Genomic DNA, 230,686 nt, shown 5'->3' on the forward strand with positions numbered 1-230,686 from the left:
AATATTATAGAATCTAGTAGAAATTAATTGAAGAAGAAATATGGGGAGCTTTATTTAAAGTAATCACTCCCACTACTATTTTTTAATAGATTATTTAAAGAAATACCCAGTCTCAGGCGAGCTTGCATTCGCCATACGCTTACGCGGCATACGACCTGCTAAAAACGCTTCACGACCTGCTTCAACTGCTTTTTTCATCGCAGAAGCCATCAAAATTGGGTTTTGTGCTGCTGCAATCGCCGTATTCATTAATACGCCGTCACAACCAAGTTCCATTGCAATAGCAGCGTCACTGGCTGTACCCACACCAGCATCCACTAAAACAGGGACTTTTGCATTTTCTTTGATGATGGAAATGGTGTGTGGATTCAAAATACCAAGACCAGAACCAATCAAACTGCCCAAAGGCATGATCGCAACACAGCCCATACTTTCAAGTTCTTGCGCAACAATCGGATCATCCGAGGTATAGACCATGATTTCAAAGCCATCATCAATCAAGGTTTGCGCTGCTTTAAGCGTTGCGGTTACATTTGGATATAAGGTTTTTTCATCACCGAGCACTTCTAGCTTCACTAGATTGTGACCATCGAGTAGTTCACGGGCTAGCATACAAGTCCGAATCGCGCTATCTGCATCAAAGCAACCTGCGGTATTTGGCAGGATTGTGTATTTCTCAGGTGGAATCACAGAAAGCAGATTTGGTTGATCGGCATGCTGACCAATGTTTACACGACGAATTGCAACGGTGACAATTTCAGCACCACTGGCTTGAATGGCTAAATCAGTTTCATTGAGATCTTTATACTTACCAGTTCCGACCAGTAGACGAGATTGGAAAGTACGTGAACCAATAATTAAAGGGGAATCTTGCATGGGCCTACTCCATTTTTAGCCGATTAGCCGCCACCAACAGCTTGAATAATTTCAATACGATCTTCAGGAGCAATTGTTGTTTGCTCAAGTCTACTTTTCGGAATAATCTGTTGATTCTTTTCTACAGCAAAGCGTTTGCCTTCTAAGGCTAAATTCTGAATCAATTGCTGAAGGTTTTCACAAGACGTGTTTGTTGACTCGCCATTTAAATAGATGTGCATGATCAATCCTTATTTCGCATGCTTGATTGCTTGCCATGCGAGTAACAGCCAGCCCGCTATCATAAACGCACCGCCAATGGGTGTAATCGCACCTAAAATGCGAGGTAGGCCGAGCGCCATAATGTACAACGAACCGCAGAAAAAGATGATACCAATTTGGATCAAAATAAAAGGAATTTTTATTGGAAAAGTTGCTGTGGTTTTATGCAGGACACCCAAGATAAGCAAACCAATCGCATGATAGAAAAAGTATTGAGTTGCTGTACCCCACCAAGTAAGTTGTTCTGGGGTTGCAAAAGATTTGAGTCCATGAGCACCGAAAGCACCCAACATAACTGCAAGCGCAAGGTTAAGCGCCGAGATAGCTATCCACATAATGATAATGGAACTGGAAATTTGATGAGCAAAGTTAACATATTCGGATGCTTAAACAAAGCCAGATAAAACAAAAGGGCTTTAAAGCCCTTTTGTTTGATTCGGTTTTAACTTGCAGACATAGCGGTTTTGATTTTTTCCATTGCATTTTTTTCAAGCTGGCGAATACGTTCAGCTGAAACGTTATATTCAGCAGCTAGTTCATGCAAGGTTGATTTGTCATCGTCCAACCAACGACGCTGTAAAATATTACGTGAGCGATCATCAAGTTGATCCATTGCCTCATGCAAAGCAGAGGTACTTTGCTGTTCGTAATCCTCTTCTTCGACAAGTCGAGCAGGGTCGTAACGGCTATCTTCTAAGTAAAGCGCAGGAGCAGTATGTGGAGTGTCATCATCATCATCGCCTTGAGCTTCAAAAGCAGCATCATAGGCGGTTAATCGACCTTCCATTTCGAGTACTTGCTCTGGCGTAACATTTAGGTCATTCGCAATAGATTGAGCTTCCGCTAATGTCAGCTTTTTACTTGATTTTTTAAGACTACGTAAGTTAAAGAATAATTTACGTTGTGCCTTGGTCGTTGCGATTTTGACAATACGCCAGTTACGAATCACATATTCATGTATTTCAGCTTTAATCCAGTGAACTGCAAAAGAAACTAGACGGACACCCATATTAGGATCGAAGCGTTTTACCGCTTTCATTAATCCAAGGTTGCCTTCTTGAATGAGATCGCCTTGTGGCAATCCGTAACCTGCATAGCTACGTGCAATATGCACAACAAAGCGTAAGTGTGACATTACCAATAGTTTGGCAGCATCAAGATCTTGGTCATAATAATAACGCTCAGCAAGTTCTTTTTCCTGCTCGGCCGTTAGAATTGGAATTTGATTGACAGTACTGATATATGCACCAAGGTTTACGCCTGGCGCAGACAATGACAGGGGCATCAATTGATTGCTGCTGTCAGTAGTCATGGAGTCTCCTTATAGGATGGTGTTTGAGTCAATAATTTCATCTTAATGTGAATGTGCTTCATCACTAAGGAAATTTGAGTATAAAAATGTAAATTTAACAATATTTTCTTTAGCAAGAGTTTATCAAAGAATTACATAGATTCAATTAAATAGTGAAATTCATTGTCTGAAATTTTCTGAGTCAGGCAATGAAGTTGCTGAATTTGGCAATATCGTGTTACATCAATCTCACTATGAGGATCAGATGACTTCAACAAATATTGTTTCACACTAATGTCTTTTTTCATGGCGCGTTTCAGCATGAGTAAAGGCATAGGGCAAGGTTGTCCTAATGCATCAATAATTAGAGGTAAATTTAATGTTTCGGTCATATACTTTTCAATTATTTCATTCATCACTATTTTAGCAAAAATTGGCGTAATTTTTGAGATAAAAATTTCATCAATAAAACAGCTAAAATATTCTATAAAACAGCTAGAACTATCGGAAATAACTTAAAATAAATCTATTAATTATCATAAACCCATGTTAAGCTCGATGCGTTTTAGGATACATGTTATACGATTTTATCGTAATAAACCTATAACAAATGGATGTAACCGGAAATTGTTGATAGTTTTACAGAATGATTACAAGCTTTAAAATTATAAAAAATTTTAAAACCTTGTTGGCTCTGCTGTTTGCAACACCGGAAGGTCCTTATCTTTCAATATCTGAGGATTGACTTATGACAGCTCGTGAACAAGGCGTAGTAAAGTGGTTTAACGACACTAAAGGCTTTGGTTTTATTCAGCGTAATGGTGGCGATGACGTATTTGTTCATTTCCGCGCAATTATGGGTGACGGTCACCGTTCTTTACGTGACGGCCAACGCGTTGAATTCAGCGTAGTTCAAGGACAAAAAGGTTTCCAAGCTGAAAACGTTCAGCCTTTAGACTAATTTGTTGCTTTAAAGCAATATAAAAACGCCCCAATGTAATTTGGGGCGTTTTTGTTTATAATACCCACTTTCTTTTGATCATTGATGGTCCGAGAGCATATATGACATCTGGTTTTGAAACCTTAAATTTACATCCGCAGTTAAAAAAAGCGATTGATGCTTTGGGTTTTACACAAATGACCCCAATCCAACAAAAGGTTTTAAAATATACATTAGCAGGGCATGATGCGATTGGTCGAGCGCAGACTGGTACAGGAAAAACAGCTGCTTTTCTGATTAGTGTAATTAATGATTTATTAAATAATCCTGTGACAGAGCAGCGTTATCGGGGTGAACCGCGTGCTTTGATATTGGCGCCAACTCGTGAACTCGCTTTGCAAATTGAAAGTGATGCTCAAGGCTTGACTAAATTCACTGATCTGAGTGTTGTTACACTTTTGGGCGGTGTTGATTTTGATAAACAAAAGAAGTTGTTAGATCGAGGTTTTGTTGACATTATTGTCGCTACACCGGGTCGCTTAATCGATTTTGTTGAACAAAAAGAAGTTTGGTTAGATAAAATTGAATTTTTAGTGATTGATGAAGCAGATCGTTTGCTTGATATGGGCTTTATTCCATCAGTAAAACGAATTGTTCGCTATTCGCCGTTTAAAGAGCAGCGTCAGACATTGCTGTTTTCCGCAACATTTAGCTACGATGTTCTAAACCTCGCTAGACAGTGGTTATTTGAACCTGTAACAGTTGAAATCGAACCTGATCAAAAAACCAGTATTGATGTAGAGCAACGTGTTTATGTTGTTGCAAAAGAAGATAAATATAAATTATTGCAAGAAATTCTTCGTGATGAGCCAATTGATAAAGTCATGATTTTTGCAAATCGTCGTGATCAAGTGCGCCGTTTATATGATCATTTAAAACGTGATGGTTATAAAGTTGGAATGCTATCTGGCGAAATTGCACAAGATAAACGTTTAAAAATGTTAGATCAATTCAAACAAGGCAAGAATAACGTCATGATTGCAACTGATGTTGCGGGTCGTGGAATTCATGTGGATGGCGTCTCCCATGTGATTAATTATACTTTGCCTGAGCAATCTGATGATTATGTTCATCGTATTGGGCGTACTGGGCGAGCTGGTTCACAAGGTGTCAGTATTAGCTTTTTATCGGAAGATGATGCTTTTTATCTACCTGAAATTGAAAAGGCGATTGGTAAAAAATTACCACTCACTCGTTTGGAAGGTTATTGTTAATAACGTTAGACTTTCATTCTCTAAACTCAGTGTATTGTAAATATCTAGACCAAATCATTAAAAGATTTGGTCTTTTTTATGGCTAAAGTGAATTGATAACCAAATTACACAAAAGATTCATGATTTTTTTGGAAATCCTGCGATTAGTTGCTGAATTGAAGTAAATCAACATGTAGAATATGCCGCATTACCTGGGAGGATATTATGGCTCTAATTTCAATGCGCCAGCTCTTGGATCACGCTGCAGAACATAACTACGGCGTACCAGCGTTTAACGTAAACAATTTAGAACAAATGCGTGCAATTATGCTCGCGGCAGATGCAACGAATTCACCTGTGATTGTGCAAGCTTCGGCTGGTGCGCGTAAATATGCAGGCGCACCATTCTTGCGTCATCTTATTTTAGCTGCGATTGAAGAATGGCCACATATTCCAGTGGTAATGCATCAAGATCATGGTACAAGTCCTGATGTATGTCAGCGCTCTATCCAATTGGGTTTTAGCTCAGTTATGATGGATGGTTCGTTGGGTGCGGATGGTAAAACGCCTACTTCATATGATTACAACGTTGATGTAACTCGTCGTGTTGTCGCTATGGCACATGCTTGCGGTGTTTCAGTTGAAGGTGAGATTGGTTGCTTAGGTAGCCTTGAAACTGGTATGGCTGGTGAAGAAGATGGTGTTGGTGCAGAAGGTGTGCTTGACCACTCTCAGTTATTAACATCTGTTGAAGAAGCAACTCAATTTGTTGCGGATACTGATGTTGATGCTTTAGCGATTGCTGTGGGTACTTCTCATGGTGCGTACAAGTTCACTCGTCCACCTACAGGCGATATCTTGGCAATTGACCGTATTAAAGAAATTCATGCTGCACTGCCAAACACGCATCTTGTAATGCATGGTTCAAGCTCTGTACCACAAGAATGGTTGGCGATTATTAACCAATATGGTGGTGATATTAAAGAAACTTATGGTGTACCTGTAGATCAGCTTGTAGAAGCGATCAAGCACGGTGTTCGTAAGATTAATATCGATACAGATTTACGTTTGGCTTCTACTGGTGCGATGCGTCGTATGATGGCGGAAAAACCAAGTGAATTTGATCCACGTAAATTCTTTGGTGAAACCGTTGAAGCAATGAAAGATATTTGTATTGCACGCTATGAGGCATTTGGTACAGCAGGTAATGCTGACAAGATTCGCCCTATTTCTTTAGAACAAATGGTTGATCGTTACAAATAATTTAGTTAAAAAAATAGCGGCAATTGCCGCTATTTTTTATGAAACTTCTTAAGAAAAATGCCAGAATTAAAACTGGCATTTTTTCATTATTTAGTTTTGTTTCGCTTTAGAATCTAAGTTTACGTCTTTAATTTCCACATAAGCATTAGCACGAAGTTCACGAGCCCAACTATCCACTTCGGTGTCAAATTGGCGTTCGCCAAGAATTTGACGAGCCATTCTTTCTTGAACTTCTTTGGTCATATCTTGTTGGCGGGTGTCCGTAACTTGAAGAATATGCCAACCAAATTGACTTTGGAATGGTTTGCTGACTTGCCCAACAGGTGTTTCTTTCATGACTTGTTCAAATTCAGGCACCATAACACCAGGACTTACCCAGCCTAAACTACCGCCATCACGTGCTGAACCTGTGTCATTTGAATAGGTCGCTGCTAAAGTTGAAAAATCTTCTCCTGCTTTTACGCGATTATAAAGATTGTCAATCATCTGCTTGGCACGATCTAAAGTGACAACCTCAGATGGTTGAATAAGGATGTGACGTGTTTGGAATTGTGAAACTAATGCTTTTTGATCGTTCTGTTTGCGTTCAATAAGTTTTAATACATGTGTTCCATCACGAACATTAATCAGTTCTGTCGTCTGACCCACTTTCAGCGGTGTAATGCGAGCAGCAAGTTCAGTTGGTATTTCAGATAATGAACGGAAACCCATATCTGCACCATCAACTTTAACAGCAGAAGTGGATAGTTTTGAACTAATCGATTTCGCATCATCATTGGAGTTAAGAGATTGCTTAACCTCTTGAGCTACTTTTTGAACTTCAGATTCGTTTTCACCAGAAATACGCATGTGAATAACATGAACTTGAGTGCCTAGTGCAGCTTGACCTTCTGGAGAGTTTAAGAAATTTTCAACATCATGATCACTGATTTTAATGCGTGACATGACTTGTTGTTGACGTAAACGACCAATTGCTAAGTCTTCTGCAACACGATTGCGTAGGTTTTCATATGTACCGGGTGCAATGGCATCTAATTTTTGTTGAAATGCTTCTAAACTATTGGCACCTGATTGGTTTGCCACTTTTAACACAGCGGCATTTAAGCTTTTTTCGTCTGGTTTGATGCCGTAACGTTTAACTTGCTCTAATTGAGCTTGGCGAATAATCAGTTGATCTAAAACTTGCATTTGTAAATACTGTTGCGGTGGAACAGTTTTGTTTTGTGCTTTAAGCTGATGTTCTGTTTCAGCAACGCCTTGTTCTAGATCGCTTTTAAGAATGACACTACTATCTACAATAGCAACAACCTCATCCGTAGGTTGAGCAAAGATTTGCATTGATGAAGAAATTAGGGCAGCGAGAACAGTCGCTTTAAAGATATGGTGAATTGGTTTTATCTTCATTAACGTTGTGTCCAAGATTGATTAATTTTGTTGAAACCTAAAACTCTATTCTCAAGAAGAGATGCTAGCTTATTATTTAAAGCACCTAAACCTTTTAGGGTAAATTCGGCCATAACAGCATTCTTTTTGCGAACATCTGGAGCGTTTGGATCGTCCAAGTCGTTATAGTATGAACGACCATAGACAGATACAGCCCAACAGCATGACTCGTAATTTACACCGAGTAAATATTCACGCATCACATTGTTGTCTAGGTCGTATTGCGCATGACCCATAATACGCCAATTGTCTTTTACAGGTTGTATAAACGATGCAACAGCTTGATCATAAGAGTTTTGTCTATCAGGAATGTCTTTGCGATAGAAGTAACCCACGTTATATAAGTTACCTTTGTCACCAACATAATATGCTTGGAAGTCTCTTTGGGCGTTATCACCATTTGACATCCATGCAGAATTGGCTGCAATCGTAAAGTTTTGGTTGAGTTGACTAGATAAGCTGACAATTGGGCCCGTGCGACGCTGTGTGTCAAATTCATCAGGTTCCTGATTTAGAGACACACGGCGATCGCTGAAATAATAGCTTTGTCCAACACTTGCTTTGATTCGTTCTAAACCTTCTGTATCTAATAGACTATAGGTTACGCCGAGGGATAGGAAATTGTTGTCATCTAAACGGTCATGTCCATAGAATCGGTATGGGTTGAACAATTGATCATAGCTAATAGATGCAGTAGTGGAATCGAAGTTTGGATGATCTTCTTGGTTTTTATACGGTGAGTAGGCATAAAAAGCACGAGGTGAAATGCTTTGAAGGTATTTACCATCTTTTTCAAAAGTTATGCCAGTCGCTAATGTAAATTGCGGAACCACAACAGATTTTTCTAAATCATCAGATGCAGAATAACCGAGTCCTTCTTTTGTATCTTGATCGTAAAATGTATTAATGCTACGAACAGATACTTCAGGGACAACATAAAACCAAGATGGTGTTAAATAATTATATCGAACGGCAAATTGATTGTAGATACGTGTACCACTTGATTCCAAAGCAGAACCATCGCTAATCGATTTTTTAAAGTAAGCTGTGTCATTATTAAATTCGTACTGAAGTCCTTGAGGATCACCAGTGACATAATTTAATAAAAATTGTGGAAGTCTCGCGTAAGGCTTATCTTTATCAGCAATGGTTTTATCGAGCGTTTGGAAGTCTTCAACTTTTAATTGTGCTTTAAGTCCAGGAATACCATTTTTGTAGTTTAGCTCCCATGCACGACGTAAATTCAAATCGGTTTTCGTATTTGGACTTGAGTTAAAATCTGAAAAATAATCTTTATCTGATGCGCTGTTAAATTCTAAATTTGTAGACCATTGTTGATTGATTTGCCAATTATGAATGAAATGAAGGTCGTCACGATCTTTATTGTCATATTCATCATCATTCGGTAAAAAACCACCCCAAATTCGACCAGAACCGAAGTTTTCAGTCATATATCTAAATTCAGCATCCATCTTCACACCACGTTTGCTCATATAGCTTGGTGTGAGTGTTAAGTCATAATTTGGTGCTAAGTTAAGATAAACAGGAACGGTTAGTTGAGCGCCACCATCGTTACTATAGCCAAAATTCGGGCTTAACATACCTGTGGTGCGACGATCATCGATAGGGAAGTTGAAATAAGGTACTGCCAGAATAGGTACATCTTTTACATAAAGTTTTGTACCACGTGTTACACCGCGACCAGTATCTTGATTTAACTCAATTTGTTTTGCTTGAATTTTCCAAGCTGGTTTTTGTTCTGGTGGACAGGCGGTATAGCTCGCATCTTTTAAAATAACTAAATTTTCGCTTTCTCGTTTGATTTGACTTGCATGACCATGCGCATGCTGTTGCTCAGAGATGTAAAAGCTATTATTTAAATCGCCAGTCTGGGTTTTTAAATTGTATTTAATCGCATCGCTTTGGGTAAGCAAACCTGATTGAGCAAGCTGTACACGTCCTTCAGCATTTGCATGCATTTGAGTCGAATCGATGGTGACTTGATCTGCACGAATCGTCCGACCTTCTTGATCAATAACAACATTACCTTTTAGGACAGAATCACCCGTTGGATTGTAATGCCCATAATCAGCAGTTATGACCGAGGTTGTGGTGCTTGTGTCACCTGCTTTTGTTTCAGGATTGATCGGGGTGACCCAAGTTCCTTGGCAAAAAGAGGAGCTTAAATAGCGATTGTCACGTAGTTGTGCTTCAGGAGCTGTTTTATCTACATAATATTGCTGAAAAAAACTTTCACCAGGATAACTTTCTTGGTTTTGAGTTTGAGGAATTGCTGCTTTGAGCTGTTTGTTGTCAAGCGTAGAGACAGCACCAGTCGTAGCCGCGAAACCTGATTGAATCGAGCCGCCACATAAGAGTGTCAAAATAGCTGTTGCTAAAGGATTAAATTTAAACTGATGTTTCATTGTCTCATTAACCAATACGCTAATTCACAATTAATTATTGTCGCATCATAGAGAAAAAGTTGATAAGTGGCTACACTTAAGCTTTCAAAATCTCAGCTAGTTTTAGATTTTATTGCAAATGAATACACAACGTGAACAATTGATACAAACTTGGCTTCAAGCCACTCTACAATCTGATCAATTTGAGATCAGCTTTTTGGCTGGAGATGCAAGCTTTCGCCGCTATGCGCGAATTAAGTTACAAAACAAAACATATATGCTGATGGATGCGCCGCCTGAAAAAGAAGATTGTGTGCCATTCGTAAACATAGATGAGTTTTTTGACAAAAATGGTGTGCGTGTTCCGCACATCATTGCTAAAGACTTAACACTAGGATTGCTCTTGTTAGAGGATTTTGGGGATGTTGTTTTATCAACCTTACTCAATGATGAAACAGTCGATCAATACTATGCGCAGAGCTTTAAGCAACTCATCGAATTACAGCAAATTGACGGCCATGCAAAATTGCCAACTTACTCTTATGAAAAGTTAATGACTGAGATGCGACTTCTAACGGATTGGATGCTGCCTTCATTAGACATTCAACCAACAGAGCAGCAATTGGAAACGATTGAACAGGCTTTTGATTTCTTAGCTATTGAAGCAACAAATCAGCCTCAAGTGATTGTGCATCGTGATTTTCATAGTCGTAATTTAATGAAAATTGACAATGAGCAAGCCTTAGGTGTGATTGATTTTCAAGATGCGGTGATTGGTGCTGATACCTACGATCTTATCTCGATTACGCGTGATGCCTATGTGCAGTGGAATGCCGCGCGCGTGTATGAATGGTTTGAGGTGTTTTATAACTTATTGCCAGCAACTGCGAAACAAAACCGTAGTTTCGAGCAATTCAAACGAGATGCAGATTTGATGGCAATTCAACGCCACCTGAAAATTTTGGGTATCTTTGTTCGTCTGTTTGAGCGTGATGGTAAATCTGGCTACCTCAAAGATTTACCTCGCGTAATGTGGTATTTACTTGAAGAAAGCCAAGGCTATTATGAACTGAATGACTTTATGCAGTTTATTCGTGAAGTGGTTATGCCAAAGTTTATTGTGAAGTATGGCAGTTACGAGGTTGCAGCATAATGAAAGCCATGATTCTTGCTGCAGGTTTGGGCAATCGAATGCGTCCTTTAACTTTGCACACACCTAAACCGCTGCTTGAAGTGGGAGGGAAACCACTGATTGTTTGGCATATTGAAAAACTAAAAGCGGTGGGTGTGACTGAAATTGTAATCAATACTGCTTGGTTGGGCGATAAACTTGTTGATGCTCTCGGTGATGGTTCTCAATTTGGCGTAACAATTTTATGGTCACACGAAGGCGAAGGCTTAGAAACAGCAGGTGGCATTATTAATGCCTTGCCATTGTTGGGTGATCAACCTTTTATTCTAGTCAATGGTGATGTCTGGACCACAATGAATTTTTCTTCATTGTTAAATGTTCAGCTGGGCGATCAACAAGCGCATTTGGTGTTGGTGGAAAATCCCCCACAGCATTTGAAAGGTGATTTTGTGTTGTCGAATGGTTTGGCTTATACATTTGAGCAAGAACAAATGGGCGAAGCTTTAACTTATAGCGGTATTGCTATACTGGCGCCAAAAATGTTTAGCGGTTTGGAACAGGGTAAAAGACCTTTAGCGCCATTACTCAAACAAGCAATGCTGCAAAAGCAAGTTTCCGCTGAAAAGATGCAAGCAATATGGGTTGATGTTGGTACGCCTGAGCGTTTAGAACAGCTAGATCAGCAAATCAAGCAGAATGCATTTGCATAATAAAAAATGCTTTGTGTCGCTTTGATTTGCAAAAGAAAAGACAAAAAACTAATGGATTGTGCAGTTTATCATGTTTGTATATGTTTAACTGCATAATCGTTCAACAAGTCCTACTGTGCCTTGTATCAGAAATCGGTATACTGCACGGCAAGTTTATCGAGATGTTGCACTGATATGCATCCTTTTTTTCAAGAATTAAAGCAAGGTAGTCAAGCTCTAGGTTTAAACCTGAGTGAAGAGGCGCTATTACTCTTACTGAAATATCAAGATGCTCTAGTGCTTTGGAATAAAGCGTACAATTTAACCGCTATCCGTGATCCGAAAGAAATGTTGGTTAAACATTTATTAGATAGTTTAAGTATCTTAAATGATTTACCACAAGGTCGCTTATTGGATGTGGGTACAGGTGGCGGAATGCCTGGTATGATCATTGCTTTATGTCAACCAGAACGATCTTGTGTACTCTTAGATTCCAATGGAAAAAAAATTCGTTTTTTGAAGCAGTTTATTGCTGACTTGAAATTAACAAATGTAATTGCAGTTCAAACTCGTGTCGAAAATGAAGATAGTATTGATGATCTAGGTCAGTTCGATGTCATCACAAGTCGTGCATTTGCTTCATTAACAGATTTTGTCAACGCCGCACAACCTTATATGCATGAGCAAAGTATCATTGCTGCTATGAAAGGCTTGATTCCTGCTGATGAAATTGAACAGATGAAAGTGCAATATTCTTGCAAAGTGATTGAACTGCGTGTACCGCGATTAGATGAACAGCGTCATTTACTTTTACTTCAACGCATTTAATAAAAAAATTAAGGGTAATCATGGCTCAAATTATTGCAATTGCAAACCAAAAAGGTGGTGTGGGAAAAACCACAACAGCCGTTAATCTTGCTGCATCTCTAGCAATTTTGAAAAAGCGCGTTTTGTTGGTCGATATGGACTCGCAAGGAAATGCCACGATGGGGTCTGGCGTTCAAAAAAATGATTTGCTTTATTCAATTACAGATGTCCTTCTTGGAGAAGTACCCATCGAAACTGCAATTCAAAAAGCAGAAGTGGGTTATAAGGTTTTAGGCGCAAATCGTGAACTTGCTGGAGTTGAACTTGCAATTGCAGAGCAAGAAGGTCGCGAATTTATTCTTAAAAATGCATTACAGCAAGTTGATTCGGCATTTGATTATATTATTGTTGACTGCGCACCTAGTTTAAGCTTAATCACTGTTAACGCATTAGCAGCGGTAAATAGTGTAATCATTCCAATGCAATGTGAATATTATGCTTTGGAGGGTTTGGCTGATCTGACACAGACTATTGATCGTATACAAAAAGCCCTTAATCCTAACTTGGAAATCGTTGGGGTATTACGTACTATGTACGATGCTCGTAATGCGTTAACTCGAGATGTTTCTGCTGAGTTGGAACAATACTTCGGTAAAAAGCTATATGAAACGGTGATTCCGCGAAATATTCGTTTAGCCGAAGCGCCAGCACATGGTTTACCTGTAATTTATTTTGAAAAGAGTTCAAAAGGTGCGATTGCATATTTGAACTTAGCTGCGGAAATGTTGAAGAAAAGTAAAGTGAAAAAAGGAAGTGCTGTATGAGCATCAAAAAACGCGGATTGGCTAAAGGTCGTGGTTTAGATGCGCTATTGGGTTCAATTCAAAAAGAGAAATTGCAACTTGAAGCACAAGCCTTAGATCACGGTCAACTTAAGCAGATTGATGTCAATTTATTAAAACGTGGTGAATATCAACCTCGTCGTTTTATTCAAGAACAAGATTTACAAGAGCTTGCTACATCGATTGAAAAGCATGGTGTGATGCAGCCAATCGTGATTCGTCCTGTTGATGATGAACAGTTTCCATATGAAATTATCGCGGGTGAGCGTCGCTGGCGCGCTGCACAGTTAGCAGGTTTGACTGAAATTCCTGCAATTGTTCGTGAGCTAAATGATCAAGTTGCGATTGCCTTGGCTTTGATTGAAAACATTCAACGTCAAGATCTTAATCCAATTGACCAAGCTGTTGCATTACAACGCTTCCATGATGAGTTTGGTCTAAGCCATCAAGAAATTGCAGATACAGTAGGTAAGGCACGTACTACGGTAAGTAATTTGCTTAGACTGCTGAGCTTGGCAGATCCAATTAAAGATTTAATGCTACAAGGTCAATTAGATATGGGACATGCACGTGCCATTTTGACTTTGAAAGCAAAAGATCAAATGGATGTTGCAAAAATCGTGATTGAAAAAGCATTGTCAGTGCGTCAGACTGAACAATTAGCACGTGAGTGGGGAGAGCCAAAACCTGAAAAGGAAAAAACTCAGGTTTCTCCAGATATTGAACAATTGACCCAAAAGCTATCTGAGCGTTTTGGTGCAAATGTTAAAATTGACCATAATCAAAAAGGTAGGGGAAAAATGGTCATTCACTATCACTCATTAGATGAATTGGATGGAATCCTAAATATTTGTTTACCTGACTAATATTGGGTGAAATCCCTGTTATTTATTTAATATTATTGGGGAATAATATGTGGGAACTAGTAAAAGCAGGCGGTTGGTTAATGCTGCCTCTTATGCTCTCATCAATTTTTACGGTTGCAATTATCTTAGAGCGTTATATTCGATTAAAACGCTCACAGATATTACCAAAAGATTTACTGATGACCAGTGCTAATGCTGAATCAGTAATTATGCATTTAGAGCAAGAGCAAGCTATTAAAAGTCCACTTGGTCGTATTTTAAAAGCTGGATATGAACACCAAGATCAAGGTGAACAGTTTGCTGGTGCGCAGATGGAGGCAAAAGCTTCTCAAGAAATCAGCTATTTAGAAAAAAATATTAATTTCTTAGGTACATTAGGTGCGATTGCCCCTTTATTAGGATTGTTAGGTACGGTTCTAGGTATTATTGAATCGTTTCTAGTTATTGATGTGGGTTCTGCTGGAAACGCTAGTATGATGATGCCTGGTATTTCTAAAGCTTTGATTACGACAGCCGTAGGGATGTTGATTGCAATCCCTGCGATGATTGCTTATCGCTATTTTCAACGTGTTGTGCATGAATATATTGCTGAACTAGAGCAGCAATCAACCCTGTTTCATGCAGCACTTTTTTATAAAAAAGCACCACATGTGCAAGAACATCGCCGTGCAAGCTGAGCATAGGTGTAATTATGAAATTCAAACGCTCTCAAGTTGAAGATATTCATATCAATTTAACGCCAATGATTGACTGTATGTTATTTATTTTGGTGTTCTTATTGCTTTCTACGACTTTCAGTCAACAAAGTCGTATCAATCTTACACTGCCTGATGCTCAAGGGGTTCCGCCGAAACAGTTCGATCAAAAAATCGAAATCATGGTAGACTCAACAGGGCATTATTCTGTGAATGGTCAAGCATTATCGACGAAAGAAAGTGCGGATCTAAGTACTGCGATTAAACAGGTTGCACAAGATCGCCGTGACTTTATGTTTATTATTGCTGCCGACGCTAAAGCCGCTCACCAAGACGTTATACGTGTTATGGATGTTGCTGGTCAGCTTGGTTTTGTAAATGTGAATATCAGCACCAAAGTTCCAACAAGAGGTTTTACTGAGTGAGTCAAGATTTTAAGGTTTATGTCCGACTTTTAGCATATTTAAAATCTTATTGGGGCATAGCCTTATTTGTATTGCTTGGATTTGGTATTAATGCTGCGACAGAAGTTTCAGTGGCCAAATTACTTAAATACATTATTGATGCAATTCAAAGTGGTAGTCGTGAAAATTTAGACTGGTTCCCAGTCCTCATTATTTTGTTAATGTTTTTCCGCGGTATTGGTTTATTCTTGGGTGGATACTTCACGGCAGTCATATCACGCCGATTAGTGTTTAGTATTCGTCAAGAAGTTTACGCCAAGCTACTTAGATTGCCAGCTCAATACTATCTTGATAATAGTACTGGTCACATTAGTGCAAAACTAATGTACAACGTAGAACAGTTAACTGCTGCATCATCAGATTCGTTACAAACATTAGTGAAAGATGGCTTAATTGTCATCGGATTACTCAGCTATTTATTTTATACAAACTGGCGTTTAACACTTTGCATCATTGTTTTCATGCCAGTCATTGGTGTTCTTGTTCGTATTGCTTCCAAGAAAATGCGAAAGTTATCCATACAAGTGCAAAATACAATGGGTGATGTGAACCATGTGGTTCAAGAAACAATTAACGGTAATAGTGTGGTAAAAAGTTTTACTGGTGAAGCTTTTGAACAACAGCGTTTTTATAAGTCTTCAGAAGAAAACCTGCGTCGTGGTTTAAAGATGGTGATTGTTCAAAATATTAACAGTCCTGTCATTCAATTGGTTTTATCATTCGCAATGGCGCTTATTCTTTGGTTAGCACTTCGTCCACAAATATTAGGCGATACTTCAGCGGGTGAGTTTGTAGCTTATATTACTGCGGCAGGTTTGATTTCTAAACCAATTAAAAATCTAACGGACATCAATGAAAAGCTTCAACGAGGACTTGCTGCGGCATATTCCGTTTTTGAATTGCTTGATATGCCTGAAGAAATGAATCAAGGCCAACTGAAGCCTGTGATAAAAGGTAATATTCAATTTGATCATGCGAATTTACGTTATCAAGATGGCACCCATGCAATCAAAGATTTTTCATTAGATATTAAAAGTGGTCAAACGATTGCCTTAGTTGGACGTTCTGGTGCGGGTAAAACATCATTAGTCAATATGTTGCCACGTTTTCAAGAACTAAGCGAAGGACAAATTTATTTTGATGGTATTCCAGTTCAAGATATTGAATTAAGTTATTTGCGTTCTCAAATTGCGACTGTGAATCAACAAGTTGTATTATTTAACCGTTCTGTGCGAGATAATATTGCCTATGGTCAGTTACAAGATGCAAGTGATGAGCAAGTGATAGCAGCAGCGAAGGCTGCATATGCACATGATTTTATTATGAACCTACCTCAAGGTTACGATACGATTCTCGGTTCTCAAGGCTTGAATTTGTCTGGTGGACAAAGACAACGTGTCGCAATAGCTAGAGCAATATTAAAAGATTCACCGATCTTAATTTTAGATGAAGCAACCAGTGCCTTAGATAATGAGTCTGAATACTTTATTCAACAAGCGTTTGATGAAGCAATGCAAGGTCGAACGACGATTGTTATTGCGCATCGACTTTCTACAGTTGAAAACGCTGATGTAATTGTTGTGATGGATAAAGGGCAGATCATTGAGCAAGGTACTCATCAAGAATTACTTGCAAAACATGGAATGTATTACCAATTACATCAACGTAATTTCGAGGAAGATTAAGCATGTCTTTGGCGCATCGTATTCAGGATGCTTGGAATAAACAATCATCATGGTTGATTATGTTGCGCCCACTATCATGGTTATATCAACTTGCTTTTTATACGAATAAATCACTCTATAAAAGTGGTATAAAACAAGTATATCAAGCACCTATTCCGATTATGGTTGTCGGTAATATAACAGTTGGAGGTAGTGGCAAAACGCCATTACTTATCCAATTGGTTAAATATTTACAGCAGCACAATGTCCGTGTTGGAGTGATTAGTCGTGGGTATGGGGGACAAGGTCCTTTTCCTGCTTTGGTGAATGCATCATCAAATCCAAACGAAATTGGTGATGAACCCGCTTTGATTGTCCAGTCTACGCATGTCCCAATGTCTGTAGGGCCAAATCGTCAAGAATCGATTGAACTTTTATTAAATTCAGAACAACTGGATTTAATTATTAGTGATGATGGATTACAACATTGGGCTTTAGCTCGTCAAATTGAATGGATTGTAGTGGATCAAAATCGAGGTTTGGGTAATGAGAAACTATTGCCTGAAGGATATTTAAGAGAACCAAAATCTCGTTTAGTCGAAAGTACTGTAATCGAACATACGAAGACAGCTCATTCATATCGAAATATGCATTTGATGACAGGAAAGCCTTATTTGCTGAATGCTTCTGAACAATCAAATGTGTTTGATGCAGATCAGTACTTTAATGTTGTTGTTGGAATTGGTTTTCCTCAACGATTTTATCAGACGCTTCAAGGTTTAGGTGTACATAAATACCATTCGGCTGAATTCAAAGATCATCATAATTACGAAATTAATGATCTTATTTTTGCAAATGATTCTCCAATCATTACAACTGAAAAAGATGCTGTAAAGTTCAAAACCTTGTTGCAGCAAAATCCTGAATTCAAAACTGCTATTTGGGTCGTGCCCGTTGAAGCGGTTTTATCTGCTGATTGTTATGATTTACTCAAGCAACAATTACAACAAGTTGGGATTCAACTTCCTTAGAGATATGACATGAAACACATTGTAATTCCTGCTCGATTCGCGAGCTCACGTTTACCAGCGAAGCCACTGTTATTGATTCATGGGCGCCCAATGATCTTGCGCGTTGTCGATCAAGCCAAAAAAGTAGCAGGCTTTGATGATTTATGTGTTGCGACGGATGATCAACGGATTGCTGATGTGTGTATTGCAGAAGGTGTTGATGTTGTTCTAACCAGTGCTGAACATCCGTCAGGAACTGATCGTCTAAGTGAAGTTGCTCGTATTAAAGGGTGGTCCGCAGACGATATCATCGTAAACGTTCAAGGTGATGAGCCATTATTGCCTGCGCAACTCATTCAGCAAGTGACACAGCTTTTAGTTGATAATCCACAGTGTTCGATGTCCACTTTATGTGAGCCAATTTTTACGCTTGATGAGTTTGAGCGAGATAGTATTGTTAAAGTTGTGATGAGCAAACGCAACGAAGCGTTATATTTTAGTCGAGCAACTATTCCGTATGATCGAGATGGCGCAAAGCTGACAGAAATTAAACTTCACAACCATGCCTATCGTCATTTAGGTTTATATGCCTATAAAGTTAAATTATTACAGGAATATGTGACTTGGGAGCAAGGGGATTTAGAAAAACTGGAAAGTCTTGAACAGCTTCGGGTTTTAGAAAATGGGCATAGAATTGCAATTGCGATAGCTGAAGCGAATTTACCTCCAGGTGTAGATACACAAGAAGACTTAGATCGTTTGAATTTGATGTCTGTGAGTGCATTTGAGTAATGACAGTTGAGCAACAAAGTACCATGATTTATCCTTGGCATCAGCAAACTTGGTCGCTGCTTACCGCTAAATTTCCTGAGATCGCTCATGGTTTATTATTTTTTGGCAAGAATGGTTGTGCTAAGAATGAATTTACCCAGCGTTTTGTGGCTTGGATTTTATGCTCAGATAAAAAGGTAAATTCGGCTTGTGGTGAATGTAGTAGTTGTTTGTGGTTAAAATCTAATACTCATCCGAATTACGTCCACATTAGTACGGATGAAGAAAATAAAAAGGCAAATGCAAAGATAAAAATAGAAAAAATTCGTGATTTATTGCCTTTTGTTCAACAAACCGGTGAAGGGTGGCGAGTTGTTGTTATCGAACCCGCTGAAGCGCTCAATATTGCATCTGCCAATGCACTACTGAAAACCCTTGAAGAACCAGGTGAGCGGGTCGTCCTTATTTTAGTTGCCGATCATTATCTAAAATTGCCCGCGACCATTCGCAGTCGATTGCAACATTTCGCACTTGATCGATTGACTAAAACAGAAGCGGAGAGTTTTATTAAACATGAATTACCGACTTTAACTAGTGAAAAGTTATCTTTATTGCTCAATTTAGCAAATGATATGCCTTTAACTGCTCTCGAACTTGAGAAAAATACGTGGATAGAAAAACGTTCAGTATTTTTAAAAGACTGGGAAAAATTGGTTGCTGAGAAGAATAATCCTATTTCTCTTGCTAATAAATGGGCTAAAGAACTTAGTTTTCAAGATTTTTTAACAATGTTTGAATATCTGCTAGGCGATCTTGTGGCTTTTAAATTAAATCAAACCTTGAAAAATTTTGATTTAGAATTTCACAATTTAAATACTTATTATCATTTAGAGCAGTTATTTGAAATATATTCATTCCTCCAACAAGCCAAGCTAATGACAGATCAAAATGTTCAAAGCCAATTGGTAATGGATGAGATTTTTATGAAGATGATGAATGTATCTTAATTTTAAGAATTTCTTTATTTAAATGCTTGTGTGTTTACTATGTCTTAATAGTGGTAAATATTTAAGTAATTGATATTTATCTATATTATTTTTTAATTTTACTGCTTGATTAATAATTGTATTCAATTTGTTTTGAAGAATAAAATAAAAAATAAAATGATGTAAATTGTGAATTACATCACAATAATATTAAAATATAGGATGAAAATAATGAATATTAAACATCTAATAATAGGCATCAGTACAATTCTTGCATCAACACTCGTAATGGCAGAACCAAAGTTTAACTCTGATATTGATGGTTCTTCTTTTATGGTTAATGTATCCAATATTAGTCAGCAAAAATATGAATGTACATATACTTATACCTACAATGCTAATCAACAGGGCTTTCAAAGTCCGAGTTTCAATGGAAAATTTTTGGTTGAGGCTGGGGTAAGAAATATCGCTGTACTTGCTCGCAATGTAGATAGACCAGTAACAAAGCTAAATTTCGAGTTTCAGTGTAAAGAAATTTAATTCATGATAAAGGTGTAATTTTTGCGCAAATCGAGTGTCAAAAATTCACATATTTAATTAATTATGTTATTTTTTCACATCTATCATGTGGGGAAATACTATGCTCAACAAAACATTAATTTTATGTTCGTCATTTTTACTACTTGCTGGCTGCCAAACGCTTGATTCTGCTATGTCAGCCACTGATGGTATTTTAAATAAAACAGGTGATCTTCTGAGTGGTGATTTCAGAGGTTTAGCACCTGTAAAAAAAACAAGTTTGAATGAGGTTTGGCAGGATTGGCAGCAAAATGAGATCACTGCGAAGCAAAAGTGGAATGCACAGAGATTAGAGGTGCCTGGGATCATCACACGAATTACAAAGACAGGTGATGTGGTTTCCAAAAATCAAATCGCTATTATTTTTAAAGATCCTTCAAACTCTAAATGTAAAGGTCAAGGGTTAACTAGAGATGATTTAAAAGTAAACACCGATAAAATTAGTCATTTAAAAGTAGGGGATCGAGTTGTGGTTACGGGTGTTTTTGGAACGACTGAGTCAAAATGGTCAGATCAAGGTGAATGTTGGTTCTCATTCGACAAAGCAGAAATTGTGAAAGTTGCTAAAAAATAAATATTTTTTTATGGAAAAGGCAGAGGCGACTCTGTCTTTTTTGTAAATAATGACATAATTCATTTTTAAAAATTTAAAATGATTTATTAAATATAAAAATAACATAAATATCATTTGGTTAAGAATAAAGCATTTGAAAAACTTTATTTGTTGTTTGTTCTAATCTTTCTTATAATCCAATCATAGAAAAGCGAATTTCTAAAAACGGTCTAATCACATTTATATTGTAGTAGCTGTAAATCATCATATTGATAGATATGCTTTTACTGATTGGTATTATAAAAAGTAGTTTATGTTTTAAAGCGTACAGGGGAATGTTATGCAACCACAAATGATGGGCGGGATTATACAGGTCAATATTCCAGATAAAGCGACTTTACAGTCGAGTTATATGCCTTTTGTACAAGGCGGTGGGCTCTTTGTTCCAACGAAACAAACTGTAAAAATGGGACAAGAGGTTTTTATATTGGCAACGTTACCAGAACAAACACAAAAAATACCTTTAACAGGTAAAGTTATTTGGATTTCTCATAAGCAAACGCACTTTAAACCACAAGGTTTCGCTATTCAGCTTGCTGGTGAAAAGGGCGTATATTATAAAAACGAAGCTGAAAAATTATTGGCAGGTTCAAAAAGTTTGGATCGTCCAAGCTATACGATGTAGTTGCTATTGATCATAGGAAGAAAGAGTGTTTGTTGATACGCATTGCCATTTAACGATGTTGGACTTAACGCCTTATGATGGGAGTTTAGACCAAGCACTCGCGCAAGCTCGACTTGCTGGTGTTTCAAAGTTTATGGGGATTTCAGTTGATCTTGATGATCATAAAAAATTGGCTGAAATCGCCTCACGTCATGCAGATGTTGGCTATTCTGTAGGTGTGCATCCCTGTGAGGATGCGGATGTCATGGCGCAGGCAACCACTGAATACTTAGTGAGTCTTGCGCAATCAGATAAAGTTTGGGCGATAGGTGAAACTGGTCTAGATTATTATCACAGCACGGATTTTATTGAAGAGCAAAAACGTTGTTTTGCTAGGCATATCGAAGCTTCTAAAATTGTAAAAAAACCAGTGGTTGTTCATACCAGAGCTGCAAAACACGATACGGTTGATATTATTAAGGCTGAACAATCAGCGTATGGCATTTTGCATTGTTTCACTGAGGATTGGGAAACTGCAAAAGCTGTATTGGATTGTGGGTATTATATTTCATTCTCAGGTATTGTCTCTTTTAAAAATGCTCAAGACTTGCGAGATGTGGCAAAACAAGTTCCACTTGATCGCTTATTGATCGAAACGGATAGTCCCTATTTAGCACCTGCCCCTTTTCGTGGTAAAACCAATGAACCGAAATATGTTCCATATGTGGCAAAAGCATTAAGTGACGTATATGATAAATCGGTTGAAGAGATAGGTCGAATTACAACACAAAATTTTGAAAATCTCTTAAATTTGAAATAAACGGTTTAGTTGTACTAGGAAAGAGAGTTATCACGTGAAAATGGATCGTCAAGCTCAGTTTAGAGCGCGAGAAGTATTAATTTTTCAAATCGCTGAACAACTCCTATTAGAAAATGGCGAAGCAGGCATGACGCTCGATGCGCTTGCTGCTGAATTGGATCTTGCTAAAGGCACGTTATACAAGCATTTTCAAAGCAAAGATGAGTTGTATATGTTGCTGATTATTCGCAATGAGCGCATGTTGCTTGAGATGATTCAGGATACAGAAAAAGCTTTTCCTGAACATTTAGCTTTTTTCATGTTACATCATTTGCATCATCCTGAGCGGACAGCTTTATTTCATCAACTTGAAGAGCGGCTTTCGACGACTGGTCAAGGCATTCAAATGTTGTTTAGTGAATTATATAAAATTCGTCGACAACGTCTGCGAATCATTATCCGTATGACAGAAAGTTATTTGCTTGATATTAAAAGCTCTATGACAACACGTGATTATTTAGCTTCTATTTGGTCGCTAACTTATGGTGCTGCTGTTATATTAAATTCAAGTTTTTATCAAAGATATCTCGGTTCTCGAGATACTTTGCGTGTCGCTTATATTGAGCAAGCCTTGGCAATGCCAAAACAGCTCGATTATGTTGCTTCAAGTTGATCATCCAATGAATTCACTACGTAGATTGCAACAAGGTTTTACTCTCATTGAGATCATGGTAGTGATTGTTATTATGACTGTCATGGCATCACTCGTAGTGTTGAATATAGGTGGTGTTGATCAGCGTAAAGCGATGCAGGCTAGGGAGATGTTTATCCTTGATCTACAAAAAATTAATAAAGAAGCGACAGATCAAGCAAAAGTTTTTGCATTAAATACTCAAAATGCTACTGACGTTGCACCATTTAGTTATAACTTATTTGAATACCACGATCAGAGCTTAGAGCAGCTTCAACAAGATAATAAAACATGGCAGCCTTATACTGAGTTTAAAACACGTCAACTACCTAATCATGTTTCTTTTAGCATTCAAAGTTTGGATGCTAAAAATTATGCTAGAGCTAGAAATGATGATCTTTTAGGTGGGAGGTCACCTCAATTGATTTGGTTTGGTAATGGTGAAGTAAAACCCGCAAGAATCCAGTTTTATTATGAGCAGCAGCCAATTGGTCATGAATTGGAGCTAGATCACTTGGGTAAAATAAATGAAAACTAGATACTCACCCTGTAGCTCTTCGTCTTGTGCTCAGGCAAAGTTCAATGCTCCGTATGCTGTTACTCCAAGTATAGTTTCACGTCTTACAACAGCAGGTAGGCCAGCTCACTTCGAACATAGCTCTTCATCTTGCGCTCAGATGAAACGTTGTCTCACTAATCCTGCAACTCGAAGCACAGCTTCTCGACTTGCAGCAGGGCAGAGCGGTACTCGGCGTAAACCTGCTTCAGGATTTACGTTGCTTGAAGTTATGGTGGCGTTAGCGATTTTCGCTGTAGCTGCGATTGCATTAACTAAAATCGCAATGCAATATACCCAAGCAACATCCAATGCAATCTTACGTACCAAAGCACAATTTGTGGCAATGAACGAAGTTGCAATGATGGAAATAAATCAAGAGTGGTTGGATGGAACTCAATCTAAGCAAGTTACCGCTCAAGGCGAAACATGGCAAATTGATAAAAAAGCCCAATCCACCATTAGTCCAAAGATACAACGGATAGAATTACAAATTAGTTTATTTAATCGCGAGCAGGGTAAGGTTGAAGCTGGAATTACGCACCTTACTTTCTTTAATTATCCAACCCAAGCTAAAACGCAATGAAATATAAGAAAGGATTTACTCTGGTTGAGTTGCTGGTTGCAATTGCTATATTTGCTATACTTTCTATGCTCGGTTGGAAAGTTTTTGATTATTTATTGAAAGTTAAAGATAGAAATGCTGAGCACGAAAATCACTTATTTGAACTTCAAGACGCATATCAGCAAATTTTAAGAGATAGTCTGCAAATTATTCCTCTAACAGCCAATGATGGTCGACAATTACAAGCAGCACTTGTCTTAAATGATCGATCTTTTGCTTTTAGTAAAGCTGGCGTATCAGATCCACTCAAACAAGGTTTATCACCCTATGAGCGAATTGAATATCGTTTTGATGCCGAACAAAAGAAAGTATATCGATTAAAATACTCAAATCTTAATATTCCAAATCGCGTTCAACCCATATCAAGCACGTTGTTACAGAATGTTGATGATTTTCGGATTATGGTGCTAAATCCTCAGGAATTAAGCCAATGGCCTGAAAACTTAAATGACCCCAATAATGTGAATGAATTAAAGAAATTACCTTTAGGTATCAAAATTCAACTCACTGTTGCTGGTACAGATTATGAATGGATTTATAGCTTACTGAATTCAAATCAATTGCTAGATGGACAGGGTCAGCCATGAAAATAAAATCATCGCAGGCTGGCGTTGCATTATTAACAATCTTGGTTATGGTTGCTTTAGCGACGATCTTGGCAGCAACCATTGCAAAGCGTCAAACCAATACAGCTGAAAACACTGGTTATTTAATGCGCCAGAATCAATCTTTGCTTTATGCGAAAAGCGCAGAAGCCTTTTTTTCTGAATTACTTAATCAAGACAGTGATAATGGTAATAGCGTAGATCATTTACAAGAAAATTGGGCAAAACCTATGCCTCCTTTCCCAGTTGAAGATGGTTCAGTATCTGGACGATTAATAGATGAAAGTGGAAAATTTAACTTAAATAATCTTATTAAAGTTGATGGTAATCAGGTTGATGAATCAGCACGACGTTGGTTCGAAAAACTATTGCAACGTGTCGGTTTGCCGGCTGAGCTAAGCCAAGCTGTGATTGACTGGCAAGATTCAAATGATGAAACAATGGGCGCAATGGGTGCTGAAAGTAATTACTATCAAGGCTTAGATCCTGCTTATTTAACACCAAATACAAAGTTTCATGGTGTTGAGGAGTTAAAGTTGGTAAGGGGCTTTGAGGGGAAAAACTTTGATCTGATCAGGCCTTATGTCACAGCATTACCCGAACAAACGAAAATAAATATGAATACTGCTCCAGCATTATTATTAGCCAGTATAGACCCTAAAGTTGATGTTAGGGCTGTAGAACAAGAGCTTAAAACTAAGCAAACAAATTTAACTTATTTTAATAATGTTGATGATTTATGGAAATTAAATGCTTTTTCTAGCATTGAAGAGCAGAGTAAAAACGATGCAGCAACCTTTTTAGACAGTAAATCCAATTTTTTTGTTGCACAAATTGAGGTTGTCTTAAGCGATCGAAAACGTCAGTTTACTAGCTTAATGATGAGAAAAGATAAACAAGTTACTGTTTATTCGAGAAGTCTTGCACCATTTAAAGAGTAGAGCATATTGGGTTATTGAATTGTGATAAGGTTTAAAATCAATCCCAATGCTCGTTTTTTTGCTTTATAATAAAATTTGTTTGCAGATAAAGATTCGCTTGGTGCATGTTAATTCGTAAATTATTTAAGTTTGAAAACGCTCATATTGTACGTAATTGTACATCGGATCGTTGTAAGCGTTCGATTCATGGGCATAGCTATAAAGTTGAATTATTATTAAAAGCGTCAAAGTTAGATCATGGACAAATGGTTTATGATTTTGGTCTTTTAAAAGGTGTAATCAAGGAATTATTCGATAGCTTTGATCATGCGATTTGCTTTTGGCAAAAAGATGATGCAGCTTATATAGATGCCTGTAAAACTTTTAGTGCACGTTGGATTTCTCTCCCTGTATCTCCTTCGGCAGAACAATTTTCTCGTATTTTTTTCTATTTAGCTCAACAAGTACTGAATTCGACCACCACTCAGAATGGTGAGGGGGATGTTGAAGTGTATTCTGTAATTGTTCATGAAACTGACACTGGCTACGCTCAGAGTTTTCAAGAAGATATTGCGAATGAGCAAATGGGATTATTGACTCTAGATCAAATTGAATTTTCAGAACAAGTGCAACTTGAATGGAGTGATTCAAAAATGTATGAAAATCTGAAAAATGGCATCAAATTTCAAAACCCAAATGTAGAGCTTCAGGTAGATATTTAAGTAAAACTTAATTAGATCTACACAATAATGCAAGGAATGTTAATGCAATTTACTGAACAGCAGCAGGAAAAATTAAACAAAGTTCAGCTAGATGAGTCTTGGAAAATTTCATTATCAGACTTTTTGCTTAGTTCGAAAATGGATAATTTGCGAGAATTTTTACAGCAAGAAATTCTGGCTCAAAAAATAGTTTATCCGCCAAGTAAGCAAATTTTCAATGCTTTAAATACAACACCACTGCAAAACGTAAAAGTCGTGATTTTAGGGCAAGACCCTTATCATGGCCCTAATCAAGCAAATGGGTTAAGTTTTTCAGTTCAAAGAGGGGTTGCATTACCACCATCTTTGCGTAATATTTTTCATGAGCTACATAACGATTTAGCTGTACCCATCTCTCGGCATGGTGATTTGAGTAAATGGGCTGGGCAAGGTGTATTATTATTAAATAGTGTGTTGACTGTGGAAGCGGGTCAGCCAACTTCTCATCAAAAACAGGGGTGGGAAGACTTCACTGATGCGGTTATCGATGTACTGAATGATCAACGAGAGCACATCGTATTTATTTTATGGGGTGCTTATGCGCAACGTAAAGGACAAAGAATTGACCGAAATAAACATCTTGTTTTGACTGCTGCTCATCCATCTCCTTTAGCGGCAAACCGAGGTGGTTTTTTTGGTTGTAAAGTATTTTCTAAAACTAATCATTATTTGAAACAACATGGCATTGAGCCTATAGACTGGCAATTGGACGCATAATGACTTCTCCTGACTTAAATAGCTATCATCCAGATTTGATTGTTGAGCATGCAAAAAATGGTTGGCGTATTGTTCGCTTAAATCGACCAAAATCATTGCATGCACTTGATGAATCAATCGTTAGTGCATTATTGAAAGTATTTGAAAATTTTCATGAAGATGATGCTGTTAAAGCGATTTGGTTTGACTCAACAACACCGAAAGCTTTTTGTGCTGGTGGAGATGTTCGTAAACTTCGTCAATTGGTTATTAATAATGAAGTTGAAACTGCAAATAAATTTTTTGAGCAAGAATATGCTCTAGATTTGTTACTTCATAATTATGCTAAACCGATTGTGGTTTGGGGTGAAGGCTATGTTATGGGCGGCGGGCTTGGGCTATTTATGGCTGCACCATTCCGTTTAGTTACACCATATTCTCGCTTGGCGATGCCTGAAATTAATATTGGTCTGTATCCTGATGTTGGTGGAAGTCGCTTCCTTGCAGATCGTGGACAGATTGGTTTGTTTACGGGTTTAACGGGTTCAATTATGACCTCAGCAGGTGCATTTAGCATCGGTTGGGCAACACATATTTGTGAAGCACAAAGAGATAATGTTTTGCAAAAAGTACTAAGTGTTGACTGGAATCATTACCCAGCAGGTGCTTTTCGCGCAATTGATGACACATTAAATAGTTTGCATCGTCCTGTTGCATCTGGTCCACTGCAAAACTCAATCGATGTCATCCATAGTGTTTGTCGTGGTCAGAACTTTGAATATGATTATCAAGCGATTATTGGTTTGAGCGAAGCGAGTAGTGACTGGTTGCGCCAAGCAAGTGAGAACTTACAAAAAGGTTCGCCAAGTACTGCTGCAATTACATGGCTGCTATGGCAATGGGGTAAGCAGGGACATGCTTGGGATGAGGTTTTTGCTTTAGAATCACAAATTTCTGACTGGAAGATTCGTCACCCTGACTTTGTTGAGGGTGTACGCGCGCGTTTAGTTGATAAAGACTTATCTCCAGAATGGAAAGCTGCTGAAAAAATCACATTAAAAGATATTTTGTCAGACTGTGCTCCAGTGACAACGATTGATAGTTGGAATGCATTATTAAGACAGTACGGTGTTATCGTCTAATTAGCTATGAGTTTAACGATCATAAATGATGAGTATTGGATGCAGCTTGCTTACGAGCAGGCTGCAATAGCTGCATCCAAAGGCGAGATTCCTGTCGGAGCGGTTATTGTCAGTAATGGTGAGGTGATTGGAGCAGGATACAATGCTCCAATTCAACTTTCTGATCCAACTGCACACGCAGAAATTCAAGCACTGCGATCTGCTTGCCAGTCGTTAAATAACTACCGCCTGCCTGATGATGCAGTGCTTTATGTAACTTTAGAACCTTGTACAATGTGTGTGGGGGCGTTAATTCATGCACGTATACAAAAAGTGGTTTTTGCGACAACCGAACCCAAGGCTGGTTCACTTGTTAGTGCGCGTCAATTGCTAGATAATGGATATTACAATCATAAATTTCATTTTGAACAAGGCTGTATGCAGGAACAATGTTCCGCGCAATTAAGTGATTTTTTCAAAAAAAGAAGAAATGAAAAGAAGCAAATCCGTTCGTCAAAAACGTCCTTAAATGACTAAAAAGCTCGAAATAATTATGGCAAACTTGGCCTCCAATGATTTTGGGTCAAATAAAAAGGCAAAGTTATGCGTAATGCAATCACCGTAAAAAAAGAATTCCGCGCACCAATCGCTGAGGTTTTTGAGTTGTTATCAAAACATGCAACTTATAATCAGGCATTTGCTCCTTTGCAAGTTGTACGTGTAAAGGATTCTGCTGACCCGCAGCGTCCTGATGGAATTGGTTCTGTGCGTCGTATGGGTTTTGGTCCAATCAAACCACTTCAAGAAGAAATCACATTTTTGGACGAAAATAAGCGTATTGAATATAAGCTAATTAATAATCCTTTAGTTAAACATCATTTGGGTCAGATTGATTTTAAAGAAATCACGCCTTTTATTACTTTGGTGACTTATAAGATTGAATTTACAGCAAAGGCGCCCTTTGTGAGTAAATTAGTTCTTGCACAACTCAAAGCAGCGATTACACTAGGTTTCTCAAAATTAGCAAAATCAGTTTCTTCATAAGAGATGGGAATGACAGTTCATATTATTACGATAGATGGTCCGAGCGGCTCTGGAAAAGGAACCTTGGCTGCAAAAATTGCAGCACATTATCATTTTAATTTATTAGATTCTGGGGCGTTATATCGTTTACTTGGACTGTCATTATTTCAGCATGGCTTACTTGATCAAATTGATGCAAATTTAGATCAGTGTGTAGAGTACGCGACCCATTTGGATATTGAGTTTAAGACTACTGAAAGTGCGACATTGATATTTCTTGAAGGCGTAGATGTCACTAATACCATTCGAACAGAACAAGTGGGTGAGTATGCGTCTAAAGTTGCAACTGTCCATGAATTAAGAAAAGCATTGTTTGAGCGTCAGCGCGCATTTATTCAACCACCTGGATTGGTTGCGGATGGCCGTGACATGGCGACATCAATTTTTCCGGAAGCCCAAGCCAAAATTTATCTTACTGCTTCTGCTGAGTCTCGTGCTGAGCGTCGTGTAAAACAGTTGCAGGGTATGGGTCTTGATGCTAAAATAAGCGACATTTTATCTAACATAGAAGCTAGAGATAGGAGAGATATGGAGCGTAAAGTTGCTCCACTCAAGCCTGCTGAAGACGCATATATCATTGATAGTTCTACAATAGGCATCAATGAAGTGTTTCAGTTAATGGTTGACTATATCAATAGCCGTATAAAATAGATACACAATTTTTTATCAGTTGAAGCATTGCTTGATCAGATTTTTTGGACAATGTAACAACTTAACTAAACCGGCCTTGTCTGATCCAAGACCGCGGACTTTATCAGGTATATCATGACCGAATCTTTTGCAGCCCTCTTTGAAGAAAGTGAATTAAACCTCAACGTTGAAAAGGGTGCAGTCATCCAAGGTACTGTTGTTAGTATCGATTCTGACTGGGTTACTGTTGACACTGGCCTTAAATCTGAAGGCGTAGTTGACCGTGCTGAATTTTTAAATGAACAACGTGAACTTGAAGTTCAAGTTGGCGATACTGTTGACGTAGTTGTTGAAGCGCTTGACAACGGTATGGGTCAAACAGTTTTATCACGTGAAAAAGCGAAGCGTGCTGAAACTTGGACTAAACTTGAGAAAATCTTTGAAGACGGCGAAATCGTTACTGGTGTTATCTCTGGTAAGGTTAAAGGCGGTTTCACTGTTGACATCGGTCCTGTACGTGCATTCTTACCAGGTTCTTTAGTTGACACTCGTCCTATCCGTGATACAACTCACCTTGAAGGTAAAGAGTTAGAGTTCAAAGTAATCAAACTTGATGCTAAACGTAACAACGTTGTTGTATCTCGTCGTGCAGTTATGGAAGCTGAATCTTCAGCTGACCGTGAAGCGTTACTTGCTCAACTTGAAGAAGGTCAAACAGTTACAGGTACTATCAAAAACCTTACTGATTACGGCGCGTTCGTTGATCTTGGCGGTATTGATGGTCTTCTACATATCACAGATATGGCTTGGAAGCGTATCAAGCATCCTTCAGAAGTTGTTGAAGTTGGTCAAGAAGTTACAGTTAAAGTACTTAAGTTTGACCGCGAGCGTAACCGCGTATCTTTAGGTCTTAAGCAATTAGGCGAAGATCCATGGTTAGCGATCATGAACCGTTACCCTAAAGGTTCAATCGTTAAAGCACGTGTAACTAACTTAACTGATTACGGTTGCTTTGCTGAAATCGCTGAAGGCGTTGAAGGCTTAGTACACGTTTCAGAAATGGACCACACGAACAAAAACATCCACCCATCTAAAGTTGTACAGATTGGTGATGAAGTTGATGTTATGGTTCTTGAAGTTGATGAAGAACGTCGTCGTATTTCATTGGGTATCAAACAAACTCGTGCTAACCCATGGGAAGAGTTTGCTAAAGCAAATGAAAAAGGCGAAAAAGTTTCTGGTACGATCAAATCAATCACTGATTTCGGTATCTTCATCGGTTTGTCTGGTGGAATCGATGGTCTAGTACACTTGTCTGATATTTCTTGGAACGAACAAGGCGAAGAAGCTATTCGTCGTTACAAGAAAGGCGATACAGTTGAAGCAGTTATCTTATCTGTAGATGCTGAAGGTAACCGTATCAGCCTTGGTATCAAGCAATTAAACAGCGATCCATTCAATGACTTCTTGGCTGCGAATGAGCGTGGTGCTTTAGTTAAAGGTACTGTAACTGCTGTTGATGCTAAAGGTGCTACAGTTAAATTAGCTGATGACATCGAAGCTACTCTTAAAGCTTCTGAAATCAACCGTGATCGCGTTGAAGATGCAACTAAGTTCTTAGAAGTTGGTCAAGAAGTTGAAGCGAAGATCATCAATGTTGATCGTAAATCTCGCTCTATCAACTTGTCTATCAAAGCGAAAGACGAAGCTGAAGAGAAAGAAGCTGTGAACACTGTTCGTCAAGCTGCTGCAACTCAACCAGCAGACAGCAATGGTCCTAAGACTATTGGTGACTTAATTAAAGCTCAAATGAAGTAATTTGTTAAAAGGTACGTTTCTTGTAACAGATACGTGCTTTTTTATACAAAAATACTGTAAACGGTAGCGTAGTATTGATGTACTGCGCTACCGTTTTGTATTTAAACAGGTTATTATTAAAAACATTGAAAAGTAGCAATAATTAAATGAGGTCATCAATGACTACTGAAGCACTTAATAAATCTGATTTAATTGAACGGATTGCACTTAAAAACCCACACTTAGCTGAGCCTTTAGTTGAGGATGCAGTTAAGATTATGATTGATCAAATGATCGAAGCACTTTCAAGTGGTGATCGTATTGAAATTCGTGGTTTTGGCAGTTTCGCTTTGCATCACCGTGAGCCTCGTTTAGGTCGTAATCCTAAAACAGGAAAATCTGTTGATGTCGCAGCGAAAGCGGTACCACATTTTAAACCTGGTAAAGCACTTCGTGATGCGGTAAACGAAACTGCTCAGTAAATTAAAATAGTCGAGGTATTCATGCGTTATATACTAATTGCATTGCTCGTTGCCATTTTTGGTTATTCACTTGCTTTGGTTCTTCAAAATCCAACAGAACTTCCAGTAGATTTATTATTTACTCAAGTTCCTGCTATGCGTTTAGGTCTTTTGCTTTTATTGACCTTGGTTCTTGGTATTTTGGTAGGTTTGTTGCTTGGCGTACAGGTTTTCCGTGTTTTCCAAAATAGTTGGGAAATTAAACGACTTCGTAAAGATATTGATCACCTTCGAAAAGAGCAAATTCAACTTGCACAACAAGCTGCCGCAGAAGCTGCTGCCAGTGTAAGACACGAAAAAACAGTGTTGGATATTCAACCTGAGAGTCATACACGGACTCCACTGTAATCTATAATATTTAGAGTGTTATTGAGTTCTTTAAGATCAATAGCACGATAGAATAGTCCTTTTATTTAAAGGGCTATTTTTTTTGTCTTAAGGAATGCCTAGGTATCGCAAGCTAGCAGTAATGAGCATCGCTACAAGAATAACGACGATAAGTGAGTATTTTTTCCAAGCAAAAATAATAGCAACTGAAACGCCGATAATTTTACTTATACCACTAAAATGAGTTTCAGAAAAAAGTGTGTTGAACATGGCTAATGTGAACAAAAGGACACAAGCAGAATCAGCCAGTAGTTGTTTGTGATGCTCTTTGAATGTCATACGATTGGCTAAATAGAACCCTGAATAACGAATTAGATAAGTGCCAAAAGCAAGTATGACAATTCCAACAAAGATGTAACTCTCACTATATTTCATTTTGATTTACCTTTAAATAAGAGACCAAACATTGAAATAAGAACGGGTAAGCCTGTTGGTAATAATGGAATAGATGCTATAGATAGTGTCGTGCCGATAAACACACGTTTCCGTGTGGTTTTATTTTCAAGCATAGGTAATATCAAAGCGAATAGAATTGCTGGAAAAGCTGCATCAACTCCAAGAACATGAATATCTGGAATATTTTTACTTAGAATATAACCAGTCAATACACCAAGAGGCCATAGAATGCAAATACCAAGTCCACACATCCAATAAGCAGATTTCCTTGCTTGATCGTTTTGTTGGCTTAAGCCGAACATAACGCTTTCATCATTCATAATGTGGCATGCGATAAATCGATAAGCATTTTTTTCGATAAAGCTAGCGACTGATAAACCAAATGGAAGATGGCGTAAGTTGATCAATATGCCTGTTAATGCTGCAAAAATAGGATTTGCACCTGTTGCTATCATGCCAATAAACGTAAATTCAGCGGCTCCAGCCAATACAGATAAAGAAAGCAGGATTGGAATCCACAATGGCATATCAAAGCTTGCTGCAACTGAGCCCAGTGAAATTCCTACAATTCCAGTTGCTAAAGAGATGAGTACAATTGCTTTAATGAGATGATATTGCTCTTTATCTTGCATCTTTATTTTATATATAAAACGAACGTACGATATAATAGATTAAATTTATACTGTTCGTCAAAGCGAACGTTCGTTTTTTATGGTGTGATATGGCGTTACCAATAGAAATTGTTGCTAAGAGCTTACAAAGAGAGAGACAGAAAGCAAGGCTATCCTTGGCTGAAGTTGCACGCAGAGCAGGTATTGCGAAATCCACACTTTCACAATTAGAAGCGGGGCAAGGTAATCCAAGTCTTGAAACTTTATGGGCCTTATGCGTGGCTTTAGATATTCCTTTTGCGAAATTGATGGAATCAAATATTACACAAACTCAAGTGATTCGTTTTGGTGAAGGGCCTTCGGTATCATCCGAGATAGCACATTATCAAGCGATTCTATTAGCGAATTGTCCAACAGGCGCTAGACGTGATGTATATATCTTAGTGACTCAACCTGGTGAGCCTCGTAATAGTCAACCGCATCCAATTGGCAGCCTTGAACATATTATTATTATGAAAGGTAAGGCAAAGGTAGGTTTGATTTCGGAACCAATTTTAATGAATGAGGGTGATTATATTTGTTATCCCGCAGATCAAGCGCATATCTTTGAAGCATTGGAATTAGATACGCGAGCGATTTTGATCTCAGAACAAAGATAACAGTGTTTCTCAACTGGAAAAGCTTTTTTTCAATATGATGTCTTTCTTACTTTGTTCATCTACTGAATCACTTTATAATTAATCGATTTTTATGTGATGGAACTAGATTCGTGAGTATTATTGTTGCCCTAGACGCAAAAAGCCAATTTGACGCCCTAACAATTGTTGATCAACTAGATCCGTCACTTTGCCGTGTCAAAGTGGGTAAAGAGCTTTTTACTCATGAAGGTCCATCTATTGTTAGGAATTTACAAGATAAGGGTTTTGAGGTTTTCCTAGATTTAAAATTTCATGATATTCCCAATACGACTGCTCAAGCAGTTTGTGCAGCAGCGGATCTTGGTGTTTGGATGGTCAACGTTCATGCGTCAGGTGGTCGTAAAATGATGGAAACTTGTATAGAGCGTCTTAAAGCTGGAAATTATCAAACTCAGTTGATTGCAGTAACCGTACTGACTTCAATGGGACGTGAAGACTTACGTGATCTTGGTTTAGATATTGAACCTGTTGAGCATGTAAAGCGTTTGGCAAAACTCACTCAAGAAAGTGGTTTGGATGGTGTGGTGTGTTCTGCACAAGAAGCGAAAATCTTACGTGATTTATTAGGACAAGATTTTGGATTGATTACTCCAGGTATTCGTCCTGAAGGTTCAAATGCAGATGATCAAAAACGTATCGTGACACCAAAACAAGCAATGCTTGATGGTTCTACTCATTTAGTGATTGGTCGTCCAATTACTAAGGCTGAAAACCCAACAGAAATGTTGAAATCGATTTTAGCTTCAATCTAATAAATTTTATATCAGCCTAAAATTTCAGATTCAAAAATAAACTGATGAGTAATGGCGCGAGTAAAGACAATATTATTCCGCTCATCATGGCATGTGGTACATAATGTGTGCCACATGACTGTTTTACCATCGCCAGTGTAACATCCATTGAAGTTGCGCCTGCACTTGAAATAGCAGAACGCGGAAAGCGCCAACCGAGGCAATACATTAATAAAATTGCAAAAATTTCTCTAAATAAATCTGTTAGTAGTGCTATACCGCCGAGTTGAGCTGAATGTAATTCGGTGAATAAAATCCCTGACATTGAATACCATCCATATCCCTGAGCCAGCGCTAATATTTCATTTAAATTATACTGATTCGACAAGATCAAATAGTTCAGGATTGATGCTAAACAAGACCCAACAAATGCAGCTACTGGCACCATCAAAACTTTCCAGCTTAACCAGCTACGATCAAATTGGGTGAAAGCTAATTCAACTCCAATTAAAAAGATAAAAAACACTAACAAGTACCAGCTATTAAAGGTCATTTGAAGTTCTGAGGAATTAACAAGGATACCTAAAACAATTCCGACCGCTAAAGCTAAAAATGCTTTGCCAATATTTTTTAACGCATTTAAAAAGAGATGCAAGGAAATTTTGCCCTGTACACTTTGATGATCAATCAGTTTATATGTAATTAAGCAGATAAAAAAAGAACCAATAGAGGTAGTAAAAGCAATTAATAATGCAGGGGGTAAAATTGCGATTGGATTTTTTATATGATTTAGAGCTTGAGTCAGTTCAAATGCCACACTCACTAATAAAATATATGAAAAAAAAGGTAAAATTTTAAATATAAATTGTTTGATGCCTTTTGATAGGTGTGGAGCTAAGAAGTAACCTAAACTAATAGCGATGAAAATTTGAAAAATAAGAATAAATGATTGCATAAAAAAAGCAGGTTACGAATAACCTGCTTATTATGAAGAATTATTGATTACGCTGCATTGTTTTTTGTATTTACTGTGGAACTCATAAAATTATAATCAGCAACATTTACTTTGCGTGTTTCTAACCAATATTTCCAAGTATAGGTAGGCCATAAAGAGAAGTTTTTACCATCGGCTGCTTGATACCAACTACTGCAACCACCGGCTTGCCACACTGTGCCTTTAAGTTGTTCCTGAACACGCTCATTGAACTGATCTTGAACCTCATGCTTGATTTCAACAGCTTGAGTACCAGTTTTATCCACGGTTTGAATCAATTGCAAAATATAATTCACTTGAGATTCAATCATAAAGATCACTGAGTTGTGACCTAAAATTGTATTTGGACCTAACAATTGAAATAAGTTAGGGAAGTTTTTAGTGCTTACACCATAATAGCTTTCTGCACCATCTTTCCAAGCTTGTTTCAATTCAATTCCATTACGACCTACACAATTAAAGTGTTTTAAATAGATGCGTGGATCGGTAATGAAGCCTGTACCGTAAATTAAACAATCAATTTGACGTTCTTTACCATCTTTAGTAATGATGCCATTTTCTGTTATTTCTTGAACGCCATCGGTAATAAGTTCAACATTTTTACGATTGAAAGTTGGGAAGTACTTATTCGAAATCAAAATACGCTTACAGCCCATCACAAAATCAGGTGTAAGTTTTTTTGCAATTTCTTTATCTTTTACTTGGAAACGAATAAATGCTTCAGCAAGTTTCTGTCCATATTTCATAATCTGTGGTTGTACAATGGGTACAACGCGTGATTCATTCGTCCAGTACAAACGAGTACGATGAATTTGACGATAAATATTTGAGGACTTAAACAAAGACTTACTCAATTGAGAGTACTTACGTTCGTCGCGTGGAATAACCCAAGCAGCTGTACGTTGGAATACATAGAGTTGCTTAACTTCTGGAGCAATTTCTGGAATATATTGAATTGCACTTCCGCCAGTACCGATAGAAGCAACTGATTTTCCATCTAGGCTGTAATTATGATCCCATTGCGAAGAATGAAAAACTTTACCTTTGAATTTTTCAATCCCTTTCAAGTGCGGAATTTGCGGAACGTGTAGAGGGCCTGAAGCAAAGATAACAAATTGAGCCTCAAGTGTGGATTGGTCTTTGAAATCTAAAGTCCAAACATTACGATTTTCATCAAATTGAGCGTTTGTCACTTCGTGATTGAATTTACAATAGTCTTTTAATTTATATTGTTCAGTAATATCTTGAATATAATCAAAGATTTCATCTGCTTCTGCATAACGCTTCGACCAATCTGTCTTAGGAGCGAATGACAATGAATACATATGTGATTGAACGTCGCAAGCAGCACCAGGATATTGGTTTTCACGCCAAGTTCCACCAACATCGTTGGTTTTTTCTAAAATTACAAAATCATTAATTTGACTTTGTAATAGGCGAATAGCCATTGCTAAACCACCAAAACCTGCACCAATAATTGCAACTTTTGTTGTTTGAATAGCATTTTTGCTTACTTCACGCATAGTCGACGTCCTACACATCTAAATTTTGTGCAAGTTTAACGGTTTTGTGAAGATTAAATATGATTGTATAGACGCAAAACTTGATCATTTCGGCAATTCAATTGCAGAGGCTTTTATAGTAAAACATTAAAGTTTTGAGAATTATAATTGGAATTATGAAGAGATCTATCCTCGGATTGATGTATTTGATTCAAGGCATGCGTCATGTCGGTATTGATGTGGACGAGCGTTTGATAAATATGGGAATTCATGCCGATGCTTTAGATCCAAGCTCAATCATTCCTGATCAAATAGAATGGGATATTCTTCAGCATATTAGTCAAGACATATCATCTGAACAAGGATTATTTATAGGACAACATTATGCTTTAGCAGGATATGGTCCTTTTTTAATGTTATTAGTTACTAGTAAAAATTTAAATACTGCTTTATTAAATGGAGTTCAATTTCAGAAGCTTACACATTTATTTGGATCATTAGAACTAAATGTTCAGCAAGATTTTATTCATCTATTATATCAACCAATTGATTTAGATACTCACCTAGGGCAGTTTCGAGCACAGTGTGAAATATCGGGCACGTATAAATTTTTACAAGATATTTTTAAAATGATGGGTTTAGATATTCCCAGTATTCAAATTGAATTACCTTTTAAAAAACCCAAAAATTCAGAATTGCTTTTTGCCTACCAAGATTACTATGGGGTAGATGTAAAGTTTGGATGTCATCAAGCGGCATTTATTTTAGAAAACACTCAAATTCTTGATATGAAAATTCCATCAGCAGATGCATTGACCTATCGTATCTATGAAGAAAAATGCCTAGAGGATATCAAACGCTTTGAGAAGAGCGCTGATTTTAAATTTACCATTGTTGAATATGTAGAAGATTATTTAGAAATGCAAAAAGGTGTCATTCCAACGATGTCTGAAACAGCATGTGCATTAAATATTCCTGAACGAACTTTAAGACATCAGTTGCAGCAAATGCAGACCAGCTATAAAGAAATTCGTGAAAGATTGATTAAGCAAAAAGCAATAAAGTTTATTGAAAATAGTTCATACTCAATTGAGCAAGTTGCCGAAATGTTGGGCTATTCAGAACCTGCGGCATTTAATCATGCATTTAAACGGTGGTTTGGTCGTAGTCCGAGACAATATAATAGAAAAATGTAAATGCTTAAAAATGGTACATTATGATGTTTAAACTCTATGATAATTAAGCCTAAAATCTAATGTCTTTGAACTCAATGTTCGATATAATTTTCACCAATTAAAATTGTAATAACACCTTATGTCAAATACTAAGCCAGACTCTCATAGCACTTCGTATATTCCAACTTCACCTGCTGAACGTTATGCACAAGCGATTGAGTCAGGACAATTCATGCCAGATGAGGCGCAAGCTCAGGCAGTGCAAGAGTTAGATCGAGTATGGAAAGAGTTACTTACTCGTTATAAAGCCTCTAAGAAAGCATTTAGACGTTTTCGTCGTCAAACCTATCCAAAAGGCGTATACATGTGGGGTGGTGTTGGGCGTGGGAAGACATGGCTCATGGATCAATTCTATGAATCAGTGCCATTTAGACGTAAAACTCGTATGCATTTTCATCATTTTATGCAACATGTGCATAAAGAATTAAATAAATTATCTGGGCAGCGTAATCCACTTGACTCTGTTGCAGATCAAATTTATAAAAATGCGGTAGTGATTTGCTTTGATGAATTTTTTGTATCGAATGTAACTGATGCAATGATTTTAAGTGATTTATTCCAAAAATTGTTTGAACGTGGTGTTACCTTGATCGCAACATCAAATATTGCGCCAGAAGGTTTATATAAGAATGGTATTCACCGTGATCGTTTTATGCCAACGATCCAACTTGTACAAAAAAATTGTACTGTTTTAAATGTAGATGCAGGTGTTGATTATCGTTTACGTGTATTGAAGCAAGCACAACTATTCAAGCATCCATTAACGAATGATGCGCAAGCATGGATGAGTGAGCGCTTTCAAGCATTAACGCATACACAAGCTTTATCTAATACACCTATCATGATTAATAATCGTGTGGTTGAGACTTTAGGTCACACTGAGGATGTATTGTGGTGTGAATTTTCAGAATTATGTTTTAAACCACGTAGCCCAGCCGATTTCATTGAGATTGCCAATATCTATAATACGGTTTTGGTAAGTAATGTTCCTCATTTAACAGACTTTTTATCTGAAGGAACTAGACGCTTTATTTATCTAGTCGATGAATTTTATGATCGTGGTGTGAAGTTGATTCTAACTTCTGAAGACTCAATTATTGATTTGTACAAAGGCGACAAACTGGCTTTTGAAATTGAACGAACACGTTCACGGTTGTTGGAAATGCAATCAGACGATTACTTGCATTCAGAGCATCGACAAATTCATGGCGCGCAAACAACATAATTAAAAAAAGGCATTCTTCGGAATGCCTTTTTTTATATTTTCGTATGAATAAGGCTTTATTCTTGATTGAATTTTGCTATAACTAAGTTGGTTTGAAAAAAGAAGTATATCGCATAACTAGAAAGTAAATGACTCATTGTTTGATTCTATAAATCAATGTATTTGTCAATAGGTCTTATTGGGAAAATGCTTACTATTTAGGAATGTGATATTACTATTCAGGCTAGTATAAATCAGTATACTAGGATTCTTGTTATAAAAAGTTAGCACCATCAGGAAAGACAATGACTGTACGTATTCAAAAAGGCAAGCTAGCGATTGCTAAAGAACTTTATGATTTCATCGAAAATGAAGCTTTACCAGGATCTGGTTTAGATAGTGAAACTTACTGGAAAAACTTCGAGCAAGTCGTTGTCGATCTAAGCCCAAAAAACAAAGCATTATTGGCTAAGCGTGATGATCTACAAGCAAAGATTGATGAATGGCATCGCAATAATAAGTTTGAATTAAATGCTTATAAAGCGTTCTTAACTGAAATTGGTTATTTAGTTCCAGAAGTTGCTGATTTCGATGTAACAACTGAAAACGTTGATGAAGAAATTGCTTTATTGGCAGGTCCGCAATTGGTTGTACCTGTACGTAATGCGCGTTATTGCTTAAACGCTGCCAATGCGCGTTGGGGTTCATTATATGATGCACTCTATGGTACAGACGTAATCTCTGAAGAAAATGGTGCGGAAAAGGGTAAAGGTTATAACCCTGTTCGTGGCGATAAAGTGATTGCATTCGCTAAAGATTTCTTAAATCAAACTTTCCCATTAGCAAATGGTTCTCATGCTGATGCTACTAAATACGCAGTTGTATCTAATGGATTGGTTGTAACGTTAAAAGATGGTTCTACAACATCTTTAGAGCATGAATCACAATTTGTTGGTTTCAATGGTGAGGCTGCAAATCCAACCGAAATCGTATTATTAAATAATGGTTTGCACGTTATTATCGATATCGATGCCAATAGCCCAATCGGTAATACTGATGCGGCGGGCGTAAAGGATTTAACACTTGAAGCTGCAATCACAACAATTCAGGATTTAGAAGATTCTGTTGCTGCCGTAGATGCAGAAGAAAAGGTTGAAGGATACCGTAACTGGTTAGGTTTAATGAAAGGTGACTTACAAGAGTCTATCGAGAAGAATGGTAGAACCGTTACTCGTACATTAAACAAAGACCGTACTGTTCAAAACCTGATTGGTGGCACTACAACTTTGCATGGTCGCTCACTTATGCTTCTTCGTAACGTAGGGCATTTGATGACAAATCCTGCGATCCTTGTTGAGGGTGAAGAAGTTTTTGAAGGTATTATGGATGCATTGGTAACTCCATTACTTTCAATTGCAGATATTCGTGGTGAAAATGAAAACCACAACTCTCGTAAAGGCTCAATGTATATCGTTAAACCGAAAATGCATGGTCCAGAAGAAGTTGCATTTGCTGTTGAGTTGTTTGAACGTGCAGAACAAGCGATTGGCTTACCAGCTAAAACGCTTAAAATTGGTATTATGGATGAAGAGCGCCGTACTTCTGTGAATTTGAAGAACTGTATCGCAGCTGCAAAAGACCGTACAATTTTCATTAACACAGGTTTCATGGATCGTACGGGTGATGAAATCCATACTTCTATGGAAGCTGCACCAGTTGTTCGTAAAGAAGCAGTTAAGACTCAAAAATGGATTGCTGCATACGAAAACCGTAACGTTGCAATTGGTTTGGCATGTGGCTTACAAGGTAAAGCGCAAATTGGTAAGGGTATGTGGCCTAAGCCAGATAGCATGAAAGATATGTTGAGCACCAAAACAGCACATCCAAATGCAGGTGCATCTTGTGCATGGGTTCCTTCACCAACAGGTGCTGTTCTACATGCTTTGCATTATCATCAAATCAATGTTAAAGCACGTCAAGACGAGTTGGCTTCTGAAGAGATGCTAACTTTAGATGACTTATTAACGCCTCCGTTTGCTCCAGAGACAAACTGGACTGCTGAAGAGTTAAACAACGAACTTGAAAATAACTGTCAAGGTATCTTGGGTTATGTTGTTCGTTGGGTTGATTTAGGTGTTGGTTGTTCTAAAGTTCCAGATATTAACAACGTTGGTTTAATGGAGGATCGTGCAACATTACGTATCTCTTCTCAACATGTAGCAAACTGGTTACGTCACGGTATTGTTACTAAAGAGCAAGTTGAAGAAGTATTGAAGCGTATGGCTGTGATTGTTGATCAGCAAAACGCGAATGATCCACTTTATACGGCAATGGCACCGAACTTTGATGGTATTGCTTTCCAAGCAGCTTCTGACTTAATCTTCAAAGGTGCTGAGCAACCATCTGGTTATACAGAGCCATTGTTACATGCTGCTCGTTTAAAATTAAAAGGTTACACAGGTGATTAAGTTCATCTAAATAGAAAAAGTCTCTTCGGGGGCTTTTTCTATTTTTAATTCACTGATTTTTGGTAATTTAATAACCTTAGAATAAAAAAACAGTATATAAAACACCTAATGAACTAAAAATTAAATTTTTGCTATAATCCCACCTAATTTGATCATTTAGTCGAATCATAACGATGTCACATATTTTAAAATTAGATGCTTTGAAACAAGCACAAGTTTCTACTTCGCCATATCCATATTTTGTTTTGGAAAATTCAATTGTTGATAGTGAAGTGAATGCTGTTATTCAGGATTTCCCAAAAATTGAACAGGGTGGAAGTTACAATATCGAAGATGTTGAGATTAAGCCTAATTTTGATCGTTTTTTAAAATCATTGGATACCAAGGAATTCCGTCAAATCCTCACAGAAAAATTTGATGTGGATGTTATGGAACATCCCATGATGATCACTTTGCGTGGTTATTCGCGTCAAAAAGATGGTCGTATTCACTCAGACTCAAAAACTAAACTTCTTACAGTTCTAATCTATTTAAATGAATCTTGGGATGCTCCGACAGGTCGTCTGCGTATTTTAAATGATGAAAAGAACATGGAAGATTATGTTGAGGAAATCAATGCAGGTCCGGGTACATTAGTTGCTTTTAAAGTCACTGATAATGGTTGGCATGGTTATGTGCCGTATGAGGGGCAACGTCAATCGATTCAAATTAACTTTTTAACCAGTGATAAAGCCAACGCTAAACATCGCTTTGTACATGGTTTAAGTGCGAAACTGAAAAAGTTGTTTGGTTAAAACTTATAAGTTTATTGAATTAAGAATTTGTATAGTTCAATAGAAGATATAAAAAAGCGAGTAATCAATTACTCGCTTTTTTATTTAGCTAATTGCTAAGCTGAACGAACCTCATCTTCCTCGTCATCATCCGCTGAGTCCATACCAAGCTCTTTTAGTTTACGGGTTAAGGTATTTCGACCCCAGCCTAAAAGTTCTGCTGCATGACGTTTACGCCCACGTGTTTGTTGTAAGGCAGCAATAATGAGTGTGCGTTCAAACATTGGCGTGGCGATATCTAAGATTTTCATTTCACCATTTTTTAATTTTTGAACAGCCCATTGACCTAGCAACTCATCCCAATGATGGACTGCAACGCGTTCTACTAAAGCTGGGTTTGATGTAGCTTGAGTTGCTGGGTCAATGCTTGGTTTATGAATGGAGACCTGTTTTAACTCGGCAGGAAGATCTTCTGGATAGACTTCACGTCCAGTGATCATCACGGTAAGCCATCTACATGTATTCTCTAGTTGGCGAACATTACCCGGCCAAGGAAGCTGTTGCATGTAGTCAGTCGTTTCTGTACGCAAAATTTTAGGACTAACACCTAACTCTTTACCTGCACGAGCTAAGAAGTGTTGCGCCAGCATCGGAATATCTTCGCTACGATGTGCAAGTTTTGGAATATGAATACGAATGACATTTAAGCGATGATATAAGTCTTCGCGGAAACGTCCATCATTCACCAACTTTTCCAAATCTTGATGGGTAGCAGCAACAATACGTACATCAACCTTCACAGGCACATGTCCGCCAACGCGATAAAATTCGCCATCTGCTAAGACGCGAAGTAAACGAGTTTGCGTTTCAAAAGGCATATCACCAATTTCATCTAGGAATAACGTACCGCCATTGGCTTGTTCAAAACGACCTTGATGTTGGGTGTTCGCACCCGTAAATGCTCCTTTTTCATGTCCAAACAACTCAGTTTCAATTAAGTCTTTTGGAATTGCTGCCATGTTTAATGCAATAAAAGGTTTGGCACGACGCGGTGAATGTTTGTGTAAAGCATGTGCAACCAGTTCTTTACCCGTTCCTGATTCACCATTAATCAGTACTGTAATGTGTGATTGGGATAATCGACCTATTGCACGGAATACTTCCTGCATAGCAGGTGATTCACCAATAATTTCAGTTGACTGTAGTGGGACTGCTGCTTTGGTAGCTTCTTGCTGTTGTAATTTATTAAGATGCAAAATGGCACGATTGACAAGTGCTAATGCTTCATCAATATCAAAAGGCTTTGGTAAATACTCAAATGCACCTGTTTGATAACTCGATACTGCGGATTCTAAGTCAGAGTGAGCAGTCATAATAATGACAGGAAGATCTGGATGAGTATTTTTTACTTTTGATAAAAAAGTTAAACCATCAATCCCTGGCATACGTATGTCAGTTAAAATAACGTCAGGAGCATCATCGTGTAAGCGTTCAAGGGCAGTTTGTGCCTCTTCAAAGTTGGTAACGTCAAAACCTTCTTCTTTAAAGGTTTTTTCGAGTACCCAACGCATGGCACGATCGTCATCTATTACCCAAATTTTATTTCGTGACATGGTTTAACTCCCAAGGTAGATATAAACTAAAAATGGTTTTTCCTGGAACGGATTGACACTCGATCATTCCGTTATGTTGATGCATTATGTTTTGTGCGATGCTTAATCCGAGGCCTGTTCCTTTCGCTCTGCCTGTAACCAAAGGATAGAATACTGACTCTAAGATGCTTTCTGGAACGCCCGGACCATTATCCTCAATATCAATTCGGACTGTTGAGCGATTGAGAACACCATTAATTGTGACTAAGCGTTGGATGCGTGTTCTTAAAACTAATTCTGGCTCGGAGTCTACAAAAAATTCTTTATTTTCAGTCATCGCTTGTACAGCGTTGACACTAATATTGAGCATCACTTGAATGAGTTGATCACGATCAGCCATCACGTCTGGTAGAGATAAATCATAATCACGTGTGATTTTAATTTTCTTTTTGGTTTGATTGACAATTAATGAGCGAACACGTTCAAGTGGCTCGTGCACGTTGACTAGTTCATAACTCGGTAGTTGTCTGGAACCCAACATCGTATCTGCTAAATTAGTTAAACGATCTACTTCACTAATAATAATGTCAGTAAATTCACTATAACTTTCGTCATTTAGGCTTCTCGCTAATAGTTGAGTAGCGCCACGAATTCCCGCTAATGGATTTTTAATTTCATGTGCAACGCCACGAACTAATTGACGTGCGACTTGATGTTGTTGAACTAAATTCTCTTCTTTAGAAATTTTCAACATTCGATCAATTGGATTGAGTTCTATCAAGAGTAATGGGTGATAGCTCTTTCCGGCATTCAGTTGTGAAACGGTATAATCAACATGAATAGGTTTAAAGTTGACGTTAATCACCGCTTCACGACGAGTGTAGTGCTGACCAGTCTCAAGAGTATTTTGTAATGCATCATAAGTATTAAATGAATCATCATGAGCATGTAGTAAGTTTATGACTGGCTGACCTGATGCGCGTAGTAAGCTAATATCAAATAAAGCTTCGCAAGCTGAATTTAAATAAAAAATATTAAGTTTACTATCGACCAATAAAATGGCAGTTGTCAGATTATCTACTAAAAGTCGATAGTCGATAGTGTGTTGTTGATCCATTTGTGAATCGTCCTGTTTTAAAATGGCGCAATAAATATCAATTTAAATAAATAGCCATTAACTTCTAAGATTTTACTAAATGCAAAATATGAGCCAACTTTGTATTGGCTAAATTTCAACAACTTATAAAAGAAGTATTCTATTTATGCTGTATTTTTCACATAGATTGAGTGTTTTGAATATTTTATTATGTTCTAAAATAGTGCGTTGTTGGAATTTATTTAAATTTTTGGTTGTATTTTGGTGCATTACACAAAGAGATGTCATTGCAGCTATGCGGAAGCAAAGAAAAGTCATACAATACGCCGATTCAAGTGGAGCGCAGATTCATGAAGACCCCCAAAGTCGGTTTTGTATCTTTAGGTTGTCCTAAGGCATTGGTAGATTCTGAAAGAATTTTAACTCAGTTAAAGACTGAAGGTTATCAAGTTGCATCAGATTATGATGGTGCTGATCTGGTTGTTGTTAATACCTGTGGTTTTATTGAATCTGCGGTACAAGAATCTTTAGATGCGATTGGCGAAGCCATGAGCGAAAATGGCCGAGTGATCGTCACTGGCTGTTTAGGTAAAGATGAAGATAAAATTCGTCAAATGCATCCTAATGTTCTAAAAGTAACAGGTGCGGCAGCGTATCAAGATGTAATGGAAGCAGTGCATGAATATGTACCAGCTCCGCCAAAGCATAATCCATTTATTGACTTAGTACCTGAGCAAGGTGTTCGTTTAACACCAAAGCATTACGCTTATTTAAAGATATCGGAAGGATGCAACCACCGTTGTACGTTCTGTATTATTCCTAGCATGCGTGGTGATCTTGTTTCTCGTCCTGTCGGAAAAGTCTTAGATGAAGCAGCAGCGTTAAAACGTGCTGGTGTAAAAGAAATTTTAGTGATTTCTCAAGATACTTCTGCTTATGGCGTGGATACGAAGTACAAGCTAGATTTTTGGAATGGTCAGCCTGTTAAAACAAAATTCTATGATATGTGTGAAGCTCTAGGGCAACTAGGTATTTGGGTGCGTTTGCATTATGTATACCCATATCCGCACGTTGATGCAGCAATTGATTTGATGGCTCAAGGTAAAATTCTACCGTATTTAGATATTCCTTTTCAGCACGCCAGTCCACGCATCTTAAAATTGATGAAACGACCAGCTCACAGTGAAAATACATTAGAACGCCTTAAATTATGGCGTGAAAAATGCCCTGACTTGGTGATTCGCTCAACATTCGTTGTTGGTTTTCCGGGTGAAACGGAAGAGGATTTCCAAATTTTATTAGAGTGGCTCAAAGAAGCTCAGCTTGATCGTGTAGGTTGTTTTACTTATTCACCTGTTGAAGGTGCGACAGCAAATGATCTCCCTGATCATGTGCCAGAAGAAATCAAGCAAGATCGCTATGAGCGCTTTATGGAAGTGCAGCAAGCGATTTCAGCTGCAAAATTACAAAAGCGTATCGGTCAAACGATGACAGTATTGGTTGATAACTTGGAAGAAGAATTCCCAGTTGCTGTAGCACGTTCATATGCAGATGCACCAGAAATTGATGGTAACGTTTTCGTTGAAGATATTGATAAAAGTGTGATTAAAGCAGGTGATTTACTTGAAGTCGAAATTACTGATGCAGATGAATACGATTTGTTTGCAAAGTTAATTCAGATTAAATCTGCTTGATATTGTATGAAATATTAAAAAATTTTGAGATTGGTCGTTTTGGAGTAAAGCATGTCAGCTTCTAAGAATCCGCGTTATTCACGTATTTTGCTCAAGCTTTCTGGTGAAGCTTTAGCAGGCAATAAAGATATGGGTATTGATGCCCAAGTGTTAGATCAAATGTCACTGTCAATTGCTCATTTGGTTGGTTTAGGCGTGCAGGTCGGAATTGTTGTTGGTGGTGGTAATTTATACCGTGGTAGCCAATTGCAGAAAGATGGTTTGGTTGGTCGAGTGACTGGCGATCAAATGGGAATGCTGGCAACAGTTATGAACGGTTTGGCTATGCGAGATGCTTTAGTTCGCCGTAATATTAAAACACGACTAATGTCTGCGCTTCAAATTGGAACAGTTGTAGAGTCTTATTCAAGTCGTGATGCAATTCGCCATCTAAGCCAAGGTGAAGTGTGCGTATTTGTCGCTGGAACGGGTAATCCTTTCTTTACAACAGATACAGCTGCTTGCTTACGTGGTATTGAGATTGAAGCAAACTTAATCTTAAAAGCAACGAAAGTAGATGGCGTATACAATAAAGATCCGAGTAAATATGACGATGCAGTTAAATACGATAATTTAACTTTCGATCAAGTATTGGATGAGAAACTTGGCGTTATGGATCTTACTGCAATTTGTTTATGCCGTGATCATAATGTTCCATTACAAGTTTTTGATATGAACAAATCTGGTGCATTACTTTCCGTCGTAATGGGCGAAAAAGAGGGAACTCACGTTACGAATTAATGTACGTGAGCCCTAAAGCTCTTTATACTAATGTTTAATTTTTTGTAATACCTAATGAATAAGTAAGGAAGATCATATGATTAACGATCTTAAAAAAGACGCAGAAGACCGTATGAACAAGTCGCTTGACTCGTTAGAGAATGGTTTTGCCAAAGTTCGTACTGGACGTGCTCACCCATCAATTTTAAATGGTGTGATGGTTCCTTACTATGGTTCTGATGTTCCCCTTAACCAAGTTGCAAACGTAGGTCTTGAAGATTCGCGTACCTTGCTTGTACAACCATTTGAGCGTTCAATGGTTTCTGCGATTGATAAAGCGATTCGTGAAGCTGGTTTAGGATTGAATCCGATTACAGCTGACGCAATTCGTGTACCAATGGCTGCATTGACTGAGGAAACGCGTCGCGATATGCAGAAAGTTGCGCGTACTGAAGCAGAAAATGCAAAAGTAGCGATTCGAAACATTCGTCGTGATGTGTTGGGTGATATCAAATCATTGTTGAAAGAAAAAGAAATTTCTGAAGATGATGATCGTCGTGCTTCAGATGATATTCAAAAAATTACTGATAAATTCGTTGCTGAAGTAGAGAAGCGTCTTGCAGCAAAAGAAGCAGAATTGATGAAGGTCTGATTTAACTATGACCTTGCAAGAAGAATCACTTCTTCCTCAACATGTTGCCATCATCATGGATGGCAACAATCGTTTCGCTAAAAAAAAGCAAATGCAAAAAGGTGATGGGCATCGTGAAGGCAAAAATGTCTTGGATCCTATCGTTGAACATTGTAAAAAAGTAGGTGTGCGTGCACTCACTGTTTTTGCTTTTTCTAGCGAAAACTGGAATAGACCACAATATGAAGTAGATTTGTTAATGAAATTGTTGGAAGAAACAATTCATGAGCAATTGCCTCGTATGGAAAAGTTCAATATCGCTCTTCGTTTTATTGGCGATCGTTCTCGTTTATCTGATCCGTTACGTGAGTTGATGAGTGATGCTGAGAAAAAAACAGCATCGTATGATTCAATGACATTAACAATTGCGATTAGTTATGGCGGAATGTGGGATATGGCTTATGCTGCTAAACGCATTGCAGAAGATGCGCTGTTGGGTAAGCTAAAAACAGATCAGATAAACGTTGATTTATTTGATAATTATGTCAGTCTGAGTGATTTACCCGCAGTCGATTTGTTGATTCGTACTGGCGGTGATTATCGTTTGTCAAATTTTTTATTATGGCAAGCGGCGTATGCTGAATTATATTTTACTGAAACTTTATGGCCTGAGTTTACTGTAGAAGAACTTGATCATGCATTTTGTGTTTTTTCGGGGCGTGAAAGGCGTTTTGGTAAAACGACTGAACAGATTCAACAAGCTAAAATAGAGAATTAATAATGTTAGAGCGGATTATTACCGCATTGGTGTTAGTTGCAGTTGTTTTAAGTTGCATGTTCGCAACGCAATCACATTATCCAATGTTTGTACTGATGATTTTAGCTGCTGGGGTTGCTGGTTATGAATGGTTTAAACTCATGCCACGAAATGAAACTGTTGTTTCTAAACCAAAAGCTTGGATTTATGGTGGTTGTGTAGCATTAGTATCGACACTGGCATTATTTTTCGATGATGTAGCATTATTGCTTTGGGCTGCATCAATACTAACTTGGTTAGGTAGTATTTATTGGGTTAAAAGCTTTCCTGAGTCAGATAATTGGTACAACGTATCTTTATACGCTATCGGATTTATTTTAATCTCGGCTGCTGTTACTGCAATTTATGCTGTATGGCATAGTTCACCTTGGTGGCTCATGTACTTGTTTCTTTTGGTTTGGGGAGCAGATAGTGGTGCTTACTTTGTGGGACGTAAGTTTGGCAATCGAAAACTTGCTCCAACTGTTAGCCCAAATAAATCTGTAGAAGGTTTATATGGGGGTATTGCAACAACAATAATTATTATGTTTGTGGTTCAATATTTCTATCTGAATTTAACTGTTTTACAGCTTATTCTATTTCTAATACTTTCTTTAATAACAGTTTTTGCGTCAGTACTTGGTGATTTGTTTGAATCTATGATTAAACGCCGTGCGGGCATTAAAGATTCTGGTCGTGTTTTACCTGGTCATGGCGGTGTATTAGATCGTATTGATTCTCTACTCGCGGCTGCACCAATTTTTGCTGCAGGTATGTATATATTAAAACTTATTGGTGTAGATCTTTAAATGACCCAAGCTGTAAGTATATTAGGCGCTACTGGTTCAATTGGACAAAGTACTTTAAAAGTCTTAGAACAGCATCCTGATCAATATTCTGTGTTTGCTGTTTCTGCTTATAGTCGTTTAGACGAACTTTTGTTTATATGTAAAAAATTCCATCCTAAAATTGTTGTTGTACCAAAAGAAAAAGCTTCGGAACTTCATCAATTATTTAAAAATGAAAATTTAAATCAAATTGAAATTCTGACAGATGAATCTGGCCTCATTACAATAGCTGAGCATGCTGATGTCGATATTGTCATGGCAGCGATCGTCGGTGCGGCAGGTCTTTTGCCTACTTTAGCTGCTGTAAAAGCAGGTAAGCGTGTTTTGCTTGCAAATAAAGAATCGCTGGTGATGTCAGGCGATATCATGATGCAAGCCGCACGTGATCATAATGCGTTATTATTACCTGTTGATTCAGAACATAATGCAATTTTTCAGTCATTGCCTCACAATTATTTAAGCGCTGAAAGAACTGGTCAACCGCAATTAGGTGTTTCGGGGATATTGCTGACAGCTTCAGGTGGGCCATTTCTTAATCATACATTAGAACAATTAAATGAAGTGACACCGCAGCAAGCATGTAAACATCCTAATTGGTCTATGGGGCAAAAAATTTCTGTCGATTCTGCGACTTTAATGAATAAAGGTCTAGAATTGATCGAAGCGTGCCATTTGTTTTCAATATCAGAACATTTTGTTACAATTGTTGTTCATCCACAAAGTATTATTCATTCAATGGTGCAATATGTGGATGGATCAACTTTGGCGCAAATGGGTAACCCTGATATGTGTACGCCAATCGCACATGCTTTAGCATGGCCTGAACGATTGTCAACGCACGTTCCAGCCTTAAATTTATTTGAAACTGCGCAGTTGAATTTTCAGTCGCCAGATAATGTTAAATTTCCTGCATTAAATTTGGCACGCCAAGCTATGCGTGTTGGTGGTTTAGCACCAACCATTTTAAATGCGGCAAATGAAATTGCGGTTGACGCTTTTCTGAAACAAAGAATCAAATTTACCCAGATTACTCAAGTTGTCGAGAACACTTTGCAGTTAATACAAAATGCAAAAGCAGAAAGCATAGACATCATTTTACATACTGATATGATCGCTAGAAGAGTTGCGGAAAAGTATATAGCGGATATTGGAGGCTAATCGTATGAATGCACTTTTTATGATTGCAGCAGCGATTTTGTTGCTAGGTCCACTAATCGCAATTCATGAGTTTGGTCACTATTGGGTTGCTCGTAAACTGGGTGTCAAAGTTTTAGTTTATTCCATTGGTTTTGGACCAACATTGTTGAAATGGCAATCTAAAAAATCTGGAATCCAATATCAGTTGTCAGCTCTTCCATTAGGTGGATACGTCAAAATGCTTGATGAGCGTGAGGGAAATGTATCTGAAGAAGATTTGCCTTATGCGTTCAATCGTCAATCACCTTGGAAGCGGATTGCGATTGTGGCTGCTGGTCCATTAATTAATTTAATCTTTGCGGTATTTCTGTTTTGGATTTTATTTTTACCCGCTCAAGAGCAATTGAATACTCGTATTGGTAAAATTTTGCCAAATACAGCAGCGGCTCAAGTTGATTTAAAAGTTAATGACAAAATTTTAATGGTTGATGGGCAATCAACACCGACTTGGGAAAAATTGAATTACACACTTGTAAATCGTGTAGGTGAAACGGGTGTAGTTTCAATTGTTGTTGATAGATCAGGTAGTGAAAAGCAATTTAATTTACCTATTAAAGATTTCTTGAAAGACCAAAGTGAATCTCCACTCGACGCTTTAGGTTTTTTACCTTATAGACCTGTTATTCCTGCAATAATTAAAGAGTTAAGCGCAGATGGTGCTGCAATTCGCCAAGGAATGAAAGTCGGTGACCGAATTGTTGCAATCAATAATGTCCCAATGAAAGATTGGTTTGATGTGGTTGATGTTGTACAGAAATCACCTGAAAAACTTTTGAATATTGATGTTTTGCGTCAAGGTCAAGTTGTGCACCTGCAAGTTATGCCACAAGGTCAGCGTGATAATATGGGCAATACCACAGGTATGCTGGGTGTTAAAAGTGATGCAGGTAAAATTACCATTCCTGACGAATACAAACAAACGATTCAATATTCACCGATTGAAGCTTTAGGTGTGGCTTTTGATAAAACCACTCAATTATCAGGAATGATTTTTAATTCAATCATTAAGATGGTTCGTGGTTTAATTGGATTAGATAACTTATCTGGTCCAATAACGATTGCAAAAGTTGCTGGTCAAAGTGCTGAAATGGGGTGGCAGACTTTTATTTCATTTATGGCATTAATGAGTGTTAGCTTGGGAATATTAAATTTATTACCTATCCCGATGCTTGATGGTGGACATTTAGTTTATTACTTTATCGAAGCAATTCGTGGTAAACCTGTTTCTGAACAAATACAGATATTTGGTCTTAAAGTTGGTATGTTACTGCTCGGTAGCATGATGCTTTTGGCTTTATTTAACGACTTCATGCGTTTATAAAACGCGAATGGAATTTAACTTACTGGAAAATATATGGGCATGCGTCACACACATTTATTAATGCCTTTGGCACTGGTTAGTGCGATGGCAGTGGTACAACAAGCATACGCAGCAGATGAGTTTCTTGCACGAGATATACGAATTGATGGCCTTGTGCGTTTAACACCTGCAAGTATCTATTCGATGTTACCAATAAATAGTGGTGATCGTGTTAGTGATCCAATGATTGCAGAGGCAATACGTACATTGTATGCGTCTGGTTTATTTGACGATATCAAAGCTTTTAAAGAAAACGATATATTGGTTTTCAAAGTTATTGAACGTCCGATCATTTCCAAACTTGAATTCAAAGGAAATAAACTTATCCCTAAAGAAGCCTTAGAACAAGGCTTAAAAAAAATGGGTATTGCTGAAGGTGAAGTTTTCAAAAAGTCTGCATTGCAAATTATTGAAACTGAATTGGAACAACAATATACGCAACAAGGTCGTTATGATGCCGATGTGACAGTTGAAACTGTAGCTCGACCAAATAACCGTGTTGAATTAAAGTTAAATTTTAATGAAGGTACTGCCGCTAAAGTATTTGATATTAATATTATTGGTAATACAGTATTTAGTGATAGTGATATTAAGCAAGCATTTGCAGTAAAAGAGAGCGGTTGGGCATCAATAGTTACCCGTAATGACCGTTATGCGCGCGAAAAAATGGCTGCAAGCTTAGAGGCTTTACGTGCTTTATACTTAAATAAAGGTTATATCAATTTCAATATTATTAATTCACAGCTAAATATCAGTGAAGATAAAAAGAATATTTTCATTGAAGTTTCTGTTGATGAAGGTAGCCAATTTAAATTTGGTGATACAAAATTCCTTGGTGATGCACTTTATAAGCCTGAAGAATTACAAGCTTTAAAGTTATATAAAGATGGTGAGACGTATTCACAAGAAAAAGTAAATGCAGTCAAGCAATTGCTACTTCGTAAATATGGTAATGCGGGTTATTACTATGCAGAAGTGAATGTTGTACCTGAAATTAATAATCAAACAGGTATTGTTAACCTAAATTATTATATTAATCCTGGTCAACAAGTCACAGTTCGTCGTATTAACTTTACTGGTAATAGCAAGACTGCTGATGAAGTATTACGTCGTGAAATGCGTCAAATGGAAGGTGCTTTAGCGAGCAACGAAAAAATTGACCTTTCAAAAGTACGTTTAGAACGCACAGGTTTCTTTAAAACGGTCGATGTAAAACCAGTTCGTGTACCAAACTCACCTGACCAAGTTGATCTAAATGTAAATGTTGAAGAACAACATTCAGGTACAACAACACTTGCTGTGGGTTATTCTCAAAATGGTGGTATTACCTTCCAAGCTGGTTTGAGTCAAACCAACTTTATGGGAACAGGTAATCGAGTTTCAGTGGATTTATCACGTTCTGAAACCCAAGATTATTATAATCTTAGTGTGACAGACCCATACTTTACGATTGATGGTGTGAGCCGTGGTTATAATGTTTATTACCGTAAAACCAAGTTAAATGAAGATTATAACGTCAATAATTATGTTACAGATAGTGTAGGTGGTAGTTTAAGTTTTGGTTATCCAATTGATGAAAATCAAAGTTTAAGTGCTTCATTGGGTGTAGATCAAACCAAAGTAAGAACTGGACCAAGTGTTTCGACTTATATTCGTGACTATTTGTTATCAAATGGTGGTAAAGCAACTGGTCAATCTACTTGGTGTCGAAGCGGAAAAAATGAAGTTGTAGATGGAAAAGATGTTCCTGGAACTTGCGAAGGTGGATTTGAAAATTATAATAGTGCCTTCGAAGGAACATTCTTAACTTATAATCTAAACCTGGGCTGGTCGTATAATACTTTGAATCGACCTATTTTCCCGACATCAGGTATGTCGCATCGCGTAGGGCTTGAAATTGGTTTGCCTGGCAGTGATGTTGATTATCAAAAAATGACTTATGATGCTCAAGCATTTAAATCATTACCAATGGGCTTTGTACTCAGAGGTTATGGTAAGTTAGGCTATGGTAATGACCTACCATTTTATAAAAACTTCTACGCAGGTGGTTATGGATCAGTTCGTGGATACGATAATAGTTCTTTAGGACCAAAATATCCAAGTGTAATTTTCCAAGAAACCAACAGAAATGACCCTGACCCTGAAGAAGTTGGTGGTAATGCTTTAGTTCAGTTTGGAACAGAGTTAGCGTTACCGTTACCTTTTAAAGGCGATTGGACACGTCAAGTTCGTCCGGTATTATTTGCTGAAGGCGCACAAGTATTTGATACTCAATGTGATGTACCTCAAGGCAGTGTATTGGTTAATGGTAGTAGTATCAATATGAAGCAATACTGCCAAGATAATAACAAATTTGATTTTGGTAATATGCGTTACAGCGTAGGTGTTGGTTTTACTTGGATCACAATGATCGGTCCACTTTCACTGAGCTATGCTTACCCGTTAAATGATAAACCGGGCGATGATACTAAATCGATCCAATTTGAAATCGGTCGTACTTTCTAAGTACGGCTTTTCCAAATATTCAATATATAAAGGATGAAATAATGAAAACGCTGACATTTTTAATGCTAAGTTTAGGTTTAACGGTAACTTCTCTTGCAAATGCTGCTGGCATGGCAGTTGTAGACTTAGCAAAAGTTGTTGAAAGTAGCACTTATCTAAAACAACAAAATGCAAGTTTAGGTCAATCAGTGAAACCTACCTCTACGCGATTAGAGCAATTAGGTAAAGAGCTAGAGACTTTGCAACAAAGAGCTCAGACTGAAGGCCCAAAAATGAATCAGGCTGATATTCAAAAAATGACAGCGCAATACCAAGCTAAGTTAAATGAATTTAACTCTACTCAGCAAGGTTTGCAAACTAAGGTTCAATCTAGCCTACAAACGATGAACACAACTTTTGAAAATCGTGTGAAGCAAGCTGCTGAACAATTACGTAAAGAAAACAATCTTGATTTTATTTTAAATAAAAATTCTACCATTGCATCTGACGCTCAGTATGATTTAACTGATAAAATGATTCAAAAGGTTAATGCAATGAAATAATCAATGAATAGACGTAGTTATCGTTTAGAAGAAATTGCTCACCTTGTAAAAGGTGAGCTTTTTGGTGAAAAAGAACTTCAGGTTTGTAATTTAGCAAGTCTAGAAAATGCCCAGCAAAATCACATCTGTTTTGTGAATGGTGATAAATATTTAGCACAAGCAGAATTAAGTCACGCTGGTGTTTATATTGTGACAGCGGCTCTCAAACAACAACTTTCTACAAAGCAAAATTTTATTGTTGTTGATAATCCTTATTTGGCATTTGCTACTTTAACGCATCTATTCGAAAAAAAGATTTCTCAGCGAGGAATTGAAAGTACTGCCCAAATACATCCTTCTGCAATTATCGCTGACGATGCCTATATCGGTCATTATGTTGTAATTGGTGAGAATTGCGTCATTGGTAATAATACAATTATTCAGCCCCATGCATTTATAGATGATGATGTGGAAGTAGGTAACGACTGCTTTATTGATGCGCATGTGACCATTACCGGTGCTGCTAAACTAAAAGATCGGGTTCGTATTCACGCTAATACCGTGATCGGGACCGAGGGTTTTGGTTTTGCACCTTACCAAGGCAAGTGGCATCGTATTGCTCAATTGGGGTCAGTTCGTATTGGAAATGATGTTCGTATCGGTTCAAATTGTAGTATTGATCGCGGTGCATTAGATGATACGATTTTGGCAGATGGCGTCATTATTGATAACCTTGTGCAAATTGCTCACAATGTTCAAATTGGAGAGAACACCGCAATTGCCGCAAATTGCGGAATTGCAGGAAGTGCAAAAATTGGCAAAAACTGTATCATGGGCGGTGCGTCAGGGGTGGTTGGACACCTTGAAATTACTAATAACGTGACACTTACAGCAATGTCAATGGTCACAAAAAATATTTCTGAGTCTGGAACGTATTCTTCTGGCATGGGGTTGTTTGAAAATAGTCATTGGAAAAAGACAATTGTTCGCCTAAGACAATTAGCAGATGTGCCATTGACCCAAATTAGTAAAAGGCTTGATCATATGCAAGCTCAATTAGAGTCCCTTGAATCAACCTTGAAGTTACGTAAATAATTTATTATGACTGAGTCTACCTTACCAGCATTTACAATGCCTGAATTACCAATGGATATTCAAACTATTCGTGAATATTTACCTCATCGCTATCCTTTTTTATTGGTAGATCGTGTTACAGAGGTAACGGAAAATAGTATCGTTGGCTATAAAAACGTATCAATCAATGAAGAGTTTTTACAAGGGCATTTTCCAACTTATCCAATTATGCCTGGCGTACTCATTATTGAAGCCTTAGCACAAGTTTCTGGTATTTTAGGATTTGTTCTAACAAATCAAAAGCCTAAAGCTGGTTCATTATTCTTATTTGCAGGTGCAGAAAAAATTAGATTTAAGAAACAGGTTGTTGCAGGTGACCAGCTTATCTTAAAATCTGAACTTGTTATGCAAAAACGCGGCATTTACAAGTACAATTGTACTGCCAGTGTTGACGGTAAAATTGCAGCAACGGCTGAGATTATTATTTCCCACCAAAAAATTGAGCAGACATGAGTAGCCAAAATCTAATACATTCCACAGCAATTATTGACCCATCTGCAGAAATTGCATCTGACGTTCAAATTGGACCTTATTGTATTATTGGGCCAAATGTCAGTATAGAATCTGGGACAAAATTACGCTCGCATGTAGTGATTGGTGGCTTTACAAAAATTGGTAAAAATAATGATATTTTCCAGTTCTCAAGTATTGGAGAAATCTGTCAGGATTTAAAATATCAAGGCGAAGAAACATGGTTAGAAATAGGGGATAACAACTCTATTCGCGAGCATTGTACTTTACATAGAGGTACTGTTCAGGATCATGCATTAACAAAAATTGGTAGCCATAACTTATTTATGGTGAATACGCATATTGCACATGATTGTGATATTGGAAATCATAATATTTTTGCGAATAATGTCGGTGTTGCTGGGCACGTGCGTGTAGGTGATCATGTCATTGTAGGTGGAAATGCCGGTATTCATCAATTTTGTAGAATTGATTCTTACAGTATGATTGGTGGAGCATCTTTAATTCTTAAAGATGTACCAGCTTACATCATGGCATCAGGCAACCCAGCACATGCTTATGGTATGAATATTGAAGGCATGCGTCGTAAAGGATGGTCTCGAGATACTATCCAAGGTTTAAGAGAAGCTTATAAACTAATTTATAAAGCAGGCCTTACGTCTGAGCAGGCTATTGAACAAATCCAAAATGAAATTTTAGTCAAAACGCCTGAAGCACAATTATTTATTGATTCGTTAGAACAATCAACTCGTGGAATTGTGCGTTAATTCATTCGTGAATAAAAAAAGACACTCAGGTGTCTTTTTTTATTTTTAGTTTTCTACTTGGATATAATTTTGGCGATATTGTTTAGGTGAGAATTCAAAGGTTCTTTTAAATGCTTGGCTAAAAGCAGTTTCTGATGAATATCCAACTTTATTGGCGACTTGCTGTACTGAATAATTACTTTTACGTAGATATTGGCTTGCTAGACGCATACGATGTTGTTGTAGGTAGGCTAAAGGCGATTCACCAATCACTTCATGAAATAGGCTTGCAAACTTAGAACGGGACATACAACATTGTTCAGCTAAAGATTCAACTGTCCAAGCTTCATCAGGGTGATTGTGAATTGCTGCTAGGCTATTGCTAAGTTCAGGATGATTGAGAGCACTGAGCCAGCCATGTTGGGTAGAGATTTGTTGAATATGATCACGTATACATTTAATCAATAAGATATTCACTAGATGATCAATAATGATATCTCGTCCTGCTTGAATATTTTGCGTTTCTAAAGCAAGAAAATGTAAGCCGATCTGTAACCACTCTGGTGCATTGGTATCGCCATGTTGCAGGTGAATGAGCGGTGGTAAAGCTTGAATAAACGGCTTTGCCATAATGGTATCAATCTGACAACGAACAGTCAGAATCAGGTTTTTCTCGGATGAGTTTGTACCAAACTCTATAGCATCTTCTTTATGCCCATCGAATAATTTTGATATATCTACTGCATCTACAAGTTTAGTGATTGTATTGTCAGCACCTGTATGTGCTTTTCCAGAAGGAATAACGACGATTTCACCAGCATGTGCCGTTAAACTATTTTGTGCATCAAGTTCAATAAAAACAGAACCAACAAGAACGATATGGACGATGAGTGCTGATTGATCTTGGCAAAAAAAGCTCCATTCTCCCTGAGTTTTCAAATAGATATATTCACTACGATTTAAATGTATATCTGCAAATATTTTACTTAGAGCATCCATATGATTTTAAAACTACATAATTATTTTAAATTATAGAGAGCTATCACAATAACTCAATATGTGTTTATAGGACAAAAACATGCGTGAATATGCCAAAGACTCTAACATAGGTTTTTTGGACGCTTGCAACTGTCATAGAAATCATAATAACTCAAAATAAGCATATATATACAAAGACATGGATTAGATGATGAATGCGCCAGTAAATGTTGAGCACGAACTTACGCCAGTAAGCATTTCAAAATCAAAAACTGAGTTGGATCGTAAGCGCTATCTATGGGCGATTAGCCCAGCTTTACCTGCAATTGGAATTGGAATTTTAGCAGGTTATCAATTTGCACCACGTCCGTTGAAAAAACTATTCGCTTTAGGTGGACCAATTGTACTTCATATTGTCATTCCTACAATTGATACGATTATTGGTAAAGATGCTAACAATCCAACAGATGAAGATATTAAACTACTTGAAAAAGACCCTTACTACTCTAAGTTAGTCAAAAGTTTTATTCCAATACAATATGCTGCAAACGTGTATGCATGTTATTTAACAAGTCGCAAAGAAACATCTTTCATTGATAAAATTTTGTTAGGTATTTCGATGGGTGCGATTAATGGTATCGCTATCAATACTGCTCATGAGTTAAGTCACAAACATGATCGTATTGATCATATATTATCGCATTTAGCCTTAGTACCAACGGGTTACAACCATTTCCGTGTCGAGCATCCTTATGGTCATCATAAGCGTGCAGCAACACCTGAAGATCCAGCATCTTCACAAATGGGTGAAACTTTTTATGAGTTTTGGCCACGTACAGTGATTGGTTCTTTTAAATCAGCAATAGAGATTGAAACCAATCGTTTAAAACGTAAAGGTAAAGAGTTTTGGTCAACTGAGAATGAGCTTCTACAAGGTTGGGGCATGAGTGCAGCTTTTCATGGTTCAATGGTTGGCATATTTGGTAAAGGTGTGATTCCATATTTAGCGACACAAGCATTTTATGGCATTAGTTTATTTGAAGTGATTAACTATATTGAGCACTATGGTTTAAAACGTCAAAAAGACAAAAATGGTAAATATGAGCGTACAATGCCAGAGCATAGCTGGAACAATAATAATATTGTGACTAACTTGTTCTTGTATCAATTACAGCGTCATTCTGACCATCATGCTTATCCAACACGCCCATTCCAAGCTTTACGTCACTTTGATGAAGCACCTGAATTACCTAGTGGTTATGCAAGTATGTTACTTCCTGCATTAATTCCACCATTATGGTCAAAAATGATGGATAAGCGCGTATTTGATCATTACAAAGGTGATTTAAATAAAGCGAATATTTATCCAAAACGTCGCGCCAAAATCTTTAAAAAGTTTGGTGTGATTGATAAATCTTTACAACAAGATGTTGTTGAATCTTAATGAACTAAGTTTTCCAAATTGCTCCCAAAAGCATAAGCACTGATGAGCTATCATCGGTGCTTTTTTTATTTTCTTGTATGAAATAATTAAAAAAACAGAGTTTTGACATTTGCTTGCTGTATATCTATTTATTATCTAGAACCAAATATAGCCTTCTAACTGATATGCTGAGAAAAATATGACAAAACATTATGACTATATTGCGATTGGCGGTGGTAGTGGCGGAATTGCATCAGTAAATCGTGCAGCAATGTACGGTATGAAATGTGCTTTGATTGAAAAAGGTGAAATTGGTGGAACCTGCGTTAATGTGGGTTGTGTGCCAAAAAAAGTGATGTGGTATGCTGCACATGTAGCTGAATCAATTCAAAAGTTCGGTCCAGACTATGGTTTTAATAGCAAACTTGAATCTTTTGATTGGCAGATATTGATAAAAAATAGACAAGCTTATATTGAACGGATTCATCAATCCTATCAAAATAGCCTAAGCAATAATAAAGTCGATCTTATTCTTGGAGCAGCTAGTTTTATAAATCAGAATACTATTGAGGTAAATGGAGAAATAATCTCAGCAGATCATATATTGATAGCAACTGGGACACAGCCCTCATTACCTGATGTTGAAGGGGTAGAACATGGCATTGATTCGAATGGTTTTTTTGAATTAGAAGCCTTACCGAAAAGAACAGCAGTTATTGGTTCTGGCTATATTGCGGTTGAACTGGCAGGTGTATTGAATGCTTTAGGTTCACAAGTAGGATTATTTATTCGTAAGAATTTACCTGTACGTCGTTTTGATTCTTTTTTGAGTGAAACTTTGGTAGAGGTGATGCGAACAGATGGTATTGAAATACATACGCAAGCTGTGCCGAAGAAAGTCACAAAAAATGAAGATGGTACTATTGAACTGCATTTAGAGAATGGTGAAAAGCATACAGTAGATTGTCTAATTTGGGCGACAGGTCGAGAGCCGAATACTGCTCATTTAAATTTAGATAAAGCCAATGTTCAGTTGGATGAACGAGGTTATATCCAAGTGGATAAGTTTCAGAATACATCACAGACAGGAATTTATGCAGTAGGTGACATTACTGGAAAAATGGAGCTTACGCCTGTCGCTGTAGCAGCAGGACGCAGATTATCTGAAAGATTATTTAATAATAAACCGAATGAGTATTTGGATTACGAAAATATCCCAACAGTTGTATTTAGCCATCCGCCAATTGGAACAGTAGGCATCACAGAAAAAGAAGCGGTTGAAGAATATGGTCAGGAAGCTGTGAAAGTTTATAATTCATCGTTTACTGCTATGTATAGTGCGATTACTCAACATCGTCAACCGACTAAAATGAAGATGGTTTGTGTCGGTAAAGATGAAAAGATTGTAGGTATTCATGGGATTGGATTTGGGATGGATGAAATACTACAAGGTTTTGCTGTTGCTTTAAAAATGGGTGCAACGAAGAAAGACTTTGATAATACTGTTGCGATTCATCCAACTTCTGCTGAAGAGTTTGTGACGATGCGATAGGAGGTTTTTATCCGAAGTTGATTTTGAGTAAAGGACGTTATTGCAACGTCCTTTAAGATTCATTTTGGCTTTTAGAGTAACAGAATTATTTCAATTCACTCGATGATTTACCTAATTCGCGACGCGCAATAATCAATTGCTGAATCTGTTGTGTACCTTCAAAAATATCGAGAATTTTTGAATCACGTGCCCATTTTTCTAATAACTCATCTTCACCATAGCCAACACTTGCAGCCAGTTCGACACATTTTAGTGTGATTTCATTACCGACACGTCCAGCTTTAGCTTTCGCAATCGAAGCTTCCTTAGAGTTTGGCTTTTTATTATCAGCCATCCATGTTGCTTTAATCATGAGTAGACGGGCAGCTTCCCATTCGGCTTCCATACGATAGATTTGAGCAGCTAGATTCGATGTTTGTAAATATGGGGTCTTGTAGTCTGGATCAAGTTGATCTTTGAATATTTCTTTAATGCGTTCTAATGATGCTTTAGCACATCCGACAGCCATTGCAGCAACAAGAGGACGTGTATTATCAAAAGTTTCCATTACACCAGCAAAACCTTTAGCCACATCAATTTCAGGATTACCTAATAAATTAGCTGCTGGTACGCGACAATCAATAAAGCTAATGACCGCTGTATCAGATGCTTTGATCCCAAGTTTGTGTTCAAGGCGTTCTACTTTCATTCCCGGTGTACCTTTAGGCACAACGAAGGATTTAATAGCAGCACGACCAAGCTTTTTGTCCAAAGTCGCCCAAACCACAACTGAATCCGCACGCTCACCAGAGGTTACGAATATTTTCTCACCATTCAGAATATAGTCATCGCCATCTTTAGTCGCAGTTGTTCTTATTGATGCAGAGTCTGAACCGCAACCTGGCTCTGTTATTGCCATTGCAGCCCAAGTTCCTTTAAATCGTTCAAGTTGCTCATCATTTGCAACAGCCGCGATTGCAGAGTTGCCTAAACCTTGACGTGGCATACTCAATAATAAACCCGTATCGCCATAGCACATTTCGATAATGCCTAATGCAGCAGACATGTTGCCACCATTCACAACAGCATCAGGATCAGCAGTTCCGCGCTTACTCGCATTGGCAGCACCAACACCTTCACCACTTTCATTCATACCATCAAGCAAAGCAGCAAGCATATCGAGTTCTTTAGGGTATGCGTGCTCAGCTTTATCATATTTGCGAGATATTGGACGTAATACATTCAAGGCTGTCTCATGTGCTTGATCGATCAGCATTTGAAATTTTTTAGGATTTTGTAAGTTCATTATTATGCTCCAAATTTACGCATGTAGACCAGAATGTAAAATTGCTGTTGCACGTAGATCACGATACCAACGCTCTACAGGATGCTCTTTGGTAAAACCATGACCACCTAATATTTGCACACCATCCGTACCAATTTTCATCGATTTTTCAGCACAAAGCAGACGTGCTAGATAAGCTTCTCGATGGAAAGGTTTACCTGCTTCAGCCAAACTTGCAGCATTCAATACAAGCATGCGCATTGCATCAATTTCAATTGCCATATCAGCAATCATGAATGCAACACTTTGACGATGAGAAATCGGTTCACCAAAAGCTGTGCGTTCATTGGCGTATTTAATACAGTAAGCTTTAATTGCTTCGCATGTGCCTACTGCCATGGCACACCACATCAAATTACCCAAATCAACGAATGCACTATAATTAAAATCAGCATCGCCTAAACGTAATGCAGGCGTTTGATTAAACTGAAGAGTTGCTGTTTCAGCTGCTTTTAAACCCATCGCAGGATTATTTTTAATTGAAATACTTTCGTTTGATTGCACAACAAAAATATCAGGCTGGCCATTAAATTCAGCGCTTACAAGGAATACATCTGCTGTATCTCCTAAAATAACTAAGGTCTTTTCGCCTGTAATTTGGAATTGACCATTATTTTCTGTTGCTTTGGTTTTTAACTGAAATGGATTAAATGCTGGAGTTGCTTCTTGGAAGGCAAAAGTTGCAGTGACATCGGTATCTTCTGCAAATACAGGTAGGTACATCGATTGCACTTGTGTTGAGCCCCAACGAGTAATCGCATTGATGACGCTAAAGGTACTCAGTAATCCAGCTGTTAGGCTGAAATCACCTTTAGCCAAGCTTTCAGCAATTAAGATATTACTCACAATATTTTGCTCAGCCGCAACACCACCAAGTGCTTCTGGAAGGGCATAATAATTTAAGCCCAAGTCAACTAGGTGCTGCCATAATTCTTCTGGGAATTGTGCATTGTGATCTGCATCATGTGCTAAAGCATATAAGACCTCTTGAGCAAATTGAGACATTGCATCAGCAGTCATTTGTTGTTCTTCAGTCAAACTTAGATCAAATAAGTTTTTATTGGTTTGATTCGGAAGACGTTGTTTATCAATAGGTTGTGGTTTGAAAGCTTTTTGAGTAGTTGTCAGTACTTTAAAACCCGTTTTTGAACCTTGATACAGTGATTTTTCAACAAATTTTCTTAATTTAAGTTGATCAAGCACTTCGCTTCCTGCAATTTTTGTGATCAAAGATAGCCCGAAACCTTGAGCCTTATTCATCATATTAGACATGACTTTATCCTAGAGGATGGTTGTAAATTTATGCTGACATGCTCTAGTTAAAAAAACTATGTCTTCTTTGACATGCTGATTTGAGAAAGATAAAGGGTAAATAATGTATATAATTTAATGTATATTTATGATTTATATGGTTTTTAAGAAAATAAAATAAAATCTAAATAAAAAAAATTGACCAAAATGACAATTCAAATTGGTCAAAATGACTTTGCTTATATTGCTTAGGCAAACTGACGAATCATTTTACGTACATTTGTCTTTGCCTCAATGACAGTCATGAATGTATAAGCACCTATAAATTTGCGACTAATAAACATAAATTCTTTAGGTGGAACAGAGAAGTAACGAGAAGCCATAGATTGAGCAGCTTGTTGCATTACACGGCTATGTAATTGACTTTTTTTCCAATCATAGCGATCTTGTTCATCCATAACGCCGACTGGAATATCTGGATTATTACTTGGACAGCTGAATGCTTCTGTTGCAATAAGGAATACATCCGCCATACCAGGTTTAATACTTTCTGGCATACCATCAAAAAACTCGTAACCAGTCATGGCTTTGACCATAGCATTTTTATCGTGATCATAACCTGCATGAATCAAATTACGAGCGACTGTGAGTAAATTATCATCAAACTGGCGAATTGCACCGAAGTCGAGGAGTACAATTTTATCTTTTACGTCATCACCATTACCCAAACGCACAAGATAATTACCAAAGTTTGGATCAGTTTGCATTTCACCCCATTCGAATAATTCACGAACAGCGATTTCTAAAGAAGCCTCACCCAATTGATTTCTTCGTTCTTGAGGTAGTGATAGCATGACAGGGCTATTGATCGGAACACCACGTTCAAAGGTCATACAAAGTACTTTATCAGCGCAAAACTCTTCAACTATTTCAGGTACAACATAGCGAGAATCATCTTTTAATCGTTCGGCAAAACGGCGTGTGGTTGCAGCTTCAATTCCATAGTCAACTTCACGATGCATCATTTCACGGACTTCATCAAACCATTGATCAAATTCACGGGTTTGCGGCACCATACGGGTGAGTTTTAACATGTTCTTAAATAGATTCATGTCTGAATCAATGGCTTCAGCAACACCTGGGTACTGAATTTTTAGTACCAGCTCTAAACCATCGGACTTACGTGTTGCACGATGAACCTGAGCAAGCGAAGCTGTACCAATCGGTTCATGATCAATTGTAAGCTCATCAAGTTTTGCACCTAATTGTTCTTGTAGGTGTGTTTTGATGCCTGGCCAAGCTAGGGCTACGGTTTGATTATTCAGTGTATTTAAAGCTTGTGTTATTTCTTCAGGTAAAAAATGTTCGCCGTATAAAGCCATCATTTGCCCAATCTTCACAATTGAGCCTTTTAGTTTCCCAATTTCAGAAACTAAATAATGTGCTTGTTCGGCCATTACTTTTTTACGTTTTTTCTCTTTTTCAGCTTCACTAGAAAAAATTGAAGTGGCGCTTGCAGTAGCCCAACGTGTTCCAGCGAGTAAAGATGCTTTTGCAATAGATAAGCGACGATCCACAGAGGAGGTTTTGAGATTCTTAAGCTTATCGTTCTGATCTGACATGAAAGAAAAATCCTATGCTGAAACCGGAGAGTAGAAAGCCGAGACTTAAATTGTAGCGAATATTACAGCTTTTGAACGTATTAAAATAGTTCAATCGCTTGAATTATCTGTCTAAATTTATGCAATGGGGCGATTGTCTAAAAATAGCCTAAGTAAATATTTCCTAATTAGTTGATATTTACAATACATTTGTCCTAAATTTTAAATTGGATCTTCAACGCAGATTTTCGCATTAACTCAGCTCGGTTGCTATGAATAAATTTCAATAACATTTGTTTAACCTGATTGTGATGAAAACCGACGGCATAAGCTTTGACAACAATAATACTGGGTAGTGTAAAGAAAAAATACTTGGTGTCTTCTAAAGTCGCATCCTTAAAAATACCTTCAGCAACCAATATTTCTCTCAAAAACTGCTTTTCAGCTTGTATGGTACTTGATGCTTCATCATCCCAATAATTTTGGCGCATCGCCATTAAATTATTATGCTTATAACTCATATAGGAATTTAGCCTTTAACTTTCACCTTTAGTCTTTATATAAGGCTTTAAGGATAATTATCAAGAATACAATTCAAAATAGCCTAAGCAAATTGAAAATATTTTTTTTAAAATGGTACACTTATCGCACTTAAAAACATCTATTGAAATAAGTTATAACATGACACCAGCTTGTAAATTATTAGAAAAAAATAAAATAGCATTCTCAATTCATGAATATGAACATGATGCTAACGCAAAAAGTTTTGGGTTAGAAGCGGCTGAAAAACTAAATCTGCGAGTAGAAGAAGTCTTCAAAACGTTGATGGTAGCAGATGATAAAAATTATTTTATTGCGATTTTACCTGTAAACCACCAACTCAATTTAAAGAAGGTTGCAGCAGCGATGGGATGTAAGAAATTACAAATGGCAAATCCTAAAGATGCTGAACGTTTGACTGGTTATTTAGTTGGTGGAATTAGTCCATTAGGGCAGAAGAAACGTCTAAAAACCGTCATTGATCTCACGGCGCAGACATTTAATAAAATATATGTCAGTGGTGGGAAGAGAGGGCTAGATATTGGTTTAGATCCAAATGATCTAGCAAAATTATTAAACGCAACTTTTGCTGATTTATTAGATGGTTAAGTGACATCTCTAGGGTCAAGAGAGTATGGATTAATCTTTTAATCTACTAAAACAATAAAATTAAACAATATAATTAGAATATATAATAATGAGAATTATTATCTTTTGTATCTATAGTTATCTATTTTTTATCTTAAACGTTAAAAATCAATATTTTAATTAATTTTGCACGCCGCAAATTTGTAATTGCTATTATAAATGATAATTATTATCATTCATTTATTCTTGTGTACAGCCGTTGCTGTATTTGAGAAGTGTTTAGAGCTTAAACATTCGAAAAAAAATTAACTCTCTCTATATAGAGGATACCGACAGATGCAATCACTTGCCAATCGGTTGGCGATACAACATTTCGTCAACGCATATACGCAAGAAACTGGCAAAGGTCACTTGCTTAATAAAACACAGCAAACTCCGCAACAAAAAGCGTTTAGCCAAGGTTTGACGCTATTATCTATTCCGATTAATTCTATTCATGCTCAATGTGATATCCCTTTATCTTATGTCAGTCGAGTTGGACGACATCGTGTAGCCAATCTCCCTCAAATTACAATCGCAGGTCAACCAAAATCATTCAGCCCAGTTGCAGTCGTTGGGCTGTTACTTGAAGAGCTGGTTTCTGAATCACCTTTATCTTTAGATGCGGCATCTTTGGTAGAGAAGTGGATTCAAAGCCGTGATGCACTGAAACAGTTTTTAATACAACGTGAAGCTGATTTTGATGACTTGGTTAAAGCTGGTCAAAGCTTTATTGAAACTGAACAGGCATTGATTTTGGGGCATAGCATGCACCCAGCGCCGAAAAGTAGAACAGGTTTTGTGCATGAGGATTGGCTAAAGTTTTCACCTGAACACAAAGGCAAGACCCAACTGCATTATTGGCTGGTGCATCAAGATTATATTGCAGAAGGTAGTGCAACTGATGAAAGTATTTCAAGTGAACTCAGAAAAGCTTTACAGTGGTATTTGTCTGAAAATGATCTAAATTTATTAAAAACATATACCGAATATAAATTACTCCCTTTACATCCTTGGCAAGCTCGCTATTTGCAAAGTAAAGCTTGGTTTGAACGTTTGAAACAAACAGGACAATTGCTTGATTTAGGTTTACGTGGCTGGCAATTCTCTCCAACAACATCCATTCGTACATTGGCAAGTTTCAATGCACCGTGGATGGTGAAGCCATCACTTTCAGTGATGATCACCAATTCTATTCGAGTCAATTTAGCCAAAGAGTGCCATCGTGGTGAATTGACACATCGTCTATGGCACAGTGAATTTGGTCAGAATATTTTAAAGCAGTGCCCAAGCTTAAAAGCGGTGAATGATCCAGCATGGATTGCTTTGAAAATTGATGATGAGGTGGTGAATGAAAGTATCTGTATTTTCCGCGATCAGCCATTCCATCCGCATCAGCAAGTCACATGTATTGCATCCTTATGTCAGGATCATCCAGATAAGCCTTTAAATCGTTTTAATGCCTTATTCGCAAAAATTGCAAAAGCTCATCCTGAGATGGATTTTTCAGAGATTGCTTTAGATTGGTTTACTCGTTTTCTCGAAGTCAGTTTGCAGCCTTTGATGTATCTATACCATCGTTTTGGTATGGCATTTGAGTCACATCAGCAGAATGTATTATTGGAACTCGAAAATCATTTTCCTAAAACTTTATGGCTACGTGATAACCAAGGTTTTTATTATATTGAAGAGTTTGCGACTGAAATTCTACAAGCGCTGCCTGAGCTGAAAGAAAAAGCCTTTGCGGTAGGTCCGAAAGATTTTGTGGATGAGCGTTTTAGTTATTATTTCTTCGGCAATACTTTATTCGGGATTATTAATGCCATCGGTGCGACGGGATATATCACTGAAGATGAGCTGTTAGCGCATTTAACTGGATTTTTAGAAGAACAATTACAACAATATCCTGATAGCACCTTATTGCAAGGATTACTGTTCAATTCAACGCTGCCTTATAAAGGCAACTTGCTGACACGTTTGCATGAATTAGACGAGTTGATCGCACCTGTAGAAAATCAATCTGTTTACGTGCAACTGCCAAATCCGCTGCGTATTTCACAGAAGGATGTCAGTTATGCTTGATTTTATTGGAGTTGGTTTAGGGCCTTTTAATTTAAGTCTTGCTAGTTTGCTACAAAACAAAAGCTCACTCAATTACGTGTTTTTTGAGCAAAAGGCGCAATTTGATTGGCATGCAGGTATGCAACTACCTAATACGGTATTACAAGTGCCATTCATGGCAGATTTGGTCTCGATGGTTGATCCAACCAGTCCATTTAGTTTTTTGAATTATCTGCGTCATCAGCAACGTTTGTATAAGTTTTACTTTTTAGAGCAGCCACATATTCCACGTTGTGAATACAACCACTATTGCCAATGGGTTGCAGAACAACTTGATTGTATCGAATACCAGTCGCAGGTTCTAAAGATTGAACCTCAAACGATAGGTTTTAAAGTAGTCGTTGAATCAAACGGTGTTCAGCAAAGTTATTTATGCCGTCATTTGGTGGTTGGAAGCGGCAATGTGCCTTATTTGCCTGAATGTTTGGCAAAAATTCAGAAAATCCATCCACAACAATGTCTGCATTCAGCACAGTATATGACGCATGCCGATACAGATTTACATGGCGATGTGGTCGTACTTGGTTCTGGACAATCTGCAGCTGAAGTATTTATCGACTTATTTGATGAACAGCAAGATACTTTCAATCATCAGTTTGATTTGCATTGGTTTACGCGCTCTCAGGGTTTCTTCCCGATGGAGTATGCGCCATTAGGTTTGGAACATTTTAGTCCAGATTATGCTCAGCATTTTTATGATTTGACTGTGCAGCACAAGGAACAGCAGTTAAAGCAACAAGCCTTGTTATACAAGGGAATTAGCGCAAAAACCATTCGTGAGATTTATCAGAAACTTTATCATCGCAGTATTGCAGGTCAAAGCTTACAGACACATTTACATAGTCAATGTGATTTGAAAGATGCAGAAGCATTGGATACACAAAAAATCCGACTGCATTTCCAGCATCGTGCTACAGCTCAGTCTTTTCATCTCGACTGTGATTTTCTTGTAGCCGCAACGGGTTATTTCACACCTGATTTTGGTTTTATGCAGTTGCTCAAGCCATACATCGAGTTTGATCATAAACAGCGTTGGCAGATTACAGACGACTATCGTGTTGTACATCGGCTGAATGGTCATATCTTTGTTCAAAATCAAGAAATGCATAGTCATGGTGTCGGCACGCCTGATTTAGGTCTTGGTGCTTATCGTGCAGCAACGATCATTAATCAACTGCTTGCTGAGCCTCTTTATGAATTAGGCAATCAAGCGCAGACATTCCAACACTTTAATCTCTCTCAAAATCCAAAAATTTGTATGGCAGACGACAAAGCACAATCAAAAGAGTGCGTTTGCGAAAATTCTGCCAATAAAAACCATTCAATTTTTAAGAAAACAGAACAGAACGTGATGACAACGCACCCTAATAGTCGTGGTGCTAATACACGTAAACAAACAGCTTCTGTACACTCAACTTATGAGAAACTGATATGAACTTTGCAACTTTAAAAATTAATCGGCAGCAATGGCGTGCCGCAGGACAACGTCTTATTGAAATGGCGATTGCAGAGTTTCTATACGAAGAAATTATTGAAGTTAAAGCATTGTCAGCAGGGCGTTATCGTTTAGATTTAGGCAAACGTCAGTATGAGTTTCAAGGACATCAATATCTACTCGGACACTGGAATATTCAGGAAGCTTCAGTACGTGATGTGACTCATAGTCAGGAAAATGATCAACCTGCTTGGAACTTACATGAGTTCATTGTCGCAATGTCTGACAGTTCTAATGTTAAGCCATTTACCAAAGCGTATTTGATCAAAGAAATGAACAATACTTGGCTGGCAGAAGCACATTTGTTCAATGAAACACGTTTGCCAAGCACAGCGGTTTTGACTGAGCCTCATTACAAAGTTGAAGGCATGCTACGAGGTCATCCTTGGCTTATCATGAGTAAGGGGCGTATGGGTTTTGGTTATGATGATTATCTTAGCTCAGCGCCAGAACTTTCTCCTGAAGTTAAAGTGTTGTGGTTAGCCGTACATCGTGATTTAGCAGAGTATCGAAGTACTGAAGATTGGAGTGCATGTGGTTTATATCAACATGAATTTGATGCCAATGAACTACAGCAATTCATCAATATTCTCCAAGAAAAAAATCTAGACCCACAAAATTATTTTTTGATTCCCGTACATGCATGGCAATGGCACCAATGGCTCGTTTCAACTTATGCAAATGAGATTGTTGATCAGAAAATTATTGAATTGAATATCAGTCAAGATAGTTATGTGCCAATGCAGTCCATTCGCACATTGTGCAATACATCAAATCTACAACGTCATTACATTAAGCTGCCAGTCAGTATTTTTAATACAGCTGTTTATCGTGGATTACCATCAAAACGAAATCTTGCAGCTCCAGCAGTGACTGCGTGGTTAAAACAAATCCATCAACAAGATCAAGACTTACGAAATACAGATGTTATTTTCTTGGGTGAAGTGGCGACTTTAACCATTCACCAGCCATGTTTTGACCGCATTGACGGCGCACCATATCAATTTAAAGAGCTATTCGGTTGTTTGTGGCGTGAAAGTGTCGATCGCTATGTTGATTCATCACAACAAGTTCTTTCGCAAGCAGCTTTATTACATCGTGATCTTTCTGGTCAATCTATCCTGAGTGTGCTGATCAAAGCATCAGGATTGAGTCCTTTAGCTTGGTTAGCTCAATTTGCTCAAGTGTGCATGAGTCCATTGTTACTTTGCTTGTATCGCTATGGTTTGGCATTTTCACCACACGGCGAAAACACAATGTTGGTACATGAAAATGGTGTGCCGAAAGCAATAGTATTAAAAGACTTCATTGATGACATCAATTTAGTGGATGAGGATTTTCCTGAGTTAACTCAGTTACCATCTGAAGCAGATTTATTACTCCGTCACGAAGCGACCGATCTAAGCCATTTTATTTTCACTGGTCTGTTCATGGTGCATTACCGTTATATCTGTAATGTGTTCTTGCAAGACTATCCTGAATATTCTGAGCTTGATTTTTGGCAGACCATTTCCAACACGATTGTTGAGTTTAACCAAAAACATCCAGAACTGGCTGAACGTGCTGATAAATTCGCCATGCTGCGTCCAAGTTACACCAAAATTTGCCTAAACCGTGTACGTCTATTTACCACAAGTTATAACGATGAAGCAGAACGTCCTGTTCCTGTCTTCCTTGATCCTATTGCAAATCCAGTTAGCCCAGAAACATTGAAAACATGGGCAGAACAACGACGCCAAGCGAAAGCGGGCTAATTTTATTCGTCATTTTATAGGTTCGATATGAAAACAATCTCTCAGCAATTACCAGATTATTTTGAATACTTTGAAGATGGTACGCAGTACTACTTACGCCAAGTGCAATATCCACAGGATATTCCTTTATTACATCAATGGATGCATGAACCACATGTCATTCCACAGTGGCAATTGAATAAGTCAGAACTGGATTTACAGGTTTACTTCGACAAGATGCTGGCAGATGACCATCAACGTTTATTGATTGTGGGTGTGGATGGGAAAGATGTGGGCTATACCGAGATCTATGAAGGTAAGCGTGATCGTTTAGGTCGTTATTACGAAGGTGATGACAATGATTTGGGATGGCATTTACTGTTTGGTGATAAATCCGTGTTTGGTAAAGGTTTTTTACGCCCAACCATTCGTTTACTCAGCTTCTATATTTTTGAACATTCTAAAGCCAAAAAAATCGTAGGTGAGCCAGATCATACGGTTAAACCTTATGCGGCAGTTGTGGCAGAGCTTTGCTATGAAACCCAACGTTTAATACCGATGCCTGAAAAAACCGCAATGTTGTATTACTGCTTCAGAGAAACTTTCTATAACAAGTTTGGGGAATATTACCAAACATCACAACAACAGCTAGCAGAAAAGCCAGCCAAACTCCTGAGTGTTACATGAGCTTATATATCAATGAAATGCATATCTTGGACATGCGCTTTGCGGCGCAGGTCTCGGTGACAGAATTTGAACAATGGTTAGCACGGATTCAGCATTATTTCGAGCATCAGCGAAATTTCGTGTTGATCATGCAAACCGATGTAAATACTGAATTTCCTGAAGAATATAGGGCAATCCAAGGCAAATGGTATAAGCAATATAAACAAGATTTTTACCAATATTGCTTGGGTTTTGCTCGTATTGCTCAAGATGAAGAAGATCGTATTCGATTGGATACACCAGCGCTACATAAAGCTTGGCATGTTCCATATTTTGTGAGCGTAGATAAAACTGAAGCCACACACTGGGCAATCCAGAGGTATTTATGAATCAAAATTCATTAAATATTCAGAAAGTATCAGCATTAAGTCTAAGTGTGGTGGTGGTTTTATACCTTGCGCATGCCTTACCTCTATACTTTTATAACGTGGCATTACCTACGATTCTACGCCATCAAGGTGTAGATTTACGCTGGATTGGCATGTTGTCGCTGTTGTATATCCCGTGGGCCTTTAAATTTTTTTGGGCACCATTGCTTGATCGTTTCTATTTTAAGGCACTAGGCAAACGCAAAACTTGGCTTTTATTTACACAAATAGCCTTGGTCTTAGGTGTTGTTGCCTTGGCTTTGACACAGTTCGATTATGGTCTAAGTGTCTTCGTGATTGTCGGTTTATGGATTTCATCATTTGCCGCAACCCAAGATATTGCGATTGATGGTTATACCGTTGAAACCTTTTCTGAATCTGAATATCGATTAGGCAGTATGGCGCAAAGTATTGGCGTGGCACTGGGTAGTATGATTGGTGGGGCTGCAACTTTGTGGCTGTATCAATTATATGGTTGGCAAACTTCACTGATTTCATTAGCCGCTATGACAGCATTGACGATGTTGGCTATTTTCCAAATTAAAGAAAAATCAAGTGCGGAGAAAATTTCTAAACAACCACCAAGTCTGATGCGTGCGTTTAAACGTCCAGAAATGTTATGGGCGTTGGCATTGATAGTGTGTTATCGCGTGGTGGAAGCACCTGCAATGGCAATGCTGAATCCGATGCTAATTGATCAAAAGTGGTCTTTGGCAGAGATTGGAGTGTTGATGTCTGTGGTCGGTGCGGGTATTGGATTATTAGCTGCTGTATCTGCTGCATTTCTATTAAAAAAAATAGCTGCAACACAATTGCTGATCTGGGCTGGTTGGGCTCGGACTTTGATTTATGCCTTGTTGGGCACTGCTGTTTTGCTCAGTTGGTTTGACCAGTGGCATAGATTACTTGGCGTATTTGTAGTGGTTATTCTTGCCATTCGTTATATCGCAATGACGGCATTATATGCACATTTCATGCAGACCAGTTCTAAAGATCAAGCAGGAACGGATTTCACCATTTTAGTTTGTTTTGAATTATTGGTTTATTTCATTGGTGGTGCAGTCTCAGGTTTCTTAGCCAAAGCATTTGGTTATGGAAACTTCTATCTCATTCTCGCCGCTGCATCCATTTTAAGCGTTTTACTCAGTCAAGTTTTGATTTCTAAAGCAAAACAATCGAAACAACTTATCTAGGGGCTACTTATGAAAGTTCATACACTTTCGACAACATTAACACTTCTAAGCTTGGCAGTAAGTGCCCAGCTTTATGCTCAAATAACTGAGATCGATAACACGACTCAAGATAATGTTGCGGCAGAAGTTCAAAAACCAACACAACTTGCGCCAATTGTTGTGACAGCAACTCGTTCAGCACAAAGTATCGCTGAGATTGCAGGAACTGTTTACAGTATTAGCCAAGAAGATATTGCCAAACAAGCTGCTGCTGGGAAAAGTACCGCCGATATTTTAGGTTTGTTGGTTCCATCTTTAACTCCAAGTTCGGGTACGACCAGTAACTATGGTATGACCATGCGTGGTCGTACTGTGCAATATATGATTGATGGTGTTCCACAAACGGGTTCACGCGATAGTTCACGCCAATTAAATAGCATTAGCCCAGACATGATCGAACGTGTTGAAGTCGTGTCAGGTGCAAGTAGTATTTATGGTGCAGGTGCTACTGGTGGGATCATCAATATCATCACTAAAAGAGGTTCCGGTGATGGTGTAAACTTTGAAACCAAACTCGGTGTAACCTCTGGTGATAATTTTAAAAGTGATGCTTTAGCTTATGAAGCGTTTCAGTCTGCATCATTTAATCAAGGGGATTGGAACGGTTTCTTAGGTGCGAGTTATACACAACGTGGTGAAATCCAAGACAGTCGCGGTAATCGTGTTGGTCCAGAAGTTGCGCAAACTGATCGTCAAGATACCGAAACTGTTGATGTGAATGGTCGTTTAAGCTGGCAGTTTTCAGATAAGCAAAAATTAAGTATTGGTGCGCAATACTATAATGATGAGCAAGATAGTGAATATGGTGCAGACTATGGTCCTGGTTTGGCTGTTTTATTAGTTAAAGGAACCAAACCAAGCCAGAAAGCGGTTAAAGGTTTAGAACTTGATACTCAACCACGTACTAAGCGCAGTGCAGTAAATGCCCAATATGAAAATCAAGATTTTCTAGGTCAGACTTTAAATGCAGAGGCTTATTATCGTACTGAAAAGGGGCGATTCTTCCCAAGTGCAAACTACTTAGCGCATGCTGACCATCCACAAAAAGGAATGTATATTGTTACCCAATCTGAAACAGATATTGATGTTTTTGGTGCTCGATTAGCACTTCAAAGTAAGCTTAATCTGGCAGAACGCGTATTAAATTTAACTTATGGTGTAGATTACGATAAGGAAACGGGCAAACAAACAGCACAACTTTATGATCTAAATACTTTTATGAGTAGTAATGGTCTTAAGTTTAAGCCTTTAAATAATTATGCTTTTGGGCCTGATGTAGATACTGAAAAGCTTGGTTTTTTCTTACAAAGTCAATTTGAAGCAACCGATCGCTTAAACCTACAAGCAGGTATTCGTCATGAGCGCATTGATAGTGATATTAAAGATTCAGTTCCATATTCTGAAGCAATGATTGCTGATGTCGTTCCAACACATCAAGCTAAAACTTTAAAAGGTGGTTCCGTTAAGCATGATGCAACTCTCTTTAATGTCGGTGCGCTTTATCATTTAACTGATGCACAACAGGTGTTTGCAAACTTTTCGCAAGGTGCGAATTTACCTGACGTACAACGTATGTTAAGAGATGTTCCTGCGAACTTTGTTGTAAGTAATCAAACAATTGATCCAATTAAAGTAAATAGTTTTGAGTTGGGCTGGCGTCTACAAGATGACGCATTAAGCACAGGTATCACAGCGTTCTATAATAAATCTGATAAATCATTGAAATTTGGTCCTCCGAGTTTTGCAATAGAGGTTATTGATACAGATGAACGCGTGTATGGTGTTGAAGGCAACGTCAAATATAATGTGTCAGATGATTGGACTGTAGGAGGGACTTTAGCTTACACGCGTGGTCAGTTCAAAAACTCAAATGGTAAATGGCAGGAGCTAGATGCGATTCGTGTCGCTCCTTTAAAGGCAACGGTATATTCAGACTGGCAATTCAATGATGGTTTAGGTTTGCGAGTACAAGCTTTAGCTATTGATGGTACAGACGAAGCACGTAAGGATGCAATTGCGAATGGTAGTAGTCCAACAGCAGAAATCAAAGGTTTTGCAGTGATGGATGTGATTGCTAATGCAAAAGCAGGTCCAGGTACTTTAGGTTTTGGTGTATATAACGTGTGGAATACGGACTATAAGTCAGTTTATAGTCAAGCCGTTTCAACGGTTTACGGCGATATTTCGAGCTTACCTGCTCAAGGTCGTACCTATGGTTTGAGTTACACTCTCAAATACTAATCTTATCCAAAAGGCATCTTTTCAGATGCCTTTTTTTGATGAATTTCATGATGAACAATCATTTAAAATTTTTAGCTTTGGCTGCTTTAATCAATGGAACTTGTTTTTCCATGATTCTTCCTTTACTGGCACCTTTGACTCGACAGCTACATTTATCCGAATTCCAAGGTGGAGTCATCGTTTCAGCAGGAGCGATCTGTATGGCTATCGCTTCAATATGGATTGCAAAGAACAAAAGTAATCAATCTCCACAAAATTTAGTGAATTATGGTTTTATGGGAATGACCATCACATGGGCGCTTTTTACTTTCATACTAGCTTTGGGCTTAGATGCAATTTTGCCTTCAGTATTGATTTTCATTTTATTGGTTTTAAGTCGTGCATCGACTGGCATTTTTATGGCGATGCCACAAATCGGCCTACAAAGTTATGTCATGACTGAATCAACTGAAACAACGACTCGTAGTAAGAATATGGCATTGTTTGGTGCGATGAATAGTTTTGGAATGATCGTCGGACCTTTGGCGACTTCGCTATTATTGTTTGGCGGACTGTTATTGCCAATGTGGTTCGCGGTTGCTTTACTGACATTAGTCAGTTTGGCACTCATTATATTTTTTAAGAAAAAGACTGATATAAAGTCAGATGCAAATAAGGCATTAGAGCAAAATTCAAATACAGTTTTGAGTCAGAAAAATCTTATAAAGCAGAGTTTGATTTGGTTGCTTTTAGGCTTTTCTACTTACGTTGCAATCGTGACATTAAACATGACTGCTGGATTTTATATTCAAGATAAATTCTTTTTGAGTAGTCAGCAAAGCGCAGTGTATTTCTCTCAATGTATGGTTGTTGTTGGTATCTGTCTGGTGGTGTCACAGTTGCTGATCGTAAAAGTGATTAAGCTGCATCTACATAGTTTGGTTTTGATTGGCATTTTGACTATGTGCTTTGGGTTGTTACTATCACTATATGCGCAAAACATTGTGGTTTTTCAAGGCAGTTATATTTTCTATGGTATTTCAGTGGCATGCTTATTACCAGCATTTACAACAGGCGCAGCACAAGCAGTTACGAAAGATTCACAAGTCAAAATGGCAGGATATTGCACTGCAACTCAAGCTTTTGGCTTGATTTTTGGTCCTCTAGTTAGCACTTATTTATATCAATTTGATCAAAACCTACCTTTCTATTTTTTATTCGCTTTAATAATATTGGTCGGGATATGTATAGGGTGGGTTTTAGTCAGAAAGGAAGAAGAAATGAGTTCTTTTGTCGAAGATTAAACGCTTAATATGATCAAAAATAACTCATATATTCTTTTAAAAAGCAAGAAAACTTACATAACTACATCTTAGGACGTAAACATAGATGGCTGTTTGGTTATTTATTAATCAAATTTATTTCATTTATTTAACGGTCGAAATTTAAGCTCATTTCTGGGTTAGCCTATTAGAAGTAAAACAATATAAGAGGAGTAAAGATGTTGATTTTTCATGATTTTCCTGTTCAAGGGACACTTTTTGATATGGATGGAACAATGTTTGATACAGAGCGATTACGCTTTGAAACATTGAAACAAGCATCAGAAGAGCTTATTGGACAGGAATTTTCAGATGAATATTTAATGCAGTGCTTAGGTCTGAGCGCAAAAACTGCAGAACAACTTGCAAAGAAATTTTATGGGGAAGATGTTCCATATCAAGCGATTAGAAAACGTGCTGATGAACTTGAGTTAGAATCTGTGCGTCACAATGGTGTTCCAATAAAAAAAGGGTTAATTCAAGTTTTAGAGCGCTTACGCAAATCAGGTTTAAGAATGGCTGTTGCAACATCAAGTAGACGTGCGATTGCAGAAGAATACTTAATTAATGCCAACGTTTATAAATTTTTTGATCTGTTAGTTTGTGGGGATGAAGTTGAAAAGGGAAAACCTCATCCAGAAATCTTTATTACCGCTGCGCAAAAACTAAATTTACAACCAAGTCAGTGTTTGATGTTTGAAGATTCAGAAAATGGAATTTGTTCAGCTCATGATGCGGGTGGCATTACGATTTTATTTAAAGATATTAAAGAACCAAATGATCGCATGTTAGCGAAAGCAAATTTTTATTATCAGGATATGTACGAGTATTTAAATGCTTTAGATCAATACATTCCTGAAATGGATATGCCTCAACTACAAGAACCATTTCCGCAAAGTCTGAATCAATTAACCGTAGGGATTCATGGTTTTGGTGCAATTGGTGGTGGGTATATTGCTCAAATTGTTTCACATTGGGATGGATATACACGTCCAAAACGTATTTTGGCTTCCACGCGAAATAAATTGTATTTGGAATCAGTGAATAGTTTTGGCAGCTATAGTATTCGATATGGCCAATCGTCTTTTGACGAACGAATTGATAACTTGACTGTTATTGATGCTGATAATGATAAACAGATGCGTGAAATGTACATGCAATCGAGTCTTATTGCATTATGTCTGCCTGAACATGCGATAGCATCTGAATCAAAAATGATTGCCAAAGGTTTATTGGCGCGTTTCATGTCACAAGATTTAGACAACCTTGAACCAATCACTTTTCTGATTATTTTGAATAAGGTTTGCGCGAAATATTTAGTGCTCAAACATATTCGTGAAGCTTTGCTTGAGATCACGGATGAAGATATTGCTGAGCATATTTTAAGTGAGCATTATTTCTGTGATACGGTGGTCAATCGCATGGTCTCTAAATTGAGTGATCAAGCTTTGTATCGTCAACTCAATATTAAGCATCGTTTATTTAAACAGTATCAAGCTGATTTGAATGAAGAAACGATTGAATTATCAGATGAAACAGCATTAACTGAAAAACAAGAACGTCAGCTTAGTCAATCATTAGAAGAAATGCGCGATCAGTTTCAAGCAGGTCAGTTTTTACAAAATATGGATTTAATTTTATTCCATAGCGAAACGGATATGCCGATCTATGTTGAAAATCGTAGCCCGCTGTTAAATAAAATGCGCCAAATGATTTTGGTTGATCAAATCTCAGATATTCAAATCATTAAAAATCGTCTATGGAATGGCTGTCATGCCATGATCGCTTGGCAGGCGAGTCTTATTGATCATGAAATGATTGGAATTGCTTTAGCAGATCAGAAGATCAAGAAATTTGCTGAGCAATTGGTGAGTGAAGTGAAATCAGGATTGGTAAATATCGTTCCGGATCAAGCCAAACAACTTGATCGCATGGCTCAAAGTTTTATGAGCTCATGTCGTTCTGCTTATAAAGATCCATGTGAACGTGTGGCTCGTGATCCGTTAAGAAAACTGGGTCACAACGAACGCGTGCTCGGCAGTATTGAAAATCATATCGTGCAACAATTGCCATATGAGTACTTATTACAAGGTGCTGTTTCGGGTTATGTGTATACGGTTAAGTTTTTAGAAATTCCTATTGATCAAGTAATGACGCATTTACAAAACGCTATCGAGCAAATGGACATTATTGAGCATGAAAAGAACGATTTGTTTAAATTGATTTTTACAGCAATCTCAGCTGAATTAAATATCTCACATGGAGTGCAATCTTTTCGTGTTAAAAATGCCGAGTTTGAAACAGCTTAAATGACTTTTAAAATCATTTAATCTTGCCAGTAAATTATGTTTGAATAACACAACTGTCAGAGCGTTATTGCCGTTGTGTTATTACAAACATCTACCCAACTCGTAAAAACTGAAATTCGCGACTATCCAGAATGGCATCATGGTCGGACAGATTATGCTTTGTGGTATATCGAAATTGATCAACCAGCGTTAGTTGAATATTTAGATGCGATCAAAACACATTTCTCAGATTTCCTACTTACGTCGAACCAACGTCAGTATCACATTACATTATTCGTGTGCGGTTTTATAAATCCCCATCCTTCTCCATACAATGATGATTTTTCAGCTGAACAATTCTCACAACATATAAAATCTATCAATACATTACAACTTGAACCCTTTGAATTAGAACTCACAACGATCGATAGTTTTAGTAGTGCTTTATTTATTCAAATCATCGATCAACAAAAATTTTAGAAAAAATCCGTTCTCAGCTTGCACTTGTCTCGAAGGAAATAGCGGCATTGCAATATTGTCCGCATATTACGATTGGACTTTATAACGATGCTTGGAGTAGTGATCTTGTTTTGGAGCGAATAAAAAGCTTTGAAGCCAAAAGAATTAAAATTCAAGTGAATCAATTGACTTTCGGTTATTATAAGGCTCAGATTTTACAAGGATTACTATATCCTTATCATCAAATGGTATTAGGTTAATATGTTGCAATTAATTTTGGGTGGTGCACGTTCGGGTAAGAGCCGATTGGCTGAAAATATAGCTCAGCAGCGTGGAATCCCTGTGATTTATGTCGCCACGGCGCAAGCTTTAGATGATGAAATGCAGCAAAGAATCCAACATCATCAGCAACAAAGACCTAAGCAATGGCAACTTTGTGAAGAGCCTATTTTTCTGGCAGATCAATTATTAAAACTAGATCAAGAACATCAAATCATTTTGGTTGATTGCCTTACCTTATGGTTGACCAATCTATTGTTAGCTGAAGATCAAGATTTACAGCAACAACAGACAGACAAGTTATTAGAAATATTACCCAAACTTAAATCTGAGATTATTTTAGTCAGTAATGAAACAGGGCTAGGTGTCGTGCCAATGGGTGAAATTAGCCGACAATTTGTGGATGAAGCTGGTCGATTGCACCAAGCTTTAGGTCAGCTTGCTCATAAAGTAATGTTTTGTGTTGCAGGCTTTCCAATGATTTTAAAAGATGAGAAATAACATGACTGAACAAAATGCTTGGTACAGAGAATCGATACAACAAATTGATTTGGAAGCAAAAAATCTAGCCGAACAACGACAACAACAACTCACTAAACCAACAGGGGCTTTAGGAGAGTTAGAACAGCTTGCGATTCAGCTAGCAAGTTTACAGGGTACAGTTCATCCTCAAATTCAAAAACCTTGGATCACGATTTTCGCAGGTGATCATGGTGTGGTTGAAGAAAATATCTCTGCTTATCCACAAGCCGTGACACGCCAAATGCTTCAAAATTTTGCTTCTGGCGGTGCAGCTATCAGTGTTATTGCAAAACATCATCAAGCACAGTTACAAGTGATTGACTGTGGAACAGTAGGCGATCCCTATTATTATGTCGGTGTAGAGCGACATTGTATTCGTGCAGGAACAGCCAACTTTGCTCAACACGTTGCAATGACGGAACAAGAATGTTTTGCTGCATTGGCATTAGGTAAAGCCAGTGCGGATCTAGCGAAATCAGAACAGGTTGATATTTTTATCGCTGGAGAAATGGGTATTGGCAATACTTGTTCCGCTTCAGCCATCGCATGTTTGTTGTTAAATGAAGATGCAGCACAACTGACAGGTGTTGGAACAGGAATTAATAATCAACAATTGCTACATAAAATTGCAGTTATCAATCAGGCAATTGAACTCCATCAATCTAGTGTTGAGAATGATGCTTTGAAAATTCTAGCCGCAGTAGGTGGTTTAGAGATTGCTGCCATGACAGGAGCATATTTACGTTGCGCTCAAATTGGTTTGCCGATTGTGGTGGATGGTTTTATCAGTTCCGTTGCAGCTTTATGTGCTGTTCGCATACAACCAAGTTGTCGTGACTGGATGCTATTTGGACATCAATCAGCAGAATATGGTCATGTTCGCATTCTTAAAGAATTAAATGCGCAGCCAATTTTAAAAATGAATCTAAGATTGGGTGAAGGAAGTGGTGCAGGCGCAGCATTGTCGATGCTGCAATTGGCATGCGTTTTACATAATCAAATGGCAACCTTTGCTGAAGCAGCAGTGACTGGAGATAAAGTTGCGCATTGATCTACTACGACATGGTGAAACAACTTTAAGCCATACTTTGCGTGGGCACACTGATGATGAACTAACTGAAAACGGTTGGCTGCAGATGCAATCGACCATACAGCGATATGTTGCAGCAGATACGGATTGGGATGTCATTTTTAGTTCACCTTTGCAACGTTGTCATTCCTTCGCGATCAATTTGGCAGAGCAACTTGAACGACCATTGCAATTAAATATGCATATTAAAGAAATGTATTTTGGTGATTGGGAAGGTATTTCGACTCAAAGCATTTATGAAAATGAACCCGAGTTATTGGCAAATTTTTGGCAATTTCCAACAAAATATCATGCACCAAATGGTGAACCTTTAGAGCAATTTTTACAGCGTGTTAAAGTTGGATTTAATGAAATTCACACTCAAATGAAAATACATCAATGGAATAGAGCATTAGTTATTACACATGGTGGAGTGATTAAATTGTTGACTTGTTTGGCGCGTCAGCAAAATATAGATGATTTATTAACTATGCCCGCAGAGTTAGGGACGTTATATGCTTTAAACCTCACTAAAGTTGACAATCAAATACATTTTTCTGAAAAGACAGCAATTTAGTAGTTATAAAATCTTATTTTATTTCCAGTATTTGCTTAGGTCATGTAATCGAACTGTCATTGCCACTGCCTATGATACATCTCATTTCTTGACCTATAAGTAAATCCTTTATGAATATATTATTGAAAAGCAGTGTGTTATGCGTGAGCATTTTATTGGCGGCATGTAATAACGATGATCGCTCAGAATCAAAAATAATCCCAGAAAATAACACGGTATCAAAATATTATCAGACTAAAACTCCATACCAACCACAACAAGATCTAAAAAAATATGAAGCAATTCCTCAGGGTTTCAAACCTGTTTTTACAGAGTTAGTAGCACGTCATGGTTCTAGAGGATTATCGAGCATTAAATATGATTTGGCGCTGTATAACTTATGGAAACAAGCTAAGGCTGAGAATGCTTTAACACCTTTAGGTGAAAAATTAGGTGCTGATTTAGAAAATATGATGAAAGCCAATATTTTGCTTGGTTATGGCGTAGATGGGATTCGCCAGTATGGATATGGCAATGAAACGATGCTTGGTATTCAAGAACATAGAGGTATTGCAGACCGTCTTTTACAGCGTCTACCTGAACTATTTAAAACAGAAGCGACACAACCTCAATCTATTTTAGTCCAAAGCTCAGGTGTAGATCGTGCGGTTGATAGTGCCAAGTTTTTTACTGCTGAATTGATTCAACAACAACCACAATTGAAGAGTCAAATTACACCTACGTCATATACAAGTTTGGTCAGTACCAGTATTCCATCTAGTGAAGACGGTGGAGTAGATCGATTTAAGCTTTATTTTCATAGTTTAAATCAAACTCAAGATTTAACTCAGCCTATATCTGCACAACAACAAGTCATTTATGATGTAAGTCAAGCTTATCAACACTTTGAAGAAGATAATGCTGACTTAGCTAATAAACTAGATGAGTTAACTCAAAAATCGCGTGCTCAGCAGGTTGCTATGAGTGTATTAACGCCAATTTTTAAACCTGAATTTATTAAAAAAATAGGTACAAGCGGTTATACTTTCAGTAATACAGGCTCATATACTGTGACTACCCCAACAGGTGAAAATATTACTGAAAAAGGCAAAGGAAAGAATACAATTACTAGTGCTGTAGATGCTGCTGCTTATATTTATGAACTGTACTCTATTTCAGGAGGGATGCAGGTTGAACTTAACGACGTAAGTTTTGATAAATATATGCCAATCGATGCAGCTAAGTTTTATTCAGAATTCAATGATGCTAATGACTTTTATTCTAAAGGTCCAAGCTTTTCTGAATCCAATGCTGTCACCAGTAAGATGTCAAAGGGATTAAAGCAGGATTTATTTGACCAAGTTGATGCGATTATTGAAAGAAAACAATCCCACCGCGCTGTGTTACGTTTCGCACATGCTGAAATCATTATTCCACTGGCGACCAGTCTAGAGTTACATGACATGATGCAGCCTTTACCATTACGTCAAACCTATAACTACAGCAATAGCAAGTGGAGAGGTGAAGTGGTATCGCCAATGGCTGCGAATTTACAGTGGGATATTTATCAAAATGCACAAGGTATCACTTTGGTAAAAATGCTCTACAATGAAAAAGAGACCTTGTTTAAACCATCATGTAAATATGCACAATATAGTACCAACAGTTTCTATTATGATTATTTAAAGCTCAAACAATGTTATCAAGTTCAATAATCCAAGCATTAGTTTTTTCAAACTGGGAATAGCCTTGCTATTCCCAGTTTTATTTCCTCATAATTGCTAAATTATGAATCGAATACGATTGAGTTTACATGACGTCTTTTTGGATCGCTTTGCAATTCTTGACTGTTCTACCCATCGAACTAAAACAGATACCAACTGCAAAGCAAAATGGTCAATCTGTACTTTTTTATCCACTTGTAGGTTTGTTGATTGGATTAATTCTATTTGGACTTTCAATCCTTCTCGTAAAAGTACCGATTATTCTTGTTACAGCGATTATTTTAGTGATTTGGATTTGGCTTACAGGTGGGCTTCATTTAGATGGTCTAGCGGATACAGCAGATGCCTGGGTAGGTGGCTTTGGTGATCGGGAACGGACCTTAAAAATCATGAAAGACCCAAGTTGTGGTCCTATCGGTGTTCTAAGTTTAGTCATTGTTTGCTTACTTAAATTTTCCGCTTTATATGTCTTGCTTCAACAACAGCTCTCTGCTTTTTTAATCTTAATTCCCATGCTGGGTCGCAGTGTTCCTTTATTTTTATTTCTCACAACACGATATGTTCGAGAAAATGGATTAGGGCGTTCAATGACTGATTCTATTCCTAAAACTGTAGGATGGATGGTTTTTGTCATTACATTGGCATTGCTTTGTGCATTTAAATTAATTGGATTAGTTGCTTTAATCAGCTTTTTCTTAATATTGGTTTCCTTAAGATTTTTATTTATTAAGAGAATCGGTGGTATCACGGGTGATACGGTGGGTGCTGCCATTGAGTTGAGTGAGACGGGCTTAATATTAACTTTTGTGATTGCTTTCTTTTATATCTAAGTGAATTTTTATAGGATTGATCCTTCTCAAATAAGAAGGATCAATTCCGCTTTAACGTTTTCGAATTGCCAATAAACTTCCCAAGATTACCAATACTGCAATCAATCCCGCGATTGTTCCCAACAGGATGTCTCTAAGCGTTTTATCTATCGGTAACCATGTCCACTTATGCAAATAAGCAAAACTAAACCCCTCTAAGGCATCTTGCTGATTTACTTGCGCCGCAATGACACCGCTACTTGGTTCGATATAAAGTCTAAGCTGATCATTCAAATTAGTTTCAACTTTGATTACAGGTAAACGTTTATTTATAAAACCATATTCACCGCCAAAACGAGTGACCCATGAACTTTGAGTAAAATGCTTTAAAGGCAAGTTTAAATAAAAGGCTGCCAAATATTTGCTTTGCTCAAGAGGATTCAAATTTTTAGCATGTTGAGCATCAACTAACTCAATGGCTGGGGCAGCATCTTTTGCATGATGATGGTGATCATGTTCTTTCGCTGCGGTCATGCTCCCTTGTAATTGGGGTTTTCCAGTCAATTGAACCATCCAGCCTGCATGTGCTTGATTCTGATCAAAAGCGATCGGTACAAGGTTGAGTCGCTGAATTGGACGTTGAACTGCCAATTGCCATGCTTCAGGATTTAAATCTTGCGTATGGAAGATGGGCTGAACATTCACAAGTTCAGGTTTTTTATGCCAAACATGATAAAAACCACTAAACACCCATAACAAAATAAAAACACTTAAACTAATGCCCAGATAACGATGAAAAAAACGAATTGGCTTTTTAGCTAAACGATGATTTTTACGATTGTGAATTTTGAAAAACAATCCGATTCCCATCAAGGTCAAAGCAAGAATGCCAATTAAAGCAATTTGCATCAAGAGACTTTGTCCTGTCCAAGGCTGATCTCCCCAAGTCCATGTATGACCTAAGCGAAAGATCCGTGCCATCCACATTTTCTGATCATTAGAAATCGTTGCTAATCGAGATTGTGCTGGATCGACATAAGCCCTTAAACCAGTATCAAAATCTACACGCCAAACAGGTAATAAGCGATTGACGCTTGGATAATCATCACTAAATTGAGTGACCAGTTCAGCAGAAATAATCTGTTGTTGACTTAAGCCTGTGTACCAAACTGCAAGACGTTTTGCATCTTGCAATTCAGCAGCTTTAATCAATTGCCCAGTATGACGATCAAAATATTCAGCAATATTTTGATTAGGTTTTAAAACTCGATAAGCAATAAGATCTTTTTTAAGTTCAATTGCTTGTAATGCAGAAAATTCGGTAATTTTCTGCATGTCTAATATTTGAGGGATGGACAATCCATCCCTCAAATCAAGCTGTTGGGATGGAGGCATACGTTTTGCAGGTTGTGGTTGGGTTGCACTCATAATTGGATGCAACACACCAGTTAAAGACCACATCAAAACGAGAATGCCAAGTACCATTCCAAAGCCACGATGAAACTTTAGTAGCTTTTTCAATTGGTTGGCATTCATGACTTATTTCCCAAAATGATAGCGTAAACCTAATAAATAAGTACGTGGTGCAGCAGGCGTATAGCTGGCTTGGTTATTACTAAACGAGGTACTTTCCGCATAATGTACATCAGCTGCATTAAGAATTTGCCCATATACCTCATAGGCATTTTTACGATAATTTGCACGTAGGTTTAGAATCGTATGTCCATCATACTTTTCTGTATTGGCATCATTTATCCAGTATGAACCGACATAAACACCTTCTGCTGAGAGTAATAATTCAGGCATAGGTTTTATCTGATACTCGATTGTGCCAAAGCTTTTTGGAGAGCTAGGCATCGTATTGCCGCTATAGTCGAACGCTAGTGATGGTTGAAATTCTTTATATTCATGTTTAGCGATACTGCCTGACAGTTTTAAACGCTGGTCATATTGTTCGCTGATTTTCCATGTTCCGCCAACTTCGATACCTTGATGTAAGGTTTTTCCAGCATTGCGAGGTTCACGTGTGTTGTCTGGTTTAGTAAAGCTAAGTACTTCATCTTTACCTTCTAGACGATACAAGGTAATTTCGCCATCTAAGCGATCATCTAACAACTTGAAACGCAAACCTAGATCAACGTTATCAAAGGTTGCTTCTTTCAGATCAGGCGTTACTAAATTTGCTCCATAAAGGCTACTCACTTCAGGTGGAACAAAGCCTTGTGACCAATTGCTGTAAAGATCTAATTCAGGCGTAATATTCCAAACAAAACCAAGTTGTGGACTGGCTTTATGGAAATTACGCTTTTCATCTGGAGCACCTGTCACTTTAGAAGGAGTAAGCTTATTGTCAAAGTCATAACTGATCCAGTCATAGCGAGCGCCACCAACTAAGTTTAAGTTTGGTAAAGCTTGCCAATTGGCTTGTGTGTAAATCGCTTGGTTATTGACATCGACATTAAAATCACGCAGTAATTGTCGTTGTTTAAACCCTGTATATATTCGTGTTTTAGGATCGCGAAACACTTCAATATCATTGGTTTTTGCTTGGTTAGGCGAATGTTCAGACATCGCACCGACAATTAATTTCACAGGGTTTAAGTTAATTGAATGTTGTAAATTTAATCCATAAGACTGAAAGGCATTATATGTGGTTTGTCCACTATATGTTCCTGTAGGCGTACCATTTTTGGCATCTGTACGAATATTATAACTTGGGTTCTGTTCAGTCGTGTTATCACGATAATACAGTGTGGCTTGGCTTTGATTTTGATCATTCCAACTGTGGCTTAATTGAGATGAAAGTCTTGTTGCATCAACTTCACGATAGGTAAAGGTTTGATAACTGTAACCAGACCGTTTACTGAAATCCTCTGCATTTAAACTACCCGTCATATCTGCTTTGAGATGATTATAACTGACGATATTTTTAACTTGGGTGGCATCAGATATGCGCCAATCATGTCTCAAAGTGATACTTTGCTTATTACTTTCTGCGTGATCTTGCCAACTATCACCACGATCACTGGCATAGCCTGAAACTCTAAAGCCATGCTCCCCAAATTCGGTATCAAAGGTATTCGATGCACCTAGATCAATACGACGATAGCCTCCAGAGCTTGCTCTCACGCCTAAATCAGCTGTGGGAGTTAAACTGGGTGCTTTGGTCAAGAAGTTGATCGTTCCACCGATCGCATTACTACCATATAAACTACTAGCTGGACCACGCAGAATTTCAATATTATCAATCCCAGCCAAATTCACTTCATATAATGCATTATGGTTAAACACACCTACAGGACGCACAGATATACCGTCTTCTAAATACTGATAAACAGCCGCAGTCGTTATTGGTTGGCGTATAGACATCATGTGCTGCTCATTACCCAAGTCATTCATCAAAACACCTGGTGTTTGATTCACTAACTGACCAATGAATGTTGCATGTTTATCTTCAATATCTTGGTTGTTGATTTTGCTAATCGCAGCAGGAGTATTATTAATAGACTCTCCCTCACGGCTTGCAGTGACGACAATGGTCGCTAAGGTTTTAGTTTCATCTTTTGATGAAGTTTCAGCTAAAGCAATTGAACTATAAGTAACAGAAAGGCACGCAGCAGCTAATACTGACAAACGAAATTGAGTATTCATATCAAACTCTATAAAAAAAGCAATAAACAAGGCGGTACCGCAGTTCTCACTGGATACGATATTTACGGAATTGCGTTTTATAGAGCGAGTGGAGGTGCTTGTTTAATTGGAAAAATATAATAGATACGTGGTATATGCAGATTTTCTGTCCACGCATAGCATAGGCATCGTACACGAGTAAACCAAGCTAATAAAAATACAAAAATAATTGCAATAAAAGGAACAATTGCAGCGGCATCAACGCCATAAGTACATAATGGACAATGCTTCATGATCTTGCTTGCAAGTGCAAAAACCTCTTTAGCATGAGCACTAAGTAGATTATGTTTTTGATGTTGAAGATGCTGTTCATGCTGATTTTTATCGTGCATAGCATGATGGTGATGGCTAGAATGGGATTCTGAATCCATTAAGCTATTTTGAATATTTGTAACTTGGCAGTGACTCGGCATTGCATACAGTGCAGGTACAACGCCAATATGAACCATCGTGGGTAAGAGAATATGCCAGAGTAAACAAAGCAAAGTTATCGCACCGAGAGAGGCACGCCACTTTAGCAAATGTTGACGAAAACTGGACTTCATATCAGCGATACGACACAGTGGAAATGTGGCAGAAGTATAATTAAAAAAACATTACACTACAAAACATATCTAACACAAATGGTGAGTATTTTAAGTCAGTAATTTATTGGTTTTATTGATCTTTCACGTAAAAAAACAGACTCATATGAGCCTGTTTTTAATATCTATTATTTATAAATTAACGGTTTGGCAAAACATCTTTAAGCACTTCGTGCATCTCTAATAGCGCTTTTTCTGTTGTTTCCCAATCAATGCAACCATCAGTCACTGATTGACCATAAACAAGATCACATAAGTTTTCAGGAATATCCTGACGACCACCTTTGAGATGACTTTCAACCATGATACCCACGATTGATTTATTGCCATCAAGAATTTGCTCTGTGATGTTTTTAAGAACCAAAGGTTGTAAGTACGGATCTTTGTTTGAGTTTGCATGACTAGTATCAATCATGATCTTATTGCTTACTTTTGCTTTCGCTAAGGCAGCTTCAGCTTCCGCAACAGAAGAAGCATCATAGTTAGGTTTACCATTACCACCACGTAAAACTACGTGAGCATAAGGGTTACCATTGGTATTAATAATCGCTACTTGACCATTTTCATTTAAGCCTAAGAAGCTATGACCATGTTTAACCGATTGCATGGCATTGGTTGCAACCGTTAAGCCGCCATCTGTACCATTTTTAAAACCAACAGGTGAAGATAGGCCTGATGACATTTCACGGTGAGTTTGACTTTCGGTAGTACGAGCACCAATCGCTGACCAAGAAATTAAATCTTGGTAGTACTGAGGTGAGTTAGGATCAAGTGCTTCAGTTGCACAAGGTAAGCCTTTTTCATTTAGCTCAAGCAAAAGACCGCGACCAATATGCAAGCCTTTTTCGATATTGAATGAGTCGTTCATATCAGGGTCATTAATTAAACCTTTCCAACCCACAGTGGTACGTGGTTTTTCAAAGTAAACACGCATGACTAAATAAAGTGTATCTTTTACTTTTTCGCTAAGTACACGTAAACGATCAGCATATTCATTCGCCGCTTTAGGATCATGAATTGAACAAGGACCAATGACGACAAATAAACGCTTGTCGTTGCCATCTAAAATATTACGTACAGTTGCACGTCCTTGTAATACAGTTTTTGATGCAGCCTCAGATAAAGGAAGATCAGCTTTCAGTTCCGCAGGGGTAATCAAGGTTTGAATGCTTTTAATATTAACGTCATTGATATCTGGTTGAGAAACTGGGTTTGGCTGTAGAGTATTCATCGCTGTCACAAATTCAATCTAAAGAAGAGGTTATTTTGTCTACGAATATAGCATGAAATGCTGATTGATTAACTAGCGAATCGCATAATTTGTTCTAAATCAACCAGCATATTTATGGGTTTAAACGGTTTTGGTTAAATGATTTGTCTGTTGAACAAAAACTGCTTGCTGAGTTTCAACTGGTTTTGGCTTGGCTTTAATTGGGTTCACCATAAAGTTGATCCCTAGTGCAAATAATGTAATACCTAAGATTTTACGAATCAGTCGTTCAGGCATACGAGAGCTAATTAAAGTACCCACAATAATGGCAGGAATGGAACCAACCAATAACCACATTAATAAGGTAAAATCAACATTACCTGAAGACATATGGCTTAAACCTGCGACGGCTGTTAGTAAAACGGCATGTACAACATCTGATCCAATGATACGAATCATAGGCAAATTTGGAAACATAATCACTAGAGCCATGATACCAAAAGCACCAGCACCTACTGAGGATAATGTTACAAATACACCCAGTACAATCCCCATAATAACGATATAAAAACGTTTATGTTGCAGAGCATGTTGCTCGCTTTCCATATTGTCTTGTTCGCGATTTCTAAAGCGATCAAAGAACTTCTCAATTTGGGTACGGAACACAATTGATACACCGGTCAAAGTCAACATAAAACCAAGTACCATTGTCAGTACCGCTTTATAATGAGTTGATTGACTTAAATAGTGTTCTAAAACCCATGATGTCGCAAATGAAGCAGGAATACTTCCGATAGCTAACCAAATCACAATTGACCATACAATGTTTAGTTTTTTGGCATGAACAACAGAACCACAGAACTTAGAAATTGATGCATAAAGCAGGTCAGTACCAATGGCAATATGAGGCTCGATTTTGAATAAGCTAATCAAAATAGGGGTCATTAATGAACCACCGCCAACTCCTGTAATACCTACACAGAAGCCAACCAAAACCCCAGCCATAATGAATTCGATAGGACCAAACATCAACAATATGCCTAAATATGCTAAAACCTGCATATCTTATGCTTTTTTAAGATAACTCGTTGTGATGAAAAATGATTTACTTATTCAAAAAAAAGCTAAAGCGGCGATGTTAGATAAATTGATAAAGCATTATGGAAACAATTCAACTCAGTTTTTATAAACTCAGCTATACCTTGAAATCTAACAAGTTATCTTTTGCTTGGTTTTAATTCATTGATCCATAGCACCAAAATAAAAGTAACGGGTGTCGCAAATATCCACCAACTCACAAATCCGATAGAACTTCCATATTCTAAACAAAGCAGGCTACCTGCGAGTAAAAAGCAGATATAAGCAACAACTCTGAAGTGAGTCCTGTAATGAATAAAAATTTGCTGATTTTTCGATTGTGCTTTGTTGATCTGTTTAGCACTGCATCTATGGAGATTAAACATCCCAATCAAGATCAGAAAAAGACTAAAAAGGATCATGCTTTTACCTCTTTTTTCGCTAATTTAGCTTTGATTTTCTGAGCGGATTTTTCTTGAATAGGGTGAATATTTTTAAAAATGAATACGGCGAATATTGCGAAAACAATTAAGAAAAGATCAATACGTAAGAATAACCAGTAACTTTTAAAATCTGAGATCAATTGATGATTCAGTAAATAGACAAAGTTATATACTGGTAAAGCTAAAGCTAACAATCCCATAAATAAAACCTGAGATTTCCACAAGTATTGTTTTTTAGTGAATAATGCAAAGATAAAACTTAGTAGCCAAATAATGAAAAAGGTATAGATTTCATAATTTGGTGTCGTTTCATTCACATGTACAAATCGATTGGCAAATAGATAGCTCATCATTGCAATTGGCAGGCCAATGAATGCAGCAACATTCAAGCGATCTACTAAGTAATAGCCAAAATGAAATTGATTAGACTTATTTTGAATTTGACGTTTTAAGCTCCAAAGTAATAAGCCAGAAGCAATCATTAAACATCCGAGTATGCCAGAGCAAAAAAATGCAAATCTAAGTGCGGGTTGTGCAAAAGTAGCCATATGTAAACCGTATACACCCGCATTTAATGTGGCAACTGAACTTTCATTGCGAGTATTACCGAGCATTTTTCCATTACTATCAAATGTAATTTGCGCTTGGTTTAAGGTAATTGAACGATCTTCTAATTGTTTAAATGTAATAATTGCTTGATCAGTATTGGGATTTTTAACTTCTATTGATGCTAGAGCTTGATCTCCCCATTGTTGTCTGACTTTTTCTAATAAACTATTGATAGGCAATATTTCTGCTTTAATGGGTGCTGCTTTTTGCTGAGTATCTTGATTAACCGTTCTGATTTCAGTGAAATACTGAAAAGGATTTTCAGGATAAAGTTTCTGCATTCCCCAAGGGAGATAGATATAAAAGAAAATTGCTAAACCAGTAAATGTAATTGTCAGAAAAAAGGGAAGTGCAAGTACTGAAGAAACATTATGGAAGTCTAACCAAGAACGTTGAGATTTAAAGGTTCTCAAGGTAAAAAAATCTGTAAAAATCTTTTTATGCGTAATAATGCCTGACACCAAAGCGATCAGCATGATAAAAGCCGCTATACAGGCAATTAGTCGCCCAATCATTACGGGGAGCCCATAAAGTTGGAAATGAAAATTATAGAAAAAATCTCCACCCTGAGTCGCAGATAATTTTAATTCTTGACCAGAATTTGCATCTAGACTTCGACTTTCATAACCTCCTATTGCTTTTTCCCAATACATTCTATTCACAGGTTCTTCTTGGTTGGCAACCTTGAGATACCATGATTTTGCATCAGCCGCATGTTGATTTAAATATTCTGTTGCTGTTGTAATCGCTTTATCTTGGTTTACTTGAATTTGTGCGAGCTGCGGTTGCATCCATAAATTAATTTGATGACGATAGTACGAACTTGTCCCCATTAGGAAGATGGCAAATAAAAGCCAACCGAAAATTAAACCTGTCCAAGCATGTAACCATGCCATTGATTGGCGTACACCTTTATTCTGCATTTTAATTTAAACCTACTGATAAGCCATATAAAACACCTGCCAAAGCTAGGCTAATCAGTGTTAATTTCAGCATTGAATGTGCACAAAAGCTTAAAATGATAAATACCACATAAAATAAAATGGCGATAAAAGCTGCAAGATATATCGCTTCAGCTTTGTTAAATACATTCTTGAATAAAGAAGTGAGACTAATGCACAAATACATCGTGCAGATATAACCCAATACAAATGTCAGAACAAAGCGATAGAAAACACTGAATCTATAGACAAGTGTAGGAGAGGTAGATTTAGCCATAATGAATCTTGATTAGAGTGTGGTGAAATGGAAACAAGTCACAATTGGAAATGATTATTATTTATAATAAAGTTTAGTCCAAGTTCAATCAAACAATATCTCATCGTAAATCTAGATAATTTTTTAGTATAAAATAGAAAAAATAGATTAAAAGTGTATTCACCAATTGTGAACAAATTGCTTTTTTTAATATGATTCGATGTAAAATCATTTTGTTAGAATCATTTTAATATTTCAGTGGGGCATACGTCTTGTTTAAGCAAAAACTAAAAATAGGAATCGTAGTAGGGGAAGTTTCTGGAGATACTCTAGGAGTCAAGCTAATGCGTAGTTTTCGTGAACAAGGTATAGATGTTGAGTTTGAAGGAATTGGCGGTCCACAAATGATTGCGGAAGGTTTCCATAGTTATTATCCCATGGAAATTTTATCTGTTATGGGAATTGTAGAAGTTTTAAAAGATCTAAAAAAGCTCTTTGCTGTACGTGATGGCTTGGTCGAACGTTGGACAGAAAATCCAGTCGATATTTTCATTGGTATTGATGCACCTGATTTTAACTTACGATTATCTAAAACAATTAAAGAAAAGAATTTACCAATTAAAACAGTTCAATACGTCAGTCCATCGGTTTGGGCATGGCGTCAAGGACGTGTGCATGGAATTAAAAAAAGCATTGATTTAGTCTTGTGTTTATTTCCATTTGAAAAGACCTTTTATCAAAATTATGATGTGCCTGCTGCCTTTGTTGGTCATCCATTAGCTAAACAATTACCATTGAAAAATCCAGTCATGGATGCTAAACACCAATTGGGCTTACTCGCAAATAAAACCCATATCGCATTACTACCAGGAAGTCGTCGAGGGGAAATTGAACGATTATTGCCTTTATTGACTGGTACAGCTGAAATTTTGCACAGAAAATTTCCTGAAGTTGAGTTTTTAATCCCTGCTATTAATGATGCTCGTAAGCATCAAATTGAAGAAGGCATTAAAAACCTAGACGTAGATTTGAAAGCCAAGATTCATGTATTAGAAAATATTGACGATGAATCTAAAATTGGTCGAATGGTGATGAATGCCAGTGATATTGTGGCGCTTGCTTCTGGTACAGCAACACTTGAAGCCATGTTGTTACATCGTCCAATGGTGACATTTTATAAGTTGAATTGGCTGACTTATATTATTGCGAAATTCTTAGTTAAAATTCCATATTACTCTTTACCTAACATCATTGCAGGCAAAAAGGTGATAGAAGAATTAATTCAGGCTGATGCAACACCACAGCATTTAGCAACCGAAATAGAAAAACTAATGGATCATGAAACTGCGCACATCCAAATGTTGCAACATTTAAGTATGCATAAGCAGTTAATTTCAGGAAATACTGAAGATCCTGTACATGCAATTTTAAGTTGTTTGAAAACAGATGCGATATAAAAAAGGTGGCATAAATGCCACCTTTTTGTTTAAGTTCTCAATACCAATTCGTAACCTGTATATTTACGAATATTGATCACACCAATATCAAGTAATAGATACTGACCTTTGATACCGTGTAAAACCCCTCGAATCTTTGGTGTCTTATCTAAGTTTAGCGATTTAATCTTTTCAGGATATTGTTCAACTGGATATACAAATTCTTTTGGTAATTCATTTTCCAAGAATTCCAAATCCTCATTGAATTCCAAATTTTGATTAAACTCATCGCGTATGCTTTGAATCTTAGGTGAAAACTCTTCTAAAATCTGATCGCGTTGTTCAATTAAATTAAGTGGTTGTGCTTCACCTTTGAGTAACTTACGCCAATCTGTTTTATCTGCAATCTGAGTACCAATTAATGTTTCCAAATGCCCAGATAAGCGACGTGAACCAACTTTTAAAATCGGTAATGCTTGTGTTGCACCTTGATCTAGCCAACGTGTCGGCATATTTACAATACGGGTGATACCAATTTTTAGCGCACTAGAATTTGCTAAATAAACAATGTGCGGTTGAAAGCAAACTTTATGAGCAAAATCATCTTCACGACATGTACCGAGATGATAATGACAAGTTTCCGGTTTCATAATACATAAATCACACTCAGCTTTGGTCTTGAAACATTTAAAACAATGACCTTGGGAATAAGACTTAGGTGTTTTTGCGCCGCAAGAGGTGCAGAAAATATTTCCTGTCCATTCAATCTCTAACTCTTGCCCTAAAACAAAAGGTAGATCAGTTTCTGAACGATCTAATATAAATTTATATTCAACATTTGCCTTGCTTGTTGATTGATCAGTTACACTATGCGTTTTGAGCGCTGCATGCATTTTATGACAAATGCCTTGTAGTTCCATGAATAAACTCTCATCTTTCTCAATCAAGGGTTGCAGTTATGGCTGAACAAAATGTCATCGCTTCTATGCTAGACGATTTATCTCAAGAACAGTCCATTCATACTGCACTTTGTATAGGTCAACACATTGACCAAAATGCTTCGATTCAATGGCATTATTTTAACGTAACTGACTTTTTAAATCTGCCATTTACACAACGTTATGATTTAGGTTTTGTATTATTTGATACAGATGAAATGCAAAGTATCAGTGAAGTACAAAAATCGCAGTTATTGGTGAAATTACGTGACTTAATGGCAAAGCGTATTGTAGTCGTTAGTAAATTAAACGATGAAAAGCTATTACGCTCACTAGGCTTCACACAACTCATTGATAAAACAAAGCATGATAGCGATTTTGCATTGTGGCAATTCAATATTTTGACTTATAAGCATGTTCCAGATTGGTTTAATTCTAAGTTTTGGGCAAATCCAGAAAATTGGAATAAATTTCGTTGGTAAGCCATTGATATTTTCTGCACGTTTATTAGCCTCTTTGAATCGAAACGGTATAAAACTGATTGCATGTTCTTGCAAATTTTAACATTTTTACTTTGTTATCGATTGTGAAAGCAGCGTATGCTTTTTGAATAAATAATTCCAAAAGGAACGTGTAGCTCATGACGGATTTAACAAAGATTGTTGAAATTTTAGCGAAACAAGCTTTAGGCGGTCAGCAGCAATCAGGACAAAATAGTGGTTTAGGTGGAATCTTAGGTTCTGTATTAGGTCAACTTGGCGGCGGACAACAACAAAATAGTCCAAATCAACAACAAGGTGGCTTAGGTGGAATCCTTGGGTCTGTTTTAGATCAATTTGGTGCTGGAAATAATAATTCAACCCAAACCCAAAGTAATACAAGCGGTGCAGGTACTGCACAAACCTTATTGATTGCTGTATTACCTATTGTTCTTGCATGGATTCAAAAACAAGGCGGTTTGCAAAGTGCATTAGATAAACTGAAAAATGCGGGTTTGGCAAATCAAGTACAAAGTTGGGTCGATCCACAACAACCAAATGCTCAAGATGTTCCTACCCAAAATATTCAAAACTTATTTGATGACCAAGATGTCGAACAAGTTGCACAACAAACACAAGCACCAAAATCAGCAATTTACGGTGCTATAGCATCGGTCTTACCTCAAGTGATTGATTCGCTCACGCCACAAGGGAGCGGTACAAATCCACAAGAAGCGAATCAAGATATTCAACAAGTCTTGAATCTAGTCAGTGGCTTCTTAAAAAAATAAATTCAGTAAAAAATAAAAGGGCATATAGCCCTTTTATTTTTAGTATCAGTATTTTCTTCGTATTAGAAGTTGTATTCCATGCCTAAACCGATAGTTGTTTTCTTATCATCTTTTACTAACCAATCACGTTTTTGTTGACCAACTACGCCATAGAAACGTGCTTGTTTATTGATCTGATAGTCTGCACCAAGACCATATAAATCTTGTTTACGATCATCACGACCGTCAGATTCAGTAGTAGCAGAAATATACTCAGCTTTTAAGCGGATTGGTGTTGAAGGAATAGTATAAGCAGCCGTTACACCGTAAGCATCTTCTTTTAGACCTTTATATGATGTTACTTTAGTACCGTCAGTTGTTAGAACTGTATCATCAGTAGGTTGAGACGTTTGCCATAAAGCACCAAATACTAAACCATCAGCGCCAATCTTAGTTAAGTCCAAAGAACCTGCAACACGTACTGCATCGCTATAAATACCAGACAAACTATATGCTCCATATTTTGAAGCAATACTCGAGTTTGCAGCAACTGCAGCAGCTAAACCAAAGTCTTTATTTTCATAGGTAATTGACCCAGAAACACCATCACCAAAGCTGTCACGACTACCTTTATTACCAATTACAGAATTATCCTTCGTAGAAGATTCTTCACCTTGTTGGAACATGATGTTAAAAGCTAAACCACCTAATAATTTCTTGTCAGTTTCAAAGCCGATCACATTTTTTAAACGATCTTCACCTGCTAAAATAGCAGTCATATCAAGTTCATTGTGATCGTTAAAAATATCTTGGTTGTTACCAGCAGCTGTTTTAAAGTACGAGTCAAATTGACCAACTTTTAAAGTCGCTACACCATCAGATTTAATACCTACATAACGGTTACGGTTACTAAATACATCACCATCACCATCTGCACTAATTTGCCATTCGATTAAATAAACTGCTGATAATTTATCAGTTAATTTTTCTTCGCCTTTTACCCCAATACGAGAAGCATTTGAGTTTACTTTTGTCACGCTTTCGTCTTTAAAGCCATTCTTATCGATTTGATCTAGAGTTACGTTGAGCTTACCATACAATGTTGGTGCTGCTTGCGCTGCATTCATGGCTAAAGTTGCTACAGTAGCAGCAAGAAGCAATTTTTTCATTGAGATTTCTCCAAAACACTTTTTGTAAATGGCTGATGCCTTAGTTACTGTTATAAGATTGCTTATGTACAAAAAGTTACATAGCTCACTAACTTGTATGCAGTATCGGCAAACTTTGTGACAAAGAAGTGAAAGAAAAATGACAGTTTAATGACGATTCATATTTAGCAACATTTATGCTTATTATTGATTTTTATAAACTTATGATAATAAAAAACGGAGCATGGCTCCGTTTAATCAATAATATATTAATAAATCACAGTACAGCTTTAATTTTCTCAGCGAGCGATTTAATTTTTTCTTGGTCACCCATTTGCGCAGCGTGCCGTCCTAATTCATGAATAGAACTTGGGATCAAATGGAAATGCACGTGAGGAACAGTTTGTCCCGCCGCAGCACCAGAAAGTTGCATCAATACGATACCTTTGGCGTCTAACGCTGTTTCAATTGCTTTTGCAATCTTTTGGACGATTTGAATCGTGTATGCGGCTGCTTCAGGTGGTAAATCAATTAAGCTTACTGCTGGAACTTTAGGAATAACCAAAGCGTGGCCATCGGCTTGCGGCATAATATCCATGAATGCGAGTACATGATCATCTTCATATATTTTGATTGCTGGTAATTCACCACGAAGTATTCGAGCAAAAATATTTTGGTCATCGTATGCCATGAATAGTCCTTTATTTAAAAAACTTTTAAGAAGCTAAATGAAAATACGGAACTCAACTTGTTCCGCATCCTCTATATTATTTGCAATTCAACTCTTTTTGACGACTTTTAATTTCATCAAGACGTTGTTGTTCTTTATCAGAGAACTTTGGCTTTGTTGTATGGCAGTTTTCATTACCATATTTAGCTTTTGCATCAGCGTCTTTGAAACAGAAACCTTTAGAAGCGTAGATAAGATTGTAATCATCTTGCAGTTTTTTGCATTCTTGTTCTGGCGTTGCAGCTTGAACATTTACACCTACAAGGGTTATTAATCCAGCAAAAACCGCAGCCGTTAACTTATTCATGAGGTATTCCTCTAATCAAAAGGGTATAAACCAAAGTCGTTTGTAAAAGAATTTTACATGTCACATTTGGTTACTACGTAATAAACAATATACGGCTTATTGGTGAAATTTCAATGAAACAGTATTATGCGAGTGTAATTTTACTCCATAATTTATTCATTAAATAAATTATAACTATAATTATCAATGCTTTGATTAGGCATGCGCCATAATTAATAAATTCACTCAACTTGCAAATACCAGTTCGTTTTTTAATCAAAAAAATCACTTGGTAATTCAAGATGATTTAATTAAGACTATTTTTTAAACACAAGGCGGGATGTTTTTAATCATTTTTATTAGGGTGCAGAAGAAAACTATCTGTTGAAAAATCATGTAGGTGAATAATTTTTTTCTAATCTTAATTAATGACTATATTTGACTATTTGATAAACTATATGCTCTAAAAGAAGAGTCAATTTAATGAAATATATAATATTTGGAATCATTTCAGTTTTAATATCAATAAATACTTCTGCCAGAGAAACCAACTCTATACGTTCATCATATGAGCTCGTAGGTATTGGGGATAGTGAAAGTGATTTACTTAGAAAAATTGGAAAACCTTATCCGAGGTATTTTATTTATAAAGAGGGCCGGTACACCTGCGCCGCAACGGAATATATCTATGATATTGATATGCAGATTTACACTGTTTGGGTCTGTAATGGGAAAGTCTTCAAGATTGATGTAGCCAATAAATAATCCAAATGAAGCTCTTTAGAGAAGAGCTTCAATATCTAATTCTCTAAAAAATTCTTGAACTCGCTATATATTCTTTTGAGATCGAATTAAGGCTATCTAATATCTTTGCTGAATCACGAGTTAATAACGCTGTATTAAGATCACTCATGTAGTGAACCAATTGATCTTTAACTTTTTCAGCAAATTCCGAAGTTACAGCTTGATCTTCATAAAGAAGTACATAGTTTTTGGCAAAACCATAAATGAGAAGTAATGAGCTATATTCGAGTTGCTGATCAGAATTTTTAAGAGATTGTTCACATTGAACTTTTAATTGTTTATAAGCATCAGTTCCATTAGTAGAACTTTTAAAATTTTCAAAAATAGTTTGGAATTTCATTTTGATAACTCACTTAAAAAGAAATCCTACAGGTCTATTGAGTCAAAATCAAGCCTCAATTGTTTTAAAAAATTACGTGATAAATCTACTATTTTTGAAGCAGAAGATATTGTTTAAAAATTTACTAGAACTGCTCAAAATGAACAGTTCTAGTCTTTTGATCATATTGTTTTGAAATGACCTAAATAAAAGATAAATATTGCTTTTATAGAAGAATAGTTTAATCCAATGTAATTTTACTCCAAGATTCATACAACTTAACGGCAGAGGAAAAATCACTATTAGGCTCAGCCATTAAATTTGCAGCTTGAATCAGACTTTGGGTTAAAGACAAAATTGGGGCAGGGAGTTTAGCTTCATGTACTAAATCCAAAGCGATTCCAGTATCTTTTGCGAGTAAAGGCAAAGCAAAAGTTACAGGAAATTCACGACTGAGTACACGCTGAGGGAAAATGGTTTCTGTCACTAGGCTTTTACCACTGGAAGCATTGATACAATTCAAAGCAGCATCTAAATTCACCCCATGCGCTTTAAGCGTCGTAAAACCTTCAGCAACAGACCATAAATTTACAGCAAGCAGCATGTTATTAATCGCTTTTACCGCGAAGCCTGCACCAGAATCACCGACATGTTGAATGAGCTTGCCCAATGCAGTCATTGCAGAATAAGCGCGTTCAAAAGCTTCAGTGTTACCACCAACCATAAAGGTTAATGTTGCATTCTCAGCACCAATTGTTTGTCCACTCACTGGCGCATCAAGAAAATCGATATTTTTAAGCTTTAATGATTCAGCTAAACGACGACCTGCATCTGGAACACCACTGGTGCAATCAATCCAAATGGCGCCTGATTTAATTTCAACGCTTTCAATCAGCGTTTCAACATCCTGACTAGTAGGTAAGCAAGAAAAAATAATATCGGCTTGGACGGCTTGTGAGAGTGATACTGCTGTTGTTCCATATTCTGTTGCATGTTGCTCAGCTTTACTGAAATTTCGATTCCAAACTAAAACTTGATCGAAATTTTTTGGTAAATGTGCTGCCATGCGATATCCCATAGCACCTAAACCGATAAATGCAACAGATTGAATCATTGTCTACCTTCTTCTTGGTGTTGATCGTTCTGCTAACCAGTTTGTAAGTGTCGGCCAGAACTCAATTGAACTATTTTGACTAGACATTAAACCTAAATGCCCACCTGGTATCAAAGTAAACGTGACATCACGACTACTTGTCAACTGAGTCAGTGGAAAGGCTGCATCGGATGTAACCAATTGGTCGCCTTTACCAGCGCCTACTAAAAGTGAGCAATTAATATTTTTCAATTCAATTGTATTATTCTTTAATGTGATTGCGCCATTCTTTAAAGGATTCTGCATCCAGACATTAAACAGCATGTCTTGGTTAATACCGCCCGGATAATCAATCATGTTGTTTAAGAAATGGCTCAGTGTGGCATCTTCTTGCACAAGTTTAAGGTTATCCAAGTTTTTTAATAATTGGATATTTCCATCAATCCAACCTTTTGGATCAAGCAATTTAAAGCCTAGTGAATTTAAAAAACCTGGGGAATGAATCATTAATTTGGGTAAGCGATTATAGATATAGTCTTTGACTTTCTCATTACGCGTAGTGACATAAGCGAGAGTTTTGTACAGTTTGCCAATATAGCCTGAAGCATAACTATCAATTGGACTACCGAGAACCACAAGATTCTTAACCGCATTTGGTTGATGGCGTGCGGTATAAAGCGTGACAAAGATACCCGCCATACTCCAACCATGTAGTGAAATTTTTTCAGATTTAGAATGCTTTTGAATAGCTTCGATACAACGTGGAATAAATTTATCAATAAAGGATAAAAAGTTAATTTGATAGTTTTTATAAGTTAATTTGCCCCAATCAATCAAATACACATCGAAACCAGCATCTTGAAAGTGTTTAACCAATGAACGATATGGATAGAGATCATAAATATCCATATTGATCGCCAAAGGTGCTACAAATACCAGCGGTTCTTTATAAAGTTTATTTTCTGAGGCGTAAAAACGAACACAAGTTTGCTTAAATTGAGCAATGACTTGATAGGGTGTTGACTGGGACAGCACAAGTTTGTCAGATTCAAATACGCGCATAGCGAGATGTTTAAAATTTATTTTTTGCTGTTCCACAAGCGATTTCATCTATGAAAGTCTCATCATGAGTCAAGATTGCACGAAGTCTAAGCGATAATTTCATCTTATGCCTTGACCTTAAATACATTAGGCGATCAAAATATTGGCATATTTATACAGTATTTAATAAGCCTTTATAAAAGTTATTACTTTAAAGTAAAGGATTATTACAACCATTGATCATAAGGCATACAAAATCATGAATCCCAACGATGATTTAGAATATCAAATTGAAACACTCGCTATTCGTACAGGTCATGACCGTACGGCTGAAGGTGAACATAGTGAGCCAATTTTTTTAACCTCATCGTTTGTTTGCGAAAGCGCCGCTGATGCTGCTGCAAAATTCTCTGGGCAAATTGAAGGGAATACTTATTCACGTTATACCAACCCAACTGTACAAGCATTTGAAAAGCGTTTAGCTGTGTTAGATGGCGCAGAGCGTGCAGTTGCGACCAGTTCTGGTATGGCAGCAGTGCATGCAATTTGTATGGCTTATTTAAAAGCTGGTGATCATGTAATTTGTTCTCGTGCTGTATTTGGTTCAATCATTGCCTTATTTGAAAAATACGTTGTTAAATTTGCTGTTGAAGTAACCTTTGTTGATTTAGGTGATCTTGAAGGCTGGAAACAAGCAATACGTCCAAATACACGCCTGTTATTTATTGAAACACCTTCAAATCCTTTGGCTCAAGTGGGTGATATGCAAGCCATTGCAGATATTGCTCATGCTCATGGTGCTTTGTTTGCAGTAGATAATTGTTTCTGTACGCCTGTGTTACAGCAACCAATTAAGTTTGGTGCAGATTTAGTTCTATATTCAGCAACCAAATATATTGATGGTCAAGGGCGCGCTTTAGGTGGTGCTGTTGTGGGCAAGAATGATCTGATTGAAGAAATTAATGGGGTTGTTCGTACGCTTGGTAATTCAATGAGCCCATTTAATGCTTGGATTTTCTTAAAAGGTTTAGAAACTTTAAGTATCAGAATGAAGGCCCATTGTGAAAATGCTCAAAAACTTGCTGAATGGCTGCATCAACACGACAAAGTTGAAAAAGTTTATTATGCAGGTTTGCCTGATCATCCAGGGCATGAGCTTGCTAAGAAACAGCAAAAAGGTTTTGGTGGCGTTGTATCTTTTGTCGTAAGAGGCGAGCGTCAAGGGGCTTGGACAGTTATTGATAATACGAAGTTTTTATCTATAACTAGTAATTTAGGTGATGTGAAGTCAACAATCACACATCCAGCAACCACCTCACATGGTAGAATGTCTGCTGAAGCCAAACAAGCCGCAGGAATTGAAGAAGGGTTGATTCGAGTTTCTGTCGGTTTAGAAGATATTGATGATATTATTTGCGATATATCACGTGGTTTAGATTTAATTTAACGAGAGAGACTTATGAACATTAATATGCTCATGCAGCAAGCTCAACGCATGCAAAAAGACATGGAAGTAAATGTTAAAAAAGCCAAAGAAGAGCTTGCTCAGACAGAGGTTCATGCTGAAGCAGGTGGTGGCTTAGTTAAAGTAACCATGACTTGCCGTAACGTAGTAAAACGTATTGAGATTAGCCCAGAGCTATTACAAGACGAAGCAGATATGATCGAAGACTTAATCGCTGCTGCAATGAATGATGCAGCACGTCAAGTAGAAATTATCTCTGAAGAAAAACTTAAAGGTGCAAACTCTGGTATGGGCTTACCACCAGGCTTATCAGGTTTATTCTAATTTAATGCTCCCGAAAGTTGATATGAACTTAGGGAGCCTTTTCACAAGCGTTGTCGAGTTTATTTGTGTTTAGTGAAAGATTTGAACAGTTAGTTCATGCACTACGTATTTTACCCAGTGTTGGTCCAAAATCAGCACAGCGTATGGCATTACATTTATTGATGAAAAACCGTGAAGGTGCTTTCGCATTATCCTATGCTTTACATGAAGCATCGAGCCATATCCACGAATGCCGTATTTGCCACTCTTTAACAGAGCATGAGATCTGCGATATTTGCGCATCTGTTGAACGGGATGATCAGTTATTATGTGTGGTTGAATCACCTGCTGATGTTATGGCGATTGAACAGAGTGGCAGTTTCCGTGGTAAATATCATGTATTAGGAGGGCATTTATCTCCATTGGATGGTATTGGGCCAGAAGAAATTGGTATTCCTTACTTGATACAACGTTTAAGTGAAGGAAAAATTGAAGAAGTTATTTTAGCAACGAATGCAACGGTTGAAGGGCAAGCGACTGCTCATTATCTTGTTGAAGCAACGAAACATTTGCCTATACATATGACTCGGATTGCACAAGGTGTTCCACAAGGCGGTGAGTTAGAATATGTCGATAGCCACACTTTGAGCCAAGCTGTACATAATCGTATGCGTATGAAATAAAGAGATAATTAAGTATTTCTTTATATCCATTTTAAATTCATGCTGTTAATTTAAACAAATAATTAAATTTTACATTTTGTCTTACATTTAGATAGATATATTTTGTGCATTTTATGGCACTATTGGCGAGCGAAAAGGATTTTCGTTTTTTGATGAATATAAAGGGAGTTAACTTCATGTTTTGTGTATGGAATACTGATTAATTTTATTTTTTGCATTTGAGGTAGTTCAAGCAATATCTAATTCAAGATTAATTGCTGACTGTTCTTGTTATTTTTTTATTTGAGCAAATATGTTTCAGTTTATCCAACAGCAAAATGAACTCGCTGTTCTCCTTACCCAAATGGAACACTGTTCCACTTATGCACTTGACACAGAGTTTATTAAGGTTGATACCTTATATCCAAAGTTAGGTGTGTGTCAGATTAATTGTAATGGTCAAATTGCCTTATTAGATGATACATCGCTTAATTTAGAGCACTTTTGGCATAAGTTGTTTGCAGCGCAACAGAATATTTTTCACGCCTGTGGTGAAGATATTGATCTAATCTATCATTACGCAGATCAAAAGCCGCTAAAGAATGTATTTGATACCCAAGTTGCAATGTCTTTTCTGGGGCATGGCTTACAGGTCAGTTATCAAAATGCATTGAAATCTTGTTTAAATATCGATATTGAAAAAGATCAAACGCGTTCAAATTGGCTGGCAAGACCATTAAGCCAAGATCAATTAAGTTACGCAGCTAATGATGTGCTTTATTTAGTGAAGCTAGCAGATACTTTAAAAACTGATCTTAAAGCTAAAGGGCTTTATCAATATGTTTTAGAGGATTGTCAAAACCTAACGAAAGAAATTGCAATGGAAACGCCACTTGCAGAACTTTATGCAGACATTGGTAATTATCGTCATAATCGCCGTGAATTAATGCAATTACAGCAATTAAGTATTTGGCGTGAGCAAATCACCAAAGCTTTAAATCAACCTCGTAGTTTTATTCTTAAGAATTCAACCATGATTGATTTGGTTGAGAAGAATCCACGTAATAATTTCCAACTAGCTCAAATAAAGGACATGCGTCCGAATGTAGTTCGTGAGCATGGTAAAACCATATTAGATTTATTAAAGTTTTTGCCTCCTGAAGATGAGTGGCCACTGAGAATGGCGCGACCTGTGAAAAGCAATTCGAAAGAAGTAGCACCAAAAGTGGATGCTTTAATCGAAAACATCGTTATTCAGACAGGTATCCCAAAAGAAGTACTGTTACGTAAGAAATGGTTACATGCCATTTATGAGCATGTTGTATTTCATTTCGATGAGCAGGATTTACCAAACTATTTGCTTGGTTGGCGTTATGAGATTTTAACGAAGCCACTCATTGAACTTTTACGACAAGATATTGAATATTTAGCTACACAGATGAAAATTTCTAATTAAAAAGCTTCATTATGAAACACGACTGCTGCGTTAACATTCGTTAATGTACCTAAGTTTTTTTTCATGTATGCTGTTTGTGGTTTGTTGCGTTTAAAGACTGTCAACAGTCCCTAAAGATTGACAAGAGTTGTGAGTAAACATGCACTGCGATATTTATAGATCAAGCAAAAAAGACGAAATGTATATGTATATTGCTCGTCCAGACTATTCTGCTGATAAAGAACTAGACAATCCCTTTGAATCTGTTCCAGAAAATGTTTTACAAGCTTTCGGCAAAGCTACTTTTGTTATGCATTTAGAACTTCACCATGAGCGTAAACTTGCTCGTGCGAATGTTTTGCATGTTTTAGACTCATTACAAACCAAAGGTTTTTTCATCCAAATGCCGCCAGAAGGGCTCATTAATCCGAATGCGGTAGAACCTGAGGGCTTACGTGGTGCTTGAAACTTTAACAGCAATTTGGTCTCGCATTCTTTCAGTTCTGGATCAATTTCCTGAAGAGAATGTTGCGATTATTGTTTATGTTACAGGGACAATTATTGCATTGTGGTGTTGGTATCGCTTGATGTCTCGATTACCCAATCCAATCGGTGGAATTCTTTGGATTATTGTCTTTGCTATTTTAGTAACGCCAACAATTTCAGAAGGTCCCAACTCGGCATTAGCACCCGCGATTTTTGGTTTGATTTTTGGTGTATTGACTAAGGAATATGTTTTAGTCTGGTCTAATTTATCCTTGATCCTATTTGTTACTGGCATTGGCTTGTCTATAGGTTTTTGCTGGTCAAAATACACTGCAAATAAAATTGCGCACTCGGTTTAGATATTCACATAAAGTTAAAGATAGAAAAATAAGGTTCTAAAATGTCTGCTGATACACAACACTTTACTGGTACAGATCAATATATTGCAACTGACAGCCTAAAACTGGCAGTAAAAGCCGCACGCGCCTTACAAAAGCCATTATTGGTTAAAGGTGAGCCGGGTACGGGTAAAACTTTACTTGCCGAGCAAGTTGCAGAAAGTTTAGGACTAAAGCTGATTACTTGGCATATCAAATCAACAACCAAAGCGCAGCAAGGTTTGTATGAGTATGATGCAGTTTCACGCTTACGTGATAGCCAGCTAGGTGATGATCGTGTCTATGACATTAAAAATTATATTAAACCGGGTAAATTGTGGGAAGCATTTACCAATGAAGAACGTTGTGTATTGTTGATTGATGAAATCGACAAAGCAGATATTGAGTTTCCAAATGACTTATTACATGAGCTAGACAAAATGTCGTTCTATGTTTATGAGACAGGTGAGACCATTACCGCGACACAACGACCTATTGTAATCATCACTTCGAATAATGAGAAAGAACTACCAGATGCATTCTTGCGTCGTTGTTTTTTCCATTATATTGAATTCCCAGATGAAGCAACCATGCGTGAAATCATTGCTGTTCATTTTCCTAATATTTCAAATACATTGGTCAGTGAAGCATTACAAGTATTCTTTAAGTTACGTGAAGTGACAAATTTAAAGAAACCACCATCAACGTCAGAGTTAATTGACTGGTTAAGCTTACTCATGGCAGATGATATGCCTGAAGATGTATTACGCAATCACGATAAGTCTAAAGCAATCCCACCTTTGTATGGCGCGCTAATCAAAAATGAACAAGATGTACAATTACTTGAACGTTTAGCATTTATGTCACGCCGTTAAGAGTGTAAATACATGTTTGTGCGATTGTTTTACACCTTACGTAAATATGGTGTACCTGTTACAACACGTGAGTTGATTGATCTCAATCAAGCTGTTGCGTCAGGTCTTGTATTTGCAGATCAGGAAGAATTCTATCAGTTGGCTAAAACAATTTTAGTCAAAGATGAGCGTTTCTTTGACAAGTTCGATCGTGCCATGAAAGATTACTTTGATGGCATAGAAACTTTTGATTTAGATGAATTACTTAAACAAGTTCATAAGTTACCTAAAGAATGGTTTGACCTTGAATTGTTAGAAAAACATCTGACGGCAGAGCAACGCGCTGAGCTACAAAAAGCTGGTTCTTTGGAAGAACTGATGAAAATGTTGGAAGAACGGTTACGTGAACAACATAAAAAACATCAGGGTGGTAACCGAATGGTTGGTACAGGCGGAACTTCACCTTTTGGTGCTTTTGGTGATCATCCCGAAGGTGTTCGTATAGGTGGTCCGGGACGCAAACGTTCAGCTGTAAAAGTGTGGGAACAACGCAAATATCAAAATCTTGATGATGATCAAGTTTTGGGAACGCGTCAGATGCAAATCGCATTACGCCGTTTACGTAAGTTTGCGCGTCAAGGCGCGGCTGAAGAGCTTGATGTTGACGGTACTATTCGAGAAACAGCAAAGCAGGGTATTTTGGACGTGCAACTTGTCCCTGAGCGCCGTAACCGTATCAAAGTGTTAATGCTGTTTGATGTTGGCGGCTCCATGGATGCTTATATTGCTGAATGTGAGAAACTGTTTAGTGCCGCCAAGTCAGAATTTAAGACATTAGAGTATTTCTATTTCCATAACTGTTTGTATGACTATGTGTGGAAAGATAACCACCGTCGAAGTTCGACACGTATGAATACATGGGATTTATTGCATACCTATGGTCGTGACTATCGTGTCATCATTGTTGGTGATGCCAGTATGGCACCCTACGAACTCAAGTCAGCGGGCGGTTCCGTAGAATACATGAATGATGAAGCTGGAGAGGTGTGGTTAAGACGAATCCGTCAACATTTTGATAAAACGGCTTGGCTAAATCCTGAAACCGAAGGCTACTGGCATTACACACAGACAATTAACTGGATTAAAAATATTTTTGAAAATCACATGTATCCAATGACTTTGAAAGGTATTGAGGACATGACTCGCTATTTATCACGCTAACACTTAACTTAAAAGTGAATAAGAATAGGAATAATAATGGAACATCAAATAAATGGGATTGCTTTACCGAATGAAGCTGGTTTCTTTGGCGATTTTGGCGGGCAATTTATTCCCCCACATTTAAAAGAAGCAATGGATGAAATTAATCAGGCTTACGAAGAAATTCGTCATACACTTGAATTTCAAAATGAACTCAATGATCTTTTTAAGCATTATGTAGGGCGTCCAAGCCCTTTATTTCATGCGAGACGTTTATCAGATCAGTTAGGTGGTGCGCAGATTTATTTGAAACGTGAAGATTTAAATCATACAGGCGCACATAAAATCAATCACTGTTTGGGTGAGGCTTTGCTAGCTAAGTATATGGGCAAGAGCAAAGTGATTGCTGAAACAGGTGCGGGGCAGCACGGCGTGGCTTTGGCAACGGCTTGTGCATTGGTCGGTATCCCATGTGAAATCCATATGGGGCAAGTAGATATTGAAAAAGAACATCCAAATGTGGTCAAGATGAAAATTTTGGGTGCAAAATTGGTTTCTGTTACTCAGGGGACAGCAACTTTAAAAGATGCAGTCGATAGCGCTTTTGAAGAGTATTTAAAAGATCCTAAAAATTATATTTACGCGATTGGCTCTGTGGTTGGTCCTCATCCATTTCCTAAAATGGTACGTGACTTCCAGTCAATTATTGGTAATGAAATTAAAGTTCAAACTAATGAACGCTTCGGAAAAAATCCTGACTATGTTGTGGCTTGTGTTGGTGGTGGATCAAATGCAATTGGTGCTTTTACCGCATTTTTAAATACACCAGAAGTTAAATTAGTGGGTATTGAACCCGCAGGTCATGGTTTAGATACAGATAAGCATTCAGCAACGCTAACTTTAGGAAAACCTGGTCAAATTCATGGGATGGCGTGTTACGTACTTGAGGATGAAAAGGGTGAGCCACTTCCTGTACATTCGATTGCTTCTGGGTTGGATTATCCTGGTGTAGGACCTCAACATAGTTATCTGAAAGAACTTGGTCGTGTTCAGTATGAAACTGCTACTGACCAAGAATGTCTAGATGCATTTATGACACTTTCACGTGTAGAGGGAATTGTACCTGCTTTAGAAAGTTCGCATGCAGTTTCTTGGGCATTACGCGAAGCGCCTAGAATGGATAAAAATATCAAGATTGTTGTAAATTTATCTGGTCGTGGTGATAAAGATGCTGATTATGTAGCTGAGAAATTAGGGCTTTAATTTGTAATTATTGAATTACTAAAATAATGGCCGCTTCTGTATAGAGGCGGTTTTTTTTCTGTTAAATAGATGCTAATCCCGTTAGAATAAAGCGTTTTTGCAATTAGCACTTTTGGAGACGCCTAAGTGGAGCGACCTACAATCAGCCCTGAACATTTACAAGAAGCGGCTGAAAACTTAGTAACCATTCGAGATTTTATTCGTTTTGGTGTAACCGCACTTCGTCAATATGACGCACACTTAGGTCAAGGTACTGAAGATTATTTTGCTGAAAGCTCAGCACTGGTTTTGCAAACACTTTCTCTAGAATGGAAAGCTGATGCAGAAATCTTAGATGCGAAACTATTGCCAACTGAAAAAGCAGAATTTTTAAGTTTATTAGAACGCCGTATTAACGATCGTATTCCGACCTCGTATTTATTGAATTTGGCTTATTTCTGTAATAAACCTTACTATGTAGATGAGCGCGTACTTATTCCACGTTCACCGATCGCTGAATTGATTGAACAACGATTTGCACCATATTGCTTGAATGAAAATGGTCAAATGTTAGAAGCATTTAATAACTTACCTGAAAACACTAACCCTAAAACGCCACAGCGTATTTTAGATATGTGCACAGGTTCTGGATGTATTGCAATCGCTTTAGCATATGCATTCCCAGATTCTGAAGTAGATGCAACGGATATTTCAAAGGAAGCTTTGGAAGTTGCGTCAATTAATGCCGAACATCACGATAAGCAATATCAAGTTGCATTACTTGAATCTGATTTGTTTGCAAAAATTCCTGCTGAAAATCAGTATGATTTGATCGTAAGTAATCCTCCATATGTAGACGCAGAGGATATGGCTGACTTACCAGAAGAATTCTTACATGAGCCTGAACTTGCACTTGCAGCGGGTCAAGATGGTTTAGATTTGGTTCGTAAAATGTTAGCGCAAGCTGCTGATTACTTAACAGAGGATGGTTTAATCGTCATCGAAGTCGGTAATTCAGAATGGGCAATGCGCCAAAACTTCAACACCGTTGATTTCCATTGGCTTACTTTCCAAAAAGGCGGTTCTGGTATTTTTGCTTTAACTGCTGAACAATGCCGCCGCTATAAAGAACTGTTTCAGCAGTCTATCGCACTGAACTAGAGAGATATGCCATGTCGATTGCAGAAATTCTATTAGCGGATAACCCTGACTTAGATCAAACTAAAATTCAGCAGTTTAAAGATGGTTTCATTCAGTTAAAAAACAAATGGAATCAGAGTGGAATTGATGCAATTAATTCGGAAGTTTTTAAGCAAGAAATTTGTCAGCAATTTGATCAACTCCTTGTAAATCTAGGCTATGGTGAGTTTGATCCTGATGACGCGCAATCATTGATTCATAGTCTTTATTTAGTCTCAGATCATAAGAATCTGATTGAATATATTGTCCTGAGTTATCGTCAGCAATGTGGTGATGATGTTTTAGGAAATATCTATGAATCAATGCTTGAAGAGATGCACCACAGTTTCGATGAATAAAAGATAGGATAGAAAATGGCAGGAAATAGTATTGGTCAGTTATTCCGTGTGACGACGTGTGGTGAATCACATGGTGCTGGTTTGATGGCAATTGTAGATGGTGTGCCACCGGGACTTGAACTTTGCGAAGCAGATTTACAAAAAGATTTGGATCGCCGTAAACCTGGAACCTCTAAGTTTGCAACCCAACGTAAAGAGCCGGATCAAGTTGAAATTATTTCTGGGGTTTTTGAAGGCAAAACTACGGGTACATCAATTGGATTATTGATTCGCAATACAGATCAAAAATCAAAGGATTACGGTAATATTGCTCAAACATTCCGTCCTGGTCATGCTGATTATACTTATACTCAAAAATATGGTTTCCGCGATTATCGTGGAGGCGGTCGTTCAAGCGCACGTGAAACAGCAATGCGTGTCGCTGCAGGTGCAATTGCTAAAAAGTATCTTGCTGAAAAATTTGGTATTGATATTCGCGGGCACGTTACACAAATTGGTAATGAGGTTGCAGAAAAATTAGATTGGGCAGAAGTACCAAATAATCCTTTTTTCTGTGGTGATGTAGATGCAGTTCCTCGTTTTGAGCAATTGGTCACAGCATTACGTGAGCAAGGGACAAGTTGCGGTGCAAAACTTGAAATCGTTGCTGAAAAAGTACCAGTAGGATGGGGTGAACCTGTATTTGATCGCTTAGATGCAGATATTGCTCATGCCATGATGAGTATCAATGCAGTTAAAGGTGTTGAAATCGGAGATGGTTTTGCTGTAGCTGGACAGTTTGGTCATGAAACTCGTGATGAACTTACGACAGATGGTTTCCTTGCGAATCACGCTGGTGGCATCCTTGGTGGTATTTCAAGTGGTCAAACCATCCGTGTAGCGATTGCGCTAAAACCAACAGCTAGTATTACCACACCAGGTAAAACCATCACCATTGATCGCGAAAATACAGATGTATTAACCAAAGGTCGTCATGATCCTTGTGTTGGTGTGCGTGCTACACCGATTGCTGAAGCAATGCTAGCTATTGTTTTAATGGATCACTTTTTAAGAAATCGTGCACAGAATGCAGATGTAATTTCTCCGTTCCTACCGATTGAATAATTCTAATCTAAACTATTAGCCACATTTATAACGTTTGATAAATGTGGCTAAATTATTTTTTACTTTAAATTAAACTATATTTTAATTTTAGTTAAATAATAATATAAAATCTAAAGTGCTTCAGAAATAATATTATTTGTTGATGCTAAGTGATATTGATTCCTACCATTACTTTTCGCTACATATAGTGCATGATCAGCTTGAGAAATAAACTCAGAAAGACTGTCATTTAAATGAGGTACAGTAGTAGCAACACCAACGCTAATAGTAACGTGCTTTGAAACATTACTTTTAGGATGAATTATTCCTATATTTCTCACTAGCTCCATTAGGCGTTGCACTTGAATAAGCGCTTGATCTTTATCAGTCATCGAAAATAATAGTAAAAACTCTTCACCACCATAACGCGCTGCTAAATCACCACTACGAGATGAAATAGAACCCAAAAGAATCGCAATTCTCCTTAAACACTGGTCACCTTGTATATGTCCTAAAGTATCGTTATAGGATTTAAAGAAATCAATATCAATCATCATAATCGTAATAGGTACTTCATGGCGAATTGCTCTTTTCCATTCATTTTCAAGAACTTCATCAAGATATCTTCGATTAGCTAAACCAGTCAAAGCATCTTGTTGAGAAAGAATAGAAAGTTGCTGTGCCTGACGCATCAGCTCTAATCGATTAAGCTCAATCATACAGTTTTGTAAGTAGTTTTCACGATGTTGACGATCCGTAGCGTAGGCTAGTGCCATCCCTAAAAAACTACTAAATGTGTATGTTCTATTTAAAAAAGTCCAGTCAATAGAACCATTTAACCATGTGCTCGCAGCAACACCAATCACGCCACCACACCATCCTGCAAGAATTGCAGTATAAAACCTCATACCGACAAATCCATAGATAATAATGACCGCATACATCATTGCTGCATGAAATAGCACATTACTTTGACCTTGTTCTAAGACGTTAATCAAGGTAAAAGTGAGTGCTACAGCTCCCGTTGATCCGAAACAAACATAATGATCAAACCATTTATTCATAAATGGTACGAATGCTAGCAACCAAGCAAAAACAATAATAATTCCAACCCAACCATAATACGTAATCCATTCAAGGCGCATTTCTGTTGGCAAAGCCTGATATGTACCAAAACTTAAGTATAAATATAATGCTAAAATGATAGGGGCACGATAACGAAACTCATATGCAGCTTCATTTCTGTATTGATCTCGATAAATCGCTTCTAATTCTTTAGGAAACCAAACTAAATTTAGTCCGCGAGAAATTAGCAAGTCGATTTGTTCTTGTCCCAAAATATTGGAAGCTTTCAACTTCATCTTATCTCTCACCACTCCCAATGTTTTTATAAATGTAAAAAAGGGATTATTTTTTAACTACGTTACACTGATTTAAATAAAATGTGTATTGGATAATAAAAAATTATTAATTTTTTTATCTTAGTCACTATGTGTTATTAATAATCTATCATATTCTTAGGTCCTTAAAGAAGCAGTTTATTAAATAAATTATTGATTAATCATACTAAAATCACGCCAATACAAAAACTGTTACAATTTAAACAACAACGATTGTATATCTGCTATATTAAGATACAATTAATAAAAAAGCAGCAATCACGGATTGTGATTGGACTAAGTCATACGAAATAGGAAGCATCGCAATGACTGCTATGAATCAATATGGAACAAAACTAGAAATTACACATCATTCAGAATGGTCACAAAGGTTCTGGGATGAACTGTTACCAGCAAAAGAACGTGTGAGTCAACATCCCTTATTTGTAGATATGGCGAATGGAAGTTTAAGCCTTGAATGTTTTCGATCAGCACTCTTAAACTTCTATCCTTTAGTTGCTCATTTTCCGTCATATATGGCTGGAGCTTTAGCAAAGGCAACCAATTTTTCGCTTGATGGGGTAACAGAGACGAGAGATTGGTTAATTCAAAATATTAAAGTTGAGGAAAGACATTTAAATTGGTATCAGGATTGGGCAGGAGGGTTTGGTTTAACAATTGAGATGTTAAATAATGTACGCCCACCAGCAGCCATGAATGCGGTTAATCATTTTTTATGGGACGTTAATTTTAGAGGTGGGCTGGCTGAAAGTATCGCAGCTACCAATCTAGCTATAGAATGGGCAACAGGTGATTGGACAATACAAGTTTACAAAGGTATTCAAACTTATACTCAACACCCAGATGTAAATATCAATAAAAGATCTCTCGCATGGTTAAGAGCACACGCACATTACGATGATTTACATCCATATGAGGCGATGGAATTAATCAAAAGATTATGCGATAAAGATCCAATTTTACAAAGAAAAGCTTTCTTGGCTGCGCAAGATGGTTTAGCTTATTATGAACTTGCACTTGATGAGTGTTATAGATTGCAACATAAAAATTAAAAAGCATCAGATAAAACTGCTATTTAGTGTGGGGTACTAAGTAGCAGTTTTTTAATTCAGTTCAATGGATTCATTTTGTCATCAAAGTTTTCTAACTTTGGAAACTCTAAGGGTTTAAGATTTTCTAAGTTTTCCAAATATGACTCAAAATTTGTGAGAATTTTTTGTCTATCTTCATGAGAAATATAAGGTACATGATAAGCAATAAATGGTGGTAGAACATCAAAGCCTGTATAGGCCAATGATCCGCGTTGAATAGAAGAAATATATTGTTCAATTGATCCATGTACAGATTGATCGCCAAACATATGTTCGCGACCACCCAAAGTAAAACATAGCATGGCTTTTTTTCCAGTCATGCCACCATGGTTATAAAAGCGTTTTCCACCATAAAAAATTCCAGATACAAATACTCGGTCAATCCATCCTTTTAAAATTGCTGGGACTGAGGTCCAGTACAAAGGAAATGTAAAAATTATTAAATCTGCTCGTTGCACCTTATCAATTTCAATCTTGATGTCTGGAGATAGACTATCTTTTTTTACTGCATTTCGTTGTTCTAATGCATAATTAAAATATTCAGGATTTTCCACAATTTGAAAATCCTGCTTAGATGCTACAGGATTGAAATTCATTTCATAAAGGTCTGAAATTTCAACTGAATATCCTTTTTTATTTAAAACCTCATCAGCAAGATTTTTTAGAGATGTGGTAAAAGACTGATTTTCAGGGTGCGCATGTACAATGAGTATATTCATCATTCAATAACCTTAATCTAAATATTTTTTCATCAAAATACTATGCCTTAAATCAGAAACATGACATAGTCCATGAACCGCCAGTCTTTACCATTTCACGCCATTCTTGCTATTTAAAGGTATAAAATGAATCCTGAATTGCCTGGAAGTTATGTAAACTTATTAGTAGAAGTCCTAAAACAAAAGAACTTTAAAACTGATGATTTGCTGAACGAATTCAATATATCTTTAAAGAATTTAGAAGCACCATTTTGGTATATAGATTTTAATACTTTCAATAACTTACTTAATAAAGCTATTGTAATGACTCAAGAACCAGCTCTTAGTATCCATATGGCGAAACTAATGAAAGTGACTTGTTACGGCCATATTGGGATAGCTGCTTCAGCTTCTGAAAATTTAGGTTCAGCAATCAATGTGTTGGAAGAGTTTATAAAATTAAATTGTTCCACATTCCAACCCGAATTAAAAGTAGAAGGTGATTTTGCATACCTTTACTTTAATCAGCCATTAGAAAATTTTAATCTTAATATTTATGGTATTACATTTTTAGTTATTGGTTTTGCTCAAATTCTTGAAAGTTTAGCTGAACAAAAATTAGATATTTGTTTTGAATTTCAGCAAGATAAATCATTATTCTTCATAGAAAATAATCCATTGCCCGAAATGAAAGTAGAATTTAATGCTGATTTTAACCGTTTAGTCTTTAGGAAAGAGTATTTATCTTTACCTTTAAAAACTGCTGATGCTTTGGTATCACGATTAGCTAAACGGCAATGTGAAAAATATAGTCAGAAATATGTTCCAAAAAAAAGGCAATTAGACAGAAACTTAAAGACTTTGGTTAAAGGCTTGTTGGTAAATGATGATCAGAAACTTTCAACTTTAAATCAAATAGCTGATCAACTGAAAATTTCTGAGAGAACATTACAACGTCATTTAGCAATTGAAGGTACAACATTCCAGATAATATTAAGCGAAACTCGTAAAGATAAAGCCGAGAAGTTATTGAAGCAAAATATATTATCTATCCAAGAAATATCAAACCTTTTAGGTTATGCAGATGTATCACATTTCTCAAGAGCATTTAAAAAGTGGACTAGCTACACGCCGAAAGCGTATAGAAACACTCAGAGATGTTATAAGTAAAAGCATTTACTATCAATGTCTTACAAAGACATTATTTCGTATAATGTATATTATGTTAAATAGAATATCTGAGACTGTGGCCTACACACAACACTGTTTGTTGCCACAGCTCAGCAACGTGAATATCTACGATTATAATTCACGTTGCTGCGTATTCTAAGTAACATAATATAAGTTATGCAGAAATCAGATCGCTACTCGATAGGCTTATGCAATCATGGCTTTGATGCATAAGCCTTGTGGTGCTGACCTATTTCAACTAGCTCAGGTTATAATAATGGCTTCCAAAAATATGGTTGATCTATTATGAACACTTCCAATGACCCTTTACACGGTAAAAAACTTGCTGACATTTTGGATGAATTATTGGATTACTATGATGGCTTTGAAGGCTTAAGTCGTAAAATTGAAATTAGATGTTTTTGCATAGATCCAAGTGTTAAGTCATCATTGCGATTCCTACGTACCACACCATGGGCACGTGAAAAAATAGAAAGCCTATATTTGTATGTCTTACGTCAAAAAGCCAAACAAAAATCGTAGCTATTTTCCCATTTTCTGATCTGTATTCAATCTTTAATAATTTTTCTCACTATATGCTCATGTGTCGGTACAAGACCTGCTTTCAATCCTAGTGGTTTAAATACCTTATCTAAGACAGATTGAGTGAGTTTGCCTTTGTCTTGCTCAATATCAGTTAATGTCCGCCGACTAACGCCGACCAAGTTTGCATATTGTTCCTGAGACAGACCAAGTATGTTTTTCCGTAAATATGCCAATAATTGCCCCAAGGTAATTTCATTCAATAGGTATTGCATATAGAGATCAATAAGAACTTGTTGACGATCTTGAGTCGGATTGTTCATATTCATAATAATTCCCATCTTTCTAATTTAGCTTCAACATAGTTGAATGAAAGTGCTGGCATCTCAATAATCTGTTTTGGCACACCTTTATCAATTAACCTTTGTTTTAGTCCAACAAGGTTACTTGCCAAAGATTTCAATGTAGTTAGAGATAAATTGGGATCGCATAAATGTGCAAGTTTTTGGGTAATTTTAACCCAACGATATTCTCCGCCTTCCTCATAAGGACTTCCCCACGTCGTTGATCTTGTTACGACCTCTGGATCTGCTTTCATTGGCGCAAAATCATAAATTGGTGCAAGCGAAATTTTCCCAGATTTTTTTAGAAATGAGGTATTTCGTCCGTGATTATCAGAATTACCAAAAATAATATTCAATAAGTCTCTTTGTAGCCATTCACAAATGAATTGTGCTGAATCAAACTCTGAATCAATAAGTGTTAGTAAATCACAAAGATTTTCAATCACTTCAAAGTGGTTAAGATAACTACCTGAAGCTTTATTTAATACAGAATAAACAGATTCAAGTCCGTGCCGATGCCATTGTTGATTGTGCCATTCAACATCAAATCTTGGCAGCCATAATGATGGATATTTTTCACCTTCAATCAGCTTCATTTCTGTTGTTTCAATTGTATTGAAACCTAATTCATTTAACTCCTGATAAAAATAATATTCTGCCCTGAGAATATTACAGTCGATTTCAGCACGATTATTTCTAGGGAATTTAACTAAATAATGTTGATCAGGTTGATCAAAGTTTTGTTGATAAGTATCAATCCAAATATTTTGATCTTTTGTCGAACGAATCAGTAACTTGGGAGCTTCACCGCCTGCCCCTGTAGCACCACCACTAATGGCGCCCATTTGCTGCGCATATTCAAGAAAATCAACATTTCGATCAGCAACATCTGCTTGGCTGAAATAGCGTAAATGCAAAGTAGATTCAGGATTTATAGGCGGAAGTGCTTCTTTAATTCGCAAGTTTCCTACGGGTGCAATTCCACCTTTTTCTAATAAAATACTATCCTGCTCGGCATGGGTTAGTCGTTGTAAGCCTAGAAATTTAACCCAATAACGGCGTGCTGCACCTGATGGAACAATATCATCCAAAAAACCAAACCATGAACTAGCTTCATGCTTTATAAGTATTTGTACTGGCAGTGATAAACTACACGCATGCTCATCCCTTTTATCCAAATTGTGGATTGCGTATTCTAACTCATACGCCAATTCACTAATGCTCGCTGAGCCTAGTTTAGGTTCTAATAATGTAAGTTCAGCTATATCTAACCAATTTTGATCAAGTAAAGCTTGTATTGTTAGTTTTTTCATTAGCAAAATTGAGCAATTATTTTCTCAAACATACTCTAAAAATTAATATTTGTGAATATATTTGCTCAATATAATTTTATTTATGGAATTTTGCGCATATTTTTGCTCAATTGCAGTTTAAATTAATATGCTTTTTAATAGTTTATGAATTACTATATTTGATGTCATTATTGAGCGTTAAATTTTTTTAAGAAGAGTGTATGATTAGGCATATTTATTTATCTATGAATTTACTTCTTATATGAAGAAAGGTTTTTCTGATAACAAACAAATTATCGTAGTTCCAACTTTTTCTGAGCTTATCACTTCTAATTTTCAGGATGATGCGAATACAATTTGTTGGTATAGAAATTTGCTAGGCGATTTCAAAGAAATTGTGAATAAACTTCAGTTAAAAGAAAGTATCACTGAGGTTTCAGTTGACGATCTATTGGCTTTGGAACTTTCAGAAAATGGAAATTTAGCAAGGAAGATCATTATCGCTGATATCCAACAATTAACAGAACTCGGCGCATCACCTACGCTTAACTTGATTCAAAATTACGAACGTGATGATGAGTTAGATTTTATTTCGACAGATGTTTATTCGTTTCATGTTGATCGCTCCCCCATTCCAACTGATACTTTTTTATGTACTTATCATGGCGCAGTTAGTGAAATTCTACCCAATCATCAAGTAGAGCAAAAAATTTTGATTCCAGAAATTAGGGAAAAACTTAAAGAGTTATATGAAGGCGTTGATACTGATACTGACTTTGAAACGTTTCTAGAAGAATATTTTTTTGATTTACATTATCAAGCGAAACCTGACAGTACGCCTATTAATTTAGGTTTAGGTCATTTATGGCGCTTGGCAGTCGACCATCCAACACAACAGGTTTTACCGTGCGTACACAGAGCGCCTATTGAGCAAGATGGTGAATATAGACTCTTATTGATTTGTTAAACTTCTTAGCTTTACGAGCTATTTTTTAGTAATTGAATTCCAAGTGGTTACATTAAAAAACCGATTTATATATTTATTAAAGCCAACTATTAAAGCTAATCGTAAATAAATAACAAAACTCTTTTTCAATTTGGAAATATGATGTATCTTAAATTGACAATTAAGCATGTCAAATTAAAAGAAAGGAATTGCTATGCTAAAAATGCAACAAGTCAAGATCACTCAAGAGTTCAATGCACCTGTCGAAAAGGTATTTGCGATCCTCAGCGAACATGAAAATTTGAATAAGCTCTTCGCTCCAGCAAAAGTGACTCGTTTGAGTGATGGTCAAGATGCTCGTAATGGGGTTGGTTCAGCGCGTAAGTTATCTATTCCACTCACGCCTTCATTTGTTGAAACAAACTTAGTGTATAGAGAAAATGAACTAATTGAATACGCGATTACCAGTGGTATCGCGCCAATTAAAGCGCATCGCGGCGTGATGAAGTTTACTGATCTAGGGAATAACAGAACACGTTTGGACTATACGATTAGCTTTAAAGGGCGTGTGCCGTTTATTGGTCCGATCGTTAAATTCGCACTACAAAATGGCGTGAGCCGTGGACTTAAAAAACTAAAAGTATAAGTTTTAGAGAGCCCCGTATTTTCTGATTTTAATCTTAACTCTCATAATTTCTGATTGTGGGAGTTTTTATTTGCTGTATAGATCAACTTTTCTTTGAAAATTAATTTCTAAAACAACATTCAGTTCATTTTTACGATAAATTAGATCTATTCAATAATTTATTTAGGAAAACCGATGACTCTTAAGCAGTTAAAGGCATTTTTGGCACTTGCGCGTACTTTGAATTATGCCAATGCTTCGCTGGAACTGCACTTAAGTCAGTCTGCTTTAAGTCTAAGTATAAAAAGTTTAGAAGATGAACTTGGCGGTAAGCTGTTTAATCGAAATACACGTCGTGTTGAGCTGACTCAAGAAGGTAAATCTCTTATTCCCTACGCAAAAAAACTATTGGCAAATTGGGATGAAATGGAAAATGACGTTAAACAACGCTTTAAATTAAATCGCGGCACACTCAGTATCGCCTCGATGCCCTTTTTTACCCATGCGATCTTGCCTGATGTGATTCATTCTTTTTTATCTGAGCATCCAAACCTTAATTTTTCGATTCACGATATTCCAAATGAAACCATTATTGAAAAAGTTCAAGATGGTATCTTTGAGTTAGGCATTTGTTTTGAACCAGAGCTGACGGAAGGCTTAGAGTTTGTGCCTTTATTTGATGAAGACTTTCTCGCCTTACTTCCTAAAAATCATCCCTTGGTAGACAAAGCACGTATTACATGGCAACAATTGTTTGCTAATCCTTTCATTACCCTACAAAAGCCATCGATTGTTCGTCACTTGGTTGAGCAAAACTGTTTGCGCAACAATATGACTTTGGATTTAAAAATTGAGTGTCATCAGATTTCTTCATTATCTAGTTTTGTTGCACATGGTATTGGGGTAAGCGCGATTCCTCGTCATTTTGCCAAGCATATTGATTTAACAGAGAATGTATTACTCGAACTGGAAGATGGAACCATCCACAAAACGGTTGGTATCGTCTATAAAAAGAATTTTGAAATATCTCATATTTCGGCACAATTTATTGAGTCGTTGATAAGGTATAAATTTTAAACAACTCATTATTGCAATTGGTCTTATATTTTTCACTTGTAAATAAATATATTTATTATTAATATTTTCAATAGTTTATGAATTTTAATCTATTGTTTTTTAGATTAAAATCTGTCCAAATAAATCAATTTATTAATTAAACTCATTAATCCTTGAGAAAAATCAACTTCTATCTACCTAGTCCTAATGCTAAAACTAAATCACTAAGGGACGATAGGACAATAATAGAATGAATAAGGTATATGCCAGTGCTGAGGCTGCAATCAAAGATGTGGTTGCTAATAACCAAACCCTTGCCGTGGGCGGTTTTGGGTTATGTGGAATTCCCGAGCAGCTCATTGTGGCGGTTAAAGAAAGTGGTGTAACAGGTCTGACTTGTATTTCAAATAATGCGGGTGTGGATGATTTTGGCCTAGGTATTTTATTGCATACCAAACAGATCAAAAAAATGATCTCATCTTATGTGGGTGAAAATAAAGAATTCGAACGTCAATATCTAAATGGTGAGCTTGAAGTTGAATTAACTCCACAAGGAACATTAGCGGAAAAATTACGCGCTGGTGGTGCTGGTATTCCAGCTTTTTATACGAAAACTGGTGTAGGAACTCTGATTGCTGAAGGCAAAGAAGAACGCAGTTTTCATGGTAAAAAATACATTTTAGAAGAATCTCTTACTGCTGATGTTTCTCTTATTAAAGCTTACAAGGCAGATAAAGCAGGAAATTTAATATTCCGTAAGACGGCTCAGAATTTTAATCCTGAATGTGCAATGGCTGGGAAAATCACCATTGCTGAAGTGGAAGAAATCGTTGAGATTGGTGAATTAGATCCAGATGAAATCCATTTACCAGGGATTTATGTGAATCGCATTATTTTAAATGCATCACCTGAAAAACGTATCGAACAAAAAACTTTAAGCATGGAGGTAGTTTAAAATGGCTTGGTCACGTAATGAAATGGCACAGCGTGCTGCACAAGAACTCGAAGATGGCTTCTATGTGAACTTGGGTATTGGCTTACCTACCCTTGTTGCCAACTATATTCCAAAAAACATGAATGTATGGTTGCAGTCTGAAAATGGATTGCTTGGTATCGGCGCATTTCCTACTGAGGAAACGCTAGACGCGGATTTAATCAATGCTGGAAAGCAAACGATTACTGCACGTGCAGGTGCGGCATTTTTCTCAAGTTCAGAATCTTTCGCCATGATCCGTGGCGGTCATGTCAATATTGCGATTTTAGGCGCTATGGAAGTTTCTGAACAAGGTGACTTAGCCAATTGGATGATTCCAGGTAAGAAAGTCAAAGGTATGGGCGGTGCAATGGACTTGGTTGCAGGTGTTCAAAAAGTTGTGGTTCTTATGGAACACTGCGCGAAAGATGGTACGCCTAAGATCGTTAAAAAATGCAGCTTACCCCTTACAGGTCAAGCCGTTGTTCATCGCGTGATTACGGATTTAGGTGTCATGGATATTACATCTGAAGGTGTTGAGCTGATTGAACTCGCAAAAGATGTGACACTCGAACAAATTCGAGCAGTAACAGGTGTGCCATTAATTTTTGATAAATCTTTAGTGGCATAAATGAGATTAAATATTCTGCTTTAGTCTGTTGAACTGGAGCAGTTTTATAACAACGTACATTTAAAGAGATATAAAAATGAGTTCTATTGTTATTGTGTCAGGTAGTCGTACCGCAATGGGCGGTTTTCAAGGTAGCCTTGCTAGTTTAACTGCTCCAGAATTAGGTGCTGCTGTAATCCGTGAGTCTATCCAGCGTGCTGGTATTGCACCAGAGCAAGTCAATGAAGTGATTTTTGGTTGTGTATTGAGTGCAGGCATTGGTCAAGGTCCTGCGCGTCAAGCAATGCGTAAAGCGGGTGTTCCAGATCATGTTGGCGCTGTGACTATCAATAAACTATGTGGTTCTGCGATGAAAGCAGTATTGATGGCATCAGATGCTTTGAAAGCTGGTAGTGCAAATATTGTGGTTGCTGGCGGTATGGAATCTATGACCAATGCACCATATATCTTACCTAAAGCACGTGGTGGTTATCGTATGGGACATGGTGAAATCAAAGATCATATGTTCTTGGATGGTTTAGAAGATGCTGAAACGGGTCGTTTAATGGGTTCATTTGCTCAGGATATGGCAAATACCAAAGGTTTCACCCGTGAGCAAATGGATAACTTTGCGATTTCTTCACTCCAAAAAGCTCAAACAGCGATTACAGAAGGATATTTCAAAGATGAAATCGTCGCTGTAGAAGTTAAAACACGTAAAGGTGTTGAGGTGATTGACCAAGATGAGCAACCTCTGAAAGCAAATCTTGATAAAATTCCGACACTACGACCTGCTTTTAGCAAAGACGGTACGATTACGGCAGCTAATTCAAGTTCGATTTCGGATGGTGCTGCGGCTTTGGTACTTTCTACAGAAGATTATGCACAAGCAAATGATTTAAATGTCTTGGCTAAGATTGTAGCTACTTCGAGTCATTCGCAACATCCAAGTGAGTTTACGATTGCTCCAATTAGTGCGATTCAAAAAGTACTTGATCGTGCTGGCTGGTCAGTTGAGGATGTCGATGCATGGGAAATCAATGAGGCTTTCGCGATGGTGGCTATGGCACCGATTCATGAGTTAGGTATTGATGAAGCTAAAGTCAATATTCACGGTGGTGCATGTGCTTTAGGTCATCCGATTGGTGCGACAGGTTCACGTATTATTCTTTCATTAATCTATGCCTTAAAACGTCTAGGCAAGAAGAAAGGTGTTGCTGCATTATGTATTGGTGGCGGTGAAGCAACAGCTGTTGCAATTGAAATCTAAATTATCAAATATCAGCAAAGCATCTCAATCGAGATGCTTTTTTTGCATAAAAATGATGTGTGGAAAAGGTTTGATCTGATTTAGATGCATTTTTCTTTCTAGATTGAATGAAAAAATAGATACCAGTCTCTTGTAAATCCAAGTGTTTTAATGAATTAAGGGTAGTCAGGAATTGAGCCAACTCACTTCTATTCTTATCCTTTTGATTTTAGGTTCTGTCTGAAATAAAAAAGCACATCAGACTATCTGATGTGCTTTTCGTATTTTAAAGAAGGATCAAGTCATATTAAGTTAAGCATTACTTGATTCGGTCAAGCTAGTTTTTACTTCTTCTACTTGTTGTTGCTCATCATCAAATTTATGACGTTTCAAACTCAATATCGCGCAAATTGCTAACATTGCAGGGACAGAAATCATCACAAAATTCATGGTATGTGGTAAGTTCAAGGTTAGTAACAAGCCTGTCAAAATCGGACCGACAATCGCACCAATTCGACCTACACCAGAAGCACAACCAATTCCAGTCGAGCGTACGCTTAGTGGATAGTATTGCGCAACATAGCTATAAAGAAGGATTGAAGTACCAATCGTCGCTGCGCCAGCAACAGTTACTAAACCATATAAAACATAAGCTGGAGAGTTAAATCCTAAGCCGATCAGTGCCACGACACCTGCCATCAGCATTCCCATAATTACAGGTTTCAAATGGAATTTATCTGAGAGAATGCCACCACCAATCGAACCAATCATTGCACCGACATTCAAAGCAAATAAGAATAAGATACTCTTGCCGAGTGAATAACCTGCTGCAAGCATAAGTTTAGGTAACCAACTACTTAGTGCGTAAACCATTAATAAGCACATAAAGAACAATACCCAAAACATAAGCGTATTGAATGCACGTCCTTGTTGAAATAAGCCTTTTACAGAACTACCTGTTGGAATATTATCTTCATTTAACACTAAACGCGTATTAATACCGATGCTTTGTTCAGGTGAAATTTTTTGAATGATGCTATGTGCTTGATCAGTTTTTCCCGTTTTAACCAAAAAGGTTAAAGATTCAGGTAGGAATTTCCAAATAACAGGTAATAAAATCAAAGGAATACCAGCAATCAAGAACATGATTTGCCAACCTTGACTCTCAACTAAAGAACTACCGATGAGTGCTGATAAAATTCCACCGATCGCATAACCACTAAACATCGTGCCAACTAAGGTACTGCGAATACGTTTGGGTGCGTACTCTGATGTGAGTGCGACGAGATTTGGCATAACCCCACCTATCCCTAAACCCGCTAAAAACCGTAAAATACCAAATTCAAAAGGATTAGATGCAAACGCACCTAAAAAAGTAAAACCACTAAAGAAGGTCACACAAATTAAAATTACATTTTTGCGTCCGATTTTATCTGCCAAAGCACCGAATAACATGGCTCCAAACATCATCCCGCACAAAGCAGTACTGGCGAGCATGCCTGCTTGTACAGAAGTGAGAGACCACTCCTGCATAAGTAAAGGTAGAACAACGCCATAAATGACGAGATCGTAACCATCAAAAATAATAATCAATAAACACCAAAGTAAAATACTCCAGTGAAAAGGTGTAAATTTTGCTTGATCAATTACTGCATTTACATTAACCGTAGATGTTGTCATTCTGCATCTCCTCAATGAGATAAATTCCTAATCATTATTTAAAACGACATAATGCACCTTAAAGAAAAATATTATTATTCAAGGTCTTATTTGTATTAAAAGTCATAACTCGCCATCATGTTGATGCGGTTATCCGTCCCTGTGCGACCATCAAAGGTTTCACGTTCACCGTAGACATATTCCATCCCTAAGGTAATTGGCTTGTAAGGGTTGTACATGCCATTGATCCAGCCTTGCCATAGTTCTTTATTTTGAGCTGTGTTGTCTTTATTGATTCGTGCAAAAGCATTGTTATCTTTGGCTTTCATATAGCCATAACCCAATGTTGAACGAAATTGAGTGTTAAATTGATGGGTAATCCCTGTTGAAATTGAATCAAACTCATTGCTTTGAATATGCTTTTGATCATCAATTGCATAACTGCTATTGGTCCACATCAGGAAGCGTCCGTCGCCTTTGATATGGTTATAGTCTGCTTTGAGAAAAGTTTTTGGTGTTAATTGATATTTTCCACCGATGCCGACACCCCATGCCCATTCTTCATCTTGACTAGTTTTCTTTTCAGCGACAAAGCTACGTCCTGAAAGCAAAGAGCCATTGTCAAACTTATGATTTACACGTCCAACAAAGGCAGGTAAACGCATTTCATTATCAGGATCAGAGCTTGCTGTATATTTAGGATCTTCTACTGCTAAAGCAAAGCTGGTATTTGCCGTAATATTGTCACTATAACGAACCAATGGTGAGCGTTGTAATGCTCCGCCTACATAGGTCGCAGCATCAATCGTTTCTGGATAATATTCAGGTGCGATAAATGTGGACCATGTCTGACCTAATAACCATTTATCAAAGGTTAAATAGGCATGACGGATACGGAATTGATCGCGTGATGCACTACCAAAGAAGTCCATTTCTAATTTTCCAACGACATCGCCCATAGCAGTAGGTGTTTTAAAATTTAGACCTATCCGAGAAACACTTGCAGTGCTATGCAAACGATCTTTTTGTTGCGCTTCTTCAGCTGTCCCTTCTAATGGTACACCGCTGATATTGTTGTACATCGTAGATGCACCTTTGGCTTGATAAGATGCATCCGCACGCAAATAACCATATAAATTAACCTCTGCACTAGATTTGGTGAGTGATAATTTCGGCGTTGTTGTTTGAACGGGTTCAGATGTCTGTGCAACCATGACCTGAGTAGTGGGCTGAGCAGGCGGAGTTTGCTTGACATAATTCTGCAGCATTGCACGCAACTCTTTCACTTCTTGACGAAGTTGTTCTATTTCTGCGCTTTCTGAGCCTGCATAACTTCCAGACATGGCAGTCAGTACAGATAGCGCTAAAACACTTTGTTGAACCGTTAAGATGAATCTTTTCATTAAAATCAATTTCCTTGTTTCATGAACTTTACTTTTCAAGTTCATTTTTTGTTTGCGTTATATCCTTTGCAGTACTTGATGACTGCATCGCATTTCTTGTTTTAAAACCTAATGATCTGATTTTATTTGGTTTTGCCTCCTCTCATTGTTTTGTGTAACGCTTTATTTAGACAAAAAGAACCTCACAATAACTATAAAAGTCACTGTTAATTGAACATTTGGTAAAAATAAAAGCTAAATTATTCTTCTAATCATTTATTCCATTATGAATGAATCCCTTGGGTTATGAGGCTTGAGCAAACTCGGCAATTTCTGCCTTTTTCGCAATCAAACCCTGATACATTAAGATTTGACTATATGAGTGTACGTCTTCAAAACCAATGTCTTGAAGTCGTTGCTGATATTCACTGAATGAAATAGTGAAAAAGTCATTTTCCATGCGATCTAACATTTTCTGGCATTGCAATCCAGTTAAACCTTGAGTCATACATAGATAACGTAAAGCTTGTAGATGCTGAGGATTGCTGCAAGGCATCAAATCATAGGTCAATAACAGTCCACTATTTTTCAAACACCGATGAATACTGCTGTAGAAGTCAGTTTTTTGTTCATCTGCTATAAAGTGCGCGACTAAAATAGAAAGTGCAGCATCAAAACCAGCACCTTCAGTTAAAGCAAAGTGATCACCATGTACAAATTGTACCTGTGCAGACTTCCCCATTTGTTTAACACGTGTTTCTGCTTTTTCAAGCATAGCTAAGGAAGGATCAAGCGCAGTAAATTTCCAATCAGGATGTCTATTTAGCAGATATTCCAACTCATAACCTGTTCCGCATCCAACAATAAGTATGTGTGCAGTTGGTTGAAGTACAGACTGTAAAATGGCATCCACTTGTTGATGAATGATTTCATATCCAGGAATTAACTTACGGATATGTTGATCATATTCTTCAACGATCTTTGGGCTATTAAAATCTTTTGCCATTCACTGTGATCCTTTGCCTTATGACTTTAAAATGCTGTTTTTTCTATGTGATGTAAAACATCATTTAGTCGAATACGTTTCCAGTTAAATTCAGTTCAGCACGCATGATTTCCTGTAACTTAAACTTCTGCGCTTTGCCTGATGCGGTCATAGGAAATTCATTAAAGAATTTTACGTAACGTGGCACTTTATTATGTGAAATGTGTTCCTTACAGAAACTACGAATGTTGTCTTCATCGGTCTGATGATGTTCATGCAAAATAATACAAGCGCATAGTTCTTCACCATAACGCGTATCAGGTAGACCAATCACTTGCACATCACAGATCGCAGGATGGGTGTATAAGAAGTCTTCGATTTCTTTAGGAAAGAGATTTTCTCCACCTCGAATGACGACATCTTTGATGCGGCCTTTGATTTTAACAAAGCCTTCAGCATCCATCTCCGCAATGTCACCTGTATGCATCCAACCTGCGGCATCAATTACTTCACGGGTTTTTTCTTCTTCGCCCCAATAGCCTGCCATCACCGAGTAACCTCTAACGCATAGTTCGCCTAAAGTTCCTTGTGGTATGAGTTGCCCTTCAGGATCGACGATTTTAATTTCGACATGTGGATGAACATGTCCAACTGTACTGACGCGTTTATCAATGGTGTCACTCACGGAGCTTTGTACGCTGACTGGTGAAGTCTCAGTCATGCCATAACAAATCGTGATTTCTGACATATGCATACGATCAATCACACGCTGCATAATTTCACGCGGGCATGGGCTTCCCGCCATAATCCCTGTACGTAAACTTGATAGGTCAAATTCATTAAATTGTTCATGTTCTAAAGTGGCGATGAACATGGTTGGTACGCCGTATGCTGCCGTACAACGTTCGTTGTGAATTGTCTTTAATGTTTCTAATGGATTAAAAACGGCTGATGGATACACCATAGTAGAACCATGTGTGATACAGGCTAGATTTCCCATGACCATACCGAAACAGTGGAATAAAGGCACAGAGATGCATACTTTATCTTGTGGCGTTAAACGAATACCCTCTCCTACAAAATAACCATTATTCAGAATGTTATGATGGGTGAGCATTGTGCCTTTCGGATTACCAGTCGTTCCTGATGTAAATTGAATATTAATGGTTTCATCAAATTGCAATTGCTTCGTAGCTAATTGTAATTGATCGAGTTGTTCTTGAGTTGGAGGAACGACTAAATCACTGAAACGATGAATACCTGTATGCTGTTTTTCATCAATTTTGATCACAAACTTTAAGAAAGGCAGACGTTCTGAATGAATGATTTTGTCTGTACAGAAAACAATTTCTGGTGCAATTCGCGTCAAAAGCTCTTGATAATCAGTCGTTTTGAATTGTGAGGCGATGATCAATCCTTTGCAGGAAACTTTATTCAATACATACTCTAACTCATGGCTTTTATAGGCAGGATTTAAGTTCACTAGGATAATCCCTGCTTTAAAAGCAGCAAATTGAGTGATCGTCCATTCCACGCAGTTTGGTGACCAGATACCGAGTCTGTCGCCTTTCTTTAAACCGAGTTTGAGCAAACTACAGGCAAAAGCATTCACTTCATCTTGTAGTTGTTTATAGGTCAACCGTCTGTTCTGATGTGAACTTACAATAGCTTCTTGATCAGCATATTGCTGACAAACTTGATCAATTTTTTCTCCAATCGTCATCCCCAATAAGGGTTGTGCACTTGGTCCAGAGGCATAGCTTAACCGTTGTTGTTGCATTGAATCATTCTCCTTGATTCTTTCTAATTCTGTTCTGATTTCATCTCATTGTTATTACTGCAACTATTCTTCAAACTGCCTTGTTTTGATTTTTTATTGTTGTTTATGCCTATTTTTTCCTCACGGCATCCACACAAAAATCAGCAATTTGCTTTGAAAAATAGTCTTTGTGTTGCTGATCAAACTTTGTATTTTGAGCTGGGTCTAGAGGTTCTACGACTACAAAAGTCATCGCGCCAACCACACAAAGTGCGGTGGTATTTAAATCCTCTAACACAAACTCGCCACTTGCATTTCCATCTGCGAGTATTTTAATAATACTTTGTTTAATCAACTGCTTAACACGAAAACGCTCATGCTCTACCAATGAGTCAACAGGTTCAAACATGAGTGAATATGCAAGCTGAGGGCTGTTTAGTGCCCTTTTTACAAAGGTTGTTACCGCTTTATGTAACTTCTGTTCCGCCGTTAGATCACTTTCCGTAATCGCATCAATCACCAATAGTTCGGTATTGATCGCTTCTGACAGAACTTCAATAAGTACCTGACTTTTATTGTCAAAGTAGCGATAAACCAATCCACTTGAAACACCTGCTTGCTCAGCAATTGTTTGTATCTGTGCGTCTTTAAACCCTCCTTCTGAAATTAATTTTCTGGCTGAACTCAAAATCGACTTACGATTTTGTTCCATCCGTTCTTGCATTAAAGATGATCGTTTATAACTCATGAAATTTATTCTCTAACAATTAAAGTGAATTGTAAATCATTTTATGAATCTCTATTCACTTTTTTAAAAATTCATTGTATGGTACTTCCTAAGCACAAACAAGAATGCTTATGGAACAACAAATATAACCAATAGGATGAACACAATGAACCTACGTAGCTTGAATTTTGGTCTGGATGAAACATTGATTGCCCTTCAAGATTCAGTTGCCGCATTTTGTGCAAAAGAAATTGCACCAATTGCTCAGCAAGTAGATAAAGACAATAAATTTCCGAGCCATCTATGGAAAAAGTTCGGTGATATGGGCTTATTAGGCCTAACGGTTTCTGAAGAATACGGCGGTACCAACCTCGGTTATCTTGCTCATATTATTGTTATGCAAGAAATTTCTCGTGCTTCTGCAGCAATTGCTCTTTCCTATGGAGCGCACTCAAACCTATGTATTAACCAAATTAATCGCAACGGTAATGAGCAACAAAAGCAGAAATATCTGCCTAAATTAATTTCTGGAGAATATGTCGGTGCCCTAGCGATGTCTGAACCGAATGCGGGTTCTGATGTGGTCAGTATGAAATTACGTGCTGAACAAAAAGGTGATCATTTCGTTTTAAATGGTTCCAAGATGTGGATTACCAATGGCGGTGATGCTGATGTCTTAGTGGTATACGCAAAAACTGATCCACATGCAGGCGCAAAAGGCATGACCGCTTTTTTAATTGAAAAGGACATGAAAGGTTTTAGTCATGGTCATCACTTAGACAAACTTGGTATGCGTGGCTCAAATACCTATCCATTGTTTTTTGACAATGTAGAAGTACCTGTTGAAAACGTGTTGGGTGGTGTCGGTAACGGCGCTAAAGTCCTGATGAGTGGCTTGGACTATGAGCGTGCAGTTTTAAGCGCAGGTCCACTTGGAATTATGGATGCCTGTATGGATGTCGTGATTCCGTATTTACATCAACGTGAACAATTCGGACAAGCTTTAGGTGAGTTCCAATTAATGCAAGGCAAACTTGCTGATATGTATTCAACTTGGCTGGCTTGTAAAGCGCTTGTATATGCCGTTGGTACAGCGTGTGATAAAGCAGATCATGACCGTAGCTTACGTAAAGATGCAGCCAGTGCCATTTTATATGCAGCAGAAAAAGCGACATGGATGGCAGGTGAAGCGATTCAAACTTTAGGTGGCAATGGCTATATCAATGAATTCCCTACGGGTCGTTTATGGCGTGATGCAAAACTTTATGAAATTGGTGCAGGTACATCTGAAATTCGTCGTATGTTGATCGGACGTGAATTGTTTAATGAAACCAAATAATAACGATAAATCAGGATGCATCATATGAATCAATTACAAAGCAAAATTAATGTGCGAAGTGAAGACTTCAAAACAAACCAACAAGCTATGCAGACTTTGGTTAATGATTTAACACAAATTGCCCAAAATATTGCATTAGGTGGCGGAGAAAACGCACGTCAAAAGCATTTAGCACGTGGAAAATTGCTTCCACGTGAACGTATTGATCAATTGATTGACGTTGGCACAGCTTTTTTAGAAATCGGACAACTTGCTGCGTATAAAGTTTATGAAGATGATATTCCTGCTGCGGGTGTGATTGCGGGTATTGGACAGGTTAACGGTGTGACATGCATGATCGTTGCCAATGATGCAACGGTCAAAGGTGGCACGTATTACCCACTTACGGTTAAAAAGCATTTACGCGCACAAGAAATTGCTGAACAAAATCACTTACCTTGTATTTATCTTGTAGATTCAGGTGGTGCGTATTTACCTATGCAGGATCAGGTCTTCCCTGATCGTGATCACTTCGGGCGTATCTTCTACAATCAAGCACGTATGTCGAGCCAAGGTATTGCCCAAATTGCAGTCGTTATGGGTAGCTGTACCGCTGGTGGTGCTTATGTTCCTGCGATGTCAGATGAAACCATCATCGTGCGTAATCAAGGCACGATTTTCTTAGGTGGCCCTCCTCTGGTTAAAGCTGCAACAGGTGAAGTCGTAAGTAGCGAAGATTTGGGTGGTGGTGATGTACATACGCGTCTTTCAGGTGTTGCTGATCACCTCGCTGAAAATGATGAGCATGCGATTGCGATTGCACGTAATATCGTTGCCAATTTGAATAAAAAATCAAACGAACTCAATAAGCAGATTGATGAACCATTGTTTGATGCGAAAGAGTTGTATGGTGTAGTCCCAACCGATGCGCGCAAGCCATTTGATGTACGAGAAGTGATTGCACGTATCGTCGATGGTTCTCGTTTCGATGAGTTTAAGGCTCGTTTTGGCTCAACCTTGATCACAGGGTTTGCATCACTTTATGGGATGCCTGTCGGAATTATTGCCAATAATGGCATTCTATTTTCTGAGTCAGCTCAAAAAGGCGCACACTTTATTGAGTTATGTACCCAACGCAATATTCCGTTGTTATTTATTCAAAATATCACAGGCTTTATGGTGGGTCGCCAATACGAAAATGAAGGTATTGCCAAGCACGGTGCCAAACTGGTGATGGCGGTTGCAACTGCAAATGTACCAAAACTTACACTCATCATTGGCGGTTCTTTTGGTGCAGGTAACTACGGTATGTGTGGACGTGCTTATTCTCCTCGTTTCTTATGGACTTGGCCAAACTCACGTATTTCAGTCATGGGTGGTGAGCAAGCAGCCAGCGTACTTTCGACTTTGAAGCGTGATCAGATCGAGCAAAAAGGCGCAGAATGGTCAGCACAAGAAGAAGATGAATTTAAGCAACCGATTCGTGATCAGTATGAACGTCAAGGTCATCCTTACTATGCTTCTGCCCGTTTGTGGGATGACGGTGTGATTGATCCAGCGCAAACGCGTCAAGTACTAGGATTAAGTCTTGCTGCAGCTTTAAATGCACCGATTCAACCGACTAAATTTGGCGTGTTCCGCATGTAAGAGGTGTTTATGAGCTATCAATTTTTACAACTGGAACAGCATGATCAGGTGGCATATGTGTGGCTAAATCGCCCTGAGCTACACAATGCCTTCAATACAACGGTGATTGAAGAATTGCATACTTGCTTTAAGCAAATTGCTATCCGTGACGATATTCGAGTTGTAGTTTTAGCAGGTCGTGGTAAAAGCTTTTCAGCAGGTGCAGATCTGAATTGGATGAAACAAGCGGGTCAAGCTTCTACAGAAGAAAATGAAGCCGATGCTTTAAAACTCGCACAGATGCTTGAAGCACTTGCAACCTTAAATCAGCCAACGATTGCACGTGTTCATGGCATTGCTTTTGGTGGTGGTATGGGTTTGGCATCTGCATGTGATATTTGCATCGCCAGTACCGATGCAAAGTTTGCAACTTCTGAAGTTCGACTAGGTCTTGCCCCTTCTACGATTAGTCCATATGTGATTCGTGCGATTGGTGCTAGACAAGCTTCACGCTATTTTTTAACTGCTGAACGTATCTCAGCGCACGAAGCAAAACAAATCGGCTTGGCACATGAAATTGCGGATGCAGAAGATTTAGATAAAAAAGTTCAAGAGATTATTGATGCTTTACTGCTGGGTGGACCACATGCCCATGAAGCATCTAAGCAACTGATTCAAATGGTTAGCAATCAAAGTATGAACGATGAGTTACTTCGACAAACTGCTCAACACATTGCACAAGTCCGTCAAGGCAGTGAGGCAAAAGAAGGTTTAACCGCTTTCTTAAATAAGCAAGCCCCTGCGTGGACTTCAAATTCTAATAACAACAATTAAGGATGATTAACATGTTTGAAAAGATTTTAATTGCGAATCGTGGTGAGATTGCTTGCCGTGTGATTCGTACTGCTAAAAAATTAGGTATTGCGACGGTTGCGGTTTATTCAGATGCAGATGCACATGCACAACACGTTAAACTTGCTGATGAAGCGATTTATATTGGTCAATCTCCTGCAACACAAAGTTATTTACAAGTTGATCGTATTATTCAAGCGGCGATTGATACAGGAAGCCAAGCGATTCATCCTGGTTATGGTTTTCTTTCGGAAAACGATCAATTTGCCTTAGCTTGCCAACAGCACAATATTTGCTTCATTGGTCCTCCAGTCGATGCCATTTTAGCGATGGGCTTGAAAGCAACTTCTAAAGCATTGATGGAAAAAGCAGGTGTACCTTTAACGCCGGGTTATCACGGAACCAACCAAGATGCTGAATTCTTAAAACAGCAAGCAGATGAAATTGGCTATCCTGTTTTAATTAAAGCCAGTGCTGGCGGTGGTGGTAAAGGCATGAGTCTGGTGGAATGTAGCGAAGATTTCCTACATTCTCTTGCGTCCTGTAAACGTGAAGCCAAATCGAGTTTTGGTAATGATGACGTACTGATTGAACGTTATGTGATTCAACCACGTCATATCGAAGTACAAGTATTTGGCGACACACATGGCAACTATGTACATTTATTTGAACGGGATTGTTCTGTTCAACGTCGTCATCAAAAAGTACTAGAGGAAGCCCCTGCTCCGCAAATGCCAAGCGAAAAGCTCGATGCTATGCGTCAAGCTGCAATTGATGCTGCTCGAGCTGTGGATTATGTTGGTGCAGGTACGGTTGAATTTATCGTTGAACAAGATGGTACGGCGTATTTCATGGAAATGAACACACGCTTACAAGTCGAACATCCTGTGACTGAAATGATTACTGGAGAGGACTTAGTAGAATGGCAATTACGAGTTGCGTATGGTGAGCCATTACCAAAACTGCAACATGAATTACAAATTCATGGGCATGCGCTTGAAGCGCGTATTTATGCCGAAGAACCAAACAAAGGTTTTTTACCTGCAATCGGTAAAATTGACTATCTACGCTACCCAGCGCAAAACCAATTTGTTCGTGTAGATAGTGGCATCGTTGAAGGTGATGAAATTACCACTTTCTATGATCCAATGATTGCCAAATTGATCGTATGGGGTAAGAACCGTGAAGCTGCTTTGATTCAAATGCAACACGCGCTTAGTCAATTCCATGTCGATGGTTTAGGCAATAACATTGCTTTTTTGGAAAAGATTGTACGTTGTGATTCGTTCAAACAAGCAAAGTTGGATACGAATCTAATTCAACGTGAAGAACAGTTCTTGTTTAGCCCAGCGAATATAAAACCTGAGTTTGTTGTTGCGACTGCATTTATTGAATTTCTAAGCCAAATGCAAAGCAATCAATCAACTCAAAAACAACTGTGGCTAGCACAACCCTTATGGCGTAGTAATGTGTCTTATCAGCACAGCATTAAATTGAACTATTTAAATCAAAATATTCAAATTAAGTTTTCTGCTGCTGAACAAGGGTTTAACGCAGAATTTAATGGTCAGCAGTATCACATCACAGGTCAATTAACTGATCAGCACAGTGCAAATATTCAAATTGGTGGAATTCAACAAAAGCTCGCCTTTAACCGAGGTTTGCAAGGTATTACCCTATTTAAGGCTGGACAAAGTTATAAGTTTAGCTACTTACGTCAGGATTATAATCAAACTGATGGTCAATCTGAGCAAGGACATCTCAAAGCACCGATGCCTGGCGTGGTGACACAATTACTTGTAGGCGCAAATCACACTGTGAAGAAAGATGATGTGCTTTTAACACTTGAAGCGATGAAAATGGAATATACCATTCGCGCTCCAAAAGATGGTGTGATTTTAGATGCCTATTTCCAAGTGGGTGATCAAGTCAAAGCTGGTGATGAGCTTGTGGACTTCCAAGCTGCTGAGGAGGAAGTTGCATGAGTGACTATGTAAAGATTGTAGAAGTTGGGCCTCGTGATGGTTTGCAAAATGAGAAACAAGCTTTAAGCATTGAGCAGCGATTGAGTTTTATCAATGATTTAATTGATGCAGGTTTAAAGTCAATTGAAGTAGGTTCATGTGTATCAGCCAAATGGGTACCACAAATGGCGCAGAGCGATGAGTTATTTAAATTGTTGCCACAACGCAATGATTTAAATTTGAGCTTGCTCACGCCTAATCTTAAAGGCTTCGAAGCTGCCCAAGCAGTTGGATGTAAAGAGGTTGCGGTCTTTACCGCAGCTTCTGAGAGTTTTACTCGAAAGAATATCAACTGCTCGATCGATGAAAGCTTAGAACGATTCTCTGAGATTTTTCAAGCGGCGCAAGCAAACAATGTTCGTGTACGTGGTTATGTCTCTTGTATCGTGGACTGTCCTTACGAAGGTGCAATTGATCCCAAACAAGTCGTGAATGTCGTCAAACGGCTGCATGACATGGGATGTTATGAAATTTCATTGGGTGAAACCATTGGGACAGCAACACCAGATCGAGTGCAAAAAGTCTGGCAAGCATGCTTAGCAGAATTGGATAGCAAGATTTTGGCTGGGCATTTTCATAATACTTATGGTATGGCGATCGCCAATATCTATCAATCTTTACAGCAAGGTATTCGAGTCTTTGATTCTTCGCTTGCTGGACTGGGTGGTTGTCCTTATGCCAAAGGTTCATCTGGGAATGTTGCAACAGAGGATTTATATTATTTACTGTCACACATTGGATATGAAACTGGCATTAATCTAGAAAAACTGATGTTGGCTAGTCAAAATATCAATCAAATATTGAACCGAAAAAACTTATCTAATTATGCAAATACTTATCTTCAGCAGTCATGTGCATAAATAAATCTCAGCGTTCATTATAAATGCTCCACTAAAAATAAATTTGAAGGAGCATTCATGTTTTTTGTTTTAATCACTTATTTTTGACTTAAATTTAGATCATTCAGTATGTGTTAATTGATAAAAATAAGAAGTATCTGATTTAATTTTTGGTGAAATATATTGTTCTACCCAATCCAACCAAGCACGTGTTTTTGCATCAATATAATCTCTTGACGGTAATAATGTATAAACACCAATATCAGGTGAACGCCAATCGGGCAACACATGACACAATCGACCTGCCCGAACAGCTTCAATCACTGAAAACATCGGTAATAATGCGATTCCCATATCTTGTTGTACGACATCTAATAATAACTCAGGAGTATCAGCGACAATTTGACCGCTCGTACTGATCTCATGAAAACCACCCTTTTCATTAATCAAATGCCATTCGGGTGTAATTGATGGATTGACTAAACGTAGACATGCATGGTTGTACAAATCTTCAGGTGAGTTTGGTGTGCCATGCTTTGCTAAATATGCAGGAGATGCGCACAACACTGAAAATATGGTGCCAATACGGCGTGATACGAATCTTGAGTCAGTCAGTGATTCAGTTAAATATAAACTGACATCAATTCCCTTACCTAAAATGTCTGGTGTGTTCTGCGAAGTTCGATATTCGACAGTCAAATCAGGATAGCTTTGGCAAAATTTAGCCATTACAGGCGATATATAATAATGCCCAAAGCTTGCCATACTCAAAATCCGCAACCGTCCTTTTGGCTTTGTTGCCGTTCCTGTCGCTTCTGACTCTGCTTCATCTATGATCGATAGCACTTGTCGACAACGTTCAGCATAAAGCGCACCAATATCTGTCAGTGCATGCTGCCGTGTAGAGCGTTGCATCAGTTTAACACCAAGCCGTGACTCTAACTCGCTGATCAGACGCGATACCTGAGCTGTGGTCAAATCCATCTGTTCAGCAGCTGCTGTAAAACTTCCACTGTCAATCACTTTCAGGAAAGCATGCATTGCATGCAACAGTCCACCATCGAGATTTTTGCGCATAACGTAAATATCTTTTCCTAAATTACGCATTGTTGCACCAGTTTAGATCAACCACAATGGTAAATATGTACATACATCCATGCGTATTTTTTTGACGGTTCAGCGCATGATTTGATCGTTGTATGTCTATAACTCCAAAAGTCAACTCGGATGTTGAGAAAAGAAAGTAGCTCGAACTACATAATACAAAGGAGACATAAATGAATATCGCTACGACATTTACACCTAAAAAGATACCGACTAAAGATGTATCCCTTGATGATAAATACATAAGCGATAACGGCACGGCTTATATGACAGGTATTCAAGCTTTGGTGCGTTTACCACTCGCTCAAACCCGCCGTGATAGTAAAAATGGTTACCATACTGCTGGGTTTATTTCAGGTTATCGCGGATCACCTGTTGGTAACTATGATAATTTTCTTTGGCAAATTGAAGGAATTTTGAAAGATCATGATGTGGTCTTTCAACCTGGTGTTAATGAAGATTTGGCTGCTACCGCGATTTGGGGTAGCCAACAAGCCAATTTAGCAGGTCAAGGTAAATTTGATGGTGTTACTTCTTGGTGGTATGGCAAAGGTCCAGGTGTAGATCGCTCAGGTGATGTGCTTCGTCATGCTAACCTCGCAGGTACAGCCGAACACGGTGGTGTTGTTGCCCTATTTGGTGATGATCATTCTTGTAAGTCTTCTACTGTTCCGCACCAGTCTGAACATGTGATGATGGGTTGCGGCATTCCTATTTTTTATCCAACCTCAGTACAACACATTCTTGATCTTGGTATCCATGCTGTCGCTATGTCACGATTTGCTGGTGTATGGACTTCCATGAAACTCGTGAGTGAAATCGTAGAGACATCAGCATCTGTACATGTTGATGAGGATCGTGTCATTCCAGTCTTGCCTAAAGATGTTAAATTTCCTGATGATGGCGTTAATATTCGCTGGCCAGATCATGGTATCCAACAAGAAGAACGACTTTACAAATACCGCTTACCTGCTGTCTTAGCATATGCACGTGCCAACCAACTCAATAAAGTCACTTGGTCATGTGAAAATGCCCGTATCGGTATCGTTGCGAGTGGCAAAGGTTATCTCGATACGATTGAAGCTTTGCGTATATTAGGGATTGATAACGATATTGCTGAACAAATTGGCTTAAAAGTTTATCAAGTCGGTCTTATTTGGCCTTTGGAACCACAAGGATTACATGAGTTTGCAGAAGGTTTAAAAGAGCTGATCGTTGTTGAAGAAAAACGCCCGATTCTTGAATCTCAAATTAAAGATGAGTTGTATTCACTACCTGATCATCAACGCCCTCATATTATTGGTAAAGCTTGTGATGGTAAGGGCGAATGGAGTACATCTACTGAGGAAGCTCCCTTAATTGGATATTACGAATTTCAGCCTGAACCAATTGCAAAAATGTTGGCAGCACGTTTTCTCGCCTTGGATATTCCAGTACATATAAAAGAACAAATTCAAAACCGAGTTGGCTTATTAAAAACAGCTGAACAAGAATCTCAACGTATTTTAGATATTGCTGATCGCAAGCCATTTTTCTGTAGCGGATGTCCTCACAATACTTCAACTAAATTACCCGAAGGTAGTCGTGCATTAGGTGGCATTGGATGTCATTACATTGCAGTTTCACTTGATCGTGGTACAGAAACCTATTCACAAATGGGTGGTGAAGGTGTTAGTTGGGCTGGTGCATCGCATTTTACTAATGAAAAACACATTTTCGCCAATCTAGGTGACGGAACTTATTTCCATTCAGGTTATCTTGCTATTCGCCAAGCCATCGCTGCAAAAATTAATATTACTTACAAAATCCTCTACAACGATGCTGTTGCAATGACGGGCGGACAACATGTGGATGGGCATTTGAGTGTTGCTCAACTAACGCGTCAGTTAGCCGCTGAAGGGATAAGAAAACAGGTTATCGTCACAGATGAACCTGAGCTGATACATGCCGAAGAAGGTATAGCAGCTGATGTAGAAATTCATCACCGTAATGAATTAGATGCAATCCAACGTCAATTACGTGATATTTCGGGAGTAACAGCCCTAATCTATGTTCAAACTTGTGCTAGTGAAAAACGTCGTCGCCGTAAACGTAATGCCTACCCTGACCCTGCTGAACGTTTATTTATTAATACTGATATTTGTGAAGGCTGTGGTGACTGTTCAAAAAAATCGAACTGTTTATCTGTCGAACCTGTAGAAACAGAATTAGGTACTAAGCGTCAAATTAACCAGAGCACCTGTAATAAAGACTTTACTTGCGTCGAAGGTTTTTGCCCAAGTTTTGTCACTGTACATACACGTGATATGAAACGCCCTGAAAAATTTGAAGGATTTCCTGCTGGCTGGCCAGAAAAACCAATCATTCCTAACTTGGAAAATACACCGAGCCGAATCATGGTGGGTGGTGTCGGTGGTACAGGTGTGGTTACTTTAGGTGCATTGTTAGGAATGGCTGCGCATCTTGAAGGTAAAGCAACACGTGTTATGGATATGGCAGGATTAGCACAGAAAGGTGGAACAGTTTATTCCTATGTACAACTTGCTTCAGACGACGAGCAAATTTCAGCAACAAAAATTCCTGCTGGTCAATGTGATATTTTAATCGGCGCCGATGCAATCGTAGCAGGTAGCAAAGCTGCGTTATCACGCCTAACAGATAAAGCAGTGGTGATCGTGAATGAAGATGCCTCTCCAACCTTAAGTTTTATTGAGTCTCGGGACTGGTATGCTCCGATTACAGACTTAATTACTCGTTTGAAAGGACGAGTACATCACGGAAAACTAGTTACATTACCAGCAGCTCGGATTGCCACTCAAGTCCTCGGAGATTCGATCTATACCAACCAAATTCTTTTAGGTATGGCTTGGCAATCAGGAAAAATACCACTACTTAGAGAGAGTATAGAAAAAGCAATTCAATTAAATGGTACGGCGGTCGATAAGAATATTGAGGCTTTCCGTATTGGTTGTCATCTGAGCAGCGATCCTCAATTAATTCCGCGTTTAGTCTCAGCGATGCCAAAACTTAATAAACCTCAGACCATGTCTGAATTAATTGAAGACCGTACTACTCGTTTGCGTGAATATTGGAATGAAGAATACGCCTTAAAGTACAAAAACTTAGTAGAGCGAGCTGCAAAAAATTTACCTGAATCATTAGCTGGAACCATTGCAACACAACTTTATCGAGTGATGGCTTATAAAGATGAGTATGAAGTTGCACGTTTGCTTACAGCTAAAAAATTCAAACAGTCTATAGCCTCGCAGTTTGGAGAAGGCTTACGTCTAACCTATCATCTAGCTCCACCTGTACTGGGCGCACATCAAAATATCCGTAAACGTGCTTTCGGATATTGGATCCGCTTCCCTATGATGCTATTGGCACGTTTACAATGGCTACGTGAAACTTTCCTAGACCCATTTTCTCGTCAAGCAGAACGTCAGCAAGAACAAGCATGGCGCGACCGTTATATAAGTTTTGTCGAGACCTTAGCCGAATCACCTGAGAAATATAATTTGGTGGTTGCTGAGGAAATTGCCAAACTTCCTGCTGATGTGCGAGGTTTTGGGCATGTGAAAGCCCAATCAATGAACAGTGCAATACAGCGTTGGGATGAGTTCGATTTAGACCTGAAAAGGTAAATCTCGATTTATTATGATTTAAAATCATATTTAAGTAATCGATACGAATTAAAAACTGAAGATTATTTTTATAATCTTCAGTTTGGTCTATTAAATTGAATTTTTATTAAAAATTCACAGACCAAGAGAAATGTGCTGTACGAGGAGCACCTAGGAACAAGTAATCATCCCCGAAGAAACTGCCCGCGTCTCTCAAATACTTTTTATTAAATAGATTATCAACATTAAATCTCAATTGATTCTCATATCCATAAGCATGGAATTTATAAGCTGCACCAGTATCAAATACAGTATAACTAGGTACTTTCACTGAACCAGTTTTATTCGCATATTTACTGCTGCTGTAACGAACACCAGCTAATAAGCGCAAGCCCTCGATTTGTGGCATTGCATATGAGAGATTACTAGCAAAACGTAGTTTTGGCACATTTTGAGTTTGATGATGCTGATATTCATCTACCTGAATATCTTTTAAACGTGAGTGTGTAAGCGCTAATGTTGAATTTAAATCAAGATTTTGTCCTAAGCGTCCTTGCAACCCAAATTCCAAACCTAAATTGTGCTGTTTTCCATCTTTTAAAAAGTAGTTATTCGCATTGGTATATTGATTATCTTGCTCTAAATTAAATAGTGCTGCGGTAAACAACATATTTTGAAATTGTTGTTTTAATCCAAGCTCATATTGAGTAGATTTAATCGGTTCTAGTGTTTGGAAGGCATTACCTTCAATTCCTTTTTCTTCATTACCAAATGCATACCATGGCGCTTGACCGCCATCACTTAAACCTTTACTAAATGATGTATAAACGTGAGTATTTTCCCAAGGTTGATACATCACAGCAAATTGGGGTAAGAATCGATTTAAGTTTGTATCACGAATCTTATTCGAATTGGCATCATAGGCTTTTTCATCTAATGAAAGGATTTTTCCGCCCATGAGAACAGACCATGAATTATTGAAAAGGATTTGATCTTGAAGATTTAATGCTGTTTGCTGACTATCAAGCGATTTATAATGATTGCCTAAAACTTTATCTGTCGGATTGTAGCTCACTGTATTTTCATAGATATTACCTGTGCCAATAGGTTGGTTGATGGCATCATATTGTGCACGTCGTTTATAAGTATGAGACAACTCGACATTTAAACTATGTTGCCATGTTCCTGTGTTGAGTGTCCCATTTACTCCAGTTTTAAACTGATTGGTTAGGTAACTATCATCTGGACTACGGAAGTCATAAATATCGTAGTTACCATTTTTATCAAAGGTATTACCTAGACCAGTGTACTCACAAATATCACTGTAACATCCCCATGGAAATGCTGAATAGTCATCAACCACAACACGGCTTTGTGAAGCAGAAAGATTTGCTGTCCAATCCTTATTGATATGATGGGTATATTTTAAACTTGTATTTAGACTTTCATTTGTGATGGGTTTACTCCAGCTTTGATAACCAAGTAGACGATCCCAATCCACACTTTGGGGTACAGTTTTTCCATCTAATAATTGATAGCCTGGTACAGAGCGCTGACGCTGACGTTGTGATTCAATATCAAATTCGAGTTTTGAATGATCAGAAATATTCCAATCTAGAGCGACTGAACCAAATAAACGTTTCCCATTGCTATGTTCTACATAAGGATGAATCTCTTCTTGAGCGAGATTGATTCGATAGCCAAATTGTTGATTTTCACCCAATATATCGCCTATATCAGTTGCGATACGATTACCACCATGACTATCTGTTTCCAAGGTAACAGAACGAATGTCTTTTGGACGTTTAGTCACATAGTTAACTACTCCACCTGGCGTAGACATTCCACTTTGAATTGCGCTAATACCCTTTAAAATTTCTACTTGTTCTTTATTTTCAAGCGCTACATTTTGCTCGCCACGTAACAAATTTCCGTTGAGTAGATAACTTGATCCTAGATTAAGCGCGAAACCACGCATAATAAAATTAGCATAATAGCCAATCGGTGCATATCCATCACCAGCAGCAGCTTCGTTTTTAACAATATCAGTTAATGTTTTTGCGTGTTGATCCGCAATTCGCTCTGCGGTCACAATACCAATAGAAGCAGGAATTTCATCAATACTTTTCCGAGAAAAACCCGTTAAATTCAATTTCTGCTGATATGGTATTGTTTGTTCAGATTGAGCAGCAACTGTGATTGTTGGCAATTTTGATACAGCAGTTTCATCTTCTGCATTTGCTAAGACCGAAGTTAGTCCACCACATGAAAATGAACCAGCAACCAGTAAAGCTTGATGTAAACGAGAAAATGAATGTGTTTTCACTGTAGTAGCCTAACCCCAAAAAAGTTAAAGATAAGTCTGAAATTTCGGGCATGAGTATTCACAATTTTCTTGGATTGAACAAGCATGTTCTGCTACATATTTAATCTTTTTTAAATTTTGATAATTGGCTTACGCACAAAAAGCTAAGTAAAGTTAATTTATAAATATCTGAAAGCCCTATAACCATTCTTTTGTTTCATCTGCAACTCTATTTCCATGAAGAATATGCATAATCATCTCATAAGCAATACTTCCTTTAAATGGAAGTTCAGGTAATGCATCAAATTTAAAAAACTGTGCGTCGCTGATTTCTTTTTCTTCAAGTTTTATTTCGCCTGAATGATATTCGGCTCTAAATGCAATCATCAAATTACTTGGAAATGGCCAAGGTTGACTGGCTAAATATTGTATATTTTTAATCTCAATATTTACTTCTTCTTTGGTTTCTCTACGGACTGCTTCCTCTAAAGTTTCACCAACTTCTACAAAGCCAGCAATTAAACTATACATTTTTTTATGACGTGTATTCTTCGCGAGCAGAATCTCATCATCACCACGTGTAATAATTGTAATTACACACGGATTCACTCTTGGATATTGACTATACCCACAACTCGGACATTTCATTGAAAATTGATCAAGAATCTGCTTTGTTTTTTCGCCACATCGCCCACAAAATTGGTGATTACGTCGCCATTCTAAAAGTTGTACAGCTCGACTTGCTTGCTCAAATTGTTGTTTATTCCAAACTTGCAATAGTTGGCGAATCGGTACTAATTGATAACCAGATGGAATGCTTTCATTCTGCTTTAAGTCTCTTGCAATAACCTCAAAATCTGCAGATAAAATAAGATCATCCTTTAATTTCCCGACTTGCGGTAACTGAAAATCATGATCTACTAAAAGTTGCTGATTTTGAAAAATATAAGCAATTGATAATTTAGACATTAAATAACCTATAGAAAATTTATTCAGCAAAAATTAAGTTATGATCGTAATAAAAGTGATGATTAGTGACGTTTATATTGGCGAGAGCAATAAGCACGAGTGACATCAGCGGAACGCAACTTTAAATGTTTTGTTTTACGTCCAACCATACGTTTACGCCATAGTTTAAAGCTACTTGACTGTAAGTTAGTTCGCATCAATTTGATGACTGAGGATTCATTGAGACCATACTCTCTTTCAAGCGCTTCAAACGGCGTTCTATCTTCCCAAGCCATTTCAATAATTCTTGATAGATCGCCCAAATCATAATTCTCAACACTAAGCATAAAATATGACCTCTTATAATCAAAAAAATCGCTATAAAACTTTAATTCGACAATTGCTAAAATTTCTAATCAGAGCATATGAAAGGCTAGATGAATAAATTGTGATTTTTAGATGATTAATTAATCGGTTCTAAACATATGAACAAGCAAACAAAAGTTTTATCGAGTAAATTATTACTCGATAAAACTTGAACATTATTAACCACCTAATGCAGCCACCAATTGTGCTGAATTTTTCAAATACAATTGCTGCAACTCCAATAAACGTTCTTCTGCACTCAACCGTAGATTCTGTGCTGTCGCAACTTCCAGATAACTGACCAAACCAGCTTGATAACGCTGCGTAGCAACCCGTTCATTTTCAGTCGAAAGCTTAAGTAGCTGTTGTTGCGCCACGATCTGTTGTTGGAAATGATCTGCTTGCAGTAAACCATCTTCCACCTCTTTCCAGCCTGTTAAAACTGAATGCTTATAAGCAGCAAGCTTTTCATCGTAATTGGCTTGCGCTTGTTGAATATCAGTCTGTCGTTTACCCCCATCAAACAATGTAGCTAAGGCTTTTACACCCATCGACCATGCGGTATTGGGTGACTGCAATAAAGTATGTAAGACCTGACTATTGGCACTACTATCCAAGCTGATGGTCAAATCTGGTAACCATGCAGTTTGTGCTAAGCCTAATTGAGCATGCATCATCGCCAACTCTCGTTCGCTACGAATCACATCGGGACGTTGTGCCAATAGCCGACTTGGAATTTGGGTTGGGATTTGAGGGGTACTAAACTGATAGCGATTTTTATTTAAATTAAAGTCAGCCACATTGCGTCCAACTAAGACTGCCAACACATTTTCTTGCAAATCACGACTACGTTGTACCTCTAACAATTGCAGCCTGACTTGTTTAAGTTGGGTCTCAGCCTGAATCACATCAGCACGTGAAATCATGCCTGCTTGGTATTGCTGCTGTAAAATACGCACAGATCGTTTATAACTTTGCTGGGTTTGATTTAACACATCCAGTTTGGCGTCGAACAAACGAATGTTCCAATAGGCCTCTGCTGCGATCAGTTGCTGACTCAGCTGAATGGCAGCCAAATCTGCAGCAGATGCTTGTAGGTTGGCCTGTTGACCTTCCACTGCTTTTGCAACTCTCCCCCAAAGATCAGGAATCCAACTGACTGCGACATTGGCACCGAATTGCCGACTCTTGCCAGCGTTTTTGGTTTCAGTCTGATTGGCATTGCCGCCCATGCTGATGCTAGGAAGCGCATTAGCACGTTGTCTATCCAACAGTGCCATGGCATGGCGATACTTGGCTTGGGCCTGTTGGATACTCAAGTTGTCTTGATCCAATTGCTGTATCAGCGTGGATAAGGTCAGATCTTGATACATCGCCCACCATTGCTGTGGTGTCGCTACTATCTTAGAAGCTTCAATCCATTGCAAATCTGCATATTTATACTGTGCAGCACTTTGAATCACGGGCTGATGATAGGCTGCAGGCTTAAAAGTACTGGACGACTGACATGCCGTGAGCAGCATTGTCACTACGATACCGATAGAAAGTGTAAAAACTGTTTTTTTCATAGCGACTTCCTATTTACTCCAACGCAAGATATTCAATCGCAGTTTGAAGCGATTCAGGAATTGAGCGAATTTTTCAAATATGAGATACATCACAGGGGTGGTATATAAGGTTAATAATTGACTCAGCGCCAATCCACCAACAATGGCAATCCCCAATGGTTGCCGCATTTCCGAGTCTTCTCCCCAACCGATTGCCAAAGGAATGGCACCCAATAAAGCTGCGGTATTGGTCATTAAAATCGGTCTAAAACGCAATGTTGCCGCAGCGATAATGCTGTCTAAATCGGTGTGACCTTGACGCCGTTGCTGCAAAGTAAAATCAATCAGCAAGATCGCATTTTTCACCACAATCCCGATTAGCAAAAAGATGCCTAACAAGGCAATCAGGCTAAACGGAATCTGAAACAACCATAAGCTGAGTAAAGCGCCCAAAGCTGCTGTCGGAATGGTCGATAAAATGGTAAAAGGATGCACAATACTTTCATAAGTGATTCCTAAGACAATAAAAATCAGCACGATCACAGCCGCAATCAAAGCAGGCGTACTTAAACCAGCTTGAAGGCTTTCAGTTTCGACATCACGATCTGTCATCACAAAGATTTCTTTTGGCAGCATGATCTTTGGCAAGACCTGACGAATCGCAGCATCGGCCTGTTCATAGCTATAGCCTTTCTTCACCACGTACCCCACCCCCATAGCGGCAAATTGATTTCGGCGATAAACCCGATCATTGCTAATGCCATAACTCCACGTAGCAAAATTGCTTAAGGGCACATAGATGCCTTGTTGATTTGGCACTTTCACATCCGCCAAAGCTTCTGGATGTTCGGTAAAACGTTGGTCAACTTCCATCACCACATAGAATTGATCATTGCGATCATAAATTGTGGAAATCTGCCGTTGCGAGAAGGAGTTATTTAAAACACTGGAAATATTTTCAATATCAATACCCAATCGTTTTGCAGCTTCTCGGTCGATGTCTAAAGTAACATGCTGAGCGCCTTCATCTCCTTGTGTTTCCACCTCTTCGAATTCGGGTAATTTGCCCATGGCCTCGGCAACTTTGGGTGCCCATTCACGCAGTAAGCTCACATTGTCAGATTGCAGTAGCAATAAATATTCCTGTGCATTGCCACTGGAAAAAGGATCATCCAATTCCAAATCCTGTTCAACATCCGCTGAGAATACGGCCCCAGCCTGCCAAGGTGCATTTTTCTTTAAACGCTCGACCACCTGTTTGGAGCTTAAACCGTCACGTTCAGCTTTTGGTTTGAGACTGACCATCAAAAATGAGTTGGTCATGCCACCACCGCCACCTGAAGTGCCGACCACATCCTGCACCGCAGGATCTTTGAGTAAGGCTTGGTTAAATGCAGCAATTTTCGGCTGCATAATCTGAAAAGAAAAACCATCATCGCCTCGAATAAAGGCACCGACCCGACCCGTATCTTGTTCAGGTAAAACTCGTTTGGGCAATAAATTATAGATATAAACGGAAGCAATCATTGCTCCCAACCACAACACAACGATCAGATAAGCATGCCTTAATACCCAATGGAGAGATCGAATATAGGATTGGCTCAGCCTCTGAATCAGATCATGGCTATAACGATACAGTCGTTGAGGTTGATTGAGAGATAAAGGTTTTAAACAACGTGCCGACAAACTTGGGGTTAAGATCAAGGAAACAAAGACCGATAACACCAACACAAAAACCAGTGTTAGCGAAAACTCTCTAAATAAGCGTTCAATCACACCGCCCATAAACAACACTGAAAGGAAAATCACCATCAATGCCAGATTCATGGCAATTAAGGTAAAACCAACCTCTTGAATGCCTTTTACCGCGGCTTGTGCAGGTGAATCACCTTGCTCGATATAGCGTTCAATATTTTCGAGCACCACTATGGCATCATCAACCACCAAACCAATCGCAACAATAATCGCCATAATCGACAGATTATTCAGGGAAAATCCAGCCAAATAAATCAGACTGCATACACCAATTAAGGTGACCAGCAGTGCCATAGCAGGAATCACCGCACTTTGTAATCGCCCTAACATCAGCACCACGACGATCACCACCAACAACATGGATAAAAACAAAGTATCCCTTGCTTCTTCTAAGCTGTTACGGACAATATTTGAACCATCCATCACCACAGTTAACTGTGCATCACGTGGCATTAGCTCACGTAAAGCAGGCAATTTTGCTTTGATCAGATCAATGGTCGCTACGGTATTGGCATTGGGCTGTCGGCTAATCTTTAATATCACCGCAGGTTGCCCATTATGAAAACCACTGACATAACGGTTTTCAACCGAATCACTGACCGTGGCAATATCTTTTAAGCGGATCACCCCTTGATCAGTGTGTCGGATAATCAGATCCGCAAAATCTTGGGCAGTTTTTAGTTCTGTTGATAAGGTCACTTGCCAACGTAATTGCTGTTGCTCAACCACACCCAATGCCTGTACCACATTACTTTTCGCGACCGCCTGCCGCACTTGCTCTAGTGACATCCCCTTTGAAACTAAAGCACTTGGATTGATGGTGATACGTACAGCTGGCATAGAAGCACCATCAATCGCAACTTCACCGACCCCGCTGATCTGGGCCAAATTGGGTTGTAATTGTTGAGATGCAATTTTGTATAGCTTTGCAGCAGAAAGCTGTTTAGAACTCAGTGCCAAATAGAAAATCGGACTTTGGCTTGGGTTGATTTTGAAATATTCGGGTGGACTCGGCATACCTGCGGGTAACTGTGACATCGCAGCATTGATAGCAGCCTGAACCTCACGCGCAGCTTCATTGATATCAGTATTCAAATCAAAGTGTAAAACCACTTGGGTCGAACTTTGATTACTGGACGCGTTAATCGCTTTAACACCCGATACACCCATCATGGCGCGTTCTAAAGGTGTTGCTACAGTTGCAGACATACTTTCTGGACTGGCACCAAGCAAATTCGCCCTGACGACAATGGTAGGAATATCCGCTTGCGGTAATGCGGCAACAGGTAGGCGTAAATAGGCCAATATACCGAGCAGAACGATGGCTACACCCAACAACACGCTGGCAACAGGCCGTTGCACAAACACAGACAGCAACGTCATTGCGAGGCTCCTGTCTGATCTGTAAGCCTGTTTGAGTCAATTTGCGTTGCTTGTAGACGATCAAAAAACAGATACACCACAGGTGTGGTAAACAAGGTCAGTACCTGACTCACCAATAGACCACCCATCATCACTAAGCCTAATGGTTGACGAAGTTCAGCCCCTGAACCTGAAGCCAGCATGAGCGGAATTGCACCGACCACTGCGGCCAGTGTGGTCATCAAAATCGGGCGGAAACGTAATAAAGCAGCCTGATAAATGGCTTGCTCAGCCGACAAGCCCTGATGACGTTGCGCTGCAAGCGCAAAATCGACCATCATGATGCCGTTTTTCTTGACCAAGCCAATCAATAAAATAATCCCGATCAGCGCAATCATGTCCAATGGTCTCCCCACCATAAACAAGGCCAATAAAGCCCCAATTGCAGCAGAAGGTAAGGTTGAAAGAATAGTAACTGGATGAATAAAACTCTCGTACAGCATGCCCAGCACAATATACATGGTCACAATCGCAGCAATCACCAACCAAAAGGTATGTTGCTGTGAATTTTCAAAAGCGGCGGCGGCCCCTTGCAGTTGAACCTGTAGCTCTGGCGGTAGCTCGAGGCTTTGCTTCACTTGCTCAATCGCAGCAATCGCTTCGCCTAAAGACACATCCTTGGCTAAATTAAAGGAAATGCCAACGGCAGGAAATTGTGACTGCTGCTGTAAAAGAATCGGCGCATGTTTTTCGACAATCGTAGCAACAGAACTCAATAAAATCGGCTGTCCCTGATTATTATGAATATAGGTTTGCTGTAAAGCCTCAATGCCTTGGGTCAGTTGAGGATCTAACTCTAAAACAATACGGTATTGATTGGATTGCGTGTATAAAGTTGCGATTTGCCGCTGCGCAAATAGATTTTGCAAAGCCAAACTAATGTCTTCAACACTCAAACCTAAACGTGCAGCCGCATCACGATTGACCTCGATATAGGCCTGTAAACCCCGCCCTGCATCTTCACTGCTCACTGCTGCAAATGCAGGCTGCTGGCGCAAGGCCTGAACCAGCTGAGGTGTCCATTCCTCAACCAATTGATTTTTCGGTGCAGTCACACTCAGTTGATATTGGGTGCGGCTAATTTTGTCTTCAATACTCAACTCTTGGACAGGTTGCATCCAGCCTTTAATCCCATGTACCTGTGCAAAGTTTTCACTCAGCCGCGCCATCACTTCCGCAGCAGATTCACGTTCAGCATGGGGTTTTAAATTCACCAGAATACGCCCATTGCTTAACTTTGGATTATTGGCATCCACACCAATAAAGGAAGATAAGCTGGCAACCGCTGGATCTTTTGCAATCACTGCTGCTAGAGCTTGTTGGCGTTCGCTCATGGCCTGAAATGAAATCTGGTCAGGGGCTTCAGTGACCACCTGAATGACACCATTGTCCTGTACAGGGAAAAAGCCCTTAGGAATCGACCAATACAGTAGTCCCGCCAGTAGCACTGTTGCCAACATCACCATCAAGGTCAGTAATTGGTGTCGAAGTACCCATTGCAACAACTTGGCATAATGCTGAATCACACGATCCAGACTCCAACGACTCGGTTGCTCTGCATGCTTCGGTGCATCTTTGAGTAAATAGGCACACATCATTGGGGTCAAGGTCAGAGACACCAGCAAAGACAGTGCAATCGCTGCTGCCAGTGTCACGGCAAACTCATGGAACAGCCGCCCAACGACATCGCCCATGAACAGCAAAGGAATCAAAACTGCAATCAGGGAAATCGTCAAAGAAATGAGGGTAAAGCCAATTTCTTTTGATCCTTTCAGTGCTGCTTGCAACATGCTTTCACCTGATTCCCGGTGTCGTGCAATATTTTCAAGCATCACGATGGCATCATCTACGACGAAGCCTGTGGCAATGGTTAATGCCATTAAAGTCAGGTTATTGACCGAGAAACCAAGGAAATACATCAGTACAAAAGTACCGATAATCGACAGCAGTACGGCAATACTTGGAATCAGGGTCGCAGCAAAATTACGTAGAAACAGGAAGGTGACCAACACCACCAGACACACGGCGAAGACCAATTCTTTTTGCACATCTTTAATCGAGCTCCGAATACTTTCGGTTCGATCAGTGAGTACGCGAATGTGAACATTTTCAGGTAGATTCTGTTGTAACTCAGGTAGAATTTTTTTGATTTGATCTGCCACCTCAATCACATTGGCATTGGGTTGTCGCTGAATATTCACCAAAATAGCAGATTGGCTATCCGCCCACGCTGCCATATAACGATCTTCACTGCCCTCAAGCACTTGTGCGACATCTTTTAAACGAATCGGTGCGCCATTGTTCCAACGTAAAATCAGGTTTTCATAATCGGCGATCGAACGCATCTGATCATTGGCATCTAACATGGTCGATCGAAAAGGCCCATCAAAACTCCCTTTTGGTTGATTGGCATTGGCAGCAGCAATCGCAGCACGCACATCTTCAGCACTGAGCTTAAATGCTGCAAGCGCAGTTGGATTCATCTGCACACGGATCGCAGGACGTTGTCCACCTGCAAGGCTGACCATTCCTACACCTGAAAGCTGCGACAGTTTTTGTGCGACTCGCGTATCAACCATGTCGTAGACCGTGGTCAATGGCAAACTGTCAGAACTGATCGCAAGGGTAATCAAAGGTACATCGGCAGGATTCACTTTGCGATAAATCGGTGGCGTCGGTAAATCATTGGGCAATTTACTGCTGGCAGTACTCAAGGCCGATTGTACTTCTTGCTCGACAATACCCAGTTCGGCAGATAACTCAAATTGCAGGGTGATCACCGATGCGCCCACTGAACTGTTTGAAGACATTTGCTTCAAACCCGCAATCTTGCCCATCTCCCGTTCTAAAGGTGAGCTGATGGTTCGTTGCACCGTATCTGGATTTGCACCTGGCTGAAAGGTGTAAATCTGAATAATCGGATAATCGACTTGTGGCAATGCTGACACAGGTAACATGCGCCAAACCAGTAGACCACTGAAAAATAGCGCCAACATCAATAAAGTGGTGGCGACGGGTCGTAAAATAAAAAAACTGGAAATATTCATACGCTTACCCAGCTACAGTTTTTGCGGGTATTGGCTTAGACACATCATCCTGAATGACTTGTACTTCTTGCCCTTCTGAAAGTCGATCAATCCCCTCTAACACCACCCGTTCATTGCCCTGAAGACCTTCAACAATTTCGGTCTGTCCTTGTGAAACCACACCCAGCTTTAACAGACGCACTTCGGCTTTATGTTCTTTATTGACAATATAAACATAGGTGCCTTTTGCCCCATGTTGAATGGCATCACTCGGTAAATGCACCGCATTTTGCAAAGTTTTGGCATTTAAACGAACATTGACAAATTGATTTGGAAATAAAGCATCATCGAGATTGGCAAACACAGCTTTGACTTTGAGTGTGCCAGTATTCAAATCAATCTGGTTATCCAGTGCTTGCACTGAGCCTGTGGCCAATTGCTTTTGTTCTGCACGATCCCAAGCACTGACTTGAATGCTTTGTTTATTTTTGGTGGCTTGGCGTATTGTATCTAAATAATTTTCTGCAATCGCAAACTGAATATACACAGGATGGATTTGGGTAATGCTCAGTAAACCTGTTGCTTCATTGGCTTGGATTAGATTGCCTGCATCTTTGAGACGAAAACCTACACGCCCCTCTATCGGTGCATATATTTTGGTATAAGACAGTTGTAACTTTGCCGCATCCACTTGTGCTTGACTGGCTTGCATCTGTCCCTTAAGTTGATTGACTAAGGCTTGCTGTTGATCGACCTGTTGCTTGGCAATCGAGTCTTGTTTATACAGCAACTGATAACGATTCAATTCGGTTTGTGCATTTTGCAACTGCGCTAAATTTTGTTGCTGTGTCCCTTGTGCCTGTGCCAATGCGACTTGAAATGGTGTTGGATCAATTTGTGCTAACAATTGTCCTTTCTTGATATATTGCCCCTCTTGGAAATACAGCTTTTGCAGCACACCAGACACCTGACTTTGCACATTCACCGTATTGGCTGGCAGAACTGTACCAATCGCCTTAATTTGTAATTGCAAATCACCCCGTTGTACCCCGACTACACGAACAGGCACAGGTTTGCTCCATTGGCTAAACGACTCTTGCTGATTGGCTTGTGACTTCTTCCAATAATTCCATCCCCATGCAATCAGCAATAGAACTAGCAGTAATGCAATCAACCATTTGATTTTATTTGATCGAGAATGCTGTTGTGGTTTTAAATCAATCTGTTGTTCACTCATGACATGCTCTACTTAATCAAACGAAAGACATTAAAAAGATGGAAGAGATGGAAAACAAAAATTTTCCCTTACATTGGCTTAGTCGAACGAAAATCAAAATCAGCTCAATTTTTTCTGTAAAAGTATGTATACAATTTTATTGATATTAAGAACAATTATCATTACTATTTGAAAATATTTTTCATCCTCTTGTGATTGGCTTCTCCCCGCCAATATCTGGACTCCCGTCATGAACCTAAATGTAGAAAAACAGTTATGGTTTAGCCGCGTTTATCAAGCCCAGCAAAGCACGCTGTTGTCATGGTTTAAGCATAAACTGCAACATCATCACCAATCTGAAGATTTGAGTCAGGAGGTGTTCTACCGCGCCTTAAAAAGCGACTATTGCTTTGAAAAGATTAAAGAACCTCAGGCATGGTTAATGGGCATCGCCAAACATGTGATCATTGACCATTGGCGTCGCCAACATATAGAACATTTATATTTAGATGCATTGGCACAGTTGCCCGAAGAATACTATCCCTCTGCTGAACATGAGGTCTGTATTCGTGAAACGCTTTATCAAGTGCATTTGATGTTGGAAAAGCTACCTCAGCGTACCTCACAGGTGTTTTTATTATCACAATTGGATGGACTAACTTATCGTGCGATTAGTGAAAAGCTGGATATTTCAGAAGCAACGGTCAAAAGAGAGATGAAACAGGCTTTCTTGGCCTGCATAAGTCTTTATAATCAGACCGATTAATTGCTGAATTTACTTTTCTGCTATGTCTCAATCCCCTATAATTCCTGATCAGATATTGGACCAAGCCGCAGATTGGCTGGTGCTATTACATTCAGGTGAAATGACCGAGCTACAACAGCAACAATTTGAACATTGGCAAGCAGAAAAACAAGAACATGCCCTCGCTATTCAGCACATCAATAAATTTACACACGGCTTATCAGGTTTATCCAACCATTTTCCCTCAGAATCCTTAGTCCAGTCCAAGCAAAAATTTAATCTGAGCAGGAAACGAAATATGCTGCTCAGCCTGTCAGGATTGATGGTTATCGGTTGCGGCATATATCTATTGCCTTGGGCAAAATGGCAGTCTGATGATCATACCAAGGTCGGTGAAATTAAAACCATTGTATTGCAAGATGGTTCAACCTTGATCTTGGCCAGTGATAGTTATATCAAGGTGGATTTCTCCGAACAGACTCGGCAAATTCAACTGATCGAAGGTGAAATTTATATCCAAACCGCCAAAGATCCACAACACCGCCCCTTTATGGTCAACACCAAAGATGGTGCGATTGAAGCTTTAGGCACTCAATTTACGGTGCGCCAAGAACAAGATGATCAAACTCGGGTCAAAGTCTATCAACATGCTGTTGCTTTACAGCCGCAGGATTCTGGGCAACGGCAGATTTTACAGCAAGGTCAACGTGCATATTTCGACAGTCAACAGATCTCTAAACCGTTGCCATTGAATAATGAGCAACCTTACTGGACTCAACAATTACTGGTGGTAGAACAATGGCCACTAGAAAAGGTCATTGGTGAACTGTATCGATATAAAAAAGGCACTTATTTCATCGAGCCAGCATTAAAAGACCTTCGCGTTTCAGGCGTGTTTTCATTAAAGAATCCTCAACAAAGCTTAGAGACACTGGCCTATACGCATCAACTTGAGCTGAGCTACTACACTCCATATGTATTAAAAATAAAAAAAAGATAAAAAGATGATCCTTTTTTCAATCTGATCCGACTTATAGAGAAATACACTCCCAGTTGAGAAGACCACATGAAGGATTATCAGGCGAAAACGACCTTAGCGCTGGCTGTACGCGCCGTTTTATGGGGCATGCCACTCAGTATTGCCAGCATTGCAACAACGTCTGCTTATGCTGCTAATGTTTATCAGATTTCAATTAGCTCAACCACACTCGACCAAGCATTGAAGCATCTCGCCATTCAAACTGGAACGACCATCAGTTATGACTCGACTACGCTTGCAAAAATAAAAAGTGTTTCACTGAAAGGGAATTATTCAGTAGAAACTGCTTTAGACGTTTTGCTCAAACAACATGCATTTGAAGCAGTCAAAGTTGGCAATGCAGGATATAGCATCCAATCCAAAGCAACTGTGGCTACGGTTGAACCTAAAGTGGTTAAATTGGAAGCGATTCATACCAAAGCAAATGCAATGGCTGGAGCAAATCAAAGTAGCGAAACTGGCGTAGCACAATTAGCGACGATTCATCTGAGTGCAGATAAAGGCAAAAACCTCACCACAGAAGGTTCTGGGTCATATACTGCCAAGGCAACAACAGCATCGACAGGGCTGGCTCTTTCACTCAAAGAAACACCACAATTGGTGAGTGTCATTACCCGCCAACAAATGGAAGATCAAAACCTGACGCAACTAACCGATGTTGTTTCACAGGCCGCAGGATTAACCATTAACCAAACGGGAAACATCGGCAGTGATAACTCGCCTGTTTATGCACGCGGTCAAACGGTTGATAACTATTTACTCGATGGCGTAAAGCTTATGAGTTCATATACTGCTATTTTTCAAAGTCAGGATACTGCTTTATTTGACCGCGTTGAAGTGGTACGTGGTGCCAATGGTTTAATGACAGGTGCTGGTTCTGCAAGTGCCAGTATCAATATGGTTCGCAAAAAACCGTTGCAAGATTTCAAAGCCTCTGTGAGCGCAAGTGCAGGTTCATGGGATACTTATCGCACCGATGTCGATGTTTCAGCCCCATTAAACCAAGCTGGAACAATCCGCGGACGTACCGTTTTAGCCTATCAAACGGGTGACTCTTATATCGACCGCTATAGTGAAGAACGTAAAATTGCCTACGGTGTCGTTGAGGCAGACCTTACAGAAAAAACCAAAGCCAGTTTAGGAGTCAGCTATCAAAAAATGGATATTTCAGGTATTGCCCGTGGTGGTTTACCTTCATTTTACACAGATGGCAGTCTAATCGATTGGTCGCGTTCGGACTCGAATGCTGCTGACTGGACCTATTCAGATCGGACCACGACCTCATATTTTGCAGATGTAGAGCACCAATTTAACGACCGCTGGAAACTCAAAGGTACTGCCTCAAGAACAATTACAGCATCGGACGAAGTAGTCGGTTATATCTACTCGAATGGGATTGATAAACAAACTGGGGCAGGCGCTATGATTTATGCAACCCATTGGGATTATAAACCAACTCAAGATCTATTTAACTTAACATTAAATGGTTCTTTTGACTTATTTAGCCAAACACATGAATTCGTTTTAGGTACAACCTACGCTAAAAGTAAAAATAAACGTCCAACCTATTCTGGCTGGAACAATGGTATGGATTGGGAAGGCAAACTAGATAATATCTTTGCATGGGATGGGCATAATCCGACTCGGCCAGCGACCATGATTGATGGTGCTTACAGTGGTGATGATCAGAGCCAATCCGTATTTGGTGCAATACGTCTGAAACTTACTGACCCACTGGCTGTGATTTTAGGCACTCGCGTAGAAAACTGGGAACGCGTTACGCGCAACTTTAATACCACTGATAAGGTCACATCATATAAAAAACAACAAGAAAACGGTGAGGTCATTCCATACTTCGGTATTACTTACGACATAACAGACCAATGGACAGGCTATGCCAGCTATACCACCATTTTCTCTCCACAAGATAAACTAGATATTCATGCAAACTATTTAGAGCCCTTAATCGGAAATAGTACAGAACTTGGGATTAAAGGTGCTTTCTTTGACAATCAGTTAAATATTGGTGCTGCCATTTATCAAACTCAGGAAGATAACAAAGCGGTAGAAGTCATTGATGCAAAAGGTAATAAAGTAAAAATTATCGGTCCAAGTGGCAGTGAAGTACAAGCTTATCGTACCGAATCTGGAACAAAAAGCCGTGGTTTTGAAATAGAAAGTACAGGAAAACTGACAGATCTATGGCAAGTTTCTGCAAGCTTTTCACGTAATCTCTCTCAAGACAACAAGGGTAAAAACTTAAATACCAGCATTCCAAACAACACGGCTAAACTATTTACCACTTATACCCTACCTTATCTTAATGAAGCACTAACAATTGGCGGTGGCCTTCGTTGGCAAAGTGAAATTTATCAAGATGGTGGACCAAATGGCGCTCGCTTCACACAAGACAGCTATGCTTTAGTCGACTTAATGGCACGTTATAAAATCAACGAAAACCTGTTGGTAAATTTCAACCTAAATAACCTGTTTAATGAAAAATACCACTTGGCGACCACCAATAGCTATTATGGTGCGCCAACCAATTTCCGTGTGGGTTTAAAATATGACTGGTAAGCCAAGCTAGCCCTAATCTCTAATTCACTAATAAGAAGAGAAAACTTTGGTTTCCTCTTTTTATTTCACAACAATGCAGCCAAGTTTTAAATCAAACTCACGATCAACAGCAGTCCGAATAAAACAGTGACAATCACATTGGCCTGTAATAGTTTTTTAGGTTGATAGGTCAATAACAAGCCGACTGCCAAAGCGGCAAAGGTGATACAACCTAACCATTCCGACAGCCCAACCGAAGCACCTTTAAAGTAAATCGTAATCACCGCCGAAATGAGCAGAATCACCCAGCCTGCAATTTCAAAATATCGACTTTTTTTAGCCGAGATTTGAACAATAAAAATATCGCGCTGATGCTTACTCATTCCACAAGCCAAACTCGACAAGGCCACCATTGCAACACACCACAACATCAATGCTGCCATTATGCTTGCTCCTGCACAGATTGAACCTTAGGCTGTTTTTTCTGCTTCAGTGGCAGACCTTGGTAGCGCTTTAACTTGTAATACGAATAGATAAAAATCAGACCCAAAATAATACAAACCAAATCAAAACTGGCGATCATCCATTGCCCATGATAGATACTCATCCATAGCGCTTGACCACCTGTAAGGAAATTCAGAATTGGCATAAACAAGAATAACGCTGCTGCTAAAGCCAGTTGTTCCAACCATGCAGGACGATGAGCTCGAATAGCAGCATGAATCAAGCACACAAGCCATGCAATAAAGAACACATTGATTTCATGCGGAGAACGTTCAGCGAGTTGTGCTGGGATAAAGCGATTGGCAATAAAATAGGCTGCACAGGCGATCGGCAACCCTGTAATGGCAGTAACATTCAGGACTTCAACTACACGATGACCAAAGGGCTTATAACCTAACTTTTGTACATCTGGAATGCGTTTTACCACCCATAAGATCAAACCAGAAGCCACCATCATGGTGCCCAATATACCCGATAAAAATAGCAACCAACGTAACACCGAATCTACACCATGTGCCATATGCAGCCAGGTTACTAAGGTATAAATAGCCTTTGGAGTCGAGTTAACTGGCTTGGCTTCGTCAATCAACTGTCCAGTGACCGCGTTAAACTTAACCGAAGGAATGCTCTCACGATCAAGTAATGTCGTCGTGCGTGTTGCATTGAATTGAACATCAGCTTCAAGGGTGTTCGGATTATTCACTCGAATAGAGGAAATTGGATTATCGCCCCAGCCTTGTTGAACTTGTTGGCTCAATGCGATCAAGTTCACCATTGGTGCGGCTGCAATCACAGGCGCTTCTTTTTTAGATTCACCACGGCCACCACCTCGATTACCGCGTCCTTCTTCTGCTACTTCTTTGCGTTTTTGTTCTGCCAACAAGCGTGCCTGTTCAGGTGTTTTAGCAACAGGTTTATTCAGTATTTGATAGAAATTTTGACCATTACCGTAATGGCTGTTCATCGCCCACGGCATAAACATAAACATCAATAGTAACAAGCCACTAAAGGTAATCATGATATGGAATGGCAAGGCAAATACCGCTGTTGCATTATGCGCATCTAACCATGAACGTTGCCCTTTAGCTGGACGAAAAGTAAAAAAATCCTTGAAAATCTTTTTATGAGTAATGATGCCGCTGATAATTGCTACAAACATGAATAACGTCGCAACTCCGACAATCCAACGTCCCCAAATACGTGGCATACCATAGAGTTCAAAATGGAAGCGATATAGGAAACCACCTCCACGCGTTTCACGTGCTTTAATTTCCTGACCCGTTTGTGTATCTAAATAGATTTCACCCCCACGGCGACGACCTTCACCAGGCTTACGGATATTCAGCATAATGGCTGGTTGGCGTTCATTGGCAAAACGAATATTCCAGCTTTCAGCGGGTTGCCCCTTTTGATTTAAATACTGTAATGCATAACCTAATTGCTGCTGTTGTGAAGTCGTATTCACAGACTGGTGCAATTCAGGTTTCATCCAAACCGTAATTTCATTTTGGAAAAAACTAAGCGTACCCGTGACAAAAACTGCATAAAGCAGCCATCCTAGGAGTAAGCTGGTCCATGTATGCAACCATGACATGGATTGGCGTGGGCCTTCATTCTTACCATCAACACGCATTACATTACCCTTTTAAAAACCAATACATCACAGTCATTAAGACACTCGGAACAATAACGCCCAACCACACTTTCAGCGTTGAATTGACCAGAAATACCCAAATGAACACGGCACAATGGATCACGAAAACCAACATGGTTGCGCCAAAAACAGCATTCGCCTTTAAGGGTTCTGCTGAAAAAAAAGCCCCCATCAACATTGCCGCTATCGAAGCAAAATAATAGCCACCAAAAATGGCCAAGACAAAACGTGAAAAAATCATCAATCGATATTTAATCAATGATGATTGTTCAACCTTCTTTTTTGTGACTCTTTTGGCGGAGGCCAATGGCACAGACGCTTCAATATTCATAAAAGATAACCAGTCAGGTGACGATGATGCAAAATAATCGCCACCTGCATTTCAGGAAGATTAGAAAGAAAACTTGAGATTTAAATAATATTGGCGACCACGATATGCGTTTGCAGATAAAGCTTGTTCTAACACGTAAGAACCTTAATTCATTATTAAAAATTTCGTAAATAATAAACAAAACAAACAAAAATGACAATGATAATGATAACTACTATCATTTATTTGTTCTATCTAAGATATTGTCTCTTTAAAGTTCGCCGCTTTTTAAATTGAATATTATCTATGACTACTCTTGCCTAACGGCATAATCATTCTTATTTTTTGCATGATTAAGTACAGAATTGATTAACCTACTTAACTAAGCTTAAATATCTAGATAACTCCCACCTGTTCCTAAAATATATTTTATATTTTACAAATACTTAAAATCTAAAATATTTAATTAAGCAAAATATATCATTCAAACTTAAATCTGTTATTTTCAGATTAAAATTCTAGAAAAGGAACGAAAAACGTTCCTTATTTTATAATTTCTTTTCGAGTTGACGATCCATAAGACGAAACAATGGTCGTGTCAGATTCATGACTGCGCTTGGTGCTGTATTCAATAAAGCATTTGCAATCGCACCACTTGAACTTGTAACGCGATAAGGTTTTTTCTGAACAGCTTTCACCAACCAACCCGCTGCTTTCTCTGTATCCAACATTCGCATATGCTTATAAATCACAGTTTTTGATGACATCGGTGTTCTTACCATAGGGAAATAAACCACAGTCACATCTATACCTTGATCTCCCAATTCCATTTTTAATGAGCGAGAAAAGGATTCGAGTGCAGATTTACTGGCTAAGTAGGCTGAAAATAGTGGGATTGGAACTTGTGTCGACATGGTTGAGACATTAACGATATGCCCCTCTTGATTGGCAAGAAAGTGTGGCATCAATGCCAACGTCAAACGAACAGCAGCAAAATAATTAATTTGCATCGTGCGTTCATAATCATGCAAGCGATCAAGTGACTGAGTGATTGGGCGACGAATGGATCGTGCCGCATTGTTAATCAACACATCAATTTTTTGATGTTCAGTTAAGATCGTTTCAATACAACCCCTTGCATCTTCATCAACTGTGATGTCGACTGGATAAATCCAAGCTTGACCGCCACGCTGTTCAATTGTGTTTTTAACCCGTTGCAATTCTTCTTTGCGTCGTGCAATTAAACAGACTTTCGCACCTAGATCTGCAAGCTGAATCGCAGCTTGTTCACCTATGCCACTAGAAGCACCCGTGATGATGATCGTTTTTTTATTCACATTCATGTCATTATCCTAAAGTTATTTTCGACGATCGATGTATTCAATATAACCACGACCTTCAATTGAAGTATCTTGATATTCACCTTTATAGCGATAAGCACCTACGTAACCACTACCAAGACCATAAATCATCGGGGTATCTACCTGACCGTTGATAATCGCTAGGATTTTTTGTTGGTCTTTAATGACCCATCTAAAGGTTGCAGGTAGATTCATCTCTACGCCATCAGGAGAAATTACAGATTTGTCCTGGTAACTTAATACTTCAAATTCTGCTTCAAAACTTTGGTTATATTGATCTAAACCACGTATAAATGCTTTGCTGACTATTTTCACATCTTTTAGACGAGTGTCATTCAGTAAAAGCTGAGTGTTATCATCTAAGTTGATAATTTGATAAGTAAAAAAATCTAATGGAATTTTAAAAGCAGAAGGAATGGCTTTATCTCTAATCATATAAGGGCTGATACAGGCCGCATACTCAAAAGTGCAAAGCCCGTTGATTTTTTGGGTCTCTCCGCGATAGCTCACGACACCTTCATACTGTGAAAGCAAACTGAAATGATCGTAAATTGGACTTTTAATAAACCATGTCACTTTATCTGTATTGGTAATTTTAATATTGAGTTCGAAATCAGTTGCATGTGCAATCACGTGGTAGTGCGGATAGTAGCCTGTAATTGTAATGTTTTGACCAAATTGGATATGCGATCCATCTTCATATAGCTGACATTCTTTAGGAATTGAATAGCCGTTGAATTGATCTGGGTAAGTAGCGGCTGTACCCATAACTGCAGTTGCATTATTTCGAGGTGAATCTTTGAATACATGATCTGTATCAAATGCTAATGCACCTGGTGTACCAATAACAGACATAATGGAAAAGAATTGATGAGGTGCTGGTAGTTCAGGAATCATCACTCCATAATGAGTCCAACCGATATGCTTAGCCTGATGATAAGGTTTTAATGCGTAGCCTTTAGGAAATGCTTTGCCATCTTGCGATGCAGAACTGTCAATCAGGGGGAATATTGAATGAATCAACGATTTGATTGCAGGTTTTGTCACTAATTTTTCAGTGTTTTTAATCAATGATAAGTTCAAAGTAAGACCCACTTATATATAGCATTGCTATGAATATAATGCAGAATATGTTGTTAAATTTGACTTTTAATTACCAAAGATTATGTCAGTTCGATCAAATTGATTTTTAATAAGATGAATCTTTTTTAATTATAAAATCGTAATTCAAAAGTTTTGGCTTCAATCATGAAAAAAGGTGCATGATTGACATACACCTTTCACAGATCAAAAATTTAAAGATTTAACTTGCAGCTTTAGCTCTAGCTTTGTGCAATTTTTTATAACTATCGATCAGACGTAAATGACGGTCAAGCCCTTCTAGTTTCATACTTGTTGGCGTTAAACCATAAAAACGTACCGTACCTTCTACAGAACCAACAACAGCATCCATACGTTCATCACCAAACATACGTCGGAAGTTCTTTTCGTAATCTTCCAACTCCATCTCATCATCAAGAATGACTTCCAGCACGACATTCATGCACTGATAGAACAGACCACGCTCAACGGTATTGGTGTTGTATTGTAAGAACGTTTCAACCAATTCTTTAGCCTCTTCAAACTGTTCTAACGCAATATAGATCAACAGCTTAAGCTCTAGGATGGTCAACTGTCCCCACACCGTATTGTCATCAAACTCAATGCCAATCAAGGTTGCGATTTCAGTATAGTCATCTAGTTCACACTCTTCTAAACGCTCGGCTAAAGCTACAAGTTGAGTTTGATCTAAGCGATGCAGATTTAAAATATCTTCACGGAATGCCAATGCTTTATTGGTATTATCCCAAATTAAATCTTCGACCAGATAAATTTCTGAATAATCAGGAACTAAGATACGGCATGCTGTTGCACCTAAATGCTCATAAACAGCCATATACACTTCTTTGCCCATTTCTTGCAAAATTTCAAACAACTCAGCAGCTTCTTCCTCATTTGAGTTTTCACCATCGTTGGTGAAATCCCACTCGACAAAATCATAGTCTGATTTAGCGCTAAAGAAACGCCATGAAACTAAGCCGCTAGAGTCAATAAAGTGTTCAACAAAATTGTTTGGTTCAGTCACCGCTTCACTTTGGAAGGTTGGTTGTGGTAAGTCATTGAGACCTTCAAAACTACGACCTTGTAACAGTTCAGTCAGACTACGTTCTAAAGCAACTTCAAAACTTGGATGAGCACCGAATGAGGCAAATACACCGCCAGTACGTGGGTTCATCAGTGTCACGCACATGACAGGAAAGTCACCACCCAAAGAAGCATCTTTCACTAAAACAGGGAAACCTTGTTCTTCTAAACCTTGGATACCTGCCACAATACTTGGGTATTTTGCTAATACTTCTTGTGGTACATCTGGTAAAGCGATTTCCCCTTCTAAAATTTCACGTTTTACAGCACGCTCAAAAATCTCAGATAAACATTGAACTTGGGCTTCAGCCAAAGTATTACCTGCACTCATTCCATTACTGAGGTATAAGTTCTCAATCAAATTCGATGGGAAATATACAATTTTATCGTCAGATTGGCGTACAAATGGCAATGAACAAATACCGCGTTCAGTATTACCTGAATTGGTATCGTACAAATGCGTACCCAATAATTCATCATCTGGGTTATAAATTTCGAGGCAGTAATTATCCAAAATTTCTTTTGGCAATTCACCATTAGGACCCGGTTTGAACCACTTTTCATCTGGATAATGTACAAACTCTGCATTGGCAATTTCTTCACCCCAGAACTGGTCATTATAGAAAAAGTTACAGTTTAATCGCTCAATAAACTCACCCAAAGCTGATGCCAAAGCACTTTCTTTGGTTGAACCTTTACCATTGGTGAAGCACATTGGTGACTGTGCATCACGAATATGTAAAGACCAAACATTCGGCACAATATTGCGCCATGAGGCAATTTCAATCTTCATACCTAGATTTGCCAAAATACCAGACATATTGGCAATGGTTTCTTCTAACGGTAGATCTTTACCTGCAATGTAAGTACTACTCTCTGAAGCCAAACTTGGCATCAACAGTGCTTGAGCATCTGCATCAATACTTTCGACTTCCTCAATGATAAATTCAGGACCCGTTTGAATCACTTTCTTCACGGTACAACGATCAATTGAACGTAAAATGCCTTGACGATCTTTTTCAGAAATATCTGCTGGTAACTCAACCTGAATTTTAAAAATCTGTTTATAGCGGTTTTCAGGGTCAACGATATTATTTTGTGATAAACGAATATTATCTGTAGGTATATCTCGAGCCGCACAATACACTTTGACAAAATAAGCTGCACAAAGTGCTGATGAAGCAAGAAAGTAATCAAAAGGACCTGGCGCAGAACCATCACCTTTATAACGAATTGGCTGATCAGCGATTACTGTAAAGTCATCAAATTTGGCTTCTTGTCGAAGGTTGTCGAGATAATTAACCTTGATTTCCATGCTGGTACCTAATTTTCTTACATGTCAGGATAAACATATAAAATTCAAAATATTGATATATAAGCCGAATCGCGGATAAGAAATTGACTTAAAAGTAGCTAGAGTTAATTCGTCAAAATAACTTGAACTAACTCTAGTAATGATGGGCGCTATTATAGAAGTATTTTATGCAATTGATAACTTTTGTGTGTTTTTCTAGTCTTTAAATAAGCAATTGAAAGCTCAAAAGTGCTTAGCAATAAAAATAAGTATATTTTGATTGCATCAGATTAACGCTTTTTTGAACTTTTCTTAGTTAAAAACTGAAGTGCATTAGAATAATGCGTTGGCGTAATTCTTTGTATGATATCTAAAATTTTTGCATCATTACCGATTAGAATACGCGCTTTATTTTTCCTCACTGCATCAAGAATAATCTTTGCAGCAACTTCTGGTGGAGTTTTTAATACTTTATTAAATGCTCGGCTGGCTTTAGCTGGATTCATGCCCAAAGAACGGATGCTATCATTCATACGTGCACTATTCGCAATATTGGTACGGATACCGCCTGGATGAACACAGGTCACACTAACACCATTATTTTGAATATTTAACTCTTGTCGCAGTGATTCTGTAAAACCTCGAACAGCAAATTTTGTTGCATTATAAGCACTTTGGCTTGGTTGAGCCGTTAAACCAAAAAGACTCGAAATATTAATAATATGCCCTTCACCACTTTGCTTTAAATAAGGTAAGAACTCTTTGGTTCCATACACCACACCCCAAAAGTTAATATCAAAAATCCATTCCATTTCGTCATAACTCATCCCTTCAACAGTACTCGCTAATGCCACACCTGCATTATTAAAAATTAAATTGATTTTGCCATGTGCTTCAAAACTATTTACAGCCCATTCTTTTATCGCTTTTTGATCTGATACATCTAATTGGGTCGTTGTAACATTCACGGGGTATTGTTTTATTAAAGATACTGTTTCAGCTAAGCCTTGATCATTGACATCACTTAAAGCCAAATGAGCACCTTGCTGTGCCAATAAGATCGCAAGTTGTTGACCGATTCCTGAACCTGCACCAGTGATTGCGGCGACTTTATGACTAAAATTTCTCATTTCATGACTCTATCTTTAATTTATAAAAATTCGCTGCATTTTGTCTAAATATGGCATGCAGCGCGTGATCACCATAAGGATTAATCATTTCAATATATGCACTAATTAAGTCCGATAAAGCCACATTGGGTTTATCCATTGGAAAGTTTGAGGCATAAATAATTCGATCAGTACCAAATACATTTATCGCATGTTGAATCATCGGTGTTAATAAATGGATTATTTCTGCAATGCTTGCAGTGCGCTGCTGCTGATAAAAAGTATGTCCAAGTACAGGCATCATCAAGCCAGAAATCTTGGCATAAACATTTTTTTGTTGCGCTAAATCCTCCAATTCATATTTCCACTGTTCAAAAATATCAGCTCGTTCAGCAGAAGTTCGCCCCGTTCTCTTACCTACTGAACCAAACAAACCTACTGGCGTCGCTAAATGATCAACGACAATCGGTGTTTGTGGGAAGTTTTTTGCTAAAAGATTGATTTCATTTAACTGTGTTGAATAAGCCCAAGCATCAAATGAAAGTTCCATTTTTGCCAAGTGCTCAAAACCTTTTAAAAACGTCTTTGATTGATATAAATGTGGTTTATCGCACCAACGATAAACGCCTTGATCGTCATGCCAAGCTGCCATTTTTCGAATCCCCCGAAATAACGGACTCGCATCTTGATGAGCTGTTAATATATCTTTGAATTTTTTATATCTAGGATCGGCAGTTGCCACAATTGCGCCAAGATTTAAATTATGCGTCTTAAAATTAAGTTGATTAAGCCAATGGGTTTCTTCGACCACACCAAATCTTTTTTGATGATGCCAATTAGCTTCAACATGTACCACACAATCAACATCAAATGGCACAGTGTCGGCTTTATAGTGTTCTGGTAAATATGGATTAAGTGCGTATTGAGTCACACCTAAACTATCCAGCAATGGTTTAGGTTTAACAAGACGTACAATTTTATCCATTAAAACAGGATATTTACCCAATGTTTTAACCAATAAAGCTGCTGAATGCGGTGTATGGTAAGGATCCCATTGGTGTATATGTGGGTCAATTATTGGAAAATCTAATCCTTTCATTCCACTTCCCATCCCTGATTTAATTTTAAAAGTGCTTTGAATATTTTTAGCCTACAGAACAATCCACTATGAATGAAATGATTTATTTAAATATTAAAATATGAATTTCATTCATTTTGCAACTTGTAGAAAACAACTGAATTTATAGATAAATTACTGAACCAACCTCAATTCGTTGATTAAAATAATCAATCTGTTCTGTCGATACTAAACCTTAGAATATTAGAGGTGTTTTCGTTCTATTCTTCGCTTAAATGCGCCCCACTTCGAGATATGGAATTAATTGATCATCAAAATTTGAACGAGGATCGCCCGCATAACTGATAAAACCATGCATTCCCGTTAAGCGTTCACCTTTGTAGAACTGGTTCAATTGATAACGAGGATCTTTATGGGATAGCGTAAAGCTCACGACACCTATTCCTTGTCTTTTAGAAAGCTTGTACGCATCCCCCAACATTAGATTGTGTAGTGCTAGATTGTTTGGATGGCATAATAAGCTATGTAACACGTGATATTTTAATGAATCGCCAAGTTTAGGCAATGGCATTCCCTTAGTAATTGAATTTATTAAATTATAAATTGGTCTTAATACAGCTATTATGGGACTGTAATGTAAAATTTTAGTTTGTTTAATGCGATGTTGATTCCATAAACCAAACATACCGATTAGCTTTTTATCTTGAAAATACAAGACGAAATCTGAAAGTTTAATCCCTGAATAATAGCGATGCCCATGAGCTAGTTCTTCAAAATTATAGGCAGGGATAAAATTATAGTGCTCAGACATTTCCGTAATAAAATCATTCATTGATTGGATATGCTCTGGTTGAGCAACACAAGACTGAACTTGGCGATTATCTTGATAATCAGGCGCTGTACTATTTATAAATGCGTTGATTTTTCTTTTCTTTGCTAAATGCGTCAACGTCAATGTTTCAATCAATCCTTCATCATAATAATCTGGCATACCTGTTTTAGAGGTTTGCATAGCGGCACGAGCTGCATGATTATCATCAAAAATGATCATTTGACTAAAATTAGGGTCGTGCATATTTGTTTTCAGGTGCACAGCTAAAACTTTAACTAAAGATTTTCCACGATAGTTGCAATCGACACGTAAATCGCTAGCGTATCGCAAGTCCTGTATCTGCTGATTGATATAACACGGACGGTACCCATTACTATAACAAGCAACTTTTTTCTGGTGTTCTTTATCCTCAATCACAACATGTAATTTGTGCCTATACAGGATATCAGAAGCTTTAAAATAACTAGGCTCACGTTGAAAGCTGATTTGAACCCCTCTCGTTGTCATTGGAACAGCGATAAGTGCTCTCAAGCCATGATCATCCTCAAGCGTTGCCTCACGTGTAATCAGATTATATTGAGACTTCTGCTCTAGATTCATTTTCATTGCATTTTGACCTGTGCATGAGGTGATATAGACACTAAATCATTCAAACTTCCCATTTGATCTAGCAGTTGATAGACAAATACGACCTCATCCTGTTGGTTGACGGTCTTTTGCGTTTGAACATCTAATAGTTTTTGCTCAGTATTAAGTAAATCAAAAGTGGTTTTCGTACCTAATTCAAACTCTTTACGGGTATATACAAATGCGATTGAAGCTGCATCAATTGCATTTTGCAGCGCATCTTTATTTTGGCGAATAGTTTGAAGTTGTGCATAAGTTGTACGAATACGTTGATTTAAATCTAGCTCCAAAGTTTTAATTTTCTGATCAGCAAGCTGAATATCAACTTGAACTTTATTGATGTTTGCTCGATTTAGTCCATCATCATAGAGCGGTACATTTAACTGAATACCCACCATATAATTATTACTTTCAGAGCCGATATTGGTTGCTTCATGCTGAGCACCGAGCTTACTGGTGAGCATTACTGTTGGCCACAACTCTCTTTTGGTCAAAGCATATTGCTTTTCAGCTGCTTGCCTTTCGTATTTCGCTTGTATCAACGCGGGATGAGTTTTGGCTTTTAAAATAATTTCGTCCACGTTGTTGCTAATACTTGGTAGTTGATTTATTACGACCAAATCATCAGGTTTTAGACCAGTGATTTGATAAAATTGTGCCTCACTGATAGTTAGATTAGATTGAGCTTGCGTAATATCTGCTTGCCCTTGAGCGACTTGAGCTAAAACCTGAGCTAAGTCTGCTCGTGTAATCATGCCGACATCAAAACGCCTCTGAGATTCATACAGAGAACGCTGTAAATTTGACATGGTTTTCTTTCTAAGATCTAAAATTGCTTTTTTCTTTAACACATCGGTATAAACCATCACCGTATTTAATATCGTTTCAGATCGTTGATCTGATAATGCTTCAGTACGAGCAGAAAGCTGCTTCTTAGCAACTTCAATACCTAGACGATGGCGACCAGAAGTATAGACTGGATAATCCAACTGAAGTTGCAAACTACGACCTCGACGATTCCCTTCAGTTGGAAACATTACGTTGGTTGGGGTTTCTATTTTTTCATAATCCAACTGCCCAACCAGATTGACCCTCAGTCCATCTCGTTGTGTTGCTTGATCAAGTATCGCAGTGGATTGATTGACACCTAATCGACTCAGTTCTAATTGACTTTCATGACTCAAACTCGCTGAAATTGCATCATCTAAGTTCATTGCCTCAGCTGTATGTGCGGCAAATAGGACTGACAAATAAATCAAATATTGATATTTGGACACCTTTTTTTTAAATTGCATTATTTCTCTATTCATAATCGCTCCAGACTATTCAAAGAGATTTTCTTTAGCGGTTCAGGTTTGATATTTCCTTCAATTAAACCATCAGACATCACCAGTTTTTTATATGCAGCCCAACCATCGTGTGCTTGGCGAATTTGTGGTAGATCAAGTTGACCTAAATTACGTGCTAATTCGTAATGGAAGTTTTGGCGCAAAATACTGTCAATATATTGATGATCAACTGAGTGATGAATCTCGCCTTCAAACAGCACACAATAAAATGGTTTACTTTGTTGCTGCGTATCTATGGCAAGCAATGAAATCGCTTTGGAATCAGTTTTATTTAAATGAGACAATAGCTGTTGAGCTGTTTCAGGAGCAAGCTTTTCACCCACTAAATCTACACCGAAACGCCGACCTTGAAACTCAAAACAAGGCACTTGTTCAAAGAAACCTGTAACCAATAAGCAATCATCTAAACAATAACGTAGCAAGCCATTGCCTGAACTAATAATCGGACTAACCACATCACCAATTTTGAGTTCCCAAGACGGAATGATTTTTCCTTGCTGTTCACCCTCTAAATATTCAAATTCATAAAAATGGCTTTGATATGCTAATGGATACAGACCGTTATAAGGTATAGTTACAACACCCTCTGTTGCCCACAACCCTTTGCCTTCAAATTGAACGAAAGGTAATCGCTGTTGTAGTTTTTCAGCCCAAGCTTTAGATCCCGCAGTATCCCAACTCGATATTAAACTGAGTTTTGGCCATAATTTTTTAAAATCAATTTGGTGACCGTCTGTAGCTGCAATTAAACGTTTTGCACTTTTTGAACAAAAGGGGGCTTTAATTTGCGCTAAATATGCTTGCCGCAATCCCCATGATCCACTCTCAAGCACTTGAACAACCTCATATTGCAAAGCTTCTAAACGATCAAGTAACTGCAAAGCAAAAGTTGGGCTCCATACAGAAATCAATGCCAAATTATGGTTTGCAACCAAATAACATAAGGTCGCAAACAAAGCATCATCCGCATTTGCGGCAAAAGCGACATTACTTGGAACAGCTTGGGTAAATTTAGATAAAATACGCTTTCCTAGACTTAATAAGGCACTGTCATCATTAAGATTTTTATCTTTTAATACTTGACGTTGGCTTTCAGGCAACCATGAAACTGACCAATAATGTGTGCCATATTTTAATGCAGGACATTTACGATACATGCTTGCCAACCATGGGGCGATTGCATGATCAAGCTGATCTAAAAATAATTGGGTATAAGGAATAAATTTAATCTGTTCACTCGAACCACTCGTAGGCTGGAAACGAATAAGCTTACTGATCGAAAGTAATGATTCCTGCTCACGATATTCAGTTATCGCCTCTCGCCAGTCGCTATAACGTGAAGGAGCAAAAAACGCTATAAATTCTTCATAATTTGAAATATTTTCTTTTCTAGCAAGAGTTGATGTTTTTAAAATTGTACTTAATATTTGACGTTGAGATGCTTCTAAATGATTGGTATTTTTTTTAAAGCTTCTTTCTGAAGTTTCACACCAGTTCTTCATGATCAAATGTGATCCCTTGGTCAGCCATCCTGTATATTTCATTTTGAGATACTCTTTCTAAATTTATTATTTGTACAGATTGCTTCGTGCTTTCCCTTACTTGTTGGCTTTGTAATAAGTCTTGCTGGAAAGCGAACCAAATCCTTCCATCCCAAACGACCAATGCAAGGCAGCTCAGTTCCCACAGTCCAAGTCGGGTTTTTCATTTCAAAAAAATTAATTTTAGGATTTGCTGTCCTCATTTCTTCTGTGATGGGTGCAACTTCATTTTTTAGAGGCTGATAATCATGACCAAAATTCAATAATCCAACTTCTTTATCATAATATTCACCAAAAAAGTTTTCACAATAATGCTCTATTACAGTAGATAAATGCTCATTTTCACCCTGCAAATTTGGATAATAAACATAATAATTATTTGCCAACAGTAAGTAAGTTTTATAACCTTTGGATATAAGTAACCAATAAAATTCATTAAAAGGATAACGAATTCTTAGTTTAACGATTAATTTCAACATCGTTGTCTGGAGTGTGCGAGTTCCCCAAAACTCTTTTAAAATAACCGTATCACCGCTAAATAAAACAGTATAGTGCTTACCATCTAAATAAAAATGTTGAACTGCGACTGTAGAAAATCCAACAATCTCATGTGTCTTTGAATTAAAAATAAGAATTGCGCCGCTTTTCTTTTTAAAATCATTTAAAAAAATTTCAAACTGAGTGTTTTCATAATATTGCTCATAAATCGAATACATATCTTTCAATTGATTATTATCAATTTTTTCTCTTTCAACATATTGACCATAAGAGTTCTCTTTAGTACTTAATATTGAAATAATTTTAGCCGTTGTATTAATCATAAGTCAGTCCATTAAATTTTAAATATGAAAATCTCTATCTCGTTAAGAAATATAAAATTCATATGGTTTTTGTTTTAAGGAATCAAATTTTAAACATGTTCCTTTTTATTTTTAAATCATTATTCATGATTTAACCCTCTAGCGTAATTCAGCTATATATTCATTTTCTTAGCCCTATCCATAAATATTGTGAGAAATGCAGTAATAATCATAATGACTGAAAGTAATCGTAATAAATCATTAAAACTCGATGTAAGAGCTTGATAATGAATATCTCGGTAGATAACACTGAGTGCTATTCTTTGAGCATCAGCGCCAACATGTTGATACTGTGCTGTAAGCTGATCTAACTTTTCGATAAAAATCCAATTCTGAGGTGTCATATATTGATTAAGTTGAGTAACGTGTATTGCGGTGAGCCAATCTAACGACGAATTAATCAGTGCCAATCCTACTGCACCACCAATATTTCGCATCAGATTATAAATTCCACTAGCATCTGCAACTTTTGAAAGTGGTAATGTACTCATCGCTAAATGTGATACGACGATCAAGCAAATCATCAAACCTATACCACGATAAACCTGTGGCCAAAACATAAAATCATAATCACTATGAATGCTTAAATGAGAATTTAACCAGACACCAAAACCAGCTAAAAGCATGCCTACAAATACTGTTTTTCGTGTATCAAAATTTGGAATCAACCAAGCCAACAATGGCGCAAATAAGAACATTACAATTCCTGTAACCATCATAATATGACCGATTTGACTACTGTTCATTTCACGCACTTGCCCTAGAAATACAGGAATCATGTAGCCTAAACCGTATAAGGCCATGCCTATAACGAAGGTAATAATTGAACTTAAAGTAAAATTTTTATTCTTGAAAACACTTAAATCGAGTAAAGGATGCGCTTGGGTAAAACTGCGTGAGAAGAAAATAAAAGCTCCTATAACGCATATAATAAAAGCAAATCGTACACCTGTATCGACAAACCAATCATGACGAGCGCCTTCATCTAGAAAATATTCCAATCCACCTAAAAACATTGCCATACCGATTAAAGCAATCCAATCCATGGTCTTAATCAAAGCATGGTTTGGCTTATCAATACTTGGTCCAGAAAAAATGATCGTTGCAATAATAATTCCTGGGACAATATTGATTAAAAACATCCAATGCCATGAAAAATTATTGGTTAGCCATCCACCAATCGTCGGACCAATTGCAGGGCCTAAGGTACTTACCATGCCAAAAACAACCAAAGGTAATGATCGTTTAACTTCAGGAAAAAGTATAAATAAAGCAGTCATTGATGTTGGAATCATACCTCCGCCCATAAATCCCTGAATTGCCCTGAACACGAGTAAACTTTCTAAATTCCAAGCAAGTGCACAAAGTAAAGAACTTATGGTGAAACCGATTGCACAAATCGTGTAATAAATTCGAGTAGACAAAATTCTAGAAACGATACTCGACATTGGAATTGCGATAATTTCAGCAATGAGGTATACCGTTTGTACCCAAGTCACTTCATAACGACTGGCACTCATTCCTGCTTGAACTTCATTTAAAGAACTTGCGACAATTTGTATATCGAGAATTGCCATGAAGTTACCAAAAATCATCGCGAGAAAGATGATCCACGCAGTTTTGGGCGCAAAGTTCCACTCACCATTAAAGTGCTTATTCATTTTTTATACCTTAATGACTTTATTATTAAGTTCTTAGGTCAACGGTTGCGCTGACTGACATTCCAGGTTTTATTAGCTCAATATGTGGCGTGGAATCAATTGAAATACGCACAGGTATACGTTGCACAACTTTATTAAAATTTCCTGTGGCATTGTCAGGTGGCATAAGTGAAAACGTCGCACCCGATGCTGGAGAAAAACTCTCGATTTTGCCCATATAGGTCACACTTGGATAAGCATCAACTTTCAACTTAACCATCTGACCAATATGCATTTTCTCTATCTGTGTCTCTTTGAAATTTGCCTGAACATAGATACTGTTTTCAGGAATAATGGCCATTAAACGTGTTTGAGGTGATACACGTGATCCCTTTTGTATCGCAAGGCTGCCGACTTTACCTGAAACAGGACTTACTATTTTTGATGCCGCTAAATCAATTTGGTAAAGGTTTAAAGTTGCATCAGCATTTTGAATATCAGCTAAAAGTTGCGCTCTACTGGCCTGTAAACTTCCAAGTTGAGCTTTTGCAGAGTTAACCGCTGCTTGGGCCTTTGTTAATTGTGCTTGAGCAGATAAGTATTGTGATTGGATATTGTCAAAATTTTGACGCGTGATTACTCCATCTTGAAGTAAATCTTGATAACGAATAAAGTCTTTTTTCAGACGAGATAATTCTGCTTGAGCTGCAATAACCCCACTATTGGCTTCTTCAATCGTAGCATTTGCTGACTTTTCGTTTTGTTGCTGTACACCTAATGCTGCTTGTTTTAAACTCACAACTGAACGCGCTTGATCATATCTTGCTTGGTAATCACGATGATCTAAAACAGCTAACACCTCACCTTGTTTGACAATTTTATTGTCACTCACAATGAGATCAATAACTTCACCAGAGGTTTTTGGTATGACCCAAGTTACATCTGCTTGAACATAGGCATTGTCAGTTGACTGATAAAAACGAAATACAAGAAAATAGTAGATTAGTCCTAATATTAGACATAGCATGAGCAAACTAAAAACGACCCACGTTATTTTTTTACGTTTTTGGTAATGACTATCCGTTTCTACCTGAACCAAGGTATCCATATTTCGTTCCATATACTTTTAATATAAATTTTTATTTTGACCCAACTAAACTCGTGGGTAGCAATTCCACTAACTCTCATCTAGCTTAACTAAATAAAAGTTACGAACCTCGAATTGGCGAAAATTATCATTCTTTGTGTCATAAAATGTCATTGACCTTTATTTCAGTGAACAACTGTTTTTATGTCAATGCTTCTTTTTTCAAAACATGAATATTAAATGATAGATCTAATAAATGTGGAAACAGCAATTGAATAAAAAAATAATTTCAAAATAAAATTATTCCATTGATATTTAAATAATATTTAAAAGAATAAAATTGAGTTCTACCTGACGATTTCTGTACTTTCTTAAATGTTTATATTTCATTGAAATAGATTGAACATTCACAAATTTTGAGCAAGATGTGTCTATAAAAATGTAGCTATCTTGTAAAGTTGAACATTTGATCTTAAATTTACTTAGAAAAACATAGCTCAATTGTCGGATAACTGACAACTTGAATTTAACGAGAAATCTAAAGTATTTATGCTAAAAAATGTTGTAGGATTATCAAACAAATATGAGCTATTTACTCTTTAGCTCAGCGCTTGTGTCATTACAGAAATAGCTATCTAAAAAATAATATTGATTTCAAGGGAAACGGTTTATGGATTCAGGACTGATCACAATATTTTTGCCTATTGCCTTAGCCATCGTTATGGCAGGTATGGGGCTAGAACTAACACTTAAAGACTTTGCGAGAGTCAGTAAACACCCTAAAGCTGTTTTAATTGCTTTATTCTGTCAGCTCATTTTATTAGTGGGTATCGCATTTTTAATTTGTAAAATACTTGCTTTACCACCGCTTTTAGCTGTCGGTTTAATGCTATTGGCTGCATCACCTGGTGGTACGACAGCCAATTTATTTAGCTATTTATATAAGGGTGATATCGCTCTTAATATTACTTTAACTGCCATTAACGCAATCATCGCAGCGGTTTTCCTTCCCTTCATAGTCAACTTTTCAATTCTGCATTTCATGAATGAAGGACAGCAAGTTGGTCTGCAATTTACCAAGGTTTTACAAGTTTTTCTGATTATTTTAGTACCTGTATGTATTGGGATGTTTATTCGTCATTATGCGCCGCATGTTGCAGAAAAATTGAATCGTCCTGTTCGAATTTTTGCTGTAGTTTTTCTACTGATTATCATAATTGGTGCGATTATTAAAGAGCGAAGCAACTTAATTGATTACCTGGGACAGATCGGTTTAGCTACCGCACTATTCTGTGCTATTAGCTTAATGGTTGGATATTTCGTGCCACGAATGTTAGGCATTAGTTCATATCAAGCACGTGCATGTGCATTTGAGATCGGGATTCATAACAGCACTTTAGCCATGACGATTGCTCTCACGATTATGGCAAGTACCACCATCGCAATGCCTGCCGCGGTATACTCCATTTTCATGTATATCTTCGCGACTATATTCGGCATATTAATTACGAAATTTGCCCCTCAAGATGCTGTAAAAACAGTCTAATCTAAGATTTTCATCAAAAAAGCGTATAGAGATGCTATACGCTTTTTTTAAGCATAATCAAATCACAATTGCGTTAACTGTGCTTTAAGTTTTATTCCAGTCCAAACTTTCGGCTCTGATTCTGCCTGTTTTACTAGCTCAATTAATTTTTGGTTAATTGGTGCTGTTAGATTCAACTGTCTAGCTAAATTAACAACCTCACCATTGATCCAATCGATTTCAGTTTTTCTTCCAGCCATTAAATCATCTGCCATAGAAGAACGTGCAAGTGGATCGATAACGAGCATTTTTTTACTGATAATCTTAAAAACAACATTCGGTAACTTTAAAATTTTAGGAATAAATTGTGCAGGAATTGGGGTCAGTTTTGCTGGTTTAATTTTGGCTATTTTTAATAGATTCAAAGTTTCTAATTGAGCAAGCGCCAAACACTGACGATATTCTCGAATAGATAATTCTTGTTTCAGTGGAAGTTGGGATAGCGCATTGATTGAATTATTTAAGTTCAATAATAATTTTGCCCATTGTACAGCTTGCATATCTTGTTCTAACTGAATTTCTAACTTTGCTTTTTGAAATGCAAGCACGAGTTCAGCTAATTGCTCATGGCTTTTTACATACAAAGCACCATCTGTTCCTTGGTGGAAACGACCATTCCCCAAAGCTGCGACATTAAAAGGTACCATACCTTCAAGAATAGTGTGATCTATTAAAATTCGTTTTAGAATTCCCACATTACTTAAGCCATTTTGAAAACTAATAATAATGGTCTTTTTCTTTAAAATATCTTTTAATTCAAAAGCAACTAGTTCAGTAGATGCCGATTTTACACAAACCAAAATAATATCTGCATCAGCAGCTACATTAGGATCAATGCTCATTTTTAATTTATTTGCAGTAATGGTTTGCTTGAATCCTGTGTAATCTGAAACAGTTAAACCATAGGTTTGAAGTTCTTGCTGAATTTTAGGACGAACAATAAAATTTATGTCATAGTCAGCAGCAACCAATCTACCACCAAGATAGCATCCAATACTGCCTGCACCATAAATACATATTTTCATTGATGATCCTTAAACATCTCATTTCCACTACTACTTTCTTAACATAATCAAAACTTAAAACATGTCAGCTAGCTTACAAATTTTAAATTTTTCTCAAGAAAAAGCCCAATCTAAGATTGGGCTTTAAGTTTAAAAAAGATTATGCGTTAAGACTTGGATCAGCTAATAACGTTTCAGCAGCAAGTTTACCTAAATTATTAGAAGCTAATGGACTATCGCCCGTTAACAGTTTTCGATCTTGGTGTACTTGCCCTGTGATTCCTTTATTTAGGATTTCTACGCCAAGCTTTTCAAGATTTTCACCGACAAGCCACGGCAACTGACCTGGCATGTATCCAATATCAATATTTGCACCTTTATCTAATGAATCTGGAAAAACACAGACTTGATAGCCTTTAAAAATATAATCATTTGGATTTTCATCTACAGCAGCTGCTAATAAAGAAGCTGGACCATGACATAAGGTAATCAAATATTTGTCATTATCCATTGCCCACTTTAGCAAAGCCTTAACTTCTTTACTCTCAGGAATTTTAGCCAAAACCCCATGTCCACCTGGAATGAAAATACCAGCATAAGGTGAGTCACTGCTTAAAGCCTGATCTAAAATATCTGCCAATTTTAGTGGTGATTTAAGTTGTTTTTCGTACTTGTGATAGGTATCCAAAACCACCTGCTCTTCTTTTGGCATTGCCCACATTTCCAGTTTAGCTGGATTGCCTGAAAGTGTTGCAACATCAAAGGCAAAACCAGCATTGTCCAAATGGAACATTGGTAACAACATTTCTACTGGATGATTTCCTGTAGAAAAGAACTTGTCATTTTGCATCAGGATATAGCGTTCATCCGTTGCAATCATGAGGATCTTTTTATCGCCTTGATATGGATTTGGGTATGTAGTTCCGTCATAGTCAGTTTTAGGAGCCGTATACTGACTTAGAGAATAAGGTGATGGAAAAAAAGCATTATCTTCAGCTAAATCTGGGGTTGGATTGCGATCATCTGTATTTGTTGTCATGTTCAAATTCCTCGTAGGATATGTTTGATTTACATATTGCTTTTCTAAGTGACCATTCTCAAGCTTGATGTATAAATAGGCATAGAATGAATACGATTAGGCAAAATTACGATTTAATTTCGAGTACTACTTTTCCAATATGTTCACTGCTTTCCAGACATTGGTGTGCTGCTGCAACCTCTTCAAAAGCAAAAATCTTATAAATAATCGGTTTACATTGACCTGTTTCGATTAGTGGCCAAACAAACTGCTCCAATTCTTGAGTAATTTTTGCTTTTTCATCGTTGGTTCGAGCACGCATCGTTGAGCCAGTCACCACAGCGCGTTTGAGCATGAGTTCTTGAATATCAAAACCATCTACTTTTCTACCTCCCATAAATCCGATAATTACCAGTCGCCCATCTCTTTTTAGCAATCTCAGATTCTGATTAAAGTAAGCAGCACCGATGATATCCAAGATCACATCAACACCTTGCTGATCTGTACGTGAAAAAATTTCTTGTTCAAAATCTTGCTTCTTGTAATTAATAACTGTCGAAATCGAGCTTAATTTCTCAGCTTTCTCGTCACTGCCCACCGTGGAAAAAGTCTGAATACCCATGGCATGACATAAACTCAACGCTGTAGAGCCAATTCCACTCGCTCCTCCGTGAATCAGAACAGTTTCGTTCTTTTTCAACTGTCCGATCTGAAATAGATTTGCCCATACCGTGAAATAAGTTTCTGGAATAGCCGCAGCTTCAATAAAACTCAGATTTTTTGGGATTGCTAAGGTTTGATTTGCAGGGACAGCACAGTATTCTGCATACCCTCCACCGTTGGTCAGCGCGCAGACCTTATCACCGACTTTAAATTTTTCTACTTTTGAACCGATTTGTGAAATGATGCCAGCAACTTCCAATCCTGGAATTTGCGTTACGCCTTTCGGCATTGGATACAGCCCTTGTCGTTGCAAAATATCAGGGCGATTGATCCCAGTGGCATAGACTTCAATAAGTACTTCATCTTCTTTAATCTCAGGTTTCTCACCTTGTGTAACTTTTAGAACTTCAGGACCGCCAGCTTGAGTAATTTCGATATATTTCATTTGTTCGCTACTATTTTGATTCATGACTTACTCATTCCTTATCTATATTTACTTCAGTCTGATTAGGAGAAAAACCAAACTGCTTTTTAAACTCTCGACTAAATTGAGATGAGCTTTGATAACCAACAGCATAAGCTGCTTGAGCAACGCTTTGGTTTTCGTTTTGCAACATTTGTTTTGCCTTATGCAACCGTGTAACTTTGAGATACTGCAACGGTGAATGTTGTGTGACTTGTTTGAATGCTTTATGAAAGGCAGAAGTACTCATATTAGCTTGCTCAGCAAGCATTTCCACGGTTAATTTTTCTGTAAAATGATGTTGAATATATTCACAAATTTTATAAATTGGTCTTAAGTTTCCTTGAGCCACTAATCCTTTTAAAACATCGGCACCCGAATGTTGAATCACTCGATACAATAACTCTCGTTTGATTTGTTCACCTAAAATCAAGCTATCTTGTTCAGATGCCAGTGCATTTAACAATCGAATTAACACATTTGAAATCGTTTGATCAAATTGGATTACACTCATACCTGTAGTGAGTGGCTTAAATTTCTCATTTTCAAAATATGTTTTTGCTAATAGCTCATTTACCGTATCTGCCTCTAGTTTCATGCTGACTGCAATCATAGGCAATTCGGCACTTGCAACGGTATCACAATCAAATGGCATAGACACAGAGACGATAAGGCATTCGCCTTGCTGAAATGAATAGGTTTCAGTTCCGATATAACCACGTTTACTGCCCTGTAAAACAAAAACTAAGGTCGGTTCTTGCAATACGGCTAATGGTGGTGTGGTGTGATCTACACGCATCAAAGTGATGCCATTTATCGCGGTCGCAAAGAAGCCTTCTTTAGCAACAAGTTTTATAAACAGTGAGCTAAGTATTTGATCATTCATCATGTTTCATCTGATGATTATAAGTTTGATTTTATTATTAAATAGTAAACTCTGGAAAGATGTTAGTTTTATGCAGGATTAGGCATAGGAAAAAGAGTTTTGTGAAGTTTATTTAAACATGTGATATAGATTTATAAAAGTTATCTAGCAAACTAAATCTTATTTATTATCAGAAAAAACAATAGCTAAGAAAAATAATAGTGTTATAAAAGCACCCACGCCTAAACTAACAATAATTATTTCTAGATTCATAAACTCCATCAATATACCATGTTTTCCCCATGCACCATCAAAGCCATGATTTTCAGATTTCCTACCTAATCCTCCAATGATACAAAACCCTATACTAGAAATAAAAAAAATACTTAAGGAAGCCTTCCATAGTTTAAAAAGCTTGAGAAACGAAACTAAACTCATTCCAAGTATAGTCACAATTGAAGCTACAACGGCATAATGCCAGTTATCCATAAAAATCCTTGATTGCTCGTCATACTCTAATCTTAATAAAACTGACTCGAATCCAACATCTGTAAAGTAATTTTTTTTACTTCATCACGACTTTGCATAATATGTGCTTCAATCGCTTGAATGGCCTCATCTACTTTACGATTAAAAATATAACCCAGTATTTTTTGATGCTCCTGATAAGTAGCTTCAACGCGATAATCTTTAGAGAAGTCTAAGCGACGAATAATACGAATTCGCTCACTCAAATCACGATGAATTCTCGCCATTTCATTATTTCCAGAGGCACGAACTAAAGCGCAATGGAAATCTTCATCTTGTTGTGACAGTTGTTTAATGTCTTTAAGGTATTGATGAGATTCAACCAGCCATAAATCTTTTAAAACAGATAATTCAACCGATTTTTGATGATCCATCTGACAAAGTTTACGAATGGAATCTTTTTCTAATACGATCCGCACATCATAGAGTTCTTCATAATAACGAAAATTGAGCGGTCGGATTTGCCAACCGCTACGAAAACTCACATCAACATAACCCTCTTGTTGCAAACGATACAGCGCTTGTCGGATTGGGGTACGACTTACATCATAAGCTTTTGCAACTTCGGATTCAGTGAAACGTTCACCCGGCATCAGTTTGAAATCAAAGATATCATTCTTGATGCGTTGGTAAACCAGCTCAGACAAATTGTCTGAGCTTTTTGTTGTTTTTATTTTGGTTTCTTTCATGCAACCTTGCCTTATTCCATATAAACCAGTGGTTCGCCACTATGTACGGTTTGCCCTGCTCTACAAATAATGGCTTTTACAATGCCATCTTCTTCTGCATAAACAGGAAGTTCCATTTTCATTGCTTCAATAATAGCAACAGTTTCACCTTTTTTAACCTCTTGACCGTGTTCAACAAAAATTTTCCAGATATTACCTGTCATCGATGCATTTAATGATGCTAAATGACTGTAATCAGAGTAGTTATTTTCTTCAATCTGTTCTTCAGGCTGAGCCGCAAACTCCTCTTTCCAGCGATCCACCTCAGTTGTGAATGCTTGTTGTTGCTTAGCTTTAAACTCGGCAATACTTTCAGCTTCATCATCTAAAAATTTTACATAATCCGCATAATCAAATTCTGTTTCTTCAATCTTGATCTGTGCACGACCATTTTCAAAGTCGGCACGCCATTGATTTAATTCCTCTTCTGTCACTTCAAAATATTTGATTTGATCGAAGAATTGTAAGAACCATTGTTTATCGCCAAATTGTTTGTTTTTCTTAAACTTATTCCAAATTGGCAGAGTACGCCCAATCAATTGATAACCGCCCGGTGAATCCATGCCGTAGATACACATGTACATACCACCAATCCCAACCGTTCCCTCTGCGGTAAAGGTACGAGCTGGATTATATTTAGAACTGAGTAAACGATGGCGTGGGTCAATCGGTACGGCACAAGGTGCTGTTAAATACACATCACCCAAGCCAAGAATTAAATAGTTCGCATCAAAAATAATATCTTTAACTTCATTTCGATCTGCCAAGCCATTAATGCGTTGGATAAAATCAACATTGTTTGGCAACCACGGTGCTTTAGAACAAACACTTTCTTGATAACGTTCAACTGCACCTAAAGTCGCACTGTCTTCAAATGCCATCGGTAAATGTACGATTCGAGATGGGATTTTTAATTGGCTTAGATCACCCATTTCTTCTTCAAGTTGAAGTAATTGAGCAATTAATTGTGATTGTGGAATTACTAAGCCATCGTATTTAATCTGTAGTGAACGAACACCCGGTGACAGTTCCAATACGCCTGCAATTTTTGCATCACGAATCATTTGAATCAGTTGATGCACTCGTAAACGTAAAGCTAAATCTAAAACATTTTCGCCGTATTCTAAGAGAATATAACTATCACCTGCTTGGCGATACACTGTTTTTGGCGACAATTCAGTTGGTTCACGTTGTGCCAAAATCGTACTGACAACCTCTTGAATTGGCTCAATTGTTTCTACAATTTTGCTTGCTTCCGCAAAGTTTTGGATATTTTCAATTTGCTGACGTTCAAGTTCATTGGCTTGTTCAATACTAATCGGATAGAAACGAATTTTATCATCAGCTTTGAGCTGCCCAACTTTCCAAAGTTCTGCTTTGGCAATCGTCACAGGACAAACGAAACCGCCTAAGCTTGGACCATCTTTCGCCAAAATTACAGGGAAATCGCCTGTGAAGTTAATTGCACCGATCGCATATTCACAGTCATGGACATTGGATGGGTGTAAACCTGCTTCACCGCCATTTTCTCTTGCCCAGCTTGGCGTTGGTCCTGATAAACGCACACCTAAACGATTTGAGTTAAAGTGCACCGTCCACTCTGATGCAAAAAACTCTTCTACATATTCAGGTTTAAAGAAATCTGGTGCGCCATGCGGACCATATAACACCGCAATTTCCCATTCATTAGTGTATTCAGGAATCAAGTTAGTCGACAATGCTTGAGGCATATCATGAGCAAGTGGCAGTTCTGCACTCGCAAATGCTGGATCAACCATTTTAATCATGTCACCGACACGTAAGGTGCGACCTGCATGACCACCAAAATTACCAAGCGCAAAGGTAGAGCGACTACCCAAATATACTGGAACATCCAAACCATTTCGTACCGCTAAATATGTACGGCAACCTGATTCAACTTGACCGATTTTTAGAATTTGTCCTGCTTTAACTTCAACAGGTTTCCAAAAATCAATTTCCTGATCATCTAACAAAGCAGTACAACTTGCGCCCGCCAAAGCAATAATCGTATCTGTATGAAACTTTAATGTTGGTCCGACTAAAGTAAACTCAAAACCTGCGGCTTTAGCATCATTTCCAACAATACGATTGGCAAGCTGAAATGCATAATCATCCATTGGACCGGATGGTGGTACACCAATATCCCAATAGCCTGTACGACCTGGATAATCTTGAATTGAACTTAAAGTCCCTGCTTGAACCACTTCAATTACGTTTGGCGTGTAGTTGAAATCATCCAACATTCTTGTCCAAATTTGCATAGATTCAAAACGCTGATCTGAAACGATTGCACGTGCGTAATCCAAGTTTGTACTGATACCGTTCAAGCGTGTTTCAGCCAATACATGCTTTAATTTTTCAATAGAACTGGCACGATCATCAGCATGTACAATAATTTTGGCAATCATCGGGTCGAAGTATTGAGAAATCTCTGTGCCTGTTTTGACCCAAGTATCAACACGTGTACCCTCAGGAAAGGCAACTTCTGTCAGTACACCAGGACTAGGCTGAAAATTTTTCACAGGGTCTTCGGCATAAACACGAACCTCAATCGCTGCACCTTTAGGCTGAATATTGTTGAGATATGTCCAATCAAGTTCATCGCCTGCAGCAACTTTGAGCATGCATTCAATCAAGTCTAGACCCGTAACCATCTCAGTGACTGGATGCTCAACCTGTAAGCGTGTATTCACTTCTAGAAAATAAAACTCATCTCGATTGGCATCGTAAATAAACTCTACTGTTCCTGCACTACGATAATTAACGGATTTACCCAGTTCTACCGCTGCTTGATGCAGTTTTTTACGTGTCGCCTCAGGTAAGTTTGCCGCCGGAGTTTCCTCGACCACTTTTTGATTACGACGTTGCAAAGAGCAATCACGCTCACCAAATGCAACGACTTGTCCTTTTCCATCCCCAAAGATTTGTACTTCAACATGACGAGCTTTATCAATAAAGCATTCAATAAATACGCCTGCATCATTAAAAAACTGCTCGCCCAAACGTTTTACACTTTCATAAGCATCGGTTAACGCTTGTGGCGTATCACAACGAGTCAAACCAATACCACCACCGCCAGCAGTACTTTTCAACATAATTGGATAGCCAATACGATCTGCGGCAGTCAGTGCTTCATCTAAACTATCCAACAATCCAGTTCCTGGTGTCATTGGTACATTGGCAGCAGCAGCTAATTCACGAGCACGATGCTTTAGACCAAATTCTAGAATTTGCTCAGCCGTTGGTCCCATGAAAGCAATATTATTTTCTTCGCAAGCACGAGCAAAATCTGCACTTTCAGAAAGAAAGCCATAACCTGGAAAGATTGCCTCAGCGCCAGTTTTTTTAGCAGCCTGAATTAATTTTTCGATACTCAAATAAGTATCTGCTGGTTTTAAACCGTCTAATGCAATTGCAATATCAGCATTTTCAACATGTTGTGCATAACGATCACTATCCGAATACACAGCAACACTGGTTACACCTAATTTTTTAAGTGTGCGAATCGCCCGTACAGCAATTTCACCACGGTTTGCAATAAGTACAGTTTTAAACATGATGATTTCCCCCAATTAATTCGCTGTGTTTGCCGCTTGACTGTTACGATGTTGGATATAAGCTCTCCATCCACCAAAATGACTAATATTCTCAGCATCATCTATGCCATAAGGCTCACAAATAAAACCTTTCACCCAGCGACCATCTTCCAGCTCGACATTCCCCATACCTAGAGGCGTTGGTATTTCTGCTACAAACTCGCCAAATCGTGCAATTGGCACATCCCAAAGTTCTACAATGATGCTTTGTCCATCTTGCTGACGTGCTAAGCCGGGTTTCGGTGGAACAGTACCGTTCAATGCATAAAGCGCATAGTTTTTAGAGGTTGTTGTGGTTTCGATATGCACGGCATCACGTGTGGTGAGTTGAAAATTTAATGGCATACCCGTTAGATGAGCACCAACGACTGCAACACGAATATGATGTTGCGAAATAGGTGTAGCAGAACTTAAAGGCAGAGCTTTATCCAATGCTCCTAATTTCAGTGAAAGATAGTTTTGCCAAGCTTTGCCAAAATGAACCAATGCCGCATCATGCCAAGCAGGTGCAATTAGAGTGATCCCAAATGGTAAATGGTCAGCCCTAAATCCTGCTGGTAAAGCTAAAGCACTCAAATCTGCCAAGTTGGTAAAGTTAGTGTAGGTTCCTAAATGAGCGTTATATTCAATCGGATTTTGTTCAAGCTGCTCAATGGTATAAATTGTAGGTGCGGTTGGAACAATTAAGGCATCAAAGTCAGCCAATCTTTGTTGGATTTTTCGAGCTAAATCTTGTTTTAAATATTCTGCATTGTAGGCATCCACCGCTGAATATTTTTCGCCGTTTTTAATAATTTCTAATACCGTTGGATCAAATGCATCAGGATTAGCTTTCAGTAAATCTTCAACCGCTGCGGTACGTTCTGCCACCCATGAACCTTGATATAGTTGCACCGCCAGTTGCTCAAAATCTGAAAAATCGATTCTAGTAATTTCAGCATTTAATGACTCAAGTAATTGGACTGTTTGCTGAAATGCTTTTTCAGCCTGTTCATCTCCAAAGAAATTTAGTTTTTCTGGAATGGCAAATTTTAATTTGCTAGAGAAATGCGCTGGCACATTCTTTGGATGCTTACGTGAATAGCTGTCCAATGGATCATATGCTTCTAAAACATTTGCAACCAAATCTGCGTCTATAACGGTTAAGGCAAAGATCGAAATACAATCTAGACTTTTACATGCAGGCAATAAACCACGATTTGAAAACCGCCCTTTGGTTGGCTTTAACCCAACAATATTGTTAAACGCTGCGGGTACACGCCCTGAACCTGCGGTGTCTGTGCCTAATGCAAATGGGACAAATCCACGAGCAACCACACTTGCTGAACCAGAACTTGAGCCACCACTGACATATTTAGAGTTAAATGTATTTGCAACAGCACCATATGGAGAGCGAGTTCCTACTAAACCTGTTGCAAACTGATCAAGATTAGTTTTACCAACTACGATTGCACCTGCTTGCTTCAACAAACGCACTGTTTCAGCATCTTGTACTGCAATTGTATTTAATACCTTACAAGCTGCGGTAGTTACAAACCCTGCAGCATCAATATTATCTTTCACTGCAAACGGAACGCCATAAAGTGGAAATTGTTTTGCTAAACTCTCAGCTTCTTTAGTTAATTCATTGAGAAATTGAATTTGCTGTTCAATCTGTTCTACCGTCGCAATTGAAATCCACGCATTATCTTGAGGATCAATTGATGCAACTAAATCTTTTAAAGTATCAAGTTGGATTTCATTTTTTGAATAAGCTGTTTGCCACTCTGAAATTGTCCAACCTAAAGTTTTTATCTCATGCATTTTATGAATCCCATCTTGTATACAAGTTTGGATAAATAAAAGCAGAAAGTGTGCCAGTTTTTTTTTACATAAAATTCAATTAATTATCTTATTCACCATGAACTTTTAAACTTGTAGATTAACTAATGGTGCTAAAAAGGCTTTGTTTTAATGCACGTGCGCCACAATTCAGCAAGATGCGATTTTATTTAAGAGCTTAAGCTTAGTATTAGAGCAAATTTTTTCTTGGATTTTGCAATTTGAGAAATTGAAGCTATGAGTTTGATTATTTTCAGCAATTAGCTTTGAGCAGAACAAAAATCTTGATCGTTAGAGCATCTATCTTTTAGGTATTTTTTGATATGTGGCTTTGAGAAGCTTCATTATTTAGCTTTGATGATGCAAAAGTATCATCAAAGCTAAACGTTAATAATTAGAAGTGAATAACAGTACGAATTGATTTACCTTCATGCATTAAATCAAAAGCTTCGTTGATCTCTTCAAGTGGCATTGTATGCGTAACAAAAGGAGCAAGTTCAATTTCACCTTTCATTGCATCTTCAACCATTTTAGGTAATTGTGAACGACCTTTCACACCACCAAAAGCAGTGCCCATCCACTTACGACCTGTTACTAACTGAAATGGACGAGTCGAAATCTCCTGACCTGCACCAGCTACACCAATAATAACGGATTGCCCCCAACCACGATGAGCACATTCCAGTGCAGAGCGCATCACATTGGTGTTACCAATACATTCAAAAGAATGGTCTACTCCCCAACCTGTCATTTCAACGATCACTTGTTGGATGGGTTGATCATAATCTCTAGGATTTAGGAAATCAGTTGCACCAAACTGTTTTGCGAGTTCAAATTTATCTGGATTGGTATCGACTACAATAATACGTCCAGCTTTGGCTTGGCGTGCGCCTTGCACAACAGCTAGACCAATTCCACCTAAACCAAAGATAGCAACACTATCACCTTCTTGAACTTTAGCAGTATTGTGTACTGCACCAATCCCTGTCGTCACCCCACAGCCCAACAAACAGACTTGTTCATGATTTGCCTGAGGATTGATTTTTGCCAACGACACTTCCGCCACAACCGTATATTCACTGAAAGTTGAACATCCCATATAGTGATAAATCGGTTGACCATTATAAGAGAAACGTGTTGTTCCATCAGGCATCACACCTTTACCTTGTGTTGCACGAACGGCAACACAGAGATTGGTTTTCCCTGATTTGCAGAACAAACATTCTTTACACTCTGCTGTGTATAGCGGGATGACGTGATCACCAACAGTAACGCTCGTCACGCCCTCACCAACTTGAACGACTACACCTGCACCTTCATGACCTAATACCGCTGGAAAAACACCTTCAGGATCATCACCAGATAAGGTGAAAGCATCTGTATGACATACACCTGTATGGGTAATTTTGATAAGCACTTCACCTGCTTTTGGTGGTTCAACATCTAGCTCTACAATTTGTAATGGTTGACCAGCGGCAAAAGCAACAGCTGCACGTGATTTCATACCTTCATCCTTTATAAATCATGTAGTGTTTTATGTTTCTGTAACAGTTAACTGATTTTATGCTGATATTCAACATCATCAAGTAGATATAATGCTATCTTTACATAAGTAAGCAACATTTCACGATAAAAATGATAAAGAATTTGTACCACTTTAGAAGTATATCGCTTGTTACATTAGTTACTTTAAGTGGTTGTTCATTGCCACCCAATCAAAATCATGATCGGAGTATTTCTGTGCAAACTAAAACTAAGTGGATGAATGATCCGCAAGCCGATCTTAATATTGAAAAAGGATTAACTGCATTCTTAGCTTTAGATGATGCTTTTTTAAGTATAGCGTCACGTATTCACTTAATTCGAAATGCTAAGCATCAACTTGATTTGCAATATTATATTTGGAATGACGATGCAATTGGCAATCTGATGTTGCATGAGCTTTTAAAAGCAGCGGATCGTGGCGTAAAAATTCGTTTACTGATTGATGATCAAAATGGAGTAAAGCTAGACAAAACATTAAAAGCGCTCGCTCAACATCCAAATTTTGAAATTCGAATTTTTAATCCCTATAAATTTAGACACTTACGTTTTATTGATTATATCTTTAGATTAAAACAAATTAATCATCGTATGCATAATAAATTGACGATTGCAGATGCCTCTATTGCTGTGACTGGTGGTCGAAATATTAGTAGTGAATACTTTGAAGCTAGTGATCAATTTCAATTTAGCGATATGGACATTTTGTTCTATGGAAAAGCAGTAAATCGAGCAGAACATGTTTTTGATGAGTTTTGGAATAATCAGCTTAGTTATTCAACTGAACAATTACTTGGTCATACAACGACTCAATCACTTGAACAATTAAGAATAACCTATGGAAATTTAGATAAAATTAACACCCCTACGGAAGACAAATTAGAAGAAGCGCAAGATTATTTAAAATTGCGCCTACAAAATTACCCAATCCAATGGGCTAAAGCATATTTTGTCGCAGACCATCCTGACAAAGCATTGGGACAAGCTAAAGATCAACAACTTTTATTTTCCCAAGTGTTAAAAATTATGGGAGAACCTAAACAACATATGGAATTGGTTTCAGCATATTTTGTACCTACAGATATCGGCACGAAATATCTTAGCCAATTATCACAAGATGGAATTAAAGTACGCGTTTTGACAAATAGTTTAGTCGCAAATGATGTTGCAGTGGTTCATTCATTTTACAACTTATATCGAAAACCCCTCTTGAAAAGTGGGATACAACTTTATGAATTTAAGCCCAATATAGAACGAAAAAAACGAACATGGTATGAAGTTGCAACTGGTAGCGTTATTCCAGTCAAGGGAAAAAATCGTTCTAGTCTACACGCTAAATTTTTTGATGTGGATGGAAAAGTATTTATTGGCTCGTTTAACTTTGATCCGCGTTCAGCTCATTTAAATACTGAAGTCGGTTTAGTGGTTGAATCAGATCATTTACAAGACCAAATTACAGCGATGCTTGACCAACATTTACTACAAGTTGCCTATCAACTCAAACTTGATGAAAATGGAAATATCGTTTGGTATGAACATAATCAAGATGGTGAAGTAATTAAACATCATCATGATCCTGAGAGTACTGCATTTCAGCGGTTTACGATGAATGTTGTATCTTATTTTCCAGTGGAATGGATGATGTAAATATCTATGAACATACTCTAATTGACTAAATTGACATACCAAATATAAGTAAAGACTATTCTTTTATCAATTTTATATGCTTAATTTATATTACTAAAAAATAATATGGACAATATAATGATATTAGAAAAAGATTGGAAAAACATTCAACATGTATTTTCTTCTGCACAAAAGTCGTCCTTACATGCATCTATTGCAACCGTAGATTCATTAGGTCAACCTACAATCACTCCTATTGGTACAATCTTTTTAAATGATGACCAAACAGCTTATTTCTTTGATACTTATACAGATAAGCTAAGTGAAAACCTTTTTCAAAATTCAAAAGCTTGTATTCAAGCCATTAATACCAACAAGTGGTTTTGGTTAAGCTCCTTCATTAAGGGACATTTTGATCAGTATTTTGGAGTTCGTCTGTATGTAGAAATTGGCGATTTACGCCCTGCTACAGAACAAGAAAAGCTAGCCGTCGCTCATAGAACTAAACCTCTTCAATGGACAAAAGGCAGCCAGTTAATTTGGTCTGAATTTACTCAAGTAAGAAATGTTAAGATCAATACATTTAGATGGGTTAAATATCCCAATATGATGGAACATTTAAATTAACGGTCTTTCATTTCAAACAGACATAGTCCCTCTATTTCTAAAGGTATTTTGATCTCTTGAAATGATGCTCGTGTGAGCGCATCTATATGCTCTTGTTTATTCATATAAAGTTGATCATTTTGCATGGCATTCGGTGCACACATGTGATCACAAACTAAATAGTTCGCTTTCGGCTTTAAAAGTGTTTTCACAATTTTATGGAAATTTTCAGCATGTCTTTTATGTCTGAGCTCATGAAGAGCTTGATGGATAATGATAAAATCATATTTTTGATTTAGAGCATCGTGCCAATTAGATTGTTTAAAATCTCCAATAAAGTATTTTGCTCGTGATCGTTCAGAAACATCTAACTTTTCTTGGGCAAGTTGATGCATCGCTTCAGAAAAGTCAAAGGCAGTATATTCAATATGAGGCAATTGAGAGAGTAAATATTTAGCAAGAAAACCTGGACCTGAACAAAGTTCCAAGACATGACATTTATCAAGTTTACGCTGTGCAATCAGATTTGCGTAATAAGCAAAAAAATCTTTTCTCCACGGACGCTTAACATTCGCTGTTTCTTGCCATTCAAACGCATCAGCAAAGCTTCGTAAATCAATTGGACTTTCAACATCTTTCATTACTATTCCCTGTATTTAACTAAACCAAGCCAATTTGTTCAAAAAATTGCTTATATGCTTCTGCCTTCTTTTCTAAAGCGAGAGGATAAGCACGTGATGATGAAGGTAAGCGATACAAATTTAATTCTCGATCCATATAATTGACTTGTACCGATTGCCCGATCATCGGTTTAGTTACTTGCTCATTAAAATGCTGCATCAGCGTATCTGTCGCTTTATCACCTGTTGTCATGATAATGTTGCATAATGGTATCTGCACAAGTAGTTTTGATAAATCTGTGGGCGTGACAATTTCTAAAAATTTATCTGAAGCATTACCTTGTAAGCGTTTTATTTGATAAGCAGTATCAAAAATCCCTACTCCTATTTGAATTAAAAACTCGCGTATTTGTTGTTCTTTAAAGTTTTTAGTAGGTAAATCTAAAAAATGATCTTTATCTTTAAAAAAAATTAGCCCAAAGATTCGCCACATGTCATTTTGATAATTGGGGTAGTAAAAATCCATCTTCCATCTGTGTTTTGGCGGTGGGAAGCTTCCTAAAATCAGCAATTTAGTAGTCGCTGGTAAAAATGGTTGTAAAGGATGTGTTTCAATATCATTCATTCGATGTATTCTATAATTATTAAATCTATTTTCTCAAACAACTTACTCTAGATTAAAAGATTAATTTAGCCCACAAATTAGATTTATTGCAGGCTATTTATATTGGATTCCTAATCCCATTCAAGCTGAAATTGGATATTCGTATTAGTAAAATTAGGATTTAAAAACACTCTATACCCTGCTGACTTTAATTCAGATACAACAATTTCTGCATCCTCACTACTGACTTCGTGTTTAGAAAATTGTTGTAAAGCATCCCTATCGCCGTCATTTGCTCTTAGTTTTATCGTACTAGATAATTTTGATAATATTTTATCCACCGATAATTTTTTAACATTTGCATTTGAAATTGCTGTAGCTTTGTGTGCAGGTAGCAAAATTTCTTCGTTCAACTTTTCGGCCTTTCATATTTGGAAATGACCAAAATATAATAGGATCGTTTTCCACTTTTTCAAGCTTGAAATACAATAATAACGACATTATTTGACGCATAGTTTTTTTAGAATAAATAAATTACGGACAATTAGTGTTCAATTTATCAGTGTAATAATCCAAAGAAATTTTTAATTCTTTCACCAACTCATCTTTGTTAAAGCTTTCTGGCTGAAGTGTTAATAGAGCTGGCACATACTCAATTTCATAGGTTTTAGGATAGTCTTCACATAATACTTTAATTTGCTCTTCTCTAGTGCTAGTAGGATTATCAAGAATATCTAGATATCCTGTTATTTTTTGATCTATTGACTCAAATTCTACTTTCGAATCAATTGCTTCATTTTTCTGTTCAGGCTGCTTTTGACATCCAACTAAAATAATCATGAGCATGGTTGAAATTAAAATTTTAGCTTGCATAATTTCCCATTCAAATTAAAAATTACTTACAAAGATTAGCTCTTATTGAGTGATCATGGTCTCATACAAATGTAATATTACTGGAACTCAACAACTTCAATTGTGAATTTTTTATATTTTAAACAAACAAGAGTAATTTCTTGTGAGAAACTATTCTTGTTCATTTTCTTAAATTATAAATATTTTTTGATCATGATTTAAAAAAGTTAAACGGTAGCTTTAAGTAACGTACACCATTATCTTCTGGTTCAGGAAAGCGCCCTGCATCCATATTGATTTGTATCGATGGAAGAATCAATTTTGGCATCGATAAAGTGGCATCACGAGCTTGACGCATTTTCACAAAAGCTTCTCGATCAGTAACAGACTTCAAATGAATGTTGCTTTTTTTCTGAATCCCAATCGTAGTTTCAAAAAAATATTCATTCCTGCCTTCAGGCTTATAATCATGGCATAAAAAAACTTTTGTATCATCAGGGAGCTGATAAAGTTTCTGCACTGAATCAAAAAGTATATCTGCACTTCCTTTAGGAAAATCACATCTCGCCGTACCATAATCTGGCATAAATAAAGTATCACCAACAAAAACTGCATTACCAATTACATAGCTTAAACATGCTGGTGTATGCCCTGGTGTTGGAATATTGTATGCATCTAGATGACCGATTTTAAAATGCTCATCATCTTTAAAAAGATAATCAAAAGTTTGATGGGAATTAAACATTTTTATATCAAGATTATATATTGAGCTAAAAGTCTCTTGAACAATTCCAATCTTTTCACTCATCGCAATCTTGCCACCAAGATGCTCTTTAATATATTGAGATGCGGTCAAATGATCAGCATGGACATGCGTTTCTAGAATCCACTCAACATTCAGATGTTGCTCATTTACAAAGTTAATAATTTGATCTGCACTAAAATTTGATGTGGTAGCTGATGCAGCGTCATAATCCAAAACACTGTCAATCACGGCACATGCTTTAGTTTCTGGATCACTCACAACATAACTAAATGTATTTGTGTTTTCATCAAAAAATGCTTTGACTTGAGGATATTGCATCTCATCCCTCCTAATTATCTTTCTGCCCACATGCGATGAATAAAAATACCGAATAACATTGCTCCGATAAAATACCATGCTTCTACATAACCTAAACCAATCAAGGTAATTGCAGGTGCTGGACACACACCAGCTATTCCCCATCCAATCCCAAATAAGATTGAACCGATTATTAATTTTTTATCAATCTGAGTACTGGTGGGTAGTGAGATCGCTTCACCAGACAGTGTTTTTGGATTTCGGATTGCTTTTTGAAATGGAATGATTGCAACAGCGATTGCACCAATCATCACAAACATTAAGCTGATATCCCAATCACCAAATAGATCAAGAAACCCTAAGACTTTTTCAGGATTTGACATACCTGAAACCATTAAACCGAGCGCGAATAATCCACCAAATATAAATGCGAATAAATTTTTCATATCGCAGCTCCTAATACGTGGCGAATAACAAATACAGTTACTATTCCTGCCAGCATAAATGTTACTGTTGCCACAATCGAACGCACAGATAGACGACTTATACCGCAAATCCCATGTCCACTCGTACAACCAGATCCTAAACGTGTACCAAACCCAACGAGTAAGCCCGCAATAATCAACCCTAGCGGAGACGATTTGATCACAATTTCAGGCTCTACAAATAACTGATAAATGAAAGGAATGATAAATAAGCCAGATAAGAACCAAAATGCAGGATTATTTAAAAGCGATTTCGGTTGCAAAACTTGTGCAAGTAATCCACTAATACCCGCAATACGACCATTTACATATAAATAGCCAACGACTGAGATTCCAAGGATTGAACCACCGACTAAGGCTAAAATTATGCTAGACATACGCTATGCTCAAAACAATATATTTATTTATAATATATTATTAAATATAATAATTAAAGTATTCAACTTATCTTGATACAAACTACTCGAACTCTGAAAGAATTTTTTCTGCAAACCATAGTGGAAATTCAGTAACAGTTTGATTTAATTTCAGTGTTTCTGAATGTTAAATTTCAGCTAAAAATGCAGCTTTTTGCCCATCTGATGAATTATCAAATATAAATGCTCTATCGGTCACTTCAACAGCTTGCATTAATAACTTCATACTACGGTAATATCGATCTCGAATTTTTTGATGTGGTACAGCATGACCACCCATACTCACACGATAGTTTACTCTTGCAATATTTATATCTGGATCAACAGTAGAAACAAAGTATAAATATGTTTTGAATCCTTGAATTTGAGCTTCTCTTAAAAATTCGACTTTACTTATATGAGACATAACCGTCTCAAAAGTAAAGCTGACTTTTAGTCTAAGAAATTCTGAACGGATGAAATCAATAATTCTTGCAGCTAAATATGAGTCAATATCTAAATGTGAAAATCGGATTTGTTTTTCACTTATTTGTTCAGGTTCCTGACTCAGTAGAACTTGGCTTATTTGATTTATGTTTTCTTTTTATTGTTTAAATATTCAAGTAACTTTATTGGATTAAGGTCAGTGTGATACGCGTCTAAATCCAAAACTTGTGTTTAAATTAAGGTTTTTTCTAACTCATCTGCATTTAAATATGCCCCAATATGTCGGGGCAAAAGGTAATCTTTTATAGTACTTTTACCAGAACCATTTGGTCCTGCAAACATACGAATACGAGGATGCCGCATTTACTATATAACGACCTGCTTTCTCTTAGGTTTAAGTACTTTTTGGTCAACAGTTATGCGAGTATAAGCCATAGAAATATCTTTGATTACGTTGATTTTACCCGAAGGTAACTTCTCAATCAGTTGATGATCTTTCGTAAAAACAACAGCAGAAGATTCACTCGCTTGCTTAAAAGCATCACGAAATGCTTGAACAGCAAGATTCGGAAGATTATCTTCTTCTTGCATCGTCATTTGCATATGTGTAAAAGCTGTCATTTGAATCCTCCGCAAAATTGCGTTCTATAATCATACTAACATAACGAGAGATTTTGTCTAATTTTAGAGCACCTATTAACGAACTAAATCTTCAATGCCAATTAAAGTAGGTAACTTATCAATAAGTTTGTTTAATTCAATATTTGCAGGAGAAATACAACCTGTATAGTGACTTAAACGTGTAACTGTTCCATCAATATCCTTCCACCAAAAATATGAACTTGGATGATCAGTTGCAGTCTCCGTACAACCTGTTGTTTTTACATTTGCCCCTGTTGATGGACGATAGGTTTCTAATTCTTTTTGAAGCTTCTTATATACAGACGGATCAACTTTAAGTTCTTGTGTTCCTATTACTTTTGTATACTGCTTACCATCAAACTGCACTTCACCAGCTGGCGTAATTTCTACAGAGTAAATCGGACATGCACCAAAACAAGGGCTTGTTGAATAGCGAATCGTTTCTTGTGCAAGATCTTGGCTTTTTTGAGGTGTTGATGCGCAACCAACTAAAGTAGAAGCAAAAAGACCAGCAAGTATTAATTTTTTCATTTGTTAATCCGTTGTAAAGTTCAGTTAATAAATTTATCAAATAGTGAATTTTTTGTCATTTATAATGGTGTTACAATCCTTTAAAAGATAAGTTTTACTTAGGCTATTTTGAAGAAATAAATAAAAATCCAAGTTGATTAATTATCGATCTGTGATTGGAGAATTAATTTTGCAAGCTCTAAATCATCTGCATAAGTTATTTTAATATTGTCAGAACGACCTTGAACTACTTGTACAGGCTCATTGATATATTCCAATGCACTTGCCTCATCAGTAATCGCGACTTCATTAAGAATTGCATATTCAATGGCATTCTTTAGAGTTTTCAATTTGGCAATTTGAGGTGTTTGAGCCTGCCATAAGCAATTTCGACTCACCGTTTTATTAATTTTATTTTCATTTTCTACAAGTTTTAAAGTATCACGAACAGGAATCGCTAAAATAGAACTTTGATTTGATTCGATAGCAGATAATAATAATTTTTCCAAACACTTTGCTGTGACGCAAGGTCGAGCAGCATCATGTACTAGCACCCAATCATCTTCATGAGCAATACCAGATAAATAAATTAAAGCGTTTAAAACAGAATTTACACGCTCTTCGCCCCCATGACAAAAATGTAATTTTTCAGGAGCAGTAAAAGTAAGCGTCGGTGCAACTTCATCTTGTTCACTAATAGCAAGCACTAACCCAGCTAAGTCTAATGAATTAAGCCGGCTCACTGTATGCTCTAATACCGTTTTATTTTGAATATATTGATATTGTTTCAGTTCAGTTTTAGAAAATCGACTACCAGAACCCGCTGCGGGAACTATTGCCCATATTTTACTCTGGGTTTTCATTGGTAGCGGCATCTACTTTTGCATTCGGATCAATATAAATTGGCTTATAGTGAGTACTTATAGTACTCATTTGCACAAAAGTTTCATTTGGTTTTATTAAACCTAAATCCAAGCGTGCATGCTCTTCAATTGCTTCTGTTCCATTTTTCAAATCAAAAACTTCAGCTGCTAAAATACGATTACGCTCTTTTAGCTCGGTATTGATTTCGGACTGTTGCGTAATTTGTTGAGTTAGAGTTTGGTGAGCGAAATAGCCACCCTCACCAAACCAAAATTGGTACTGTAGGCTTGTAACCAATATGATTACAAGCAACAGAATCAATTTACTCGAAGTAGATCGAAAAACTTCTAACATAATTCAAAAATTATTTTAAACCTTTGAATTCAGCTTTACCGCGGTAAGCTGCATGAGTCAACTCTTCAATACGAAGTAATTGGTTGTATTTTGCAACACGGTCAGAACGGCAAAGAGAACCCGTCTTAATTTGACCAGCTGCCGTACCTACTGCTAAATCAGCAATCGTTGAATCTTCTGTTTCACCAGAACGATGAGAAATTACAGTCGTATAACCATTTTCTTTAGCAAGATAAATTGCATCTAAAGTCTCTGTCAACGTACCAATTTGGTTGTACTTAATTAAAATCGAGTTACCGACTTTCTCATTAATACCACGTTGTAAAATCTTAGGATTCGTTACGAATAAATCGTCACCAACCAATTGAATTTTATCGCCAAGAATTGAGGTTAAATAACTCCAACCATCCCAATCTGACTCATCTAAACCATCTTCAATCGAAATGATTGGATATTGGTTTACCAGACTCGCTAAATAGTCAGAGAATTGGTTGCTTGTGAATGCTTTATTGCCTTCACCTGCAAGAATATATTGACCATTTTTGTAGAATTCTGAAGATGCACAGTCAAGCGCAAGCATAATGTCAGAACCAGCTTTATAACCAGTTTGACCAATAGCTTCAAGAATAACAGTGATTGCTTCTTCGTTTGAACGCAAGTTCGGTGCAAAACCACCTTCATCACCTACAGCAGTGTTTAAACCTTTTTTGTTTAAAACTGATTTTAGAGAATGGAAAATTTCAGCACCTGCACGTAATGCTTCAGAGAATGAAGTGAAACCAACTGGCTCAATCATGAACTCTTGAATATCTACATTATTATCTGCATGTGACCCGCCATTGATGATGTTCATCATTGGCACAGGCATAGTCAAAATCGTTTGACCACGTAAATCAGCGATATATTGGAAAAGAGGAATTTTCTTTTCATCAGCAGCTGCGCGCGCAACAGCTAAAGAAACAGCTAAAGTTGCATTCGCACCTAGTTTCTCTTTGTTTTCAGTACCATCAAGCGCAATCATTGTATTATCAATGTCTTTTTGCTCAAAAACTGATTTACCCAACAAAGCATCACGAATCAATGTATTAACATTGTTCACTGCTGTACGAACACCTTTGCCTAAGTAACGTGATTTATCACCGTCACGTAGTTCTAAAGCTTCACGAGAACCAGTTGAAGCACCAGATGGTGCACATGCACGACCAACAACCCCAGATTCTAAAATTACGTCTGCTTCGATGGTTGGGTTACCACGAGAGTCCAAAATTTCACGTGCACGGATGTCAACGATTTGGCTCATGAACAATTCCTCTGTTTAATGAATAAAAAGATGTATTTTCATACATCAATGGGTATCTAACTTTTTGAATCCTTTAACTAAAGTATCCAATTCTTTTAATTGCGCCAAGAATGGCTCAAGCTGAGATAAACGCAAGGCACATGGTCCATCACATTTCGCCTTTTCAGGATCAGGATGTGCTTCTAAGAACAAGCCAGCTAAGCCTGTTGCCATACCAGCACGTGCTAAAGTCGTAATTTGAGCACGGCGACCACCTGCCGAATCTGCACGACCACCAGGCGTTTGTAATGCATGAGTTACATCAAAGAAGACAGGAACATTCATTTCTTTCATGATGTCAAAGCCAAGCATATCAACAACTAAGTTGTTATAACCAAATGCTGAGCCACGCTCACAAATGATAAGCTTGTCATTCCCAGCCTCTAAACACTTATGCAAAATATGACGCATTTCATGCGGTGCTAAGAACTGAGCTTTTTTGATATTGATAATGGCTTGGGTTTTAGCCATCGCCTCAACTAAATCTGTTTGGCGACTTAAGAATGCTGGTAATTGAATAATGTCTGCAACTTCAGCGACTGGAGCAGCTTGATATGGTTCGTGAACGTCAGTAATAATTGGCACATTAAAATGCTTTTTAATGTCTGCAAGCCATTCAATTCCCTTTTCTAGACCAGGACCACGAAAAGAGTTCAAACTTGAACGATTCGCTTTATCGAAGCTTGCTTTGAACACATAAGGAATGTCTAAACGCTTGCAAATATCAATATAAGTTTCAGCGATTTCAAAAGCCAAGTCTTTCGACTCTAGTACATTCATTCCACCGAATAATACAAACGGCAAATGATTTGCCATTTGTATATCACCTAAAGTAATTATTTCTTGTGCTTTTAATTGCGACATTTAGACTTTCCCAATATATTCAAATTCACATTACTTACTTTTTTGATACTGCTTTTTCGCAGCATCGATAAAGCTAGCAAATAATGGATGCCCATCGCGTGGTGAACTTGTAAATTCCGGATGGAATTGTACAGCAATAAACCAAGGATGTTCAGGAATTTCTACAGTTTCTACTAAATGTTGTACTGATGAATAACCAGAAATTTTCATACCCGCTTGTTCAAGTGCTGGAATAAAACGATCATTCATTTCATACCGATGGCGATGACGTTCAGTAATTTCAGCTTTGCCATAAACTTCGCGAGTTTTAGTGCCTTCTACAAGTTCAGATTTCTGTGCACCTAAACGCATTGTGCCACCCAAATCTGATTCAAGACTACGTTGCTGTAATTCACCACGCTCATCTAACCATTCCGTAATTAAACCAATTAACGGATATTTAGTTGAACGGTTAAATTCAGTTGAGCTTGCCTCAGGCATTTCAGCAACATGACGTGCATATTCAATCACAGCAAGTTGCATACCTAAACAAATGCCTAGGAATGGAATCTTGTTTTCACGTGCATATTGAATGGCTTTCATTTTGCCTTCAGTACCACGTTCACCAAAACCACCAGGAACTAGAATCGCATCAGCAGCATTTAAAATACAGATGTCTTGCTGTTCAAGGTCTTCTGCATTGACATAATCAATTTGTACTTTGACACGATTTTGAATACCAGCATGTAGAAGTGCTTCATTCACAGATTTATATGCATCTGGAAGTTCTACATATTTACCAACCATCGCAACACGAACTGTGTATTCAGGGTTCAATAATGCTTCGACAACATTATCCCAATCTTCAAGGTTTGCTTCTGGAAGATCGTTGTAACCAAAACGCTCACAAATTAAATCATCAACATTTTGTTCGTAGAATGTACGTGGAATTTGATAAATCGTTTTTGCATCTTTACACACGACAACGGCACGCGCTTCAACATTGGTAAACAATGCGATTTTACGCTTAGTATCAACATCGACATCATATTCAGTACGACAGATCAAAATATCTGGTTGAATACCAATTGAAAGAAGCTCTTTCACCGAATGCTGTGTAGGTTTGGTTTTGAGTTCAGCCGCAGATTTAATATATGGCAATAAGGTCAAGTGCATCAACATGGTACGCTTATGACCAAGCTCAACCATCAATTGGCGAACAGATTCCATAAATGGAAGTGATTCGATATCACCCACTGTGCCGCCAATTTCTACAATCGCAACGTCATAGCCTTCACCTGCGCGAAGTACACGTTCTTTAATATTATCTGTAATATGTGGAATAACTTGAACTGTACCACCTAAGTAGTCACCACGACGCTCTTTATTCAAAACGTCCTGATAGACACGACCGCTGGTAAAGTTATTCAACTTAGTCATTTTTGCACGACGTAAGAAACGTTCGTAATATCCCAAATCTAAGTCAGTTTCAGCACCATCCTCTGTGACGAAAACTTCACCGTGCTGAAATGGGCTCATGGTACCTGGATCGACATTAATGTATGGATCCATTTTTACCATAGTGACTTTCAAGCCACGAGCTTCCAGAAGTGCAGCAACAGAAGCAGCAGAAATACCTTTACCTAGTGATGAAACAACACCACCAGTGACAAAAATAAAATGGGTCATTGAGTTTCTCGTACAATCGAGCCGAAATCGGCCTACAATGTTGGGCAATTTTACTGTACTCTGCACCTATAAAGCAAAGTCAAACCGCATCAATTCAAAGAACTATAAACAACTGGTTATTCTATCAGCATTTTCAATAAAAATTTATGGGGTTTGTGGATTTTTCATACATAAATTACTTTTGATTCGCCCCAATAAATTGTAAGTTGCCAAAATCCTCCTCTTAAGCCCATTTTGGAGTTTTAAATCTAATTTTAATTTTGAAATATTTATAAAATATCAACAAACTCAAAAGGTCTGATTGATTTCTTCATCTAAATTTACTGGTATAATCACTATCGTCCTTAATTTATATGTTGTTTTAGCAATGGCGAATAAAAAACTTTTAATTTGTGCAGCACTCGCAGCAGGTCTTTTATTAACTGCTTGTGTGAAAAAAGAAGAGCCTAAAAACGAAGAGCAGCAAGAACAGGAATCGAGCGAGACACAAACTGCTCAGCAACCTGAACCTGAAAAAGCTCAAGAGTTCGAATCTTTAGAAAGCGTAAATCAAACTGAAACGACTCCTCCCGTAATTGAAACAAGTCGTGAAGAAACAGCGAATACAACGACAGAAATTCGTCGTGAAACGCGTCCTGCTGAGCAAACTTCTTCTAGTACTAACGTGGAATCAACCCCACCAGCTGAACCTAAAAAACCTGTTCAAACAGAACCAAAACCAGTTAAAGCTGAACAGCCAAAGTCTTCAACACCAGCACAAAGTGAAGATGATGCAGTTGCCGCTGCAATTGCTGCTGCGACACCAGCTTTAAATAATTAAACTTATATATACTTAAAAAGCCATGAGTATCCTTATATAACTCATGGCTTTTTTATACTTTAGAATTTATGAATAATTTTTGAAAAAATCTGCAATGAGTCTTGATGCCCACGACTTAACATGGATACTTTCGTAAAACCCGCAATGACTTCCCTTTTTAGTTGTAATTACCGCAATATTATCCATCTGCTGAATTACCGCTTTGTATGGCTCTAAATTTTTTATTGAACAAACTGGGTCATCTTCCGCATTCAGAACCATCAATGGAATTTTTATATTTTCCAATACGTAAATTGGATTAATCGCTCTACAATAACTTTGATAATCTTCAAACCCTGCCATTTTGAAATATTCTTTTTCAAAAGCTTCCAAGTTCGTCGTTGCCAATACTCGCTCAAGAGAACCAATCTGAGTCCACGTATTTTGATATGGATAAATAAAATACTTAAACAATTTTTTTGTCATCATTTTACTGTAAAAAGGATGTACATTTTTAAAACCAAGTTCTGTGTTGTAGCCTGGACACATTGCAAAAGCAGCTTTAAATGGTGTATCCACACCTTGTTCACCTAAATAGCGAACTAACAATCCTGTTCCCGCAGAAGAACCAACGGCATATAAATCAGAATCAGCAAACATAGTTTGAATATATTCAAGTTGCTCTTTTAAGTCACTGGTTGAACCAAACAGTGATATACGTGGGATTGGCATCGGTAAGCCCGCATGTCCTCGACGTAAACATAGAGCGATTCGCCAGCCTGTATATTCATGTAAATCCTTAACTAACTCACGCATACTTTCAGGAGTTCCTGTAATGGTATGCATGATTACGATCGTTGGAGTTTCTGGAGGAAGATCATAGCCATACCAAGCAATCGCAGTTACGCCACCATCACGCATGGTTAATTGATCAATGCGATCATATTCTAGTTTAATTGTTTTCTTTCTAATCACATCAAAATACAAAAGATGCATATGCGTGTTGCTAAGCCATGGCGTTGGCCGATATTTTTGCTTTAATTGCGGTAGTTTATCCAAGACATGTTTAATTTTTCCCTTAGGGTCATAGTACATTTTAGGCTGTTCAGCGCCTAATACCACATCGAATAACTCTAAGCCCAAAACTTTAAACTTATCTAATATAGATATTTTCATACCCTGCAACCACCTATGACGATGAGTTAAATGTTTGTCGTATCAATGTTGCAACCTGTTGTCCCCAAATAGCATAAATTTCTTTACTTGGATGAAAACCATCACTTGCCATCGGCAAATCCATTGCTTGAAAACTTTCGATATCATATTGAATGAATCTAAATTGACTTTGTGGGGCTAACCATTGTAGTAATGTTTGATTCATTTGCTCAGCATATTTCCCAAATAACCAAGCTAATGGATTAGGTAATGCTGGAAAATGCTGCATTGGGGGCACTCCAGAAACAATAATCAACTTTGGCTGAAATTGCTTTTGTATTTGAGTAAATAATTGTTTTTGTTGTTTTATCCAAGACTTTGCACTAGTCAATTTGGTCACATCGTTCACACCAATAGAGGTTATAACGATATCGTATTTTTTATGCTCTAATTGTTGTACTGCTTGATAAACTTGTTTAGTCGTATCCCCTGTTTTGGCATGGAGTTTCCATTGCAAAGTATATTCATTTTTTAGTTGAGAAATAATTGCGCCAGATAATGCATCTTGTTGTGTCTCAACACCAACGCCTGCCGCTGCTGAATCCCCTAAAATAAGTAAAGAGAGCGGATCACCTTGTCCTGCAAGACCATCACGATCACCACTCGCTTCTATAAGTCGTAGTGTGTCTTTACGGACTTTTACACCTTGTATAACAATTATTGGTAGTAATGCAAAAGTTGAAAGCTGTAACCACATACTTATTATCTCAATATTACTTAGGCTATTTACTCAGTTGAGTTTGGTTGATATTGAGCGAATCGTGCACCCATTTTTTCTGCTAAAGCAGCCAAACCACTCATTGGACGAATCATCACTTCAAAATCAATAATTTTTCCCTGCGCATTAAAACGCACCATATCAATGCCCTTAAGTGATTTTCCACTTACATTAGCACTGAACTCCAATACTACATTTTCACCATCTTCAGTGTAAAAATCACGGTGATAAGTAAAGTTTTCAAACACCTGAATCACATTAGTCAAAATGAAGAAAACCACATGTTTTCCTTCATAAGGCTTAAAAGCAACAGGTGAACGAAATACAACATCGTCAGCTAATAAATCATTTAAATTTGTGAGATCACCTGTTTTGATCATCTGATGCCATTTCTCTAGGGCTTGCTTGGTTGTTTCGATTGTCATTTTAATTTCCTTATAATTTAGCTTATGAAGTTTGAGACATTCCCTGCATAGAGAATGTCTCATCTTTTAATTATAGAACTGCTGCAAGCTCAGCACCTTGTCGAATCGCACGTTTAGCGTCTAATTCACCAGCTTCTTTCGCACCACCGATCAAGTGAACATTTTTACCATCTGCTTTAAGTTGATCAAACATTGCTGTATATGATTCTTGACCAGCACAAATCACAACATTATCTACTTCTAAAACTGTTGTCTGACCATCTACAGTTATATGTAAACCTTGATCATCAACCTTGTCATAACTAGCACCAGCAATCATTTTCACATCGCGATGTTTTAAGCCTGTACGATGAATCCAACCTGTCGTTTTACCTAAACCAGCACCAACAGCTGCACTTTTTCGTTGTAATAAGTAAATTTCACGTTCAGATTTTTCAAGTTCAGGCTGCTTTAAACCACCTACATTCGCATAACTTGTATCGATTCCCCATTCTGCATAGAACTTCTCAGGATTTAAGCTGCCACTTTCACCTTCATGAGTTAAATACTCTGCAGTATCAAAACCAATACCACCAGCACCAATAATTGCAACACGTTTACCTACTGGAACACGTTCTTTTAAAACTTGGATGTAGCTCAATACTTTTGGATGATCAATACCTTCAAATTGTAACTGACGTGGTGTTACACCTGTGGCAACAACAATCTCATCATAATTCGATTGACTAAGCTCTTCATATGTTGCAGTGTGATTAAGTACAAGCTCAATATTTGGTTGTAATTCAATTTGACGTTTGAAATAACGTAATGTTTCGTAGAATTCTTCTTTACCTGGAATGGTCTTGGCGATATTGAATTGACCACCAATTTGATTACTTGAATCAAATACTTTGACTTTATGACCACGACTTGCTGCATAGGTTGCAAAACTCAAACCTGCTGGACCTGCGCCAATCACTGCAATATTTTTTACAGCGTTTGTTTCTTTAAAAATTAGTTCAGTTTCATAACATGCACGTGGATTGACTAAACAAGTCGCAATCTTCATAGAGAAGATATGATCTAAGCATGCTTGGTTACAACCAATACAAGTATTGATTTCATCACTACGACCTTCACTCGCTTTCAATACAAAATCTGCATCTGCCAACATTGGGCGAGCCATAGAAATCATGTCTGCATGACCAGAAGCTAGTACATGCTCCGCCATTTCAGGTGTATTGATTCGGTTCGATGTGATCAAAGGAACTGAAACTGAACCTTTTAACTTTTCAGTGACCCATGTAAATGCAGCACGTGGTACTTTGGTTGCAATCGTTGGAATACGCGCTTCGTGCCAACCAATACCAGTATTGATAATTGTTGCACCAGCTTTTTCAATTTCTTTAGCAAGTTGAACAACTTCTTCTAAACTTGAACCACCCTCTACTAAATCAAGCATCGATAAGCGATAAATAATAATAAAATTCTCGCCGACTAAATCTCGAGTACGCTTAACAATTTCAATTGGAAAACGGATACGATTTTCATAACTTCCGCCCCATTCGTCATCACGGTGATTGGTACGTGCAGCAATAAACTCATTGATCAAGTAGCCTTCTGAACCCATGATTTCAACACCATCGTAACCTGCATATTGTGCAAGCTTTGCACAGTTTGCAAAATCATCAATGGTTTGCTGAACTTCTGCTGAACTGAGAGCTTTTGGTTTAATCGGGTTGATGGGTGCTTGAATCGCAGATGGAGCAACGTTATTTGCTTGATAAGAATAACGTCCTGTATGCAAAATTTGCATCGCAATTTTACCACCAGCTTCATGCACAGCTTGAGTAATGACTTTATGTTTTTCAGCTTCTTCGACTGTATCTAACTTTGTACCATGCGCGAATACAACACCATCATCATTTGGAGAAACACCACCAGTTACAATCAGCCCGACATCACCTTTAGCTCTTTCAGCGTAAAATGCTGCCATACGCTCATAACCCTGTGGTGCTTCTTCTAAACCAATATGCATAGACCCCATAAGCACACGGTTTTTTAAAGTCGTAAAACCTAAGTCAAGTGGCTTTAATAAATGTGGATAAGCTGACATGTTTTCTCCTTTGGCTAGCAATCTGCTTGCTAATGCAACTTGTTGCATAAACTTATAAACAAGATTTGATTTTTATGCAACATATTGCATAATTCTGATGAGTCATTTTTATAACGGATCATTATGTCACTCGCCCATGTTTTATTGACAAGCTTATTAGAAAAGCCAAGTACTGGCTTTGAATTGGCTCGTCGTTTTGATCGCTCTATGGGCTTCTTTTGGAATGCGACTCATCAACAAATCTATCGTGAACTCAATGGGATGCAAAAAAAAGGATGGATTTCAACGATAGAAGAACAGACAGCAAATAGTAGAAAGAAAACCTATCAAATTGAACAACTGGGAAGAATACAACTTGCTTCATGGATTGAACAACAAAGTGAACCTGCTCAACTTCGTGATGACTTAATGGTTCGATTAAGAGCTGAAGCTCAACTTGGTGGTAACAAAATATTACCTGAGTTAGAACGTCACTTAATTTTACACAAAGAAAAATTAAGTCTTTATCAAGCAATCCATGATAAAGACTTTAAAGACAATGAACCCACGAACCGTGTTTTGTTTATTCATAAAATGATTCTAGAACTCGGTATCATTAAAGAAAATGAATGGATAAAATGGCTGGAACAAATGATTCCTCAACTGAAGAAGTTTGAAGAAGCAAACAATATTGGAGAAAAATAATGCCTTTTTATAGCATGCCTGACCAAGAAAAATTATTTGTACGACGTGTCGGTGAAGGAGAACCTGTACTCGTATTATCTGGACTGGGTATGCAAAGTTGGCAATGGCTACCCTTCTTATTTGCTAATCGTAAACAATATGAATTTATCATTCCAGATTGGCGGGGTTTTGGTGGTTCCAAGAACTGTGCCATTCCTGATCTAGATGCCATTTCAAGTCATTGGAACGACATAGATTCTCTAATTCATCAGTTGAAATTGGATCAATTTATTCTTATGGGTTATTCCATGGGTGCAACCACAGCCATGCATGGCATGAAACACGGAAAATTAGCTGAAAAACTGAAAGCTTACTTACATATTGATCAAACGCCTAAAATTTCTGTAGATGACTCTTGGCAGTATGGTTTGTTTGGACAAAAGCAATCACGTTTTAAAAATTTACTTCTCGATATTCAAACCCTATTATTAGAAAATAAATTTGCGGCAAAACTCGAAGATTTACCAAATGATACCCGTTATAAACTTGTAAGTTTATGGAGCGATTTTATTGAGTTTCAAGGTAGTAATAATTTTAGTCCTAAAGTGGTTAGACTTGCATTAAATCGTCCTGTGCTACAAAAATATTTATTACCCATCCAACGTTTAGATTATTTGCTTTGGTATGTAGAAAATTATTTAAATCATGATGAAGATTATAGACAAGCGCTTAGTCAATTGAATTGCCCAACCACATTCTTTATTGGACGTGCATCAAGTCTTTATCCAGAAGCTGGACAAACGCTCGTTGCCCAAAGTCTATCGGATGCCAAAGCCGTTTATTTTGAACGTTCTGGTCATACGCCATTAATTACAGAACCAATGAAATTTAGCAAAGAAATAGGATGCTTTCTTGCGGAACAAACCACTCAAGCGGCCTAATCAATAATTGATAAACAAAAAAGCCAATCTAGATGATTGGCTTTTTATACGTTTTATAATCTCATTTGTTCAGCGGCATCTAACAAAACTTGAGCCGTTTTATCCCAACCTAAACAACCATCAGTCACTGATTGTCCATATGTCATATCGCAAGAAATCTTTTGATTGCCATCAACTAAATGACTTTCAATCATCACACCACGGACTTTCGACTCAGTACGTTCTGCAATGATTTGCTTAAAAACATTCGGCTGTTGTAAAGGATCTTTACCACTATTTCCATGACTACAATCAATCACCAATGCAGGTAAATGTTTATGTTTGAAATGCATTGCTTGAATAGAAGCCAAATCATAATTAGTGCCATGATTTGAACCACGTAAAATCAAATGTGGTAAAGGGTTACCTTCACTATGCAGAATCGCAGGTAAACCCTGTTGAGTCATCCCCAAGAATTGATGACCATGCAGTGCTGATTGAATCGCATCCAAAGCAATCTGAATTGAACCATCCGTTCCGTTTTTGAAACCAATGCTGTATGGCATATGACTAGAAATTTCACGATGAATTTGTGATTCACTGGTACGTGCACCAATTGCACCCCAAGCCAATAAATCATCAAAATAGCCTGTTGCCATCGGACTTAAAATTTCACTCGCAATTGGCAAACCTTTTTCGATAAGCTGCAAATAAAGTGCACGAGACTGTTCTAAACCAAGTTGTAAATCTGATGATCCATCTAAATTTGGATCATATAAAAAACCTTTCCAACCGACAGTGGTACGCGGTTTCTCAATATAGGCACGCATCACTAAGAATATTTGATCTTTTACTTGTTCTTGTAGTTGTTGTAGCCGATCAGCATATTCGAGTACTGCAATAGGATCATGAATCGAGCAAGGACCTGTAATCACCATTAAGCGATGATCATGCCCAGATAAAATATTCTGAATCGTTTGACGATGTTTTGAAATTTGCTGCGCTAAATTTGCAGACAAGGGAAACTGTGCTTTGAGTTGTGATGGTAAGCTAAGCATTGATTCTTTTGTATGTGTTTGTGGTTGTGTCAAAGCAGTATTTAAAGCATTCATTTTTCAATTCCTTTGGACTGATCTTCTTCTCAGTCCTATCATTTATTTGAGCAAGTGTGATCTAAGTGACGTTGATTTTTTTGCAAAGTAAAACCAAGAAATCTTGCTAAAATATGAATAATTGAATGTATGCATGTTATTTCTCCTAAAGTCATGATTATCAAAGCATAAAAAAACCTGATCGGTGTTGCCGATCAGGTATTAACTGGTTGGGCAACCTTTTTGCTGCCCGAAACGCATCAGGCAACTAAATATATTGCCAAAAATAAAAGTATGCGTTTGTGTTTACAGTATGCTTTAACATGTTTATTTCAAATATCTAAAAACTGTTCCTAACTCTTAAATTACGCACTATTTCAGCATTTGACAAGCATTTTTTATCTTTTTTAATTAAAACTTCAAAATAGTAAAATTTGACCTTTGTTGGATTCCCCCATAGAATAGTTGAAAAATAAACCAATTTGAGATCACGCCAATGAAGTAAGTCCTATTTCTATCATCAAATTTCCTTTTTCTTTTTGATGTGCAAAATAGACTTATCTATCGTTTAGCGATTTTTTATTTTTCAAAAATATCTATTTCACCTATTTTGCATATCCTGTTTATGAGGTTTCTTATGACTCAACAGGCATGTATAGTTTCAAACTTATCACTCGAACTTGCTCAGCAAAAACTGTTTGACCATCTTACTTTCCAGCTACCTTTGTATCAGTTTACAGGTCTGATCGGACGTAATGGTCAAGGCAAGTCATTACTCATGTCTATTTTACAAAAGCAAATGACAACAGAGCTGCCCTATTCAGGTCAAATCTTATGGCAAAATCCACATGAATATCTCGCTCAGATTGAACGTGTACAAACTTCTACAATTGCTCAGACCTTAGACATTGAAGATTTATATTTATGCTTCGAACGCATTCAGCAAGGTATCGCATCATTTGCAGATTACGAGCAGGTTGAAAATCTCTGGCATTTACCAACTGAATGGCAACAACTTTTAGAAAGTGCAAACCTACCTACAGCGCTGGATACTCCTACTCAAAATTTGAGTGAAGGTCAAAAAACTAAATTAGCATTGTGCCGCTTATTTTTACTTAAAGATCATTACCTATTACTAGATGAACCCAGTAATCACTTGGACACACTAGGACGTGAATGGTTAATTCAACAAATGGCTCAACACCCTACAGGCGGATTGATTATCAGTCATGATCGACAACTGCTGTCTCACGTACAAGGCATTTTCTCTTTAAATCAACTCGGATTACATTATTACGGTGGCAACTATGCGCTATATCAGCAGCAACACCATTTAAAAGTTGAAGCATTATCACACGCAGTGCAACAAGAAAAGCGTGAGTTAAAGCAACTGAAAGAACAGCAACATCAAAGCCAGATAAAAGCTCAGAAACGGCAAAAATCTGGTGAAAAGCTAAGGGCTTCTGGTTCACAAGCACCAATTTTATTGGATGCCAAGAAAGAACAATCTGAGCAATCTCTTTCGCACTTACGAAAACAACAGAGCAAACAGCTTGCAGATGCAAAAGATGAGTTACAGCAAAAACAAACGCAACTGGAGCATCTCAAATCACAGTCTTTTGAATTTACTCAAACGACTGGTAAATCAGGTGAAATCTTACGCTGTCAGCAATTACAACTGACTTATGCAAAAACACAGCCAATTGATCTAACCCTAACAACTGGTGAAAAATTGCATTTAAGTGGCGCAAACGGTACGGGTAAATCCACTTTACTCAAAACCCTTCAAGGCTTAATCCCGCCACTTGCAGGAGAGATTTATTGCAAAGTAAGTGCTGTCTATCTGGATCAGAATCTTTCATTACTCAATGAAAATCTATCTGCCGTTGAATATCTATGTGGTATAGATTCAAATCTGACCGAGCAACAGGCACGCACCCTATTAGGCAACCTACAAATCCGTAGAGATAAGGCGTTGAGTCCTTTAGCAAAATTGAGCGGTGGAGAACGTTTGAAAGTGGCATTGTTGGGTTTAAAACAACAAGCCGTTGAGTTGTTACTTCTCGATGAACCAGAGAACCATCTCGATATCGAATCGCGTGAATTACTAGCACAAGCAATTCGTTCCTATAATGGTGCTGTGATATTGGTATCGCATGATAAAAATTTTGTTCAAGAATGCGGAATCAATGAAAGCTATTTACTGAGTTAATCTTTAAATGACATAGATCATCATGGAAACAATGCGCATCATGCTGATTACTTTTAACGAACTAAACCTTGTGGCTGTAAAATGATTAAGCCTGCACCACACAGCACAACAAGACCACCTAGAATATCCCAACGTGTCAGCATCACTTGATCAACGTAGCGCAGCCACAACAAGGCGGTAAAAATATAGATCCCGCCATAGGCTGCATAAATACGACCTGATGCTGCTGGATGCAAAGTCAGCAACCAAACAAACATAGCCAAACTTAAAACCGTTGGAATCCACAACCAATATGATTTTCCTTGATTCAAAATCAAATATGGAAAATAACAACCTAAGATTTCAGCAATTGCTGTGACGAAAAATAACCCAAATACTTTAAGTACTTGGGTTATCGAGAAAGAAGGTTCAAACATTAAGCAGGTTCAGCACTCGGGTTAATATGATCTTCAAATACTTCCAATTTTAAGCCAACGTCTTTGCCATTCTCTGTTTTCACAGAAACGGCAACGTTACCACCATGTTCAGCAAGCTCACCAAATAAAATCATCTCTGCAAGCGGTTTTTTCAAATGCTCTTGAATCAGACGTTGCATTGGACGAGCACCCATCAGACGGTCATAACCATTGGTAGACAACCAATCACGCGCACTTTGATCAACATCAAGTACTACTTGTTTCTCATCGAGTTGCGCTTGCAACTCGGTTAAGAACTTGTCCACCACTGAATCGATAATTGTGGTTGGAAGTGATTTAAATTGAATCACACCATCTAAACGGTTACGGAATTCAGGTGAGAACGCACGCTTCATTGCATCCTGATTGTCAGCGCTATGATCTTGTTCAGTGAAACCAATACTTGCACGGACAATACTCTCTGCACCAATATTGGTTGTGAGCACAATTATCACATTTCTGAAATCAGATTTACGACCATTGTTATCCGTCAAAGCACCATGATCCATGACTTGTAATAACAAGTTAAATACATCTGGATGTGCCTTTTCAATCTCATCAAGCAAGAGCACACAATGCGGATTTTTATGGATCGCATCAGTCAGTAAACCACCTTGATCATAGCCAACATAGCCTGGAGGTGCACCAATCAAACGAGAAACTGCATGGCGCTCCATATATTCAGACATATCAAAACGGACTAACTCTACACCGAGCAATTTTGCCAGTTGTTTCGTAACTTCAGTTTTACCCACACCTGTAGGACCAGCAAAAACAAAACTACCCACTGGTTTATCAGGTGCTTTCAAGCCAGCACGAGATAATTTAATTGCTGATGCAAGTGCTGTAATTGCTTCATCTTGACCAAATACAACACGTTTAAGATCACGCTCCAAATTCTCAAGCACAGACTTATCATCTTTAGACACAGTCTTAGGTGGAATACGTGCAATCTTAGAAACAATATCTTCAATATTTTCAACTGAAATTGTTGTACCATCGACTTCAGCTTTCAATCGGCGTTGTGCGCCTGCTTCATCAATTACATCAATTGCTTTATCAGGTAAAAAGCGATCATTAATAAATTTCGCTGACAACTCAACCGCAGCAACGAGTGCTTTGTCGTCATATTCAACATGATGGAAATCTTCAAACTTAGATTTCAGACCACGTAGAATCTCAATCGTTTCGCCAATACTTGGTTCATTGACATCAATTTTTTGGAATCGACGCGATAAAGCATGATCTTTTTCAAACACTTGACGATATTCTTGGAAGGTCGTTGAGCCAATGCAACGTAAACTACCATTTGCCAAAGCAGGTTTAATCAAATTCGATGCATCCATCGTGCTACCCATACTTGAGCCTGCACCAATGATCATGTGAATTTCATCAATAAATAAAATCGCATTAGGATTCTTTTTCAAAGCATTTAATAGTTGTTTCAAACGCTTCTCAAAATCACCACGATATTTTGTTCCAGCAACAAGTGCACCAATATCTAGACTGTAAACTTCAGCATTCGCAAGTGGCTTAGGTGCTTTACCGTTGACAATCAACCAAGCTAAACCTTCTGCAATCGAGGTTTTGCCTACGCCAGGGTCACCCACTAAAAGTGGATTGTTTTTACGACGACGACATAAAATCTGAGCTGCTCGCTCAATTTCTTTTTCACGTCCAATTAAAGGGTCTGTTTTACCCTTTTGCGCTTCAATATTTAAATTAAGTGTATATTGCTCAAGTGGCCCAGCATTTGCCGAAGCTGAATTCTCGCCTTCAATGTCTTCAACTTCTTCTTCAACTTGTATCTCGTCTTTGCGGGTACCATGAGATAAATATTGAGTCAGTGTCAAACGATTAATTTGATGACGTTTAAGTAAATAGACTGCAAAAGAATCTCGTTCAGAGTACATAGCAACTAAAACATCTGCTCCTTCAACAGTACGATCTCCACCACTAGATTGAACATGAAAAATTGCACGCTGCAAAATTCGATCAAAACTTTCAGTTGGATGAGGAGCTTGTTCGCTATTATCACCAAGTTTCGGGGTATGTTGCTCTACGTATTCCTCTAACTCTTTACGTAAAGTAACGATATCAGCTCCGCATGCTTTCAAAGCATTTACGGCTGAATCATTATCCAGTAATGCAAGCAACAAATGTTCAACAGTCAGAAACTCATGTCTCTTTTGACGAGCCATGCTAACAGCCAAACGTAACGATACTTCTAATTGACGACTGAGCATGTAACCCCCTTATTATCTGATGCTTGATCAAAAACATATTTAATTTATGAAAAAGCTAATTATTGGCTCATTCAGCAGAGTTCTTGTAAAGGTGATTTAATGCACATCTTCAAGAGTCTTCGCTTCATATTCTAGTGTTAGCATTAGTTGAGTATCTTGGTCAAGATTCAAAACAAAGTATTGTTGTAAAAATTCAATTACAAAGAAACAATAAGAGCCTGATCGTTTAAAAATAAAGCAAGCTCATTATTTATAGAAAATAGATATTAAAATTACGCTTTCGGCTCAATTTGACACAATAAAGGATGCCCTTGAGAACGTGCATAATTATTTACTTGATTGGCTTTTGTTTCCGCGATATCACGTGGATAAATACCTGCCGTTCCTTTACCTTCATAATGAACTGTAAGCATCACCTGACTTGCCTGATCTAAGTTCATTGAAAAGTACTCTTGTAAAATTTCAATCACAAAATCCATTGGCGTGTAATCATCATTTAATAATACAACAGCATATAAAGGCGGTAGCTTCAATTCAGGTGGTGCCGTTTGTACAACAACCTCACCCTCATGTTCCTCTTGCGAATCACTTAAACGTGGATTTAAGTGCCAATCAATATAACCAGATTGATGAAATGAATTTTTCACTTCACTTAAATTCATTTGACGTTTATATCTTCGCATATTCAATTCTTAATCTGTGAGTTTACTGAGCATTTGCTTCGGCTTGGGGAATTTCAGACACAAAAGCTGAATTTAGATCTACAGGTGCACCACGCTGCCAACTAAATCGCTTAATCACTGGTGTACCTGCACCAGATAATCTAACTTCGATAAATTGAGGAACAAAGCCTTTAGGCATCGTCCAACGTCCAGTTAAACGCTCAAAATCATCAAAATTAAAGTTTTTGTCTTCTAATGGTATATCTAAAATTTCAGTACCTTTAATTAATCGCAATTCAACACTACCCACTGCTCTGCGTTTATTTGGACTTACTTGAACTAGATCAATTTGGTATTCAAAAGCATTTTCAGGTAAAGACTTAATCGCTAAGTTTTGAATTGTTAAACTTACACCACCACGCTGTCTAAGTGTTTCGCGATAAATGGCATTCATATTTTCAAACTGTAGTTTGTCTGCATTTGCCTGATTAATACCTTTAAACAGCTCATCAGCATTATCAACTGCCATATCTCGCTCTTGTACAGCGGCATTTAGACTTTTACTGACAGAATCCAGAGCAGCTTTTTGCTTTTGGACCACATCGACAAGTTGTTCCGCATCTGCATCGTAACCAACAACTGTCAAACCTTGACGATGCCCAACAGTATATCCAATTAAGAAACTACTACCTATTAATAAAGCAGCGGCAATCAATAAGGGTAAATTCGTTTTTAGGAATTTATTTTTTTTAACGGAACTTTCTGGAGAAATAGTCGGTTCAGCGTTTTCCATCATCATCTCTATCGTTATGGTCTACATCAAAGCACACATTTAAATCCAAATTTAAATGTGTGTGAAGTAAAAAAGCGTTTTTTATGGTAATAAACCAATTCCATTCAGACCAGCAGACTCATCAAAACCAAACATCAAGTTCATATTTTGAACAGCCTGCCCCGCTGCGCCTTTAACCAAGTTATCTTGGGCAACCAAGACAATTAATTTATTTGGTTGCGGTTTATATAAAGCAATACGTAATTCATTTGCACCACGCACACTTCTAGTTTCTGGTGAACTGTTTGCTGGCATTACATCAACAAAACGTTCATTTTTATAAAATTCTTCATATAGTGCTTGTAAATCTACTTGTTGACCTTGCTCAGTCAAATCAACATAAATTGTACTTAACATACCTCGAATCATTGGTACTAAATGTGGAACAAAAATCAAATGATCGAATTGTCCTTTTTGTCCAGAAATATTCTCTAATGCTTCAACAATTTCAGGATGATGACGATGTCCTGCAACACCATATGCTTTAAAGTTATCTGCATTCTCGCTATAAATCATGCCCAAACTTGCTTTACGACCTGCGCCTGATACTCCAGATTTCGCATCGACAATAATACTCTGCGGATTAATCAAACCGTTTTGATTTTTAAGTAATGGAGCCAAACCCAGTTGAACCGTTGTCGGATAACAACCTGGATTACCAATTACTTGAGCTTGTTTAATTTTTTCGCGGTTCAACTCAGTTAAACCATAAACTGAATCAATCAAGATATTTGGACAGTTATGTTGCATACCGTACCATTTCTCGAATTGAGACAGATTTTGTAATCGAAAATCAGCAGCAAGATCAATAACCTTAGTTCCAGCAGCAACTAATTCTTCTGCATGTTGCATTGCAACACCATGTGGAGTTGCAAAAAATACCACATCGCACTGTTTAAGTTGACTCAGATCAAGATCAGAAAATTTAAGTTCAGTATGTCCACGTAAACTAGGGAACATATCTGCCACAGGTTTTCCTGCCTCAGTTCGAGATGTCAAAACACGTACTTGGACTTGTGGATGCTTCAATAAAAGACGCAACAATTCAACGCCTGTGTAACCCGTTCCACCAACAATTCCAATAGAAATCACGTGTTCTGCCTCTAACTTTATATCAGTTATATAGTATGGCAGTTTGATCAACTTTTCTCAATGCATAAGCCTATAAGTTATATGGTATTTTCAGCAGCAATAGTTTGTATTAATAATTCACAAATAAATTTTCTTTAAGGGATAAAAAGGAATAATTAGCATCTAATTCTATATTAAAAGATAGATATAAATATTCGCTATTCGACTAAAAACAGTGTAAAAGATGTTTAAAATGCAAACATTTTACCACTGGTCAAGAAATGCTATTGAATCACCTTAGTATTCGCATAGAATAAAAAGCGAGTGGTAATAATAAATTTCATGGATGTAAATTTTGGAGAGCTGGAATGCCTTCTTTGAGATCAAAACAAAGATTAAAGCAATGTATCTTTTTAGGTGTAAGCACCCTTTTTCTTAGCTCAGCTTTGATAGGATGTGGAAGTGGCGAAAGTGAAGCAAAAATTGACAACACCCCAATAGTTTCTGTTCCAAAACCGAAAAACTTTAACATTAAAGTTCCAGTTGATATGAGAGATGTTGTCATTAGGATTTATGACAACTTTGATAATAGTTTAATTATGGAACAAAAATTAACCACAACATTAAACGTGAACCTTACACTCCCTAAAGTTCTAACGCAAAATCATTTACATCGCATAGAGATATCTACAACTCCAGAATCATTAATCTATAATTTTCTAACTGGTCAATATGAAAGTTTTAATTCTACTTTTCATGCATTGGTTGATGTAGATGTCAGCAACCTGACTCAAACTATTTTGTTAACACCAACATCTGAAGCAATTTATCAACGTGCACTTATACGTTCTGGTCAATTGCCAAATGAAGCTGAAGATCCATTAAATATCAGTTCATTACATTTAAAACTTGCTACGCAAGATGTAAACTCAGCATTATTTAATGCATTCATTCGTCTTGACCTACCAAGTTTATATCCTCAATATCAACTTGGTTATTTAAATGCAGAAGATATAAATACTCGTCCTGCGGTTTACACAACCGCTTTCTTTAGTTACGGATATATTCAACAATGGGCAGCAAAATATCCTGAAAATGCATTTGAAAACTTTACAAAAAACATTGCAATCGACTTAAAGGATGGCTATCTAGATGCAAATACCATTCGAGGTGACAAATCTGTATTAAACTCTTTAATCACTCCATCTCCTGAAAATATTGATCCAAATAAAAACAACGCTAAAGATATTGCCGAAAATCAGAAGAACAATCGCGTTCAATTTGGCAACTCATTAAAAGAGGCAGTATTATTACTTGCACGAAATGCTAGACAAGATACCACTAACCCTAATGGTTATAAATTACTTACGCAGTATACATACACTGGTACTGAACCAACCCATAGTTCAACCATTAATGTACGTACTATTGGCGCTGGCGATTATAGACGTGCGGTTGGATTTGTAGACACTACAGCAACTTGTAATGGTTCTATTTATCCTTGCAAACAAGGCTTGACTGGCATCAATATCATTAATCCAAATTTACCATCTATTGAATACTTAATTGGTCATTATCAAGATACAATTAACAATTGCCAATTAAACATTCGTGCCAATGGAACACTTGAGTTAATTAAAGGTTCTCAAATTTATCGTTCAGTTTTAGATGCGGATAGTACAGATAATTTATTACAGGTCGATAAAGCAAATAATCAGTATATTTTAAACAGTAGCTCTACTGAACCAAATAATGCAACCTTACAATATACATTTGTTCAAGTTCAAATTAAGTCGAACCAAGTCATGAGTGCTAGTGCTGGACTTGATAGTAGAAAAGCACCCGACCAACTACAAACCACGCAATTAGAATGTAGTTTTAGTTAATAGACCACCAAGCAGGCAATTGAGTACTTTTTAATTGCCTGCGATGCTCCAAATAATTTCTATCATATTTTGCAACTTCACCCCAAAAAGCAGCACTATGATCAAAATGTTTAGTATGTGCTAATTCATGAACACAAACAGATCGGACAATACTTTCTGGCATTAGCACTAAACCTGCATTTAGCATAATGTCATGTTTTGAGCTACAACTTCCCCACCTTGTTTTAGGTCTTCGAATATTACATTCTTGATATATTAATCCAATTTCTTGGCTGACACTTTTTAGATATTCTGGAAGAAACTGCTTTGCATAACCGCTAACAGCTGCCTGCACTGCTTTTTCAGCTTCCTGATTTCGAACAAATAAAATATGTTTCTCCCAATCAAATTTAAAAATATGACGTTGTTGCTGCTGAATTATTTGAAAAGGTTGGGAATGGAAAAATAAATATAATTGTTCTGGAATCGTGATCGTTCCGCTAATTCTGTTTTGTTGCTGCGACCAAGTCTTAATCAACCACTGTTCAGACTGATTCAGAAATTGCTGTATCTGTTTTTTACTGCACGATAAAGGCACTGTTAAACGAATACCAGTTGGCTCGACACGCAAGCGCAAATTTCTTGCCCTTGCGTGTCGAACAATTTTTATTTCAGGTAATTGCGTTTCCAATGAAACTGAATCCATTATTGTGCGGTGCGCTCTTCGATCCCATGATCAGTTGCAACGACTGCAATGGTTGCCGGGTTCAAGGCAAAGATTCCATTGGTCACAACACCAGGAATATTATTGAGTGTTCTTTCCAACTCAAGTGCATTTAAGATATTTAAATTGAACACATCCAAAATAACATTGCCATTATCCGTCACTACGCCTTCACGATAAACGGGATCACCACCTAAAGCAACGATTTTACGTGCAACTGCTGAACGCGCCATTGGAATGACTTCAATAGGAAGTGGAAAATCACGACCTAATTGCTCTACCCACTTTGAGTCGTCAACAATACATACAAATTTCTTAGCAATAGAGGCAACAATTTTTTCGCGAGTCAACGCTGCACCACCACCTTTGATCATATGCATATGACGATCAATTTCATCTGCACCATCAACATAGGCATCTAAACCACCAACTGAGTTCATATCGACCACTTCGATACCTAACTTTTTTAAACGTTCAGCAGTAGCCGTTGAACTTGCCACAGCCGCCTCTAATTGCAATTCAGGCAACAAATCAATTAAAAAATTAACGGTACTACCTGTTCCTACGCCCAAAATGCCGCCTTTAGGCAAATGCTTTAAAGCTGCTTTTGCAGCAGCTTGTTTCTTTTCATCTTGGGTTGCATATAGACTCATGACTTCACTCAACTATTTTGACATTTGCACTAAGAAAACAGCGCAAATGCACAGGGGTTTGCTACAATGATCGCCTATTTTAAACTGTTATAGGGAAGATGAACATGCTGTCTCGTGTGGTACGACAAATTTTACAAGCAACGGTTTATGATGTTGCGATTGAAACACCGCTTGAAGCAGCTCCCCGAATTAGTCAAAAAATTAACAATAACATTCGCTTTAAACGTGAAGATTTACAACCTGTATTTTCTTTTAAATTACGTGGTGCTTATAACCGTATTAGCCAACTTCCAAAAGACCAACTTGAGCGTGGCGTTATTTGTGCTTCGGCAGGCAACCATGCACAAGGTGTTGCTTTATCAGGGAAAAAATTAGATATTCATGCGATTATCGTGATGCCAAGCACAACACCTGATATTAAAGTTCAAGCGGTTAAAAATCTTGGTGGTCAGGTGGTTTTACACGGCGATAGCTTTGATGTTGCCAACAAATATGCAAAACAACGCGCAGAAGATGAAGGTTTAGTCTTCATCCCCCCTTACGATGATGAATTGGTTATTGCCGGACAAGGTACGATTGCCAATGAAATATTGCGTCAATGGCGTGATGTTGAATATGTTTTTGTTGCTGTTGGTGGCGGCGGACTGATTGCAGGTGTCGCTGCCTATTTAGGTGAAGTTGCGCCACATGTCAAAGTGATTGGTGTCGAATACGAAGAGTCTGCGTGTTTAAAAGCTGCTCTTGAATCCAATGAGCGTGTGATTTTACCTCATGTTGGCTTGTTTGCTGATGGCACAGCGGTTGCTCAAATTGGTGAATTGCCTTTTGAAATGATCCGTTTATCTAAATCAGATAATTCAGGCCCAATTGTTGACCCAATAATTGTTACGGTAAATACAGATGAAATCTGTGCTGCAATCAAAGATACCTATGATGAAAATCGCAGTATCGTTGAGCCATCAGGTGCGATGGCTTTAGCTGGTATCAAAAAATATATTGCAGAACATCAATTGACTGACAAAAACATGGTTTCAATCGTTTGCGGTGCAAACATGAACTTTGACCGCTTACGTTATATTGCCGAACGTACCGAATTAGGTGAACGTAAAGAAGCAATTTATGCTGTGACCATTCCTGAACAAAAAGGTGCATTCCTTAATTTCTGTCGTTCATTACAAGGTCGCAATATTACTGAATTTAACTATCGAGCCAGTGACAGTAATATAGCGCAGGTTTTTGTTGGTATTAGTCTAAAAGGCGGTGAAACAGAGCGTCACGAAATTCATGAAATTTTAAAACAACAATATGAAGTTGATGACTTATCCGATGATGAGGTTGCAAAACTTCATATACGTTATTTGATCGGTGGACATGCGAATATTGAAAATGAACGTTTATTTCGCGTTGAATTTCCAGAACGTCCAGGTGCTTTATTAATGTTCTTGGAGCGCCTAGGTCCTACCCATAACATAACCCTATTCCATTATCGAAATCATGGTGCAGCCGAAGGTCGTGTGCTTGTTGGGTTACAGGCGACTGATGCAAAGCAAAATCCTGATGGTTTGATCGAAACTTTAGAGAAAATCACTTATCCATATGCTGAAATCAGCAACAATATTGGATATAAGCGTTTCCTAAAATAATCCACCTAACGAAATAAAGCTGACATGATGTCGGCTTTATTTTTGGAATAGAAATGAATCTTATATAGTATCAACTCAAATAAAATCATCCGTCTCATTTCAACCTTATAGTTAGACCAGACATTATCAGCATAATATGGTGGAGAAGACATGATAAAGCATAAAGAAAGAAGAGAAAATTTAATTGTATACTTAACAGATCTAGCCACTTATCCTAACAAATTCAATATTAAGGAAAATGAGAAAATTCTTGATATGGACTTAGATGACATAATTCATTTTTTCTTTGATGATACTCAATTAGCAAATAATACTGCACGTGAATTAGGTTGGATTTTAGAATCGGAAGAAGAGATTCATATCATTAAAGATCTAACTGAAATCTTAGATAAAATACTTGATAAATATGGAGTTTATTTATTAGACACCGATTACATTTACAAACCAGAATGGAAAAACATAATCTACACCGCACAAAAAGCATTAGATATAATTGAAAAATCCAATCTTAATTAGGATGTCTCTATATTTAACTCATTCCACCACTGTGCTATAGGATACCTACCAAACAGGTTGATGATTGCTATCAGAAAATATTTACTCAATGAAATTAGATTCCAACCAAAATCTATTAGGAATTCTGTTTAAAGATAGCTTTTTATTTTTATAAGAGCAATGACAAATGTAGATCCTCCAACTCAAACAAAATCATTACAATCAGATCAATCAATCCATCTTAAAATAAATAAAAAGACATTTTTATCATTTAGTTAAGGATCACTATGGCACAGTTCGCAGTCATTGGTTTAGGTAGTTTTGGTGCAACTGTCGCATTAGAGTTAACCAAACTTCATCATGATGTCATTGGGATCGACACCATTAAGAGAAATGTTGAAAATCTAGCCGATCAAATCACACATGCTGTTATAGCAGATGCAACAGATGAACATGTTTTAGAAGAACTTAATATTCAGAATTGTGATGCAGTTATTGTTGCTATTGGTGAAGATATTGAAGCGAGTATTCTTTGTGTACTTAATCTTAAAAATTTAGGTGTTGAAAAAATATTAGTCAAGGCTAAAACAAAAGCACATCATACAATTTTATCTCACCTAAATATCACCAAAATCATTCATCCAGAAGAAGATATGGGCGTACGGGTCGCTCAGGCACTGAATTATCCAATGGTCAGCCGATATATGGCTTTGGATGATGATCACTATATAATTAAAGTTCCAATCAAAGAAAAATTACAAGGTGTGAACTTATCTGGATTGATGCATCTATCACCACAAGTTAAACTTTTATTAGTTAAAAGAAATAATCAAATTTTCTATGAAACTGATAGTAGTTTTACTTTAAATCAAGGTGATGTACTCATCCTTGAAGGTTTATTAAAAGATCTAAAAAAACTTTCTGAGTGCTTTCAATAAATGAAAACCAAAACTCATCGTCAAAAGAAATTTAATCTAAGTCCACCTTCAATGCTTGCGGTTGGATTTTTAAGTTTTATTGTAATTGGAACACTTTTACTTAAACTTCCCTTCGCCAACAAAGGCAATCTGAGTTGGATGGATGCTTTATTTACAGCAACTTCAGCTGTAACGATTACAGGTTTGTCTGTAGTGAATTTAAACGAATCCTTTAATCATTTCGGGCAATTCATTATCTTATTATTAATTCAGTCTGGAGGTTTAGGTTTTATGACCTTCGCAATTTTGGCAGCCTTAAGTTTGGCACCTAAGATTGGATTAAGACAACAAATGATGGCTCAAGATAGCTTAGGTCAAACCAGCCTATCCAAAGTTACTTTTGTAGCAAAAGGTGTTGTCATTTATACACTTTTTTTTGAGTTGATTGGTGTAGTTATTTTAAGCACGTCTTTTATTCCCATCTATGGTTTTGATCGAGGACTTTATTACTCAGTTTTTTACAGCATATCAGCATTTAACAATGCTGGTTTCTCACTTTTTGATAACAGTTTGATTAATTTTCAAAGTCATTATTTAATTTGCTTAACCATCAGTACACTTTACATTTTAGGTGGAATAGGTTTTCTCGTTCTGATTGATGTAAAACAAAATAAGAGATGGAGTAAACTGAGTCCCAACAGCAAACTCATATTAAGCACAATTGCTATTTTAAATTTGATTGCTTTCATTCTGATCTGGTTATTAGAATCAAATAATCCTCTGACATTAGGCTCAATGCCTTTAGGCGAACAGGCGATGAATGCTTGGTTTCAAGCAACTGTTCCCCGCTCTTCAGGCTTTAATACAATTGATACTGGTGCGATGGAGCATAGTACTGCTCTCTTAATGATGTTGCTCATGTTCATTGGTGGCGGTTCTCTTAGTACCGCAGGTGGAATTAAGGTGGGCACTTTTGTGGTTTTATTGCTGTGTGTACTTTCATTTTTACGTCGTAATGAAGAAATTCGTATCTTTAATCATTCAATTTCTCATGAAACGACTTACAAAGCCCTTGCTGTTAGTGCTATTACAGGAATGCTTGTATTTATAGGGTGCTTTATTATTTTCTTATTGGAGCCAAAATTAGATGTGATGGATTTGATGTTTGAAGTTGTCTCAGCTGCTTGTACAGTGGGTTTATCACGTGGCGTTACAAGTGAGTTGCATGATGGTAGTTTATTTATATTGAGTCTACTCATGTATACGGGAAGACTTGGTCCACTCACGCTTGCATATCTCATAGCCACTCCGAAAAAAAGTCGCTTGAAACATGCAAATGCTAATATTCAAATTGGATAATAATTTACCGGTTGCTCAATCACAATTGCTTGCTGGCAAACCCCTTCGGCTTGATGTTGTTGTTCAAATACATATTTGGACATCACATCAAAATGATCACAAAAACTGATTTCGCTTTCATCCATTGAATAGACAAGGGATTGATTACCTACGCCTTGTAAAGTGTCATAAAACACGATCACAAATTTACCTTCTTCATACTGCTGCTGAAGCTGAGGATACGTTAAAGCTGCTTCAATGGGTATTTGGAGAAGCTGAGCATCGAGATAAATTTGCTTTTCATTTTGATCCATATCAGGGTCAGGCGCAGTATAAAATGAGACGTTAAAGCCTAATTTTTTCAGTGCCACAGCCAAAGCAATTGTAAAAGTTCCCTCTTGATGATCATGTCGACACAATCGAATTAAATCAGCAATATCAATACTTGTTTGATATTGCTTTAAAATCAACCAAACGGCGAAAACTCCACAATTTGCTTCAAGCTGTAATAATGGTTTTGGAATATTTAAACTCATTTAATACCAATTCATTAATGAGACACCAAGCCCCGCATAAGTCGCGCGATGATTATAATCAATCAAACTCTCACCATAACCATCAAACAACTGCAAATGTCCGCGCAATTTACCTTTAATCGGGAAAGCCCAATCAAATTGAACAGCACCATGCGAACGATCACCACCTTTTAATGAATGACGCAGCATGAGAGAAAATTCATTTGCATTATGACGATAGAAGGCAGTTAAATCGCCACGTCCCATATAATCTTTAATATCAGGATTATTATCGTCTTTTGCATCTTCTTCTACCCGATACCAAGGACGTAACATCAATGCAAAATTGTCTTTTTCAAAGCCTAGATTGAAAATAACGCGATTCCAACTACGTGATAAAGGATCAGAACGACCATTAGATTGGTGATTTAAAGTTACACCAAGTAAACGTGCATTTAGACCTAGAATTTCATAGTTTGTTCTAAACATTAAACTTGCTTCAGGTTCGTAATTCGTTTCTCGAAATGGGCGTGATTCTTCTGAGTTATATACTTGCCATCTTGATGATTGTGTATACCCCAACCACAAATCACCATTATTCCCGAAAATATTTTCCAACGCTTTAGTTTTCAGTGAAAGTTGAAATTTAGCTTCACTTGATGTTAGTTCTTGTTTATCTGTTACCGTATTTTGAGGATTTGGGCTGCTTGGGAATTCGTTTTTATCACTCGTCCAAAATACAGGAAGTAAATAAACAGGTTGGTATCCTCGAATATTCCATAC

At 37.7% G+C, this 230,686-nt stretch carries 214 protein-coding genes and 2 pseudogenes (1 of these 216 running past the window's edge); 114 read left to right on the forward strand and 102 right to left on the reverse strand.

Going from position 1 to position 230,686, the window contains the following annotated elements; all coding sequences use genetic code 11:
• Nucleotides 1-90: 90 nt before the first annotated feature.
• The 5 genes from F933_RS04165 to F933_RS04185 form a co-directional block, all read right to left on the reverse strand.
• On the reverse strand, nt 91-876 hold the full coding sequence (locus tag F933_RS04165; protein ID WP_004639328.1) for a thiazole synthase: 786 nt from the start codon (nt 874-876) through the stop codon (nt 91-93).
• Between the two features lie 23 nt (nt 877-899).
• The gene (thiS, locus tag F933_RS04170; protein ID WP_005058778.1) at nt 900-1,097 is read right to left on the reverse strand and encodes a sulfur carrier protein ThiS; all 198 of its coding nucleotides are present in this window, start codon (nt 1,095-1,097) and stop codon (nt 900-902) included.
• 9 nt (nt 1,098-1,106) lie between these two features.
• The gene (locus tag F933_RS04175; RefSeq protein WP_004806592.1) at nt 1,107-1,472 is read right to left on the reverse strand and encodes a DUF423 domain-containing protein; all 366 of its coding nucleotides are present in this window, start codon (nt 1,470-1,472) and stop codon (nt 1,107-1,109) included.
• 107 nt (nt 1,473-1,579) lie between these two features.
• Entirely contained in the window at nt 1,580-2,449 is an 870-nt protein-coding gene (gene rpoH, locus F933_RS04180; RefSeq protein WP_005058780.1) for an RNA polymerase sigma factor RpoH, read from the reverse strand.
• Between the two features lie 131 nt (nt 2,450-2,580).
• Nucleotides 2,581-2,820, reverse strand: a complete 240-nt coding sequence (locus tag F933_RS04185; protein WP_034710381.1) for a sulfurtransferase TusA family protein — start codon at nt 2,818-2,820, stop codon at nt 2,581-2,583.
• Nucleotides 2,821-3,176: 356 nt separating this feature from the next.
• Here F933_RS04185 and F933_RS04190 point away from each other — a divergent pair, with 356 nt between their 5' ends.
• The 3 genes from F933_RS04190 to fba all read left to right on the forward strand — a co-directional run bounded on the left by F933_RS04190 (nt 3,177) and on the right by fba (nt 5,884).
• Nucleotides 3,177-3,389, forward strand: a complete 213-nt coding sequence (locus tag F933_RS04190) for a cold-shock protein (protein ID WP_004653893.1) — start codon at nt 3,177-3,179, stop codon at nt 3,387-3,389.
• A 101-nt stretch (nt 3,390-3,490) separates the two neighbouring features.
• Complete coding sequence (gene rhlB, locus F933_RS04195; RefSeq protein ID WP_005053771.1) at nt 3,491-4,642, forward strand: ATP-dependent RNA helicase RhlB; 1,152 nt, start codon at nt 3,491-3,493, stop codon at nt 4,640-4,642.
• Between the two features lie 204 nt (nt 4,643-4,846).
• The gene (fba, locus tag F933_RS04200; RefSeq protein WP_005053772.1) at nt 4,847-5,884 is read left to right on the forward strand and encodes a class II fructose-bisphosphate aldolase; all 1,038 of its coding nucleotides are present in this window, start codon (nt 4,847-4,849) and stop codon (nt 5,882-5,884) included.
• A gap of 90 nt (nt 5,885-5,974) precedes the next feature.
• Here the strand turns inward: fba and F933_RS04205 are convergent, their stop codons facing one another.
• Together F933_RS04205 and F933_RS04210 are read right to left on the reverse strand one after the other, a co-directional pair.
• Nucleotides 5,975-7,288, reverse strand: coding sequence for a peptidylprolyl isomerase (locus tag F933_RS04205; RefSeq protein ID WP_005058786.1), 1,314 nt, complete (start codon nt 7,286-7,288; stop codon nt 5,975-5,977).
• On the reverse strand, nt 7,288-9,753 hold the full coding sequence (locus F933_RS04210; RefSeq protein WP_005058788.1) for an LPS-assembly protein LptD: 2,466 nt from the start codon (nt 9,751-9,753) through the stop codon (nt 7,288-7,290). The genes F933_RS04205 and F933_RS04210 overlap by 1 nt, the downstream gene beginning before the upstream one ends.
• 118 nt (nt 9,754-9,871) lie before the next feature.
• Here F933_RS04210 and F933_RS04215 point away from each other — a divergent pair, with 118 nt between their 5' ends.
• The 29 genes from F933_RS04215 to F933_RS04355 all read left to right on the forward strand — a co-directional run bounded on the left by F933_RS04215 (nt 9,872) and on the right by F933_RS04355 (nt 32,607).
• Nucleotides 9,872-10,885, forward strand: a complete 1,014-nt coding sequence (locus F933_RS04215; RefSeq protein ID WP_005058790.1) for an aminoglycoside phosphotransferase family protein — start codon at nt 9,872-9,874, stop codon at nt 10,883-10,885.
• The gene (murU, locus tag F933_RS04220; RefSeq protein WP_005058792.1) at nt 10,885-11,574 is read left to right on the forward strand and encodes an N-acetylmuramate alpha-1-phosphate uridylyltransferase MurU; all 690 of its coding nucleotides are present in this window, start codon (nt 10,885-10,887) and stop codon (nt 11,572-11,574) included. The genes F933_RS04215 and murU overlap by 1 nt, the downstream gene beginning before the upstream one ends.
• A gap of 174 nt (nt 11,575-11,748) precedes the next feature.
• A complete protein-coding gene (rsmG, locus tag F933_RS04225; RefSeq protein WP_005058794.1) occupies nt 11,749-12,381 on the forward strand; it encodes a 16S rRNA (guanine(527)-N(7))-methyltransferase RsmG in 633 nt (210 codons plus the stop codon).
• 20 nt (nt 12,382-12,401) lie between these two features.
• Entirely contained in the window at nt 12,402-13,184 is a 783-nt protein-coding gene (locus tag F933_RS04230) for a ParA family protein (RefSeq protein ID WP_005053779.1), read from the forward strand.
• Nucleotides 13,181-14,068: a ParB/RepB/Spo0J family partition protein gene (locus F933_RS04235; protein ID WP_005058796.1), complete on the forward strand. Its 888-nt coding sequence runs from the start codon at nt 13,181-13,183 to the stop codon at nt 14,066-14,068. The genes F933_RS04230 and F933_RS04235 overlap by 4 nt, the downstream gene beginning before the upstream one ends.
• A gap of 47 nt (nt 14,069-14,115) precedes the next feature.
• Nucleotides 14,116-14,745, forward strand: coding sequence for a MotA/TolQ/ExbB proton channel family protein (locus F933_RS04240; RefSeq protein WP_005058798.1), 630 nt, complete (start codon nt 14,116-14,118; stop codon nt 14,743-14,745).
• Between the two features lie 14 nt (nt 14,746-14,759).
• Nucleotides 14,760-15,188 (forward strand): ExbD/TolR family protein, encoded by a 429-nt coding sequence (locus tag F933_RS04245; protein WP_005053784.1) that lies wholly within the window; start codon nt 14,760-14,762, stop codon nt 15,186-15,188.
• Nucleotides 15,185-16,912, forward strand: coding sequence for a lipid A export permease/ATP-binding protein MsbA (msbA, locus tag F933_RS04250; protein ID WP_005058801.1), 1,728 nt, complete (start codon nt 15,185-15,187; stop codon nt 16,910-16,912). The genes F933_RS04245 and msbA overlap by 4 nt, the downstream gene beginning before the upstream one ends.
• A gap of 2 nt (nt 16,913-16,914) precedes the next feature.
• Entirely contained in the window at nt 16,915-17,922 is a 1,008-nt protein-coding gene (gene lpxK, locus F933_RS04255; protein ID WP_005058803.1) for a tetraacyldisaccharide 4'-kinase, read from the forward strand.
• A 9-nt stretch (nt 17,923-17,931) separates the two neighbouring features.
• Nucleotides 17,932-18,693 (forward strand): 3-deoxy-manno-octulosonate cytidylyltransferase, encoded by a 762-nt coding sequence (kdsB, locus tag F933_RS04260; protein ID WP_005058805.1) that lies wholly within the window; start codon nt 17,932-17,934, stop codon nt 18,691-18,693.
• On the forward strand, nt 18,693-19,679 hold the full coding sequence (locus tag F933_RS04265) for a hypothetical protein (protein WP_005058807.1): 987 nt from the start codon (nt 18,693-18,695) through the stop codon (nt 19,677-19,679). The genes kdsB and F933_RS04265 overlap by 1 nt, the downstream gene beginning before the upstream one ends.
• A gap of 210 nt (nt 19,680-19,889) precedes the next feature.
• Nucleotides 19,890-20,198 carry a hypothetical protein gene (locus tag F933_RS04270; protein WP_005058810.1) on the forward strand — a complete coding sequence of 103 codons (309 nt, stop codon included), beginning with the start codon at nt 19,890-19,892 and terminating at the stop codon, nt 20,196-20,198.
• A 100-nt stretch (nt 20,199-20,298) separates the two neighbouring features.
• Nucleotides 20,299-20,811, forward strand: a complete 513-nt coding sequence (locus F933_RS04275) for a hypothetical protein (protein ID WP_005058812.1) — start codon at nt 20,299-20,301, stop codon at nt 20,809-20,811.
• Nucleotides 20,812-21,130: 319 nt separating this feature from the next.
• Nucleotides 21,131-21,475, forward strand: coding sequence for a PilZ domain-containing protein (locus F933_RS04280; protein WP_005053804.1), 345 nt, complete (start codon nt 21,131-21,133; stop codon nt 21,473-21,475).
• A gap of 25 nt (nt 21,476-21,500) precedes the next feature.
• Nucleotides 21,501-22,274 (forward strand): TatD family hydrolase, encoded by a 774-nt coding sequence (locus F933_RS04285; RefSeq protein ID WP_005058814.1) that lies wholly within the window; start codon nt 21,501-21,503, stop codon nt 22,272-22,274.
• Nucleotides 22,275-22,314: 40 nt separating this feature from the next.
• Nucleotides 22,315-22,926 carry a TetR/AcrR family transcriptional regulator gene (locus F933_RS04290; RefSeq protein WP_167539069.1) on the forward strand — a complete coding sequence of 204 codons (612 nt, stop codon included), beginning with the start codon at nt 22,315-22,317 and terminating at the stop codon, nt 22,924-22,926.
• Nucleotides 22,927-22,933: 7 nt separating this feature from the next.
• Nucleotides 22,934-23,482, forward strand: coding sequence for a type II secretion system protein (locus F933_RS04295; RefSeq protein WP_034710476.1), 549 nt, complete (start codon nt 22,934-22,936; stop codon nt 23,480-23,482).
• Nucleotides 23,483-23,621: 139 nt separating this feature from the next.
• On the forward strand, nt 23,622-24,086 hold the full coding sequence (gspI, locus tag F933_RS16980; protein WP_005058819.1) for a type II secretion system minor pseudopilin GspI: 465 nt from the start codon (nt 23,622-23,624) through the stop codon (nt 24,084-24,086).
• Nucleotides 24,083-24,712, forward strand: a complete 630-nt coding sequence (gene gspJ, locus F933_RS04305) for a type II secretion system minor pseudopilin GspJ (protein WP_005058821.1) — start codon at nt 24,083-24,085, stop codon at nt 24,710-24,712. The genes gspI and gspJ overlap by 4 nt, the downstream gene beginning before the upstream one ends.
• Nucleotides 24,709-25,671, forward strand: a complete 963-nt coding sequence (gene gspK, locus F933_RS04310; protein WP_005058823.1) for a type II secretion system minor pseudopilin GspK — start codon at nt 24,709-24,711, stop codon at nt 25,669-25,671. Before gspJ ends, gspK begins: the two co-directional genes overlap by 4 nt.
• Before the next feature lie 104 nt (nt 25,672-25,775).
• The gene (locus tag F933_RS04315; RefSeq protein WP_005058824.1) at nt 25,776-26,372 is read left to right on the forward strand and encodes a 6-pyruvoyl trahydropterin synthase family protein; all 597 of its coding nucleotides are present in this window, start codon (nt 25,776-25,778) and stop codon (nt 26,370-26,372) included.
• Between the two features lie 42 nt (nt 26,373-26,414).
• Nucleotides 26,415-27,128: a uracil-DNA glycosylase gene (gene ung / locus F933_RS04320; protein ID WP_005058825.1), complete on the forward strand. Its 714-nt coding sequence runs from the start codon at nt 26,415-26,417 to the stop codon at nt 27,126-27,128.
• Nucleotides 27,125-28,249 (forward strand): enoyl-CoA hydratase/isomerase family protein, encoded by a 1,125-nt coding sequence (locus F933_RS04325; protein WP_171065936.1) that lies wholly within the window; start codon nt 27,125-27,127, stop codon nt 28,247-28,249. The genes ung and F933_RS04325 overlap by 4 nt, the downstream gene beginning before the upstream one ends.
• A gap of 6 nt (nt 28,250-28,255) precedes the next feature.
• Nucleotides 28,256-28,765, forward strand: coding sequence for a tRNA adenosine(34) deaminase TadA (gene tadA, locus F933_RS04330; RefSeq protein WP_034710388.1), 510 nt, complete (start codon nt 28,256-28,258; stop codon nt 28,763-28,765).
• Nucleotides 28,766-28,831: 66 nt separating this feature from the next.
• Entirely contained in the window at nt 28,832-29,272 is a 441-nt protein-coding gene (locus F933_RS04335) for an SRPBCC family protein (RefSeq protein ID WP_005058832.1), read from the forward strand.
• A 9-nt stretch (nt 29,273-29,281) separates the two neighbouring features.
• A complete protein-coding gene (cmk, locus tag F933_RS04340) occupies nt 29,282-29,962 on the forward strand; it encodes a (d)CMP kinase (protein ID WP_005058833.1) in 681 nt (226 codons plus the stop codon).
• A gap of 114 nt (nt 29,963-30,076) precedes the next feature.
• Complete coding sequence (rpsA, locus tag F933_RS04345; protein ID WP_005053831.1) at nt 30,077-31,759, forward strand: 30S ribosomal protein S1; 1,683 nt, start codon at nt 30,077-30,079, stop codon at nt 31,757-31,759.
• Between the two features lie 158 nt (nt 31,760-31,917).
• Nucleotides 31,918-32,220 carry an integration host factor subunit beta gene (locus tag F933_RS04350; protein WP_005058834.1) on the forward strand — a complete coding sequence of 101 codons (303 nt, stop codon included), beginning with the start codon at nt 31,918-31,920 and terminating at the stop codon, nt 32,218-32,220.
• Nucleotides 32,221-32,241: 21 nt separating this feature from the next.
• Nucleotides 32,242-32,607, forward strand: coding sequence for a lipopolysaccharide assembly protein LapA domain-containing protein (locus F933_RS04355; protein WP_005053836.1), 366 nt, complete (start codon nt 32,242-32,244; stop codon nt 32,605-32,607).
• An 87-nt stretch (nt 32,608-32,694) separates the two neighbouring features.
• On the opposite strand, the gene F933_RS04360 is transcribed toward F933_RS04355, so the two are convergent.
• Nucleotides 32,695-33,021: an AzlD domain-containing protein gene (locus F933_RS04360; RefSeq protein ID WP_005058835.1), complete on the reverse strand. Its 327-nt coding sequence runs from the start codon at nt 33,019-33,021 to the stop codon at nt 32,695-32,697.
• The gene (locus F933_RS04365) at nt 33,018-33,674 is read right to left on the reverse strand and encodes an AzlC family ABC transporter permease (RefSeq protein WP_005058837.1); all 657 of its coding nucleotides are present in this window, start codon (nt 33,672-33,674) and stop codon (nt 33,018-33,020) included. The genes F933_RS04360 and F933_RS04365 overlap by 4 nt, the downstream gene beginning before the upstream one ends.
• 89 nt (nt 33,675-33,763) lie before the next feature.
• On the opposite strand from F933_RS04365, the gene F933_RS04370 reads away from it, so the two are divergent.
• Complete coding sequence (locus tag F933_RS04370; RefSeq protein WP_005058839.1) at nt 33,764-34,312, forward strand: helix-turn-helix domain-containing protein; 549 nt, start codon at nt 33,764-33,766, stop codon at nt 34,310-34,312.
• Nucleotides 34,313-34,422: 110 nt separating this feature from the next.
• On the forward strand, nt 34,423-35,103 hold the full coding sequence (pyrF, locus tag F933_RS04375; protein WP_005058841.1) for an orotidine-5'-phosphate decarboxylase: 681 nt from the start codon (nt 34,423-34,425) through the stop codon (nt 35,101-35,103).
• Between the two features lie 16 nt (nt 35,104-35,119).
• Here pyrF and F933_RS04380 read toward each other — a convergent pair whose 3' ends face one another.
• Both F933_RS04380 and F933_RS04385 read right to left on the reverse strand, forming a co-directional pair.
• Nucleotides 35,120-36,037 (reverse strand): LysO family transporter, encoded by a 918-nt coding sequence (locus F933_RS04380; protein WP_005058844.1) that lies wholly within the window; start codon nt 36,035-36,037, stop codon nt 35,120-35,122.
• 47 nt (nt 36,038-36,084) lie between these two features.
• On the reverse strand, nt 36,085-37,599 hold the full coding sequence (locus F933_RS04385; RefSeq protein ID WP_005058846.1) for a flavin-containing monooxygenase: 1,515 nt from the start codon (nt 37,597-37,599) through the stop codon (nt 36,085-36,087).
• A gap of 155 nt (nt 37,600-37,754) precedes the next feature.
• Between F933_RS04385 and F933_RS04390 the strand changes: the two genes are divergently transcribed.
• The 4 genes from F933_RS04390 to F933_RS04405 all read left to right on the forward strand — a co-directional run bounded on the left by F933_RS04390 (nt 37,755) and on the right by F933_RS04405 (nt 43,279).
• Nucleotides 37,755-38,774, forward strand: a complete 1,020-nt coding sequence (locus F933_RS04390; RefSeq protein ID WP_005058849.1) for an AraC family transcriptional regulator — start codon at nt 37,755-37,757, stop codon at nt 38,772-38,774.
• A gap of 118 nt (nt 38,775-38,892) precedes the next feature.
• Entirely contained in the window at nt 38,893-40,038 is a 1,146-nt protein-coding gene (gene zapE, locus F933_RS04395) for a cell division protein ZapE (protein WP_005058851.1), read from the forward strand.
• Nucleotides 40,039-40,322: 284 nt separating this feature from the next.
• Nucleotides 40,323-42,485, forward strand: a complete 2,163-nt coding sequence (locus F933_RS04400; RefSeq protein WP_005058853.1) for a malate synthase G — start codon at nt 40,323-40,325, stop codon at nt 42,483-42,485.
• Nucleotides 42,486-42,658: 173 nt separating this feature from the next.
• Nucleotides 42,659-43,279, forward strand: coding sequence for a 2OG-Fe(II) oxygenase (locus F933_RS04405; RefSeq protein ID WP_005058855.1), 621 nt, complete (start codon nt 42,659-42,661; stop codon nt 43,277-43,279).
• Nucleotides 43,280-43,374: 95 nt separating this feature from the next.
• Here the strand turns inward: F933_RS04405 and glnG are convergent, their stop codons facing one another.
• Together glnG and glnL are read right to left on the reverse strand one after the other, a co-directional pair.
• Complete coding sequence (gene glnG, locus F933_RS04410; protein ID WP_005058857.1) at nt 43,375-44,871, reverse strand: nitrogen regulation protein NR(I); 1,497 nt, start codon at nt 44,869-44,871, stop codon at nt 43,375-43,377.
• Nucleotides 44,858-45,967, reverse strand: a complete 1,110-nt coding sequence (gene glnL / locus F933_RS04415) for a nitrogen regulation protein NR(II) (protein WP_005058859.1) — start codon at nt 45,965-45,967, stop codon at nt 44,858-44,860. The genes glnG and glnL overlap by 14 nt, the downstream gene beginning before the upstream one ends.
• 329 nt (nt 45,968-46,296) lie before the next feature.
• Here glnL and rimO point away from each other — a divergent pair, with 329 nt between their 5' ends.
• The 12 genes from rimO (at nt 46,297) to lpxA (ending at nt 58,629) form a co-directional block, all read left to right on the forward strand.
• On the forward strand, nt 46,297-47,640 hold the full coding sequence (gene rimO / locus F933_RS04420; protein WP_005058861.1) for a 30S ribosomal protein S12 methylthiotransferase RimO: 1,344 nt from the start codon (nt 46,297-46,299) through the stop codon (nt 47,638-47,640).
• A 51-nt stretch (nt 47,641-47,691) separates the two neighbouring features.
• A complete protein-coding gene (gene pyrH, locus F933_RS04425; protein WP_005053870.1) occupies nt 47,692-48,420 on the forward strand; it encodes a UMP kinase in 729 nt (242 codons plus the stop codon).
• 76 nt (nt 48,421-48,496) lie between these two features.
• The gene (frr, locus tag F933_RS04430) at nt 48,497-49,051 is read left to right on the forward strand and encodes a ribosome recycling factor (RefSeq protein ID WP_005053871.1); all 555 of its coding nucleotides are present in this window, start codon (nt 48,497-48,499) and stop codon (nt 49,049-49,051) included.
• A gap of 7 nt (nt 49,052-49,058) precedes the next feature.
• Complete coding sequence (gene uppS, locus F933_RS04435; RefSeq protein ID WP_005058864.1) at nt 49,059-49,808, forward strand: polyprenyl diphosphate synthase; 750 nt, start codon at nt 49,059-49,061, stop codon at nt 49,806-49,808.
• 2 nt (nt 49,809-49,810) lie between these two features.
• Nucleotides 49,811-50,635 (forward strand): phosphatidate cytidylyltransferase, encoded by an 825-nt coding sequence (locus F933_RS04440; protein ID WP_005058866.1) that lies wholly within the window; start codon nt 49,811-49,813, stop codon nt 50,633-50,635.
• Nucleotides 50,636-51,832 carry a 1-deoxy-D-xylulose-5-phosphate reductoisomerase gene (gene ispC / locus F933_RS04445; RefSeq protein ID WP_005058868.1) on the forward strand — a complete coding sequence of 399 codons (1,197 nt, stop codon included), beginning with the start codon at nt 50,636-50,638 and terminating at the stop codon, nt 51,830-51,832.
• A gap of 4 nt (nt 51,833-51,836) precedes the next feature.
• Complete coding sequence (gene rseP / locus F933_RS04450; RefSeq protein WP_005058870.1) at nt 51,837-53,192, forward strand: RIP metalloprotease RseP; 1,356 nt, start codon at nt 51,837-51,839, stop codon at nt 53,190-53,192.
• Between the two features lie 33 nt (nt 53,193-53,225).
• Nucleotides 53,226-55,736: an outer membrane protein assembly factor BamA gene (gene bamA, locus F933_RS04455; protein WP_005058873.1), complete on the forward strand. Its 2,511-nt coding sequence runs from the start codon at nt 53,226-53,228 to the stop codon at nt 55,734-55,736.
• A gap of 41 nt (nt 55,737-55,777) precedes the next feature.
• A complete protein-coding gene (locus F933_RS04460; RefSeq protein ID WP_005058876.1) occupies nt 55,778-56,278 on the forward strand; it encodes an OmpH/Skp family outer membrane protein in 501 nt (166 codons plus the stop codon).
• Between the two features lie 3 nt (nt 56,279-56,281).
• Nucleotides 56,282-57,352, forward strand: coding sequence for a UDP-3-O-(3-hydroxymyristoyl)glucosamine N-acyltransferase (lpxD, locus tag F933_RS04465; RefSeq protein WP_005058878.1), 1,071 nt, complete (start codon nt 56,282-56,284; stop codon nt 57,350-57,352).
• A gap of 6 nt (nt 57,353-57,358) precedes the next feature.
• On the forward strand, nt 57,359-57,844 hold the full coding sequence (fabZ, locus tag F933_RS04470) for a 3-hydroxyacyl-ACP dehydratase FabZ (protein WP_005053892.1): 486 nt from the start codon (nt 57,359-57,361) through the stop codon (nt 57,842-57,844).
• Nucleotides 57,841-58,629 (forward strand): acyl-ACP--UDP-N-acetylglucosamine O-acyltransferase, encoded by a 789-nt coding sequence (gene lpxA / locus F933_RS04475; RefSeq protein ID WP_005058879.1) that lies wholly within the window; start codon nt 57,841-57,843, stop codon nt 58,627-58,629. The genes fabZ and lpxA overlap by 4 nt, the downstream gene beginning before the upstream one ends.
• 45 nt (nt 58,630-58,674) lie before the next feature.
• Here lpxA and F933_RS04480 read toward each other — a convergent pair whose 3' ends face one another.
• A complete protein-coding gene (locus F933_RS04480) occupies nt 58,675-59,607 on the reverse strand; it encodes an AraC family transcriptional regulator (protein WP_005058880.1) in 933 nt (310 codons plus the stop codon).
• Between the two features lie 190 nt (nt 59,608-59,797).
• On the opposite strand from F933_RS04480, the gene F933_RS04485 reads away from it, so the two are divergent.
• Nucleotides 59,798-61,030: an alkane 1-monooxygenase gene (locus tag F933_RS04485; protein ID WP_005058881.1), complete on the forward strand. Its 1,233-nt coding sequence runs from the start codon at nt 59,798-59,800 to the stop codon at nt 61,028-61,030.
• 178 nt (nt 61,031-61,208) lie between these two features.
• A complete protein-coding gene (gorA, locus tag F933_RS04490) occupies nt 61,209-62,561 on the forward strand; it encodes a glutathione-disulfide reductase (protein ID WP_005058883.1) in 1,353 nt (450 codons plus the stop codon).
• A gap of 85 nt (nt 62,562-62,646) precedes the next feature.
• On the opposite strand, the gene F933_RS04495 is transcribed toward gorA, so the two are convergent.
• The 4 genes from F933_RS04495 to F933_RS04510 all read right to left on the reverse strand — a co-directional run bounded on the left by F933_RS04495 (nt 62,647) and on the right by F933_RS04510 (nt 67,258).
• Nucleotides 62,647-63,846 carry an acyl-CoA dehydrogenase family protein gene (locus F933_RS04495; protein WP_005058884.1) on the reverse strand — a complete coding sequence of 400 codons (1,200 nt, stop codon included), beginning with the start codon at nt 63,844-63,846 and terminating at the stop codon, nt 62,647-62,649.
• Nucleotides 63,847-63,861: 15 nt separating this feature from the next.
• A complete protein-coding gene (locus tag F933_RS04500; RefSeq protein WP_171065937.1) occupies nt 63,862-65,148 on the reverse strand; it encodes an acyl-CoA dehydrogenase family protein in 1,287 nt (428 codons plus the stop codon).
• A 236-nt stretch (nt 65,149-65,384) separates the two neighbouring features.
• Nucleotides 65,385-66,758 carry an ABC1 kinase family protein gene (locus F933_RS04505; RefSeq protein WP_005058889.1) on the reverse strand — a complete coding sequence of 458 codons (1,374 nt, stop codon included), beginning with the start codon at nt 66,756-66,758 and terminating at the stop codon, nt 65,385-65,387.
• Between the two features lie 194 nt (nt 66,759-66,952).
• Entirely contained in the window at nt 66,953-67,258 is a 306-nt protein-coding gene (locus F933_RS04510; protein ID WP_005058891.1) for a hypothetical protein, read from the reverse strand.
• Between the two features lie 160 nt (nt 67,259-67,418).
• Between F933_RS04510 and ybaK the strand changes: the two genes are divergently transcribed.
• The 16 genes and pseudogenes from ybaK to F933_RS04590 all read left to right on the forward strand — a co-directional run bounded on the left by ybaK (nt 67,419) and on the right by F933_RS04590 (nt 86,848).
• Nucleotides 67,419-67,886 (forward strand): Cys-tRNA(Pro) deacylase, encoded by a 468-nt coding sequence (gene ybaK / locus F933_RS04515; RefSeq protein ID WP_034710394.1) that lies wholly within the window; start codon nt 67,419-67,421, stop codon nt 67,884-67,886.
• A gap of 315 nt (nt 67,887-68,201) precedes the next feature.
• Nucleotides 68,202-69,986, forward strand: a complete 1,785-nt coding sequence (locus F933_RS04520) for an IucA/IucC family protein (RefSeq protein WP_005058895.1) — start codon at nt 68,202-68,204, stop codon at nt 69,984-69,986.
• Entirely contained in the window at nt 69,979-71,460 is a 1,482-nt protein-coding gene (acbB, locus tag F933_RS04525) for an acinetoferrin biosynthesis monooxygenase AcbB (RefSeq protein WP_005058897.1), read from the forward strand. Before F933_RS04520 ends, acbB begins: the two co-directional genes overlap by 8 nt.
• Complete coding sequence (acbC, locus tag F933_RS04530) at nt 71,457-73,274, forward strand: acinetoferrin biosynthesis protein AcbC (protein WP_005058899.1); 1,818 nt, start codon at nt 71,457-71,459, stop codon at nt 73,272-73,274. Before acbB ends, acbC begins: the two co-directional genes overlap by 4 nt.
• Before the next feature lie 27 nt (nt 73,275-73,301).
• Nucleotides 73,302-73,940, forward strand: a complete 639-nt coding sequence (gene acbD / locus F933_RS04535; RefSeq protein ID WP_005058901.1) for an acinetoferrin biosynthesis acetyltransferase AcbD — start codon at nt 73,302-73,304, stop codon at nt 73,938-73,940.
• Nucleotides 73,937-74,308 carry a protein ActB gene (gene actB, locus F933_RS04540; protein WP_005058903.1) on the forward strand — a complete coding sequence of 124 codons (372 nt, stop codon included), beginning with the start codon at nt 73,937-73,939 and terminating at the stop codon, nt 74,306-74,308. The genes acbD and actB overlap by 4 nt, the downstream gene beginning before the upstream one ends.
• The gene (gene actC / locus F933_RS04545; RefSeq protein ID WP_005058904.1) at nt 74,305-75,540 is read left to right on the forward strand and encodes a putative ferric acinetoferrin MFS transporter permease subunit ActC; all 1,236 of its coding nucleotides are present in this window, start codon (nt 74,305-74,307) and stop codon (nt 75,538-75,540) included. Before actB ends, actC begins: the two co-directional genes overlap by 4 nt.
• Nucleotides 75,541-75,549: 9 nt before the next feature.
• A complete protein-coding gene (locus F933_RS04550; protein WP_005058905.1) occupies nt 75,550-77,820 on the forward strand; it encodes a TonB-dependent receptor in 2,271 nt (756 codons plus the stop codon).
• Between the two features lie 50 nt (nt 77,821-77,870).
• A complete protein-coding gene (locus tag F933_RS04555; protein WP_045504366.1) occupies nt 77,871-79,103 on the forward strand; it encodes an MFS transporter in 1,233 nt (410 codons plus the stop codon).
• A 197-nt stretch (nt 79,104-79,300) separates the two neighbouring features.
• The gene (mtlD, locus tag F933_RS04560) at nt 79,301-81,430 is read left to right on the forward strand and encodes a bifunctional mannitol-1-phosphate dehydrogenase/phosphatase (protein WP_005058909.1); all 2,130 of its coding nucleotides are present in this window, start codon (nt 79,301-79,303) and stop codon (nt 81,428-81,430) included.
• Nucleotides 81,431-81,505: 75 nt separating this feature from the next.
• A pseudogene (locus F933_RS04565) lies at nt 81,506-82,128 on the forward strand (2'-5' RNA ligase family protein).
• A 1-nt stretch (nt 82,129) separates the two neighbouring features.
• Entirely contained in the window at nt 82,130-82,648 is a 519-nt protein-coding gene (cobU, locus tag F933_RS04570) for a bifunctional adenosylcobinamide kinase/adenosylcobinamide-phosphate guanylyltransferase (RefSeq protein ID WP_005058912.1), read from the forward strand.
• Nucleotide 82,649: 1 nt separating this feature from the next.
• Nucleotides 82,650-83,720 (forward strand): nicotinate-nucleotide--dimethylbenzimidazole phosphoribosyltransferase, encoded by a 1,071-nt coding sequence (gene cobT / locus F933_RS04575; protein WP_005058913.1) that lies wholly within the window; start codon nt 82,650-82,652, stop codon nt 83,718-83,720.
• Nucleotides 83,710-84,315: a histidine phosphatase family protein gene (locus F933_RS04580; RefSeq protein WP_005058914.1), complete on the forward strand. Its 606-nt coding sequence runs from the start codon at nt 83,710-83,712 to the stop codon at nt 84,313-84,315. The genes cobT and F933_RS04580 overlap by 11 nt, the downstream gene beginning before the upstream one ends.
• 110 nt (nt 84,316-84,425) lie before the next feature.
• Nucleotides 84,426-86,009, forward strand: a complete 1,584-nt coding sequence (locus F933_RS04585) for a histidine-type phosphatase (RefSeq protein WP_034710399.1) — start codon at nt 84,426-84,428, stop codon at nt 86,007-86,009.
• A 98-nt stretch (nt 86,010-86,107) separates the two neighbouring features.
• The gene (locus F933_RS04590; protein ID WP_005058916.1) at nt 86,108-86,848 is read left to right on the forward strand and encodes an adenosylcobinamide-GDP ribazoletransferase; all 741 of its coding nucleotides are present in this window, start codon (nt 86,108-86,110) and stop codon (nt 86,846-86,848) included.
• A 51-nt stretch (nt 86,849-86,899) separates the two neighbouring features.
• Here F933_RS04590 and F933_RS04595 read toward each other — a convergent pair whose 3' ends face one another.
• The 8 genes from F933_RS04595 to F933_RS04630 form a co-directional block, all read right to left on the reverse strand.
• Nucleotides 86,900-88,363, reverse strand: coding sequence for a PepSY domain-containing protein (locus F933_RS04595; protein ID WP_005058917.1), 1,464 nt, complete (start codon nt 88,361-88,363; stop codon nt 86,900-86,902).
• A 3-nt stretch (nt 88,364-88,366) separates the two neighbouring features.
• Nucleotides 88,367-90,478: a TonB-dependent receptor gene (locus F933_RS04600; protein WP_005058918.1), complete on the reverse strand. Its 2,112-nt coding sequence runs from the start codon at nt 90,476-90,478 to the stop codon at nt 88,367-88,369.
• Between the two features lie 77 nt (nt 90,479-90,555).
• Nucleotides 90,556-91,062, reverse strand: coding sequence for a hypothetical protein (locus F933_RS04605; RefSeq protein ID WP_005058919.1), 507 nt, complete (start codon nt 91,060-91,062; stop codon nt 90,556-90,558).
• Between the two features lie 178 nt (nt 91,063-91,240).
• Nucleotides 91,241-92,332: a 3-deoxy-7-phosphoheptulonate synthase gene (locus F933_RS04610; protein ID WP_005058920.1), complete on the reverse strand. Its 1,092-nt coding sequence runs from the start codon at nt 92,330-92,332 to the stop codon at nt 91,241-91,243.
• 120 nt (nt 92,333-92,452) lie between these two features.
• Nucleotides 92,453-93,340 (reverse strand): sulfite exporter TauE/SafE family protein, encoded by an 888-nt coding sequence (locus F933_RS04615; RefSeq protein WP_005058921.1) that lies wholly within the window; start codon nt 93,338-93,340, stop codon nt 92,453-92,455.
• A 188-nt stretch (nt 93,341-93,528) separates the two neighbouring features.
• A complete protein-coding gene (locus F933_RS17360) occupies nt 93,529-93,810 on the reverse strand; it encodes a hypothetical protein (protein WP_005058922.1) in 282 nt (93 codons plus the stop codon).
• Complete coding sequence (locus F933_RS04625) at nt 93,807-95,363, reverse strand: PepSY-associated TM helix domain-containing protein (RefSeq protein ID WP_005058923.1); 1,557 nt, start codon at nt 95,361-95,363, stop codon at nt 93,807-93,809. The genes F933_RS17360 and F933_RS04625 overlap by 4 nt, the downstream gene beginning before the upstream one ends.
• Nucleotide 95,364: 1 nt before the next feature.
• The gene (locus F933_RS04630) at nt 95,365-95,658 is read right to left on the reverse strand and encodes a hypothetical protein (RefSeq protein ID WP_005058924.1); all 294 of its coding nucleotides are present in this window, start codon (nt 95,656-95,658) and stop codon (nt 95,365-95,367) included.
• A gap of 251 nt (nt 95,659-95,909) precedes the next feature.
• Between F933_RS04630 and lpxB the strand changes: the two genes are divergently transcribed.
• Entirely contained in the window at nt 95,910-97,094 is a 1,185-nt protein-coding gene (lpxB, locus tag F933_RS04635; protein WP_034710402.1) for a lipid-A-disaccharide synthase, read from the forward strand.
• Nucleotides 97,095-97,123: 29 nt separating this feature from the next.
• On the opposite strand, the gene F933_RS04640 is transcribed toward lpxB, so the two are convergent.
• Nucleotides 97,124-97,993, reverse strand: a complete 870-nt coding sequence (locus F933_RS04640) for a DUF2797 domain-containing protein (protein ID WP_005058927.1) — start codon at nt 97,991-97,993, stop codon at nt 97,124-97,126.
• A gap of 38 nt (nt 97,994-98,031) precedes the next feature.
• On the opposite strand from F933_RS04640, the gene F933_RS04645 reads away from it, so the two are divergent.
• Together F933_RS04645 and F933_RS04650 are read left to right on the forward strand one after the other, a co-directional pair.
• On the forward strand, nt 98,032-98,493 hold the full coding sequence (locus F933_RS04645; protein WP_005058929.1) for a DUF6231 family protein: 462 nt from the start codon (nt 98,032-98,034) through the stop codon (nt 98,491-98,493).
• Between the two features lie 158 nt (nt 98,494-98,651).
• Nucleotides 98,652-99,281, forward strand: coding sequence for a YidB family protein (locus tag F933_RS04650; RefSeq protein ID WP_005058930.1), 630 nt, complete (start codon nt 98,652-98,654; stop codon nt 99,279-99,281).
• A gap of 62 nt (nt 99,282-99,343) precedes the next feature.
• Here F933_RS04650 and F933_RS04655 read toward each other — a convergent pair whose 3' ends face one another.
• From F933_RS04655 to F933_RS04665, 3 genes are all read right to left on the reverse strand, one after another.
• Nucleotides 99,344-100,429: a porin gene (locus F933_RS04655; RefSeq protein ID WP_005053967.1), complete on the reverse strand. Its 1,086-nt coding sequence runs from the start codon at nt 100,427-100,429 to the stop codon at nt 99,344-99,346.
• Between the two features lie 256 nt (nt 100,430-100,685).
• Complete coding sequence (locus tag F933_RS04660; protein WP_005058932.1) at nt 100,686-101,099, reverse strand: HIT family protein; 414 nt, start codon at nt 101,097-101,099, stop codon at nt 100,686-100,688.
• Nucleotides 101,100-101,175: 76 nt separating this feature from the next.
• Entirely contained in the window at nt 101,176-101,445 is a 270-nt protein-coding gene (locus F933_RS04665) for a YARHG domain-containing protein (RefSeq protein ID WP_005053971.1), read from the reverse strand.
• 462 nt (nt 101,446-101,907) lie between these two features.
• On the opposite strand from F933_RS04665, the gene F933_RS17365 reads away from it, so the two are divergent.
• On the forward strand, nt 101,908-102,189 hold the full coding sequence (locus F933_RS17365) for a hypothetical protein (RefSeq protein WP_005058933.1): 282 nt from the start codon (nt 101,908-101,910) through the stop codon (nt 102,187-102,189).
• A 43-nt stretch (nt 102,190-102,232) separates the two neighbouring features.
• On the opposite strand, the gene F933_RS04675 is transcribed toward F933_RS17365, so the two are convergent.
• From F933_RS04675 to F933_RS04685, 3 genes are all read right to left on the reverse strand, one after another.
• Nucleotides 102,233-102,568 carry a hypothetical protein gene (locus F933_RS04675; RefSeq protein WP_005053975.1) on the reverse strand — a complete coding sequence of 112 codons (336 nt, stop codon included), beginning with the start codon at nt 102,566-102,568 and terminating at the stop codon, nt 102,233-102,235.
• A gap of 220 nt (nt 102,569-102,788) precedes the next feature.
• Nucleotides 102,789-103,661 (reverse strand): NAD(P)-dependent oxidoreductase, encoded by an 873-nt coding sequence (locus F933_RS04680; RefSeq protein WP_005058935.1) that lies wholly within the window; start codon nt 103,659-103,661, stop codon nt 102,789-102,791.
• Between the two features lie 3 nt (nt 103,662-103,664).
• Nucleotides 103,665-104,750, reverse strand: coding sequence for an alpha/beta fold hydrolase (locus F933_RS04685; RefSeq protein WP_005058936.1), 1,086 nt, complete (start codon nt 104,748-104,750; stop codon nt 103,665-103,667).
• A 190-nt stretch (nt 104,751-104,940) separates the two neighbouring features.
• Between F933_RS04685 and F933_RS04690 the strand changes: the two genes are divergently transcribed.
• The 12 genes from F933_RS04690 to aroC all read left to right on the forward strand — a co-directional run bounded on the left by F933_RS04690 (nt 104,941) and on the right by aroC (nt 115,347).
• A complete protein-coding gene (locus tag F933_RS04690) occupies nt 104,941-106,128 on the forward strand; it encodes an O-succinylhomoserine sulfhydrylase (protein ID WP_005058938.1) in 1,188 nt (395 codons plus the stop codon).
• 12 nt (nt 106,129-106,140) lie between these two features.
• A complete protein-coding gene (locus F933_RS04695) occupies nt 106,141-106,470 on the forward strand; it encodes a YbaB/EbfC family nucleoid-associated protein (RefSeq protein ID WP_005053983.1) in 330 nt (109 codons plus the stop codon).
• A 65-nt stretch (nt 106,471-106,535) separates the two neighbouring features.
• Entirely contained in the window at nt 106,536-107,132 is a 597-nt protein-coding gene (recR, locus tag F933_RS04700) for a recombination mediator RecR (RefSeq protein WP_005053986.1), read from the forward strand.
• Between the two features lie 292 nt (nt 107,133-107,424).
• On the forward strand, nt 107,425-108,567 hold the full coding sequence (locus F933_RS04705; RefSeq protein WP_005058939.1) for a ribonuclease D: 1,143 nt from the start codon (nt 107,425-107,427) through the stop codon (nt 108,565-108,567).
• A gap of 139 nt (nt 108,568-108,706) precedes the next feature.
• Nucleotides 108,707-109,012 (forward strand): YcgL domain-containing protein, encoded by a 306-nt coding sequence (locus F933_RS04710; RefSeq protein WP_005053989.1) that lies wholly within the window; start codon nt 108,707-108,709, stop codon nt 109,010-109,012.
• Complete coding sequence (locus F933_RS04715) at nt 109,005-109,391, forward strand: hypothetical protein (RefSeq protein ID WP_034710405.1); 387 nt, start codon at nt 109,005-109,007, stop codon at nt 109,389-109,391. Before F933_RS04710 ends, F933_RS04715 begins: the two co-directional genes overlap by 8 nt.
• Before the next feature lie 41 nt (nt 109,392-109,432).
• Nucleotides 109,433-110,284, forward strand: a complete 852-nt coding sequence (locus tag F933_RS04720) for an AAA family ATPase (protein ID WP_005058943.1) — start codon at nt 109,433-109,435, stop codon at nt 110,282-110,284.
• Nucleotides 110,285-110,296: 12 nt separating this feature from the next.
• Nucleotides 110,297-111,484 (forward strand): vWA domain-containing protein, encoded by a 1,188-nt coding sequence (locus tag F933_RS04725; RefSeq protein WP_005058944.1) that lies wholly within the window; start codon nt 110,297-110,299, stop codon nt 111,482-111,484.
• Between the two features lie 36 nt (nt 111,485-111,520).
• On the forward strand, nt 111,521-112,726 hold the full coding sequence (trpB, locus tag F933_RS04730) for a tryptophan synthase subunit beta (RefSeq protein ID WP_005058945.1): 1,206 nt from the start codon (nt 111,521-111,523) through the stop codon (nt 112,724-112,726).
• 126 nt (nt 112,727-112,852) lie between these two features.
• Complete coding sequence (prmB, locus tag F933_RS04735; RefSeq protein ID WP_005058946.1) at nt 112,853-113,866, forward strand: 50S ribosomal protein L3 N(5)-glutamine methyltransferase; 1,014 nt, start codon at nt 112,853-112,855, stop codon at nt 113,864-113,866.
• An 11-nt stretch (nt 113,867-113,877) separates the two neighbouring features.
• Complete coding sequence (locus F933_RS04740) at nt 113,878-114,243, forward strand: hypothetical protein (protein WP_005058947.1); 366 nt, start codon at nt 113,878-113,880, stop codon at nt 114,241-114,243.
• 15 nt (nt 114,244-114,258) lie between these two features.
• Nucleotides 114,259-115,347, forward strand: a complete 1,089-nt coding sequence (gene aroC, locus F933_RS04745; protein ID WP_005058948.1) for a chorismate synthase — start codon at nt 114,259-114,261, stop codon at nt 115,345-115,347.
• A 110-nt stretch (nt 115,348-115,457) separates the two neighbouring features.
• Here aroC and F933_RS04750 read toward each other — a convergent pair whose 3' ends face one another.
• Nucleotides 115,458-116,687: a GGDEF domain-containing protein gene (locus F933_RS04750; protein WP_005058949.1), complete on the reverse strand. Its 1,230-nt coding sequence runs from the start codon at nt 116,685-116,687 to the stop codon at nt 115,458-115,460.
• A gap of 344 nt (nt 116,688-117,031) precedes the next feature.
• Here F933_RS04750 and F933_RS04755 point away from each other — a divergent pair, with 344 nt between their 5' ends.
• On the forward strand, nt 117,032-117,778 hold the full coding sequence (locus F933_RS04755; RefSeq protein ID WP_005058950.1) for an iron-containing redox enzyme family protein: 747 nt from the start codon (nt 117,032-117,034) through the stop codon (nt 117,776-117,778).
• Between the two features lie 56 nt (nt 117,779-117,834).
• Here the strand turns inward: F933_RS04755 and F933_RS04760 are convergent, their stop codons facing one another.
• Entirely contained in the window at nt 117,835-118,536 is a 702-nt protein-coding gene (locus F933_RS04760; RefSeq protein ID WP_005058952.1) for an NAD(P)H-dependent oxidoreductase, read from the reverse strand.
• Nucleotides 118,537-118,662: 126 nt separating this feature from the next.
• On the opposite strand from F933_RS04760, the gene F933_RS04765 reads away from it, so the two are divergent.
• Together F933_RS04765 and F933_RS04770 are read left to right on the forward strand one after the other, a co-directional pair.
• Nucleotides 118,663-119,685, forward strand: coding sequence for an AraC family transcriptional regulator (locus F933_RS04765; RefSeq protein ID WP_005058953.1), 1,023 nt, complete (start codon nt 118,663-118,665; stop codon nt 119,683-119,685).
• Between the two features lie 306 nt (nt 119,686-119,991).
• Entirely contained in the window at nt 119,992-120,228 is a 237-nt protein-coding gene (locus F933_RS04770; RefSeq protein ID WP_005058954.1) for a VF530 family protein, read from the forward strand.
• A 26-nt stretch (nt 120,229-120,254) separates the two neighbouring features.
• On the opposite strand, the gene F933_RS04775 is transcribed toward F933_RS04770, so the two are convergent.
• Entirely contained in the window at nt 120,255-120,557 is a 303-nt protein-coding gene (locus F933_RS04775) for a helix-turn-helix domain-containing protein (RefSeq protein ID WP_005058955.1), read from the reverse strand.
• Nucleotides 120,554-121,885 (reverse strand): type II toxin-antitoxin system HipA family toxin, encoded by a 1,332-nt coding sequence (locus F933_RS04780; RefSeq protein ID WP_005058956.1) that lies wholly within the window; start codon nt 121,883-121,885, stop codon nt 120,554-120,556. The genes F933_RS04775 and F933_RS04780 overlap by 4 nt, the downstream gene beginning before the upstream one ends.
• Before the next feature lie 241 nt (nt 121,886-122,126).
• Here F933_RS04780 and F933_RS04785 point away from each other — a divergent pair, with 241 nt between their 5' ends.
• From F933_RS04785 to F933_RS04810, 6 genes are all read left to right on the forward strand, one after another.
• Nucleotides 122,127-122,831, forward strand: a complete 705-nt coding sequence (locus F933_RS04785) for a DUF1826 domain-containing protein (protein ID WP_005058957.1) — start codon at nt 122,127-122,129, stop codon at nt 122,829-122,831.
• A gap of 193 nt (nt 122,832-123,024) precedes the next feature.
• A complete protein-coding gene (locus F933_RS04790; protein ID WP_005058958.1) occupies nt 123,025-123,456 on the forward strand; it encodes an SRPBCC family protein in 432 nt (143 codons plus the stop codon).
• A 174-nt stretch (nt 123,457-123,630) separates the two neighbouring features.
• Complete coding sequence (locus tag F933_RS04795) at nt 123,631-124,512, forward strand: LysR family transcriptional regulator (RefSeq protein ID WP_005058959.1); 882 nt, start codon at nt 123,631-123,633, stop codon at nt 124,510-124,512.
• Between the two features lie 229 nt (nt 124,513-124,741).
• Complete coding sequence (locus F933_RS04800; protein ID WP_005058960.1) at nt 124,742-125,446, forward strand: CoA transferase subunit A; 705 nt, start codon at nt 124,742-124,744, stop codon at nt 125,444-125,446.
• Nucleotide 125,447: 1 nt separating this feature from the next.
• Complete coding sequence (locus F933_RS04805) at nt 125,448-126,095, forward strand: CoA transferase subunit B (protein ID WP_005058961.1); 648 nt, start codon at nt 125,448-125,450, stop codon at nt 126,093-126,095.
• Nucleotides 126,096-126,171: 76 nt separating this feature from the next.
• Nucleotides 126,172-127,344 carry a thiolase family protein gene (locus F933_RS04810; RefSeq protein ID WP_005058962.1) on the forward strand — a complete coding sequence of 391 codons (1,173 nt, stop codon included), beginning with the start codon at nt 126,172-126,174 and terminating at the stop codon, nt 127,342-127,344.
• Between the two features lie 291 nt (nt 127,345-127,635).
• Here the strand turns inward: F933_RS04810 and F933_RS04815 are convergent, their stop codons facing one another.
• The 5 genes from F933_RS04815 to F933_RS04835 all read right to left on the reverse strand — a co-directional run bounded on the left by F933_RS04815 (nt 127,636) and on the right by F933_RS04835 (nt 133,856).
• The gene (locus F933_RS04815) at nt 127,636-129,003 is read right to left on the reverse strand and encodes an MFS transporter (RefSeq protein WP_005058963.1); all 1,368 of its coding nucleotides are present in this window, start codon (nt 129,001-129,003) and stop codon (nt 127,636-127,638) included.
• A 95-nt stretch (nt 129,004-129,098) separates the two neighbouring features.
• Nucleotides 129,099-130,385, reverse strand: a complete 1,287-nt coding sequence (locus F933_RS04820; protein ID WP_005058964.1) for a DcaP family trimeric outer membrane transporter — start codon at nt 130,383-130,385, stop codon at nt 129,099-129,101.
• Between the two features lie 283 nt (nt 130,386-130,668).
• Nucleotides 130,669-131,370: a class I SAM-dependent methyltransferase gene (locus F933_RS04825; RefSeq protein ID WP_005058965.1), complete on the reverse strand. Its 702-nt coding sequence runs from the start codon at nt 131,368-131,370 to the stop codon at nt 130,669-130,671.
• A 64-nt stretch (nt 131,371-131,434) separates the two neighbouring features.
• A complete protein-coding gene (locus tag F933_RS04830; RefSeq protein ID WP_005058966.1) occupies nt 131,435-133,129 on the reverse strand; it encodes an AMP-binding protein in 1,695 nt (564 codons plus the stop codon).
• A 109-nt stretch (nt 133,130-133,238) separates the two neighbouring features.
• Complete coding sequence (locus F933_RS04835) at nt 133,239-133,856, reverse strand: TetR/AcrR family transcriptional regulator (RefSeq protein ID WP_004911136.1); 618 nt, start codon at nt 133,854-133,856, stop codon at nt 133,239-133,241.
• A 145-nt stretch (nt 133,857-134,001) separates the two neighbouring features.
• On the opposite strand from F933_RS04835, the gene F933_RS04840 reads away from it, so the two are divergent.
• Genes F933_RS04840 through F933_RS04860 form a run of 5 tightly spaced genes read left to right on the forward strand, consistent with a single transcriptional unit; the run spans nt 134,002 to nt 140,515 of the window.
• Nucleotides 134,002-135,174, forward strand: a complete 1,173-nt coding sequence (locus F933_RS04840) for an isovaleryl-CoA dehydrogenase (RefSeq protein WP_005058967.1) — start codon at nt 134,002-134,004, stop codon at nt 135,172-135,174.
• A gap of 24 nt (nt 135,175-135,198) precedes the next feature.
• Entirely contained in the window at nt 135,199-136,800 is a 1,602-nt protein-coding gene (locus F933_RS04845) for a carboxyl transferase domain-containing protein (protein WP_005058969.1), read from the forward strand.
• 9 nt (nt 136,801-136,809) lie between these two features.
• Complete coding sequence (locus F933_RS04850; RefSeq protein ID WP_005058970.1) at nt 136,810-137,613, forward strand: enoyl-CoA hydratase/isomerase family protein; 804 nt, start codon at nt 136,810-136,812, stop codon at nt 137,611-137,613.
• Between the two features lie 11 nt (nt 137,614-137,624).
• On the forward strand, nt 137,625-139,616 hold the full coding sequence (locus tag F933_RS04855) for an acetyl/propionyl/methylcrotonyl-CoA carboxylase subunit alpha (protein WP_005058972.1): 1,992 nt from the start codon (nt 137,625-137,627) through the stop codon (nt 139,614-139,616).
• Nucleotides 139,613-140,515 carry a hydroxymethylglutaryl-CoA lyase gene (locus F933_RS04860; protein ID WP_005058974.1) on the forward strand — a complete coding sequence of 301 codons (903 nt, stop codon included), beginning with the start codon at nt 139,613-139,615 and terminating at the stop codon, nt 140,513-140,515. The genes F933_RS04855 and F933_RS04860 overlap by 4 nt, the downstream gene beginning before the upstream one ends.
• 99 nt (nt 140,516-140,614) lie before the next feature.
• On the opposite strand, the gene F933_RS04865 is transcribed toward F933_RS04860, so the two are convergent.
• Entirely contained in the window at nt 140,615-141,571 is a 957-nt protein-coding gene (locus tag F933_RS04865) for a LysR family transcriptional regulator (protein WP_155757852.1), read from the reverse strand.
• A 200-nt stretch (nt 141,572-141,771) separates the two neighbouring features.
• Between F933_RS04865 and F933_RS04870 the strand changes: the two genes are divergently transcribed.
• Nucleotides 141,772-145,242, forward strand: a complete 3,471-nt coding sequence (locus tag F933_RS04870) for an indolepyruvate ferredoxin oxidoreductase family protein (protein WP_005058976.1) — start codon at nt 141,772-141,774, stop codon at nt 145,240-145,242.
• Nucleotides 145,243-145,348: 106 nt separating this feature from the next.
• Here F933_RS04870 and F933_RS04875 read toward each other — a convergent pair whose 3' ends face one another.
• From F933_RS04875 to F933_RS04905, 7 genes are all read right to left on the reverse strand, one after another.
• The gene (locus F933_RS04875) at nt 145,349-147,547 is read right to left on the reverse strand and encodes a TonB-dependent siderophore receptor (RefSeq protein ID WP_005058977.1); all 2,199 of its coding nucleotides are present in this window, start codon (nt 147,545-147,547) and stop codon (nt 145,349-145,351) included.
• A gap of 177 nt (nt 147,548-147,724) precedes the next feature.
• On the reverse strand, nt 147,725-148,495 hold the full coding sequence (gene nudC / locus F933_RS04880) for an NAD(+) diphosphatase (protein ID WP_005058978.1): 771 nt from the start codon (nt 148,493-148,495) through the stop codon (nt 147,725-147,727).
• A gap of 62 nt (nt 148,496-148,557) precedes the next feature.
• A complete protein-coding gene (locus tag F933_RS04885; RefSeq protein ID WP_005058979.1) occupies nt 148,558-148,821 on the reverse strand; it encodes a TIGR03643 family protein in 264 nt (87 codons plus the stop codon).
• A 198-nt stretch (nt 148,822-149,019) separates the two neighbouring features.
• Complete coding sequence (locus F933_RS04890; protein ID WP_005058980.1) at nt 149,020-150,408, reverse strand: efflux transporter outer membrane subunit; 1,389 nt, start codon at nt 150,406-150,408, stop codon at nt 149,020-149,022.
• Between the two features lie 9 nt (nt 150,409-150,417).
• Nucleotides 150,418-153,525, reverse strand: coding sequence for an efflux RND transporter permease subunit (locus F933_RS04895; protein ID WP_005058981.1), 3,108 nt, complete (start codon nt 153,523-153,525; stop codon nt 150,418-150,420).
• On the reverse strand, nt 153,522-156,611 hold the full coding sequence (locus F933_RS04900; protein ID WP_005058982.1) for a multidrug efflux RND transporter permease subunit: 3,090 nt from the start codon (nt 156,609-156,611) through the stop codon (nt 153,522-153,524). Before F933_RS04900 ends, F933_RS04895 begins: the two co-directional genes overlap by 4 nt.
• Before the next feature lie 4 nt (nt 156,612-156,615).
• The gene (locus F933_RS04905) at nt 156,616-157,827 is read right to left on the reverse strand and encodes an efflux RND transporter periplasmic adaptor subunit (protein WP_005058983.1); all 1,212 of its coding nucleotides are present in this window, start codon (nt 157,825-157,827) and stop codon (nt 156,616-156,618) included.
• 229 nt (nt 157,828-158,056) lie between these two features.
• Between F933_RS04905 and F933_RS04910 the strand changes: the two genes are divergently transcribed.
• The 3 genes from F933_RS04910 to F933_RS04920 all read left to right on the forward strand — a co-directional run bounded on the left by F933_RS04910 (nt 158,057) and on the right by F933_RS04920 (nt 162,167).
• The gene (locus F933_RS04910) at nt 158,057-158,572 is read left to right on the forward strand and encodes a sigma-70 family RNA polymerase sigma factor (RefSeq protein ID WP_005058984.1); all 516 of its coding nucleotides are present in this window, start codon (nt 158,057-158,059) and stop codon (nt 158,570-158,572) included.
• Between the two features lie 22 nt (nt 158,573-158,594).
• Nucleotides 158,595-159,551, forward strand: a complete 957-nt coding sequence (locus F933_RS04915; RefSeq protein WP_005058985.1) for a FecR family protein — start codon at nt 158,595-158,597, stop codon at nt 159,549-159,551.
• Between the two features lie 66 nt (nt 159,552-159,617).
• Nucleotides 159,618-162,167, forward strand: coding sequence for a TonB-dependent siderophore receptor (locus F933_RS04920; protein ID WP_005058986.1), 2,550 nt, complete (start codon nt 159,618-159,620; stop codon nt 162,165-162,167).
• A gap of 86 nt (nt 162,168-162,253) precedes the next feature.
• On the opposite strand, the gene F933_RS04925 is transcribed toward F933_RS04920, so the two are convergent.
• The 14 genes from F933_RS04925 to F933_RS04990 all read right to left on the reverse strand — a co-directional run bounded on the left by F933_RS04925 (nt 162,254) and on the right by F933_RS04990 (nt 179,597).
• Nucleotides 162,254-162,589, reverse strand: coding sequence for a DUF3325 domain-containing protein (locus F933_RS04925; protein ID WP_005058987.1), 336 nt, complete (start codon nt 162,587-162,589; stop codon nt 162,254-162,256).
• Nucleotides 162,589-164,283: a PepSY-associated TM helix domain-containing protein gene (locus F933_RS04930; RefSeq protein WP_005058988.1), complete on the reverse strand. Its 1,695-nt coding sequence runs from the start codon at nt 164,281-164,283 to the stop codon at nt 162,589-162,591. Before F933_RS04930 ends, F933_RS04925 begins: the two co-directional genes overlap by 1 nt.
• Before the next feature lie 4 nt (nt 164,284-164,287).
• Entirely contained in the window at nt 164,288-164,635 is a 348-nt protein-coding gene (locus tag F933_RS04935; protein WP_005058989.1) for a DUF3649 domain-containing protein, read from the reverse strand.
• A gap of 527 nt (nt 164,636-165,162) precedes the next feature.
• Nucleotides 165,163-165,957, reverse strand: coding sequence for an SDR family NAD(P)-dependent oxidoreductase (locus F933_RS04940; protein WP_005058990.1), 795 nt, complete (start codon nt 165,955-165,957; stop codon nt 165,163-165,165).
• 15 nt (nt 165,958-165,972) lie between these two features.
• The gene (locus F933_RS04945; RefSeq protein ID WP_034710481.1) at nt 165,973-167,058 is read right to left on the reverse strand and encodes a DUF6670 family protein; all 1,086 of its coding nucleotides are present in this window, start codon (nt 167,056-167,058) and stop codon (nt 165,973-165,975) included.
• Between the two features lie 220 nt (nt 167,059-167,278).
• Nucleotides 167,279-169,474, reverse strand: coding sequence for an OsmC domain/YcaO domain-containing protein (locus F933_RS04950; protein ID WP_005058992.1), 2,196 nt, complete (start codon nt 169,472-169,474; stop codon nt 167,279-167,281).
• A gap of 269 nt (nt 169,475-169,743) precedes the next feature.
• Nucleotides 169,744-170,583 carry an SDR family NAD(P)-dependent oxidoreductase gene (locus tag F933_RS04955; protein ID WP_005058993.1) on the reverse strand — a complete coding sequence of 280 codons (840 nt, stop codon included), beginning with the start codon at nt 170,581-170,583 and terminating at the stop codon, nt 169,744-169,746.
• 1 nt (nt 170,584) lies between these two features.
• Nucleotides 170,585-171,661: an amidohydrolase family protein gene (locus tag F933_RS04960; protein WP_005058994.1), complete on the reverse strand. Its 1,077-nt coding sequence runs from the start codon at nt 171,659-171,661 to the stop codon at nt 170,585-170,587.
• A gap of 250 nt (nt 171,662-171,911) precedes the next feature.
• Nucleotides 171,912-173,078, reverse strand: coding sequence for a hypothetical protein (locus F933_RS04965; RefSeq protein WP_005058995.1), 1,167 nt, complete (start codon nt 173,076-173,078; stop codon nt 171,912-171,914).
• Nucleotides 173,075-174,409, reverse strand: a complete 1,335-nt coding sequence (locus F933_RS04970) for a TolC family protein (protein WP_005058996.1) — start codon at nt 174,407-174,409, stop codon at nt 173,075-173,077. Before F933_RS04970 ends, F933_RS04965 begins: the two co-directional genes overlap by 4 nt.
• Nucleotides 174,406-175,992, reverse strand: coding sequence for a GH3 family acyl-acid amido synthetase (locus F933_RS04975; RefSeq protein ID WP_005058997.1), 1,587 nt, complete (start codon nt 175,990-175,992; stop codon nt 174,406-174,408). The genes F933_RS04970 and F933_RS04975 overlap by 4 nt, the downstream gene beginning before the upstream one ends.
• On the reverse strand, nt 175,989-176,810 hold the full coding sequence (locus F933_RS04980) for a hypothetical protein (RefSeq protein ID WP_005058998.1): 822 nt from the start codon (nt 176,808-176,810) through the stop codon (nt 175,989-175,991). Before F933_RS04980 ends, F933_RS04975 begins: the two co-directional genes overlap by 4 nt.
• Nucleotides 176,811-176,962: 152 nt before the next feature.
• Nucleotides 176,963-178,510 carry a DHA2 family efflux MFS transporter permease subunit gene (locus tag F933_RS04985; RefSeq protein ID WP_005059000.1) on the reverse strand — a complete coding sequence of 516 codons (1,548 nt, stop codon included), beginning with the start codon at nt 178,508-178,510 and terminating at the stop codon, nt 176,963-176,965.
• 25 nt (nt 178,511-178,535) lie between these two features.
• Nucleotides 178,536-179,597 (reverse strand): HlyD family secretion protein, encoded by a 1,062-nt coding sequence (locus F933_RS04990; RefSeq protein ID WP_005059001.1) that lies wholly within the window; start codon nt 179,595-179,597, stop codon nt 178,536-178,538.
• A 649-nt stretch (nt 179,598-180,246) separates the two neighbouring features.
• Between F933_RS04990 and F933_RS04995 the strand changes: the two genes are divergently transcribed.
• Complete coding sequence (locus F933_RS04995; RefSeq protein ID WP_005059003.1) at nt 180,247-181,122, forward strand: bile acid:sodium symporter family protein; 876 nt, start codon at nt 180,247-180,249, stop codon at nt 181,120-181,122.
• A 62-nt stretch (nt 181,123-181,184) separates the two neighbouring features.
• Here the strand turns inward: F933_RS04995 and F933_RS05000 are convergent, their stop codons facing one another.
• From F933_RS05000 to F933_RS05040, 9 genes are all read right to left on the reverse strand, one after another.
• Nucleotides 181,185-182,186 (reverse strand): 2-dehydropantoate 2-reductase, encoded by a 1,002-nt coding sequence (locus F933_RS05000; protein ID WP_005059004.1) that lies wholly within the window; start codon nt 182,184-182,186, stop codon nt 181,185-181,187.
• 139 nt (nt 182,187-182,325) lie between these two features.
• Entirely contained in the window at nt 182,326-183,204 is an 879-nt protein-coding gene (gene hchA / locus F933_RS05005; RefSeq protein WP_005059005.1) for a glyoxalase III HchA, read from the reverse strand.
• A 106-nt stretch (nt 183,205-183,310) separates the two neighbouring features.
• A complete protein-coding gene (locus tag F933_RS05010) occupies nt 183,311-184,315 on the reverse strand; it encodes an NAD(P)H-quinone oxidoreductase (RefSeq protein ID WP_005059006.1) in 1,005 nt (334 codons plus the stop codon).
• Between the two features lie 7 nt (nt 184,316-184,322).
• The gene (locus tag F933_RS05015; RefSeq protein ID WP_005059007.1) at nt 184,323-185,198 is read right to left on the reverse strand and encodes an AraC family transcriptional regulator; all 876 of its coding nucleotides are present in this window, start codon (nt 185,196-185,198) and stop codon (nt 184,323-184,325) included.
• A gap of 156 nt (nt 185,199-185,354) precedes the next feature.
• Nucleotides 185,355-185,663, reverse strand: coding sequence for a hypothetical protein (locus F933_RS05020; protein ID WP_005059008.1), 309 nt, complete (start codon nt 185,661-185,663; stop codon nt 185,355-185,357).
• Between the two features lie 32 nt (nt 185,664-185,695).
• A complete protein-coding gene (locus F933_RS05025; protein WP_005059009.1) occupies nt 185,696-186,391 on the reverse strand; it encodes a GntR family transcriptional regulator in 696 nt (231 codons plus the stop codon).
• Between the two features lie 11 nt (nt 186,392-186,402).
• Nucleotides 186,403-190,008, reverse strand: coding sequence for an urea carboxylase (uca, locus tag F933_RS05030; protein ID WP_005059010.1), 3,606 nt, complete (start codon nt 190,006-190,008; stop codon nt 186,403-186,405).
• A 15-nt stretch (nt 190,009-190,023) separates the two neighbouring features.
• Nucleotides 190,024-191,850 carry an allophanate hydrolase gene (gene atzF, locus F933_RS05035; protein WP_005059011.1) on the reverse strand — a complete coding sequence of 609 codons (1,827 nt, stop codon included), beginning with the start codon at nt 191,848-191,850 and terminating at the stop codon, nt 190,024-190,026.
• A gap of 412 nt (nt 191,851-192,262) precedes the next feature.
• Nucleotides 192,263-193,372, reverse strand: a complete 1,110-nt coding sequence (locus F933_RS05040) for an S-(hydroxymethyl)glutathione dehydrogenase/class III alcohol dehydrogenase (protein WP_005059012.1) — start codon at nt 193,370-193,372, stop codon at nt 192,263-192,265.
• Nucleotides 193,373-193,503: 131 nt separating this feature from the next.
• Between F933_RS05040 and F933_RS05045 the strand changes: the two genes are divergently transcribed.
• Nucleotides 193,504-195,057 (forward strand): phospholipase D family protein, encoded by a 1,554-nt coding sequence (locus F933_RS05045; protein WP_081400516.1) that lies wholly within the window; start codon nt 193,504-193,506, stop codon nt 195,055-195,057.
• Between the two features lie 117 nt (nt 195,058-195,174).
• Nucleotides 195,175-195,663, forward strand: coding sequence for a pyridoxamine 5'-phosphate oxidase family protein (locus tag F933_RS05050; protein WP_005059014.1), 489 nt, complete (start codon nt 195,175-195,177; stop codon nt 195,661-195,663).
• Here the strand turns inward: F933_RS05050 and F933_RS05055 are convergent.
• The 15 genes and pseudogenes from F933_RS05055 to F933_RS05125 form a co-directional block, all read right to left on the reverse strand.
• Entirely contained in the window at nt 195,660-196,283 is a 624-nt protein-coding gene (locus F933_RS05055) for a class I SAM-dependent methyltransferase (RefSeq protein ID WP_005059016.1), read from the reverse strand. The genes F933_RS05050 and F933_RS05055 overlap by 4 nt on opposite strands.
• Nucleotides 196,284-196,302: 19 nt before the next feature.
• The gene (locus tag F933_RS05060) at nt 196,303-196,887 is read right to left on the reverse strand and encodes a uracil-DNA glycosylase family protein (protein ID WP_005059017.1); all 585 of its coding nucleotides are present in this window, start codon (nt 196,885-196,887) and stop codon (nt 196,303-196,305) included.
• Between the two features lie 110 nt (nt 196,888-196,997).
• Nucleotides 196,998-197,279, reverse strand: coding sequence for a hypothetical protein (locus tag F933_RS05065; RefSeq protein WP_005054121.1), 282 nt, complete (start codon nt 197,277-197,279; stop codon nt 196,998-197,000).
• A gap of 121 nt (nt 197,280-197,400) precedes the next feature.
• The gene (locus F933_RS05070; protein ID WP_005059018.1) at nt 197,401-197,739 is read right to left on the reverse strand and encodes a hypothetical protein; all 339 of its coding nucleotides are present in this window, start codon (nt 197,737-197,739) and stop codon (nt 197,401-197,403) included.
• A gap of 190 nt (nt 197,740-197,929) precedes the next feature.
• On the reverse strand, nt 197,930-198,802 hold the full coding sequence (locus F933_RS05075; protein WP_005059019.1) for an MBL fold metallo-hydrolase: 873 nt from the start codon (nt 198,800-198,802) through the stop codon (nt 197,930-197,932).
• A 14-nt stretch (nt 198,803-198,816) separates the two neighbouring features.
• Complete coding sequence (locus F933_RS05080; RefSeq protein ID WP_005059020.1) at nt 198,817-199,227, reverse strand: DUF6691 family protein; 411 nt, start codon at nt 199,225-199,227, stop codon at nt 198,817-198,819.
• Entirely contained in the window at nt 199,224-199,643 is a 420-nt protein-coding gene (locus tag F933_RS05085; protein WP_005059021.1) for a YeeE/YedE family protein, read from the reverse strand. The genes F933_RS05080 and F933_RS05085 overlap by 4 nt, the downstream gene beginning before the upstream one ends.
• Before the next feature lie 82 nt (nt 199,644-199,725).
• Nucleotides 199,726-200,471, reverse strand: a pseudogene (locus F933_RS05090) (ATPase).
• Between the two features lie 3 nt (nt 200,472-200,474).
• Nucleotides 200,475-200,729, reverse strand: coding sequence for a hypothetical protein (locus tag F933_RS05095; protein ID WP_005059025.1), 255 nt, complete (start codon nt 200,727-200,729; stop codon nt 200,475-200,477).
• Nucleotides 200,730-200,804: 75 nt separating this feature from the next.
• Nucleotides 200,805-201,281, reverse strand: coding sequence for a DUF6438 domain-containing protein (locus F933_RS05100; protein ID WP_005059026.1), 477 nt, complete (start codon nt 201,279-201,281; stop codon nt 200,805-200,807).
• Between the two features lie 137 nt (nt 201,282-201,418).
• The gene (gene ispD, locus F933_RS05105) at nt 201,419-202,123 is read right to left on the reverse strand and encodes a 2-C-methyl-D-erythritol 4-phosphate cytidylyltransferase (RefSeq protein WP_005059028.1); all 705 of its coding nucleotides are present in this window, start codon (nt 202,121-202,123) and stop codon (nt 201,419-201,421) included.
• On the reverse strand, nt 202,107-202,478 hold the full coding sequence (gene ftsB, locus F933_RS05110) for a cell division protein FtsB (protein WP_005059029.1): 372 nt from the start codon (nt 202,476-202,478) through the stop codon (nt 202,107-202,109). The genes ispD and ftsB overlap by 17 nt, the downstream gene beginning before the upstream one ends.
• 10 nt (nt 202,479-202,488) lie before the next feature.
• On the reverse strand, nt 202,489-203,778 hold the full coding sequence (gene eno / locus F933_RS05115; protein WP_005059030.1) for a phosphopyruvate hydratase: 1,290 nt from the start codon (nt 203,776-203,778) through the stop codon (nt 202,489-202,491).
• Between the two features lie 45 nt (nt 203,779-203,823).
• Nucleotides 203,824-204,681 carry a 3-deoxy-8-phosphooctulonate synthase gene (kdsA, locus tag F933_RS05120; RefSeq protein WP_005059032.1) on the reverse strand — a complete coding sequence of 286 codons (858 nt, stop codon included), beginning with the start codon at nt 204,679-204,681 and terminating at the stop codon, nt 203,824-203,826.
• Between the two features lie 30 nt (nt 204,682-204,711).
• Entirely contained in the window at nt 204,712-206,349 is a 1,638-nt protein-coding gene (locus F933_RS05125; RefSeq protein WP_005059034.1) for a CTP synthase, read from the reverse strand.
• A 367-nt stretch (nt 206,350-206,716) separates the two neighbouring features.
• Between F933_RS05125 and F933_RS05130 the strand changes: the two genes are divergently transcribed.
• Nucleotides 206,717-207,169, forward strand: a complete 453-nt coding sequence (locus tag F933_RS05130; protein WP_034710418.1) for a hypothetical protein — start codon at nt 206,717-206,719, stop codon at nt 207,167-207,169.
• A gap of 66 nt (nt 207,170-207,235) precedes the next feature.
• Here F933_RS05130 and F933_RS05135 read toward each other — a convergent pair whose 3' ends face one another.
• From F933_RS05135 to F933_RS05150, 4 genes are all read right to left on the reverse strand, one after another.
• Nucleotides 207,236-208,324: a YheT family hydrolase gene (locus tag F933_RS05135; RefSeq protein ID WP_005059036.1), complete on the reverse strand. Its 1,089-nt coding sequence runs from the start codon at nt 208,322-208,324 to the stop codon at nt 207,236-207,238.
• 13 nt (nt 208,325-208,337) lie between these two features.
• Complete coding sequence (locus F933_RS05140; protein ID WP_005059037.1) at nt 208,338-209,060, reverse strand: SGNH/GDSL hydrolase family protein; 723 nt, start codon at nt 209,058-209,060, stop codon at nt 208,338-208,340.
• A gap of 29 nt (nt 209,061-209,089) precedes the next feature.
• Nucleotides 209,090-209,506, reverse strand: a complete 417-nt coding sequence (locus F933_RS05145; protein ID WP_005059038.1) for a nuclear transport factor 2 family protein — start codon at nt 209,504-209,506, stop codon at nt 209,090-209,092.
• Nucleotides 209,507-209,576: 70 nt separating this feature from the next.
• Entirely contained in the window at nt 209,577-211,601 is a 2,025-nt protein-coding gene (locus F933_RS05150) for an NADPH-dependent 2,4-dienoyl-CoA reductase (protein ID WP_005059039.1), read from the reverse strand.
• Between the two features lie 123 nt (nt 211,602-211,724).
• Between F933_RS05150 and F933_RS05155 the strand changes: the two genes are divergently transcribed.
• A complete protein-coding gene (locus F933_RS05155) occupies nt 211,725-212,285 on the forward strand; it encodes a PadR family transcriptional regulator (RefSeq protein ID WP_005059040.1) in 561 nt (186 codons plus the stop codon).
• Nucleotides 212,285-213,205, forward strand: a complete 921-nt coding sequence (locus tag F933_RS05160) for an alpha/beta fold hydrolase (RefSeq protein WP_005059041.1) — start codon at nt 212,285-212,287, stop codon at nt 213,203-213,205. The genes F933_RS05155 and F933_RS05160 overlap by 1 nt, the downstream gene beginning before the upstream one ends.
• A 53-nt stretch (nt 213,206-213,258) precedes the next feature.
• On the opposite strand, the gene F933_RS05165 is transcribed toward F933_RS05160, so the two are convergent.
• Nucleotides 213,259-214,296, reverse strand: coding sequence for a 3-deoxy-7-phosphoheptulonate synthase (locus F933_RS05165; protein WP_005059042.1), 1,038 nt, complete (start codon nt 214,294-214,296; stop codon nt 213,259-213,261).
• A gap of 616 nt (nt 214,297-214,912) precedes the next feature.
• Here F933_RS05165 and F933_RS05170 point away from each other — a divergent pair.
• Complete coding sequence (locus tag F933_RS05170; RefSeq protein ID WP_005059043.1) at nt 214,913-216,487, forward strand: ATP-binding cassette domain-containing protein; 1,575 nt, start codon at nt 214,913-214,915, stop codon at nt 216,485-216,487.
• A gap of 53 nt (nt 216,488-216,540) precedes the next feature.
• On the opposite strand, the gene F933_RS05175 is transcribed toward F933_RS05170, so the two are convergent.
• The 5 genes from F933_RS05175 to argC all read right to left on the reverse strand — a co-directional run bounded on the left by F933_RS05175 (nt 216,541) and on the right by argC (nt 221,774).
• Nucleotides 216,541-216,903 carry a YnfA family protein gene (locus F933_RS05175; RefSeq protein ID WP_005059045.1) on the reverse strand — a complete coding sequence of 121 codons (363 nt, stop codon included), beginning with the start codon at nt 216,901-216,903 and terminating at the stop codon, nt 216,541-216,543.
• Nucleotides 216,903-219,188 carry an ATP-dependent Clp protease ATP-binding subunit ClpA gene (gene clpA / locus F933_RS05180; protein WP_005059046.1) on the reverse strand — a complete coding sequence of 762 codons (2,286 nt, stop codon included), beginning with the start codon at nt 219,186-219,188 and terminating at the stop codon, nt 216,903-216,905. Before clpA ends, F933_RS05175 begins: the two co-directional genes overlap by 1 nt.
• A 272-nt stretch (nt 219,189-219,460) precedes the next feature.
• Entirely contained in the window at nt 219,461-219,871 is a 411-nt protein-coding gene (gene clpS / locus F933_RS05185; RefSeq protein WP_167539058.1) for an ATP-dependent Clp protease adapter ClpS, read from the reverse strand.
• Between the two features lie 22 nt (nt 219,872-219,893).
• The gene (locus tag F933_RS05190; protein ID WP_005054148.1) at nt 219,894-220,643 is read right to left on the reverse strand and encodes a DUF6776 family protein; all 750 of its coding nucleotides are present in this window, start codon (nt 220,641-220,643) and stop codon (nt 219,894-219,896) included.
• Nucleotides 220,644-220,724: 81 nt separating this feature from the next.
• Nucleotides 220,725-221,774, reverse strand: a complete 1,050-nt coding sequence (gene argC / locus F933_RS05195) for an N-acetyl-gamma-glutamyl-phosphate reductase (RefSeq protein WP_005059049.1) — start codon at nt 221,772-221,774, stop codon at nt 220,725-220,727.
• Between the two features lie 347 nt (nt 221,775-222,121).
• On the opposite strand from argC, the gene F933_RS05200 reads away from it, so the two are divergent.
• Nucleotides 222,122-223,639 (forward strand): hypothetical protein, encoded by a 1,518-nt coding sequence (locus tag F933_RS05200; RefSeq protein WP_005059050.1) that lies wholly within the window; start codon nt 222,122-222,124, stop codon nt 223,637-223,639.
• Here the strand turns inward: F933_RS05200 and F933_RS05205 are convergent.
• Both F933_RS05205 and rpiA read right to left on the reverse strand, forming a co-directional pair.
• A complete protein-coding gene (locus F933_RS05205; protein WP_005059052.1) occupies nt 223,632-224,324 on the reverse strand; it encodes a M48 family metallopeptidase in 693 nt (230 codons plus the stop codon). The two genes, F933_RS05200 and F933_RS05205, sit on opposite strands and share 8 nt — an antisense overlap.
• Nucleotides 224,324-224,995 carry a ribose-5-phosphate isomerase RpiA gene (gene rpiA / locus F933_RS05210; protein ID WP_005059053.1) on the reverse strand — a complete coding sequence of 224 codons (672 nt, stop codon included), beginning with the start codon at nt 224,993-224,995 and terminating at the stop codon, nt 224,324-224,326. Before rpiA ends, F933_RS05205 begins: the two co-directional genes overlap by 1 nt.
• Nucleotides 224,996-225,093: 98 nt before the next feature.
• Between rpiA and ilvA the strand changes: the two genes are divergently transcribed.
• The 4 genes from ilvA to F933_RS05230 all read left to right on the forward strand — a co-directional run bounded on the left by ilvA (nt 225,094) and on the right by F933_RS05230 (nt 229,409).
• On the forward strand, nt 225,094-226,638 hold the full coding sequence (gene ilvA, locus F933_RS05215; protein WP_171065925.1) for a threonine ammonia-lyase, biosynthetic: 1,545 nt from the start codon (nt 225,094-225,096) through the stop codon (nt 226,636-226,638).
• A 150-nt stretch (nt 226,639-226,788) separates the two neighbouring features.
• Nucleotides 226,789-227,154, forward strand: coding sequence for an SCO4402 family protein (locus tag F933_RS05220; RefSeq protein WP_005059057.1), 366 nt, complete (start codon nt 226,789-226,791; stop codon nt 227,152-227,154).
• 266 nt (nt 227,155-227,420) lie between these two features.
• Nucleotides 227,421-228,071, forward strand: coding sequence for a potassium channel family protein (locus F933_RS05225; protein WP_005054156.1), 651 nt, complete (start codon nt 227,421-227,423; stop codon nt 228,069-228,071).
• On the forward strand, nt 228,072-229,409 hold the full coding sequence (locus tag F933_RS05230; RefSeq protein WP_005059060.1) for a TrkH family potassium uptake protein: 1,338 nt from the start codon (nt 228,072-228,074) through the stop codon (nt 229,407-229,409).
• On the opposite strand, the gene F933_RS05235 is transcribed toward F933_RS05230, so the two are convergent.
• The gene (locus F933_RS05235; protein WP_005059061.1) at nt 229,397-229,924 is read right to left on the reverse strand and encodes a cysteine peptidase family C39 domain-containing protein; all 528 of its coding nucleotides are present in this window, start codon (nt 229,922-229,924) and stop codon (nt 229,397-229,399) included. The two genes, F933_RS05230 and F933_RS05235, sit on opposite strands and share 13 nt — an antisense overlap.
• Nucleotides 229,925-230,686, reverse strand: partial view of a phospholipase A gene (locus tag F933_RS05240; RefSeq protein WP_005059062.1) — the 3' portion only. Its footprint extends 408 nt past the window's final position; the window shows 762 of its 1,170 coding nt (coding positions 409-1,170); its start codon lies off the right edge, out of view; its stop codon occupies nt 229,925-229,927.

The sequence above is a fragment of the Acinetobacter beijerinckii CIP 110307 genome (assembly GCF_000369005.1).
Classification (GTDB): domain Bacteria; phylum Pseudomonadota; class Gammaproteobacteria; order Pseudomonadales; family Moraxellaceae; genus Acinetobacter; species Acinetobacter beijerinckii.

Coding starts and splice junctions, on each gene's coding strand:
- F933_RS04165 (WP_004639328.1), bottom strand. CDS start 876: ATGCAAGATTCCCCTTTAATTATTGGTTCACGTACTTTCCAATCTCGT.
- thiS (WP_005058778.1), bottom strand. CDS start 1,097: ATGCACATCTATTTAAATGGCGAGTCAACAAACACGTCTTGTGAAAAC.
- F933_RS04175 (WP_004806592.1), bottom strand. CDS start 1,472: ATGTGGATAGCTATCTCGGCGCTTAACCTTGCGCTTGCAGTTATGTTG.
- rpoH (WP_005058780.1), bottom strand. CDS start 2,449: ATGACTACTGACAGCAGCAATCAATTGATGCCCCTGTCATTGTCTGCG.
- F933_RS04185 (WP_034710381.1), bottom strand. CDS start 2,820: ATGACCGAAACATTAAATTTACCTCTAATTATTGATGCATTAGGACAA.
- F933_RS04190 (WP_004653893.1), top strand. CDS start 3,177: ATGACAGCTCGTGAACAAGGCGTAGTAAAGTGGTTTAACGACACTAAA.
- rhlB (WP_005053771.1), top strand. CDS start 3,491: ATGACATCTGGTTTTGAAACCTTAAATTTACATCCGCAGTTAAAAAAA.
- fba (WP_005053772.1), top strand. CDS start 4,847: ATGGCTCTAATTTCAATGCGCCAGCTCTTGGATCACGCTGCAGAACAT.
- F933_RS04205 (WP_005058786.1), bottom strand. CDS start 7,288: ATGAAGATAAAACCAATTCACCATATCTTTAAAGCGACTGTTCTCGCT.
- F933_RS04210 (WP_005058788.1), bottom strand. CDS start 9,753: ATGAAACATCAGTTTAAATTTAATCCTTTAGCAACAGCTATTTTGACA.
- F933_RS04215 (WP_005058790.1), top strand. CDS start 9,872: ATGAATACACAACGTGAACAATTGATACAAACTTGGCTTCAAGCCACT.
- murU (WP_005058792.1), top strand. CDS start 10,885: ATGAAAGCCATGATTCTTGCTGCAGGTTTGGGCAATCGAATGCGTCCT.
- rsmG (WP_005058794.1), top strand. CDS start 11,749: ATGCATCCTTTTTTTCAAGAATTAAAGCAAGGTAGTCAAGCTCTAGGT.
- F933_RS04230 (WP_005053779.1), top strand. CDS start 12,402: ATGGCTCAAATTATTGCAATTGCAAACCAAAAAGGTGGTGTGGGAAAA.
- F933_RS04235 (WP_005058796.1), top strand. CDS start 13,181: ATGAGCATCAAAAAACGCGGATTGGCTAAAGGTCGTGGTTTAGATGCG.
- F933_RS04240 (WP_005058798.1), top strand. CDS start 14,116: ATGTGGGAACTAGTAAAAGCAGGCGGTTGGTTAATGCTGCCTCTTATG.
- F933_RS04245 (WP_005053784.1), top strand. CDS start 14,760: ATGAAATTCAAACGCTCTCAAGTTGAAGATATTCATATCAATTTAACG.
- lpxK (WP_005058803.1), top strand. CDS start 16,915: ATGTCTTTGGCGCATCGTATTCAGGATGCTTGGAATAAACAATCATCA.
- kdsB (WP_005058805.1), top strand. CDS start 17,932: ATGAAACACATTGTAATTCCTGCTCGATTCGCGAGCTCACGTTTACCA.
- F933_RS04265 (WP_005058807.1), top strand. CDS start 18,693: ATGACAGTTGAGCAACAAAGTACCATGATTTATCCTTGGCATCAGCAA.
- F933_RS04270 (WP_005058810.1), top strand. CDS start 19,890: ATGAATATTAAACATCTAATAATAGGCATCAGTACAATTCTTGCATCA.
- F933_RS04275 (WP_005058812.1), top strand. CDS start 20,299: ATGCTCAACAAAACATTAATTTTATGTTCGTCATTTTTACTACTTGCT.
- F933_RS04280 (WP_005053804.1), top strand. CDS start 21,131: ATGCAACCACAAATGATGGGCGGGATTATACAGGTCAATATTCCAGAT.
- F933_RS04290 (WP_167539069.1), top strand. CDS start 22,315: ATGGATCGTCAAGCTCAGTTTAGAGCGCGAGAAGTATTAATTTTTCAA.
- F933_RS04295 (WP_034710476.1), top strand. CDS start 22,934: ATGAATTCACTACGTAGATTGCAACAAGGTTTTACTCTCATTGAGATC.
- gspI (WP_005058819.1), top strand. CDS start 23,622: ATGAAACGTTGTCTCACTAATCCTGCAACTCGAAGCACAGCTTCTCGA.
- gspJ (WP_005058821.1), top strand. CDS start 24,083: ATGAAATATAAGAAAGGATTTACTCTGGTTGAGTTGCTGGTTGCAATT.
- gspK (WP_005058823.1), top strand. CDS start 24,709: ATGAAAATAAAATCATCGCAGGCTGGCGTTGCATTATTAACAATCTTG.
- F933_RS04315 (WP_005058824.1), top strand. CDS start 25,776: ATGTTAATTCGTAAATTATTTAAGTTTGAAAACGCTCATATTGTACGT.
- ung (WP_005058825.1), top strand. CDS start 26,415: ATGCAATTTACTGAACAGCAGCAGGAAAAATTAAACAAAGTTCAGCTA.
- tadA (WP_034710388.1), top strand. CDS start 28,256: ATGAGTTTAACGATCATAAATGATGAGTATTGGATGCAGCTTGCTTAC.
- F933_RS04335 (WP_005058832.1), top strand. CDS start 28,832: ATGCGTAATGCAATCACCGTAAAAAAAGAATTCCGCGCACCAATCGCT.
- cmk (WP_005058833.1), top strand. CDS start 29,282: ATGACAGTTCATATTATTACGATAGATGGTCCGAGCGGCTCTGGAAAA.
- rpsA (WP_005053831.1), top strand. CDS start 30,077: ATGACCGAATCTTTTGCAGCCCTCTTTGAAGAAAGTGAATTAAACCTC.
- F933_RS04350 (WP_005058834.1), top strand. CDS start 31,918: ATGACTACTGAAGCACTTAATAAATCTGATTTAATTGAACGGATTGCA.
- F933_RS04355 (WP_005053836.1), top strand. CDS start 32,242: ATGCGTTATATACTAATTGCATTGCTCGTTGCCATTTTTGGTTATTCA.
- F933_RS04360 (WP_005058835.1), bottom strand. CDS start 33,021: ATGAAATATAGTGAGAGTTACATCTTTGTTGGAATTGTCATACTTGCT.
- F933_RS04365 (WP_005058837.1), bottom strand. CDS start 33,674: ATGCAAGATAAAGAGCAATATCATCTCATTAAAGCAATTGTACTCATC.
- F933_RS04370 (WP_005058839.1), top strand. CDS start 33,764: ATGGCGTTACCAATAGAAATTGTTGCTAAGAGCTTACAAAGAGAGAGA.
- F933_RS04380 (WP_005058844.1), bottom strand. CDS start 36,037: ATGCAATCATTTATTCTTATTTTTCAAATTTTCATCGCTATTAGTTTA.
- F933_RS04385 (WP_005058846.1), bottom strand. CDS start 37,599: ATGCGTGAAGTAAGCAAAAATGCTATTCAAACAACAAAAGTTGCAATT.
- F933_RS04390 (WP_005058849.1), top strand. CDS start 37,755: ATGAAGAGATCTATCCTCGGATTGATGTATTTGATTCAAGGCATGCGT.
- zapE (WP_005058851.1), top strand. CDS start 38,893: ATGTCAAATACTAAGCCAGACTCTCATAGCACTTCGTATATTCCAACT.
- F933_RS04400 (WP_005058853.1), top strand. CDS start 40,323: ATGACTGTACGTATTCAAAAAGGCAAGCTAGCGATTGCTAAAGAACTT.
- F933_RS04405 (WP_005058855.1), top strand. CDS start 42,659: ATGTCACATATTTTAAAATTAGATGCTTTGAAACAAGCACAAGTTTCT.
- glnG (WP_005058857.1), bottom strand. CDS start 44,871: ATGTCACGAAATAAAATTTGGGTAATAGATGACGATCGTGCCATGCGT.
- glnL (WP_005058859.1), bottom strand. CDS start 45,967: ATGGATCAACAACACACTATCGACTATCGACTTTTAGTAGATAATCTG.
- rimO (WP_005058861.1), top strand. CDS start 46,297: ATGAAGACCCCCAAAGTCGGTTTTGTATCTTTAGGTTGTCCTAAGGCA.
- pyrH (WP_005053870.1), top strand. CDS start 47,692: ATGTCAGCTTCTAAGAATCCGCGTTATTCACGTATTTTGCTCAAGCTT.
- frr (WP_005053871.1), top strand. CDS start 48,497: ATGATTAACGATCTTAAAAAAGACGCAGAAGACCGTATGAACAAGTCG.
- uppS (WP_005058864.1), top strand. CDS start 49,059: ATGACCTTGCAAGAAGAATCACTTCTTCCTCAACATGTTGCCATCATC.
- F933_RS04440 (WP_005058866.1), top strand. CDS start 49,811: ATGTTAGAGCGGATTATTACCGCATTGGTGTTAGTTGCAGTTGTTTTA.
- ispC (WP_005058868.1), top strand. CDS start 50,636: ATGACCCAAGCTGTAAGTATATTAGGCGCTACTGGTTCAATTGGACAA.
- rseP (WP_005058870.1), top strand. CDS start 51,837: ATGAATGCACTTTTTATGATTGCAGCAGCGATTTTGTTGCTAGGTCCA.
- bamA (WP_005058873.1), top strand. CDS start 53,226: ATGGGCATGCGTCACACACATTTATTAATGCCTTTGGCACTGGTTAGT.
- F933_RS04460 (WP_005058876.1), top strand. CDS start 55,778: ATGAAAACGCTGACATTTTTAATGCTAAGTTTAGGTTTAACGGTAACT.
- lpxD (WP_005058878.1), top strand. CDS start 56,282: ATGAATAGACGTAGTTATCGTTTAGAAGAAATTGCTCACCTTGTAAAA.
- fabZ (WP_005053892.1), top strand. CDS start 57,359: ATGACTGAGTCTACCTTACCAGCATTTACAATGCCTGAATTACCAATG.
- lpxA (WP_005058879.1), top strand. CDS start 57,841: ATGAGTAGCCAAAATCTAATACATTCCACAGCAATTATTGACCCATCT.
- F933_RS04480 (WP_005058880.1), bottom strand. CDS start 59,607: ATGGATGCTCTAAGTAAAATATTTGCAGATATACATTTAAATCGTAGT.
- F933_RS04485 (WP_005058881.1), top strand. CDS start 59,798: ATGAATGCGCCAGTAAATGTTGAGCACGAACTTACGCCAGTAAGCATT.
- gorA (WP_005058883.1), top strand. CDS start 61,209: ATGACAAAACATTATGACTATATTGCGATTGGCGGTGGTAGTGGCGGA.
- F933_RS04495 (WP_005058884.1), bottom strand. CDS start 63,846: ATGAACTTACAAAATCCTAAAAAATTTCAAATGCTGATCGATCAAGCA.
- F933_RS04500 (WP_171065937.1), bottom strand. CDS start 65,148: ATGATGAATAAGGCTCAAGGTTTCGGGCTATCTTTGATCACAAAAATT.
- F933_RS04505 (WP_005058889.1), bottom strand. CDS start 66,758: ATGTCAGATCAGAACGATAAGCTTAAGAATCTCAAAACCTCCTCTGTG.
- F933_RS04510 (WP_005058891.1), bottom strand. CDS start 67,258: ATGAGTTATAAGCATAATAATTTAATGGCGATGCGCCAAAATTATTGG.
- ybaK (WP_034710394.1), top strand. CDS start 67,419: ATGACACCAGCTTGTAAATTATTAGAAAAAAATAAAATAGCATTCTCA.
- F933_RS04520 (WP_005058895.1), top strand. CDS start 68,202: ATGCAATCACTTGCCAATCGGTTGGCGATACAACATTTCGTCAACGCA.
- acbB (WP_005058897.1), top strand. CDS start 69,979: ATGCTTGATTTTATTGGAGTTGGTTTAGGGCCTTTTAATTTAAGTCTT.
- acbC (WP_005058899.1), top strand. CDS start 71,457: ATGAACTTTGCAACTTTAAAAATTAATCGGCAGCAATGGCGTGCCGCA.
- acbD (WP_005058901.1), top strand. CDS start 73,302: ATGAAAACAATCTCTCAGCAATTACCAGATTATTTTGAATACTTTGAA.
- actB (WP_005058903.1), top strand. CDS start 73,937: ATGAGCTTATATATCAATGAAATGCATATCTTGGACATGCGCTTTGCG.
- actC (WP_005058904.1), top strand. CDS start 74,305: ATGAATCAAAATTCATTAAATATTCAGAAAGTATCAGCATTAAGTCTA.
- F933_RS04550 (WP_005058905.1), top strand. CDS start 75,550: ATGAAAGTTCATACACTTTCGACAACATTAACACTTCTAAGCTTGGCA.
- F933_RS04555 (WP_045504366.1), top strand. CDS start 77,871: ATGAACAATCATTTAAAATTTTTAGCTTTGGCTGCTTTAATCAATGGA.
- mtlD (WP_005058909.1), top strand. CDS start 79,301: ATGTTGATTTTTCATGATTTTCCTGTTCAAGGGACACTTTTTGATATG.
- cobU (WP_005058912.1), top strand. CDS start 82,130: ATGTTGCAATTAATTTTGGGTGGTGCACGTTCGGGTAAGAGCCGATTG.
- cobT (WP_005058913.1), top strand. CDS start 82,650: ATGACTGAACAAAATGCTTGGTACAGAGAATCGATACAACAAATTGAT.
- F933_RS04585 (WP_034710399.1), top strand. CDS start 84,426: ATGAATATATTATTGAAAAGCAGTGTGTTATGCGTGAGCATTTTATTG.
- F933_RS04590 (WP_005058916.1), top strand. CDS start 86,108: ATGACGTCTTTTTGGATCGCTTTGCAATTCTTGACTGTTCTACCCATC.
- F933_RS04595 (WP_005058917.1), bottom strand. CDS start 88,363: ATGAATGCCAACCAATTGAAAAAGCTACTAAAGTTTCATCGTGGCTTT.
- F933_RS04600 (WP_005058918.1), bottom strand. CDS start 90,478: ATGAATACTCAATTTCGTTTGTCAGTATTAGCTGCTGCGTGCCTTTCT.
- F933_RS04605 (WP_005058919.1), bottom strand. CDS start 91,062: ATGAAGTCCAGTTTTCGTCAACATTTGCTAAAGTGGCGTGCCTCTCTC.
- F933_RS04610 (WP_005058920.1), bottom strand. CDS start 92,332: ATGAATACTCTACAGCCAAACCCAGTTTCTCAACCAGATATCAATGAC.
- F933_RS04615 (WP_005058921.1), bottom strand. CDS start 93,340: ATGTTTGGTCCTATCGAATTCATTATGGCTGGGGTTTTGGTTGGCTTC.
- F933_RS17360 (WP_005058922.1), bottom strand. CDS start 93,810: ATGATCCTTTTTAGTCTTTTTCTGATCTTGATTGGGATGTTTAATCTC.
- F933_RS04625 (WP_005058923.1), bottom strand. CDS start 95,363: ATGCAGAATAAAGGTGTACGCCAATCAATGGCATGGTTACATGCTTGG.
- F933_RS04630 (WP_005058924.1), bottom strand. CDS start 95,658: ATGGCTAAATCTACCTCTCCTACACTTGTCTATAGATTCAGTGTTTTC.
- F933_RS04640 (WP_005058927.1), bottom strand. CDS start 97,993: ATGGAACTACAAGGCATTTGTCATAAAATGCATGCAGCGCTCAAAACG.
- F933_RS04645 (WP_005058929.1), top strand. CDS start 98,032: ATGGCTGAACAAAATGTCATCGCTTCTATGCTAGACGATTTATCTCAA.
- F933_RS04650 (WP_005058930.1), top strand. CDS start 98,652: ATGACGGATTTAACAAAGATTGTTGAAATTTTAGCGAAACAAGCTTTA.
- F933_RS04655 (WP_005053967.1), bottom strand. CDS start 100,429: ATGAAAAAATTGCTTCTTGCTGCTACTGTAGCAACTTTAGCCATGAAT.
- F933_RS04660 (WP_005058932.1), bottom strand. CDS start 101,099: ATGGCATACGATGACCAAAATATTTTTGCTCGAATACTTCGTGGTGAA.
- F933_RS04665 (WP_005053971.1), bottom strand. CDS start 101,445: ATGAATAAGTTAACGGCTGCGGTTTTTGCTGGATTAATAACCCTTGTA.
- F933_RS17365 (WP_005058933.1), top strand. CDS start 101,908: ATGAAATATATAATATTTGGAATCATTTCAGTTTTAATATCAATAAAT.
- F933_RS04675 (WP_005053975.1), bottom strand. CDS start 102,568: ATGAAATTCCAAACTATTTTTGAAAATTTTAAAAGTTCTACTAATGGA.
- F933_RS04680 (WP_005058935.1), bottom strand. CDS start 103,661: ATGATTCAATCTGTTGCATTTATCGGTTTAGGTGCTATGGGATATCGC.
- F933_RS04685 (WP_005058936.1), bottom strand. CDS start 104,750: ATGAAATCGCTTGTGGAACAGCAAAAAATAAATTTTAAACATCTCGCT.
- F933_RS04690 (WP_005058938.1), top strand. CDS start 104,941: ATGAATCCCAACGATGATTTAGAATATCAAATTGAAACACTCGCTATT.
- F933_RS04695 (WP_005053983.1), top strand. CDS start 106,141: ATGAACATTAATATGCTCATGCAGCAAGCTCAACGCATGCAAAAAGAC.
- F933_RS04705 (WP_005058939.1), top strand. CDS start 107,425: ATGTTTCAGTTTATCCAACAGCAAAATGAACTCGCTGTTCTCCTTACC.
- F933_RS04710 (WP_005053989.1), top strand. CDS start 108,707: ATGCACTGCGATATTTATAGATCAAGCAAAAAAGACGAAATGTATATG.
- F933_RS04720 (WP_005058943.1), top strand. CDS start 109,433: ATGTCTGCTGATACACAACACTTTACTGGTACAGATCAATATATTGCA.
- F933_RS04725 (WP_005058944.1), top strand. CDS start 110,297: ATGTTTGTGCGATTGTTTTACACCTTACGTAAATATGGTGTACCTGTT.
- trpB (WP_005058945.1), top strand. CDS start 111,521: ATGGAACATCAAATAAATGGGATTGCTTTACCGAATGAAGCTGGTTTC.
- F933_RS04740 (WP_005058947.1), top strand. CDS start 113,878: ATGTCGATTGCAGAAATTCTATTAGCGGATAACCCTGACTTAGATCAA.
- aroC (WP_005058948.1), top strand. CDS start 114,259: ATGGCAGGAAATAGTATTGGTCAGTTATTCCGTGTGACGACGTGTGGT.
- F933_RS04750 (WP_005058949.1), bottom strand. CDS start 116,687: ATGAAGTTGAAAGCTTCCAATATTTTGGGACAAGAACAAATCGACTTG.
- F933_RS04755 (WP_005058950.1), top strand. CDS start 117,032: ATGACTGCTATGAATCAATATGGAACAAAACTAGAAATTACACATCAT.
- F933_RS04760 (WP_005058952.1), bottom strand. CDS start 118,536: ATGAATATACTCATTGTACATGCGCACCCTGAAAATCAGTCTTTTACC.
- F933_RS04765 (WP_005058953.1), top strand. CDS start 118,663: ATGAATCCTGAATTGCCTGGAAGTTATGTAAACTTATTAGTAGAAGTC.
- F933_RS04770 (WP_005058954.1), top strand. CDS start 119,992: ATGAACACTTCCAATGACCCTTTACACGGTAAAAAACTTGCTGACATT.
- F933_RS04775 (WP_005058955.1), bottom strand. CDS start 120,557: ATGAATATGAACAATCCGACTCAAGATCGTCAACAAGTTCTTATTGAT.
- F933_RS04780 (WP_005058956.1), bottom strand. CDS start 121,885: ATGAAAAAACTAACAATACAAGCTTTACTTGATCAAAATTGGTTAGAT.
- F933_RS04785 (WP_005058957.1), top strand. CDS start 122,127: ATGAAGAAAGGTTTTTCTGATAACAAACAAATTATCGTAGTTCCAACT.
- F933_RS04790 (WP_005058958.1), top strand. CDS start 123,025: ATGCTAAAAATGCAACAAGTCAAGATCACTCAAGAGTTCAATGCACCT.
- F933_RS04795 (WP_005058959.1), top strand. CDS start 123,631: ATGACTCTTAAGCAGTTAAAGGCATTTTTGGCACTTGCGCGTACTTTG.
- F933_RS04800 (WP_005058960.1), top strand. CDS start 124,742: ATGAATAAGGTATATGCCAGTGCTGAGGCTGCAATCAAAGATGTGGTT.
- F933_RS04805 (WP_005058961.1), top strand. CDS start 125,448: ATGGCTTGGTCACGTAATGAAATGGCACAGCGTGCTGCACAAGAACTC.
- F933_RS04810 (WP_005058962.1), top strand. CDS start 126,172: ATGAGTTCTATTGTTATTGTGTCAGGTAGTCGTACCGCAATGGGCGGT.
- F933_RS04815 (WP_005058963.1), bottom strand. CDS start 129,003: ATGACAACATCTACGGTTAATGTAAATGCAGTAATTGATCAAGCAAAA.
- F933_RS04820 (WP_005058964.1), bottom strand. CDS start 130,385: ATGAAAAGATTCATCTTAACGGTTCAACAAAGTGTTTTAGCGCTATCT.
- F933_RS04825 (WP_005058965.1), bottom strand. CDS start 131,370: ATGGCAAAAGATTTTAATAGCCCAAAGATCGTTGAAGAATATGATCAA.
- F933_RS04830 (WP_005058966.1), bottom strand. CDS start 133,129: ATGCAACAACAACGGTTAAGCTATGCCTCTGGACCAAGTGCACAACCC.
- F933_RS04835 (WP_004911136.1), bottom strand. CDS start 133,856: ATGAGTTATAAACGATCATCTTTAATGCAAGAACGGATGGAACAAAAT.
- F933_RS04840 (WP_005058967.1), top strand. CDS start 134,002: ATGAACCTACGTAGCTTGAATTTTGGTCTGGATGAAACATTGATTGCC.
- F933_RS04845 (WP_005058969.1), top strand. CDS start 135,199: ATGAATCAATTACAAAGCAAAATTAATGTGCGAAGTGAAGACTTCAAA.
- F933_RS04850 (WP_005058970.1), top strand. CDS start 136,810: ATGAGCTATCAATTTTTACAACTGGAACAGCATGATCAGGTGGCATAT.
- F933_RS04855 (WP_005058972.1), top strand. CDS start 137,625: ATGTTTGAAAAGATTTTAATTGCGAATCGTGGTGAGATTGCTTGCCGT.
- F933_RS04860 (WP_005058974.1), top strand. CDS start 139,613: ATGAGTGACTATGTAAAGATTGTAGAAGTTGGGCCTCGTGATGGTTTG.
- F933_RS04865 (WP_155757852.1), bottom strand. CDS start 141,571: ATGCGCAAAAATCTCGATGGTGGACTGTTGCATGCAATGCATGCTTTC.
- F933_RS04870 (WP_005058976.1), top strand. CDS start 141,772: ATGAATATCGCTACGACATTTACACCTAAAAAGATACCGACTAAAGAT.
- nudC (WP_005058978.1), bottom strand. CDS start 148,495: ATGTCTAAATTATCAATTGCTTATATTTTTCAAAATCAGCAACTTTTA.
- F933_RS04885 (WP_005058979.1), bottom strand. CDS start 148,821: ATGCTTAGTGTTGAGAATTATGATTTGGGCGATCTATCAAGAATTATT.
- F933_RS04890 (WP_005058980.1), bottom strand. CDS start 150,408: ATGAAAAAAACAGTTTTTACACTTTCTATCGGTATCGTAGTGACAATG.
- F933_RS04895 (WP_005058981.1), bottom strand. CDS start 153,525: ATGACGTTGCTGTCTGTGTTTGTGCAACGGCCTGTTGCCAGCGTGTTG.
- F933_RS04900 (WP_005058982.1), bottom strand. CDS start 156,611: ATGAATATTTCCAGTTTTTTTATTTTACGACCCGTCGCCACCACTTTA.
- F933_RS04905 (WP_005058983.1), bottom strand. CDS start 157,827: ATGAGTGAACAACAGATTGATTTAAAACCACAACAGCATTCTCGATCA.
- F933_RS04910 (WP_005058984.1), top strand. CDS start 158,057: ATGAACCTAAATGTAGAAAAACAGTTATGGTTTAGCCGCGTTTATCAA.
- F933_RS04915 (WP_005058985.1), top strand. CDS start 158,595: ATGTCTCAATCCCCTATAATTCCTGATCAGATATTGGACCAAGCCGCA.
- F933_RS04920 (WP_005058986.1), top strand. CDS start 159,618: ATGAAGGATTATCAGGCGAAAACGACCTTAGCGCTGGCTGTACGCGCC.
- F933_RS04925 (WP_005058987.1), bottom strand. CDS start 162,589: ATGGCAGCATTGATGTTGTGGTGTGTTGCAATGGTGGCCTTGTCGAGT.
- F933_RS04930 (WP_005058988.1), bottom strand. CDS start 164,283: ATGCGTGTTGATGGTAAGAATGAAGGCCCACGCCAATCCATGTCATGG.
- F933_RS04935 (WP_005058989.1), bottom strand. CDS start 164,635: ATGAATATTGAAGCGTCTGTGCCATTGGCCTCCGCCAAAAGAGTCACA.
- F933_RS04940 (WP_005058990.1), bottom strand. CDS start 165,957: ATGAATGTGAATAAAAAAACGATCATCATCACGGGTGCTTCTAGTGGC.
- F933_RS04950 (WP_005058992.1), bottom strand. CDS start 169,474: ATGGAAATCAAGGTTAATTATCTCGACAACCTTCGACAAGAAGCCAAA.
- F933_RS04955 (WP_005058993.1), bottom strand. CDS start 170,583: ATGAGAAATTTTAGTCATAAAGTCGCCGCAATCACTGGTGCAGGTTCA.
- F933_RS04960 (WP_005058994.1), bottom strand. CDS start 171,661: ATGAAAGGATTAGATTTTCCAATAATTGACCCACATATACACCAATGG.
- F933_RS04965 (WP_005058995.1), bottom strand. CDS start 173,078: ATGAAAATGAATCTAGAGCAGAAGTCTCAATATAATCTGATTACACGT.
- F933_RS04970 (WP_005058996.1), bottom strand. CDS start 174,409: ATGAATAGAGAAATAATGCAATTTAAAAAAAAGGTGTCCAAATATCAA.
- F933_RS04975 (WP_005058997.1), bottom strand. CDS start 175,992: ATGAAATATACAGGATGGCTGACCAAGGGATCACATTTGATCATGAAG.
- F933_RS04980 (WP_005058998.1), bottom strand. CDS start 176,810: ATGATTAATACAACGGCTAAAATTATTTCAATATTAAGTACTAAAGAG.
- F933_RS04985 (WP_005059000.1), bottom strand. CDS start 178,510: ATGAATAAGCACTTTAATGGTGAGTGGAACTTTGCGCCCAAAACTGCG.
- F933_RS04990 (WP_005059001.1), bottom strand. CDS start 179,597: ATGGATACCTTGGTTCAGGTAGAAACGGATAGTCATTACCAAAAACGT.
- F933_RS04995 (WP_005059003.1), top strand. CDS start 180,247: ATGGATTCAGGACTGATCACAATATTTTTGCCTATTGCCTTAGCCATC.
- F933_RS05000 (WP_005059004.1), bottom strand. CDS start 182,186: ATGAAAATATGTATTTATGGTGCAGGCAGTATTGGATGCTATCTTGGT.
- hchA (WP_005059005.1), bottom strand. CDS start 183,204: ATGACAACAAATACAGATGATCGCAATCCAACCCCAGATTTAGCTGAA.
- F933_RS05010 (WP_005059006.1), bottom strand. CDS start 184,315: ATGAATCAAAATAGTAGCGAACAAATGAAATATATCGAAATTACTCAA.
- F933_RS05015 (WP_005059007.1), bottom strand. CDS start 185,198: ATGATGAATGATCAAATACTTAGCTCACTGTTTATAAAACTTGTTGCT.
- F933_RS05020 (WP_005059008.1), bottom strand. CDS start 185,663: ATGGATAACTGGCATTATGCCGTTGTAGCTTCAATTGTGACTATACTT.
- F933_RS05025 (WP_005059009.1), bottom strand. CDS start 186,391: ATGAAAGAAACCAAAATAAAAACAACAAAAAGCTCAGACAATTTGTCT.
- uca (WP_005059010.1), bottom strand. CDS start 190,008: ATGTTTAAAACTGTACTTATTGCAAACCGTGGTGAAATTGCTGTACGG.
- atzF (WP_005059011.1), bottom strand. CDS start 191,850: ATGCATGAGATAAAAACTTTAGGTTGGACAATTTCAGAGTGGCAAACA.
- F933_RS05040 (WP_005059012.1), bottom strand. CDS start 193,372: ATGAAATCACGTGCAGCTGTTGCTTTTGCCGCTGGTCAACCATTACAA.
- F933_RS05045 (WP_081400516.1), top strand. CDS start 193,504: ATGATAAAGAATTTGTACCACTTTAGAAGTATATCGCTTGTTACATTA.
- F933_RS05050 (WP_005059014.1), top strand. CDS start 195,175: ATGATATTAGAAAAAGATTGGAAAAACATTCAACATGTATTTTCTTCT.
- F933_RS05055 (WP_005059016.1), bottom strand. CDS start 196,283: ATGAAAGATGTTGAAAGTCCAATTGATTTACGAAGCTTTGCTGATGCG.
- F933_RS05060 (WP_005059017.1), bottom strand. CDS start 196,887: ATGAATGATATTGAAACACATCCTTTACAACCATTTTTACCAGCGACT.
- F933_RS05070 (WP_005059018.1), bottom strand. CDS start 197,739: ATGCAAGCTAAAATTTTAATTTCAACCATGCTCATGATTATTTTAGTT.
- F933_RS05075 (WP_005059019.1), bottom strand. CDS start 198,802: ATGCAATATCCTCAAGTCAAAGCATTTTTTGATGAAAACACAAATACA.
- F933_RS05080 (WP_005059020.1), bottom strand. CDS start 199,227: ATGAAAAATTTATTCGCATTTATATTTGGTGGATTATTCGCGCTCGGT.
- F933_RS05085 (WP_005059021.1), bottom strand. CDS start 199,643: ATGTCTAGCATAATTTTAGCCTTAGTCGGTGGTTCAATCCTTGGAATC.
- F933_RS05095 (WP_005059025.1), bottom strand. CDS start 200,729: ATGACAGCTTTTACACATATGCAAATGACGATGCAAGAAGAAGATAAT.
- F933_RS05100 (WP_005059026.1), bottom strand. CDS start 201,281: ATGAAAAAATTAATACTTGCTGGTCTTTTTGCTTCTACTTTAGTTGGT.
- ispD (WP_005059028.1), bottom strand. CDS start 202,123: ATGAAAACCCAGAGTAAAATATGGGCAATAGTTCCCGCAGCGGGTTCT.
- ftsB (WP_005059029.1), bottom strand. CDS start 202,478: ATGTTAGAAGTTTTTCGATCTACTTCGAGTAAATTGATTCTGTTGCTT.
- eno (WP_005059030.1), bottom strand. CDS start 203,778: ATGAGCCAAATCGTTGACATCCGTGCACGTGAAATTTTGGACTCTCGT.
- kdsA (WP_005059032.1), bottom strand. CDS start 204,681: ATGTCGCAATTAAAAGCACAAGAAATAATTACTTTAGGTGATATACAA.
- F933_RS05125 (WP_005059034.1), bottom strand. CDS start 206,349: ATGACCCATTTTATTTTTGTCACTGGTGGTGTTGTTTCATCACTAGGT.
- F933_RS05130 (WP_034710418.1), top strand. CDS start 206,717: ATGGCGAATAAAAAACTTTTAATTTGTGCAGCACTCGCAGCAGGTCTT.
- F933_RS05135 (WP_005059036.1), bottom strand. CDS start 208,324: ATGAAAATATCTATATTAGATAAGTTTAAAGTTTTGGGCTTAGAGTTA.
- F933_RS05140 (WP_005059037.1), bottom strand. CDS start 209,060: ATGTGGTTACAGCTTTCAACTTTTGCATTACTACCAATAATTGTTATA.
- F933_RS05145 (WP_005059038.1), bottom strand. CDS start 209,506: ATGACAATCGAAACAACCAAGCAAGCCCTAGAGAAATGGCATCAGATG.
- F933_RS05150 (WP_005059039.1), bottom strand. CDS start 211,601: ATGTCAGCTTATCCACATTTATTAAAGCCACTTGACTTAGGTTTTACG.
- F933_RS05155 (WP_005059040.1), top strand. CDS start 211,725: ATGTCACTCGCCCATGTTTTATTGACAAGCTTATTAGAAAAGCCAAGT.
- F933_RS05160 (WP_005059041.1), top strand. CDS start 212,285: ATGCCTTTTTATAGCATGCCTGACCAAGAAAAATTATTTGTACGACGT.
- F933_RS05165 (WP_005059042.1), bottom strand. CDS start 214,296: ATGAATGCTTTAAATACTGCTTTGACACAACCACAAACACATACAAAA.
- F933_RS05170 (WP_005059043.1), top strand. CDS start 214,913: ATGACTCAACAGGCATGTATAGTTTCAAACTTATCACTCGAACTTGCT.
- F933_RS05175 (WP_005059045.1), bottom strand. CDS start 216,903: ATGTTTGAACCTTCTTTCTCGATAACCCAAGTACTTAAAGTATTTGGG.
- clpA (WP_005059046.1), bottom strand. CDS start 219,188: ATGCTCAGTCGTCAATTAGAAGTATCGTTACGTTTGGCTGTTAGCATG.
- clpS (WP_167539058.1), bottom strand. CDS start 219,871: ATGCGAAGATATAAACGTCAAATGAATTTAAGTGAAGTGAAAAATTCA.
- F933_RS05190 (WP_005054148.1), bottom strand. CDS start 220,643: ATGGAAAACGCTGAACCGACTATTTCTCCAGAAAGTTCCGTTAAAAAA.
- F933_RS05200 (WP_005059050.1), top strand. CDS start 222,122: ATGCCTTCTTTGAGATCAAAACAAAGATTAAAGCAATGTATCTTTTTA.
- F933_RS05205 (WP_005059052.1), bottom strand. CDS start 224,324: ATGGATTCAGTTTCATTGGAAACGCAATTACCTGAAATAAAAATTGTT.
- rpiA (WP_005059053.1), bottom strand. CDS start 224,995: ATGAGTCTATATGCAACCCAAGATGAAAAGAAACAAGCTGCTGCAAAA.
- ilvA (WP_171065925.1), top strand. CDS start 225,094: ATGAACATGCTGTCTCGTGTGGTACGACAAATTTTACAAGCAACGGTT.
- F933_RS05220 (WP_005059057.1), top strand. CDS start 226,789: ATGATAAAGCATAAAGAAAGAAGAGAAAATTTAATTGTATACTTAACA.
- F933_RS05225 (WP_005054156.1), top strand. CDS start 227,421: ATGGCACAGTTCGCAGTCATTGGTTTAGGTAGTTTTGGTGCAACTGTC.
- F933_RS05230 (WP_005059060.1), top strand. CDS start 228,072: ATGAAAACCAAAACTCATCGTCAAAAGAAATTTAATCTAAGTCCACCT.
- F933_RS05235 (WP_005059061.1), bottom strand. CDS start 229,924: ATGAGTTTAAATATTCCAAAACCATTATTACAGCTTGAAGCAAATTGT.